Source organism: Mycobacterium ulcerans subsp. shinshuense (genome assembly GCF_002355775.1).
GTDB lineage: Bacteria > Actinomycetota > Actinomycetes > Mycobacteriales > Mycobacteriaceae > Mycobacterium > Mycobacterium marinum.
The window spans coordinates 748,186-978,871 of the sequence record NZ_AP017624.1; the positions used below are offsets into that span (position 1 = coordinate 748,186).

General features: G+C 65.4%; 197 protein-coding genes, 2 tRNA genes, 17 pseudogenes and 1 riboswitch (2 of these 217 running past the window's edge). Of the genes and pseudogenes, 117 read left to right on the forward strand and 99 right to left on the reverse strand.

What is annotated here, in order from left to right; genetic code table 11:
- The 4 genes from SHTP_RS03570 to SHTP_RS03585 form a co-directional block, all read right to left on the reverse strand.
- Positions 1-924, reverse strand: partial view of an amidohydrolase family protein gene (locus SHTP_RS03570; protein WP_096369790.1) — the 5' portion only. It extends 222 nt beyond the left edge of the window; only the first 924 of its 1,146 coding nucleotides appear in the window; the start codon lies at positions 922-924; the stop codon falls past the left edge of the window.
- A gap of 47 nt (positions 925-971) precedes the next feature.
- Positions 972-2,072 (reverse strand): amidohydrolase family protein, encoded by a 1,101-nt coding sequence (locus SHTP_RS03575; protein WP_096372306.1) that lies wholly within the window; start codon positions 2,070-2,072, stop codon positions 972-974.
- Positions 2,073-2,368: 296 nt separating this feature from the next.
- Positions 2,369-2,668, reverse strand: coding sequence for a DUF4189 domain-containing protein (locus SHTP_RS28395; RefSeq protein WP_231991274.1), 300 nt, complete (start codon positions 2,666-2,668; stop codon positions 2,369-2,371).
- A 342-nt stretch (positions 2,669-3,010) separates the two neighbouring features.
- The gene (locus SHTP_RS03585; RefSeq protein ID WP_096369792.1) at positions 3,011-4,567 is read right to left on the reverse strand and encodes a phospholipase C; all 1,557 of its coding nucleotides are present in this window, start codon (positions 4,565-4,567) and stop codon (positions 3,011-3,013) included.
- 284 nt (positions 4,568-4,851) lie between these two features.
- On the opposite strand from SHTP_RS03585, the gene SHTP_RS03590 reads away from it, so the two are divergent.
- Positions 4,852-5,466: a nitroreductase family protein gene (locus tag SHTP_RS03590; protein ID WP_096372307.1), complete on the forward strand. Its 615-nt coding sequence runs from the start codon at positions 4,852-4,854 to the stop codon at positions 5,464-5,466.
- Between the two features lie 46 nt (positions 5,467-5,512).
- Here the strand turns inward: SHTP_RS03590 and SHTP_RS28400 are convergent.
- Positions 5,513-5,635: pseudogene (locus SHTP_RS28400) on the reverse strand (NAD-dependent epimerase/dehydratase family protein); the annotation flags it as partial.
- Between the two features lie 3 nt (positions 5,636-5,638).
- Entirely contained in the window at positions 5,639-6,139 is a 501-nt protein-coding gene (locus SHTP_RS03600; protein WP_096372308.1) for a nuclear transport factor 2 family protein, read from the reverse strand.
- A 101-nt stretch (positions 6,140-6,240) separates the two neighbouring features.
- Between SHTP_RS03600 and SHTP_RS03605 the strand changes: the two genes are divergently transcribed.
- Both SHTP_RS03605 and SHTP_RS03610 read left to right on the forward strand, forming a co-directional pair.
- Positions 6,241-7,239 (forward strand): acyl-CoA dehydrogenase family protein, encoded by a 999-nt coding sequence (locus tag SHTP_RS03605; RefSeq protein WP_096369793.1) that lies wholly within the window; start codon positions 6,241-6,243, stop codon positions 7,237-7,239.
- The gene (locus tag SHTP_RS03610; protein WP_096369794.1) at positions 7,223-8,398 is read left to right on the forward strand and encodes an acyl-CoA dehydrogenase family protein; all 1,176 of its coding nucleotides are present in this window, start codon (positions 7,223-7,225) and stop codon (positions 8,396-8,398) included. Before SHTP_RS03605 ends, SHTP_RS03610 begins: the two co-directional genes overlap by 17 nt.
- 100 nt (positions 8,399-8,498) lie before the next feature.
- On the opposite strand, the gene SHTP_RS03615 is transcribed toward SHTP_RS03610, so the two are convergent.
- The 3 genes from SHTP_RS03615 to SHTP_RS03625 all read right to left on the reverse strand — a co-directional run bounded on the left by SHTP_RS03615 (position 8,499) and on the right by SHTP_RS03625 (position 10,888).
- Positions 8,499-9,863 (reverse strand): cytochrome P450, encoded by a 1,365-nt coding sequence (locus SHTP_RS03615; protein WP_096369795.1) that lies wholly within the window; start codon positions 9,861-9,863, stop codon positions 8,499-8,501.
- A gap of 14 nt (positions 9,864-9,877) precedes the next feature.
- Positions 9,878-10,078 carry a ferredoxin gene (locus SHTP_RS03620; RefSeq protein WP_011738671.1) on the reverse strand — a complete coding sequence of 67 codons (201 nt, stop codon included), beginning with the start codon at positions 10,076-10,078 and terminating at the stop codon, positions 9,878-9,880.
- A 108-nt stretch (positions 10,079-10,186) separates the two neighbouring features.
- Positions 10,187-10,888, reverse strand: coding sequence for an SDR family NAD(P)-dependent oxidoreductase (locus SHTP_RS03625; RefSeq protein ID WP_096369796.1), 702 nt, complete (start codon positions 10,886-10,888; stop codon positions 10,187-10,189).
- Between the two features lie 259 nt (positions 10,889-11,147).
- On the opposite strand from SHTP_RS03625, the pseudogene SHTP_RS03630 reads away from it, so the two are divergent.
- From SHTP_RS03630 to SHTP_RS03680, 10 genes and pseudogenes are all read left to right on the forward strand, one after another.
- Positions 11,148-12,722 (forward strand): annotated as a pseudogene (locus SHTP_RS03630) (aldehyde dehydrogenase family protein).
- Positions 12,719-13,924, forward strand: coding sequence for a CaiB/BaiF CoA transferase family protein (locus tag SHTP_RS03635; RefSeq protein WP_096369797.1), 1,206 nt, complete (start codon positions 12,719-12,721; stop codon positions 13,922-13,924). Before SHTP_RS03630 ends, SHTP_RS03635 begins: the two are co-directional and overlap by 4 nt.
- 317 nt (positions 13,925-14,241) lie before the next feature.
- Positions 14,242-15,048, forward strand: coding sequence for an MlaE family ABC transporter permease (locus SHTP_RS03645; RefSeq protein ID WP_096369798.1), 807 nt, complete (start codon positions 14,242-14,244; stop codon positions 15,046-15,048).
- Between the two features lie 42 nt (positions 15,049-15,090).
- The gene (locus tag SHTP_RS03650) at positions 15,091-15,936 is read left to right on the forward strand and encodes an ABC transporter permease (RefSeq protein ID WP_172900501.1); all 846 of its coding nucleotides are present in this window, start codon (positions 15,091-15,093) and stop codon (positions 15,934-15,936) included.
- A gap of 19 nt (positions 15,937-15,955) precedes the next feature.
- The gene (locus SHTP_RS03655) at positions 15,956-17,137 is read left to right on the forward strand and encodes an MCE family protein (RefSeq protein WP_096369800.1); all 1,182 of its coding nucleotides are present in this window, start codon (positions 15,956-15,958) and stop codon (positions 17,135-17,137) included.
- A pseudogene (locus SHTP_RS03660) lies at positions 17,134-18,165 on the forward strand (MCE family protein). Before SHTP_RS03655 ends, SHTP_RS03660 begins: the two are co-directional and overlap by 4 nt.
- Positions 18,158-19,240, forward strand: a complete 1,083-nt coding sequence (locus tag SHTP_RS03665) for an MCE family protein (protein WP_096369801.1) — start codon at positions 18,158-18,160, stop codon at positions 19,238-19,240. Before SHTP_RS03660 ends, SHTP_RS03665 begins: the two are co-directional and overlap by 8 nt.
- Positions 19,237-20,664, forward strand: a complete 1,428-nt coding sequence (locus tag SHTP_RS03670; RefSeq protein WP_096369802.1) for an MCE family protein — start codon at positions 19,237-19,239, stop codon at positions 20,662-20,664. Before SHTP_RS03665 ends, SHTP_RS03670 begins: the two co-directional genes overlap by 4 nt.
- On the forward strand, positions 20,661-21,923 hold the full coding sequence (locus SHTP_RS03675) for an MCE family protein (RefSeq protein WP_096369803.1): 1,263 nt from the start codon (positions 20,661-20,663) through the stop codon (positions 21,921-21,923). Before SHTP_RS03670 ends, SHTP_RS03675 begins: the two co-directional genes overlap by 4 nt.
- Positions 21,924-23,554, forward strand: a pseudogene (locus SHTP_RS03680) (MCE family protein).
- Between the two features lie 35 nt (positions 23,555-23,589).
- On the opposite strand, the gene SHTP_RS03685 reads toward SHTP_RS03680, so the two are convergent.
- From SHTP_RS03685 to SHTP_RS03695, 3 genes are all read right to left on the reverse strand, one after another.
- Complete coding sequence (locus SHTP_RS03685; RefSeq protein WP_012396243.1) at positions 23,590-24,093, reverse strand: Rv2253/PknI dimerization domain-containing protein; 504 nt, start codon at positions 24,091-24,093, stop codon at positions 23,590-23,592.
- Between the two features lie 101 nt (positions 24,094-24,194).
- Positions 24,195-24,638, reverse strand: a complete 444-nt coding sequence (locus SHTP_RS03690) for a twin-arginine translocation pathway signal (protein WP_231991275.1) — start codon at positions 24,636-24,638, stop codon at positions 24,195-24,197.
- Positions 24,639-24,721: 83 nt separating this feature from the next.
- The gene (locus SHTP_RS03695) at positions 24,722-25,399 is read right to left on the reverse strand and encodes an Rv1363c family protein (RefSeq protein ID WP_096369805.1); all 678 of its coding nucleotides are present in this window, start codon (positions 25,397-25,399) and stop codon (positions 24,722-24,724) included.
- A 151-nt stretch (positions 25,400-25,550) separates the two neighbouring features.
- Here SHTP_RS03695 and SHTP_RS03700 point away from each other — a divergent pair, with 151 nt between their 5' ends.
- Entirely contained in the window at positions 25,551-25,967 is a 417-nt protein-coding gene (locus SHTP_RS03700; protein WP_096369806.1) for a hypothetical protein, read from the forward strand.
- A 26-nt stretch (positions 25,968-25,993) separates the two neighbouring features.
- Here SHTP_RS03700 and SHTP_RS03705 read toward each other — a convergent pair whose 3' ends face one another.
- Together SHTP_RS03705 and SHTP_RS03710 are read right to left on the reverse strand one after the other, a co-directional pair.
- A complete protein-coding gene (locus SHTP_RS03705; RefSeq protein WP_096369807.1) occupies positions 25,994-26,284 on the reverse strand; it encodes an Mtp family mycobacterial-type pilin in 291 nt (96 codons plus the stop codon).
- Between the two features lie 199 nt (positions 26,285-26,483).
- On the reverse strand, positions 26,484-27,011 hold the full coding sequence (locus SHTP_RS03710; RefSeq protein WP_420872933.1) for a TetR/AcrR family transcriptional regulator: 528 nt from the start codon (positions 27,009-27,011) through the stop codon (positions 26,484-26,486).
- Positions 27,012-27,152: 141 nt separating this feature from the next.
- Here SHTP_RS03710 and SHTP_RS03715 point away from each other — a divergent pair, with 141 nt between their 5' ends.
- From SHTP_RS03715 to SHTP_RS03730, 4 genes are read left to right on the forward strand one after another with little or no spacing between them, the layout of a single operon-like run.
- The gene (locus SHTP_RS03715) at positions 27,153-27,836 is read left to right on the forward strand and encodes a hypothetical protein (protein WP_096369809.1); all 684 of its coding nucleotides are present in this window, start codon (positions 27,153-27,155) and stop codon (positions 27,834-27,836) included.
- 2 nt (positions 27,837-27,838) lie between these two features.
- On the forward strand, positions 27,839-28,645 hold the full coding sequence (locus tag SHTP_RS03720) for a hypothetical protein (protein ID WP_096369810.1): 807 nt from the start codon (positions 27,839-27,841) through the stop codon (positions 28,643-28,645).
- Positions 28,646-28,647: 2 nt separating this feature from the next.
- A complete protein-coding gene (locus SHTP_RS03725; protein ID WP_096369811.1) occupies positions 28,648-29,253 on the forward strand; it encodes a cytochrome c oxidase subunit 3 in 606 nt (201 codons plus the stop codon).
- A gap of 3 nt (positions 29,254-29,256) precedes the next feature.
- Positions 29,257-29,547, forward strand: coding sequence for a cytochrome C oxidase subunit IV family protein (locus tag SHTP_RS03730; RefSeq protein WP_096369812.1), 291 nt, complete (start codon positions 29,257-29,259; stop codon positions 29,545-29,547).
- A gap of 18 nt (positions 29,548-29,565) precedes the next feature.
- Here the strand turns inward: SHTP_RS03730 and SHTP_RS03735 are convergent, their stop codons facing one another.
- Positions 29,566-30,840: a cytochrome P450 gene (locus SHTP_RS03735; RefSeq protein WP_096369813.1), complete on the reverse strand. Its 1,275-nt coding sequence runs from the start codon at positions 30,838-30,840 to the stop codon at positions 29,566-29,568.
- A gap of 161 nt (positions 30,841-31,001) precedes the next feature.
- On the opposite strand from SHTP_RS03735, the gene SHTP_RS03740 reads away from it, so the two are divergent.
- Positions 31,002-31,586: a TetR/AcrR family transcriptional regulator gene (locus SHTP_RS03740; RefSeq protein ID WP_015357134.1), complete on the forward strand. Its 585-nt coding sequence runs from the start codon at positions 31,002-31,004 to the stop codon at positions 31,584-31,586.
- A gap of 2 nt (positions 31,587-31,588) precedes the next feature.
- Here SHTP_RS03740 and SHTP_RS03745 read toward each other — a convergent pair whose 3' ends face one another.
- Positions 31,589-32,020, reverse strand: a complete 432-nt coding sequence (locus SHTP_RS03745) for an Rv2576c family protein (protein ID WP_096369814.1) — start codon at positions 32,018-32,020, stop codon at positions 31,589-31,591.
- Positions 32,017-32,781 carry an enoyl-CoA hydratase/isomerase family protein gene (locus tag SHTP_RS03750; protein WP_096369815.1) on the reverse strand — a complete coding sequence of 255 codons (765 nt, stop codon included), beginning with the start codon at positions 32,779-32,781 and terminating at the stop codon, positions 32,017-32,019. The genes SHTP_RS03745 and SHTP_RS03750 overlap by 4 nt, the downstream gene beginning before the upstream one ends.
- 143 nt (positions 32,782-32,924) lie before the next feature.
- Between SHTP_RS03750 and SHTP_RS03755 the strand changes: the two genes are divergently transcribed.
- The 7 genes and pseudogenes from SHTP_RS03755 to SHTP_RS03785 all read left to right on the forward strand — a co-directional run bounded on the left by SHTP_RS03755 (position 32,925) and on the right by SHTP_RS03785 (position 38,764).
- A complete protein-coding gene (locus SHTP_RS03755) occupies positions 32,925-33,347 on the forward strand; it encodes a lipoprotein LpqH (protein WP_096369816.1) in 423 nt (140 codons plus the stop codon).
- Between the two features lie 93 nt (positions 33,348-33,440).
- Positions 33,441-34,623: pseudogene (locus SHTP_RS03760) on the forward strand (amidohydrolase family protein).
- Entirely contained in the window at positions 34,620-36,059 is a 1,440-nt protein-coding gene (locus SHTP_RS03765) for a FadD3 family acyl-CoA ligase (RefSeq protein ID WP_096369817.1), read from the forward strand. Before SHTP_RS03760 ends, SHTP_RS03765 begins: the two are co-directional and overlap by 4 nt.
- A gap of 273 nt (positions 36,060-36,332) precedes the next feature.
- The gene (locus tag SHTP_RS03770) at positions 36,333-37,316 is read left to right on the forward strand and encodes an Rv1363c family protein (protein ID WP_096369818.1); all 984 of its coding nucleotides are present in this window, start codon (positions 36,333-36,335) and stop codon (positions 37,314-37,316) included.
- The gene (locus SHTP_RS03775; protein WP_096369819.1) at positions 37,313-37,906 is read left to right on the forward strand and encodes a twin-arginine translocation pathway signal; all 594 of its coding nucleotides are present in this window, start codon (positions 37,313-37,315) and stop codon (positions 37,904-37,906) included. Before SHTP_RS03770 ends, SHTP_RS03775 begins: the two co-directional genes overlap by 4 nt.
- A gap of 29 nt (positions 37,907-37,935) precedes the next feature.
- Positions 37,936-38,565: a fatty-acid--CoA ligase gene (locus SHTP_RS03780; protein WP_096369820.1), complete on the forward strand. Its 630-nt coding sequence runs from the start codon at positions 37,936-37,938 to the stop codon at positions 38,563-38,565.
- Between the two features lie 13 nt (positions 38,566-38,578).
- Positions 38,579-38,764, forward strand: a complete 186-nt coding sequence (locus SHTP_RS03785) for a (2Fe-2S)-binding protein (RefSeq protein ID WP_096372309.1) — start codon at positions 38,579-38,581, stop codon at positions 38,762-38,764.
- 14 nt (positions 38,765-38,778) lie between these two features.
- Here SHTP_RS03785 and SHTP_RS03790 read toward each other — a convergent pair whose 3' ends face one another.
- Complete coding sequence (locus SHTP_RS03790; RefSeq protein ID WP_096369821.1) at positions 38,779-40,479, reverse strand: alpha-keto acid decarboxylase family protein; 1,701 nt, start codon at positions 40,477-40,479, stop codon at positions 38,779-38,781.
- Positions 40,480-40,542: 63 nt separating this feature from the next.
- Between SHTP_RS03790 and SHTP_RS03795 the strand changes: the two genes are divergently transcribed.
- From SHTP_RS03795 to SHTP_RS03810, 4 genes are read left to right on the forward strand one after another with little or no spacing between them, the layout of a single operon-like run.
- Positions 40,543-40,983, forward strand: a complete 441-nt coding sequence (locus SHTP_RS03795) for an SRPBCC family protein (RefSeq protein ID WP_011738659.1) — start codon at positions 40,543-40,545, stop codon at positions 40,981-40,983.
- Positions 40,984-40,992: 9 nt separating this feature from the next.
- Positions 40,993-42,072, forward strand: coding sequence for a CaiB/BaiF CoA transferase family protein (locus tag SHTP_RS03800; protein WP_096369822.1), 1,080 nt, complete (start codon positions 40,993-40,995; stop codon positions 42,070-42,072).
- A 58-nt stretch (positions 42,073-42,130) separates the two neighbouring features.
- Entirely contained in the window at positions 42,131-42,586 is a 456-nt protein-coding gene (locus tag SHTP_RS03805; protein ID WP_096372310.1) for an SRPBCC family protein, read from the forward strand.
- Between the two features lie 46 nt (positions 42,587-42,632).
- Positions 42,633-43,073 carry an SRPBCC family protein gene (locus tag SHTP_RS03810; RefSeq protein WP_036450535.1) on the forward strand — a complete coding sequence of 147 codons (441 nt, stop codon included), beginning with the start codon at positions 42,633-42,635 and terminating at the stop codon, positions 43,071-43,073.
- Here the strand turns inward: SHTP_RS03810 and SHTP_RS03815 are convergent.
- Entirely contained in the window at positions 43,070-44,266 is a 1,197-nt protein-coding gene (locus SHTP_RS03815; protein WP_096369823.1) for a pyridoxal phosphate-dependent aminotransferase, read from the reverse strand. The genes SHTP_RS03810 and SHTP_RS03815 overlap by 4 nt on opposite strands.
- A 204-nt stretch (positions 44,267-44,470) precedes the next feature.
- On the opposite strand from SHTP_RS03815, the gene SHTP_RS03820 reads away from it, so the two are divergent.
- Positions 44,471-45,682 carry an acetyl-CoA C-acetyltransferase gene (locus tag SHTP_RS03820; RefSeq protein WP_096372311.1) on the forward strand — a complete coding sequence of 404 codons (1,212 nt, stop codon included), beginning with the start codon at positions 44,471-44,473 and terminating at the stop codon, positions 45,680-45,682.
- Between the two features lie 4 nt (positions 45,683-45,686).
- Positions 45,687-47,831 (forward strand): 3-hydroxyacyl-CoA dehydrogenase NAD-binding domain-containing protein, encoded by a 2,145-nt coding sequence (locus SHTP_RS03825; protein ID WP_096369824.1) that lies wholly within the window; start codon positions 45,687-45,689, stop codon positions 47,829-47,831.
- Positions 47,832-47,905: 74 nt separating this feature from the next.
- On the opposite strand, the gene SHTP_RS03830 is transcribed toward SHTP_RS03825, so the two are convergent.
- Entirely contained in the window at positions 47,906-49,117 is a 1,212-nt protein-coding gene (locus SHTP_RS03830; RefSeq protein WP_096369825.1) for an FAD-dependent monooxygenase, read from the reverse strand.
- Positions 49,118-49,196: 79 nt separating this feature from the next.
- Between SHTP_RS03830 and SHTP_RS03835 the strand changes: the two genes are divergently transcribed.
- Together SHTP_RS03835 and SHTP_RS03840 are read left to right on the forward strand one after the other, a co-directional pair.
- Positions 49,197-49,733 (forward strand): TetR/AcrR family transcriptional regulator, encoded by a 537-nt coding sequence (locus tag SHTP_RS03835; protein ID WP_096372312.1) that lies wholly within the window; start codon positions 49,197-49,199, stop codon positions 49,731-49,733.
- 69 nt (positions 49,734-49,802) lie between these two features.
- A complete protein-coding gene (locus tag SHTP_RS03840) occupies positions 49,803-50,786 on the forward strand; it encodes an LLM class F420-dependent oxidoreductase (protein ID WP_096369826.1) in 984 nt (327 codons plus the stop codon).
- A 27-nt stretch (positions 50,787-50,813) separates the two neighbouring features.
- Here SHTP_RS03840 and SHTP_RS03845 read toward each other — a convergent pair whose 3' ends face one another.
- The 3 genes from SHTP_RS03845 to SHTP_RS03860 all read right to left on the reverse strand — a co-directional run bounded on the left by SHTP_RS03845 (position 50,814) and on the right by SHTP_RS03860 (position 55,974).
- Positions 50,814-51,134: a hypothetical protein gene (locus SHTP_RS03845; RefSeq protein WP_015357116.1), complete on the reverse strand. Its 321-nt coding sequence runs from the start codon at positions 51,132-51,134 to the stop codon at positions 50,814-50,816.
- Between the two features lie 849 nt (positions 51,135-51,983).
- Positions 51,984-53,633 carry a DNA repair helicase XPB gene (locus SHTP_RS03855; protein WP_096369827.1) on the reverse strand — a complete coding sequence of 550 codons (1,650 nt, stop codon included), beginning with the start codon at positions 53,631-53,633 and terminating at the stop codon, positions 51,984-51,986.
- A gap of 82 nt (positions 53,634-53,715) precedes the next feature.
- On the reverse strand, positions 53,716-55,974 hold the full coding sequence (locus SHTP_RS03860) for a helicase-associated domain-containing protein (protein WP_096369828.1): 2,259 nt from the start codon (positions 55,972-55,974) through the stop codon (positions 53,716-53,718).
- A gap of 71 nt (positions 55,975-56,045) precedes the next feature.
- On the opposite strand from SHTP_RS03860, the gene SHTP_RS03865 reads away from it, so the two are divergent.
- Genes SHTP_RS03865 through SHTP_RS03880 form a run of 4 tightly spaced genes read left to right on the forward strand, consistent with a single transcriptional unit; the run spans position 56,046 to position 57,695 of the window.
- Positions 56,046-56,246: a hypothetical protein gene (locus SHTP_RS03865; RefSeq protein ID WP_172607222.1), complete on the forward strand. Its 201-nt coding sequence runs from the start codon at positions 56,046-56,048 to the stop codon at positions 56,244-56,246.
- An 8-nt stretch (positions 56,247-56,254) separates the two neighbouring features.
- Positions 56,255-56,791, forward strand: coding sequence for a cyclic pyranopterin monophosphate synthase MoaC (gene moaC / locus SHTP_RS03870; protein ID WP_096369829.1), 537 nt, complete (start codon positions 56,255-56,257; stop codon positions 56,789-56,791).
- A complete protein-coding gene (locus SHTP_RS03875) occupies positions 56,788-57,273 on the forward strand; it encodes a MogA/MoaB family molybdenum cofactor biosynthesis protein (RefSeq protein ID WP_011738645.1) in 486 nt (161 codons plus the stop codon). Before moaC ends, SHTP_RS03875 begins: the two co-directional genes overlap by 4 nt.
- On the forward strand, positions 57,270-57,695 hold the full coding sequence (locus tag SHTP_RS03880) for a molybdenum cofactor biosynthesis protein MoaE (protein WP_011738644.1): 426 nt from the start codon (positions 57,270-57,272) through the stop codon (positions 57,693-57,695). The genes SHTP_RS03875 and SHTP_RS03880 overlap by 4 nt, the downstream gene beginning before the upstream one ends.
- Before the next feature lie 44 nt (positions 57,696-57,739).
- On the opposite strand, the gene SHTP_RS03885 is transcribed toward SHTP_RS03880, so the two are convergent.
- The 4 genes from SHTP_RS03885 to SHTP_RS03900 all read right to left on the reverse strand — a co-directional run bounded on the left by SHTP_RS03885 (position 57,740) and on the right by SHTP_RS03900 (position 61,078).
- The gene (locus SHTP_RS03885) at positions 57,740-58,876 is read right to left on the reverse strand and encodes a transglycosylase family protein (RefSeq protein ID WP_096369830.1); all 1,137 of its coding nucleotides are present in this window, start codon (positions 58,874-58,876) and stop codon (positions 57,740-57,742) included.
- Between the two features lie 9 nt (positions 58,877-58,885).
- A riboswitch (cyclic di-AMP (ydaO/yuaA leader) is annotated at positions 58,886-59,099 on the reverse strand.
- 212 nt (positions 59,100-59,311) lie between these two features.
- Complete coding sequence (locus SHTP_RS03890) at positions 59,312-59,581, reverse strand: MoaD/ThiS family protein (protein ID WP_012396204.1); 270 nt, start codon at positions 59,579-59,581, stop codon at positions 59,312-59,314.
- A gap of 13 nt (positions 59,582-59,594) precedes the next feature.
- The gene (gene moaA / locus SHTP_RS03895) at positions 59,595-60,677 is read right to left on the reverse strand and encodes a GTP 3',8-cyclase MoaA (RefSeq protein WP_015357110.1); all 1,083 of its coding nucleotides are present in this window, start codon (positions 60,675-60,677) and stop codon (positions 59,595-59,597) included.
- The gene (locus SHTP_RS03900; protein WP_011738640.1) at positions 60,674-61,078 is read right to left on the reverse strand and encodes a YccF domain-containing protein; all 405 of its coding nucleotides are present in this window, start codon (positions 61,076-61,078) and stop codon (positions 60,674-60,676) included. The genes moaA and SHTP_RS03900 overlap by 4 nt, the downstream gene beginning before the upstream one ends.
- 163 nt (positions 61,079-61,241) lie before the next feature.
- Here SHTP_RS03900 and SHTP_RS03905 point away from each other — a divergent pair, with 163 nt between their 5' ends.
- The 3 genes from SHTP_RS03905 to SHTP_RS03915 all read left to right on the forward strand — a co-directional run bounded on the left by SHTP_RS03905 (position 61,242) and on the right by SHTP_RS03915 (position 64,802).
- Complete coding sequence (locus tag SHTP_RS03905) at positions 61,242-61,646, forward strand: cold-shock protein (RefSeq protein ID WP_012396202.1); 405 nt, start codon at positions 61,242-61,244, stop codon at positions 61,644-61,646.
- Positions 61,647-61,832: 186 nt separating this feature from the next.
- Positions 61,833-63,785 carry an acyl-CoA dehydrogenase family protein gene (locus SHTP_RS03910; RefSeq protein WP_096369831.1) on the forward strand — a complete coding sequence of 651 codons (1,953 nt, stop codon included), beginning with the start codon at positions 61,833-61,835 and terminating at the stop codon, positions 63,783-63,785.
- A 12-nt stretch (positions 63,786-63,797) separates the two neighbouring features.
- Positions 63,798-64,802 carry a glutathione S-transferase family protein gene (locus tag SHTP_RS03915; RefSeq protein WP_020726538.1) on the forward strand — a complete coding sequence of 335 codons (1,005 nt, stop codon included), beginning with the start codon at positions 63,798-63,800 and terminating at the stop codon, positions 64,800-64,802.
- Here the strand turns inward: SHTP_RS03915 and SHTP_RS03920 are convergent.
- The 3 genes from SHTP_RS03920 to SHTP_RS03930 all read right to left on the reverse strand — a co-directional run bounded on the left by SHTP_RS03920 (position 64,799) and on the right by SHTP_RS03930 (position 67,922).
- Positions 64,799-65,653 carry a hypothetical protein gene (locus SHTP_RS03920; RefSeq protein ID WP_096369832.1) on the reverse strand — a complete coding sequence of 285 codons (855 nt, stop codon included), beginning with the start codon at positions 65,651-65,653 and terminating at the stop codon, positions 64,799-64,801. The two genes, SHTP_RS03915 and SHTP_RS03920, sit on opposite strands and share 4 nt — an antisense overlap.
- A 107-nt stretch (positions 65,654-65,760) precedes the next feature.
- Positions 65,761-66,237 (reverse strand): DUF2771 domain-containing protein, encoded by a 477-nt coding sequence (locus SHTP_RS03925; protein WP_420866645.1) that lies wholly within the window; start codon positions 66,235-66,237, stop codon positions 65,761-65,763.
- Between the two features lie 8 nt (positions 66,238-66,245).
- Positions 66,246-67,922 carry an MFS transporter gene (locus SHTP_RS03930; protein ID WP_096369834.1) on the reverse strand — a complete coding sequence of 559 codons (1,677 nt, stop codon included), beginning with the start codon at positions 67,920-67,922 and terminating at the stop codon, positions 66,246-66,248.
- Positions 67,923-68,060: 138 nt separating this feature from the next.
- On the opposite strand from SHTP_RS03930, the gene SHTP_RS03935 reads away from it, so the two are divergent.
- Positions 68,061-68,864 (forward strand): DUF3027 domain-containing protein, encoded by an 804-nt coding sequence (locus SHTP_RS03935; protein WP_011738633.1) that lies wholly within the window; start codon positions 68,061-68,063, stop codon positions 68,862-68,864.
- On the opposite strand, the gene SHTP_RS03940 is transcribed toward SHTP_RS03935, so the two are convergent.
- Both SHTP_RS03940 and SHTP_RS03945 read right to left on the reverse strand, forming a co-directional pair.
- Positions 68,861-69,316 carry an SRPBCC family protein gene (locus SHTP_RS03940; protein WP_096369835.1) on the reverse strand — a complete coding sequence of 152 codons (456 nt, stop codon included), beginning with the start codon at positions 69,314-69,316 and terminating at the stop codon, positions 68,861-68,863. The genes SHTP_RS03935 and SHTP_RS03940 overlap by 4 nt on opposite strands.
- A 23-nt stretch (positions 69,317-69,339) precedes the next feature.
- On the reverse strand, positions 69,340-69,621 hold the full coding sequence (locus SHTP_RS03945) for a DUF2530 domain-containing protein (RefSeq protein ID WP_020786032.1): 282 nt from the start codon (positions 69,619-69,621) through the stop codon (positions 69,340-69,342).
- Between the two features lie 258 nt (positions 69,622-69,879).
- On the opposite strand from SHTP_RS03945, the gene SHTP_RS03950 reads away from it, so the two are divergent.
- The 3 genes from SHTP_RS03950 to SHTP_RS03960 are packed head-to-tail and all read left to right on the forward strand — an operon-like array spanning position 69,880 to position 71,431.
- Positions 69,880-70,311, forward strand: coding sequence for an Rv0880 family HTH-type transcriptional regulator (locus SHTP_RS03950; protein ID WP_020786033.1), 432 nt, complete (start codon positions 69,880-69,882; stop codon positions 70,309-70,311).
- Positions 70,308-71,147: a TrmH family RNA methyltransferase gene (locus SHTP_RS03955; RefSeq protein ID WP_096369836.1), complete on the forward strand. Its 840-nt coding sequence runs from the start codon at positions 70,308-70,310 to the stop codon at positions 71,145-71,147. Before SHTP_RS03950 ends, SHTP_RS03955 begins: the two co-directional genes overlap by 4 nt.
- Positions 71,144-71,431, forward strand: a complete 288-nt coding sequence (locus SHTP_RS03960; RefSeq protein ID WP_096369837.1) for a DUF2537 domain-containing protein — start codon at positions 71,144-71,146, stop codon at positions 71,429-71,431. The genes SHTP_RS03955 and SHTP_RS03960 overlap by 4 nt, the downstream gene beginning before the upstream one ends.
- Here the strand turns inward: SHTP_RS03960 and sepH are convergent.
- Together sepH and serC are read right to left on the reverse strand one after the other, a co-directional pair.
- Positions 71,428-72,219, reverse strand: coding sequence for a septation protein SepH (gene sepH / locus SHTP_RS03965; RefSeq protein WP_020729594.1), 792 nt, complete (start codon positions 72,217-72,219; stop codon positions 71,428-71,430). The genes SHTP_RS03960 and sepH overlap by 4 nt on opposite strands.
- 121 nt (positions 72,220-72,340) lie before the next feature.
- Complete coding sequence (gene serC / locus SHTP_RS03970; protein ID WP_096372313.1) at positions 72,341-73,471, reverse strand: phosphoserine transaminase; 1,131 nt, start codon at positions 73,469-73,471, stop codon at positions 72,341-72,343.
- Positions 73,472-73,677: 206 nt separating this feature from the next.
- On the opposite strand from serC, the gene SHTP_RS03975 reads away from it, so the two are divergent.
- Positions 73,678-74,703 carry an AurF N-oxygenase family protein gene (locus SHTP_RS03975; protein WP_012396188.1) on the forward strand — a complete coding sequence of 342 codons (1,026 nt, stop codon included), beginning with the start codon at positions 73,678-73,680 and terminating at the stop codon, positions 74,701-74,703.
- Between the two features lie 18 nt (positions 74,704-74,721).
- Positions 74,722-76,407, forward strand: coding sequence for an FAD-dependent oxidoreductase (locus tag SHTP_RS03980; RefSeq protein ID WP_096369838.1), 1,686 nt, complete (start codon positions 74,722-74,724; stop codon positions 76,405-76,407).
- 76 nt (positions 76,408-76,483) lie between these two features.
- Here the strand turns inward: SHTP_RS03980 and SHTP_RS03985 are convergent, their stop codons facing one another.
- Positions 76,484-76,942, reverse strand: coding sequence for a VOC family protein (locus SHTP_RS03985; RefSeq protein WP_096369839.1), 459 nt, complete (start codon positions 76,940-76,942; stop codon positions 76,484-76,486).
- Between the two features lie 1,433 nt (positions 76,943-78,375).
- On the opposite strand from SHTP_RS03985, the gene SHTP_RS03990 reads away from it, so the two are divergent.
- Positions 78,376-79,926 carry an Ig-like domain-containing protein gene (locus SHTP_RS03990; RefSeq protein ID WP_096369840.1) on the forward strand — a complete coding sequence of 517 codons (1,551 nt, stop codon included), beginning with the start codon at positions 78,376-78,378 and terminating at the stop codon, positions 79,924-79,926.
- 49 nt (positions 79,927-79,975) lie between these two features.
- On the opposite strand, the gene SHTP_RS03995 is transcribed toward SHTP_RS03990, so the two are convergent.
- Complete coding sequence (locus tag SHTP_RS03995) at positions 79,976-81,097, reverse strand: citrate synthase 2 (protein ID WP_012396184.1); 1,122 nt, start codon at positions 81,095-81,097, stop codon at positions 79,976-79,978.
- Positions 81,098-81,383: 286 nt separating this feature from the next.
- On the opposite strand from SHTP_RS03995, the gene SHTP_RS04000 reads away from it, so the two are divergent.
- The 4 genes and pseudogenes from SHTP_RS04000 (at position 81,384) to SHTP_RS04015 (ending at position 86,496) form a co-directional block, all read left to right on the forward strand.
- Positions 81,384-82,586 carry an ISAs1-like element IS2404/ISMul1 family transposase gene (locus SHTP_RS04000; RefSeq protein WP_420872934.1) on the forward strand — a complete coding sequence of 401 codons (1,203 nt, stop codon included), beginning with the start codon at positions 81,384-81,386 and terminating at the stop codon, positions 82,584-82,586.
- Between the two features lie 9 nt (positions 82,587-82,595).
- Positions 82,596-83,666 (forward strand): annotated as a pseudogene (locus SHTP_RS04005) (ISAs1-like element IS2404/ISMul1 family transposase); the annotation flags it as partial.
- A 22-nt stretch (positions 83,667-83,688) separates the two neighbouring features.
- Positions 83,689-84,813, forward strand: a pseudogene (locus SHTP_RS04010) (flavin-containing monooxygenase); the annotation flags it as partial.
- A 387-nt stretch (positions 84,814-85,200) separates the two neighbouring features.
- Positions 85,201-86,496, forward strand: a complete 1,296-nt coding sequence (locus SHTP_RS04015) for a citrate synthase (RefSeq protein WP_096369842.1) — start codon at positions 85,201-85,203, stop codon at positions 86,494-86,496.
- Positions 86,497-86,500: 4 nt separating this feature from the next.
- Here SHTP_RS04015 and SHTP_RS04020 read toward each other — a convergent pair.
- Positions 86,501-88,074, reverse strand: a pseudogene (locus SHTP_RS04020) (phytoene desaturase family protein).
- A gap of 23 nt (positions 88,075-88,097) precedes the next feature.
- The gene (locus SHTP_RS04025; protein WP_011738616.1) at positions 88,098-88,361 is read right to left on the reverse strand and encodes a DUF2630 family protein; all 264 of its coding nucleotides are present in this window, start codon (positions 88,359-88,361) and stop codon (positions 88,098-88,100) included.
- A gap of 112 nt (positions 88,362-88,473) precedes the next feature.
- On the opposite strand from SHTP_RS04025, the gene arfA reads away from it, so the two are divergent.
- Genes arfA through arfC form a run of 3 tightly spaced genes read left to right on the forward strand, consistent with a single transcriptional unit; the run spans position 88,474 to position 90,356 of the window.
- Positions 88,474-89,472, forward strand: coding sequence for a channel-forming protein ArfA/OmpATb (gene arfA / locus SHTP_RS04030; RefSeq protein WP_096369843.1), 999 nt, complete (start codon positions 88,474-88,476; stop codon positions 89,470-89,472).
- Between the two features lie 12 nt (positions 89,473-89,484).
- On the forward strand, positions 89,485-89,718 hold the full coding sequence (gene arfB / locus SHTP_RS04035; RefSeq protein WP_096369844.1) for a channel accessory protein ArfB: 234 nt from the start codon (positions 89,485-89,487) through the stop codon (positions 89,716-89,718).
- Entirely contained in the window at positions 89,718-90,356 is a 639-nt protein-coding gene (arfC, locus tag SHTP_RS04040) for a channel accessory protein ArfC, sunset domain variant (protein WP_096369845.1), read from the forward strand. The genes arfB and arfC overlap by 1 nt, the downstream gene beginning before the upstream one ends.
- A gap of 19 nt (positions 90,357-90,375) precedes the next feature.
- Here the strand turns inward: arfC and prrB are convergent, their stop codons facing one another.
- The 3 genes and pseudogenes from prrB to SHTP_RS04055 form a co-directional block, all read right to left on the reverse strand.
- Positions 90,376-91,716, reverse strand: coding sequence for a two-component system sensor histidine kinase PrrB (prrB, locus tag SHTP_RS04045; RefSeq protein ID WP_036426280.1), 1,341 nt, complete (start codon positions 91,714-91,716; stop codon positions 90,376-90,378).
- Positions 91,717-91,730: 14 nt separating this feature from the next.
- Complete coding sequence (gene prrA, locus SHTP_RS04050; RefSeq protein WP_096369846.1) at positions 91,731-92,441, reverse strand: two-component system response regulator PrrA; 711 nt, start codon at positions 92,439-92,441, stop codon at positions 91,731-91,733.
- 150 nt (positions 92,442-92,591) lie between these two features.
- Positions 92,592-94,263 (reverse strand): annotated as a pseudogene (locus SHTP_RS04055) (FAD-binding dehydrogenase).
- Positions 94,264-94,361: 98 nt separating this feature from the next.
- Between SHTP_RS04055 and SHTP_RS28405 the strand changes: the two are divergent.
- Both SHTP_RS28405 and SHTP_RS04060 read left to right on the forward strand, forming a co-directional pair.
- On the forward strand, positions 94,362-94,553 hold the full coding sequence (locus tag SHTP_RS28405) for a TetR family transcriptional regulator (RefSeq protein WP_231991276.1): 192 nt from the start codon (positions 94,362-94,364) through the stop codon (positions 94,551-94,553).
- A complete protein-coding gene (locus SHTP_RS04060; protein WP_231991277.1) occupies positions 94,498-94,974 on the forward strand; it encodes a TetR family transcriptional regulator C-terminal domain-containing protein in 477 nt (158 codons plus the stop codon). The genes SHTP_RS28405 and SHTP_RS04060 overlap by 56 nt, the downstream gene beginning before the upstream one ends.
- Positions 94,975-95,032: 58 nt before the next feature.
- Here the strand turns inward: SHTP_RS04060 and SHTP_RS04065 are convergent.
- From SHTP_RS04065 to SHTP_RS04090, 6 genes and pseudogenes are all read right to left on the reverse strand, one after another.
- Positions 95,033-95,704, reverse strand: a pseudogene (locus SHTP_RS04065) (sterol desaturase family protein); the annotation flags it as partial.
- A gap of 21 nt (positions 95,705-95,725) precedes the next feature.
- A complete protein-coding gene (locus SHTP_RS04070; RefSeq protein WP_420811867.1) occupies positions 95,726-96,928 on the reverse strand; it encodes an ISAs1-like element IS2404/ISMul1 family transposase in 1,203 nt (400 codons plus the stop codon).
- A 245-nt stretch (positions 96,929-97,173) separates the two neighbouring features.
- A complete protein-coding gene (locus SHTP_RS04075; protein ID WP_096369847.1) occupies positions 97,174-98,118 on the reverse strand; it encodes a PLP-dependent cysteine synthase family protein in 945 nt (314 codons plus the stop codon).
- Positions 98,119-98,376: 258 nt separating this feature from the next.
- Complete coding sequence (locus SHTP_RS04080; protein WP_231991702.1) at positions 98,377-99,555, reverse strand: aminotransferase class I/II-fold pyridoxal phosphate-dependent enzyme; 1,179 nt, start codon at positions 99,553-99,555, stop codon at positions 98,377-98,379.
- Between the two features lie 74 nt (positions 99,556-99,629).
- The gene (locus tag SHTP_RS04085; RefSeq protein WP_096369848.1) at positions 99,630-101,075 is read right to left on the reverse strand and encodes an MFS transporter; all 1,446 of its coding nucleotides are present in this window, start codon (positions 101,073-101,075) and stop codon (positions 99,630-99,632) included.
- Positions 101,076-102,122: 1,047 nt separating this feature from the next.
- Positions 102,123-103,604 carry a carboxyl transferase domain-containing protein gene (locus SHTP_RS04090; protein ID WP_096369849.1) on the reverse strand — a complete coding sequence of 494 codons (1,482 nt, stop codon included), beginning with the start codon at positions 103,602-103,604 and terminating at the stop codon, positions 102,123-102,125.
- 26 nt (positions 103,605-103,630) lie between these two features.
- Here SHTP_RS04090 and SHTP_RS04095 point away from each other — a divergent pair, with 26 nt between their 5' ends.
- The 4 genes from SHTP_RS04095 (at position 103,631) to SHTP_RS04110 (ending at position 109,705) form a co-directional block, all read left to right on the forward strand.
- Positions 103,631-104,362, forward strand: a complete 732-nt coding sequence (locus SHTP_RS04095; RefSeq protein ID WP_096369850.1) for an enoyl-CoA hydratase — start codon at positions 103,631-103,633, stop codon at positions 104,360-104,362.
- A gap of 6 nt (positions 104,363-104,368) precedes the next feature.
- Positions 104,369-105,487 (forward strand): MBL fold metallo-hydrolase, encoded by a 1,119-nt coding sequence (locus SHTP_RS04100; protein WP_096369851.1) that lies wholly within the window; start codon positions 104,369-104,371, stop codon positions 105,485-105,487.
- Between the two features lie 238 nt (positions 105,488-105,725).
- Positions 105,726-107,309 carry a serine hydrolase gene (locus tag SHTP_RS04105; protein ID WP_157756265.1) on the forward strand — a complete coding sequence of 528 codons (1,584 nt, stop codon included), beginning with the start codon at positions 105,726-105,728 and terminating at the stop codon, positions 107,307-107,309.
- Positions 107,306-109,705, forward strand: a complete 2,400-nt coding sequence (locus SHTP_RS04110; RefSeq protein ID WP_096369852.1) for a cation-translocating P-type ATPase — start codon at positions 107,306-107,308, stop codon at positions 109,703-109,705. Before SHTP_RS04105 ends, SHTP_RS04110 begins: the two co-directional genes overlap by 4 nt.
- Here SHTP_RS04110 and SHTP_RS04115 read toward each other — a convergent pair.
- Positions 109,671-110,558: pseudogene (locus tag SHTP_RS04115) on the reverse strand (ISAs1-like element IS2404/ISMul1 family transposase); the annotation flags it as partial. The gene SHTP_RS04110 and the pseudogene SHTP_RS04115 sit on opposite strands and share 35 nt — an antisense overlap.
- A gap of 20 nt (positions 110,559-110,578) precedes the next feature.
- Positions 110,579-111,781 carry an ISAs1-like element IS2404/ISMul1 family transposase gene (locus SHTP_RS04120; RefSeq protein WP_420872935.1) on the reverse strand — a complete coding sequence of 401 codons (1,203 nt, stop codon included), beginning with the start codon at positions 111,779-111,781 and terminating at the stop codon, positions 110,579-110,581.
- Between the two features lie 142 nt (positions 111,782-111,923).
- Between SHTP_RS04120 and SHTP_RS29650 the strand changes: the two are divergent.
- The 5 genes and pseudogenes from SHTP_RS29650 to SHTP_RS04150 form a co-directional block, all read left to right on the forward strand.
- A pseudogene (locus tag SHTP_RS29650) lies at positions 111,924-113,680 on the forward strand (beta strand repeat-containing protein); the annotation flags it as partial.
- A 146-nt stretch (positions 113,681-113,826) separates the two neighbouring features.
- Positions 113,827-115,029, forward strand: a complete 1,203-nt coding sequence (locus SHTP_RS04135; RefSeq protein ID WP_420811867.1) for an ISAs1-like element IS2404/ISMul1 family transposase — start codon at positions 113,827-113,829, stop codon at positions 115,027-115,029.
- A 21-nt stretch (positions 115,030-115,050) separates the two neighbouring features.
- Positions 115,051-116,010: pseudogene (locus SHTP_RS30650) on the forward strand (pentapeptide repeat-containing protein); the annotation flags it as partial.
- A 101-nt stretch (positions 116,011-116,111) separates the two neighbouring features.
- The gene (locus SHTP_RS04145; RefSeq protein WP_096369856.1) at positions 116,112-116,300 is read left to right on the forward strand and encodes an antitoxin; all 189 of its coding nucleotides are present in this window, start codon (positions 116,112-116,114) and stop codon (positions 116,298-116,300) included.
- A gap of 4 nt (positions 116,301-116,304) precedes the next feature.
- On the forward strand, positions 116,305-116,751 hold the full coding sequence (locus SHTP_RS04150) for a type II toxin-antitoxin system Rv0910 family toxin (RefSeq protein WP_015357076.1): 447 nt from the start codon (positions 116,305-116,307) through the stop codon (positions 116,749-116,751).
- A 111-nt stretch (positions 116,752-116,862) separates the two neighbouring features.
- Here the strand turns inward: SHTP_RS04150 and SHTP_RS04155 are convergent, their stop codons facing one another.
- On the reverse strand, positions 116,863-117,861 hold the full coding sequence (locus SHTP_RS04155) for an EspA/EspE family type VII secretion system effector (RefSeq protein ID WP_231991278.1): 999 nt from the start codon (positions 117,859-117,861) through the stop codon (positions 116,863-116,865).
- Positions 117,862-118,323: 462 nt separating this feature from the next.
- Between SHTP_RS04155 and SHTP_RS04160 the strand changes: the two genes are divergently transcribed.
- A complete protein-coding gene (locus tag SHTP_RS04160; protein WP_231991575.1) occupies positions 118,324-119,055 on the forward strand; it encodes a VOC family protein in 732 nt (243 codons plus the stop codon).
- Between the two features lie 70 nt (positions 119,056-119,125).
- Complete coding sequence (locus tag SHTP_RS04165) at positions 119,126-119,560, forward strand: hypothetical protein (protein ID WP_012396159.1); 435 nt, start codon at positions 119,126-119,128, stop codon at positions 119,558-119,560.
- A 5-nt stretch (positions 119,561-119,565) separates the two neighbouring features.
- On the opposite strand, the gene SHTP_RS04170 is transcribed toward SHTP_RS04165, so the two are convergent.
- From SHTP_RS04170 to SHTP_RS04220, 9 genes are all read right to left on the reverse strand, one after another.
- Positions 119,566-120,039, reverse strand: a complete 474-nt coding sequence (locus SHTP_RS04170) for a VOC family protein (RefSeq protein WP_012396158.1) — start codon at positions 120,037-120,039, stop codon at positions 119,566-119,568.
- 16 nt (positions 120,040-120,055) lie between these two features.
- Positions 120,056-121,576 carry a carotenoid oxygenase family protein gene (locus SHTP_RS04175; protein WP_096369859.1) on the reverse strand — a complete coding sequence of 507 codons (1,521 nt, stop codon included), beginning with the start codon at positions 121,574-121,576 and terminating at the stop codon, positions 120,056-120,058.
- 1 nt (position 121,577) lies between these two features.
- Positions 121,578-122,813: an acetyl-CoA acetyltransferase gene (locus SHTP_RS04180; protein ID WP_096369860.1), complete on the reverse strand. Its 1,236-nt coding sequence runs from the start codon at positions 122,811-122,813 to the stop codon at positions 121,578-121,580.
- 254 nt (positions 122,814-123,067) lie between these two features.
- Positions 123,068-124,336, reverse strand: coding sequence for a PPE family protein (locus SHTP_RS04185; protein WP_096372316.1), 1,269 nt, complete (start codon positions 124,334-124,336; stop codon positions 123,068-123,070).
- An 8-nt stretch (positions 124,337-124,344) separates the two neighbouring features.
- The gene (locus SHTP_RS04190; protein ID WP_011742041.1) at positions 124,345-124,644 is read right to left on the reverse strand and encodes a PE family protein; all 300 of its coding nucleotides are present in this window, start codon (positions 124,642-124,644) and stop codon (positions 124,345-124,347) included.
- A 313-nt stretch (positions 124,645-124,957) separates the two neighbouring features.
- Positions 124,958-125,761, reverse strand: coding sequence for a DUF3298 domain-containing protein (locus tag SHTP_RS04195; RefSeq protein WP_096369861.1), 804 nt, complete (start codon positions 125,759-125,761; stop codon positions 124,958-124,960).
- A gap of 658 nt (positions 125,762-126,419) precedes the next feature.
- Positions 126,420-126,890, reverse strand: coding sequence for a cupin domain-containing protein (locus SHTP_RS04205; RefSeq protein ID WP_096369863.1), 471 nt, complete (start codon positions 126,888-126,890; stop codon positions 126,420-126,422).
- Positions 126,891-127,179: 289 nt separating this feature from the next.
- Positions 127,180-127,320, reverse strand: a complete 141-nt coding sequence (locus tag SHTP_RS30280; RefSeq protein ID WP_369797346.1) for a hypothetical protein — start codon at positions 127,318-127,320, stop codon at positions 127,180-127,182.
- A 365-nt stretch (positions 127,321-127,685) separates the two neighbouring features.
- Positions 127,686-128,513, reverse strand: a complete 828-nt coding sequence (locus SHTP_RS04220; protein ID WP_036451106.1) for a class I SAM-dependent methyltransferase — start codon at positions 128,511-128,513, stop codon at positions 127,686-127,688.
- A gap of 978 nt (positions 128,514-129,491) precedes the next feature.
- Between SHTP_RS04220 and SHTP_RS04230 the strand changes: the two genes are divergently transcribed.
- Together SHTP_RS04230 and SHTP_RS28430 are read left to right on the forward strand one after the other, a co-directional pair.
- The gene (locus SHTP_RS04230) at positions 129,492-130,802 is read left to right on the forward strand and encodes a PPE family protein (RefSeq protein ID WP_096369866.1); all 1,311 of its coding nucleotides are present in this window, start codon (positions 129,492-129,494) and stop codon (positions 130,800-130,802) included.
- A 267-nt stretch (positions 130,803-131,069) separates the two neighbouring features.
- The gene (locus SHTP_RS28430) at positions 131,070-131,573 is read left to right on the forward strand and encodes a hypothetical protein (RefSeq protein WP_231991279.1); all 504 of its coding nucleotides are present in this window, start codon (positions 131,070-131,072) and stop codon (positions 131,571-131,573) included.
- A gap of 124 nt (positions 131,574-131,697) precedes the next feature.
- Here SHTP_RS28430 and SHTP_RS28435 read toward each other — a convergent pair whose 3' ends face one another.
- Positions 131,698-131,997 carry a transposase gene (locus SHTP_RS28435; RefSeq protein WP_231991280.1) on the reverse strand — a complete coding sequence of 100 codons (300 nt, stop codon included), beginning with the start codon at positions 131,995-131,997 and terminating at the stop codon, positions 131,698-131,700.
- Between the two features lie 573 nt (positions 131,998-132,570).
- On the opposite strand from SHTP_RS28435, the gene SHTP_RS29945 reads away from it, so the two are divergent.
- The 4 genes from SHTP_RS29945 (at position 132,571) to SHTP_RS26685 (ending at position 137,474) form a co-directional block, all read left to right on the forward strand.
- The gene (locus SHTP_RS29945) at positions 132,571-134,901 is read left to right on the forward strand and encodes a PE family protein (protein WP_420872936.1); all 2,331 of its coding nucleotides are present in this window, start codon (positions 132,571-132,573) and stop codon (positions 134,899-134,901) included.
- Between the two features lie 253 nt (positions 134,902-135,154).
- Positions 135,155-135,817 (forward strand): hypothetical protein, encoded by a 663-nt coding sequence (locus tag SHTP_RS29655; RefSeq protein ID WP_172900725.1) that lies wholly within the window; start codon positions 135,155-135,157, stop codon positions 135,815-135,817.
- Positions 135,818-136,280: 463 nt separating this feature from the next.
- Entirely contained in the window at positions 136,281-137,144 is an 864-nt protein-coding gene (locus tag SHTP_RS04250; protein ID WP_096372317.1) for a thioesterase family protein, read from the forward strand.
- 177 nt (positions 137,145-137,321) lie between these two features.
- On the forward strand, positions 137,322-137,474 hold the full coding sequence (locus SHTP_RS26685) for a hypothetical protein (protein ID WP_011742030.1): 153 nt from the start codon (positions 137,322-137,324) through the stop codon (positions 137,472-137,474).
- 84 nt (positions 137,475-137,558) lie between these two features.
- Here the strand turns inward: SHTP_RS26685 and SHTP_RS04260 are convergent.
- The 8 genes and pseudogenes from SHTP_RS04260 to SHTP_RS04295 all read right to left on the reverse strand — a co-directional run bounded on the left by SHTP_RS04260 (position 137,559) and on the right by SHTP_RS04295 (position 144,236).
- Positions 137,559-137,634 (reverse strand) — tRNA-Arg (locus SHTP_RS04260).
- Positions 137,635-137,661: 27 nt separating this feature from the next.
- Entirely contained in the window at positions 137,662-138,486 is an 825-nt protein-coding gene (locus SHTP_RS04265) for an LLM class F420-dependent oxidoreductase (RefSeq protein WP_172900626.1), read from the reverse strand.
- A gap of 21 nt (positions 138,487-138,507) precedes the next feature.
- A pseudogene (locus SHTP_RS04270) lies at positions 138,508-139,568 on the reverse strand (poly-gamma-glutamate hydrolase family protein).
- A 116-nt stretch (positions 139,569-139,684) separates the two neighbouring features.
- A complete protein-coding gene (locus tag SHTP_RS04275) occupies positions 139,685-140,014 on the reverse strand; it encodes a hypothetical protein (RefSeq protein ID WP_096369868.1) in 330 nt (109 codons plus the stop codon).
- 165 nt (positions 140,015-140,179) lie between these two features.
- The gene (locus SHTP_RS04280; RefSeq protein WP_096369869.1) at positions 140,180-141,406 is read right to left on the reverse strand and encodes an Nramp family divalent metal transporter; all 1,227 of its coding nucleotides are present in this window, start codon (positions 141,404-141,406) and stop codon (positions 140,180-140,182) included.
- Positions 141,407-141,485: 79 nt separating this feature from the next.
- Positions 141,486-142,220, reverse strand: coding sequence for a flavodoxin family protein (locus SHTP_RS04285; RefSeq protein WP_096369870.1), 735 nt, complete (start codon positions 142,218-142,220; stop codon positions 141,486-141,488).
- A gap of 111 nt (positions 142,221-142,331) precedes the next feature.
- A pseudogene (locus SHTP_RS04290) lies at positions 142,332-143,419 on the reverse strand (NAD(P)H-dependent amine dehydrogenase family protein).
- Positions 143,420-143,444: 25 nt separating this feature from the next.
- A complete protein-coding gene (locus tag SHTP_RS04295) occupies positions 143,445-144,236 on the reverse strand; it encodes an SDR family oxidoreductase (RefSeq protein ID WP_096369871.1) in 792 nt (263 codons plus the stop codon).
- A 333-nt stretch (positions 144,237-144,569) separates the two neighbouring features.
- On the opposite strand from SHTP_RS04295, the gene pstS (SHTP_RS04300) reads away from it, so the two are divergent.
- Genes pstS (SHTP_RS04300) through pstA form a run of 3 tightly spaced genes read left to right on the forward strand, consistent with a single transcriptional unit; the run spans position 144,570 to position 147,568 of the window.
- Positions 144,570-145,682 (forward strand): phosphate ABC transporter substrate-binding protein PstS, encoded by a 1,113-nt coding sequence (gene pstS, locus SHTP_RS04300; RefSeq protein WP_012396128.1) that lies wholly within the window; start codon positions 144,570-144,572, stop codon positions 145,680-145,682.
- Between the two features lie 12 nt (positions 145,683-145,694).
- The gene (gene pstC, locus SHTP_RS04305) at positions 145,695-146,669 is read left to right on the forward strand and encodes a phosphate ABC transporter permease subunit PstC (protein ID WP_096369872.1); all 975 of its coding nucleotides are present in this window, start codon (positions 145,695-145,697) and stop codon (positions 146,667-146,669) included.
- Positions 146,666-147,568: a phosphate ABC transporter permease PstA gene (pstA, locus tag SHTP_RS04310; protein WP_015357056.1), complete on the forward strand. Its 903-nt coding sequence runs from the start codon at positions 146,666-146,668 to the stop codon at positions 147,566-147,568. The genes pstC and pstA overlap by 4 nt, the downstream gene beginning before the upstream one ends.
- A 7-nt stretch (positions 147,569-147,575) precedes the next feature.
- On the opposite strand, the pseudogene SHTP_RS04315 reads toward pstA, so the two are convergent.
- The 4 genes and pseudogenes from SHTP_RS04315 to SHTP_RS04330 form a co-directional block, all read right to left on the reverse strand.
- Positions 147,576-149,568, reverse strand: a pseudogene (locus SHTP_RS04315) (serine/threonine-protein kinase PknD).
- 290 nt (positions 149,569-149,858) lie between these two features.
- The gene (pstS, locus tag SHTP_RS04320) at positions 149,859-150,977 is read right to left on the reverse strand and encodes a phosphate ABC transporter substrate-binding protein PstS (RefSeq protein ID WP_096369873.1); all 1,119 of its coding nucleotides are present in this window, start codon (positions 150,975-150,977) and stop codon (positions 149,859-149,861) included.
- Positions 150,978-151,031: 54 nt separating this feature from the next.
- A complete protein-coding gene (gene ku / locus SHTP_RS04325; RefSeq protein WP_231991576.1) occupies positions 151,032-151,883 on the reverse strand; it encodes a non-homologous end joining protein Ku in 852 nt (283 codons plus the stop codon).
- A gap of 195 nt (positions 151,884-152,078) precedes the next feature.
- Entirely contained in the window at positions 152,079-152,990 is a 912-nt protein-coding gene (locus SHTP_RS04330) for a carbohydrate kinase family protein (RefSeq protein ID WP_096369874.1), read from the reverse strand.
- Between the two features lie 22 nt (positions 152,991-153,012).
- On the opposite strand from SHTP_RS04330, the gene SHTP_RS04335 reads away from it, so the two are divergent.
- Positions 153,013-155,325 (forward strand): ATP-dependent DNA ligase, encoded by a 2,313-nt coding sequence (locus SHTP_RS04335; protein WP_096369875.1) that lies wholly within the window; start codon positions 153,013-153,015, stop codon positions 155,323-155,325.
- Complete coding sequence (locus SHTP_RS04340; RefSeq protein WP_096369876.1) at positions 155,322-157,253, forward strand: fumarylacetoacetate hydrolase family protein; 1,932 nt, start codon at positions 155,322-155,324, stop codon at positions 157,251-157,253. Before SHTP_RS04335 ends, SHTP_RS04340 begins: the two co-directional genes overlap by 4 nt.
- 4 nt (positions 157,254-157,257) lie before the next feature.
- On the opposite strand, the gene SHTP_RS29660 is transcribed toward SHTP_RS04340, so the two are convergent.
- On the reverse strand, positions 157,258-158,766 hold the full coding sequence (locus SHTP_RS29660) for a PE family protein (protein WP_096369877.1): 1,509 nt from the start codon (positions 158,764-158,766) through the stop codon (positions 157,258-157,260).
- 119 nt (positions 158,767-158,885) lie between these two features.
- Complete coding sequence (locus SHTP_RS04350; RefSeq protein WP_096369878.1) at positions 158,886-159,809, reverse strand: class I SAM-dependent methyltransferase; 924 nt, start codon at positions 159,807-159,809, stop codon at positions 158,886-158,888.
- Between the two features lie 80 nt (positions 159,810-159,889).
- Between SHTP_RS04350 and SHTP_RS04355 the strand changes: the two genes are divergently transcribed.
- Positions 159,890-160,696, forward strand: coding sequence for an enoyl-CoA hydratase/isomerase family protein (locus SHTP_RS04355; protein ID WP_096369879.1), 807 nt, complete (start codon positions 159,890-159,892; stop codon positions 160,694-160,696).
- Between the two features lie 3 nt (positions 160,697-160,699).
- Here SHTP_RS04355 and SHTP_RS04360 read toward each other — a convergent pair whose 3' ends face one another.
- The 4 genes from SHTP_RS04360 to SHTP_RS04380 form a co-directional block, all read right to left on the reverse strand.
- On the reverse strand, positions 160,700-161,569 hold the full coding sequence (locus SHTP_RS04360) for an LLM class flavin-dependent oxidoreductase (RefSeq protein ID WP_096369880.1): 870 nt from the start codon (positions 161,567-161,569) through the stop codon (positions 160,700-160,702).
- A gap of 144 nt (positions 161,570-161,713) precedes the next feature.
- Positions 161,714-162,478: an STAS domain-containing protein gene (locus SHTP_RS04365; protein ID WP_096369881.1), complete on the reverse strand. Its 765-nt coding sequence runs from the start codon at positions 162,476-162,478 to the stop codon at positions 161,714-161,716.
- 556 nt (positions 162,479-163,034) lie between these two features.
- Positions 163,035-164,339 (reverse strand): DUF4873 domain-containing protein, encoded by a 1,305-nt coding sequence (locus SHTP_RS04375; protein ID WP_096369882.1) that lies wholly within the window; start codon positions 164,337-164,339, stop codon positions 163,035-163,037.
- Positions 164,336-165,241, reverse strand: a complete 906-nt coding sequence (locus tag SHTP_RS04380) for an AurF N-oxygenase family protein (RefSeq protein WP_015357044.1) — start codon at positions 165,239-165,241, stop codon at positions 164,336-164,338. The genes SHTP_RS04375 and SHTP_RS04380 overlap by 4 nt, the downstream gene beginning before the upstream one ends.
- 155 nt (positions 165,242-165,396) lie before the next feature.
- Here SHTP_RS04380 and cobF point away from each other — a divergent pair, with 155 nt between their 5' ends.
- From cobF to SHTP_RS04410, 7 genes are all read left to right on the forward strand, one after another.
- Complete coding sequence (gene cobF, locus SHTP_RS04385) at positions 165,397-166,140, forward strand: precorrin-6A synthase (deacetylating) (RefSeq protein ID WP_096369883.1); 744 nt, start codon at positions 165,397-165,399, stop codon at positions 166,138-166,140.
- Positions 166,141-166,310: 170 nt separating this feature from the next.
- Complete coding sequence (locus SHTP_RS04390; protein WP_096369884.1) at positions 166,311-168,026, forward strand: PE family protein; 1,716 nt, start codon at positions 166,311-166,313, stop codon at positions 168,024-168,026.
- A gap of 75 nt (positions 168,027-168,101) precedes the next feature.
- Positions 168,102-169,811 (forward strand): PE family protein, encoded by a 1,710-nt coding sequence (locus SHTP_RS04395; protein WP_096369885.1) that lies wholly within the window; start codon positions 168,102-168,104, stop codon positions 169,809-169,811.
- Between the two features lie 118 nt (positions 169,812-169,929).
- Entirely contained in the window at positions 169,930-170,991 is a 1,062-nt protein-coding gene (locus SHTP_RS29665) for a PE family protein (protein ID WP_096369886.1), read from the forward strand.
- Positions 170,992-171,038: 47 nt separating this feature from the next.
- Positions 171,039-171,242: a DNA-formamidopyrimidine glycosylase family protein gene (locus SHTP_RS27905; protein ID WP_172900502.1), complete on the forward strand. Its 204-nt coding sequence runs from the start codon at positions 171,039-171,041 to the stop codon at positions 171,240-171,242.
- 191 nt (positions 171,243-171,433) lie between these two features.
- Positions 171,434-171,901, forward strand: coding sequence for a zinc finger domain-containing protein (locus tag SHTP_RS27910; RefSeq protein ID WP_172900628.1), 468 nt, complete (start codon positions 171,434-171,436; stop codon positions 171,899-171,901).
- A gap of 88 nt (positions 171,902-171,989) precedes the next feature.
- On the forward strand, positions 171,990-172,739 hold the full coding sequence (locus SHTP_RS04410; protein WP_096369887.1) for an SDR family oxidoreductase: 750 nt from the start codon (positions 171,990-171,992) through the stop codon (positions 172,737-172,739).
- Between the two features lie 99 nt (positions 172,740-172,838).
- Here the strand turns inward: SHTP_RS04410 and pgi are convergent, their stop codons facing one another.
- Genes pgi through SHTP_RS04425 form a run of 3 tightly spaced genes read right to left on the reverse strand, consistent with a single transcriptional unit; the run spans position 172,839 to position 175,894 of the window.
- Complete coding sequence (gene pgi, locus SHTP_RS04415) at positions 172,839-174,503, reverse strand: glucose-6-phosphate isomerase (RefSeq protein ID WP_096369888.1); 1,665 nt, start codon at positions 174,501-174,503, stop codon at positions 172,839-172,841.
- Between the two features lie 42 nt (positions 174,504-174,545).
- Positions 174,546-175,541, reverse strand: coding sequence for an esterase family protein (locus SHTP_RS04420; RefSeq protein ID WP_096369889.1), 996 nt, complete (start codon positions 175,539-175,541; stop codon positions 174,546-174,548).
- A 38-nt stretch (positions 175,542-175,579) separates the two neighbouring features.
- A complete protein-coding gene (locus SHTP_RS04425) occupies positions 175,580-175,894 on the reverse strand; it encodes a chorismate mutase (RefSeq protein ID WP_011742005.1) in 315 nt (104 codons plus the stop codon).
- A 391-nt stretch (positions 175,895-176,285) separates the two neighbouring features.
- Here SHTP_RS04425 and SHTP_RS04430 point away from each other — a divergent pair.
- From SHTP_RS04430 to pcrA, 4 genes and pseudogenes are all read left to right on the forward strand, one after another.
- Positions 176,286-177,977 (forward strand): annotated as a pseudogene (locus tag SHTP_RS04430) (PPE family protein); the annotation flags it as partial.
- Positions 177,978-178,108: 131 nt separating this feature from the next.
- The gene (locus SHTP_RS04435; RefSeq protein ID WP_420811867.1) at positions 178,109-179,311 is read left to right on the forward strand and encodes an ISAs1-like element IS2404/ISMul1 family transposase; all 1,203 of its coding nucleotides are present in this window, start codon (positions 178,109-178,111) and stop codon (positions 179,309-179,311) included.
- 81 nt (positions 179,312-179,392) lie between these two features.
- Complete coding sequence (locus SHTP_RS04440) at positions 179,393-179,668, forward strand: hypothetical protein (protein WP_231991705.1); 276 nt, start codon at positions 179,393-179,395, stop codon at positions 179,666-179,668.
- A gap of 80 nt (positions 179,669-179,748) precedes the next feature.
- Positions 179,749-182,058: a DNA helicase PcrA gene (pcrA, locus tag SHTP_RS04445; RefSeq protein WP_096369890.1), complete on the forward strand. Its 2,310-nt coding sequence runs from the start codon at positions 179,749-179,751 to the stop codon at positions 182,056-182,058.
- 78 nt (positions 182,059-182,136) lie between these two features.
- Here the strand turns inward: pcrA and SHTP_RS04450 are convergent, their stop codons facing one another.
- Positions 182,137-182,721, reverse strand: a complete 585-nt coding sequence (locus SHTP_RS04450) for a hypothetical protein (protein WP_172900503.1) — start codon at positions 182,719-182,721, stop codon at positions 182,137-182,139.
- Between the two features lie 3 nt (positions 182,722-182,724).
- The gene (locus SHTP_RS04455) at positions 182,725-183,792 is read right to left on the reverse strand and encodes a M23 family metallopeptidase (protein WP_096369892.1); all 1,068 of its coding nucleotides are present in this window, start codon (positions 183,790-183,792) and stop codon (positions 182,725-182,727) included.
- Between the two features lie 274 nt (positions 183,793-184,066).
- Here SHTP_RS04455 and sucC point away from each other — a divergent pair, with 274 nt between their 5' ends.
- Both sucC and sucD read left to right on the forward strand, forming a co-directional pair.
- Positions 184,067-185,230, forward strand: coding sequence for an ADP-forming succinate--CoA ligase subunit beta (sucC, locus tag SHTP_RS04460; protein WP_096369893.1), 1,164 nt, complete (start codon positions 184,067-184,069; stop codon positions 185,228-185,230).
- Between the two features lie 14 nt (positions 185,231-185,244).
- Positions 185,245-186,147: a succinate--CoA ligase subunit alpha gene (sucD, locus tag SHTP_RS04465; protein WP_096369894.1), complete on the forward strand. Its 903-nt coding sequence runs from the start codon at positions 185,245-185,247 to the stop codon at positions 186,145-186,147.
- 90 nt (positions 186,148-186,237) lie between these two features.
- Here the strand turns inward: sucD and SHTP_RS04470 are convergent, their stop codons facing one another.
- Complete coding sequence (locus SHTP_RS04470; protein ID WP_096369895.1) at positions 186,238-187,326, reverse strand: PE family protein; 1,089 nt, start codon at positions 187,324-187,326, stop codon at positions 186,238-186,240.
- 163 nt (positions 187,327-187,489) lie between these two features.
- Here SHTP_RS04470 and SHTP_RS04475 point away from each other — a divergent pair, with 163 nt between their 5' ends.
- Positions 187,490-189,010: an acetyl-CoA acetyltransferase gene (locus SHTP_RS04475; RefSeq protein WP_096369896.1), complete on the forward strand. Its 1,521-nt coding sequence runs from the start codon at positions 187,490-187,492 to the stop codon at positions 189,008-189,010.
- Between the two features lie 7 nt (positions 189,011-189,017).
- Here the strand turns inward: SHTP_RS04475 and SHTP_RS04480 are convergent, their stop codons facing one another.
- Positions 189,018-189,863 (reverse strand): LLM class F420-dependent oxidoreductase, encoded by an 846-nt coding sequence (locus SHTP_RS04480; protein ID WP_096369897.1) that lies wholly within the window; start codon positions 189,861-189,863, stop codon positions 189,018-189,020.
- 221 nt (positions 189,864-190,084) lie between these two features.
- Here SHTP_RS04480 and SHTP_RS04485 point away from each other — a divergent pair, with 221 nt between their 5' ends.
- From SHTP_RS04485 to SHTP_RS04510, 6 genes are all read left to right on the forward strand, one after another.
- On the forward strand, positions 190,085-190,981 hold the full coding sequence (locus SHTP_RS04485) for a DUF5336 domain-containing protein (protein WP_096369898.1): 897 nt from the start codon (positions 190,085-190,087) through the stop codon (positions 190,979-190,981).
- A gap of 48 nt (positions 190,982-191,029) precedes the next feature.
- A complete protein-coding gene (locus SHTP_RS04490; protein ID WP_096369899.1) occupies positions 191,030-192,421 on the forward strand; it encodes a cell division protein PerM in 1,392 nt (463 codons plus the stop codon).
- A gap of 52 nt (positions 192,422-192,473) precedes the next feature.
- Positions 192,474-193,121, forward strand: a complete 648-nt coding sequence (gene purN, locus SHTP_RS04495) for a phosphoribosylglycinamide formyltransferase (protein WP_096369900.1) — start codon at positions 192,474-192,476, stop codon at positions 193,119-193,121.
- Complete coding sequence (purH, locus tag SHTP_RS04500; RefSeq protein ID WP_096369901.1) at positions 193,118-194,689, forward strand: bifunctional phosphoribosylaminoimidazolecarboxamide formyltransferase/IMP cyclohydrolase; 1,572 nt, start codon at positions 193,118-193,120, stop codon at positions 194,687-194,689. Before purN ends, purH begins: the two co-directional genes overlap by 4 nt.
- A 76-nt stretch (positions 194,690-194,765) precedes the next feature.
- Positions 194,766-196,160, forward strand: coding sequence for a sigma 54-interacting transcriptional regulator (locus SHTP_RS04505; RefSeq protein WP_096369902.1), 1,395 nt, complete (start codon positions 194,766-194,768; stop codon positions 196,158-196,160).
- Positions 196,153-198,150, forward strand: coding sequence for a vWA domain-containing protein (locus tag SHTP_RS04510; RefSeq protein WP_096369903.1), 1,998 nt, complete (start codon positions 196,153-196,155; stop codon positions 198,148-198,150). The genes SHTP_RS04505 and SHTP_RS04510 overlap by 8 nt, the downstream gene beginning before the upstream one ends.
- 27 nt (positions 198,151-198,177) lie before the next feature.
- Here the strand turns inward: SHTP_RS04510 and SHTP_RS04515 are convergent, their stop codons facing one another.
- From SHTP_RS04515 to SHTP_RS04550, 7 genes are all read right to left on the reverse strand, one after another.
- Positions 198,178-198,780, reverse strand: coding sequence for a DUF1707 SHOCT-like domain-containing protein (locus tag SHTP_RS04515; RefSeq protein ID WP_036426299.1), 603 nt, complete (start codon positions 198,778-198,780; stop codon positions 198,178-198,180).
- A gap of 462 nt (positions 198,781-199,242) precedes the next feature.
- The gene (locus SHTP_RS04525; RefSeq protein ID WP_096369904.1) at positions 199,243-200,016 is read right to left on the reverse strand and encodes an enoyl-CoA hydratase family protein; all 774 of its coding nucleotides are present in this window, start codon (positions 200,014-200,016) and stop codon (positions 199,243-199,245) included.
- A gap of 10 nt (positions 200,017-200,026) precedes the next feature.
- The gene (locus SHTP_RS04530; protein ID WP_096369905.1) at positions 200,027-201,193 is read right to left on the reverse strand and encodes an acyl-CoA dehydrogenase family protein; all 1,167 of its coding nucleotides are present in this window, start codon (positions 201,191-201,193) and stop codon (positions 200,027-200,029) included.
- A complete protein-coding gene (locus SHTP_RS04535; RefSeq protein WP_096372318.1) occupies positions 201,193-203,175 on the reverse strand; it encodes an acetyl/propionyl/methylcrotonyl-CoA carboxylase subunit alpha in 1,983 nt (660 codons plus the stop codon). Before SHTP_RS04535 ends, SHTP_RS04530 begins: the two co-directional genes overlap by 1 nt.
- A 5-nt stretch (positions 203,176-203,180) precedes the next feature.
- Positions 203,181-204,776, reverse strand: coding sequence for an acyl-CoA carboxylase subunit beta (locus SHTP_RS04540; RefSeq protein WP_012396083.1), 1,596 nt, complete (start codon positions 204,774-204,776; stop codon positions 203,181-203,183).
- A gap of 49 nt (positions 204,777-204,825) precedes the next feature.
- Positions 204,826-205,974 (reverse strand): acyl-CoA dehydrogenase family protein, encoded by a 1,149-nt coding sequence (locus SHTP_RS04545; protein ID WP_096369906.1) that lies wholly within the window; start codon positions 205,972-205,974, stop codon positions 204,826-204,828.
- Entirely contained in the window at positions 205,971-207,683 is a 1,713-nt protein-coding gene (locus SHTP_RS04550) for an acyclic terpene utilization AtuA family protein (RefSeq protein WP_096369907.1), read from the reverse strand. Before SHTP_RS04550 ends, SHTP_RS04545 begins: the two co-directional genes overlap by 4 nt.
- Before the next feature lie 265 nt (positions 207,684-207,948).
- Here SHTP_RS04550 and rpmF point away from each other — a divergent pair, with 265 nt between their 5' ends.
- From rpmF to SHTP_RS04575, 5 genes are all read left to right on the forward strand, one after another.
- A complete protein-coding gene (gene rpmF / locus SHTP_RS04555; RefSeq protein WP_011742229.1) occupies positions 207,949-208,122 on the forward strand; it encodes a 50S ribosomal protein L32 in 174 nt (57 codons plus the stop codon).
- Between the two features lie 272 nt (positions 208,123-208,394).
- Entirely contained in the window at positions 208,395-209,087 is a 693-nt protein-coding gene (mprA, locus tag SHTP_RS04560; protein WP_020726450.1) for a two-component system response regulator MprA, read from the forward strand.
- Positions 209,087-210,622, forward strand: a complete 1,536-nt coding sequence (locus tag SHTP_RS04565) for a HAMP domain-containing sensor histidine kinase (RefSeq protein ID WP_096369908.1) — start codon at positions 209,087-209,089, stop codon at positions 210,620-210,622. Before mprA ends, SHTP_RS04565 begins: the two co-directional genes overlap by 1 nt.
- A 100-nt stretch (positions 210,623-210,722) precedes the next feature.
- Positions 210,723-212,162 carry a S1C family serine protease gene (locus tag SHTP_RS04570; RefSeq protein WP_096369909.1) on the forward strand — a complete coding sequence of 480 codons (1,440 nt, stop codon included), beginning with the start codon at positions 210,723-210,725 and terminating at the stop codon, positions 212,160-212,162.
- 44 nt (positions 212,163-212,206) lie between these two features.
- On the forward strand, positions 212,207-212,704 hold the full coding sequence (locus SHTP_RS04575; protein ID WP_020786125.1) for a MogA/MoaB family molybdenum cofactor biosynthesis protein: 498 nt from the start codon (positions 212,207-212,209) through the stop codon (positions 212,702-212,704).
- 19 nt (positions 212,705-212,723) lie between these two features.
- On the opposite strand, the gene mscL is transcribed toward SHTP_RS04575, so the two are convergent.
- The 4 genes from mscL to SHTP_RS04595 all read right to left on the reverse strand — a co-directional run bounded on the left by mscL (position 212,724) and on the right by SHTP_RS04595 (position 215,000).
- Positions 212,724-213,179 (reverse strand): large-conductance mechanosensitive channel protein MscL, encoded by a 456-nt coding sequence (gene mscL, locus SHTP_RS04580; protein WP_096369910.1) that lies wholly within the window; start codon positions 213,177-213,179, stop codon positions 212,724-212,726.
- A gap of 76 nt (positions 213,180-213,255) precedes the next feature.
- A complete protein-coding gene (locus SHTP_RS04585) occupies positions 213,256-213,930 on the reverse strand; it encodes an SAF domain-containing protein (protein ID WP_015357013.1) in 675 nt (224 codons plus the stop codon).
- Positions 213,931-213,996: 66 nt separating this feature from the next.
- Complete coding sequence (locus SHTP_RS04590) at positions 213,997-214,332, reverse strand: FmdB family zinc ribbon protein (RefSeq protein ID WP_096369911.1); 336 nt, start codon at positions 214,330-214,332, stop codon at positions 213,997-213,999.
- Positions 214,333-214,406: 74 nt separating this feature from the next.
- A complete protein-coding gene (locus SHTP_RS04595; protein ID WP_096369912.1) occupies positions 214,407-215,000 on the reverse strand; it encodes a 5-formyltetrahydrofolate cyclo-ligase in 594 nt (197 codons plus the stop codon).
- A gap of 77 nt (positions 215,001-215,077) precedes the next feature.
- Here SHTP_RS04595 and SHTP_RS04600 point away from each other — a divergent pair, with 77 nt between their 5' ends.
- The 5 genes from SHTP_RS04600 (at position 215,078) to SHTP_RS04620 (ending at position 219,522) form a co-directional block, all read left to right on the forward strand.
- Complete coding sequence (locus tag SHTP_RS04600) at positions 215,078-215,995, forward strand: UTP--glucose-1-phosphate uridylyltransferase (RefSeq protein WP_011742220.1); 918 nt, start codon at positions 215,078-215,080, stop codon at positions 215,993-215,995.
- Positions 215,996-216,046: 51 nt separating this feature from the next.
- Positions 216,047-217,336, forward strand: a complete 1,290-nt coding sequence (gene glp / locus SHTP_RS04605; protein WP_015357011.1) for a molybdotransferase-like divisome protein Glp — start codon at positions 216,047-216,049, stop codon at positions 217,334-217,336.
- 22 nt (positions 217,337-217,358) lie between these two features.
- Positions 217,359-218,012 (forward strand): GNAT family N-acetyltransferase, encoded by a 654-nt coding sequence (locus SHTP_RS04610; protein ID WP_012396071.1) that lies wholly within the window; start codon positions 217,359-217,361, stop codon positions 218,010-218,012.
- A gap of 206 nt (positions 218,013-218,218) precedes the next feature.
- Positions 218,219-219,397: a divisome protein SepX/GlpR gene (sepX, locus tag SHTP_RS04615; protein WP_096369913.1), complete on the forward strand. Its 1,179-nt coding sequence runs from the start codon at positions 218,219-218,221 to the stop codon at positions 219,395-219,397.
- Between the two features lie 52 nt (positions 219,398-219,449).
- Positions 219,450-219,522, forward strand: a tRNA-Ala gene (locus SHTP_RS04620).
- 109 nt (positions 219,523-219,631) lie between these two features.
- On the opposite strand, the gene SHTP_RS04625 is transcribed toward SHTP_RS04620, so the two are convergent.
- Entirely contained in the window at positions 219,632-220,414 is a 783-nt protein-coding gene (locus SHTP_RS04625) for an FkbM family methyltransferase (protein ID WP_096369914.1), read from the reverse strand.
- A 335-nt stretch (positions 220,415-220,749) separates the two neighbouring features.
- On the opposite strand from SHTP_RS04625, the gene SHTP_RS04630 reads away from it, so the two are divergent.
- The 4 genes from SHTP_RS04630 to SHTP_RS04645 all read left to right on the forward strand — a co-directional run bounded on the left by SHTP_RS04630 (position 220,750) and on the right by SHTP_RS04645 (position 225,580).
- Positions 220,750-222,135, forward strand: coding sequence for a tyrosine-protein kinase domain-containing protein (locus SHTP_RS04630; RefSeq protein ID WP_096369915.1), 1,386 nt, complete (start codon positions 220,750-220,752; stop codon positions 222,133-222,135).
- Positions 222,132-223,607 (forward strand): O-antigen ligase family protein, encoded by a 1,476-nt coding sequence (locus tag SHTP_RS04635; protein ID WP_096369916.1) that lies wholly within the window; start codon positions 222,132-222,134, stop codon positions 223,605-223,607. Before SHTP_RS04630 ends, SHTP_RS04635 begins: the two co-directional genes overlap by 4 nt.
- Positions 223,604-224,725 carry a glycosyltransferase family 4 protein gene (locus SHTP_RS04640; protein WP_096369917.1) on the forward strand — a complete coding sequence of 374 codons (1,122 nt, stop codon included), beginning with the start codon at positions 223,604-223,606 and terminating at the stop codon, positions 224,723-224,725. The genes SHTP_RS04635 and SHTP_RS04640 overlap by 4 nt, the downstream gene beginning before the upstream one ends.
- Before the next feature lie 93 nt (positions 224,726-224,818).
- On the forward strand, positions 224,819-225,580 hold the full coding sequence (locus SHTP_RS04645; RefSeq protein ID WP_231991281.1) for a class I SAM-dependent methyltransferase: 762 nt from the start codon (positions 224,819-224,821) through the stop codon (positions 225,578-225,580).
- Here the strand turns inward: SHTP_RS04645 and SHTP_RS04650 are convergent.
- Entirely contained in the window at positions 225,559-226,308 is a 750-nt protein-coding gene (locus SHTP_RS04650; RefSeq protein ID WP_096372320.1) for a carbon-nitrogen hydrolase family protein, read from the reverse strand. The genes SHTP_RS04645 and SHTP_RS04650 overlap by 22 nt on opposite strands.
- 167 nt (positions 226,309-226,475) lie before the next feature.
- Here SHTP_RS04650 and SHTP_RS04655 point away from each other — a divergent pair, with 167 nt between their 5' ends.
- Positions 226,476-227,141, forward strand: coding sequence for a class I SAM-dependent methyltransferase (locus SHTP_RS04655; protein ID WP_096369918.1), 666 nt, complete (start codon positions 226,476-226,478; stop codon positions 227,139-227,141).
- Positions 227,142-227,259: 118 nt separating this feature from the next.
- Positions 227,260-228,039 carry a class I SAM-dependent methyltransferase gene (locus tag SHTP_RS04660; protein WP_231991707.1) on the forward strand — a complete coding sequence of 260 codons (780 nt, stop codon included), beginning with the start codon at positions 227,260-227,262 and terminating at the stop codon, positions 228,037-228,039.
- Here the strand turns inward: SHTP_RS04660 and SHTP_RS04665 are convergent.
- Complete coding sequence (locus SHTP_RS04665; protein ID WP_096369920.1) at positions 228,019-228,978, reverse strand: FkbM family methyltransferase; 960 nt, start codon at positions 228,976-228,978, stop codon at positions 228,019-228,021. The genes SHTP_RS04660 and SHTP_RS04665 overlap by 21 nt on opposite strands.
- A gap of 436 nt (positions 228,979-229,414) precedes the next feature.
- Between SHTP_RS04665 and SHTP_RS04675 the strand changes: the two genes are divergently transcribed.
- Positions 229,415-230,686, forward strand: partial view of a hypothetical protein gene (locus SHTP_RS04675; protein ID WP_096369921.1) — the 5' portion only. It continues 690 nt past the right edge of the window; only the first 1,272 of its 1,962 coding nucleotides appear in the window; its start codon is at positions 229,415-229,417; its stop codon lies off the right edge, out of view.

A 230,686-nucleotide genomic window follows, 5' to 3' on the forward strand; every position in this document is an offset into this window, starting at 1 on the left:
CGGGTAGTCCAGGGGCTGCGTGGTGAACTTGATGTGCTCCTTGACGTACTCCGACGGCTTGCGCTTGATGTCCATCCGAGACTTGCGGGCGTCATAGAGCGCGTCCATGCGCCACATCAGCGGCAGGATCCAGGTGAACGCATGCTCGACGAGCACGATCCGCAGTGTCGGGAATCGGTCGAAGACACCGTCGAAGATCAAACTCATCACCTGGTTGGCCGCCAGTAGCGAGTAGGTGACCATGAAGTCGTGGTTGTAGCTGGGGTAGCCCACCGGTGGCGTTGGCAGCATCTCGAAATTGCTGCGGGAAAGGTGACAGCTCACCGTGATGTCATGCTTGGTCGCGGCCGCCCAGATGGGGTTGTACATCGGGTGGCCCCAGCAGGGGCGGGGTTCGGCCTTGATCAAAACCTGTGCCATGTAAGGGTGTCCGGCCCACTCCTCGATCTCACGCGCGGCCCCTTCCGGATCCTCGACCGCCGCGCAGATGGAACCTCGCCAGCGTTGGTGCCAGTTGTTGTGGCTGTCGAGCCAGTGATTGGCCTGCCAGCGATTCAGCGCGGTCGAGTACGCCTGATGCGCCTCGGGCAGGCGCGGTGTGCGCCCACCGGGTTCGAGGATCGCGATGTCGGAGCCGGCTTCCATGATCAGCTGGCGAAACGCCATGTCCGGATCGCTGCCGGGGAACTCGCCATCGGCCGGGAAGGTATCCACCCGCATCGCGAAGCTGTGTGCGTAGTCGGGCGCGTCGTAGTAGATCAGCTCACCGACCTTGTGGTCGAGGAAAAATTTGCTGCGCCAAGGCTCGGGGATGTACGGGCTGATCTCACCGCGCTTGGGCACCGGATGAATGTCGGAGTCGACACACCGGACGGCGATGCGCTCGGCTGCGGGAACCCGTTCGTGCATATGAGTCAGCGTCATGTCGATCTCCTCAACGTCCCTCGTCTCTATTCTGCGACGGCCTCCGGCTAGCCACTAGTGAGCTCGGCAGAAATATCGATCCCGTACAGCAAGGCCGCGTTGCACCAGCACAATTTCTCGCGCTGATCGGCCGTCAGCGCGGTGGGTAGGTTGCGGACATCGCGGAGGTCGTAGCACTGCCAATGGGGATAGCTGGAGCCGAACATCACCATGTCTTCCTTGCCGGTGAAGCTCAGCCACTCATCGGCGAACTCGACGTCACCGGGACCGTCCAGACCGCCCTGGATGAAGTAGACGTGGCCCGGCAAATAGTCGCTGGGTATCCGTGGGGCCCACGGGGTCTGTTCAAGATGCGGCCGGTCGAAGGTATCCATCCGCCAGATGAATGGCGTGACGAAGTCCGCTGCGCCGTCGGCCCAGACGAACTTCAGCTCCGCGAAGCGTTCGAACACCCCTTCGGCGATCATGTTCATCAGGTGATACAGGTAGTTCAGCGCCATGAAGCTGACGTACTGCTCGTAGGTGCGCGTGTGCCCGGACGGCGTTGGCGGAAATCCGATGCCCTCGCCCGATTCGATGTGCACGACTACCGGAAGACCTGCCTCGACCGCGGCTTCCCACAACGGCCAGAACTGTGGCTTGCCGTATAGCTCGCGGGACTGCAGCGGCACACCGATCTGTACCACGCGCGGGTGAGCACGCCAGTTCGCGACTTTTCGTACGGCGCCGGCAATGTCGTCGGGGTTCACCCGGATGGTGCCGCGGAAGCGATCGTCGAATTCGTCGTGTTCCAGCCAGCGCGACACCATCATCTCGTTGTGCGCGGCGTGTAGCGCGCTGCCGAGGTGCCGATCCGGCATGATCCCGCGGCCCATCGGATGCAGTACCGCCACATCGACACCACGTCGTGAAAACAACTCATCGGCAACGAATTTCGGGTCTGAACCGGGATATTGGCGGTCCGGCCCCTCGGTATTCGGCGCGTATTCACTACCGGGGGCTCCGTACCAGTCCATCTCGTAGTCGGGGAAACCCCGGCTCTTGAAGGGCTCACGCAGGAAGCTGCGCAGATCTTTGTTGGACGGAAAGAAGATGTGCACGCTGGCATCGATCACTGGCATGCGCGTCCCGTCGGCATGTTCAATCACCAAGGCACCCTCCAGCTCCGGCGAACATCACAAGCGCGGCCGGGGTATCTGCTAGCGAAGCTAACATTCTTCGCTACCGCCGATCAACGTCTTTGCGGTAAGCATTTCGGTTAATCGTTTGTCCTGCTAGAAAATGTAATTATGGACGCCGACGCAAGTCATGTTCTGCACTGGCGATAATAACATTCTCATTAGCTGGTTGTGGAGCACAATCTCCGTGGGCGGGCGTTGCTGCGGTGCGCTACCGACTTCTGTCGCCGGCCTTTCGCGTGATCGCCGCCGCGGCGGCCATGGCCTCAGTTGCACGCCGAGGTTAAGACCCAGCCGCCGCCAAGCCTGGCCTCGGCATCGTGTCCGGCCGCCTGGTGGGACCGGCCGAGTCCGCCGTGGAAATTCTGGCCGTCATGGGCTATGGCGCCGCACCGAGTGAAGACGCTGAGCACGTTGCAGCTGGGGTGTCCGCAGGTGGTCAGTGCGTGAATCTCGGCCTGTGCGCGCTTGCGGTGGCCCCACGTTTTGCCCACCGCGCCGTTGTCGGCAACGGCGATCGCGCCGTACCGGGGGGCAATCGGAGGGATGGGCGGGATGGGTGGCATGGCAACGGGCGAACTCTTGTCGCTATGCGCGAGGGCCCGGTGTGGAGGTGGGCCAAATGGCTGAACCATCGTCACGATCAGCGCGGCCACAGCAACCGCGCCGGCGATCGCAACCGCGATCCAACGGTGCCGTATCGCAGCTATCCTCTGCCTCCGGTCCGGCTTCACGATCTCCTCCCAGTTTACGTGTTTGTAACAACTTCTTTCCAGGGTACATGCGCCGAGTGCACCCGCCTGATGTTCTGAAATCGGTTACGGCGCAACCCCGTCCGGCGTGGCGCCCGGTCCCGGTCAATAGTTGCGGCCGGTGCGGCCAACGATGGCTCAACGGTGGCCGGCGGCTCAGCACAGGCCGCTGGGAATCCCCCTGGCGGGCGTGGTCTCCTGGGCGGGCATCGCTTGCGGGTAGGGAACCCGGTAGGGCGGATTCAGCTCAAATATTCCCGTCACCGCTTCGACCCCGAGCCCGCATTGCGCCAGCTGAGGCAGGACGCGTTTGGACTGGTTCAGGTTGGGGCGCGACGGGTTCGGCGGCACGCCGAAGTTGAAGGCCGACGTCATGTCCCCGGTGACGCTTCTGCGCCACGCGGTGAGGTTGGGTACCGGAACGCCGAAGCGTGTCTCGATCAATCGCAACTGTGACGTGTGGTCGAACACGTCGTGGGCCACCAGCCCGCCGCGGCTGAATGGGGAGATAACCAGGCCGGGAACGCGATAGCCCAAACCGATCGGGCCGCGTATACCGCCGGACCCGCGGACCTTGTCGATGTCAGGGACGGTCAGATATTCGCCCGGCGTCCCGTCCGGTGGGGTGGGCGGCACCACGTGGTCGAAGAACCCGCCGTTTTCGTCGTAGCTGACGATCAGCGCTGTCTTTTCCCACACCGCCGGATTCGACAGCAGAATCCGCAGCACGTCCATGAACGCGATGGCCCCGCCCGCGTTCGGCATCGCGGGGTGTTCGGACTCCAAAAAGTTCGGAATCAACCAGGAAACCTGGGGCAGGCGATTGGCTTTGACGTCGGTGGCGAAGTCCCGGGGGTAGCGGGGCGTGGCCCCGAAGCGAACCAGATCCGACCTTGGGTCTTGGGCTTGGGTGAACCATCGCACAATCTCGCCGTAACCCACGTAGCTGTTCACCGCGGGCCCGGATCGCTTGCCGTAGTACATTTTCCAGCTGACTCCCGCATCGCTGAGATGCTGCGGCATGATGGGCCAGCTGAACTTGCCGATCGGCGGGGTCGGGATGGTCTCAACCAGGGGCCCGCCGTTGGCGCCGTCGGGATCGAGCCAGGCGCTCACCCAGTACAGCCGGTTGGGAAACGTGGGCCCGATCACCGAGCAAAAGTAGTGGTCGCAGACCGTGAATGTGTCGGCCAGCAGAAAATGAATCGGGAGATCATCGCGGGTGTGATAGCCCAGCGTCGCGGGGATGTTGGCCGCCGAACGGGTCCGTGCCTGCGCCGGTAGCCAGTTGTCGTTGGCTCCGCCGTTCCACGAATCGTGCAAGGTGGCCCAACCATGGTCGGGGTCATTGACACACGCGCCATTGAGCAACGGGGGTCTGGTGGTGTCGAGGCGGAACGGCAGGGTGGTGCTAGCCGGGTCCGGCGCCTGCGTCCGTGGGTTCCAGCCCTTTTGCGCAAACAATGGCGTCGGGGTGTCGAAGCCCTCGACGTCCGACAGCGTGCCAAAGTAGTGATCGAACGACCGATTTTCCTGCATTAACAGCACGATGTGCTCGATGTCGGTCAAATGTCCGGAGCACGGCCCCGCGCCGTAGGCTTTTTCGATCACCGGCCCGGCCAATGACATGAGTGCTCCGGTACTGGTGGCGACGGCCAACTTAGCCAAAAACTCACGCCGCGACATCTTGTCGACCGCGTCAGCCCATGTCATCACGCATCCTTCTGCACAGGTGGAAACTGTATCTTTCGGATGCCGACCTGCCCCGAAATGTCAACGGATGTGTCGCTTGGGGAATTTGCTGGCGTAAAGCAAATTCGTTCCTTGGCGCAGAGCCGAATTCGTCCACGCTCCGCGGAGTTGATCCGGTTCGGAAAGCGCCCGCCCCTCGAAATCAAACTCGAACGCTATCGGTTTGGTGGCAATACTGATATGACGTTGAGGTGCCCGAGGCAGCCAGCCCCAGCGGCGGCGCGACCGGTGACATCTGGGAGGTGATGTCGACCGCCCGGACGGTCCGCCGCTTCACCGACCGGCCGGTCGACGACGCCACCCTTGCCCGGTGTCTGGAGGCGGCCACGTGGGCGCCGTCCGGGGCCAATGCTCAAGGCTGGCGCTTCGTGGTGCTGCGATCGCCCGAACAACGGGCGGTGGTGGCCGCGGCGGCGGCGCGCGCGCTGGCGGTGATCGAGCCGGTCTACGGAATGCGCAGGCCGGCGGCCGACGATGACAGCCGGCGTGCTCGCACCTACCGGGCCACCTACGAGTTGCACGATCGGGCAGGCGAATTCACGTCAGTCTTGTTCGCCCAGCAGCATTACCCGACGGCGTCCGAACTGCTGCTCGGCGGATCGATCTTTCCCGCCATGCAGAACTTCCTGCTGGCCGCCCGGGCTCAGGGCTTGGGCGCCTGTATGACCAGCTGGGCTTCCTACGGCGGGGAACGGTTGCTGCGCGAGGCCGTCGGCGTACCCGAGGATTGGCTGTTGGCCGGTCATATCGTCATCGGTTGGCCCCAGGACAAACACGGGCCACTGCGTCGGCGGCCGCTTTCCGACGTTGTCAATCTGGATCGCTGGGACCGGCCGGCCTTTCCGGGGCTTGGGAGTTAATCGACCAAGTGTGCGGTGGTGGCCAGCGCTTCATCGCCGTACTTGGAGCCGATGAGCCGCCACGGAGGTCCATTGCGACCACGGTGTGCCCACGGCGCAAAAGGATCTCGGTGCAGCGCTTGCCGATCTGTCCGAAGGCGCCGGTAACGAGCACGGTCTCCGACGTCATCGGTTACCGGCCCAGTCGGTGCAGCAGCGCCGCCGCCGCGTCGCGGAGCCGAGGTGAGATCGGCACGGAAAAAGGGGGATTGAAGACGTCCTCGCGCAACCTGGTCAAGGTGGAACTCTTGATGAGCCACGCGCCATCGAGCTTCTCGTAGGTTTCGTGGTAGTGACCACGCCCGTCGAGGTTGACCCCGGGGCCCAACCGCACCACATCCTGCAGCGCCCAGACACCGGTCGCCGTCGTCGGCGAGCTCAGCGTGATTTCCGGCGCGTGCACCTGATGCACGGTGGGGCGCGAGGGCCTTCCCAAGGTGGCGCGAACGTAGGCCACGAACTCGTCGGCGCCGTCGATTACCTTCCCGCCGCAGCGTGAGGTGTCGCTGAGGAAATCGTCGGTGAACAGCGTCCGCCAGTCGTCCCATCGTTTGGTGTCCAGGTAGCGGCAGTATCGGGCCTTGAGCTGCTTGATCGCCTCGATCTCCCACAGTGTCGTTGCGGCGTCCAGCATTACCGTCCCTTCCTGCACCCCACAGCCCTGTAGTAAGATTATCGCTTCCGATACTGAGAATGCTATTCTCGCCAGAGAGCGCACGACGGGAGGCGGTCCGCATGCTGTTGGAGTTCGATGCTGATCAGCGGCTCTGGCAGGCGACGATGCGCGACGTGGTCACCAAGCAATGCCCGCCGTCGCTGGTCCGCAGCGTCGCCGAGAATGGTGCCGACTCCGATCCGCTGTGGAAGGTGTACGTAGACCTCGGCTGGACCGAGTTGAACGATCCGGCTAGCGCGGTGGAGTTGGCGATTGTGCTCGAGGAGTTGGGCCACGCGACCGATCCCACTCCCTTCTTGGCGACGATGAGTCAGTTCGCGCCGCTGGCCGCCGGTTGCTTCGACCCTCATCAATCGGGCACCGCCGTGTACAACGGGATAACGGTGCGCCGGGACGCGCAGGGGTTGCTGTTGGACGGGACGGCACGCCATGTCCTGGAAGGGGACCGCGCAGACCGGTTGGCGGTGGTGACCGACGCTGGGGTGTTCATCGTGGCGGCCAGCCAGGTTTCGGCTCGACGTGAATCCGTCTTTGACCCGGTGCTACACGTCGCGGACCTGTCCTTTCGCGAGGTCAGGGTGCCGGAGAACGCCCGAGTGGGCGTCGACGCCGAGCGGGCTCGCCACATCGCCCTGACTGGCATGGCCATCACGATGGTCGGCGCCTGCCAGCGCATTCTCGATCTGGTGCTCGAACATGTGCGCAGCCGTCACCAATTCGGTGTGCCGATCGGCTCCTTCCAGGCCGTCCAGCACAAGGCGGCGGACATGCATGTCGCGGTGCAGCGGGCCCGGGCCCTGGCGTATTTTGCCGCGCTGACCATCTCCGCCGATGATCCGCGCCGGCGCCTGGCCGCGGCGATGGCCAAGGCATCGACGGGCGAGTGCCAGTCACTGGTGTTCCGCCATGGGCTACAGCTTTTTAGCGCAATGGGATTCACCTGGGAGAACGACCTACAGTTTGCGCTCAAACGGGCCAAAGCGGGCGAACTCATGCTCGGTGGTGCGGCGCAGCATCGAGCCCAGATCGCTGAGGAATACCGTGCAGCTGACTTTTGATCCCGACGTCGAGGCGTTCCGGACCGAGTTTGCCACCTTCCTCGACGAACACCTTCCGCCGGCGAGTGAAACGGTAGAGCGCCCCAGGTCGGTTTCGCATCTGCCCCAGTGGGCACGTCGCTGGCAGCGACTGCTGTTCGACAACGGCTGGCTGCTGCCGGGCCAGCCCCCAGAGTTCGGCGGGCGCAACGCGACGGTGGTTCAGCAGTTCGTACATCTCGAGGAACTGTGCCGCCGGCGGATCTATCACAGCCTCAACCCGCAGGGCGTTAATATCGTTGCCGCGTCGATACTGTCGTTTGGAACCGACGAGCAGAAGCTGCGGTGGGCGGTGCCGATACTGCGGGCGCAGATCACCGCTTCGCTAGGCATGAGCGAGCCCAGCGCCGGCTCCGACCTGGCGTCGCTGCGCACTCGCGCCGTGCTCGACGGCGATCACTTCGTGGTCAACGGCCAGAAGGTATGGACCTCGGGGGCCCATGACGCGGACGTCCTACTGACCTTCGTGCGCACCGACCCCGACGCGCCAAAGCACAAGGGGATCAGTGCATTACTGATACCCACCGATACCGCCGGTGTGGTGCGCCGGCCCTTCCCGTCCATCTGCTCCGCCGATGACCTGGACTTCAACGAGGTGTTTTTCAGCGACGTGAGGGTGCCCGCCGCGAATCTGGTTGGGGCGCTCAACGGGGGATGGCGGGTGGCCAGTGGATCGCTGGGGCACGAGCGCACCATGATGTGGCTGGGATTCGCCGACCGGTTGGACAATCTGATCGCAGACTTGCATCCGGTCACCGAACTCGACCATGACCGATACGCCACCATGGTGATGGACAAGCAGGCCCTGCGGCTCTTGGGTTCGGTGGCGCTGGCGCGCGCTTCCCGAGGTGAGGACGACACGTCCGCAATCTCGGTGCTCAAGCTGCTCGGTTCGGAAGCCGAACTGCGGGCCAGTGAACATGCTTTGGCTGCCGCGGGATCCGACGGGCTGATTCACCCCGCACTGACCGGGCCGTATGCGCCGATGAATTTGGATCACTACTTCGCCAGCTGGTTCGAGCGATACGCCCGCAGCTTTTCCGGCACCATTGCTGGGGGCACCTCGGAGATTCAGCGCAACATCATCGCCCAGCGGGTACTGGGGCTACCCCGCGGCTGATCCCCCGTGCCGCGCGGCCCCCTTTTCCTGGCGAGCAGACGCGAAATCGCATCATCGCCCGCTACCTGATGCGATTTTGTGTCTGCTCGCCGGAGGGGCGTCAGTCGATGACCGCGGCTTGTTTGCGCTCGGTGACGGGCCGCGCGAGTTCCTGTTCGTCGCAGATGCGTTGCAGCTTCGCGAGAGTCTCGTCCAGGCCCGCGCCGACCTTGCGGCCCGGGGTGAACGTTGCGGGCAGCTTGCGCATGCCCTGGATGACGCCGATGGTCTCGTAGTGGACCGCCCCGTCGGGGTCACACCGGTAGTCGGGCATCCGGTCGGCGACGGCGCTCAGCATCGACTTGAACACCGTGCGCGCCACGTTGGATCCGTTGCAGCGGTGTACGCCGATGCCGAAACTGAAGTGCCGGTTTCCCCTACGGTCCAAGACGAGCTCGTCCGGGTCTGGGAAGACCTGCGGGTCGCGGTTGGCCATCGCCCACGAAATCCACAGCCGTTCACCCTCTTTGAAATGGATGCCGTCAAATTCGACGTCATCGGAAAAGGTTCTGCCATCGCCGGGGGCGGGGGTGAAGTAGCGGAGGAACTCCTCGGTGGCGGAATCGATCAGGGTATCGCGGTTGCGCCACAGTCGCTCGCGCTCGTCGTGATGCTCGGAAAGCCATTCCAGCGCATGGGCGGTCAGCGCGGTGGTGGTGTCGAATCCGCCGCCGATGACCAGGCCGAGATTGCCGAGGATCTCCAAATCGGGTGCGGGTTGGCCGTCAATACGCATCCGGACCAGGGCATTCACCAGACCGGGCCGGGGGTTATCGCGAATCTCGATCATGTTAGTCACCATGTCGAGCCCCATCTGTCGGTGCATCTCGGTCACCCGCTGAATGTCAGGGGAATGTTCCGGCGTGTACACCGCCGCATGGACTGGCTCACTGTAGAGGTTCCACTTCTCGAGCGGGATGCCCAAGATGGCCAGGGTCAGCACGGCCGGAACGATGTTGGCCAGATCGTCGACGAAGTCGATGCTGCCCTGTTCGATCCTCTCGTCCAGGCAGGCGCGCGTCACTTCGTCGATGAACGGCTCCCAGCGTTTGACCGCGGCCGGCGATAGATATGGGTTCAGCACGGTGCGATAAATGCGATGCTCGGGGTCGTCCATCTCCAAGAAGCCGCCCCGCACGCCGTTGATGCGGCTCGCCGTCGGGATCGAGATTCCCTTGTAGCCGCGACGTTGGTTGTTGACGTCGTGATCGTTGGACACCGCCGGGCAGCGGGCCAGCTCGAATACCTCATGGCTGCCAGCGGCTACCCAGTGGCCGCCATAGGTATCGCTCCACGCCATGGGGTAGGTGGTGTGCATCTCCTCGGTAATTGCCTTGAACTGCGATCGGTACTCGGGAGAGTGCCGGTCGAATTGGTACCGGTTCTTCTGGTGATCGTTGTCGCTCACTACATCGTCGACACTCAACGTGCTGTCTCCCTTTATGTTTCGTCGGTGATGACGATGGCCTGCTCAGGACAGGAATGAGCGGCCTCCCGGACCAGGTCCCACTGATCGGCAGGAACCGTCTCGCTGATTGCCGACGAACTGCCGTCGATATCGCTGAGCTGGAACGAATCCGGAGCGATCATCGCGCACAGGGTGTGCCCCTGGCATCGTTGTGGATCAACCCAGACCTTCACCGTGCCTCCTCCCATCATGGGACTGCACCTCTTGTTGCTCTTGTTGTCGTAGCGCCTGGGGCACCGGACGGCGCGGTGCCTGACCTTCCACGCTTCCCACCTCCACGCTCAGGTGTTCCGGCCGCCGTTGACACCGAGGATCTGACCCGTGATGTAGCCGGCTTCCTCGGACACCAGAAAGGCGCATGCCGCCGCGATGTCTTCCGGCTTGCCGATCCGGCGCACCGGGGTGCGGGCGATGTTCTGTTCGATGTCACCGAGGTGCCCCTGCGCGGCGGCGTTGCGCAGCATGGGGGTGTCGATGAACCCCGGCGGCACCACATTGACGGTGATACCGCTGGGCCCGTACTCGAGCGCCAATGCCTTGGTGAGTCCGTTGACGGCGGACTTCGCCGCCACATAGTGGGTCATATACGGAGTGCCCGAATGCGTGCTCGACGATGAGATGTTGACGATTCGGCCCCATCCCGCCGCCACCATGTCGGGCAGCACCGCCTGGATCGTGTGGAAAACCCCATTGAGGTTGACGTCGATCACTCGCTGCCAGTCCTCGAAGGTGATGTTGCTGAACCGCTTGAACCCGTCCAAACCCGCGGCGTTGACCAGAATTGTGACCGGGCCCAGCCGCTGGCGAATCGCCGCCAACGCGGCATCGACCTGCGAGCGGTTGGTGACATCGGCGGAGAAGGCAAGCCCACCGTCGGGGGTTTTGAGGTCGAGGGTGGCGACATCGATACCGTCGGCGCGCAGCCGCCGTGCGATGGCCAGCCCAATCCCGGATGCGCCACCGGTAACGACCGCGGTTTTCATTCCGCCAATATCCGAGGCGCTGGTGGGGCCGTCGCAATCTCAATCATAAAGAATCTCCCTTGCAATTATGAGAACCCTACTCTCGGACGAAAGCGGCTCGCAAGCTAGCCGCGAAACGGGGTGTGGCCAGCGGCAATGGCCACTCGGCGGTGGACGCTGAGCGATCGCTTAGCCGATCGACGGTGCAATCCGGTCGGGCGACTTTCTTGAACTCTCGGGGGCGAATGTAAGACTCGCCTGAGATGAGAATCAAATTTTCGTGACTGTCATCACGCCAGGGGGCGGCAGAATGTCATCGCAGGACACGGCGCAGACCGTCGCGGATGCGCGATCAGGGGTTGCCGAGGCCCCGGCCGCCTCGCGGGCGCAGCGCCGACTGTTGATTGGCGGGCGGCTCATCAGCACCGATCGGACGTTCCCGTCTGTCAATCCCGCCACCGGTGCGGTGCTGGGGTATGCCCCGGATGCCGGCGTCCCCGAAGCCGAGGCGGCGGTTGCGGCGGCCCGGCGCGCCTTTGACACGACCGAGTGGTCGACCGACGTCGAGTTGCGCATCCGGTGCCTGGACCAGCTGCACCGGGCCCTGGTCGACCATGCCGAGGAACTACGGGAGCTCACTATCGCCGAAGTGGGGGCGACCCACGCGCTGACCCAGGGCGCCCAGCTCGACGAACCGATCGGCATCGTGCGCTTTTACGCCGACTTGTTGTCGCGCTACGAGTTCTCCGAAGACCTTGGCGAGAAGGAATCGAGGGGGATGCGCCACCACCGCTGGGTGGAGAAGGAAGCAACGGGCGTGGTGGCGGCCATCATCGCCTACAACTATCCGAACCAGCTCGCGTTGGCCAAGCTGGCTCCCGCCCTGGCCGCGGGCTGCACGGTGGTGCTCAAAGGCGCGCCGGACACCCCACTGGTCACGTTGGCGCTGGGTGAACTGATCGCCAACCACACCGATATTCCGGCCGGTGTGGTCAACGTGCTCAGCTCGTGAGATCCCGCGGTGGGGGAGGTGCTCACCACAAGCCCCGACGTCGATGTCGTGACCTTCACCGGGTCCACCGCGACCGGCCGGCGAATCATGGCCGCGGCAAGTCAGACGGTCAAGCGGGTCTTCCTGGAGCTAGGTGGCAAGTCGGCGGTGATCATGCTCGACGACGCCGACTTTGCCGGCGCCGCGATGTTCGCGGCCTTCAGCATGGTCACCCACGCGGGTCAGGGCTGCGCGCTGACATCGCGGCTGCTGGTGCCCAGGGCCCTCCACGACGAGATCGTGGAGTTGATCGCGCAGAACTTTGCCAGAGTGCGCCACGGTGACCCGGCTGATCCGAAAACCTATATGGGCCCGCTGATCAACGAACGCCAGCGCGACAAGGTCGACGCGATGGTGGGTCGGGCCGTCGCCGCGGGCGCGACGCTGGTCACAGGCGGCAAACGCCTGGATCCGGGCTTCTTCTATGCGCCCACGCTGCTCACCAATGTCGACCCGGACAGCGAGATCGCTCAAGACGAGGTGTTCGGGCCGGTGCTCGTGGTGATTGCGTTCGACGATGACGACGACGCGGTGCGCATCGCCAATAACTCGATCTACGGACTGGCCGGCGCCGTTTTCAGTCGCGACCAGGAGCGCGCCCTGGCCCTCGCCCGCCGCATCCGCACCGGATCGTTCTCGACCAACGGTGGCAACTACTTCGGCGCAGACAGTCCCTTCGGCGGCTTCAAGCAGTCGGGTGTCGGCCGGGAGATGGGCGTCGCCGGCCTCGAAGAGTTTCTGGAGCGCAAGACTTTCGCGGTGCCCGTGATGCCGGCCGTACCGGCCGGGGAGGCCCGGGCATGAAGCCGTTGGAAGGCATCCGGGTTCTGGAAGTCGCCATGTACGGCTTCGTCCCGTCGGCGGGCGCGGTACTCGCCGAGTGGGGCGCCGACGTGATCAAGGTCGAACACGCGGTGACCGGTGACCCGCAGCGGGGGCTTCGGCAGACCGGCATGTTGCGGGTGGAAGGCGATCCCAACCCCAATATCGAGCATGCCAACCGCGGGAAGCGCAGTCTCGGGCTGGACATGTCGATATCCGAGGGCAAGGAGGTGCTGCACGAGTTAGCGCGTCGGTCAGATGTTTTCCTGACGAGTTTTCTGCCGGGCGCGCGGCGCAAGTTCGGCATCGATCTCGAAGACATTCGAGCCGTGAATCCGTCCATCATCTATGCCCGCGGCAGCGCGCTGGGGCCGCGCGGGGAGGAAGCGACCAAGGGCGGCTACGACATGACGGCCTTCTGGTGCCGGGCCGGAACGGCCGCCACCATCACACCGATGGGCTACCAGGGGGTGATCAATCCGCCGGGGCCGGCGTACGGCGACACCATCTCCGGCACCAACCTGGCCGGTGGTATCGCGGCAGCCCTGCTCAAACGGGAACGGACCGGTGAACCGTCGGTTGTAGACGTATCGCTGCTGGGCAGTGGGCTGTGGTCGTTGGGACACACGGTGGCGCTGACCCGCCATCTGGGGCAGCGACTGGAAGCGCCACCACCAGGGATCCACGGATCGCCGATCAACCCTCTGGTCGGGGTGTACGCGACATCGGACGGTCGCTACATCTCGTTGGTGATGATGCAGCCGACCAAGTTCTGGGCCGATGTGTGTCGCCATATCGACCGACCGGACCTAGCCGAGGATCCGCGCTTTGCCACCGTCGAGAAGATCGCCGCCCACACGGCGGATGCGGTGGAGATCTTGACCAAAGCCATCTCAGCCCGCACGCTTGCCGAGTGGAGCGAACGCTTTGCGACGCTCGCGGGACCTTGGGCGCCGGTGCAGGACACCCTGCAAGCGGCCGACGACGCGCAAGTCCGGGCCAACGAGTATGTGGTTCGCGCAGGCGAACTCGAACTCGTCGCCAACCCAGTGCAATTCGACGTAACCGCGCCGCAGACCGGACCGTCGCCCGGGTTCGCCGAGCAGACCGACGACATCTTGCTGGAACTCGGATTCGACTGGGACCGCATCATCGAACTCAAGACGGCCGGTGCCGTCACCTAGAATCCGGAGCCCACATTCCCAACGCCGCCAACGCCGCCGGTCTACCCGTCTTGTCGGATAACGGTTGTGCGTTTTCGGTTCCACGTGGGCGCGCGATGAGCAATAATCGCCGAACGCGGCAAGACATGGGACTGGGTCGGGTCCGCATCGCTTGCAAGCGCCAACTCACGCAACAGAACGGAGGACTGGCGTGAGGGTGGTAGCCGCTGTACACGGCGAAACGGCATGCCCTCCGGGGCGATCGCAGCTACGGGTCGCCCATATCAACTTGGTACGCAGCGTATTTGGCTGTCCGCTCGGCGAAGGGCCGTGGACCCATGGCGAATAGGGCGGCCGACCTTTGGACCCCGGGCATCACGTTCGGGCGCGGCTCCAAACCAATGCAAGCCGTCGGCGGGCTGTTCGCGATGTCGGCCGACGCCATCAAATTCGCCTTCCGCCGTCCGTTCCAGTGGCGTGAGTTCCTGGAGCAGTCATGGTTTGTCGCGCGCGTGGCCATGCTGCCGACGCTGTTGGTGGCCATCCCATTCACCGTCTTGGTCAGCTTCACCCTCATCATTTTGTTGCGGGAGTTGGGTGCAGCGGATCTGTCCGGCGCCGGTGCCGCGTTCGGAGCGGTCACTCAGGTCGGCCCGCTGGTGACGGTGCTGATCGTGGCGGGTGCCGGTGCCACGGCGATGTGCGCCGATCTGGGTTCACGAACGACCCGCGAAGAGATCGATGCGATGGAGGTTTTGGGCATCAATCCGGTGCAGCGCCTGGTGACGCCGCGGATGCTGGCCTCCGGGCTGGTCGCGCTGCTGCTGAACAGTCTGGTGGTGATCAACGGCATCGTGGGCGGCTACGTCTTCTCGGTATTCGTCCAGGATGTGAACCCCGGCGCATTCGCCGCCGGCATCACGCTGCTGACCGGTGTGCCCGAAGTCATCATCTCCTGCGTCAAGGCGGCGCTTTTCGGTCTGATCGCCGGACTGGTCGCCTGCTACCGCGGCCTGACCATATCCGGCGGCGGAGCCAAGGCCGTCGGAAATGCGGTTAACGAAACGGTGGTCTATGCATTCATGTCGCTCTTCGTCGTCAATGTGGTCGTAACCGCGATCGGCATCCGAATGTCGGCGAAGTAGCTGCGAAGGCCAAGGATCCCAAAGGAGGCGCAAAGACACCCTGTGGCGCTTAGAGCGGTCTATCCGCATATGACGCGACAACTCGAAAAGCTGGTCGGCACGCTGAGCCGCATCGGTGACCACACACTGTTCTACGGCAAGGCGATTGCTGGCGCTCCTTTTGCGGCCACCCACTACCGGCGGGAGATCATTCGCCTGGTCGCCGAAATCAGCATGGGTGCGGGGACTCTGGCGATGATCGGCGGGACACTGGTGATCGCCGGCTTCCTGACCCTGGCCGCCGGTGGAACCCTGGCCGTTCAGGGCTATAGCTCGTTGGGCAATATCGGCATCGAGGCGCTCACCGGCTTCCTGGCCTCATTCATCAATGTCCGGATTGCCGCGCCCATAGTCGCCGGGATCGGTTTGGCCGCGACCTTCGGCGCCGGTGTCACCGCGCAGCTGGGTGCGATGCGGATCAACGAAGAGATCGACGCACTGGAATCGATGGCGATCCGGCCGGTTTCGTATCTGGTCAGCACCAGGATCGTCGCGGGGATGATGGCGATCACCCCGCTGTATTCCATCGCCGTCATCCTGTCGTTTCTGGCCAGCCAGTTCACCACGGTGATCCTGTTCGGCCAGTCGGGGGGCCTGTATCAGCACTACTTCACAACCTTTCTCAACCCGATCGATCTGTTGTGGTCCTTTGTGCAGGCCGTGTTGATGGCGATCACGATCTTGCTGATCCATACCTATTTCGGTTACTTCGCTTCGGGTGGTCCCGCGGGTGTCGGGGTCGCGACCGGCAACGCGGTGCGTACCTCGCTGATCGTGGTGGTATCGGTGACGCTGCTGGTGTCGCTGTCGGTGTACGGCTCCAACGGCAACTTCCACTTGTCGGGTTAGGGGAGGCGAACAAAAGACAATGTCGCGCAACCTCGGTCCCAACCCGATGCACCGTTCGGAAACCGCCAGCGTTGCAACCCCTGTCGCGGCGTCGCCCGGTCGGCACTTTGGCGTCAGCTCCTACGCACGCCCCTTGGCCGGGTTGGCGACGGTATTGGTGATCGCTTTGATCGTGGCCGTCGCGGTGGGCTTGTTCCGCGGTGACTTCACCCAGAGCGTGCCGGTGACCGTGGTCTCGCCCCGTGCCGGGCTGGTGATGAACCCGGACGCCAAGGTGAAGATGCGCGGTGTGGAAGTGGGCAAGGTTGCCGCCATCGATGTGCGGTCCAACGGTGACGCGGTCTTGCACCTGGCGATGGACCCATCGCAGATCAGGCTCATTCCGAGCAATGTGCTCGTCGATATCGCTTCGACAAGCGTCTTCGGCGCCAAGTTCGTCGAACTGGTTCCGCCCGAGCAGCCTTCATCGGAGAGCCTGCAACCTCACCAGGTGCTCGAAGGCAAGCACGTCACCGTGGAAGTCAACACGGTATTCCAACAACTCACATCGCTGTTGTCGGCGATCGATCCGGCCAAGCAAGATCCGAGTCTTCCCGCACTGAGCCACGACCTCGTAGTCCTGCCCGTGGTGAGCAACGCCTACGCGGACGCGGCACAGGATCTTGTCAACACGGCCGAGAACGCGATCAGGATCAGCAAGTCGATCGTCGACGAGCAGCAGAACTTGGACGCGTTCCTGATCAGCTCGATCGGTTTGGCTGACGTGGGCAACGACGTGGTGGGCGGCAACCGGCAGGCGCTGACCGATGTCCTCGATCTATTGGTGCCGACCAACGATCTGCTCTACGAGTACCGCCAAGCGTTGTGGTGCGGCATTTCCGGTTCCCTGGTGAATCTTCATGCCCCGCCACTACCCGAGCCCATGATCAAGGTCTTGGTCTACCTGGGCTTCGGCGCCGAACGCTACCGGTACCCGTCGAACCTGCCCAAGGTGGCCGCCACCGGTGGGCCTCAGTGTTATGACCTGCCCTTGGTGCCCTTCGACAAGGTGCCACCGTTCGTGGTGGCCGATGTCGGCGCCAACCCGATGCAGTACGGCAACCCGCAACTGCTCCTGAACTCCGACGCGCTCAAGCAACTGTTGTACGGCCCGATCGATGGTCCACCACGCAACACCATGCAGATCGGGCAACCCGGATGACCGGCTCACGCGCGATGATCATCAAGTTCGGGGCGTTCGCCGCGGTGATGATCGTGCTGACGGTCTTTCTGTTCTTCATCTTCGGGCAGTACCGAACCGGCTCGACAAACGGTTATTCGGCCCTGTTCAACGACGTTTCACGGCTCAAGCCCGGCGAAACCGTGCGGATCGCCGGAGTCCGGGTGGGCACGGTCAACAGCGTCTCGCTGCGGACAGACAAGAAGGTCCTGGTGAAATTCGATGCTGACCGCAACATCGTGCTCACCACCGGCACCCGCGCCGTGGTGCGCTATCTGAACCTGGTCGGTGACCGCTATCTCGAACTGGTCGATGGCCCTGGCTCCACGAAAACGCTGCCCGCCGGATCACAGATCCCGATTGAGCGCACCGCCGGTGCCCTCGATCTCGATCTGCTCTTGGGCGGACTGAAACCCGTTACCCAGGGACTCAATCCGCAAGACGCCAATGCGCTCAGCGCGTCACTGATTCAGATTTTCCAGGGCGAGGGCTGAACACTGGAATCACTGCTGTCCAAGACGTCTTCGTTCACCAATGCGCTGGCGGACAACAACGAAACGGTGCAGGCGCTGATCGACAATCTCAACGTCGTGGTAGACACCGTCAACAGGGAAGGCACCAAGTTCTCCGGCGCTATCTACCGCCTGGAGCGGTTGATCAGCGCGCTGTCGCAGGACCGCGACACCATCGGTGCCGCGATCACCGCGCTGGACAACGGCACCACATCGATCGCCGATTTGCTTGGCCGCGCCCGCGCGCCGTTGGCCGGCACCGTGGATCAACTGAATCGGTTGGCCCCCTTGCTGGATAACGACAAGAACCTCATTGATATTTCGCTGCAGAAGCTGCCGGACAACTACCGAAAGCTGACGAGGCTCGGTTCCTACGGCGCCTGGTTCCCGTACTACTTGTGCGGACTAGCGCTGCGGGTCTCCGATCTGCAGTACCGGACGGTGGAAGTGGGCATCACCCACCAGGTCACCGGGAGGTGCGCGGAACCGGATGCTTAAGTATCGCGGAGCAGGTCTCATCCGGGCCGGATTCATCGGCGCGGTGCTGATAGTGCTGGTCATCGCCGTCGGGCTGAACCCCGAACAGCTGCTACAACGAGCCACCGCCGTGCGCTACCAGGCGCTGTTTTCTGATGCCGGCGGCCTCGCCGTCGGCAACGATGTGACGGTATCGGGTATCAAGGTTGGCACCGTGTCGGGAATGTCGTTGCAGCGTGGCGATGTTCTGGTGACATTCACCGTCAACGGCGGTGTTGAGCTCGGGGCAGACAGCACCGCGCACATCAGGACGGGCTCGCTGCTAGGCCAGCGGGTGCTCACCGTTGAATCCGCGGGCGGCCACACGCTGCGTCCGATGGCTGTGATCCCGGTATCGCGCACATCATCGCCCTATTCGCTGTCGGAAGCCGTCAGCGACGCGGCGACCGACATCGCCGGCACCAACACCGATGCGCTCAACCAGTCCCTTGACACCTTGTCGGAGACGCTGAATCAGATTGCGCCGCAGCTGGGCCCCTCGTTCGACGGGCTGACCAGACTGTCGCAAGCCCTCAACGGCCGCAACCAGACGCTGGGCGAGCTGCTCAAAGGAGCCGCTGACGTCAGCGGCATCCTGTCGCAACGCAGTCAGCAGCTCAACACGCTGATCCTCAACGCCGATGACCTGCTGTCCATGCTGGTGGCCCGGCGGCAAGCGATTGTGCGGCTGCTGGCCAGCACATCTGCGGTGGCCAAACAGCTGTCGGGGTTGGTCCACGACAACGAAAGCAAGCTCGCACCGACACTGGAGCGGCTGAACGCCGTGACCGCGATGCTGGAGAAGAACCGGGACAACCTCGCCAAGGCGTTGCCGGGACTGGCAAAGTACGAGCTGACCCAAGGGGAGACCGTCTCCAGCGGCTTCTACTACAACCCGTTCATCCCAAACTTGTTCACAATTCAAGTCTTCCAGTGGTTCATCGACTATGCGTTCGGCTTCCGTGCCCACGGTGCCCCCGGTCAGCCGCCGGACAATGCCGGGCCGCGTGCCTTGTTCCCCTTCCCCTTCAACCTAAACCCGGGTGGGTCGCGATGATGCGGCTCGAAGGCGCTGCGCGCAGCAAGGTTAAAGCTGTGCTTGCGGTGGCCCTGGTCGGGCTAGTCGTCGTTGGTACCGGAGTTGCGCTGCGCAACACCTTGTTTCGTCCCACCACGATCACCGCCTATTTCCCCACCGCCACCGCGATCTATCCCGGCGATGATGTGCGCGTCTCGGGCATGAAGGTCGGCACCATCACCGCTATCCGCCCCGACGGGACCAAAGCGAAGATGATTCTGCACGTCGACCACAACGTGCAGATTCCGGCGGACGCGAAAGCGGTGATCGTCGCCCAGAACCTGGTGGCTGCCCGCTATGTCCAGCTCACCCCGGCCTACCGGTCGAGCGGCCCCGTCATGGCTGACGGCGCCCTGATACCGCTCGAGCGCACGGCGGTACCCGTCGAATGGGACGAGGTGAAAGACCAACTGATGCGCCTGGCCACCGAGTTGGGGCCCAACAGCAAGGTTTCCAGCCCATCGATATCGCGGTTCATCGACAGCGCCGCCGACGCGCTGGGCAACGGCAACGGCGACAAGCTACGCCAGACGCTGGCCGAACTGTCCGGGGTGGGGCGCATCCTGGCCAACGGCAGCGGAAACATCGTCGACATCATCAAGAACCTGCAGACGTTTATTGGGGCCCTGCGGGACAGCAACGTTCAGATTGTCCAATTCAACGATCGGCTGGCCTCGCTCACCAGCGTGCTCGACGACAACAAGTCCGACTTGGACGCGGCGTTGACCGACCTGTCCAGCGCGGTCGGCGAGGTGCAGCGATTCATCGCGGGCAGTCGTGATGCGACCGCCGAGCAGATCACGCGGTTGGCCGACCTCACGCAGATTCTGGTCGATAACAAGATGGCGCTGAAAAACGTTCTGCACGTCACGCCGAACGCGCTTGCCAACGCCTACAACGACTACGACCCGGATGTCGGGAATGTGCGAGGCGGGGTCGGGATCCAGAACCTCACCAACCCGGTGTTCTCCATCTGCTCACAACTCGGCGCCATGGAGAACGTCACGTCGGTCGAGTCGGGCAAGCTGTGCGGCCTGTATCTGAGCCCGGCGTTGAAGGTGTTCAACCCGTTGATGTACTTCAACTTCAACTATTTCCCGATTCCGATCAACCCGATCCTGGCCCCGGCCTTCGACCTGCAAAACGTCGTGTACACCGAGCAGCGGCTGGCCCCCGGCGGCGAGGGGCCGAAGCCCATAGCGCCCGAGTTGCCGCCCGCGGTGTCGGCCTACACCGGGTTGCCGGGCGACACTCCGGAGGCGCCACCGCCCCCGCCGCCGCCGGCGCGGATACCGGGGGCCGCGATGCCGGAGCCGTCGCCGCCGAGCGTGCCGGCCGAACCGTCGCCGCCCCCGGCGAACTTATCGGACATGCTGCTTCCGGCGGAAGGGCTGCAGCCATGACGGCGTCAACCGCGACGCCGGCGCTACGGCGGCTGTTCGTCATCGGATGCTGCGTCATGCTGGCGGTGACCGGATGCGCGTTCAACGGGCTCAACTCGTTGCCGTTGCCGTTGCCGTTGCCGTTGCCGTTGCCGTTGCCGGGTGCGGTGGGGCGTGGGCCGGGAGCCAGCGTCTACCACGTTGAGATCGCCAACGTGGGCACCCTGGAAGCAAATTCGCCGGTGATGCTCAACGACGTCATCGTCGGCAGTATCAGCAAGATGACGGTGCGGGGTTGGCACGCCGACGTGGAGATCTCGGTACGGCGCGGAGCGGTGATCCCGGACAATGCGGTGGCTAGCGTCGGCCAGACCAGCCTACTGGGATCCATGCACCTGGCCTTGAATTCGCCGTTAGGCCAGGTGTCTGACCAACGGCTGCAACCGGGCTCCACCATCCCGCTGAGTCGGTCGTCGACCTATCCGTCGACCGAGCAGACGTTGTCCTCGCTGTCGGTGATCCTCAACGCCGGTGGGCTGGGGCAAATCGGGGACATCATTCACAATTTCACCGCGGCGCTATCCGGTCGTACCAGTGATATTCGTGATCTGCTGGTGCGTCTGGACAGATTCGTCGGCACATTCGACGAACAGCGCGACAACCTGGTGGCGTCGATCCAGGCACTGAATCGGCTCGCCGGTACGCTGGCCGGCCAGCGCGACGTGATCACCCAGGCGCTGCAGAAGATTCCGCCGGCGCTGGATGTTCTCATCCGGGAGCGGCCGCGGTTCACGGCGGCGCTCGACAAGCTCGGGACGTTCAGCGACACCGCCACCAGACTGGTCAACGACGCCGGATCCGACTTGGTGCAGAACCTGCAGAACCTGGGGCCGACGATAAGTGCTCTTGCCGACATCGGACCGGACCTCGACGCCGCCATCGCGTACGTGCCGACGTTCCCGTTCACCCAGGGCTTCATCGATCGCTATATCCGGGGCGACTACGTCAACGGCTACTTCATCATCGACTTGACGAATGCGGGGCTGCGCAAGAGCATCCTGCTGGGTACGCACTGGGGCCGGTTGGGCGCCGAGGGCGTACCGGCTCCGGGGGATCCGGAATACCTGCAGTTCAAGTTCGGAGCTCCGATACCGCCTGGCCCGCCACCGGCGGACGCGCCACCGCCCGGGGACCCCGCGCCCGGCCCCCCGCCCGATTCGGCGGTTCCGATTCCGGGCGCGACTCCGGCCGAGGCCGCGCCGACGGACGGGGGTCCCTAGATGTTGACCCGGTTCGTGCGCATCCAGTTGGCGATCTTCGCGATTGTGGGAATGGTAGGTGTGGCGGTGATGGCGGTCTGGTACATCCAGGCCCCGACGCTGCTCGGTATCGGCAAAATGACTGTGACGCTGGAACTGCCGGCCACCGGTGGCCTCTATCGCTTCAGCAACGTGACCTACCGTGGCGTGCAGATCGGCAAGGTCACCGCGCTCGGCCTGACCTCCAGCGGCGCGAAAGCCACTCTGGCTCTGGATGCTTCGCCGAAGATCCCGGCGGATCTGAAAGCCGAGGTGCGCAGCATCTCGGCGGTGGGCGAGTACTACGTGGATCTGCGTCCTCGAACCGACTCCCCGCCCTACTTGCATGATGGCTCGGTGATCGCCAGGGACCGCGCCGTGATTGGCCAGCCGATTGGCCCGGTGCTCGATCAGACCAGCGCCCTGATCAACAGCATTCCCAAGGGTAAGCTCAGCACGTTGCTCGACGAGTCGTTCAACGCATTCAACGGGGCCGGTTACGATTTCGGATCGCTGTTCGACTCTTCAGCACAGCTGTCGGGTGACCTCAATGGCATCGCCGATCGTACCCGGACCCTCACCGAAGACAGCGGGCCATTTCTGGACGCGCAGGCGCAAACCACCGATTCAATTCGGTTGTGGGCACGCAGCCTTGCCGGGGTCAGCGGCCAGCTGGCCACCAACGACCCGCAGATACGCACCCTGTTGGAGCGTGGCCCGGGTGCCTTCAACGAGGCATCAAAATTGCTGGATCAGATTAAGCCGACGCTGCCGGTGCTACTTGCCAATCTGCCACCGTCGGTCAGATCGCGGTGACCTACCATGCCTCGGTCGAACAGATCCTGGTGCTGCTGCCGCCGTTCACCGCCGCGATTCAGTCTTTCCTGGGCACCAAGAGCCCGGTCGGCTTGGCCACTGGTGCGTTCAACCTCATCATCAGCGATCCGCCCGCGTGCACGGTCGGCTTCCTGCCGCCGAGTCAGTGGCGTAACCCGGCCGACACCACCATCGTTGACACCCCGGACGGGCTGTACTGCAAATTGCCGCAGGACTCCCCCATCGGAGTGCGCGGCGCCCGCAACTACCCGTGTATGGGTCAGCCCGGAAAGCGGGCGCCGACCGTCGAAATCTGCGAGAGCGACCAACCATTCGAGCCACTGGCGATGCGCCAGCACACCTTCGGTACCTGTCCGTTGGATCCCAACCTGATCGCGCAGGGGATCCCGCCCGACGACCGGGCCAACTGGAACCGCGAGAGAATCTTCGGTCCCGTGGAGGGCACGCCGCTGCCTCCGGGCGTGGGCCCGCCGGAGGAAACGGTGATGCCGCCGGGACCGCTGGGCCCGCCATCACCGATGGGGGAGGTTTCGCCGATTGCGCCCATCGACGTGCCGTCCACCCCGCCTCCCGCACCCATCGACGTGCCGTAGGCTGCACCGAGCGGACTCGGCCGGGCTGCGGCACGGCCCGGCCCATCCGTGGCTTTTGCCCAATACGACCCGCACACCGGTAGTTACGTCGCCCCCGATGGTCAGGTGTACCGCCAGACGGATCTGATTGTTCCCGACACGCCCAAAGCGACCAGAACGTGGAAGGACATGCTTCCCACCTGAAGTCCGTTGCGCGGCTTAGCCGCCGGGCACGCCGGTCAGCCGATCTTGTCCAGGCGGAACGGCTGTTCGACATACAGCGGGGCGTTATTGCCGCACGCGCCGCTGGGGCCGGTGGTCTTCTCGCGACCGGCCAGAACCGGCGAACCAAGTTGGGTTTCACCGGTGTCGGGGTTGGCGGGATAGAAGTAGATGACATCGTGGCCGGTGAAACTTGTTCCGTCGGGACACGTTTCCCAATTCGGCAGGTCTCGTTTGACGGTCCACAATTGGCCGTCATGCATGGTCAGCGGTGCGGTCCAGCCCTGATCGCTGGTGACCTGGCCACTGCAATCCTGGGCGGTGCTGCATGAAGAGGTGATGGTCCAGGTGCTGCGTACCACCGGCTCGTCGTGATAGACGGTATTGGTTCTGGCCCAGTCACCGATCACCGTGGCGGTATAGGTGCCATTGATGGCGGGATCGTAGGCCCATGCCGAAGGTGCCGAACCCACGCCGCCGAGTATCAGTGTTGCGCTTATCGCTACGCCCATGGAACGCATCACTTGCTTCTCGATGCGCTATTTCGCCGATTTCGAGTGAGATTCAAAGACTAACACCGTACGTGCATCCGACGGTATGGCAGAGCATCCAGACATGGCAATCACATAGGATCGAATCTCTCGATAAGCCAAGAACTATTGACCTTTGTCAGCGTTACCCGAATGCTGCTCGACGTCACAATCGGTTCCGGCTTCTGCTTGCTGGCGGTCTTCTGTTTGACAAATACCAGCACGACAGCCGAATTCGGGTGCAGCTCAGCCACCGCCGCCCGGACCACGCTGGCCGTGGTGGTGACTCGGCCGCGCTGCGCGGCGGGGCCGACGACCTGATCTGCGAACTGTCGGTAATACGTCAAATAGTTGTCGGTGAGGCGGGATCTGGCGTTGGCGAAATCATGGTCGAGGGTGTCGGGGGAGTAGGACAACAGAGCCACAGCGCCGTCGCTGGCCGCGGTGACAACCTCTTGTGCCGCCGCATCATCGGTCTGTAGATCCACTCGGTAGACGAAGTAGAAGTAGCCGGCGCCGAAAGCGACTGCCGCCACCAGTGATGTTGTCAGCAGGATTGCGCGCCAAGGCCGCAGGCAACGACGCGTCCAGCGCTTAACTGTTGCGGCACCGGCGACTTTCACGGGACGAATTCAACTTTGGAGATCTTGAGCTGGGTGCCGTCGCGTTCGACGTTGACGACGATGCGCCAAGACCGTGTTTCGGGCTTCGTCTGATCGGGCTTGACGATGTCAGACTTAGCCGCAATCAGCACGATTGCTGAGTCGTCGGTCATGGACTCGACGGCGACAGCTTGGACGGCGCCTTTGATATGGACTTTGGACTGCTCGACCGCCTTGACGAAGTCCTCGGCGCTCATCAATATGCCGGCCTTGAATATCCCGGTAGTGCTGTCGACGAAGCGCTGCACGTCGTCTCTGGCCTTGCTCGAGTCAATCGACATCATTGTCAGGACCGCGTTCCGGGCCGCGGCCGAATACGCTGCGACGCGCTCGCGTTGCGCGACGGCGTTGTGGTGGTGCCACAGTAGAAACCCGCTGGCACTCAACGAGGCGCAGATGACCACAAGCGCGCCCGCGGCCGCGAAGGCCTTTCGGCTGTGGCGACGTCCTCGCCCGCGGCGCGTTGGTGTTCTCGTGGGTTCCTGTTCGTCGGGGGCGGCGCTGGCATCGGAATCGGCGCGGGCCTGTGCCCGCGCGAGTAGGTCTGCTTCGGCAGCCGCGTCGGCTGCGCCGGTGACCCCTGCCTCCGGATCCTCGGTATCGAGCGTCTGTGCTGGAAGCTCGCGCGGCGGCATGGATCACCTCCTGGTCCGCACCTATCGGAGAGCCACATTATCACTGGCAAATAAGAGGTCTGGAGCGATTGCTACCGCCGGTGAATCAGTGGCTCTCCGTGAAACAGAATTTCCTTCCCAATTTCAGTCGCCGCTGTGGCAAAGTGATTTTGTGCGATTCATTGTGGCATCGGTCGCCGCAGTGCTGGGTTCAGCAATGTGGGCGGGCCTGCCGGTGGCGCCGTTGGCCGTCGCCGAGCCGAGCACGTGCGACTACCCGGATTGCACACCAGGTATTAGGCCGCACGTTGTGCTCGGTGCGTCGTGTGACAGCACCACCTACTACGTATTCGGGACTGCCGACTATTACGTGTCGTTCGCCACACAGCCGGGGCGGCTGATGTTTTGCGGCTCGCCCAGAAGATATGAGCCCCGGTGGTTCCGGTCGCCGCCAATGGCCGGCATCAAGGACGAGAACTCCTCGTGTACCGATTTCCCGGAGTATTATGTTGCGCAAGCGCCAGATGGGCTGTTCCTGGTGTGTGTTGCCCACGACGGCAGACAAGCCTGGGAGCGCGGCGACACCTAATCCGTGCGAGCGGTGCACGGCCGAAGCTAGGGCAGCATGTTCGGGATCTCGGGCCAATCTTGGAAGGGGCTCGGCCCGAAGTAGTCGCGGTCGTGCAACGTGCCGTCCATGTCGCGGTGATGAGCGTCATGGCAAGTGGCGGGATCCCATTGCGGTCCCCAGGCCGGGTCGAACGGCTGGCCCGGACACCAGTGGTATCCCACAAACGGCCAGGGCGGATCGTCCGCGTGGGCCCTGGCTGCAGCGCCCACACCGATGAGCCCGAACCCGGTGAGCACCATGGTCGTCGCGGCGACCGTGCGAGCGACTTTGCTCATGGTGGAAACGTTACCGGAAAAGGCGTTCCCGTTGGGGGCCGTTGTCGGTTGACTCCGGTTGATGACCGGGACTAGCTGGATTCGAATTCACCTGTAGCGCTGTGGTGTAGGCGATTTGGGGCGGCAGTGGGACTCATCACCCCGGGGCGCTGCTGGATAACGGGGACGGTGAGGGGGACGGCGATCCGTAGGGCGCGGACTAGCCTTCGCCGGTATCCATCAGCCGACTTGTGATGCGCCGTAGCTGGGTACGCAGCGTCGCGTCGTCGACATCGGCGACCAACGGGTGCAACACGCCGACGGCTACGGCGCCGGACAACATGGCCGCCAGCACGCGGGTGTCTTGGCCCGCATCGCCAATCAGGACGCCATAGAGCCGCTCGATGAACCGCTGAAACGGCTGTTGCTCGGCCAGCAGCCGGACGATGACCGGATCGAACTGCAGGGTGCTGGCGGCGCCGCGACGCTCGACGGCCAGCTCGATGACGCGATCCAGCAGCAACTCACGCGCCTGGGAAGGATGGTCGTGCGCCTCGGCGGCTTCCAAAGTCTCTTCCAAGCCGCCGAGTTCGCGTTCGGTGAGCGCGATGACGATCTGTTCCTTCGTCTTGAACTGGTGATAGACGGCCGCCTTGGTGACGCCGACGGCGTCGGCGATCATTTGCAGCGAGGTCCCGCCCACGCCGTGCTCGGCGATCAAGCCCAGCGCGGCGTCCAATATGCGCACCTGCGCGGCGCTGCGTGTGATGACACGAAACTGGTTGCGGGACTGGGAGGACACCACACCGGGAGCCTAGCCGATCGGCTATTGACCGAAAGTAGCCGATCGCCTAGTTTCGCTGACTAGCGGGCCGGGAAGGAGTCACCGGTGGGCGAGGTCGGCGAAAGCCAGGTAGATGCGCGGGGGGTGCGCAGACGCACCGACGGCGAGCTGATTCTGTTGTGGACCTTGCCCGCCGCGTCGGTCATCTGGGTGGCCGCGTTCTACCGCGATCCGGCGAACCTGCCACGCATCCGCTACAGCATGATCCTGTTCAACTGGTTCGGCGTCTGCCTCATCCCGATCCTGATCCTGCTCGTGTTGCAGATCCGCAGGATGGCTCATCGCACGCCGATCTTCTCCTACTGCATGCTCGGCTGCGTGGCAGGCGGCCCAACACTTTTCCTCATCGCCAACGTCTGTTGGCTGCTGGCCGCCTTTCGTCCGGAACGGGAACCGCAGCTGACGCAGCTGCTCAACGATTTTGCCTGGATCACCTTCACCACCGTGGTCCCTTTCCTCATCGGACAGAGCGTGATCCTGGCCCTGGCGATCTACTTCGATGACCCCGCGCATCCGGTGTTGGGGCGCTGGGTGGCGCATTTCAACATCGTTGTCGCGGCCGCGCTGACCCCGGCGGCATTCGTTGGGCTGGCATTGACCGGTCCGCTGGCGTGGGACGGGGCGTTGTCGTTCTGGCTGAAGAACATTGCCATCGTGGTGTGGATCGTGGTGATGGGCGTGGTGTTGGGCCGGTGCCTCTACCGGGAACAAGCGAGATGCCGGCAGTGAGGATGTCAACCGGTGACCGGCTGGGGGCGCCAGCCGGGGGTCCCGCGGGGCCACTGCCACGCCGGATCGTCTGGCAGTGTCGGCACAACCCGAAGCGCGAGCTGTGGCTGGCCTGGGGGACACTGGTTGTCTTCTACAACATCTTTTTCGTGGTGTTCTTCCTCGTCACCCGAACCCAGCCGCCGCCGGATCCCGGGTGGGATGACTCCCGGGTCGCGCAGTGGTTCCAGGACAACCACTTTGGGATCCTGGCCGGGTTTGCCGTGATGTTCGTCATCACCGCCATGACGACGATGAGCAACGCCCTGATCGCCTATTCGATGCGCCGGATGTCCATCAGCCGGGCGTTCGCGTATTCCTACCCGATCCTGTACTCGCTCAGCGCGATCCCGGGCATGCTGCTGATGTGCATCGCGCTGACGGTCGCAGCGATGCGCCCCGGCCGTGACCCGAGGCTGACCCACTGGATCTACGACTTCGCCTTCCTGTCGTTCGTCGGCACCATGGGCGTGTTCCTGATCGGCTCGCTGGTGTGGATGCTGGCGATTCTCATCGACCGCAACCGGGTGTTCCCAAAGTGGTTCGGATATCTCAACCTGTGCAACGCACTCACCGAGATCGTCGTGTCGCCGGAGTGGATCTTCCGCGGCGGGGTATTGGCGTGGAACGGTCAGATCGCCTGGTGGCTCGACATGGTGGTATTCGGCATCTATACCGGGGTTTTCATCGTTCTGCTGAGGCGGATGATCCAGCGTGAGGACTTCGGCACCGGGCCGCTGCCGGATCTCCCGGTGCGAGAGCCGGCGTAGCGATGACCGCGCTTTCCGGTACCGGCACGCGGCAGGATGCGGACAGGCAACCCACGTTCGTGCCGGGCCAGCCCGACATGTGGGCGTTTGTACTGTTCGAAACGCTGGTATTCACGGCGTTTTTCGGGTTCTATCTGTTCTATCGGGGGCGAAGTCCTGAACTGTTCTCGAGCGCCCAGGCGCAGCTGGACCTGCGCATCGGCACCTTCAACACCCTGGTGTTGTTGCTCAGTTCGTGGTCGGTAGCGCGATGCGTTCAGGCGGCTCGGGCCGGCGCATACCGACGGGGGTTGCGGGACGCCTTGCTCACGGCGTGTCTCGGTCTGGTGTTCATGGTGTCCAAGGTGGCCGAGTGGGCCAAAGCGGCCCCGCTGGGAAACGGACTGGCCGGTAGCGATTTCTTCACGTACTACTACTTTCTCACTGGAATCCACTTTGTCCACCTATTGATCGGCTTCGTAGTCCTGGGCATCATCGTGTTTGAACTACGTGGTCCGGCAACGAGATCGCGGCGAACCCAGGAGCTGGTGGAAACCTGTGTCACCTACTGGCACACCGTGGACTACCTCTGGGTGCTCATTTTTGCGCTGCTGTACGTGGTGAGGTGATCGGTGGGGCAGAAATTCAATACCAGGCTGTTGGTCGTCTGGGTGATTCTGGCGTCGCTCACGCTGTCCTATCTGTGGATGGACCGCTACATCGACCCCGGATCGCCAAGTCCCAGCAGGGTGCTCACGGCAAGCGTGATCGTGATCGCCCTTGTCAAGGTGCGCATCATTTTTCGGGAGTTCATGGAGGTGCGTCAGGCCCCGAAACTGCTGCGCCGGCTAACCGACGCGTGGGTGATTCTGATCGGCATCAGCCTGTTCGGGAGCTACGCCGTAGGGCTGGCGCTCGGGTAGCCCGGACGGAATCGAGCGCTAGCCCGCGGGAGTGAAAGTGATGTGGAGTTCGGTGAGTCCACGCAGTATGTAGGTCGGCTCGTAGGTATACCGACGGTCGTCGGCGGGGCCGTGCCGGTCTTCGTTGATGGCGATGTCGAGCATCCGGTCCAGAATGCGCTCCAGCGAGACGCGACCCTCCACGCGTGCCAGTGGCCCTCCCGGGCAGGAGTGCACTCCGCGGGCGAAAGCCATGTGCTCGCGAACATTCGGGCGATCCAAACCAAATTCATGGGGGTCCTCGAACCGGCGTGGGTCGCGGTTGGCAGCGCCGGGCAATACCATCACGACGGTGCCGGCGGCGATATCGAGCCCACCCACTGTGGTTCTCTTGCGAGCCAGCCGGGAGTCGCTCTTGACGGGGCTATCCATCCGCAGTGATTCCTCGATGAAGTTTGGTATGAGGCTGCGGTTTTCGCGTAGCTGGCGCTGGATGTCCGGCCGGTCGCCGAGTACGCGCATGGCGGCGGTCAGCTGCTTGGCGGTGGTTTCCTGGCCGGCCGCGAACAGGAAGGTGGCCCATCGAACCACGTCGATGATCTCCGGCGTCGAACCGTCCGGGTAGGTCGCGGTGGCCAACGCTGTCAATACGTCGTTGCGCGGTTGGCGCCGCCGGTCCTCGATGTAGGCACTGAACTTGTCGTCGAGCCACTGCAGTGGGTTGACGCCCACCGATTCATGGTCGAGTGCGCCGACTCGACCCATCCGGTCAGCGCCCAGCACAACACGGAAGTCCTTGCGGTCGTCCTCGGGTACGCCGAGCAGGTCGGCGATCACCAAAGTGGCAAAGGGCTTGGCGTATTCACTGATGAACTCGCATTCGCCGGCGCCGAGAAACTCATCAAGCTGGCGATCGGCCAGCCTCCACATGAACTCCTCGTTCTGTTTGAGCCGGCTGGGGGTCAGTAGCCGGCTCAGAATCGACCGCGCCCGACTGTGCTCCGGTGGGTCCATGGTGACCATGTGCTCGTACATCGGAAACTGTTCGCGATGGGCGTCGATCTGGGCGTTGACGTCGTCACCGTTGGGTGTGAAGGGCAGCGGCGGGAACGGGCCACCGAGCGCGACGCAGTTGGAAAAGGAGTCGGTGTCCTTGTATACCGCGGTCGCCTCCTCGTAACCGGTGACCGCGACGACGCCGTACTGAGGTAGCCGCAGTACCGGGCTTTGGCGTCGCAGGTAGTCGAAGTAGGGATGTGGGTCCGGGATCAGGGACGGGTCAGTGAAGAAGTCGATGGATTCGTAGCTGCTCATTGCGTGCGTGCCTCCCATGGCCGGCTGGCGCCGCCGGAGAATCTCATTTCCGCTGCGCTGAGCACCTGCTTAGCATGGCGGTATGTCACGGTCAAGGGTGCGCGCGGCGATACGATCGTGGCGAGCCGTCCGGTTTCTTGTGGAGAGTACGGAGCAAAGGCATGACATCGGCCCGTCGGATCGGGGCGCCTGACGCGAAGAATCGTGGCGTGCTCCTCGACACGGCCGAACAACTCATGATCGAAGAGGGCTACGCGGCGGTGACGTCGCGCCGGGTGGCGAGTGAGGCCGGACTCAAGCCCCAGCTGGTGCACTATTACTTCCGCACGATGGAGGAGCTGTTCCTCGAGCTGTTCCGCCGCCGCGCCGAAGCGGGTCTGCGTGCGCAGGCCCAAGCGCTGCAGTCACCGAAACCGCTGTGGGCGTTGTGGAGACTGGGCAGCGATCCGGCTTTTGCGCGTATTTCGATGGAGTTCATGGCCTTGGCCAATCACCGCAAGGCGTTGCGGGCCGAAATCGCCCACTACGCGGAGCGGTTCCGTGATGAACAGCGACGGGTGATCACCGCGGCACTGCAGCGCTACGGCGTGGACAGCCAGGACGTTCCGCCGGTGGTGTGGACGGTTCTGATGGCCAGCCTGTCGCGCTTTCTGGTGCTGGAGAAGGCACTTGGCATGTCTGGTGGTCACGCCGAAACGATCGAGTTGGTGGAAAGCTACCTGCGCCGGTTAGAGGGCGAGCCCTAGGTTCACCAGATTCGTAGCGAACAGAGGACGCCGCGGGGTCCGTCTTTGGACACCTTGACCACCCCGTCCACCGCCAGGTCGCAGTGAAACTGCGGCGTGCCCTGTTGCCTGCCGGTGCTCGCGGTGACCACCGCCCATTGGTCGGGGTTGGCCAGCATGACCTGCATGGTCCACGGCTTCCCTGGTGCGATATCGGCCTGGATGTTCGGGGTGAACTGATAGTTGTTGTGGCTGTAGTCGGAGAAGACTGCGGGGTCTTGGTCCCCGTAATAGATGTCGGCGTAGATGGGGCTCTTGGCGGAGACGGTGTAGGTGACCTGATGCATGGGCGGGTCGTCCGCGTATGACTTGGGCGCGTCGGCAAGTGCACCAGTCATGGTTGCAATCGCGGCGACCGTAACCGATCGCAGGACCGGTTGCCTGTTGCTGGTCATGTCGCTCCTTCGGCTACCGGTCCACGGTTGGGGGTACGGTTCATCACCTGCTCTGCGGCTTGCCAGTGCGCATCCTCAACCCATAGCCGGGCAAAGGACGCTATCGCCTCATCTGGTGAAGTTCCGTTGATTACGCGTTTGACCTCGGCCGCCGGACGCCGTGCCAGCGATCTGGCCAGCGACCGCCAGCCGCCGTCGGTCGAGTCGAAGGACGCACGCGGGAACACCAGATCCACCAAGCCAATTCGCTCGGCCTCAACGGCATCGAGTGCAATCCCACTGCCCGCCAACAGCAGCGCCTTGCTCTTGCCGACCACCGCGGCCAACCGCTCGGCGCCGCCCCACGCCGGCATGATCTCCAGCAGCACCTGATTGAAGGCGATCTTGATATCGTCGGCGGCCACCCGGATATCGGCCGCGACGGCGACCTCGGCTCCACCCCCGAATGCGTGTCCGTTGAGGGCGGCGATCACCGGTGCCGGAAACGTGGCGATCTGATCGCAGATGGACCGCATCCGCTTCGCCATTGCCGAGGCGTCTTCCAGGGTGCGCAGCGCGCTCAATTCCTTGAGGTCGCCGCCGGAGACGAAAGCTCGATCGCCGGCGCCCTTGATCACCAGGGCCTGTGCTCCCGCTGCCGCGTCGAGTGCATCCTGCAGCTGTGCCATGGTCTCCAAACCGATGGCATTGCGTGCGTGGGGGCGATCGATGGTCAGTACGGCTAGCCCGGTGTCGAGCTCATCAAATTCCAAGTCCACCATGTGGTCAATGCTCCTGAACGCGCCATCAAAGAGCAAAATCAGTGCTCGGATAACTGCCCGCCGGTATAGGCATTCTCTTCAACGGAGAATAGCATCCTCGGTGCAGGTCCAGAAGGCGCGTCGCGCGGAATCGAGGTGGCCGGGTGCGCAATCCGATCAAGCTGGCGTTCGTGTGTCTGCTCGCGTCAGCCGGTCTGACCGGCTGCGGCTCGTCGTCGGGCTCGCAGCTGGCCAGCACGGCGTCGATGACCGTCAACGGCGCCGACGTGCAGCCACGCGTGGTGCGGTGCACCCAGATCGAGTGGTACCGGACCATCCAGATCGGAGACCAAGCCTCCGGGGTCAGGGTCCTGATCGACCAGGGGGCGCGGCCGATGATCGCGAAGTCGGTTCGCATCACCAATCTGGGGGGCTTCACCGGGATGTACGCCCAGGGCGACGGCGGCGACGCGGGCCTGCACTTCAGCGATGGCCGATTCACCATCACCGGGAACGCCGACGGGTACAACACGGACAAGCCCGCCGAGCCCACGACGGCCGCATTTCGGATCAGCGTCAACTGCTGACCGGGCGCAATTGCGGGTAGCACGCGCAGTGACGCCCGTTGCGGCCGCCAAGATATGAGAATAGTATTCTCCTGAGTAGCGAAGGAGGATTCCATGTCGTCGGCTGCTCTGTCATATCCGCTCTTCGACGCGGACAACCACCTCTACGAAACCGAGGAGTCGCTGACCAAGTACCTGCCCAAGCAGTACCGGGGCGTGATCCAGTACGTCCAGGTCAACGGGCGCGCGAAGATCGCCATACGCGGCCAGATAAGCGATTACATCCCCAACCCCACCTTCGAGGTGGTGGCCAGGCCCGGGGGCGATGGAGGAGTACTTCCGGATCGGCAACCCGGATGGGAAGAGCCGGCGGGAGATCTTCGGCGAGCCGATGCGCTCGATTCCGGCGTTCCGCGAACCTGGCCCGCGGTTGGAGCTGATGAACGAACTGGGCGTCGACCGATCGTTGATGTTCCCCACCCTGGCCAGCCTCATCGAGGAGCGGATGCGCGACGATCCGCTGCTCATCCACATAGTGGTGCACGCACTCAACGAATGGCTGCACGAGGAATGGGGCTTTCGCTACCAGGACCGGATCTTCACCGTGCCGGTGGTCAGCCTGCCGATCGTGGAGAAGGCCATCGAAGAACTGGACTGGGTGGCCGAGCGGGGTGCCCGCGCGGTCTTGGTGCGCCCGGCTCCGGTGCCCGGATATCGCGGCCCGCGGTCGTTTGCGTTGCCGGAGTTCGATCCGTTCTGGCACCGCTGCGTCGAGCACGACGTGCTGGTCGCCATGCATTCCTCGGACTCCGGGTACGCCCGCTACACCGCCGAGTGGGATGGCGGCGACAAGGAGATGCTGCCCTTCCAGACCAATGCGTTCTCCATGCTCAACGAGTGGCGCCCGGTCCAGGACGCCGTCGCGTCGTGGGTGATTCACGGCGCGTTGTACCGCGTTCCGCGGCTCAAGGTCGCGGTCATCGAGGCTGGCTCGAAATGGCTGTTCCCGTTGCTCGATCAGCTGGCTGATGTTTACAAGAAGACTCCGGAAAGCTTCCCCGGCGGCGACCCGGTCGAAGAGATCAAGAACCGCATCCACATCAGCCCGTTCTACGAGGACGGCATCGCGGATCTGATCAAGCTGATCGGTACCGACCGGGTGCTCTACGGCTCGGACTATCCGCACCCGGAGGGGCTCGCGCAACCCCGGCACTACGCCGACGCGCTGCAGGACCTCAGCATCGATGACCAGGCAAAGATCATGGGAGGCAACCTCGCTCGGTTGATGTCGGTGTGAACGAATGGCAGACCATCCCCGAGATGGTCTTGAGCGCGGGTGAGCGTTTCGGCGATGCGGAAGCCATCGTCGACGGGTCGTTGCGGATCACCTTCACCGAGCTGACCGATCGGGTGCGCCGCGCCGCAGGTGCGTGCGCGGCGATGGGCATCGACAGGGGGGACCGCGTTGCCGTCTGGGCGCCCAATTCGGCCGAGTGGATCATCGCCGCCTTCGGGCTGCTGACCGCTGGAGCGGTGCTGGTCCCGGTCAACACGCGCTTCAAGACGGACGAGGCCGCCGACATCATCCGGCGCAGCGGGGCCAGGGCGGTGCTTTTCGAAAAAGGATTCTTGGGAATGGATTTCACCGTTCCAAACGGCATCACGGCGATCGATCTGCGCTCCGGCTTCCTGGAGTGCGGCAAGCCGTTCGAGCGTGCGGTCAGTGGATCCGACATCGCGGACATCGTCTACACATCGGGTACCACCGGGCGGCCCAAGGGCGTGATGATGGATCACGCGCAAACATTGCGCCACTACGCCCATTGGTGTGATCGCGCGGATCTGCGCATCGGCGACCGCTACCTGATCGTCAACCCGTTCTTCCACATCTTCGGGTACAAGGCCGGCTGCATCGCGTCGCTGATCAGGGGCGCCACCATCATTCCGGTACGTGTCTTCGTCCTCGACAACGTGCTGGAATTGATTGAACACGAGCGAATTACGATGCTTCCTGGGCCTCCGACGCTGTACCACTCGCTACTGTCCGCTCGAGGTCGGCGGGACCTGTCGTCACTGCGGGCGGGGGTGACCGGCGCCGCGGATATCCCGGTGGAACTGATTCGGCGGGTGCGCACCGAGTTGCCGTTCCAGACCATCATGACCGGCTACGGCCCTACCGAGGCCGGAACGGTCACCCTGTCCAAGCCGGAGGATTCGTTCGAGGACATCGCCACCACCGCGGGTCTCGCGTGCGACGGCATCGAGCTGGCGACCGCCGACGACGGCGAGATCTTGGTGCGCGGATACAACGCCATGAAGGGCTACCTCGACGATCCGGTTGCCACCGCCGAAGCCATCGACGGCGAGGGCTGGCTACATACCGGAGACCTCGGCACCATCGACGAAACCGGCCGGCTGCGCGTGGTCGGCCGCAAGAAGGACATGTTCATCGTCGGCGGCTTCAATGCCTACCCGGCCGAGATCGAGGGCTTTCTGATGGAGCACGAGGCGGTCGCACAGGTGGCCGTCATCGGCGTTCCCGACGAGCGGCTCGGACAGGTCGGTAAGGCGTTCGTGGTTCGCCAGAGCGGCAAAAGTGCGCTCAGCGCTGAGGATTTGCTGGGTTGGTGCCGGGAACGGATGGCGGGATTCAAGGTCCCGCGTTCGGTGCGCTTTGTCGATGCGTTGCCGCTGAATGCGACCGGAAAGGTGGTCAAGGACCTGCTCCGCTAGGGCGTGGCTTCGCGATATGCTGCGCGTCGAGAAGCATATTTCCGCAAGTAAAAGCTACTTTTGTCTTTGGTGTAGCTTTGGACTAGGAGCGGCCTTGGGGGGCCAAACGACAACGTGGCTCTCCAAGGTTCGTCGAGACGAGGGGTCGATGCCGCGAGATGTGAAGTTGCGCAGCAGCGGAATCCGTCGTTGCGCGCCGGCGGTATCGAATCCGGGGGCCGGGCTCGACTCTGCCGATGACCGATTCGGGGTGGCGCAGTTGCGCATCCAGCGATGCACACAGCGCTGCTGTCGGCCGGGTGTGGTGTGAGCACCGGCATCGGAAACGGCGCGGCTGATCCGAGATCCGCCCCGGTGGACGAGGACGAAATCGGCGGCACCGCTGCCGAAATGCGGGCGTTGGCCGACGAGGCTGAGGCCGAAGCCGCAGAAGCGGAGGCCCTGGCGGCCGCCGCCGGTGCCCGTGCGCGCGCCCTGCAACTAAGACGTCGCGCCGAACGCGCCGAGGCCGCAGCGGAAGTTGACGCTGCTTGCGAAGCCACCCATGAAGGCGCGGCGGATGGGCAGGCGACCGCTTCGCGCAACGGTGCTGAAGAGCCGACTGGGAATTCGGCCGATGTCCTCGAGTCCGACGACGTCGCCGAAACCGAAGAGCTGCGCGCCGATGACGACGAGCCGGTAGCCGCCGGCTCGGCCAAGGCCGATGAGTCCGAGGCCGACGAGCTTGCCGATGAGTCCGAGCGGTCACGGCGAGGTCTGGTGAGGCGCCCCAAACTGTCCACCCTCACCGCTGCGCTCGCCGTGCTCGTCATTCTCGCCGCGCTGGCCGGCAGCGCGGCCATGGTGCTGCAGCATCGCGATGCGACCCGGCAGCGTGAACGAGTGGCCGAATTCGCCGCAGCGGCCAGGCAGGGCGTTATCACCCTGACATCGCTGGACTTCCAGGACGCCAAGCAGGGGATAGGGCGCATCCTCGACAACTCCACCGGCTCGTTCAAAGACGAACTCCTCAAGTCCTCCGACGACTTCATCCAGGTGGTGCAACAGGCGCAGGTGGTCGAGCAGGGAACGGTCCAAGCCGTCGCCGTCGACAGGAACTCCATGACCGATGACTCGGCGGTGGTGCTGGTCGCCTCGACATCGGAAGTCACCAATGCCGCCGGGGCCAAGAAGGATCTCCGCAAGTACCGGCTGATCGTGACCATCACCCGAGACGGTGATCAGCTCAAGATGTCGAAAGTCGAGTTTGTGCCGTGACCGCAGAGCAGACCTCGGGCGAACAACAGAAGCCTGACGAGGATCCGGGGCCGGAGCCGCTCGAGCGCCGTCGGGCCTGGTTGCACAAGCTGACGCCGGGCAAAGTCGTCGTTGCCGTGGTGGGGCTGCTGGTGGCGGCCGCACTGGGGTTGCTGGCGGCGCTGTTCGTGTTCTCCTACCGGCCAGATCGCGAAGTCGATGCCCAGGCCGCCGGGGCCGCCGTCTCGGCCGCCAGCGACGGGGCGATCGCCATCCTGTCCTATTCTCCGGACACCCTCGACCGCGATTTCTCCTCGGCCAGGTCGCACCTCACCGGCGAATTCTTGTCCTACTACGACCAATTCACGCAGCAGATCGTCGCACCGGCGGCCAAGCGGAAGTCGGTGAGGACCAGTGCGGTGGTGCTTCGCGCCGCCATTTCCGAGTTGCACCCGGACTCGGCGGTGGTACTGCTGTTCGTCAACCAAACCACCCAGAGCGCAGATCGTCCCGAACCGGCATTGACTTCCAGCAGCGTCCTGGTCAAGCTGACGAAAGCTAATGGAAATCATCGTTTGATCCGGTCTAGGTTAGGTCTGGAACCGGTGTAGGGGATGCTGCTGGTGACGGGAACTCGGCGATGACGAACGACATCCACTCGATGGTGATCGCATCGGACTATCGCGTGCCCGATCCAACCAGGGTGTGGCCGCTGCTGGAACGCAACAAGTCCGCGCTCGCCGATATCGGTGCACACCACGTTCTCGTGTACGCCTCAACACATGACTACGGCCGCGTCCTGGTGATGATCGGGGTGCACAGCCGCGAGCCCGTCGTCGAGCTACTTCGTTCGCGGGTCTTCTTCGACTGGTTCGACGCGGTAGGCGTCGACGACATTCCGGCGGTCTTTGCCGGTGAGATCGTGGACAGGTTTGTCGTCGGGGCGTCGGGGTCCGGGGCAGCGGCGGCCCCGGGAGTCGTGGTGGCCGCGATCGCCTCGGTCGACGACGTGGCGACGCTGATCGCCGAAGTCGCCCCGGCGATGGAGCGCTTTGTTGCCGCCGGTATCCGAAAGACCTGGGTCTTTCAGGCTTTCGACGACAGCCACGAAGTGCTGATCCTGCAGGAGTTTCCCGACGAGCAGCGGGCCCGCGAGTGGATCGATCACCCCGACGCCGTGGCCCAATGGCTTCGGGGTGCCGGGATAGGCGCATACCCACCGCTGTTCGTGGGCCGGCTCTCCGAGATGATGCGGATCGATCCGCAGTGAGTTGATCGCCGCAATGTTCGTGTGCCTGTGCAACGGCGTCACCAGTCAGATGGTGGCCGATGCCGTTGTCGCCGGCGCCACGACTACCCGGGAGGTCGCGCGAGCCTGCGGAGCGGGCGCGGACTGTGGGCGCTGCCGTCGCACCGTTCGGGCGATCATCGCCTCGTCAAGTGGCGATCGGGCGGCCCACCCGACCTAACCTGTCGGTGCTCGTCAGCTGCGTCCGCCGCACTCGGGCGGTGATAGCGATCCGACGAGTTCGTCGAGCAGCGGTGGAACGTCGAGCCGAGGCAATACCGCCTCGACGACGACCATGCGGTCCTGCTGCTCGGCGGCCGCGGTGAGTGCATCGTCGAGCTCGCCGTAGTTTTCGGCCCGCATCGCCAGGTGGTTGGTGACTCCCAGCGCACCGGGGACATCGGTCCATCTCCAGCTGACAATGTCGTTGTACGTAGCGGTCTCGCCGTGAATCGCCCGTTCGACGGTGTAGCCGTCATTGTTGACCACCACGATGACCGGCGACAGGCCCTCCCGGGAGAAAATCCCGAGTTCCTGCACGGTTAACTGTGCGGCCCCGTCGCCGATCAATAACACCGTCCGGCGATCGGGATGGGCCACCGCCGCTCCCAGCGCTGCGGGCAGCGTGTAACCGATTGAGCCCCAGAGGGGTTGACCGATGAAGGTGACGCCCTGCGGCAATCGGTGGTCGGCCATGCCGTAGAACGACGTGCCCTGATCTGCCAGCACCACGTTGCCCGGTGTCAGGGCTTCGCAGAGCCGGTTCCACAGCATCTCTTGGTTGAGTGGCTCGTCGCGCCCCGGGGTGGGCGGGCCCGGCTCGGCCGGGGGTACCGCCACCGGGGGAGAGCTGATCCCGCGCTTGGTCAGGATTGTGGCCACGGCCTGCAGCGCGGCGCCCATCTCCAGTGGTGCGAACACCTGGTCCGCCACGCTGCTTTGGTACCGCCCGATATCGATGGTGCGGGCCGGGTCAATCCGCTGGCTGAAGAATCCGCTCACCATGTCGGTGAATACCACCCCGGCCGTGACCAGCACGGGCGCCTGCTCGATGGCCTTGCGCACCGGCTCGGCGCTGGCGGCCCCGGCGTAGATGCCGAGGAAGTTGGCTGAACTCTCGTCGAGCAGGCTCTTTCCCCACATCAAGGTCGCGTGGGGTACCACGTCGGCGGACAGCAATGCCTCTAGCTCCTTGATCGCTTGCAGGCGATGGACCAACAGGTCGGCCAGGACGGTCAGCTGGTGGTCACCGATCAGGTCGGCGGCAGCGCGGGTGAACAGCGACAGCGCGCGTGGGCTGGTTCCGCCGGCCAGCGGAGGCAACGGGGCGCCGGGCGGTTCGGTGGGGAACCGCGCCACGTCGGTGGACAGTAGTAGGTACCCGGGCCGTTTTTGCTCGCGCACCTCGCAGAGCACTCGGTCGATCTCCCGGCATGCCGTCGCTGGCATGAGATTGGCTTGCGCGCAGGTGATTTCGCGGCTGATTCGGAGGAAGTGCTCGAAGTCGCCATCGCCGAGCGAGTGGTGCAACGCCCGGCGGGCGCCCTGGGCGTCCTTGGAGGGTCCGCCCACGATGTGCACCACCGGTACGTGTTCGGCGTAGCTGCCCGCGATGGCGTTGGTCGCGGAAAGCTCGCCGACTCCGAAAGTCGTTACCACCGCCGACATTCCACGTAGCCGTCCGTATCCGTCGGCGGCGTAGCCGGCGTTGAGCTCATTGGCGCTGCCCACCCAGCGGATGATCGGATGGGCGACGATGTGGTCCAGGAATTCCAGGTTGTAGTCGCCGGGAACCCCGAAGATCTCCGAGACACCGAGTTCGGCCAGACGGTCGAGCAGGTAGTCGCCGACGGTGTAGACGGGGTCAGTGGCGGCATCATTTTCGAGCAGGGTCACGACGACGACGCTACGCCGTTGAAACTATTCCGGTTGGGCCGCCGCTTCGCTATCGTGCGGGCCATGGCAATCAAAGAAACCCGCGACATCGTCATCGAAGCCAGCCCCCAGGAGATCTTGGACGTCATTGCTGACTTCGAAGCGATGCCCGAATGGTCTTCGCCGCATCAGAGCGCCGAAATTTTCGAGACCGGAGCCGATGGTCGGCCCAGCCAGGTGAAGATGAAGGTCAAGACCGCGGGTATCACCGACGAGCAAGTGGTGGCCTACAGCTGGGGCGACAACAAGGTGAACTGGTCGCTCGTCAGTTCGGGCCAGCAGCGTTCCCAGGAGGGGAGCTACCTCTTGACGCCGGAGGGCGACAAGACCCGGGTAAAGCTCGAGCTGGCCGTCGACGCGGTGGTGCCGCTGCCGGGATTCGTGCTCAAGCGTGCGGTGAAGGGCACGGTGGAGTCCGGCCTCGATGAGCTGCGCAAGCAGGTGCTGAAGGTGAAGAAGGGCTGAGTAGCCACGGTGGCGGGTGGGGGACCCCTGGCGGGGGTGAAGGTCATCGAGTTGGGGGGCATCGGCCCCGGCCCACATGCCGGGATGGTGCTCGCCGACCTGGGTGCTGACGTGGTGCGGGTGCGCCGGCCCGGGGGTCTGCAGATGCCGGCCGAGGACCGCGATCTGCTGCATCGCGGAAAACGGATCGTCGACCTGGACGTCAAAAGCCAGCCGCAGGCCTTGTTGGAGTTGGCCGCCAAGGCCGACGTGCTGCTGGATTGTTTTCGGCCGGGCACCTGTGAACGCCTGGGAATCGGGCCCGATGACTGCGCCGCGGTAAACCCGCGATTGATCTTCGCGCGCATCACCGGCTGGGGGCAGGACGGCCCGCTGGCGCCGACGGCCGGCCACGACATCAACTATCTGTCGCAGACCGGTGCGTTGTCGGCGCTGGGCTATCGGGACCGGCCACCCACGCCCCCGCTGAATCTGGTTGCCGACTTCGGCGGCGGTTCGATGCTGGTGCTGCTTGGCATCATGGCCGCGCTCTACGAGCGGGAGCGGTCGGGCAAGGGGCAGGTCATCGACGCCGCGATGGTCGACGGGGTCAGCGTACTGGCTCAGATGATGTGGACCATGAAGGGAATTGGCAGTCTGCGCGACGAGCGCGAGTCCTTTCTCCTTGATGGGGGTGCCCCGTTCTACCGCTGTTACGAGACTTCTGATGGCAAACACATGGCAGTGGGGGCCATCGAGCCGCAATTCTTCGCGGCGTTGCTGGCCGGACTTGGTCTGTCGGCCGCCGAGGTGCCGTCTCAGCTCGACATCGCCGCCTACCCCAAGATGTGCGAAATGTTTTCGGAGCGGTTCGCCAGCCGAACCCGTGACGAATGGGCCGCGGTCTTCGCCGGCACCGACGCATGCGTGACCCCGGTGCTGACGTGGAGTGAAGCGGCAGCTAGTGATCATCTGCGGGCGCGCTCGACGGTGATTTCCGCGCACGGCGTGGAGCAGGCCGCGCCGGCGCCGCGGTTCTCCCGAACGCCGGCCGGGCCGGTGGGGCCACCGCCCGCCACGACCACGCCGATCGGCGAAATCAACTGGTAACTAGTTATTTGCACCGAACCCGGTTCGTGGCCCGGGCAGCGTTGCTAGCTTGAACTTGGTGGCCGTAAAAGCAGCGCGGGAATTCGTTATTGATGCGCCCCCGGAAGTGGTCATGGAGGCGCTGACAGACGTCGGCGTCTTGGTCTCCTGGTCACCCCTGCACAAGAGTGTGGAAGTCATCGACTACTACCCGGATGGCCGTCCGCATCACGTGAAGGCCACCATCAAGATTCTCGGGCTCGTGGACAAAGAGATCCTGGAGTACCACTGGGGCCCGGATTGGGTGTGCTGGGACGCGGATCAGACCTTCCAGCAGTGCGGTCAGCACGTCGAGTACACGGTCCGGCCCGAGGGACTCGACAAATCGCGGGTGCGGTTTGACATCACCGTCGAACCGTCAGGGCCGATCCCGGGATTCATCGTCAAGCGGGCTAGCGAGCACGTGCTCGACGCCGCGGCGAAGGGGCTCAGTGAGCTGGTCGCCAATCGCGACGCAACGGATCAGGCCAAGTAGCTTCGTCTCACCTGAAACCTAGATTTTGGTTGCTAGTTTGGTGGCAGTGGCCATACAAGCGTCGGGTGAGATCGTCATTGATGCGCCCCCTGAGGTGATCATGGAGGCGCTAGCCGACATGGGCGCGGTGCCGTCGTGGTCGGTGGTGCACAAGCGTGTCGAGGTCGTTGACCATTATCCGGACGGCCGACCTCACCACGTGCGGGTCACCATCAAGGTCACCGGGATCGCCGACACCGAACTGCTCGAATATCACTGGGGGCCGGACTGGATGGTCTGGGATGCCCAGAGGACCGTCCAGCAACACGGTCAGCACGGCGAGTACAACCTGCGCCGCGAAGCGGACAACAAGACGCGAGTGCGCTTCAGCATCACGGTGGAACCCTCAGCTCCGCTACCCGAGTTCTGGGTTAATCGTGCGCGCCGAAAGATCCTGCACTCCGCGCTGGAGGGATTGCGCAAGCGTGTGATGGGTACGGCTGACTAGGCCGCGTCACGCAGTGCGGCCAGCCGCTTGATCGCCTCGTCCAGGGTGTCTTCGCGTTTGCAGAAGGTAAAGCGCACCAAATGATTCCAGATATCGGCTTGGGTTGAAGCATGCTCGGCCACCGGATCGCAGAAGGTCGACATCGGGATGGCGGCAACCCCCACCCTCTCGGGCAGCGCGGCGCAAAACGCCGTGCTGTCGTCGTAGCCGAGCGGCCGCGGGTCGGCGCACAAGAAGTAGGTGCCGTGGCTGTCGTGTACCCCGAATCCGGTCTCACTCAGGCCCGCGGCCAGCCGATCGCGTCTGGCCTGTAACGAAGTCCGCAGCGCTACGACCCAGGCATCCTCGGAATCCAATGCCAGCGCCACCGCGGGCTGCAGCGGCGCCCCGCCGACATAGCTCATGTACTGCTTTGCCGCGCGCACCCCGGCGATGAGTTCTTTTGGGCCGCAAGCCCATCCGATCTTCCATCCGGTGCAGTTGAACATCTTGGCCACGCTCGAGATCGTGACCGTGCGCTGCGCCATCCCGTCAAACCCGGCCAGGGGCAGGTGTTGGTGCCCGGTTGGCGAGGTGAACACCAGATGCTCGTACACCTCATCGGTGATCACCAATAGGTCTGCGGCCACCGCAATCTCTGCTATTGCCGCGAGCTCGGCACGGCTGAGCACCGCGCCGGTGGGATTGTGCGGGGAGTTGACGATCAGTGCGCGGGTCTTGGGTGTCACGGCGCGTCGCAGCGCATCGGCATCCAGCGCGAAGCCGCGGCCGTCGGGTACCAGCGGCACGGCAACTCGCTTCGCGCCGGCCATTGCTATCACCGGTGCATAGGAGTCATAGAACGGTTCGATCAACAGCACTTCCGAGCCGGGTTCGACCAGTCCGCGGACCGCGGCCGCGATGGCCTCGGTGGCGCCGACCGTGACCAGCACCTCGGTATCCGGGTCGTATTCGACACCGAAGCGTCGTCGACGCTGGGCGGCGATGGCCTGGCGCAGGGCCGGGATGCCCATTCCCGGCGGATACTGGTTGGCGCCCGCGGCGATGGCCTCTTGGGCGGCCTTCAACATCGCCGGCGGTCCGTCCTCGTCGGGAAAGCCTTGGCCAAGATTGACCGCACCAATGCGCGCGGCCAATGCCGACATTTCGGCGAACACCGTCGTCGCGTAGGGCTGTAGCCGCGACACCGTCATGTCGGTCGAGCCTAGCCCGAGCGGCGATGCGCGCCGTCGCGCGGCGTGGGGCGCACGCTGCCGCGGGCGGTGATCAGCGGCGCGGACCGGTCCAGCAACCTCGGCCCAACCAACAGGTTGGCCGAGGCCCCTGTTAGTGTGCCTGTACTGGACCTAGTCTTGATGACGGATCCGAACCCCAATTTTTGTGAACAGGAAGTCGACATGTCCGAAGAAGCCTTCATTTATGAGGCCATCCGCACGCCGCGTGGCAAGCAAAAGAACGGATCGCTAAACGAGGTCAAGCCGATAAGCCTGGTCGTTGGCCTGATCGAGGAGCTGCGCAAGCGCAACCCTGACCTCGACGCGAACCTGATCAGCGACGTCATCCTGGGCTGCGTGTCGCCCGTCGGTGACCAGGGCGGCGACATCGCCCGCGCCGCGGTGCTGGCCTCCGGGATGCCGGTCACCTCCGGTGGCGTGCAGCTCAACCGGTTCTGCGCATCGGGTCTGGAAGCGGTGAACATGGCCGCCCAGAAGGTGCGTTCCGGCTGGGATGACCTGGTGCTGGCCGGTGGTGTGGAGTCGATGAGCCGGGTGCCGATGGGTGCCGACGGCGGCGCCATGGGGCTTGACCCGGTCACCAACTACGACGTCATGTTTGTTCCGCAGGGCATCGGCGCCGACCTGATTGCCACCATCGAGGGCTTCTCCCGCGACGACGTCGACGCCTATGCGCTGCGTAGCCAGGAGAAGGCCGCCGAGGCGTGGTCGGGCGGCTACTTCGCCAAGTCCGTGGTGCCGGTCCGCGACCAAAACGGTCTGCTGATCCTCGACCACGATGAGCACATGCGGCCCGAGACCACCAAGGAAGGCCTGGACAAGCTCAAGTCGGCCTTCGAGGGCCTGGCGGCGATGGGCGGTTTCGACGACGTCGCGCTGCAGAAGTACCACTGGGTGGAAAAGATCAACCACGTGCACACCGGCGGCAACAGCTCCGGCATCGTCGATGGCGCCGCGATCGTGATGGTCGGCAGCGAAAAGGCGGGGGCAGCGATCAACGCGACCCCGCGCGCCCGCATCGTCGCCACCGCGACCAGTGGCGCCGACCCGGTCATCATGCTGACCGGCCCGACCCCTGCCGCCCGCAAGGTGCTCGACCGCGCCGGCCTGACGGTTGATGACATCGATCTGTTCGAGCTGAACGAGGCGTTCGCGTCGGTGGTGCTGAAGTTCCAGAAGGACCTCAACATCCCCGACGAGAAGCTCAACGTCAACGGTGGGGCCATCGCGATGGGTCACCCGCTGGGGGCGACCGGCGCGATGATCCTGGGCACCATGGTCGACGAGCTGGAGCGCCGCAACGCCCGGCGCGCATTGGTCACGCTTTGTATTGGTGGCGGCATGGGTGTCGCGACGATCATCGAGAGGGTTTAAGTAAATGGCCGACAACACAATTCAGTGGGACAAGGATGCCGACGGCATCGTCACGCTGACCATGGACGACCCGTCGGGGTCGGCCAACGTCATGAACGAGACCTACATCGAGTCGATGGGCAAGGCGGTGGATCGCCTTGTTGCCGAAAAGGATTCGATTACCGGAGTGGTGATCACCAGCGCCAAGAAGACCTTCTTCGCCGGTGGTGACCTCACATCCATGATCCAGGCCGGTCCGGAAGACGCCGGGCAGTCCTTCGACACGGTCGAGACGGTCAAGCGGCAGCTGCGAACCCTGGAGACGCTGGGCAAGCCCGTCGTCGCCGCGATCAACGGTGCGGCACTCGGCGGTGGCCTCGAGATTGCGCTGGCCTGCCATCACCGCATCGCGGCCGACGCCAAGGGCAGCGAGCTGGGTCTGCCCGAGGTGACCCTGGGCCTGCTGCCCGGTGGCGGCGGGGTGACCCGCACCGTGCGCATGTTCGGTATCCAGAACGCCTTCGTGAGCATCCTGTCCCAGGGCACCCGGTTCAAGCCGGCCAAGGCCAAGGAGATCGGGCTGGTCGACGAGGTGCTGCCGACGGTCGAGGAGCTGGTGCCCGCCGCCAAGGCGTGGATCAAGGCCAACCCGGATTCCCACGAGCAGCCCTGGGACAAGAAGGGTTACAAGATCCCGGGCGGCACTCCGTCGTCGCCGGGGTTGGCTTCCATCCTGCCGTCGTTCCCGGCCTTGCTGCGCAAACAGCTCAAGGGCGCTCCGATGCCGGCCCCGAAGGCCATTCTGGCCGCCGCGGTCGAGGGTGCGCAGGTCGATTTCGACACCGCCAGCCGCATCGAGAGCCGCTACTTCGCCTCGCTGGTCACCGGCCAGGTCGCCAAGAACATGATTCAGGCGTTCTTCTTCGACCTGCAGGCCATCAACGCCGGCAAGTCGCGGCCGGACGGCATCGGCAAGACCCCGATCACCAAGATCGGTGTGCTCGGTGCCGGCATGATGGGCGCGGGCATCGCCTACGTCTCGGCCAAGGCCGGCTACGACGTGGTGCTCAAGGACGTCAGCGCGGAGGCCGCCGCCAAGGGCAAGGGCTACTCCGAGAAGCTGGTGGCCAAGGCACTCGAGCGCGGTCGCATCACCCAGGAGAAGGGCGACGCGCTGCTGGCTCGCATCACCCCGACCTCGGACTCGGCCGACCTTAAGGGCGTGGACTTCGTCATCGAGGCCGTGTTCGAAAACCAGGAACTCAAGCACAAGGTGTTCCAGGAGATCGAGGACATCGTCGAGCCCAACGCGGTGCTGGGATCGAACACCTCCACGTTGCCGATCACCGGTCTGGCCACCGGGGTCAAGCGCCAAGAGGACTTCATCGGTGTCCACTTCTTCTCCCCGGTCGACAAGATGCCGCTGGTCGAGATCATCAAGGGTGAGAAGACCTCCGACGAGGCCCTGGCCCGGGTGTTCGACTACACCCTGGCAATCGGCAAGACCCCGATCGTGGTGAACGACAGCCGCGGCTTCTTCACCTCGCGGGTCATCGGCACCTTCGTCAACGAGGCGCTGGCGATGCTCGGTGAGGGTGTCGAGCCGTCGTCGATCGAGCAGGCGGGATCGCAGGCCGGCTACCCGGCCCCGCCGCTGCAGCTGTCCGACGAGCTCAACCTGGAGCTGATGCACAAGATCGCTACCGCTACCCGCAAGGGTGTCGAGGACGCCGGTGGCACCTACGAGCCGCACCCGGCCGAAGCGGTTGTCGAGAAGATGATCGAGGTTGGTCGGTCCGGTCGGCTCAAGGGCGCGGGCTTCTACGAGTACCCCGAGGGCAAGCGTGCCGGCCTGTGGCCGGGCCTGCGGGAGACGTTCAAGTCGGGCACCTCGGAGCCGCCGCTGCAGGACATGATCGACCGGATGTTGTTCGCCGAGGCGCTGGAAACCCAGAAGTGCCTCGACGAGAACGTGCTGATGTCGACGGCCGACGCCAACATCGGATCCATCATGGGTATCGGCTTCCCGCCGTGGACCGGTGGTAGCGCGCAGTACATCGTCGGCTACGAGGGTGCGCTCGGCCGGGGCAAAGAGGCCTTCGTGGCCCGCGCCCGCGAGCTGGCCGCCAAGTACGGCGACCGCTTCCTGCCGCCGGACTCGCTGACCTAAGCGTCAGGCTTGGCGAGCAGACGCGGAATCGCGTGCGACCCACGGTCGCAATGCGATTCCGCGTCTGCTCGTGCCTATCCGGGCCGTGGTGGGGCGTATTCCTTGAACCGCATTGAGTCGTAGAGCCGCACACCCTTGGTGTTCAGCTTCGCGACCGCTTTGGTGAGGCCACCGGGCAGCATTGAAACCAGCTGCGCACCGTGGGTCAGCGCCCACACTCCGGCTTTCGATCGCGGAATGAGGCTCACGGCGACCCCGCTGGCAAAGGTGCGGCTGCGACTTACCGGATCGGCCATCTCTCGCTCGTAGGCGGCGAACGCTCGCGCGTAGTCGCCGCCCGCTTGGGCCGGTTCCCCGGCCAGTATGTAGGCGCCGAGCACCGACAGGCTGGTGCTGCCGCCGACCGCGGGCCCCGGGCAGTAGCCGGCGTCGCCGACCAGTGTTACCCGCCCGCGCGACCAGGTGTCGAGCTGCAACTGGGTGATCGAGTCGAAGTAGAACGCTGGTGTGCGGTCCAGCTCTTCGAGCCAAAGGTCCACCTGCGGATGCATTCCGGCGATCGCTTCACGCAATAATTCCTTTTGCCGCAAGACATCTCGGTAGTGGTATCGCAGTTCCTCCTGGGTGCGGAACAGGAACAGCAGGCGCGCGTCGTTGAGGGGCGCTGCGGTGTAGACCGCTGCCATCCGGCCGGGCCCGACGTGACCGACCATCTCGCCGTCGTGTGCCAGTCCTTTCGGCACCGACACCACCGCGAGGTACCCGCCGAGGAATTGAGTGTGTCCGGCGTCTTCGCCGAAGACCAGGCGCCGCACGTTGGAGTGCAGCCCGTCGGCACCGACCACGATGTCGAAGCAGCGTGGCGCGGCCTGCTCGAAGCTCACCCGTCCGTCCGGCGAGATGGCTGTGATCGAGTCGCCGAACAGGTATTCGGTGTCATGGCGGCTGGCCTCGTAGTAGATCTCACTGAGATCGTCGCGCATGATCTCGACATGCTGGTCGGACGTGGCGCCGAAGATCTTGGCGAGATTGACGCGAACTGGCCGCCGCGCGCCCTCGCGATACCAGGTCAGGGTTTCGGTCCCGGTGGCCAGCGCTTCGATCTTCGATAGCACGCCCATCTTCGCCGAGATCTCCATGGACGGCCGGAACAGGTCAACGGCATGGCCGCCGGCCTTGCGCAATTGTGGCGCCCGCTCGACGACGGTGACATCGAATCCATAGCGGCTCAGCCAAAATGCCAGTACCGAACCGGAGATGCTGGCGCCCGAAATCAAGATCCGCACGTCGGCCTCCTACTTACTTAACGTTCGGTAAGGCGAACATGGGGTGCTTACCTAACGGTAGGTCAGATAGCCTCGTGTGGTGGCCAAGCCCAGGTCGGACACCAGGCGGCGGATCCAGGAAGTCGCTCGCGAACTATTTCTGCGCCAAGGTGTGCGGGGCACCAGCTTGCAGGACATCGCAGACCGGCTGGGGATCGCCAAGCCGGCGCTGTACTACCACTTCGCGTCACGCGAAGACCTGGTGCGCAGCATCGTGGTGCCGTTGATCGAAGAGGGCGAGCGATTTGTCGCGGAGCGTGAGCGGCTTGCCGACGGCAATGTCCGCGGCCTGCTCGAGGGGTACTTCGATTTCCACTACCGGCATCGTCAGGACCTGATGCTGGTGGTGGTCGAACTGACGTTGCTGTCCGACCTCGGTCTGATCGACACCGTGCTGGCCTGGCGGGAGCGGCTCGGTCGGCTGGTGTTCGGCGCGGCGCCGACGCTCGGTCAGGCGACCCGGGCGGTGCTGGCATTTGGTGGATTGCAGGACTGTTGCATGCAGTTTCCGGACGAGCCCTATGCGCAACTGCGGCAGTACTCGGTGGAGGCGGCGTTGGCCGCGCTTGGTGTTTGACGCCGGGCTCGGGGCGGGTGCTTGGTGCCCGCTCCAAATTCGGAGGCCGCCGGGCATATAGTCCCAGCTATGCGCTTTGGTCTCTTCATTCCGCAAGGCTGGCGAATGGATCTCGTCGGCATCGCGCCCGAGCAGCACTGGGCGGTGATGCGTGACCTGGCTACCTACGCCGATGCCAGCGCCTGGGACTCACTGTGGGTCTATGACCACTTCCATACCGTGCCATTGCCCAGTGACGAGGCCACCCATGAGGCCTGGTCGCTGATGGCGGCCTACGCGGCGGTGACCTCGAGGATCAAGCTCGGCCAAATGTGCACCGCGATGAGCTACCGCAATCCAGTATATCTCGCCAAGGTGGCGGCCACCGCCGACATCATCTCCGGCGGGCGCATCCAGATGGGGATCGGCGGTGGCTGGTACGAACACGAGTGGCGTGCCTACGGCTACGGATTCCCTTCGGCCGGGGTGCGGTTGGGCCGGCTGGACGAAGGCGTGCAGATCATGCGGGACGCCTGGCGCGACGGCAAGGTCAGTTTTGACGGCAAGCACTATCAGGTCGACGGCGCGATCGTCGCGCCGAAGCCGTTGCAGAACAATGGAATTCCATTGTGGGTTGCCGGTGGCGGGGAGAAGGTGACGTTACGTATCGCCGCACAGTACGCGCAGTACACTAACTTCACGCCCCAGCCCGAACAGTTCGCGCACAAGTCGCAGGTGTTGGCGGAGCATTGCCGCAAACTGGGCACCGAATTCGACGCCATAGTGCGATCGGCCAACTTCACCGCCGTCTTGGGTACCTCGGAAGCCGACGTCAAAGATCGGCTGGGGCGAGTCCGTGACCGTCTGGTCGGCTACGTGCCCGAGGCCGTGGCCGATTCGATGGTTGGCGGCCTGCCGGATTCGGCGACGGGCACGCCCGAACAGGTCATCGAGCGACTGGCGCAGATTCGCGACCTTGGGTGCGAATACGCGATCTGCTATTTCCCGGAAGCCGCGTATGACCGCTCCGGCATCGAGTTGTTCGAGCGTGAAGTGATTCCCGCGCTGAGCTAGCGGCCACCGCGGCTGCTGGGCCCCGGTCTACTGATTCGGGATCGAAGCCGGGCCGCGCACCGTGCCCTCGACATAGCCGTCGTGCAGTCCGCGATCGATCTCTCGTTCCGTCGCGCTCGGAATGTGAACTGGCAGTTCGGTACAACCGTTGCTCAGGCTCTGCAACGGGCTGGCGTCGGCGCCGGCAGGCGCGGTTCCGGCAACGCAGTCAGCCGCGCTGGCCGATGCCGCTGCGCTCACACCGAAACCGACAGCGATGGCAGCGCCGACAAGTAGTTTCGCGACCAGGGCGGTGGACTTTTGGTTGAGTGATCCCAGGGGCAGAGCGCGCGCATTCGGGAAGGACATGAAGACTCTCCTTTCGGGGCCGGCACGGCCCGGGCGAGTTGGTGTGGGAAACGCCAGAACTGCCTACGGGCGAGATGGCGCTGGTGGTTGTGAGGGCGGTCCCGGCGAACGGTGCCGGGCGGCCAGGGGGACAGAGGTGCGATGGTCGCGCCGAAGCGGCGGGCCTGAGCGGCGGTGGGTATGCGGTGCTACGTCACAGCGGCGCGATTAGCGCTGCGCCATCAGCAACGGGCCACGCAGAGCCGCATTAGCGAATCTTGACCGCCCGCAGCATTGGCGGGCTTGGCGGTATGGGTGAGGTTGGGCGCCAATTCCATTGCGAAAAGCGATGCCGGCTGCGGCGACCAGACCAAGTTCGGTGATAGAGGAATCCAGTTCGGCGGCCGACCACGCGTCATCCACATGCTGTGGAACGGCTTGGTGTGGGTTGGTACCGAGCCTGATGCCGTGGCGTTGTCAACATGGCTCACGGCCGGGGAATCGGCATGTAGTTGTGTTGACCCGAGGGCCCCGGAATGCGGGCTGTGGACTGAAATCCCGTGTGACCATGTCATCGGTTCGGGCAGCGAGGCCGCAGAGAACTTGGGGCGCAACGCCCAACCTGCGATCAACGCAACAAACACACTCAGCGCCGCGGCAACCACGATGGCTGACTGCCATCGCTGGATGCGCCGATCGCTGCGGGTGCTCATAAACGCCCGAATGTACAACACGACTCTTGGGCGGCCAATGCCCTGAGCTGTGAAAACGAGCAAAGTCAGGTGTGTGTTCTACCTACCCCGGCGCGAGCAGACGCAAAATCGCACCAAACGGGGCTCCGTTGGTGCGATTTTGCGTCTGCTCGCCAGGCTAGATCGCCGGGCCCAGCAGGTCGTCGGCGTCGCGGATGATGTAGCCATAGCCCTGTTCGGCCAGGAATCGTTGCCGGTGTGCGGCGTATTCGGAGTCCAGGCTGTCGCGGGCAACCACCGAATAAAACATTGCGCCACCGCCGTCGGACTTGGGGCGCAGCAACCGGCCCAACCGCTGTGCTTCCTCCTGACGCGAGCCAAAGGTCCCCGAAACCTGCACCGCCACAGAGGCCTCCGGCAAGTCGATGGAGAAGTTGGCCACCTTCGACACCACCAGGGTGGCTATCTCGCCACGCCGGAAGGCGTCGAACAGCGCCTCTCTTTCCCGAGTTTTTGTCGCTCCCTGGATGACCGGAGCATCAAGTTCGGTGCCCAGCTCTTCGAGTTGATCCAGGTAGGCCCCGATCACCAGGGTCTGCTCGCCGGGGTGCCTCTGCAGAATCGACTTCACCACAGCGATCTTGGTGTGCACCGTCGAGCACAGCCGGTAGCGTTCCTCGGGCTCGGCGGTGGCGTACGTCATGCGTTCGCTGTCGGTCATGGTGACCCGGACTTCGACACACTCCGCCGGGGCGATCCAGCCCTGCGCTTCGATGTCCTTCCATGGCGCGTCGTAGCGCTTGGGGCCGATGAGGGAGAAGACGTTGCCCTCGCGGCCATCTTCGCGGATCAGCGTCGCGGTCAGGCCCAGTCGCCGCTTGGACTGCAGGTCGGCGGTCATCCGGAACACCGGTGCCGGCAGCAGATGCACCTCGTCGTAGATGATCAGGCCCCAGTCGCGGCTGTCGAAGAGCTCGAGGTGGCGGTACTCGCCCTTGGAGCGGCGGGTGATCATCTGGTAGGTCGAGATCGTGACCGGCCGAATTTCCTTGCGTTCTCCGGAGTACTCGCCGATCTCTTCCTCGGTGAGCGAAGTGCGGGCCACCAGTTCGCGTTTCCACTGCCGCGCGGCGACGATGTTGGTGACCAGGATCAGCGTGGTCGCCTGGGCCTTGGCCATTGCGGCCGCGCCGACCAGTGTCTTGCCCGCCCCACACGGCAGCACCACCACGCCGGAACCGCCGGCCCAGAAGGAGTCGGTGGCCAGCTGTTGGTAGTCGCGCAGCTCCCACCCGTCGGGCTGCAGGCTGATCGGATGCGCCTCGCCGTTCACGTAGCCGGCGAGATCATCTGCGGGCCAACCGATCTTGAGCAGCAGCTGCTTGACCCGGCCTCGCTCGCTGGGGTGGACGATTACGGTGTCGTCGTCGATGCGGGCGCCCAGCATCGGCGCAATCTTCTTGTTGCGCAGCACTTCTTCGAGCACGGCCCGATCCAGGCTGATCAGCGTCAACCCATGCGCGGGGTGCTTGACCAGTTGCAGCCGGCCATAGCGGGCCATGGTGTCGACGATGTCGACGAGTAGTGGCTGGGGTACCGCGTAGCGCGAGTGGGTGACCAGCGCGTCGACCACCTGCTCGGCGTCGTGGCCGGCCGCCCGGGCGTTCCATAGGGCCAGCGGTGTGATCCGGTAGGTGTGCACGTGTTCCGGTGCGCGCTCGAGCTCGGCGAACGGCGCGATGGCCGCGCGTGCGGCGCCGGCCTGCTCGTGGTCGACCTCGAGCAGAACCGTCTTGTCGGATTGCACGATCAGGGGTCCGTCGGTCATGCGTGCCGCCCTTCGTCACAGCAGGGTGCTAGCCGCACCGCATCGCCATCTGGGTGGTCACCGAAGTGGATCATGGGATCCATTATTGGCCGTCGGCCGAGACGACCGACGTGATGCGGTGCACAGCGAAGTCACGCAGCTTTCCCGAGGTGGAATCGATGGCGGTCAACTGACCGCCCCGGATGACGATGGGGGACACCACTCGCTGGGTGGCCACGCCCGCGGCGTCGAGGTAGCCGATTACCAGGGTGGCCTGGTCCTTTGCGGCGCGCTGCAGCAGCGACATCGCGACGGCCGGATCGATGCGGATATTGCCGAATGGTGCCGAGGTCACCGTGCGCAGCACCTCGATGATGCCGTTCAGCGTCTCACCGCTGGGCCGCGCCGGGGGCCGATAGGGCCGGCGTTGGTTGGGCGCGGGAACCCGGGCGCCGCGGGGCCGGACGTCGACAATCGCGCCGGTGGAGTCCTCGGCAGCGGGGGCGAAGCCCGCACTGCGCAGGGCGACGAGGACCTCGCCGATCGGGGCGGGTGAGACCGCCACGGTCGGGGCCAGGGCGCGCAGCTGCACCGCCTCGGCGGCGGGTGCCGCTACGGCTTGGGCTAGCAACGCGGGGTCTTCGCAGCGCACGAACGAGGTGGCCATGCCGATGCGGAGTTGGCCGTGCCGGCGCGCCACGTCGTCGATGAGGTAGGTGAGCCCCTGCGGGACCGGTGTCTTGGAGTGGTCCGCGAAAAACGTGTGCATCCAGCCGCGGGTCTTGCCGATGTCGAGCGCATGCCGGATGGATTGTTCGCTGACCCGGTACACCATCGCCGCACCGGCCGATTCGATGGTCGCAACGGTTGCCAGTTCATCGGCGAGGTCGCGCTGCAGCGGACCGGGTACCACGACGGTCAGGTCCGCTTGGACCAGAAAATGGTCGATCGGCTTCGGCAGCGCCGCGGCCATTGCGGCAATCACGGCGGCGGGGTCGCCGCCGTGTTCCAGCAGGGTGCGCCCGGGCTTGCTGATCGCGCCGCGCCCGACCAGCCCCAGGGCCTCGCTCTCGGCCAACAGATCCGAGATCGGCTCCGGCTGCAGTCTTCGGCTCCATCGCGGGCGCTGCCAGATCAAAGCGGCCGAAGCCGTCACCGGATCGACACCGGCGCCGGCGGGTAGCTCAGCGAGCATGCCCAGCAGCAGCCGGCGATCCAATGGCGCTGCAGTCGAGAACAGCGAATCAGACAAGGCGCTATAGGGCTTGGCGTCGGGGCCCCGGCTGCCGATCAACGCCGGGCGGCCGGGCAGATCGAGCCACGCGGTGGCCAGTAGCTGCCACCGCTCGGCCGGTGACATCGTGGTGAACCGGTCGGCGGTGGCGGTCGGCGCCCAGTACGGTCCGTCACCGTGGTCGGGCAGCGGATCGGGCATGCCGCTGGCGATCAGTCCGGCCGCCGCCGCCACCTCGAGGATCAGGCCTAGGCGCGCCTCGTCGATTCCGACCGCCTTGGCGATCCGCTTGATCTCACGCACCCCGAGTCCACCGCTGCGCAGCTCGACAACCGGCATGGTGCCGAGGTTCTCCAGCAGTGCTTCCACCTCACGCAGCAGGTCGATCACCGCTCCGGCGGCCGCCGCGTCGACGTCCTCGGGGGTGGTGGTGGAAACCACCGGGTCGGGTGCACTGAGCTGCATCGGACCGGGCCGTTCGCCGCGGAGCACCTGGCCGACGTGGCGGGGCAAGATCACGGTGTCGGCGTCGATGCGCCGCAGCAGTCCCATCGTCAAGAGCTGCGGCACCGGGCGGTCCGGGGCGGCACCGGGTGCGGCGTCGCGGGTGCGGCCCATCGGCGACCCCTCGAGCAGTTTGTCCAGCACGTCGCGTTGCGGCTGGTCCAGCCCGGCGATCAGTTCGGCAATTTGCTCGCCGGTTCGTGAGTTGTCCTCGAGAGTTGCCTGCCCCGGGTGCCAGGGCAGCGCGGTGCCGGCATCGGCGGCGATCCGAACGGTGGTGTCGCCCCAGGCCAGGGCGCGCAGTTTGAGGTCGGTGAGCGCCTCGGTCAGTTCGGCCTGGGTGGCGCGCTCACCGATCAGCGACACCAGCTTTGCGATCGGCACCGGCTCGGTGTCGGCCAGCAGCACCAGCAACGCATCGAGCACCGCCAACCGCAGGAAGTCGAGTTGTTCGGTCGCAGCCTTGACCGATTGACGGGCCTGGGCCCGCGCGGCCAGCGCGGCGATGCTGCCAGGTGGCGGCTGGGCAAGGTCCGGCCGCAGCTCGAGTAGCGTGATCAGCCGCTCGTCGGGCAATTCGGCCAGCCAGGACCCCAGCGGGATTTCCGGGGTGTGTTCGGTCATTGCTGATCAGCGTAGGCCCGACCGGTGACCTTGCGCCGCGGACGGCAGGTAAACCTGTCAGAATGGACGCCGTGGCTGACATTGCTGAAGGCAAGGCGGGTAAGAGCAAGTACGTGGACAACGGCTGGCCGACCACGGATCCGGATGACCACGCCGTGAGCGAGCTGGTGACCGACCGAACAGGGGCGCTGTCTCCGTTCGGTGAGGTGGTGTTTCCGCTGGCCGCAGACGATCTGCCCTACCTGCACCCGGTGACAGTCGTCAACAGGTAGTCGTTGGGATGGCCGAGCCCCCCAACGCATCCAAGGCCCCCGCGGCATCGGCGACACCCGGGGCAGGCTCTTATCCCTCAGGTGGGCTATCGCATCTGGATGAGCGGGGAGCCGCGCACATGGTCGACGTCACCGAGAAGGGGGCCACCAGACGCACGGCTATTGCTGCGGGCTTTCTGCGCACCTCGACGGAGGTGGTGGCGCTGATCTCGAGCGGCGGCCTGCCCAAGGGGGATGCGCTGGCCACCGCGCGGGTGGCGGGAATTCTGGCGGCCAAACGCACCAGTGACTTGATCCCGCTGTGTCATCAGCTCGCCCTGACCGGTGTCGACGTTGATTTCACCATGGCTGAGGCGGATGTCGAGATCACCGCGACGGTGGGCAGCACCGACCGAACCGGTGTCGAGATGGAGGCACTGACCGCTGTCAGCGTCGCGGCCCTTACGCTCTACGACATGATCAAAGCGGTCGACCCAGCCGCTCGTATCGACGATGTCCGGGTGCTCAGCAAACAGGGCGGGCGCAGCGGAAGCTGGTCGAGGTGAGCACGGCTCGCTCGGCCCAAATCATCATCGCTTCAACGCGTGCGGCATCCGGTGTGTACACCGATGAATGCGGGCCGATTATCGCTGAATGGCTTGAGCAACGCGGCTTTTCGCCGCTGGAATCCAAGGTGGTCGCCGACGGTAACCCGGTCGGCGAGGCGCTGCAGGACGCGGTCGAGGCCCAGGTGGACCTGATCATCACCTCGGGCGGCACGGGGATTTCGCCTACCGACTCGACCCCGGAGCAGACCGTGGCGGTGCTGGACTTTGTGATCCCGGGATTGGCCGACGCCATCCGGCGCGCCGGCCTGCCGAAGGTTCCGACCTCGGTGTTGTCCCGAGGGGTGTGTGGTGTGGCCGGCCAAACCTTGATCGTCAACCTGCCTGGTTCACCTGGCGGCGTTCGGGACGGGTTGGATGTGCTCGCCGACGTCGTGCACCACGCGCTCGATCAAATCGCTGGCCAAGACCACCGGCGATGACGCAGGTTGTGCGGGCCCTGCTGACCGACCAGCCGATCTCTCTGGCCGAACACGAGGAACTGGTGGGCCGGCCGTCGGCGGGAGCTGTCGTCGGTTTCGTCGGGGTGGTGCGCAACCACGATGGTGGCCGGGAAGTGTTGCGGCTGGAGTACTCCGCGCACCCGTCGGCCGGCCAGGTGCTAGCCGAGGTGGTGGCCGATGTCGCCCAACACGCCGCCGGTGTGCGCGCGGTCGCGGCCAGCCACCGAATCGGGGTCCTGCACGTGGGCGATGCAGCCTTGGTGGCCGCCGTGGCTGCCGATCATCGCGAGGCCGCGTTCACCACGTGCGCGAAGTTGGTCGACACGATCAAGGCGCGGCTTCCGGTGTGGAAGCACCAGTTCTTCGGTGATGGTTCCGAAGAATGGGTGGGTTCCGCCTAACCCGCTCGGCTTTCCGCGCCCGTCGGTTTAGGGGTGACCCTGTCTCAGGCGAAGACGGCCGGCTGCGCGAGCGCGTCGAGCGCGTCGTTGCCGCTGATGTTCTGTCCCACGATCGCCTGCCACAACTTCTTGGTGTAGGCGACGGTCGAAGCCTCGTGGACGTCCACCGGCGGTGCCAGGTCTTCGGGGGCCGGCGGCAGGTCGGCCGGGGCCGGCGGCAGGTCGGCCGGGGCCGGCGGCAGGTCGGCCGGGGCCGGCGGTGCCAGGTCTTCGGGGGCCGGCGGCAGGTCGGCCGGGGCCGGCGGTGCCAGGTCTTCGGGGGTCGGCGGCAGGTCGGCCGGGGCCGGCGGTGCCAGGTCTTCGGGGGTCGGCGGCAGGTCGGCCGGGGCCGGCGGTGCCAGGTCTTCGGGGGTCGGCGGCAGGTCGGCCGGGGCGGGCACGTCGTTGCCCACCAGCTCCACCGGGGGCGCCACGTCCTCCGGCGCCGGCGGCAAGTCGGCCGGCGCGGGCGCGGCCACATCCTCAGGCGCAGGGGGGAGGTCCTGCGGCGCGGGCGGCAGGTCTTCTGGGGCGGGGGGCAGGTCGGCCGGGGCCGGGGGTGCCAGGTCTTCGGGGGCCGGCGGCAGGTCTTCCGGAGCGGGCGGCAGGTCGGCCGGCGCGGGCACGTCGTTGGCCGCCAGCTCTACCGGGGGTGCCGGGTCAGCCGGGGGCGGGACGTCATCTCCGGGGGGCGGGGCCAGCGGTGCCGGCTCGCCGTTGATTCCGGGGGCGTCGAGCGGGGCATCCAGCGCGGCCGGAGCGGGGACGTGGCGGGGAGTGGCGGCCGACAGGCCGTGTCCGCATACCGGCCAGGCTCCGCGGCCCTGAGTGGCCAGGACGCGCTCGGCGACCGCGATCTGCTCTTCGCGACTGGCCAGCTGCGCGGATGGCGCATATTCGCCGCCACCGTGGGAGGCCCAGGTGCTCTGCGCGAATTGGACGCCGCCGTAGTAGCCGTTGCCGGTGTTGATCGCCCAGTTGCCGCCAGACTCGCAACGGGCCACCTGGTCCCATTCGCCGTCGGTGGCCGCGGCCGCGTGGCCGGCAAGGGCGATACCACCGCCGCCGAGCACCGCGCCGGTGAAGGCGATCTTGGCGACGCTGACGTTCGAGGTAGTGGGCTTACGGTGACGTCCACTCATACGTTCAGTAATTCCTCTCGGTACACGCCTGCGAGGTCAGCTGTCGGGTTCGGGTTGGAGAGGTTACCCGGCCGGCGTCGTACTACATCTGTGGGACGACGTCGGCTTCACCCCAAGGGCTGTGAAGGGCCCGGTCCGATCTCGGTGGACCTGGTGGGTCCCCCGCCTCCATCCGTGGGTCGGAATCCCCCGCCTACCGGATGGAGCTCGGCGCGTTGTAGGGAGGGCAGGCAAGTCAGTTGGGTTCGGTTGACCAGCCCTGAGAGACGGTAGCGGTTTCAGGCGTTCTCGTCACGCACGAAGTAATGAGGTGTTTTCCGCGCAACCGTGGGCTAAAACGCCAGGAAAGACCACTGTTTCCGCAGCTCATAGCGTCCCGACATCACCTCGTGTCCCGGTCGTTATCGTTCCGTTACGTGAGGCAATTCACAGGGCTTAGCCGCCGGCGAATGGCGGGAGTACGTCAACCGTGTCGCCGGTGGATAACGCGGTGGCGTCATTTCGGACAGCAATTCCGTCCCTGAGGTAAGAGCATCGGCCCAACACCGTCGCCAGCCGCGTGCTCCGGCCGGCCAGCGTGTCGACCAACTCGGCAACGGTGGCGTCAGGCCGCAACCCGACCGTTTCGCACTCGATCCCCGCCGCCGCCCGTGCGGCGGCGAAGTAACGAACGGTGACCTCGATCCCGGCGGGCTGATCGGGCACGGGCGCCTTCGGGCTAGCCACCGATCGCGCTCATGGGGCGCTGGGGCTGGACGAAATCCGGGTTGTTGATCCCGTGGCCGGCCGGTTTGGCCCACATCGCGCCGCGCCACGCCGCTTCGATCGCCTCGTCGCCGGCGCCGGCGCGCAGCAACCCGCGAAGGTCGGTTTCCTCGGTGGAGAACAGGCAGCTGCGGACCTGACCGTCGGCGGTCAGCCGGGTGCGGTCACACGTCGAGCAGAACGCGTGCGAAACCGAGGCGATGACCCCGAACTTACCGGCGGGCGTGTCAGGACCGGCGTCGACCAGCCAGAGCTCGGCAGGAGCCGAGCCGCGTGGCGCTGGATCAGGCCGAAGCCGGAAATGGGGTTGCAGCGCCGCCAACACATCGTCGGAGCCCAGCAGCGCGTTGCGCCGCCACTGATGTCCGGCGTCGAGTGGCATCTGCTCGATGACCCGCAGCTGGTAGCCTTGCTCCAAACAGAATCTCAGCAACTCGACGACGTCTTGGCGGCCCGTCTCGGGGTCCAGCACGGCGTTGACCTTGACCGGAGTCAAACCGGCAGCCCTGGCGCCGGCCAGGCCGTCCAGCACATCGGTCAACCGGTCCCGGCGGGTGACGGCCGCGAAGTGGGCGCGGTCCACGGTGTCCAGCGACACGTTGACCCGGTCCAAACCCGCCTCCGCCAATGCCGCTGCCCGCTTCGCCAGACCCACACCATTGGTCGTCAACGAGATTTCCGGGCGGGGCCGCAGTTGGGCCGCCGCCGCGACCACCTCTTCGAGATGCCGGGCCAACAGCGGCTCGCCGCCGGTGAACCGCACGCTGGTGATCCCGAGCCGGGTAACCGCGATGCGGAGCAGCCTGGCCAGCTCCGCCGGTCCAAGCAGCTGCTCGCCGGGCAGCCAGTTCAGGCCTTCCGCGGGCATGCAGTAACCGCAGCGCAGATTGCAGCGGTCGGTTAGTGACACCCGCAAGTCGGTGGCGGACCGGCCAAAGCGATCCAGCAGCGGACCATCGCCCGGTGCGTCGGATGCGATCGCCGAGCCTTCCGACCGGCCACGCACCGTCGGGACGCCCAGCGCGGTCACCGTCATCGGGCCACCCGCTCGTATCGGGTCGGCCAGTCGGCGGAAACAATCTCCTTGCCCAGCGGAACCAGTGACACCGGGATCAGCTTGAGGTTGGCCAGCGCCAGCGGGATCCCGATGATCGTTATCGCCATCGCCACCGCGCTGACCAGGTGCCCGATGGCCAGCCAAAGCCCGAACAGCAGGATCCAGATGACGTTGCCGATCAGGGCGCCGGTTCCAGCGCTGGGCTTTTCGACGATCGTTCTGCCGAACGGCCACAACGCGTAGGACGCGATCCGCAACGCCGCGAAGCCGAACGGAATGGTCACGATGAGCAGAAAGCAGATCAGCGCCGCGACCAGGTAACCCAGGGCCAGCCAAAGGCCGCCGAACACCAGCCAGATAACGTTCAGTATTAGGCGCATATCTCCTCCAGCAGTGGTGCCAGCCTACCGAGTGCCGGATAAACAGGGATGCTTGGCGGGCCAGCATCCGAGTAGGATCTGTGATCGTCCTCGCGTCCTGCGCATGCGGGACGCATCTTTTTGTTGTAAACCCAGTGATCCGTCAGACAAGCAGGTGAGAGCAGTGCCGACCGGCAAGGTGAAGTGGTACGACTCCGACAAGGGGTTCGGCTTCCTGTCGCAGGAGGAGGGCGAGGACGTCTACGTTCGTTCCTCTGCGTTGCCGGCAGGCGTCGAGGGGCTTAAAGCGGGGCAGCGGGTGGAATTCGGTATCGCGTCCGGGCGGCGCGGACCGCAGGCGTTGAGCCTCAAATTGCTCGACCCGCCACCGAGCCTCACCCGCACCCGCCGCGAGGCCGTTGAGCACAAGCACAGCCCCGACGAGCTACACGGCATGGTCGAGGACATGATCACGCTGCTGGAGAGCACCGTGCAGCCAGAGCTGCGCAAGGGGCGCTACCCGGACCGCAAGACCGCCCGGCGGGTCTCCGAGGTGGTCAAGGCCGTGGCGCGGGAGCTCGACGCTTAACCGTTGGCGCAATACGTCCGCTCGGGCATCGAATCGGGTTGACGTCAGGGCTTTTTCAAAGTGGCTGGCCCGCTGGCCGCGTTCGTCATCGTCGGGCACTTCCGCTTGCCGTTGTGCGCCGTAGTATTGCCTGTGTACGGCACCAGGTTTTTCCTATCGCGGTGAAGTCGTAGCGCGGAGGCAACGATGGCACAGCAGGCGCAGGTCACCGAGGAGCAAGCGCGAGCTCTTGCCGAGGAATCCCGTGAAAGTGGCTGGAATAAGCCATCTTTCGCGAAGGAGCTATTCCTCGGACGCTTTCCGCTGGAGCTGATAAATCCCTTCCCCCGGCCGTCGGACGCCGAGGAGGCGCGCACCGCGGCGTTTCTGTGCCGGCTGCAGGAGTTTCTCGGCACCATTGACGGCAGCGTCATCGAGCGAGACGCCCAGATTCCCGATGAATACGTCAAGGGCCTGGCCGAACTGGGTTGCTTCGGCATGAAAATTCCGTCCGAATATGGCGGATTGAGCATGTCGCAGGTTGCCTACAACCGCGCGCTGATGCTGGCATCGACGGTCCACACCAGCCTGGGCGCGCTGCTGTCGGCGCACCAATCGATCGGTGTGCCTGAGCCACTGAAACTCGCCGGAAGCCCCGAGCAGAAGAAGAAATTCTTGCCGCGGTGCGCCGCCGGTGCCATCTCGGCCTTCCTGCTCACCGAGCCCGACGTCGGATCCGATCCGGCCCGGCTGGCCTCGACGGCCACACCGATCGACGACGGTCAGGCCTACGAACTCGAGGGGATCAAACTGTGGACCACCAACGGTGTGGTTGCCGAATTGCTGGTGGTGATGGCCCGGGTGCCCAAGAGTGAGGGGCACCGGGGTGGAATCAGCGCATTCGTGGTCGAGGCCGATTCACCCGGAATCACCGTCGAACGGCGCAACAAATTCATGGGACTGCGCGGCATCGAGAACGGCGTAACCAGGCTGCACCGCGTGCGGGTGCCCAAGGAGAATCTGATCGGTCGGGAGGGGGATGGTCTGCGGATCGCGCTGACCACCCTCAACGCCGGGCGGCTGGCGATACCCGCGATGGTGACGGGGGTGGCCAAATGGTCGCTGAAAATTGCGCGTGAGTGGTCCGGCGAGCGAGTGCAATGGGGCAAGCCGCTGGGCAAGCACGAGGCGGTCGCCGGCAAGATCTCGTTCATCGCCGCCACCACGTACGCGCTTGAAGCGGTGGTGGAGATATCGGGTCAGATGGCTGATGAGGGCCGCAACGATATCCGCATCGAGGCGGCGCTGGCCAAGCTGTGGTCCAGTGAGATGGCGTGCCAGGTCGCCGATGAGCTGTTGCAGATCCGGGGCGGGCGTGGCTATGAGACCGCCGAGTCACTGGCTGCGCGGGGTGAGCGTGCGGCACCGGTGGAGCAGTCGTTGCGTGATGTTCGGATCAACCGGATCTTCGAGGGATCCAGCGAGATCATGCGGTTGCTCATTGCCCGCGAAGCGGTAGACGCGCACCTGACCGCCGCTGGGGATCTGGCCAAACCCAACACCGATCTTCGGAAGAAGGCGGCAGCCGCGGTTGGCGCCAGCGGGTTCTATGCAAAATGGTTGCCGCAGCTGGTATTTGGTGAGGGACAGCGGCCCAAGGCGTATCACGAGTTCGGCCCGCTGGCCGCTCATCTGCGATTCATCGAACGCTCGACTCGCAAGCTGGCCCGAAACACCTTCTACGGGATGGCCCGCTGGCAGGCCAAGCTGGAACAAAAGCAGGGCTTTCTCGGTCGCATCGTCGACATCGGTGCGGAATTGTTCGCCATGTCCGCGGTATGCGTGCGGGCCGAAGCCCAACGGGTCGCTGATCCGATCGTCGGACGGCAGGCCTACGAGCTGGCGGAGGCATTCTGCGGACAGGCGACTCTGCGGGTGGAAGCGCTGTTCCACGGGTTGTGGACCAACACCGATGTCGGCGATGTCCGCCTGACCAACGACGTGTTGGAGGGTCGGTATGCCTGGCTGGAGGATGGAATCATCGATCCTTCCGAGGGCACCGGACCCTGGATTGCGCATTGGGAGCCCGGGCCGTCCACGCAGCCGAATGTGGCTCGGCGCTTCCTGCCTGACTCGACGTCAGCCGAGGCGAAGCTGTAAGGCTGTCCACCCATGGGATCATATGTTGCCGGCGCCGGTGAATTCAGCCGCGACACCAACTACATCACCACCCGCATCACCGCCGACGGGCGCGACGGCTATGCGGTGCAGCCCGGTCGCTATCGCCTCATCGTTGCCCGGGCTTGTCCGTGGGCCAACCGCGCCATCATCGTGCGCCGCCTGCTGGGTTTGGAACCCGTTCTTTCCATAGGCTTTTGCGGACCCACCCATGACGCGCGCAGCTGGACCTTCGACCTTGATCCCGAAGGTCTGGACCCGGTGTTGCAGATCCCGCGACTACAGGACGCCTACTTCAAGCGCTTCCCGGAGTACCCCAAGGGCATCACCGTTCCGGCGATCGTCGATGTACCGACCGGCGCGGTGGTCACCAACGACTTCGCGCAGATGACCTTGGACTTGTCCACGCAGTGGGCCGCCTACCATCGCGACGGCGCCCCGCAGCTGTACCCGTCACGGTTGCGACTCGAGATCGACGAGGTGAGTCAGCGGATCTACACCGAAGTGAACAACGGCGTGTACCGCTGTGGCTTTGCCGGCTCACAGCAGGCGTACGAGGCCGCTTTCGATCGGCTGTTCGGCGCATTGGACTGGTTGAGCGATCGTCTGGCGAGTCGACGCTATCTGGTGGGGGACACCATCACCGAGGCCGACGTGCGGCTGTTCACCACGCTGGCCCGTTTCGATCCGGTGTACCACGGTCATTTCAAGTGCAATTGGTACAAGCTCAGCGAGATGCCCGTGTTGTGGGCGTACGCTCGTGATCTGTTCCAGACCCCGGGATTCGGCGATACCGTGGACTTTGTCCAAATCAAGCAGCACTACTACATCGTGCACGCCGACATCAACCCCACCGGGATTGTTCCCAAAGGCCCCGATCTGGCTGGCTGGTTGGCGCCGCACGGACGGGAAGCGCTGGGCGGCAGGCCCTTCGGTGATGGCACGCCGCCCGGGCCGCCGGTCGCAGGGGAGCGGGTCCCGGCCGGTCACGGAGCCTAGGTTCTGCGCACGAGCGCGTGTCGAACCTGCGTCACGACGATGTCAGGCCGGTTTTTCAGTGTCTGCGCGTTGACTCGAACAATCGTCCACCCGCGCGCTTCGAGTTCGGCCGATCGATCGAAAGCGTCGCTGCGCGCCGCGTTATTCCACTGACCTGCGCTGTCAAATTCGACGCCGACTTTGCATTCCGGCCAGCCCATGCCGATCCGGGCCGCCACCGCGCCCCAATCGTCGAGTACCTTGATTTCGGTTTGGGGCGCTGGCAGGCCAGATCGAATGATTAGCAAGCGAATTCGCGTCTCATAGGGCGAATCGGCGCCGGCGTCGACCAGCGGTAGTGCCTGACGTAGCTGGATCAACCCGCGAGCACCGCGATGTCGCTCGGCGAGCATCTCGACGTCGGCCACCTTCAGCTCGGTGGCACGCGTCAGTGCATCGAGTCGAATCACCGCTGTGGTCAGTCCTTTTCGCCTTCCGAGGTCGAATGCCGTGCGCGCCGGAGTGGTCAGGGCGATGCCGTCGCGCACGCATACCTCGTCCTCATCGAGGCAGGCGCTGTGGGAAATGATGCCGCGCGCCTTGTCCCGGCCCCGTCGGTTGGGTTCGGCCGGTAGCCAATCGTCGATCCATCCCGTGCGGTGCAGCGCCGCGGGGGACAGGCCCACCGCCGTTGCGGACCGCCCCGACCACAACCACGCGGCGATGGCCCGCGTCACCGCCGTCAGCTTCTTCCCGCGGGGGATGTACACGTTGCGGTGAACCATCTCGAACTGGGTCCGCAACCGGTGTGGTGTGACGGCTCCGGCGGCTAGTGCTTCAGTGCCCCGGAACGGCCAGTCCAAAATCTCCATGCCGACACGGTGCCTGGCCGTACCGACACGTCCGAGCGAATGTCGAGTTGTTGGGGGTCCCGCGAAGATCTGCCGACGGCGCGCCGCCCGGTGAGCCGATGAGGTGGCTAGAAGACCACGCGCATCGACCATTCCGCGTGCGGTGCCTCCCGCAGTTCACCGGAGGGATCGACCACCAACGTCAGCAACTGCACGACCACCCCGGTGAGCCGCCCGCGTTGCGGGTCGACGGTGGGGATGGTGACAGCCAACCGACTGTTCGGCCGGAAGATGACGGCGGTGGTATTGGTCGGGTCGTCGTAGAGCTGCAGCAGCCGCCACGGTGCCCGGGAAATGACCTGCGGGACCGACAGCTGGACCGGATAGCGTTCGGTCACCGGCAGTTCGCCCTGAGTCTGCGGCGTCTGGCACTCGTCGAGCCTGAGCACGTCGCAGTACGTGTATGGACCTACCCGGGTCAGGTGCCCGTGTGAGTACAGGCTGATCTCGGGCCGTTGTGGATCGGAATTGCGTGCCAGTAGCCAGGCGCCGACGCCCGCGCTCGCCGACAACCCCAGCACCACGACTGCGATCAGCGCAGTCATCCAGCGTTTCACTGCGGTCCCACTCCCGCCGTTGCGGTCCCCCGGCGCGTGGTCTCCTGCTCGGCCATGACGGGACGGTTGCCCCCGAGGCCGGGTATCAGCGAGTCGCCCCGAAAGCTGACAATTGTTTGTGCCAGACCCAGGATCAGCAGCGCGCTGACCGTGGTGAAGCCGATCCACAGGTCGGTGTAGATCAGCACGCCGACCGCCCCGCCCAGGACCCATGCCAGCTGCAGGGTCGACTCCGAGCGGCCAAAGCCCGATGCCCGCGATTCCTCCGGGAGGTCGTGTTGCAACGACGCATCCAGTGAGGCCTTGGCGATCGCACTCGAGCCCGACGTGACCAAGGTGGCGATGACGGCAGTCACGAGGTTGCCGGCCACCGCGGCCGCCAGCGCGAAAGCGGTGACCACCACGGTGCAGCGCACTACCAGCACCGCCGGCCTACCCAGCTGTAGGCGAGCGCTAGCGAAGTTTCCGGCGAAATTGCCGATTGCGGCCGCCGCGCCGATCAAGCCCAGCATCCCCAGCTGAACCCACCCGTTGGCATCGTGGGCCTTGGCGACAAACGCCGGGTACAAGAACAGGAAGCCGACCATCACCTTGATGGTGCAGTTACCCCACAGCGAGGTAATGATGTTGCGGCCCAAGGGTTGTCGCAATGCTCCGCTGAGATTCTTGACTTCTTCGGGCCAGCTTCGGCGTTGCCTGCCACGGTCGCGGTGGTAGCTCAGTGTCGCGGGAACCTCGCCCGCGGTCACCTCGACCCAGCGCGGAATGCGCATGGACAGCAGCGCACCGGCCACGGTGACCGCGACAACGACGAACAGCGCTCCCGGCAACTCGAACAGGCGGGTGCAGGCGAACTCGACCCCCGCCGCGACGGCACCGCCGGCCATGGTCCCGCCGAGCAGGCCGAATACCGTCAGGCGGGAGTTGACTCGCACCAAGTCGATGGACGGCGGCATCACCCGGGGCGTCATGGCACTGCGCAGCACGCTGAAGGACTTCGACAACACCATCATGGCCAGTGCGCAGGGATAGAGCACCCAGGACGGGAAGCTTCCGCTGGCCCCGTCGTAGTTCATGATCAGCACCAAGGCCAACACCGTGCGAAGTCCGAACGAGAGCGCCAACGCGACGCGCCGGCCGTGCTGCAGTTTGTCCAGCGCGGGACCGATCAACGGGGCGACCACGGCGAACGGAGCAATCGTGATCAGCAGGTAGAGGGCCACCTTGGATTTGCTCTCGCCGCTGGCCGCCGCGAATAACAAGGTGTTGGCCAGTGCCACAGCCATCGAGGAGTCGACCGCGAAGTTAGCCATCGTCGGCCACGTCAGCGCGGTCAACCCCGACTTGTCGGCGCCGTCGGCGGTCGCGGCGCGCTGGACCATCCAGTACATCCGCGAACCCATCTCCCGGCTGCGCATTGCCGCGGCGCGGGTGACGGTGATCCGTTCACCGCTGCTGAGACCGCGCGGGGGTGGTGGGGGCGCCTCGTTCCCCTCCGCGTCGTCTTCGGATTCCGGCTCCCGGTCCAGCGGCGGGAGGTAGCGGTTGGCGCTTGGCATGGGCGGTGGACGGCGCGTGCGACGGTTGCCGGGGCCGTCGGTGGGGTAGTTCGCCATCCCCGGGTGCTCACTGACCGATCCGTTTCGGGTGCGGCGGCCCGGGGACGCGGCCATTCGGCCCTGGTGATCACGCCGCCATCCAGACACAAATCAATTCTGTCCTATCTCGCCGCCCCGTGTAGGCAACCGGGTGTGGCTCGCCTCCCGTGTCTTCCGGCAGTATGGGAGTCGCTTGCAGAAAGGAAAGGGAATGTGACCGGACCCTTTGAGGACTCGACGGAATCCTCCGCGACGGCCGTGGCCGAGTGGCCCGAAGAGCTGGCGCCGACGCTCACGGGTGCGGTTGCGCTGGCCAGGGAGGCTGTCGAGGAGTTCAGCGGCGCCGAGGCTGTCGGAGATTACCTGGGCGTCAGCTACGAAGATCCCAATGCCGCCACCCACCGATTCCTGGCGCATCTGCCCGGCTACCAGGGCTGGCAGTGGGCCGCAGTGGTGGCCAGCTACGTCGGTGCCGATCGGGTCACCGTCAGTGAGGTGGTGCTGGTCCCGGGCCCAACCGCGCTGCTGGCGCCGGCCTGGGTGCCGTGGGAGCAGCGGGTACGGCCGGGGGATCTAAGCCCGGGAGACCTGCTGGCGCCGGCGAAGGACGATCCACGGCTGGTGCCGGGTTACGCCGCCAGCGGTGACGCTCAGGTCGATGAGACCGCGGCAGAGGTCGGGCTCGGCCGGCGCTGGGTGATGAGCGGTTGGGGCCGTGCCGAGGCGGCGCAACGATGGCACGACGGAGACTGCGGCCCCGACTCGCCGATGGCGCGATCGACCAAGCGAGTGTGTCGAGACTGTGGGTTCTTCCTACCGCTGGCCGGATCGCTGGGCGTGATGTTCGGGGTATGCGGTAACGAACTGGCGGCCGACGGACGCGTTGTCGACAAGCAGTACGGTTGCGGCGCGCACTCGGATACCCCCGCTCCGGCGGGCACCGGCTCACCGATGTACGAGCCGTATGACGACGGAGTGCTCGATGTCGTGGAGAAGCCGGCCGAGTCGTCGGACTAGCCTGCTTCGGCGGCAGCCTTGATCCTGGCCAGCGAGGTGTTCATGCCTTCGACCAGCTCACGTTCAAAGTTCGTGTTGCCGCCGAGCAGGGCATTCACCGACATGCTCGAGAATGCGCTGACGCCGTTTTCGGCGTGACGGCTCTCGGTCAGCCGGGTTCCCGCGCCGTGCGGCGCCAGCTCGTAGCTCCAGATCGTGCGGTTGGTATCGACCCGGAATGCCAGCTTCTGCTCGGGGATGACCTCCACGATTCGGGAGCTGGTGGGCCAGAACAGGCGGTTGCGGCGGTTGAAGTTCAGGGTGCGGGTGCCCTGGCGCAACGGGCCGAATTGGTGCATCCAGCGGCACTGCGGGCTCCACTCGGGCATCCGTCGCAGATCGGATATCAACGTCCAGACCTTCGAGGGTGGCGCGTCGATATCAATGTGCGTTTGCAACAGCGGAGATGCCATGGGTCCTCCCGGGTAGGCAATTACTAGTCGATTTGCTGGTCGAGGTAGGTCTCGAGTCCGGCCTGAGCGCCGCGCGCACCGCGGCGGGCAGCGGCAAGCTGCCAGACGAAAAGGCAGGTACCGAACAATCCCACCACCAGTCCGGCCACCGTCACTGGACGCCAGCCCTGCAGACTGGGGACCAGGAACGCCGCCATGGCCGCGCCCAACCAGGCGAGCGCTCCGACCAAGATGACCGGCCACACCTCGAGCAGGACCGCCGGTAGCGGAGGCGGTTCGGGGCTTTGGTCGGGCTCGATACTCATCGTGTCTCCAAGATAGCCAAGTCGCCATCCAGGCGGCCGTACGGATGTAGGTGGGTTTGCCCTCGCGCCGACGGCGGGGTCGTTCTCGTGTCCGCGAGCGCCCCATCGGCCCAGGCCGCCCCGGGCGCGGCCAGGCTTCGGTAAGCGGTGTGCCAAAGCGGTCGCGGGCGGTCGCGCCGAATCCTGACCGTCGGACACGGCGGGCATGGGTTTGCCGTTCTGAACCCGCGCCATTGCGTTCCGATGTAACCTCGCGCTGTGCCTGACAGCGATGGGCGGCTGGCTAGCGACTTGTCGTTGGCAGTTATGCGGTTGGCCCGCCAACTTCGATTTCGGAACCCCTCGTCGCCGGTGTCGTTGTCTCAGTTGTCGGCATTGACCACGTTGGCCAATGAGGGCGCGATGACACCCGGCGCGTTGGCGATCCGCGAGCGAGTCCGCCCACCGTCGATGACTCGGGTGATCGCTTCCCTGGCCGACATGGGTCTGGTGGATCGCACGCCGCACCCCGTTGACGGCCGCCAGGTGCTGGTCTCGGTGTCCGAAGCGGGTGCGGAGCTGGTCAAAGCGGCGCGGCGGGCCCGCCAGGAATGGCTGGCCGAGCGCTTGGCGACGCTGGACGGCGACAAGCGCGACATTCTGCGCAACGCCGCCGACATCATGATGGCGCTGGTCGACGAAAGCCCGTGACCGCGCACAGCCATGTTCGCGACGTCGATGTGCGAGATGTCAGCGATCCCGACGACCCGTGCCTCGATGATTTCCGCGACCTCAACAGCATCGACCGCCGGCCCGACCTGCCGTCGGGCAAAGGGCTGGTGATCGCCGAGGGCGTGTTGGTCGTCCAGCGCATGCTGGCGTCGCGGTTTTCGCCGCGCGCGTTGCTGGGGACCGATCGCAGATTGCTCGAGCTGAAAGAAGACCTGGCCGGCGTTGGGGCACCTTACTACCGGGTCTCCCCGGACGTCATGGCGCAGGTGGTCGGGTTTCACCTCAATCGTGGCGTGTTGGCCGCCGCGAGCCGGGTGGTCGAGCCCAGCGTTGGGCAAGTCGTGGATGGCGCCCGCACCATCGCTGTTCTCGAAGGTGTCAATGACCACGAGAATCTGAGCTCGATCTTTCGCAACGCGGCCGGCCTGGGCGTGCACGCGGTGATTTTCGGCAGCGGCTGCGCCGATCCGCTGTACCGCCGCGCGGTGCGTGTCTCCATGGGGCACGCGTTGCTGGTGCCCTACGCGCGCGCAACCGATTGGCCCGCGGAGCTTGTCGCACTGAAAGAACGCGGATTTCGGCTCTTGGCGCTGACACCCAAGGGCGACGCTCGTGCGCTGCCCGAGGCGATGGACGCCGTGGGCGATCAACCGGTTGCCTTGCTGGTGGGCGCGGAGGGACCGGGACTGACGGCGGCTGCGCTGCGGATCAGCGACCTGCGGGTGCGCATCCCCATGTCGCGGGGCACCGACTCGCTCAACGTGGCGACGGCGGCCGCTTTGGCCTTCTATGATTGGGCTAGGCTCGGCCAGTGACTGACGAACGCGGTGAATTTGTCCCCTGGGCTGCGGGTTTGGCGGTGGCCGCCTTTGTCGCAGCGGTGGTAGGGGTTGGCGATGCGGTGCTCAGCATCGGGCTCATTCGCGTGCATCCGCTGCTGGCGGTCGGTCTCAACATCGTGGCGGTCGGCGGGCTGGCACCGTCGCTCTGGGGCTGGCGGAACACCCCGGTGCTGCGCTGGTTTGTGCTGGGAGCGGGGGTGGGTGTGGCCGTGGCGTGGTTGGCGCTGATCGGCCTCGCCGGATTGGGCAGCCGCTAGCGCTGGCCGCTCGAACGCACCCCGAGCAGCACGTCCTCCCAGGCCGGGATGGCCGGCTTGCCACGGCGGCTGCTGGCCGGTTGTTCGGCCGGAGCGGGCGGGGTCTGCTTCGCCGGTTTGGCGGGCTTTGCCTGCTTGGCCGGCTTTGCGGGTTCGTCGAAGGCCAGGTGCGAGACCGGTGCCAGGGGCCGTAGCGGTGCCTTGTACTCCGGGTCGATTAGTTCGCTGGCCGCGTCGTCGATCGCGGTGACCGTGCCGCCGTGGGCTCCCGGGGCGAAACGGAAATGCGCGAGGTTGTCCGAGCGGCCGGCCTTCCAGGCCAGCTGTACCGTCCAGCGGCCGTCTTCGTTGCGCCAGGCGTCCCAGTCGAGCCGTTCGGGGTTGAGGCCACGGGTCACCAGCGCTGCGGTGATGGTTTCAAGCAGCGTCAGAACCGCGGGGCCGTCGGCGAGCATGGGGTGCGCGGCCGTCGCCAGTTCGGCGGCGCGCGAGCGTTCCAGCAACACCGGGTGGGCGAAGCGTTGGATGCGCGCGATGTCTGAGCCTGACGCGGTGGCGACCTGTTCGACAGATGCCCCGGCGCGGATGCGAGCTTGAATTTCCTTGGGACTGAGCATGTTGGTGACTTCTATGTCGAGTTGTGGTTGCTCGGGCGGTATCGGTTGGCGCTTCAACGCGGCCCGCAGCCGGTCATCGGCGGGCAGCTTGTATTTCTCGGTTGAGTCGACACCCTCGCAGAGAATGTATTTGCCGTCGGCGTCGAGCCCAACCACTCTCAGTTCCCGCATGGCTTCTCCTCGCAGGCTCCGTGCAGGTCGGCACCGGACCTGTTACGTTGCGAACTTTACAGCAGCGAAAGGCTGCCGCCGCGCTGACACGCTGGACGGTTGCCGGTTGATAACGGCGAGGTTAAAGACGCTCGACAACCCAGTCGATGCACTGGGTGAGTGCGCTAATGTCGTCGGGTTCCACCGCGGGGAACATCGCGACCCGCAGCTGGTTGCGGCCCAGCTTGCGGTACGGCTCGGTGTCGACGATGCCGTTTGCCCGCAGGGTCTTGGCCACGGCGGCGGCATCCACGTCGTCAACGAAGTCGATCGTGCCCACCACCTGTGAGCGCAGGGCGGGATCGCTGACGAACGGGGTGGTGTAGGGACGTTCCTGCGCCCACGAGTACAACCGCTGCGACGAGTCGACGGTGCGCTTGACGGCCCAGTCCAGCCCGCCATTGCCGAGCAGCCAGTCGAGCTGTTCGGCCAGCAGCACCAGGGTGGCGATCGCCGGAGTGTTGTAGGTCTGGTTCTTCAGGCTGTTCTCGATCGCTATCGGCAGCGACAAGAAGTCGGGGACCCACCGGCCGGACGCGGCGATGGCCTCGACGCGCGCCAGCGCGGCCGGGCTCATGATGGCCAGCCAGAGGCCGCCGTCGCTGGCGAAGTTCTTCTGTGGCGCGAAGTAGTAGGCGTCGACCTCGGTGATGTCCACCGGCAGGCCGCCGGCGCCCGAGGTGGCGTCGATGACAACCAACGCTTCGCCTGAGCCGGCCGGACGATGCACCGGCACCGCCACACCGGTCGATGTCTCGTTGTGGGCCCAGGCAACGACATCCACGGAGGGGTCGGCCTGAGGTTCGGGTGCGCTGCCCGGGTCGGCCTTGATGATGATCGGGTCGCCGATGAACGGGTTCTTGGCGACGGCCGAGGCGAACTTCGAGCTGAACTCGCCGTAGGTCAGGTGCAACGACCGTTTGTCGATCAAGCCGAAGGCCGCGGCGTCCCAGAACGCCGTCGCGCCGCCGTTGCCCAGAATGACCTCGTAGCCGTCGGGCAACGAAAAGAGGTCGGTCAGCCCCGACCGCACCTGGCCGACCAGATTCTTGATCGGTGCCTGACGGTGGGAGGTGCCGAACAGCTCGGCTGCGGTGCTGGCCAGGGCCTGCAATTGGGCGGGCCGGACCTTGGACGGGCCGCATCCGAAGCGCCCGTCGCTGGGCTTGAGGTTGGCGGGAATGTCGAGGGAAGTCGCGAGCTGGTCAGCCATGGTAATCAGGGTAATGAGAGGTGGCGCGGTGGTGACCAAGCGGGCCGAAAAATGCCTGGCAGCGCGATCCGATGTGAGCGAGCCCACAGTTGACCGCCCGCTGGGGCTTGGGCCACTCTCCCTTTCGAGGGTCTGGATAATTCCCGGTACCAGCGGTACCGTGTTCATCACACGTCCGAATGTAAACCTCATCGAGGAGGGCTGTAATGGCCAGGACGCGAATGGTTCGGCGGTGGCGCCGCAATATGGAAGTGCGCGACGACGCCGAGTACGTGGAAATGCTCGCCACACTGTCCGAGGGGTCTGTGCGGCGGAATTTCAACCCGTACACCGATATCGATTGGGAGTCACCGGAGTTCGCTGTCACTGACAACGATCCCCGGTGGATCCTCCCGGCAACGGACCCGTTGGGGCGCCATCCCTGGTACCAGGCTCAATCCGAAGAACGCAAGATCAAGATCGGGATGTGGCGGCAGGCCAACGTGGCCAAGGTTGGGCTGCATTTTGAGTCCATCCTGGTCAGGGGCCTGATGAACTACACCTTCTGGATGCCCAACGGATCACCGGAGTATCGGTACTGCCTGCACGAATCGGTCGAAGAGTGCAACCACACCATGATGTTCCAGGAGATGGTCAACCGTGTCGGCGCCGACGTGCCCGGGATGCCCCGGCGGTTGCGTTGGATTTCGCCGTTGGTCCCATTGGTGGCCGGCCCGCTGCCGGTGGCGTTCTTCATTGGTGTGCTCGCCGGCGAGGAGCCCATCGACCACACCCAAAAGAACGTGTTGCGCGAAGGTAAGTTGCTCCATCCGGTCATGGAACGGGTGATGGCCATCCATGTCGCCGAGGAAGCCCGGCACATCTCGTTTGCGCACGAATTCCTCCGCAAACGCTTGCCGAAGCTCACCAAGCGGCAGCGGTTCTGGATCTCGCTGTACTTGCCGCTGACGATGCGGTCGCTGGCCAATGCGATCCTGGTGCCGCCGAAGGAGTTCTGGGCGGAGTTCGACATCCCGCGTGAGGTCAAAAAGGAGCTGTTCTTCAGATCGCCAGAGTCGCGAAAGTGGTTGCGCGACATGTTCGCCGACGTGCGGATGCTGGCCCACGACACCGGTCTGATGCAGACTCGCTCGGCGCGGTTGATGTGGCGTATCTGCAAGATCGATGGGGAGCCGTCTCGGTATCGCAGCGAGCCGCAGCGCCAGCACTTGGCCGCTTCGCCCGCCGCATAGGCCGTTACGAGCTGTTCTATGCCGCACGTTATTACCCAGTCGTGCTGCAACGACGGGTCCTGTGTGTTCGCCTGCCCGGTCAATTGCATCCACCCGACACCTGACGAGCCCGGCTTCGCGACGTCGGAAATGCTCTATATCGATCCGGTGGCCTGCGTGGACTGTGGTGCATGTGTGAGCGCCTGCCCGGTGGGGGCGATTGCGCCCGACTCGCGGCTGGACTCCAAGCAACTGCCGTTCGTGGAAATCAATGCGTCGTACTATCCGCAGCGTCAGGGCGGCGAGAAGCTACCGCCAACGTCAAAGCTGGCACCGGTGATCCCCGCTGCCCAGGTTCGGCCGCGCAGCCAGCCCCTCACCGTCGCCATCGTCGGGTCCGGGCCCGCGGCGATGTATGCCGCCGACGAGTTGCTGGTTCAGCATGGCGTGCGCGTCAACGTCTTTGAGAAGCTGCCCACGCCCTACGGCTTGGTGCGCGCCGGTGTGGCGCCGGATCATCAGAACACCAAGCGGGTCACCCGATTGTTCGACCGGGTGGCACGCCATCGCCGGTTTCGGTTCTACCTCAACGTGGAGATCGGCAGGCAGCTGAGTCACGCGGATTTGTTGGCCCACCATCACGCTGTGGTGTATGCGGTCGGCGCGCCCGATGATCGTCGTCTGCGCATCGATGGGATGGGCTTGCCGGGCACCGGTACCGCGACCGAGTTGGTCGCATGGATAAACGGGCATCCAGACTTCACTGACCTACCTGTCGACCTGAGCCACGAGCGCGCGGTGATCATCGGCAACGGAAATGTCGCCCTCGACGTGGCACGCATGCTCACCGCGAATCCGGACGACCTGGCTCGCACCGATATCGCTGACCCGGCGCTGCGCGCACTGCGCAACTCGGCGGTTCGCGAGGTGGTGATCGCCGCCCGCCGCGGACCCGCCCACTCGGCGTTCACTCTGCCCGAGCTGATCGGGCTCACGGGTTGCGCCGAGGTGGTTCTCGACGCGGCCGATCGTCAGCGGGTCCTTGACGATTTGGCAACCGTCTCTGACCAACTGACCAAGCGCAAGCTGGAGATCTTGGCAACGCTGGGGGAGGGCTCGGCGGCATCGGGCCCGCGCATCCGGCTGGCATACCAACTCACCCCCCGATCGGTGCGTGGTGAGCAGCGAGCCAGCGGCGTGGAGTTTTCGGTGACCGGTACCGACGAAATGCGCACCCTCGATGCGGGGCTGGTGCTGACGTCGATCGGGTATCGCGGCACGAAGATTGGCGATCTGCCGTTTGACGACAATGCGGCGGTTGTCCCCAATGACGGTGGCCGAGTCGTGGACCCGGTTCGCGGCGCCCCGGTGCCAGGTGTCTATGTCGCGGGCTGGATCAAGCGCGGGCCCTCCGGGTTCATCGGCACCAACAAGTCCTGCTCGCTGCAGACGGTTGCGGCGCTGGTCGCCGACTTCAACGCGGGCAAGCTGGGCGATCCGGTGTGCAAACCGGCCGCGTTGGCCAAGCTGGTGCATACCCGCGAACCCGACGTCATCGACTCCGCGGGATGGTTTGCCATCGACGCGGCCGAGATTGCACGCGGTAACGCCGAGGGGCGTCCGCGCAACAATTTCACCGATGTGGCCGACATGCTGGGTGCCGCCGCCTCGGGGGCACCGGTGCGCCCGTCTCGTGGCTTGCTCGCGGCGATCCTCGGCAGGTAAGCGAAGTCGTCAGGCCGCGCCGTTGCGCACGCGCCGCGGTACGGCGACGCCTGCGCAACGGCAGGGTTGATCTGCGTTAGTTGCTCGCCTGTGCGGACATGGCTGCTTGGATCTCCTCCATGCTGACCTCGCGTACCGGCTGGCCCAGCGACCAGTGGTGGCCAAAAGGATCGGCGATAACTCCGTAGCGGTCTCCCCAGAATTGGTCGTCCAACGGCGCCACAACCGTGGCTCCGGCATCCAGTGCCCGCTGGAACTTCGCGTCCACATCGGTGACGGTCAGATGGATAGTGACCGGTGTTCCGTCCAGGGATACCGGTGTCATCGACTTGCCCCCGCACATCTCGGGAAAGTCGTCGTTGAGCATCACGGTAGAGCCGTTGATCCGAAGCGCGGCGTGGACCAGCCTGCCGTCCGGACCGGGCACCCGGCCCAACTCCTCGGCCCCGAAGGCCTTGACGTAGAAGTCGATGGCGGCCGCGGCGTCGTGAACGACGAGGTGGGGGGACAGGGCGGGTTCGACGTTGATTGTCATGAAAGTCTCCTTGCTGTTGGTTTCCCGAATGGGCTCACCGGTACTGACCCAAGCCGCGACACAAACTCATCGCTGCGTTCGTCATTTAACCGCGGGGCACCGACAAGCCCCGGTGGCTTGTGGCCGGACGGGCGCTGGCCGCCTGTGCGGGACTCTTGTATCAGGCGCAGATCAGGCGCAGGTCAGGCGCGGATGAGGCGCGGATGAGGCGACGGACGGTGGCCGTCGCTCGGTGCGGTTCGCCTCGGTTCCCGACCGCCCCTGGTTCGCCCCCCGGTTGCTGGCTGCGGCCGGCTCCCGGCCGCGGGCCGATGTTGTGATGCGTCCACCGTGACTGTCTGACCGTGATGGGCGAGTGATCGTCAAGTGACCTGGTGGACGCCAAAGCGCTAGACACGGCGCCGTTGACTACGATTTCAATTCTGCGAGAGCACTTTTCGGTATCGGCGCGAATACGATTGGATCGCGACACGGGTACTATTACGTCACGAAACACGCTGATTTTGACGGGATTTGCGAGGGAATTGTGCCCCTCTAGCACTTCCTGGCGTTATGTCAACCCTTGGTGGCCGAACATCCACGATCGCGGACTGGCGTCGCTTTGGTGTCCGGGCTCCGGCGTCGGATGCGAATGTTGGCCGAGAGGGTGAAAGCGACTGACGCGCAGGTTCGTCATGTACGAAATATGTTGGCATATAGGTCGACCCGAAAATCCGCCGAAGTCAGAAGCCTGGGCGAAACGAGGATGCTGATGGCATCGCTCACCGATTGTCTCATCGAAAGGCGTCGGGCGGCAGCGGAGAAACCTTGAACTGCGCTGACTCGAGATGGCTGCGTATAGGTGATAAGTGCTGTCTTGCAATGACTATGGCCACTTCGATCGCGTTTCTTGTGCGCTATCCGGCTGGCAAGATCAATTCACTCACGACAGAACGTCGCTGCAACGGTCGCCACTGGCAGGGCCTTCTTGCTGCCTTTTTGCTCCCCTCGGCGGATCATCGGGATGGCCAGGGTATGGGCTGGTGATCTGGATTAATTTAATTGGAATTCAGGGTGTTTGAGCATTCGGTCGAGCCAGGGCGGGCGCTAATGATGCGTCGGGTGAGGCGGTCCTGCATGTCCGGACGCGGGTTACTCGGGCGGGCTCGACCGCGGCTTCCGGCTCCAAAGATCGGTATTGACAATAGCTCTGGTGGGGCAGCAGACTTCGCTGCACGTTACGGACCTCCCGGTTGCCCACCTCGAACATCCTGGTGAGCAGCGCGACACCTCAATACCGCCACTTTGTCAGTCGATGCCGTCGGACGGGCCGTTGGCTTTGCTGGGCCTGGCTCGCATCGAGCTTGCCCGGCGAGCCACCGCGAGCTTGCTCATCGACCGGCAAAGCGTCATCCGACGAATCCACTTTCCCGGTGGAGGCACAAGGAGAATTTATGGGTTACGCCAGCCATGCGGTCCGGGTCGGGGCGCTGGTGTTCGTTCTGGTGGTGGGTGCTGCGGTGGCAACCGATCAGGCGATCGGCCATGCCGCACCAACTGATTCGGACGCCTCCAATGGTGAATCGTGGGCCGACGTCCCCGCGCCGCCGGGCGGCGAGAACACCGCAGCGTCTCTGCTGCCGGGGGCGGCACAGCCGGGTGCGGTGCCCGGTGCGGCGCAGCCGGGAGCGGCACTGCCCGGTACGGCTCTGCCGGGTGCGGCATCGCCAGGGGTGGGTACGCCACAGCTTGATCCCAGCAACATCCCCGATGACTTGCTCAACGCCGTGATCAATTTCCTGGCCTCAATCCGCAATGGAGTGGTGCCGATCCTCGAAAACCGCACGCCGGTGGCCATGCCCCAACAACTCAAGATCGACGACAACGGCTCGACGGGCCTGGTTCCGTTTTCGGCCTACGACCCGGATGGCAACAGGATGACCTTCAAGGTCAATCCCCGCGGCACCCCTGGTGGGCCTCAGCACGGCATGGTGAACATCGACGAGAGCAGGGCCGCCTTCGTCTACACACCCGAGCCGAATTTCGTTGGCATCGACACGTTCACCGTTGCGGTCAGCGATGACACCAGCCTGCACGTGCACGGGCTAGCCGGATACTTGGGCCCGTTTCACGGCCACGACGACGTCGCCACCGTGACGATCTTCGTTGGCAACATCCCGACCGACACGATCAGCGGCGACTTCAGCATGTTGACGTACAACATCGCCGGGCTGCCGTTCCCGCTCTCCAGCGCGATGCTGCCGCGCTTTCTCTACACCAAGGAGATCGGGAAGCGGCTCAACAACTTCTCGGTGTCCAACGTCCAGGAGGATTTCAGCTACCACGAATTCCTGATCAAGAAGTCCAGGATGCCCAGCCAGACACCGCCCAGCCCGCCCACCTTGCTGTGGCCGATCGGTGTGCCCTTCTCCGACGGGCTCAATAGCCTCGCCGTGTTCAAGGTGAAAAGGCTCGACCGGCAGACGTGGTTTCAATGCGATGCCGACAACTGCCTCACCCCGAAGGGTTTTAGCTACTCCCAGCTGCAACTGTCGGGCGGAAACACCATGGACCTCTACAACCTGCATGCCAACACCGGTGGTGGGGTGCTTACCAACGCCAACCTCAGGCAGCTTGCCAACTACATCCTGCAGAACTCCGCGGGCCGCGCGGTGATCGTCACCGGCGACTTCAACGCGCTGTACTCCGAGGACCAAGCCGGCCTGCTCGACTTCGCCGGTTCCATCGGGCTCACCGACGCCTGGGTGGAGGTCGAGCACGGCCCCACCACGCCGCCGTTCGCGCCGGACTGCATGGTCGGCAACGAATGCGAATTGCTCGACAAGATCTTCTATCGCAGTGGCACGGGAGTGACGCTGCAGGCCACCGCCTACAGCAATGAGACGCCCAACTTCAACAATTCCAACGGGCAACCGTTGTCGGACCACAGCCCTCCGGCGGTTGCCTTCCACTACGAGACCACCAACGTCTCTTACCCGAACTAGTTTGTAGCGCTTGGCATTTGGTGCTCGATTCGACCTGTCCGGGCGCGTGCTATGCGGTGGTCAGCACCCGGTCCCAGCCCGCGACCGACTCCGGGGTGCGTGGCGCCGGCCCCACGTAGATCGCGGAGGGGCGGACCAGCTTGCCCAGCCGCTTCTGCTCGAGAATGTGGGCACACCAGCCGGCGGTCCGCCCGCAGGTGAACATCGCCGGCATCATGTTGGCCGGGACGCCGGCGAAGTCCAGAATGACCGCGGCCCAGAACTCGACATTGGTCTCGATGGCTCGGTCGGGACGGCGCTCACGCAACTCGGCCAGGGCCGCCTGTTCCAAGGCCGCCGCGACTTCGTACCGGGGTGCCGCCAGCCGCTCGGCGGTGGCGCGCAGCACCCGCGCCCGCGGGTCCTCCGCGCGGTAGACCCGATGCCCGAAGCCCATCAGCTTCTCGCCGCGGTCCAGAATGCCCTTGACCAGGCCGCGGGCGTCTCCGGTGCGCTCGACCTGCTCGATCATGGGGAGGACTCGGGCCGGTGCACCGCCGTGCAGCGGCCCGCTCATCGCACCGATCGCGCCCGAGAGTGCCGCTGCGACGTCCGCGCCGGTAGAGGCGATGACGCGGGCGGTGAACGTCGAGGCGTTCATGCCGTGTTCGGCGGCCGACACCCAGTAGGCGTCAATGGCTTCGATGTGCCTGGGGTCCGGTTCGCCTTGCCATCGGGTCATGAAACGCGCTGTTACCGTTGAACATTCATCGATAACTCGTTGAGGCACGGCCGGCTGATAGATGCCGCGTGCCGATTGAGCGACGTACGACAGCGCCATCACCGACGCACGCGCCAACTGTTCGCGGGCCGTGGCGTCATCGATGTCCAGCAGTGGGGCGTAGCCCCAGATGGGCGCCAGCATCGCCAGCCCAGCCTGAACATCGACTCGTACATCGCCGGTGTGGATCGGCAGCGGGAATGGCTCGGCGGGCGGCAGCCCGCGGCCGAATTCCCCGTCGACCAGCAGCGCCCACACATCGCCGAAAGTCACCCGCAGACTAACGAGATCTTCGATATCGACGCCGCGATAGCGCAGCGCGCCACCGTCTTTATCCGGCTCCGCGATCTCGGTGGTGAAGGCGACTACGCCATTGAGGCCAGGGACAAAATCTTCCGGGACCACAGTCATAGCCAAATTCTTGCACTCCACCTCGGGGCGGAAACTACCGCCTAGTAGCCCCACCGGTAGCGTTGGCGCAATGACAGGGCCAAACGAGCAGCGCCTGGCCGCGATGCGGATGGAATATGGGTCACCCGAAAAGGATGCCAGTCCAGGGCTCAGGCGTTGTTGATTAGCAGGCTTGTGAGCTGGGTTGATGATCTTTGGTGCCGCGCTATTGGGGCCGGAGTGTAGGCACGGGCTATCTGGAGAACGATCGAGTTGGTTACTGTTCGTCGTTGGTCTGGAGTTGCCCGTGCCTACCGTTTCAGTATTGCCTGTGTCGTCGGTTCCAGAGGTGTTCGACCGCTGGAGTCCTGGTGAGCGCAGCGAGCTCATCGGATCGGAGTTTCTCGATGTGTTGGCCTCGGTGCCAGACCCGAGGGACCCACGCGGTCGGAGGTATTCGCTGATGGCTTTGTTGGCGATCGCGGTTCTGGCCACTGCCGCGGGGATGCGCGGCTATGCTGGTTTTGCCACATGGGCGGCCACCGCTCCCGATGATGTGTTGGCCCAATTAGGGGTCCGGTTCCGGCGGCCCAGTGAGAAGACCTTCCGCGCTGTTTTGTCTCGGCTAGACCCCGCCGACCTCAACGCCAGGATGGGCAGTTACTTCACTGCACACGTGGCCAGCAGCGACCCCAGTGGATTGGTGCCGATCGCGTTGGACGGCAAGATGCGGCGTGGTGCTTTACGCGCCAAAGCGACAGCCACGCATCTCGTGTCGGTGTTCGCCCACCGTGCCCGATTGGTGCTCGGTCAACTCGCTGTCGCCGAGAAAAGCAATGAAATTCCCTGCGTACGTGCCCTGCTCACGCTGCTGCCGGGTAGCTTGCGGTGGCTGGTCACCGTGGATGCGATGCATACCCAGGTCGTCACCGCGAAGTTGATCTGCGCCACCTTGAAGTCGCACTACCTGATGATCGTCAAGTCCAACCAAGCCAAAATACTTGCGCATATCACCGCGCTGCCCTGGGCCGAGGTGCCCGCAGCCGCTACCGACGACTCCCGCGGCCACGGCCGTGTCGAGACCCGCACCCTGCAAATCATCACCGCTGCACGAGGAATCGGCTTCCCCTACGCAAAACAAATCATTCGGATCACTCGTGAACGCTTGATCACCGCCACCGACCAGCGCAGCGTGGAGGTGGTCTATGCCATCTGCAGCCTGCCGTTCGAGCACGCCCGCCCTACCGCGATCATGACCTGGATGCGTCAACACTGGGGAATCGAGAACAGCCTGCACTGGATACGCGACGTCACCTTCGACGAAGACCGTCAAAGGGCACATACCGGAAACGGCGCACAGGTCCTAGCAACGCTACGCAACACCGCGATCAATCTGCACCGCCTCAACGGCGCCGACAACATCGCCGAAGCCTGCCGGATCACCGCTTTGACCGCCAACCGCCGCCTAGACCTCCTCAATCCACAATTCCCCAGCTCACAAGCCTGCTAATCAACAACGCCGGAGCCCTGGAGGTATTCGCTGATGGCTTTGTTGGCGATCGCGGTTCTGGCCACTGCCGCGGGGATGCGCGGCTATGCTGGTTTTGCCACATGGGCGGCCACCGCTCCCGATGATGTGTTGGCCCAATTAGGGGTCCGGTTCCGGCGGCCCAGTGAGAAGACCTTCCGTGCTGTTTTGTCTCGGCTAGACCCCGCCGACCTCAACGCCAGGATGGGCAGTTACTTCACTGCACACGTGGCCAGCAGCGACCCCAGTGGATTGGTGCCGATCGCGTTGGACGGCAAGATGCTGCGTGGTGCTTTACGCGCCAAAGCGACAGCCACGCATCTCGTGTCGGTGTTCGCCCACCGTGCCCGATTGGTGCTCGGTCAACTCGCTGTCGCCGAGAAAAGCAATGAAATTCCCTGCGTACGTGCCCTGCTCACGCTGCTGCCGGGTAGCTTGCGGTGGCTGGTCACCGTGGATGCGATGCATACCCAGGTCGTCACCGCGAAGTTGATCTGCGCCACCTTGAAGTCGCACTACCTGATGATCGTCAAGTCCAACCAAGCCAAAATACTTGCGCGTATCACCGCGCTGCCCTGGGCCGAGGTGCCCGCAGCCGCTACCGACGACTCCCGCGGCCACGGCCGTGTCGAGACCCGCACCCTGCAAATCATCACCGCTGCACGAGGAATCGGCTTCCCCTACGCAAAACAAATCATCCGGATCACTCGTGAACGCTTGATCACCGCCACCGACCAGCGCAGCGTGGAGGTGGTCTATGCCATCTGCAGCCTGCCGTTCGAGCACGCCCGCCCTACCGCGATCATGACCTGGATGCGTCAACACTGGGGAATCGAGAACAGCCTGCACTGGATACGCGACGTCACCTTCGACGAAGACCGTCAAAGGGCACATACCGGAAACGGCGCACAGGTCCTAGCAACGCTACGCAACACCGCGATCAATCTGCACCGCCTCAACGGCGCCGACAACATCGCCGAAGCCTGCCGGATCACCGCTTTGACCGCCAACCGCCGCCTAGACCTCCTCAATCCACAATTCCCCAGCTCACAAGCCTGCTAATCAACAACGCCGGAGCCCTGGGTCGGTGGTGACGGATAGCGGCGAAGAGACGGCGGTCGACTTCTTGATCGTGGCCACCGGCTTGCTGCACCACCCGCGGGTGCCGGCGATCGCAGGTTTGGACGACTTCGGAGGCAGCGCCTTTCACTCGGCCCGGTGGGATCAGCGGGTCGCGGTGCAGGGGCGGCGCGTGGCGGTGATCGGTAGCGGATCAACCGGCGTGCAACTCGTCTCCGCCCTGGCGGGTGTGGCGGCCAAGGTCACCATGTTCCAGCGCACCCCGCAGTGGATCCTGCCGTGGCCTAACAGGCAGTACTCAAAGGTGAGTCGTGCCTGCTACCGCGGGGCGCCGTGGCTCGAATCGTTGGCCTACAAGATATGGGGCCGGGCCTTCGAGCAATTCACCGCGGCGCTGACCAGGCCGGGCTGGCATGGCCGCGTAACGGGGATGACGTGCCGTGCCAGCCTGCGCCTGGTCCGGGATCCACACCTGCGCCAGGCTTTGACTCCGGACTACCAGCCGATGTGTAAGCGGCTGGTGATGTCCTCGGGGTTCTACCGTGCCATCCAGCGTGACGATGTCGAGCTGGTCACCACGGGCATCGACCGCATTGAAAACGCGGGCATCGTGACCGACGACGGGGTGCTGCGCGAGGTGGACGTCATCGTGCTCGCCACCGGATTCGACTCGCACGCGTTCTTCCGGCCGATGAAGCTGATCGGCCGCGACGGTGTCGAGATCGACGAGCTATGGCGCGGCGGCCCATATGCGTATCAGACGGTGGCAATGCCGGGCTTTCCGAACTTTTTCATGATGCTGGGTCCGCATAGTCCGGTGGGGAATTACCCGTTGATCGGCATTGCCGAATCGCAGGCCGATCACATATTGCGCTGGATACAGCGGTGGCGCAGCAGCGAGTTCGACACGGTCGAGCCGACGTCGTGGGCAACCGATGAATTCAATGCCAAGCTGCGGGCTGCGATGCCCAAGACGGTGTGGACGACGGGTTGGAGCAGCTGGTATCTGAACGATGATTGGGTGCCGGAGGTGTGGCCATTCGCGCCGGCCGAGCATCGGGCCATGTTCGCCAATCCCGACCTCGATCAGTATCACTTGCGTCGCCGGCCCGAGGTCCTGGCCTGGTAGCCGGGCCACGCGCGATTTCCGGCGCTTCGATCGGTGCACCGGTGGACCGTGTGATTTAACGTTGTGAAATAGTTCCCGCGGAAATATTTGTCGCTGAATATCAATGACTCGCGAGGGGCGGATGAGCGGGGTGTGGCACGGTCGGCAATCCGCTCGATCGCGCGCATTCACTTTTCTGACCGTTCATCCGGCTTCCGCACGGAATATGCAAAGGGTTTGTCGGGGCATGCCACGGTGGCCCGTCATGGCCACCGGGCAGCAGGGTCGCGGAGATCGACCGGACCAGCAGATACGACCCCGGGCAGGCGCGCCATCGTGTCAACGACTACCTTCAGCTATACGCACCGAGTGGGGCAGTCATATCAGCCAGAACGCAAAGGGGTTCTCGTGTCCGACACCGACGACACCGCAACTCTGAAGTACCCGGGGGGCGAGATCGACCTGCAGATCACCCATGCCACCGAGGGTGCTGACGGCATTGCGCTCGGCCCGCTGCTGTCCAAGACCGGACACACCACGTTCGACAACGGCTTCGTCAATACCGCGTCGTGCAAAAGCTCAATCACCTACATCGACGGTGACGCCGGCATTCTGCGCTACCGCGGATACCCGATCGACCAGCTGGCGGAGAAGTCGACCTTCATCGAGGTCTGCTACCTGCTGATCTACGGCGAGTTGCCCAACACCGACCAGCTCGCCCAGTTCACCGGCCGGATCCAGCGCCACACCATGCTGCACGAGGACCTCAAGCGGTTCTTCGACGGTTTCCCCCGCAACGCCCACCCGATGCCGGTGCTGTCCAGCGTGGTCAATGCGCTCTCGGCGTACTACCAGGACGCGCTGGACCCGATGGACAGCGAGCAGGTTGAGCTCTCGACGATCCGGTTGCTGGCCAAGCTGCCGACCATCGCCGCCTACGCCTACAAGAAGTCGGTTGGCCAGCCGTTCCTCTACCCGGAGAACTCCCTGACGCTGGTCGAGAACTTCTTGCGGATGACGTTCGGCTTCCCCGCCGAGCCCTACCACCCCGACCCTGAGGTGGTGCGGGCGCTGGACATGCTGTTCATCCTGCACGCCGACCACGAGCAGAACTGCTCGACCTCCACGGTGCGGCTGGTGGGTTCCTCCCGGGCCAACCTGTTCACCTCGATCTCGGGCGGCATCAACGCCCTCTGGGGCCCGCTGCACGGCGGTGCCAACCAGGCGGTGCTCGAGATGCTCGAGCAGATCCGCGACAGCGGCGACGACGTGAGCGAGTTCGTCCGCAAGGTGAAGAACCGCGAAGCCGGCGTCAAGCTGATGGGCTTTGGCCACCGCGTCTACAAGAACTACGACCCCCGCGCCAGGATCGTCAAGGAACAGGCCGACAAGATCCTGTCCAAGCTCGGCGGCGATGACTCCCTGCTGGGTATCGCGAAGGAGGTTGAAGAGGCGGCGTTGACCGACGACTACTTCATCGAGCGCAAGCTCTACCCCAACGTCGACTTCTACACCGGCCTGATCTACCGTGCCCTCGGCTTCCCCACCCGGATGTTCACCGTGCTGTTTGCGCTGGGCCGGCTGCCGGGCTGGATCGCGCACTGGCGCGAAATGCACGACGAGGGCGACAGTAAGATCGGGCGTCCGCGCCAGATCTACACCGGTTACACCGAGCGCGACTACGTCGCGATGGACGGGCGGTAGTCGGTCAGCGGTCTTGCCGCAGGTAGGCCAACACCGCCATAGCGGCGTTGTGCCCGCCAATACCCGACACCGCGCCGCCCCGCCGGGCGCCCGAGCCGCACAGCATGATGCGGTCGTGGTTGGTGGCCACCCCCCATTGCTGGGCGGGGGTGGCCAGGGTGTCGTCGTTTTCGGCGAATGGCCACGATAGCGCGCCATGGAAAATGTTTCCGGCGGTCATGTGCAGCGTGTGCTGTAGGTCTGCGGTGGTCGTGGTCTCGATGCACGGCCGACCATCCGCGTCGGTCAGCAGCACGTCCTGAATCGGCTCGGCCAGGACCGAGTTCAGTGAGGCCAGCACCGCTGCGGTGAGTTGGTCCGCAGCACGTCGGGGTCGGCGTTTCCGAACACCGAGTGCGGCGTGTGCAGGCCGAACACCGTCATGGTCTGCGCGCCGACGTCACGTAACGCGGGCGACAGGATGCTCGGATCGCTCAGCGAATGGCAGTACGCCTCGCACGGCAACGGATCCGGCAGATGCCCGGCGGCCGCGCGCTGGTGCGCGGCTTCCAGCTGGGTCCAGGTTTCGTTGGCGTGGAATGTCCCGGCGAATGCTTGTTCGGGTGTGACGACGGCATCACGCAACCGGGGTAGTCGCCGCAGCACCATGTTCACCTTGACCTGTGCGCCCGGGGCCAAGGATGGTTCGGTATCGCCGAGCAGCTTTGCCAGGACCGCTGGGGTGACGCCGGCCAGCACAAAGCGCCCGCGAACCAGGTGTTCGTCGTCGCCAGCGCGATAGCGCACGTCACCGTTCGGGGTGACCGCGACAGCTTCCGCGCCGGTCACTATTTCGGCGCCGTATCCGGTGGCGGCGGCGGCCAGCCCCGCGGTCACCGAACCCGTGCCACCGATCGGGACGTCCCAGTCACCGGTGCCGCCGCCGAGCAGGTGATAGAGGAAGCAGATGTTCTGGGTCAAAGACGGCTCGTCGAGCCCGGCGAAGGTGCCGATCGGCGCGTCGGTAGCGATCACGCCACGAACCAGGTCATCGTGCACCGCGGCGGTGATGGCGCGTCCGATCGGTTCCTCGATCATGGCGTGCCAGGCGCCGAGTGCCTCGGGGGCGCCACAGTCCACCACGGTGCGGCGGGCCTGGTCGCGGGTGCGTAGCGGCTCGAGCAGCGTCGGCCACAGGCGTTCGGTCACCAGCCGGCAGCGCCGATAGAACGCGGCAAACCCGGGCTCATCGCCGGCCGCGCCGACCGCGGCAAAGGTGTCGTCGCCGGCGGTCCCGATCAGCAGGCCGGAGCGTCCGTGCGTGTCAGGTTGGGGGGTATAGGACGAAAACTGGCGCCGGGCTAGCCGGACCGGGGCACCCAGGTCTTTGATGATCTGCGGCGGCAGCAGGCTGACCAGGTAGGAATACCGGGATAGACGAACCTCGACGCCGTCGAACGCCTGGATCGAGACTGCTGCCCCGCCGACGTGTCCCAGGCGCTCGAGCACCCGCACGCGCAGACCCGCCCGTGCCAGGTACGCGGCCGCGACCAGGCCATTGTGGCCGCCGCCGACAACGACGACATCGAATTCTTTCATTCTGGTGTCAGTGCGGGGTCGTGTCAGCCGGAGTATCCCTCGACCTGGCCGGCGGGACGCACGCTTGCCTCCCGCGGGTCGCCGCCGGTCTCCCGCAGCGCCCGGCGCTGGCGCAGCAGATCCCAGCACTGGTCGAGTTCGATTTCGATGAGGCGCAGTCGTTCATGCTCCTCTGACTCGGAGATTTCGCGGTGCACAAGCCGCTCACGCAATGCCTTCTCCTCGGCGACAAGGTCGCGGATATGGGCCAGGGTTTCACTGTCCGTCGGTTTCCTCCCATTAGCCATTGCTCCAGTGTGCCTGACATCGGTAATTGCTCTGGCGGGGAGTCGGTAGGCTGCATATCGCCAGGGGCACCGCGAGGGCTGTGCAACCAACTGACGTTAAGGAGAAGTACGGGTGGGTACCGACGCGGGCTTGGACGAGGCGCCCGCACCCACCGAGGCGCCGAAGGAACCGAAATTCGAACGGCGCCCGCTGGGCGTTTCCTGGCTAATCGGCGTGGTGGTTATTCCATTGCTGTTGGCGGCGCTCGGTTACGGCGCCTACCAGCGTCCGACGTCGGTCAACGGGCCGACCGGTGAGCTGCCGACCGTTACGGCGAGTTCCGCTAAGCCAGATCGGCCCGAGTTGTCGTTGTCATTGCTGTCGGTGAGCCGCAGTGGCAATACCCTGACGCTAATCGGCGATTTTCCCAATGAAGATGCCAAAGCGGCGCTGATGACGTCGCTCAAGGGCCTGCTGAGTCAAAATGTCACCGTGGTCGATCAGATCCAGATCGATCCCAAGGTCCGCGCGCTTGATTTCTCCAACGCCGAACCTGTTTTCTCCGCCAGCGGGCCGATTCCGGATTTCACCCTCAAGGTGGAACGGGACACCATCACCTTGACCGGAACCGCCGCATCGCCGGACCAGAAGGATGCGGTCAGAAGCGCGGCAACGAGCGTTTGGCCCGACGTGAACGTGGAAAACCAGATCGAGGTCAAGGGGCAGCCTGCTGGCAGCACCCCTCCGACGGGTCCCGCGGCCACCGGCGCATGTGCCGACCTGCAGGCGGCCGTCACGGCGCTGACCGGTGGGGCGATCGCCTTCGGGAACGATGGGGTGAGCCTGACCCCGGACAGCAATAAGGTCCTGACTCAGGTGGTGGACAAGTTGAGGGCGTGTCCGGATGCCAAGGTGACGGTCAACGGCTACACGGACAACAGCGGCAGCGAAGGCCTCAACATTCCGTTGAGCGCTCAGCGTGCCCAGACGGTGGCCGACTTTCTCGTGGCCCACGGCGTTGCCACCGATCACATCACCGCCAAGGGTCTCGGCTCGGCGAACCCGATCGCCAGCAATGACACGGCCGAGGGCCGCATCAAGAACCGCCGTGTCGAAATCGTGGTCAGCTAAGGAGAATCCAGCGTGGATTTCGTGATCCAGTGGTTGTACTACCTGGCTGCCTTCGTTGTGGGCTCGGCCGTTGCCTGGGGGATTGTCACGGTGTCGATCAAACCGGTCGCCACCACAGCGGAGGCGGTAGAGGCCGAGCAGACCGAGCAGACCGAGCAGACCGAGCAAACCGAGCAAACCGAGCAAACCGTGCAGGCCGAGGAGCCGGATCCAGCCGCGTCCCACCAGACCGAGGTGGCGCAGTGATGGCCCATGTGCACTGGTGGTTGATAATCCTGTCGTTCCTACTCGGACTGGTATTTACCTGCGCCCTGATGGTCCGATCCACCAAATACCAAGTGGCAGCCGCTGCTTCGGGGGCCGGAGCCGACGCCGCAGACGCCGAGACCAAGCCCCCGGCGATGAAGACGGCGACCGCCGAGCCACGCGAAAAGAAGGCTGCCGCAGGCGAGGACGTGCCCAAGAAGAAGGTTCCCGGCGCGAAGAAGAAGACCGCCGCCGCGAAAAAGGCCGCCGCGCGCAAGATTGCTGGGGCCAGGAAGCGCCCAGTGAAGCGCATGGTGGGGGCCAAGCGGGTTCCGAAGAAAAAGGTTGCGCGGGCCAAGAGGGCACCGACCGAAAAGACCGCTGTTACCGAGGAGTCCTCGGCTGCCCAGCTGGCGCCGGGGCGGTTTGCCCCGTACGGCCCGGGTTCGGCCCGAGCCGATGCCGACGGCACTGGGCCCCAGGGCTGGGTCGTGAAGGGGCGCACCGACACCCGCCACCACTACACCCCCGAGGACTCGTCGTACGAGACGACGTGTGCTCAGGTCTGGTTTCAGGACGAAGCGGCCGCCGCGCGGGCATTCTTCACCGCGTGGAGCAAGAGCACGCACCGGAAGTGACGCTGTTCGCGCTATCGGACTAGCTGGGGCCGGGAAGTTTCAGTAGCAGTCGCGCGCCGCCGAGTGGGCTGTTCTGCAGTGACGCGGTCCCGCCATGCAAGTGGGCCTGCTGGGCCACCAGGGCCAACCCGAGGCCGGAGCCCGAATGCGACGCCGTCGACCCTCGGGAGAACCGCTCGAACACCATCTGGCGCTCGGCTTCGGGGACACCGCTGCCGTTGTCGTCGACGGCGATCTCGACCCCGGCCCGTGAACTGACCGCGGACAGCTGGACCCGGGTGGACCCGCCATGTTTGACCGCATTGGCGATGGCGTTGTCCACGGCCAGCCGCAACCCCGCCGGCAAGCCGACGATGATGCAGGTCGGCGAGGGCACCAGCGACACATCGAGGTCGGGGTAAATGCGCATCGCGTCGTGGGCGGCACGGTCGAGCAACTCGGTGATGTCAACCGGCACATGGTCTTCGGATGTCGACAGTTCGCCCTGGGCCAACCGCTCCAGGGCACCCAGGGTGGCCTCGATTCGCGATTGTGTCCGAATCACGTCGTTGAGCACTTCTTTGCGCTGGTCGTCGGGAAGATCCAGGGTGGAAAGCACCTCGAGGTTTGTTCGCATGGCGGTCAGGGGAGTGCGCAGTTCGTGGGAGGACACCGCGGCGAAGTCGCGCGCCGAGGCCAGCGCCTCCTTGGTTCGAATCTGCTCATTCCAGATGCGCTGCAGCATGCCTCGCATGGCCTCGGCGATCTCGATGGCCTCGCTGGCGCCGTGCACTTCGACCCGCGGAGCCTCGTCTCCGGCATCGATCGAGCGGGTTTGCTCGGCGAGCTGTTTGAAGGGCCGCACCGCGAATACGGCCAGCAGCCAGGCGAATACCGTTGCCGCGCCGATGGCGAACGTACAGATCAACAGCACCCGGCGGTGCAGGTTGTTGGTCTCGGCGATGGTCGCGTCGTAGGTCGCGCCCACCGCGACCGATGTTGGCTCCGGTCCGGGGATCTCGACCGTCCGCACCCGGTAACGCACCCCCCGGATGTAGGTGTCGGCGTAGTCCTTTTGCAGCTTGGGCAGCGTGATGTCGGAGTTCGACTTGACCAGGTCGCCGCGGCGGACCGTGATCAGTGCGTCCTGGTCATTGGGGGAGCGCGGTATCTCGTCGAGGCCACGCGGCACGAACGGGATGGCGAAACCCGCGGCCTCGTCCAGCCGGCGGTCCAGCCGTTCCTTGCGGTCGTTGGTGATCCCGACCCAGACCACGGTTCCGACGATGAGCACCGGAATCGCGGCGCCGATGGCCGTCGCGACCACCACCCGGGTGCGCAGCGAGGGCGTACGGGCGAAAATTCGCGACAAGATGTTCATCACTGTCATTGCACTCATTGCATCCTGAGTACGAATCCGACCCCGCGGACCGTGTGCAGTAGCCGCGGGCCGCCGTTGGCCTCCAACTTGCGGCGTAGGTAGCCGATGAATACGTCCACGACGTTGGTGTCGGCGGCGAAGTCATAGCCCCACACCAGTTCGAGTAGTTGTGCCCGCGACAGCACCGCCGTCTTGTGCTCGGCCAGGACCGCGAGCAGGTCGAACTCGCGCTTGGTGAGGTCGACGTCGACACCGTTGACCCGGGCCCGTCGGCCGGGGATGTCTACTTCCAGCGGGCCCACCGTGATGATTTCCGATGAAGATGTCGCGGTGGCCCCGCGGCGGCGCAGCAGCGCTTTGACCCGGGCCACCAATTCGGCCAGCACGAATGGCTTGACCAGATAGTCATCGGCGCCGGCCTCCAGACCGGCCACTCGGTCATCGACCGAGCTGCGCGCGGACAGCACGCAGACCGGGACGTCGTTGTCCATGGCACGCAGTGCGGTAACGACACTGACGCCGTCCAGCACGGGCATGTTGATGTCGAGCACGATCGCGTCCGGCCGGGTCTCGGTGGCGCTGCGCAAGGCCTCGGCACCGTCGACGGCGGTCGATACTTCGAATCCGGACAGCCGCAGACCGCGCTCCAGCGAGGCGAGCACATCGGAATCGTCGTCGACCACCAAGACCCGAGGTGAGTTCGCACCAGTGTCCATGCCGCCCATTTTGCCTGATTGCCGGCTATGGCGGTGGGAGGGTAGGCGCCGGGTCGCGGCTAGCTATTTGGGAGCCACTGGCGCGAGCAGACGTGGAATCGCATCAAGATCGCAGATCTTGTGCGATTCCACGTCTGCTCGCGAGGGTCAGCGACCCGCTCAGACGGCGTCGGCGGCAGCACGGCCAGCGGCGCGCCCGGAGAAAATGCAGCCGCCCAGGAACGTGCCTACCAGCGCGTTATAACCGTGCACGCCGCCGCCGCCGAACCCCGCGACCTCTCCCGCCGCATACAGGCCCGCGATCGGTTCGCCGTTGCTGCCTATCGCCCGCGTCGACAGATCGGTTTGGATGCCGCCCAATGTTTTTCGGGTCAGGATGTGCAGTTTCGTCGCGATCAGCGGCCCCGCCTTGGGGTCGAGGATGCGGTGTGGCGCCGCGACGCGGCCGAGCCGGTCGCCAAGGGCGCGTCGCGCATTGCGGATCCCCTGAACTTGAACGTCCTTGCAGAATGGGTTGGCGACCTGCAGATCCCGCGCTTCGATCTGCCTGCGGATCGCGGCCGGATCCAGCAGCGGTTCGTCGGTCAGGCCGTTCATCTTCTCGACGAGTTCTTCCAGGCTGTTGGCGACCACGAAGTCGGCGCAGTGGCGCTTGAACGCCTCGACCGGACCGGTCGCGTCCTTGTTTAAAAACCGTTCTTGCAGAACGGCTTTGTGGCTCTTGCCGGTGATGTCGGGGTTCTGCTCGGAACCCGAGAGGGCGAACTCTTTCTTGATGATCTTCTGGTTCAAGATGAACCAGGAGTGGTCGTACTTGGCGATCTCGGGGGTGGTGCGCAGGTGGCGCAGGGTGCCCAAGGTGTCGTAGCCGGGCAGGTAGGGGGGCCGGTAGCCGGCGCCCCAGTGCGTCGAACCACATCGACGACGGGCCGGGGATGACGCGGATGGCGTGCTTGGGCCAGATGGGGTCCCAGTTGTTGACGCCTTCGGTGTAGTGCCACATCCGGTCGCGGTTGACCAGGCGTACCCCGCTGTCGTTGGCGATGTCGAGCATCCGGCCATCGACATAGGCGGGCACGCCGGTGATCATCGAGGCCGGCGGGGTGCCCATCCGGTCCGGCCAGTATCGCCGCACCATGTCGTGGTTGCCGCAGATCCCGCCGGTGGTGATGATGACCGCCTGCGCCGACAGTTCGAACTCGCCTACCTCGTCGCGGTTGGACGGAGTGGCGCGCTCCGCGTCATCGGGCGCCAACACGGTGCCTTTGATCCCGGTGGCAACGCCGTCGGTGATGACCAACTCGTCAACGCGGTGCCGATGGTAGAAGGTCACCAGCTTGTCCTTGGCGCTCTGTAGAGCGGAGTCGACAAACGGTTCCACGACGCCGGTGCCGGTGCCCCAGGCGATGTGGAAACGGGGAACGGAGTTGCCGTGGCCCTCGGCGCGCAGGTCGCCGCGCTCGGCCCATCCCACGGTGGGCATGAACCGGATTCCGAGGTCGGTCAGATAAGAGCGCTTCTCGCCGGCGGCGAACTCCATGTAGGCGCGCGCCCACTTGGTGGCCCAGAAGTCTTCATCGTCGGGCCGGTCGAACGCCGCGCTGCCGGACCAGTCGTTCCACGCCAACTCCAGGGAATCTTTGATTCTGAGGTGGCGCTGTTCGGGGCTGTCCACCAGGAAGAGTCCGCCGAACGACCAAAAGGCCTAAACGCCGAGGTTCTTCTCGTTCTCCTGATCGACCACCGCGACCTTCTTACCCCGGCGGGTGAGTTCGTGAGTGGGGACCAGCCCGGCCAAACCTGCACCGACGACGATGACATCAGCGTCCATCCGACAGCCTTCCTAGAGTTATGTGTGGGCATGCCCTACGCCCACGCATCGGATACATAAATGCATCGGATGCGTTGATATATCGGAGTGTGATGTAGATGACACCGCCAGCCAACACTGCCACGCCGGCGCGCGTGACCAAGCGGCGCGCCGAGACTCGGGCCCGGCTGGTCGATGCGGCGTTCAGGGTGTTCGCAGACAAAGGGTTCGGGCACGTGCGCATCGAGGATGTGTGTGCGGCGGCCGGCTACACCCGGGGGGGCGTTCTACTCGCAGTTCGACAGCCTTGAGGAACTCTTCTTCACCCTCTATGACCAGCGCGCCACCTTGATCTCCGAACAGGTCGGCACCGCCATGGCAAGCGTCGACGATCCCACCGACGTGCCCGGGACAGTGGATCGGATCGCCAGCACCTTGTTGCTCGACCGCGACTGGCTGCTCATCAAGACTGACTTCCTGATGCACGCCGCCCGCCACCCGGATCTCGCCCAACGCCTGGCGGCCCACCGGGCGCAGCTGCGTGCCGCAGTGGAAGACCGGCTTGCTGGCAGCGATGTCGAACTACCCGCAGCGATCGGCAGCGTTGCCGACGCCGCCCGCGCCGTGGTCGCCGCCTATGACGGGGTCAGCATTCAACTTCTACTGGACGGCGACCAGGACGCGGCACGAGCTTGGCTCAGTCAACTTCTTGGCGTGGTGTTGATCCGCTGAGGCCTGGCGGTGCTGCGCGGGTCGGCTGAGGCGGATTGCCAATTCGATGGCTTGGGGGTCAAGCGGACTTGGCCAGCCTGCCGGTTTCCTGGTTGGCGGGTGTCTGTGGTTTCCAGCCCGGCGGTCCGAAGACGTAGCCGAGTCGATCGCGTAGCCGAGTTGCTGAGCGCCAGTCTCGGACTATCGCCGCGTATTCGTTGGTTTGTAGCTTCCAGATGTTGAAGGTGTGGACCGGTTTTGTGAGTCCGTAGTGTGGGCGGGATTCTTTGGCCTGGAATGTGCCCAGCATGCGATCCCAGATGATGAGAATTCCGCCGAAATTCTTGTCTAGATACATTTGATCCATACCGTGGTGCACCCGGTGGTGTGACGGTGTGTTGAAGAGGTATTCGTACCAGCGCGGTAGTTTGCCGATCCGTTCGGTGTGGACCCAGAACTGGTAGGTCAGGTTTATTGACCAGCTGAAGAACACCACCCACGGAGGAACTCCCAACAGCGGCAGTATGGCGAACATGATGATCTCGCCACTCTTGTTCCATTCCACGCGTACCGCGGTGGCCAGGTTGAAGTATTCGCCGGAGTGGTGTGGCTGATGTGCGGCCCAGATCAGCCGGACTCGGTGGGCGATGCGGTGATCGACGCAGTAGATGAGGTCTAGGCCCAGGACCGCGATAACCCACGTGTACCACTGGTGTGGGGAAAGATGCCAGGGCGCGACGTAGGTGTAGATGCAGGGTTCCGGCGTTGTTGATTAGCAGGCTTGTGAGCTGGGGAATTGTGGATTGAGGAGGTCTAGGCGGCGGTTGGCGGTCAAAGCGGTGATCCGGCAGGCTTCGGCGATGTTGTCGGCGCCGTTGAGGCGGTGCAGATTGATCGCGGTGTTGCGTAGCGTTGCTAGGACCTGTGCGCCGTTTCCGGTATGTGCCCTTTGACGGTCTTCGTCGAAGGTGACGTCGCGTATCCAGTGCAGGCTGTTCTCGATTCCCCAGTGTTGACGCATCCAGGTCATGATCGCGGTAGGGCGGGCGTGCTCGAACGGCAGGCTGCAGATGGCATAGACCACCTCCACGCTGCGCTGGTCGGTGGCGGTGATCAAGCGTTCACGAGTGATCCGGATGATTTGTTTTGCGTAGGGGAAGCCGATTCCTCGTGCAGCGGTGATGATTTGCAGGGTGCGGGTCTCGACACGGCCGTGGCCGCGGGAGTCGTCGGTAGCGGCTGCGGGCACCTCGGCCCAGGGCAGCGCGGTGATACGCGCAAGTATTTTGGCTTGGTTGGACTTGACGATCATCAGGTAGTGCGACTTCAAGGTGGCGCAGATCAACTTCGCGGTGACGACCTGGGTATGCATCGCATCCACGGTGACCAGCCACCGCAAGCTACCCGGCAGCAGCGTGAGCAGGGCACGTACGCAGGGAATTTCATTGCTTTTCTCGGCGACAGCGAGTTGACCGAGCACCAATCGGGCACGGTGGGCGAACACCGACACGAGATGCGTGGCTGTCGCTTTGGCGCGTAAAGCACCACGCAGCATCTTGCCGTCCAACGCGATCGGCACCAATCCACTGGGGTCGCTGCTGGCCACGTGTGCAGTGAAGTAACTGCCCATCCTGGCGTTGAGGTCGGCGGGGTCTAGCCGAGACAAAACAGCGCGGAAGGTCTTCTCACTGGGCCGCCGGAACCGGACCCCTAATTGGGCCAACACATCATCGGGAGCGGTGGCCGCCCATGTGGCAAAACCAGCATAGCCGCGCATCCCCGCGGCAGTGGCCAGAACCGCGATCGCCAACAAAGCCATCAGCGAATACCTCCGACCGCGTGGGTCCCTCGGGTCTGGCACCGAGGCCAACACATCGAGAAACTCCGATCCGATGAGCTCGCTGCGCTCACCAGGACTCCAGCGGTCGAACACCTCTGGAACCGACGACACAGGCAATACTGAAACGGTAGGCACGGGCAACTCCAGGCCAACGACGAACAGTAACCAACTCGATCGTTCTCCAGATAGCCCGTGCCTACACTCCGGCCCCAATAGCGCGGCACCAAAGATCATCAACCCAGCTCACAAGCCTGCTAATCAACAACGCCGGAGCCCTGGGTTCACCCTCCTGCCGAATTTCGTTTGATTCGATATGAGGAAGAAATCCGATGGTGCGGTTCTGGGTGTTCGCGTCGTACTTGCGGGCTCGCATCGTGGCGTCATGGGGCCAGCAACTTGCTAGGTGCCGGGTGTTCATAGACGCCGGAGGAGAGGTATTTCCACGCGGCGTCGGCGACGACGAACGCGATATCGGCACGCTCGCCTGCTCGCAGAGCTTGAGTGCCGATCTCCAATGCGGCGTGTAGGGCCGCGCCCGTGGACAGGCCTGCCAGGACGCCCTCGGTGTGTGCGAGTTCGCGGATGCGGTGCTCGGCATCGGCGGTGGCGACCGGGTAGCGCACGGCCCCCAGCGTGGGGTCATACAGTTCGGGCACAAATCCTTCGTCGAGATTGCGCATCCCACAGAATTTTTCGTTGTGGCGGGGTTCGACGGCCACGATCTTGATGTTGGCGACGTGTTCGCGCAGGAATCGGCCGGCGCCCATCAGAGTGCCCGAGGAGCCCAGGCCGGCGACGAAGTGGGTGATCTCGGGCAGGTCGGCGAGCAGTTCCGGGCCGGTGCCGCGGTAGTGGGAGTCGGAGTTGGCGGGGTTGCCGTACTGGTAGAGCAGGACCCATTCGGGGTGTTCGGCGGCCAGTTGTTTGGCGAGCGCTACCGCGGTGTTGGATCCGCCCTCGGCGGGGGAAAATATGATCTCGGTCCCGTAGAGCTCGAGCAACCGACGGCGCTCGATCGAGGTGTTTTCCGGTATCACGCAGATGAGCCGATACCCCTTCAGCTTGGCGGCCATCGCCAGGGAGATGCCGGTGTTGCCGCTGGTGGCCTCCAGGATCGTCGCGCCCGGCCGCAGCCAACCGTCGGCCTCGGCTTGCTCGATCATCCGCAGCGCTGGGCGATCTTTGATCGACCCGGTGGGGTTGCGGTCGTCGAGTTTGGCCCACAACCGCACGTGCGGACTGTTGTCCCAGCCTGGTGAGAGTCGTGGTAAGCCAACCAGGGGCGTATCGCCCAAGGTGGCCAGCAGTGAGTCGTAGCGGGTCATCGGGTGCGCTCGCTGGTCGGCGCTGCGGGTGCGGGTCTTCTTCGGGTGCGAAGGTCGACGATCACAGCTGGCCCGTTACTACATCGTGTGGTTGGGGGCCAGTGGTTGTGATGGCGAGATGGTGATTCGGCGAGGCTGTGAGTTGTCATCGTGTCCGCCCAATAGGATTCTGGTGTTAGACCGCGCCGAGCTCAGGTGCCGGTGATAGGTCACGATCCCGGTTGGGGACTAGCTCGTCGTAGAGCGACGCGATGGCGTTTACTGTCGGTTCCACGTCGGCGGTGTCGTGTGATGCGGTGGACACCAGTCGTAGCTGGTCAACCCCCGGGGGACCACCGGGTACATCACGCCCGAGCAGAATACGTTGTGCTCGTGGCGCATTCGGTTCAGAAATTCGAGGGTTAGCAACGGGTCCATCTGCAGGAATACCGGTGTGACCAGACTCTGGGTGTTGCCGGTGTCAAATCCCTTGTCGGTCAACGATGTTTGAAGCTCATGTGCGATGGCATGAGCTCGCTGGCGCAGATCGTGGCGGGTGTGCAGCAACTCGAAGCGGAACAGGTTTCCGGCGATGATCGGCAGGGGTAGGCCTCTGCTGAAGATCTGTGAGCGCATTGTGTAGCGCAGCTTCCAAATTACGTTGGCCTCTGATGCGACGAATGCCCCAGTGCCGGCGGCCGCTTTGGCGAAGGTGCTGAAATATAGGTCGAGACCATCTTGGACGCCCTGTTCTTCCCCGGCTCCGCTGCCGGTTGCGCCCAGGGCGCCGAACCCGTGTGCGTCGTCAACGAGCAATCGGAAATCGTAGGTCTTCTTGAGTTCGACGATCTCACGTAGTGCACCCTGGTCGCCGGACATGTCGAAAACCCCTTCGGTGATCACAAATACGCCGGCGTCGGCACTGCGCACCCGATCGATCTCGGCCAGGCATGCTTGGAGTTCGTCAATGTTGTTGTGCGAGAACGTACATGTCTGGTCGAGGCCGCCCTTCTTCTTCAGCCGGACCCCGTCGATGATGCACGCGTGGTATTGCGAGTCCAGGACGATCCAGTCTGAGGAGGTGGTGAGTGAGTCGATGAGTGAGGCCATGCCTTGATACCCATAGTTGAGAAAGAGCGCCGCCGGCTTCTTCACATAATTGGCCAGCTCCTCTTCCAACTGCTCGAGGATGTCCGTCTCGCCGCACATCATTCGTGAGCCCATGGGTCTTGCGAATCCGTAGAGTCGAGCGAACTCGACATCGGCTTCCCGTACTTCAGGAAGATTGGCGATTCCGAGATAGTTGTTGATGCTCCATACGATCTGCTCGCGGTCTTGCCACCTCATGTGGGCGCCGACGGGCCCATCCAGCTTGGGATATGTCGCTATGCCATGTGTGGCACGAGAAATGTGTAGCAGCGGCTCGTCTACCGCAACAAATTTATCGAAGAGATCCATGATTTGTGCCCCTAATCCCTGTCATTGATCGTTTGCCCTGAGGTGTTTCTTCCTGAAAGTGCTCCGTGAGACGGCTAGGGTGGCGATGCGCATTCTGCGACTGCCGGTTGGGGTTCCTCGACCGGTCGTTGCCACGCCGGTCGTATCAGGCGCAGCGCAAACGGAATCGTGGCGATGGCCAAAGTCCCCAGAAATGCCCATACGATCCGGAAGCTGCCCACGTCGATGGGCGAGTGCCCGGAACGCTCAACAAGCAACGTGCCCACCGCGGCGGTGCCCAGGGCCGCGCCGAATTGCCGCAACATGGAATTGAGTGCATTGGCGGTGCCGAGGAGCTGGCCGGGCATCGCATCGATCGCAGCGCTTGCGAGAACCGGCATGACATACCCGATGCCAATCCCGCAGAGGATCGATCCGGGCAGCCACCGTGACGCATAGTCGGCTCGGCTCGTTGTCAGTAACCAGAACAGGAAAACGCCGAGAGCGAAAACCCAGTAACCGGGGATCACCGCCCATCGGTGTCCCCGCGCATCTGCGATCCTTCCGGCCGGGATAGCCGCAAGCGCGGCCGCAACAAAGATCGGCATCATGGCCAGTCCCGCCTCGAAAGTGGAATAGTGCCAGTGCGACGTCAGAAAGAACACGACGGCAAGTAACAACCCATAGAAGCCGGCCCCGAAGATCGCGGTCGCCGCATTGGCGGCGAAGAAGCGGCCCTTGTCGAAATCGTGTATCGGCTCCGCGCGGCGGTGGTGGCGTGCCACCCCCACCATCGCCGCGGCCAGCAGGATGGCACCCGCAATCAGCAACAGCAGTGTCCGGCGCTGGCCCCAGCCCCAGGACGGGCCTTCAAGGATGCCCGCCGTCAGCGCCCCCACACCCGAAGCGATCAGCACGATCGCGCTCGTGTTCACCAGCTGCCCCGCCACGGCATCGCCGCGGTTGTCGACATTGCGCAACCCGGCAAGCACGGCCAACCCGATCGGCACGTTGATGAGGAAAATCCCGCGCCAGCCCACGGTATCGGCGAGAAACCCCCCGAGGGGTGGCCCCAGTGCCGCCGCCAACGCCGCCGAGGTACCCCATAGCGACACCGCAGTGGCTCGAGAACCCCGACCAAAATAAGGAAGAATCAGCGCAAGCGAAGCCGGCCCCATCAGCGCGGCACCCACCGCTTGTGCCGCTCGAGCCGCAACCAGCGCGCCCAACGTGGGCGCGACCGCGCAACCCACAGACGACAGAATGAACGTGCTGACACCGATGGCGAAGACGTTGCGGCTACCGAACTGATCTGCCCAACGCCCGCCCGGCACCATCAACGCGGCAAACACAATGAAATACGCGTCAAGCACCCACGTCCGGGCGGACGAGGATGCCTCCGGAAAACTTGCCGAAATAGCACCAAAAGCTACAAGTAATGCCGTTGTATCCAGGTAAACAATAAATCCCGCGGTAAGCCCCACCGCCAACGCCCGCACTCTACCCGTAACCAATACCACTCCCCGCACCCGCGCGCCCATTCAACCCGAACCAACGATCCTCAACCGCACCCGCCGGCTGAAGCCATCACAGACCCCTGTGTAGTTGATCTAACTACAAACTCGCAAAAATTTCTCGGGATCGAGCGCGTTGCCGCTTCCATGGGCTGCGGCGCCGACTCTCGTCTCGAGACGGTCGCAATAGCGCGATTTGGTGTATGGGATCGCCATCGAACTGCATGAAACACCAGCTCAGGATGGGTGCGGGCGCCAATGGGTTTGCCGGCGATGGCGGTGTGGAGGTGAACGGTGTTGCTGCACCATGCCATCCGTAAGGGCCGGTGTGCGCAATGTTGCCGGCGCGCCGTCATGACATCCGCTCGTTGTGGGGAATCCGATGGTGGCCAGCTGCGCAGCTTGCAGTGAACGCGGCGCCGTTCGGGGTGGCGGCCCCGATTGGCCACGGCGGCAACCGATCCCGCTTCGGCAAGCCGATGCGAGAGCGGGCTCGCTGGATGGTCGTGGGGCACGTAGCTGACCGTACTGCTGAAACTTGACGGTGTCCATATTAGGCGTTCGCTTCTTATTCAAAAGGGGAATGTTCCTTACGATCCTCAGTCTGAGATTTAACATGCATGTCTCAAAAGAGATGTAAAGGAACAGGATTGGACAAGTTTGTCTCATGGAGCCGGTCTCTCGCCGGGCGGCGGCGATGCGGCTGCACCTCCGTAGTGACCTGCGCACGTTGGCGGAATGGTGCAATCTCTGCGGTAACGGCCGTGGGTCTAAAAATCGATCACCGAGCTCTCTCACGGGTGCTAGCCAGATCCTGGTCGGTAAAAAGAGGCTGTTGTAAGAGAAATTGAATTCGAATTGGACTCTCGCGGCAGCTCAGAATGATTCCTGCCGTGCGGGGCAGGCGGTGCTGACGGGAGAATCGAGCGAGCTGCGCAGACCCAGCATCACATTACCGAACCGGCCTTGCTGATTCTCCCGTCCCTCCGCCACGCATTCGATCCTGGCTAACCTGCCACACCAAAATCGCCGCAGTGGGGCCGAAGCCCGACCGCTAAACGGCACCGCCGCAGGTCAGCGGTCGCGCGGGAGCCCGATGCTGCGGTACCGCGCGAGTCGAGCCGTCATGCGTTGGGCGTCGGGTATCTCACGCAGCGCGGCTACCTCGGTCGCGATGGCGATCGAAAGTCGTTGGGCGAACTCGACCGGCTCAGCTGCGGCGTCGGGGAGTTCGGGAACTATGACGTCGACGATCCCGGCGGCCAGCAGGTCCGCCGATCGAATGCCTTGCGCTGCGGCGAGCTCGGCGGCGTGGGTGGTGTCGCGGAAGACGATCGCGCTGGCGCCCTCCGGCGGAAGTGGAGCTAGCCAGCCGTGTTGGGCGGCCAATACCCGGTCTGCGGGCACCATCGCCAGCGCCGGCCCGCCGCTGCCCTGCCCTAACAGCACCGACACCGTCGGGGTGCCCAGCGTCACCAACTCGGCCAGACATTGGGCGATCTGGCCGGCCAGCCCACCCTGCTCGGCATCGGCGGACAATGCGGGGCCGGCGGTGTCGATGACCAGGACCAGCGGCAGCCGCAGCTCGGCGGCCAGTGCCATGCCGCGGCGAGCCTCGCGCAGCGACGCCGGTCCGATGATCCCGCCACCGATCCCTTGCTGGCCAAGCACCACCATTGGCTGACCAGCCATGCGGGCCAGCGCGAGCAGCGTGGTCGCCGCGTCGCCGTAACCGGTCCCGGAGAGCAGCACTCGGTCGGTGGCCCCGTAACGCAGCAGGTGTTCCACCCCCGGCCGGTCGGGTCGTCGCGATGCCAGCACCGAAGTCCACGCCGCAACATCCGGTATCGCAGTGGGAGCTGGCGCCGCTGGCGCTGGCGCTGGCGCGTCGGTGAGTACCGTCAATGCGCGATCCAGTGTGCGTCGTAGCTCGTCTAGCGTGACCACGCCGTCGATGACACCATGGCGCTGCAGGTTCTCCGCGGTCTGGACGCCAGCGGGAAACGGTTCGTCGTAGAGCAGCTCGTAGACCCGGGGACCCAGGAAGCCGATCAGGGCCCCCGGTTCGGCCACCGTCACGTGGCCCAGCGAACCCCATGACGCGAACACCCCGCCCGTGGTCGGATGGCGCAAATAGACCAGGTAGGGAAGGTGGGCCTGCTTGTGCAGCCGGACAGCCGCGGCGATCTTCACCATCTGCAGGAACGCGACCGTGCCCTCCTGCATGCGCGTGCCCCCGGAGCTGGGCGAGGCCAGCAGCGGCAACCGCTGGCTGGTGGCGCGTTCCACGGCCGCGGTGATTCGCTCCGCGGCCGCCACGCCGATCGAGCCGGCGAGAAAGTCGAATTCGCACACCACCACCGCGACCCGGCGCCCCAACACGCGGCCCTCGCCGGTCAGCACCGATTCGTCACGGCCGGTGGCGGCTCGGACGTCGGCCAGATCGCGCGCGTAGGACTCCGATATCGGGACCTCTAGCGGGGGCGTATCCCAGCTGATGAAAGAGTCCTCGTCCAGGACGGCGTCGCGCAGTTGGTTGGTGGTGATACGACTCACTCGATGAGGCTATATAGGCTTGCCCCATGATCGGTATCTCCCAGGTCGAAGCCGTTATGACCATCGAATTGCAGCGCCCGGAGCGTCGCAACGCCCTGAACTCGCAGCTGGTCGAGGAGCTGCGGGAGGCCATCCAGAAAGCCGGCGACGGGTCGGTTCGCGCGGTCGTACTCACTGGCCAGGGCACCGCGTTCTGCGCGGGAGCGGATCTATCCGGTGATGCGTTTGCCGCTGACTATCCCGATCGGCTCATCGAGCTGCACCGCGTGATGGACGCAGCCCCGATGCCGGTTATCGGTGCCGTGAATGGACCTGCCATCGGCGCCGGTTTGCAGCTGGCCATGCAGTGTGACCTGCGGGTCGTGGGTCCCGAAGTGTTTTTCCAGTTCCCTACGTCTAAATATGGCCTGGCCCTGGATAACTGGAGCATCCGCCGACTGTCGTCGCTGGTAGGGCACGGACGGGCGCGCGCGATGCTGCTGACCGCGGAGAAGTTGACCGCCGAGACGGCACTGTACACCGGGATGGCCAACCGCATCGGCACGTTGGCCGATGCACAGTCCTGGGCCGCCGAGATCGCCGGTCTGGCGCCGTTGGCGATCCAGCATGCCAAGCGGGTGCTCAATGACGACGGTTCCATCGAGCAACCGTGGCCGGAGCACAAGGAGCTGTTCGACAAGGCCTGGGGAAGCCAGGACGTCATCGAGGCGCAGGTCGCTCGGGTGGAGAAGCGGCCACCGAAGTTCCAGGGGGCGTAATCCAACATGGTCGGCCGGGCACTAAGACTGGCCGCCGGCACCGCTTCGCTAGCGGCCGGCGGATGGCTGATGCGGGCGCTGCGCGGAGCGCCAGCTGCGTTGGGTGCCGATCCTGCGGCGATCGAGGCCGCCTCGGATGGATCGCCGAACTATCGCGACGGTGTATTCGTCAACCTCGACCCCGCCTCGGTGTTCACCCTGAATCGTGAAGAAATGCGGCTCCTTGCTTGGGAGCTACTCGCGAATCGAGGTGGGAGCCGCCCGGCCAAGCCGATCCCGCTGGCTGCTCCGCAGGTGTACCAGGGCGACGCGAGCCGGTTGGCGGTGAGCTGGTTCGGCCACTCCACGGCGATGGTCGAGATCGACGGCTACCGGGTGTTGACCGACCCGGTGTGGAGCGACCGGTGCTCGCCCTCGGATCTGGTCGGCCCACAGCGGCTGCATCCGCCGCCGGTCCAGCTCGACGGGTTGCCCGCCGTAGACGCGGTGGTGATCAGCCATGACCACTACGACCATCTCGACATCGACACCGTGATCGCGCTGGTCCGTAGTCAGCGGGCGCCGTTTTTTGTGCCGTTGGGGGTGGGGGCACATCTGCGGTCGTGGGGCGTCCCCGAGGATCGCATCATCGAACTCGACTGGCACCAGAGCGCCCAGGTCGGCGAGCTCAGCGTGATCTGCATGCCGGCACGGCACTTTTCCGGGCGCTTCATGAGCCGCAACAACACCCTGTGGGCGTCGTGGGCCTTCGTAGGACCGACGCATCGCGCCTACTTCGGCGGGGACACCGGCTACACAAAGAGTTTTGCCGAGATCGGGTCCGATCATGGTCCGTTCGACCTGACCTTGATGCCCATCGGCGCCTACAACACTGGGTGGCCGGACATCCATATGAATCCCGAGGAGGCGGTCCGGGCGCACCTGGATGTCAGTGACACGGGTTCGGGGCTGTTGGTGCCGATTCACTGGGGGACTTTCCGGTTGGCGCCGCACCCGTGGGCGGAACCGGTAGAGCGACTGCTCAAAGCCGCTGAATCAGACCAGGTCCAGGTGGCCGTGCCGCTGCCCGGTCAGGGCGTCGACCCTGCCGGGCCGTTGCGATTCAACCCCTGGTGGCGGCTCTGATCGAGGCGATGCCGAAACCGGCTTCATGCGAGCGGTATCGGCGCCGCAACCGTGGCGGTGGTGATGTTTGCGTCCCACCGCAGTAAGGGACGGCAAGGGGATATCCTCGTCGGACATCGGGGACATGAACGCCGCAGCGAACTGTCATGACCGCATGCCCGCTGGTCACCAGCGGTGCTGGCGGCGCGTGGCATGGGGCCTACCCGGGAGGGCGACGTTGCCCGGCTAGAGTGAGGCAATGACCAAACGCGCGGCGACGACAGCAGTGGTGATGATGTTCCTGGCGTTGGTGGGATGTGCTCCCAAACAATCAAATTCCAACCCGCCATCGACGCCGTCGCAGCTCCCGCCCAATGAGGTCTCCGGTATCGACATTCCCCCGGGCCGGATCGACGAAGCGGTCACAAAGGTTGACGGCTTAGTGGCCGAGCTGATGAAAAGCACTGGTATACCCGGCATGGCGGTTGCGATTGTCCACGGTGGAAAGACGCTGTATGCCAAGGGATTCGGGGTGCGGGACGTCAGCAAGGGCGACGGTCAGGACAACAAGGTCGACACTGACACGGTCTTTCAGCTGGCCTCGATGTCCAAGCCCATCGGGGCGACCGTGGTCGCGCACGAGGTCAGCACCAATGTCGTTTCTTGGGACACGCCCGTCGTTTCGAAGCTACCGGAGTTTGCCCTCAGCGATCCCTACGTCACCGACCACGCCACGATCGCTGACCTGTATTCGCACCGGTCCGGGTTGCCCGACCACGCCGGGGATGCGCTCGAAGATCTGGGCTACGACACAACGCAGGTGCTCGAACGGTTGAAGTACCTGCCGTTGGACCCCTTTCGAATCAGCTATGCATACACCAACTTCGGTGTGACCGCCGCGGCCGATGCGGTCGCGACAGCAGCCGGCAAGGCCTGGCCGGACCTGTCCGAGGAGGTGCTCTATCGCCCGCTGGGGATGACCTCTACCAGTTCCCGATTCGCCGACTTCCTGGCCCGGCCCAATCACGCGGTCAACCACATCAAGGTGGGGGACCGGTGGGAGGCCCGGTTCCAACGGGACCCGGATGCTCAAACGCCGGCGGGCGGGGTGAGTTCGTCGCTCAATGACATGGCCCACTGGCTGACCATGGTGCTGGCCAACGGCGAGTACAACGGTCAGCAAATCGTGTCACCGGAGGCGTTGCTCCCCGCCATCACACCGCAGGTCATCTCGTCGGCGGCGCGCTCACCGAAAGCTCGCGCCGGCTTCTACGGCCATGGGTTCACCGTGTCGGTGAGTTCCGCGGGCCGCACCCAGTACGGCCACTCCGGGGCGTTCGGGCTCGGGGCCGCTACCAACTTTGTGGTCCTACCCTCCGAAGACGTCGCCATCGTCGCGCTGACCAATGCCGCGCCCTACGGCATACCCGAAGCGCTCACCGCCCAATTCATGGATCTGGTGCAATACGGCGAAGTCCGCGAAGACTGGACGAACCTATACCGACAGCAAATGAGCCCCATCAATACCCCGGAAGGATCTCTGGTCGGCAAGCAGCCCCCGGTCAACCCTGAACCGGCCCGGCCGCCAAGCGACTACGTCGGGGTATACGCCAACGATTATTGGGGCCCCGCCACCGTGACGGAGCACGATGGCCAGCTGCAGTTGTCGATGGGGCCAAAGAACCAGACGTTTGACCTGACGCATTGGGACGGCGACACTTTCACGTTCCCCCTGTCAACGGAGAACGCTTTGCCCGGTTCGATTTCGAAGGCGACCTTCGCCGGTGACACGCTCAATCTCGAGTATTTCGATTCGAACAAGCTCGGAACGTTCACGCGATGACTGCCATCGGCTTGACCGATGCCGAAGTGGCGGCTCGGTTAGCCGAAGGTAAGAGCAATGACATTCCCGAGCGGGCGACTCGCAGTGTGGCCCAAATCGTTCGGGCCAACGTATTCACCAGGATCAATGCGATTCTGGGCGTGCTGCTGCTGATCGTCCTGGCGACCGGTTCGGTGATCAACGGGATGTTCGGCCTGCTGATCATCGCCAACAGCATCATCGGAATGATCCAGGAGCTGCGGGCAAAACAGACACTGGACAACCTGGCAATCCTCGGCCAGGCGAAACCGTTGGTTCGGCGGCAATCCGGCACCCGCACAATGTCGCCCAGCGAGGTGGTGCTCGACGACGTCATCGAACTCGGACCTGGCGATCAGGTCGTCGTTGATGGCGAAGTCCTCGAGCAGGACAACCTCGAGATCGACGAATCCCTGCTCACCGGTGAGGCCGATTCGATCGCCAAACACGTTGGCGAACAAGTCATGTCAGGCAGCTTCGTGGTTGCAGGTAGCGGGGCATACCGTGCGACCAAGGTGGGGCACGAGGCATACGCTGCCAAGCTTGCCGCAGAGGCGAGCAAGTTCACCCTGGTGAAATCCGAATTGCGCAGCGGCATCAACAAGATTCTGCAATTCATCACCTATCTGTTGATACCTGCCGGGTTGCTGACCATCTATACCCAGCTGTTTACCACCCACGCGGGTTGGCGAGACTCGGTGCTGCGAACGGTGGGCGCGTTGGTGCCGATGGTCCCAGAGGGCCTGGTGCTGATGACCTCGATAGCGTTCGCTGTCGGCGTCGTCAGGTTGGGGCAACGCCAGTGCCTGGTACAGGAATTGCCCGCCATCGAAGGACTGGCCCGGGTCGACGTGGTGTGCGCCGACAAGACCGGCACGCTGACCGAAACCGGTATGCGCGTGTCCGATGTCGACGAACTCATCGCCGACCAGCATTGGGCCGTCGCCGACGTGCTGGCCTTCCTGGCTGCCGCCGATGCTCGGCCCAACGCCAGCATGCAGGCCATTGCGCAGGCCTTTCCGTCACCACCGGACTGGACCCCCACCGCAACGGCGCCGTTCAAATCGGCAACCAAGTGGAGCGGCATATCATTTCGCGACCACGGAAACTGGGTGATCGGTGCACCCGATGTGCTGCTGGATTCGGCGTCCGAGGCCGCCCGGGAGGCGGAACGGATTGGGGCACAGGGGCTGCGAATCCTGCTTCTGGGAGTCGCAGACGTGGCGGTGGACGATCCTTGCGCACCGGGCCAGGTAACTCCGGCCGCCTTGGTGATTCTGGAGCAGAAAGTACGGCCCGATGCGCGCGAAACGATGGAGTACTTTGCCGCTCAGAATGTTTCGGTCAAGGTCATCTCTGGGGACAACGCGGTATCGGTCGGCGCGGTCGCCGCCAAGCTCGGGTTGCAGGGCCAAACCATGGATGCGCGACAGCTGCCATCGGAGCAGCCCGAGTTGGCCGACGTCCTGGATACCTACACCACTTTTGGGCGGGTGCGGCCGGACCAGAAGCGCGCCATAGTGCATGCGCTGCAGTCCCATGGGCACACGGTGGCGATGACCGGCGACGGGGTCAACGATGTACTGGCCCTCAAGGATGCCGATATCGGCGTGGCGATGGGAACCGGTAGTCCCGCGTCGCGCGCGGTGGCGCAGATAGTCCTGCTTGACAACAGGTTTGCCACGTTGCCTTACGTCGTCGGCGAGGGTCGGCGGGTTATCGGCAATATCGAGCGCGTCGCTAATCTATTTCTGACCAAGACCGTGTATTCGGCGTTGTTGGCGTTGCTGGTGGGTATCGAATGCTTGTTCGCCAAGCCATTGGGCGCAGATCCATTGCTGTATCCGTTTCAGCCAATACACGTCACGATCGCGGCGTGGTTCACGATCGGAATTCCGTCTTTTATTTTGTCGCTGGCGCCCAACGACGAGCGGGCCTATCCAGGCTTCGTACGGCGGGTCCTCACCTCTGCGCTGCCATCTGGACTGGTGGTCGGCGTCGCGACTTTCGTCTCCTACCTGACCGCCTATCCTGGGCGACATTCGACGTGGCAGGAGCAGACGCAAGCCTCAACCGCCGCCCTGATAACTCTGCTGGTAACCGCGTTGTGGGTACTGGCGGTGGTGGCCCGGCCCTATCGCTGGTGGCGACTGGGTCTCGTAATCGCTTGTGGCCTAGCCTATGTGGCGATCTTCAGCCTCCCGCTGGCGCAGCGGAAGTTCTTTCTGGATCCCTCCAATCTGGCCACGACTTCGATCGCTTTGGGGATCGGTCTGCTCGGGGCCGCGCTGATCGAGGCCATGTGGTGGCTGCGGGCCAGAGCCAGGGCTCCGGCGTTGTTGATTAGCAGGCTTGTGAGCTGGGGAATTGTGGATTGAGGAGGTCTAGGCGGCGGTTGGCGGTCAAAGCGGTGATCCGGCAGGCTTCGGCGATGTTGTCGGCGCCGTTGAGGCGGTGCAGATTGATCGCGGTGTTGCGTAGCGTTGCTAGGACCTGTGCGCCGTTTCCGGTATGTGCCCTTTGACGGTCTTCGTCGAAGGTGACGTCGCGTATCCAGTGCAGGCTGTTCTCGATTCCCCAGTGTTGACGCATCCAGGTCATGATCGCGGTAGGGCGGGCGTGCTCGAACGGCAGGCTGCAGATGGCATAGACCACCTCCACGCTGCGCTGGTCGGTGGCGGTGATCAAGCGTTCACGAGTGATCCGGATGATTTGTTTTGCGTAGGGGAAGCCGATTCCTCGTGCAGCGGTGATGATTTGCAGGGTGCGGGTCTCGACACGGCCGTGGCCGCGGGAGTCGTCGGTAGCGGCTGCGGGCACCTCGGCCCAGGGCAGCGCGGTGATACGCGCAAGTATTTTGGCTTGGTTGGACTTGACGATCATCAGGTAGTGCGACTTCAAGGTGGCGCAGATCAACTTCGCGGTGACGACCTGGGTATGCATCGCATCCACGGTGACCAGCCACCGCAAGCTACCCGGCAGCAGCGTGAGCAGGGCACGTACGCAGGGAATTTCATTGCTTTTCTCGGCGACAGCGAGTTGACCGAGCACCAATCGGGCACGGTGGGCGAACACCGACACGAGATGCGTGGCTGTCGCTTTGGCGCGTAAAGCACCACGCAGCATCTTGCCGTCCAACGCGATCGGCACCAATCCACTGGGGTCGCTGCTGGCCACGTGTGCAGTGAAGTAACTGCCCATCCTGGCGTTGAGGTCGGCGGGGTCTAGCCGCAGGGCTTCGGCGTTGTTGATTAGCAGGCTTGTGAGCTGGGGAATTGTGGATTGAGGAGGTCTAGGCGGCGGTTGGCGGTCAAAGCGGTGATCCGGCAGGCTTCGGCGATGTTGTCGGCGCCGTTGAGGCGGTGCAGATTGATCGCGGTGTTGCGTAGCGTTGCTAGGACCTGTGCGCCGTTTCCGGTATGTGCCCTTTGACGGTCTTCGTCGAAGGTGACGTCGCGTATCCAGTGCAGGCTGTTCTCGATTCCCCAGTGTTGACGCATACAGGTCATGATCGCGGTAGGGCGGGCGTGCTCGAACGGCAGGCTGCAGATGGCATAGACCACCTCCACGCTGCGCTGGTCGGTGGCGGTGATCAAGCGTTCACGAGTGATCCGGATGATTTGTTTTGCGTAGGGGAAGCCGATTCCTCGTGCAGCGGTGATGATTTGCAGGGTGCGGGTCTCGACACGGCCGTGGCCGCGGGAGTCGTCGGTAGCGGCTGCGGGCACCTCGGCCCAGGGCAGCGCGGTGATACGCGCAAGTATTTTGGCTTGGTTGGACTTGACGATCATCAGGTAGTGCGACTTCAAGGTGGCGCAGATCAACTTCGCGGTGACGACCTGGGTATGCATCGCATCCACGGTGACCAGCCACCGCAAGCTACCCGGCAGCAGCGTGAGCAGGGCACGTACACAGGGAATTTCATTGCTTTTCTCGGCGACAGCGAGTTGACCGAGCACCAATCGGGCACGGTGGGCGAACACCGACACAAGATGCGTGGCTGTCGCTTTGGCGCGTAAAGCACCACGCAGCATCTTGCCGTCCAACGCGATCGGCACCAATCCACTGGGGTCGCTGCTGGCCACGTGTGCAGTGAAGTAACTGCCCATCCTGGCGTTGAGGTCGGCGGGGTCTAGCCGAGACAAAACAGCACGGAAGGTCTTCTCACTGGGCCGCCGGAACCGGACCCCTAATTGGGCCAACACATCATCGGGAGCGGTGGCCGCCCATGTGGCAAAACCAGCATAGCCGCGCATCCCCGCGGCAGTGGCCAGAACCGCGATCGCCAACAAAGCCATCAGCGAATACCTCCGACCGCGTGGGCCCCTCGGGTCTGGCACCGAGGCCAACACATCGAGAAACTCCGATCCGATGAGCTCGCTGCGCTCACCAGGACTCCAGCGGTCGAACACCTCTGGAACCGACGACACAGGCAATACTGAAACGGTAGGCACGGGCAACTCCAGACCAACGACGAACAGTAACCAACTCGATCGTTCTCCAGATAGCCCGTGCCTACACTCCGGCCCCAATAGCGCGGCACCAAAGATCATCAACCCAGCTCACAAGCCTGCTAATCAACAACGCCGGAGCCCTGCGAGTGTGGGTGATGGGATTGTTGGGTTTGGGAATGTTGGTGGCCTGAACTTTGGTTCTGGGAATTGGGGTGGATTCAACCTAGGTTCGGGGAATATTAGTTCGTATAATTTCGGGCCGGGGAACTTGGGTTCGTACAATATTGGGTTTGGTAATGCGGGTGACTATAACGTTGGTTTGGGTAATAGTGGGTTGGGGAATATCGGGTTTGGGAATAGTGGGAGCAATAATCTGGGGATCGGGCTGACCGGTAGTGGTCAGGTGGGGTTTGGGGGCTGGAACTCCGGGAGTGGGAATGTGGGGTTGTTCAACTCCGGGACCGGTAACTGGGGTGTGGGTAACTCGGGTGAGTTTGATACGGGGTTGTTCAACGCGGGGCGCTACAACACCGGGGTGTTCAACTTGGGTGTGCTGAACACCGGGGTGGGTAATGCGGGTGATTACAACTCGGGCAGTTTCAACACGGGTGCCTCCAATACCGGGGATCTCAATGCGGGTGATACCAACACGGGGTGGGCCAACACCGGGAACCTCAACACCGGGTTCGGCAATAGCGGTCACCTCAATACCGGCGGGTTCAACCAGGGCAGTCAGAACAACGGGTTCTTCTGGCGCGGGGACGCTCAAGGCCAAATCGGCTTCGACTACACCATCACCATCCCCGAGATCGCAGTGGGCTTTAACGTCCAAGTGCCGCTGGACATCCCGCTATCCGGCCATCTTGGCGAGATCAGACTGAGCGAATTCATGCTGCCCCCGATACACCTCAATCCGGTCGACGGAAACAGCCTGACCGGGACGATTGGGCCGATTGTGGTGGATCCGATCACGATTACGGGTCCGCAGGTGGATTTGATGGTGGGGGGTTCGGGGGAGTCGTTGCAGTTGGCGTTGTCGGGTCCGGGTGTGGGTCCGGTGGTGATTCCGGTGGCGCATGTGCCGGCGGTGGCGGGGTTTGGGAATACGACTAGTGCGCCGTCGTCGGGGTTCTTCAATAGCGGTACGGGTAGTTCGTCTGGTTTTGGGAATGTGGGTGGTGGTTCGGGGTGGTGGAACTTTGCGTCTGGGGGTGTGGGGTATTCGGGTGTGGGCAATGTGGGGGCGTTGGGTTCGGGGGTGTTCAACCTTGGTGCTGGGGTGTCGGGGTGGGTGAACACGATTCCGAGTATGGGTTCGGGTGTGGGCAATGTGGGTGATGGTTTGGCGGGGTTGTTCTCGCAGGGGACCGACAAGATCAGCGTGTTTGGTCTCGGTGTGGCTAACCATGGTGGGCTGAATGTGGGTAGCGCCAATGTGGGTGATGCGAACCTGGGTAGTGCGAATGTGGGTAGCGCCAATGTGGGTGGCGGCAATGTGGGTGATGGCAATGTGGGTGTGGCCAATGTGGGTGATGGCAATGTGGGTGGCGCCAATGTGGGTGGTGCCAATGTGGGTGGGGCGAATACCGGGGATGGTAACTGGGGGTGGGGGAATACCGGTGGGGGGAACATCGGGTGGGGTAACACGGGTGTGGGTAATTTCGGGTTTGGGAATCAGGGTCGGGCAACATTGGGATTGGGCTGAGCGGGGATCATCAGGTTGGGTTTGGTGGGTGGAACTCCGGGAGCGGGAATGTGGGGTTGTTCAACTCCGGTGACGGCAATATCGGGTTCTTCAACTCTGGGTCGGGCAACTTCGGGATTGCTAACTCGGGCAGTTTCAACACCGGGATCGCGAATGCGGGTTTGACCAACACGGGCTGGTTCAACTCGGGGCTGGCCCAGGGCTCCGGCGTTGTTGATTAGCAGGCTTGTGAGCTGGGTTGATGATCTTTGGTGCCGCGCTATTGGGGCCGGAGTGTAGGCACGGGCTATCTGGAGAACGATCGAGTTGGTTACTGTTCGTCGTTGGTCTGGAGTTGCCCGTGCCTACCGTTTCAGTATTGCCTGTGTCGTCGGTTCCAGAGGTGTTCGACCGCTGGAGTCCTGGTGAGCGCAGCGAGCTCATCGGATCGGAGTTTCTCGATGTGTTGGCCTCGGTGCCAGACCCGAGGGACCCACGCGGTCGGAGGTATTCGCTGATGGCTTTGTTGGCGATCGCGGTTCTGGCCACTGCCGCGGGGATGCGCGGCTATGCTGGTTTTGCCACATGGGCGGCCACCGCTCCCGATGATGTGTTGGCCCAATTAGGGGTCCGGTTCCGGCGGCCCAGTGAGAAGACCTTCCGTGCTGTTTTGTCTCGGCTAGACCCCGCCGACCTCAACGCCAGGATGGGCAGTTACTTCACTGCACACGTGGCCAGCAGCGACCCCAGTGGATTGGTGCCGATCGCGTTGGACGGCAAGATGCTGCGTGGTGCTTTACGCGCCAAAGCGACAGCCACGCATCTCGTGTCGGTGTTCGCCCACCGTGCCCGATTGGTGCTCGGTCAACTCGCTGTCGCCGAGAAAAGCAATGAAATTCCCTGCGTACGTGCCCTGCTCACGCTGCTGCCGGGTAGCTTGCGGTGGCTGGTCACCGTGGATGCGATGCATACCCAGGTCGTCACCGCGAAGTTGATCTGCGCCACCTTGAAGTCGCACTACCTGATGATCGTCAAGTCCAACCAAGCCAAAATACTTGCGCGTATCACCGCGCTGCCCTGGGCCGAGGTGCCCGCAGCCGCTACCGACGACTCCCGCGGCCACGGCCGTGTCGAGACCCGCACCCTGCAAATCATCACCGCTGCACGAGGAATCGGCTTCCCCTACGCAAAACAAATCATCCGGATCACTCGTGAACGCTTGATCACCGCCACCGACCAGCGCAGCGTGGAGGTGGTCTATGCCATCTGCAGCCTGCCGTTCGAGCACGCCCGCCCTACCGCGATCATGACCTGGATGCGTCAACACTGGGGAATCGAGAACAGCCTGCACTGGATACGCGACGTCACCTTCGACGAAGACCGTCAAAGGGCACATACCGGAAACGGCGCACAGGTCCTAGCAACGCTACGCAACACCGCGATCAATCTGCACCGCCTCAACGGCGCCGACAACATCGCCGAAGCCTGCCGGATCACCGCTTTGACCGCCAACCGCCGCCTAGACCTCCTCAATCCACAATTCCCCAGCTCACAAGCCTGCTAATCAACAACGCCGGAGCCCTGGGGGCTGGCCAACACGGGGTGGGGTAATGCGGGTGCCTACAACTCTGGTGGGTTCAACGCCGGTGCCTACAACACGGGTTCGTTTAACCCGGGTCATGTGAACACCGGCTGGTTTAACACCGGGGACACCAACACCGGGCTGGGTAACAGCGGCAACATCAATACCGGGGCGTTTGTCTCCGGGGACATGAACAACGGCTTCTTCTGGCGCGGCACCGGCCAAGGCCTGATCGGCGCCGACTACACCATCACCATCCCGCAGATCCCGCTGACCACCGGTGGAGGCGGAATTCTCAACATCCCCATCACCGGCGCCACCGGCCTCACCGTGCAGTCCTTCACAGTGCACGGGGTCGGGAGCGCCGCCACACCGATACCGGTGAATTTGCACCTCAATGTCGATGGAGAGTCCGGAGGGGCGACGGTCAGCGTCCACATCCCGAATACGGATGTCAGCTTCGACGTCCACGTGGACGGGCTACCGATCACGTTGGATCTGCCGCTTGACTCCGAGGTGCGTCCCATTGTGGTTCCGGACATCCCCATCAGCCGAATCCCCATCGTTCTTTCGCTGGGCAGCGACTCCACCTCGCTCAATACCGCGATCGGCGCGGGCATCGGCCCCATCTCCATTCCGATTCTCGATCTGCCGACGGCGCCTGGCTTCGGCAACGCGACCGATAGCCCGTCGTCGGGATTCTTCAACTCGGGTCCCGGGGGTGTATCGGGCTTCGGCAACGTCGGCGACACCCTCTCCGGAGTGTGGAACTTCGGCTACTATGCCTCCGGACTGCAGAACTATGGCGGCAGCCTCCTCTCGGGTATCACCAACCTGGGTGGCGCAACCTCTGGCGTCGGCAACACCAGCGACCTTGGCCTGGCGATAGCAGGCGTTATCTACGGTATCGGGAATGTCGGCAGTCAACTGTCCGGTCTTTTCCTCGAGGGCTCCGTGCCCTAGCCGGCTGTCGAGTGCGGTAGTCAACGGTCACATCGCTGACTCTGACAAGTAGGGTTTCCGGGCAGACGCTGACCATCCCCGAGAGAAACGGACGGTTGCACATGGGAATCCTGGACAAGGTGAAAGACCTGCTGGCGCAGAACGCCAACAAGGTCGAGACGGTGATCGACAAGGCCGGCGAATTCGTCGACGAGAAGACCGAAGGGAAGTACTCCGACACCATCCACAAGGTGCAACAGGGGGCCAAGAAAGTCGCTGGTCCCGGCGCCGCGGGCGAGCAGCAGAACTGATCACATGGCGAAACTTTCCGGGTCGATCGACGTGCCGCTGTCTCCGGACGAGGCATGGATGCACGCATCCGATCTCTCCCGCTTCAAGGAGTGGCTGACGATCCACCGAGTGTGGCGCAGCACGTTGCCCGAAACCCTCGAAAAGGGTGCGGTCGTCGAATCAATCGTGCAGGTCAAGGGCATGCACAACCGCATCAAATGGACCATCGTGCGCTACCAGCCGCCGGAAGGCATGACCCTCAACGGTGACGGGGTCGGCGGCGTCAAGGTCAAGCTGATGGCCAAGGTTGCAGCCGGAGAAGAAGGCTCGATCGTCAGCTTCGACGTGCACCTTGGTGGGCCGGCTCTGTTCGGTCCGATCGGCATGGTCGTCGCCGCGGCGCTGCGCAGCGATATCAACGCATCGCTGCGGAACTTCGTCACCGTATTCGCCCCGCCGGCTGCCGGCTAAGCCGAGGCGGCTCCGGCCGCACGTGGCTGGCGCGTAGCCACCTTGTTGACGCGGAGGCCGAAATCCGTTCCGTCGGGGCCGGCGGAAGGCAACTTCGACTGCTCAGGTGCGTTATTGGACGCGCTGCTGGGGCCCTCCTGGGTGCCCGACCCTGGCGCCCACAGGAGCGCGCGGTGCGTCGGTGGGGCCCTCCGCGGTGCCGGGTTTGTCGTGGGTCAGTGCGGCGATCAACTGTGCCTGTTGGCTGGCTGTGTTGGTGAGTTTGGCGAGCGCTCCGGTTGTCCCCGAGAGCCCGGTGAGCCGGCGCAAGGGTGCGGCTAGCTGAGCCATCGCGGGTGGCGTGGCCAAGGCGGCCGGTTCGGGCAGTGTCGGCAATCCGGCCAAGCCGGGGACGGGCAAGTCGGGTGCACCGAAGTCGGGAAAGCCGGGGCCCGGCAGCGTGGGCACGCTGAATTCAACAGAGCCGGGCAAGTCGGCCAAAGCCACCGAGATCTCAGCTGCCTCGGGGAGCTGCCCGGTGCGGTCAAACAGACCGGCGACGTTGAATTCCGGATCGGATTGTGACGGCGGGAGGGGCGCACCCGCCAGCCCGGGGCCCGGGTCGGACAGAGTTGGCAAGGTCGCCAGCATGTCGGTCAATTTTTGTGTCGCGGAATGCAATTCACTGTGGTCCTGGGATGTGGTGTTGCACAGATCGACCAGGAAGCCGCTCAGGACGATCAACGCAACCGCGCATGCGGCTATCGCGACTTCCATCGAAAGAGCTTGGCCTTCGGGGCCATCCATCAGTTCATACCAAAGGCAAAGCGCGAACGTACCGATGAGCGCGATTCTCTCTACGATCAGGACATCGCGAACCCTTTCAATCGCTTTGGCTTGGGCGGAAACCAGCTGGCTGGTTTCATGGTTGAGATCGCCCATCAGCTTCACGCGCTGTGACTGTGCGAGGTTTTGGGCTAGGTAGGCCTGCGCCGCCAGGCCCTGCCAGCCGTCGTCGGGGCCAAGAGCGGCGATTTGGGCACTGAGTTCATCGAACTTGGCGCCGCTGGCCGCCAAGCGATCGCCGTTGTCCGGGGTCCCGTCGCCAAGCGATAGCTCCAGAGCGGTCATCAATCGCATAGTCCAACCGCAAACGCTGGATCCGCGCCGGCCCTCCGCGGAGCTTGCTACCGACTTTTCTCGTTCGAGTAGCCACTCAGCCAACTCCCGCGAATGCTCCAGCCACGTTTCCTGCGCCAGATCGCACAAGATCTGCCAAATGTCCACGGGTTGCCCTTCCGGTCGCCTGCCAGGGGGATAGGACCACCGCGGCGCGTTATCGAAGAGAATGCTCGTCAGGGTGGCCTGGGTCAAGCTGGTCAGCACGGATGCGTAAGTACTAGAACGTCATTCGGTGATCAGGGGTGGGTGATGACGGCCCCTCATCGATGGCGGATCGGGTTAAACTTCACGACTGCCGATGAGTTTCTGGATCGGTCGTGGTCCATATCTGTGAAGCCGCATCCGGGCCCACACACTAGGGAGGTCATCGTGCCCATCCGTAACGCCGCGCCGCTAGGCGCCCCCTGCTGAATCGACCTGACGACATCAGACATCGACCGCGCCCAAGACTTCTACGGCACGGTTTTCGGCTGGACGTTCGAGTCGGCGGGACCCGAATACGGGGGCTACGTCAATGCCGCCCGCAACGGCCATCCGGTCGCCGGCCTGATGGCCAACAATCCCGAATGGCAGGCGCCGGATAATTGGACCACCTACTTCCACACCGCTGACATCAACGCGGCGGCCGCCGCGGTGACCGCAGCGGGCGGCTCCAGATGCGTGGACCCCATGGAGATACCCGCCAAGGGCTTCATGTGCATGGCGACCGACCCGGCCGGCGCGTTCTTTGGGCTGTGGCAGCCGCTTGGGCACCGTGGATTCGAGATCATCGGTGAGGCGGGCGCTGCGGTCTGGCATCAATTGACGACCCGTGACTACCACCCCGCGATCGGCTTTTACCGCCGACTTTTCGGGTGGCAAGCCGAACAAGTCGGTGACACCGACGAATTCCGCTACACCACCGCGTCCTTCAACGGTGAACAGCTCCTCGGGGTCATGGACGGCGCCAGGCTGCTGCGCGAGGGGGTGCCATCGCAGTGGAGTATCTTCTTCGGTGCCGAGGATGTCGACAAAACGCTGCAGATGATCGCCGACAACGGTGGAGCGGTGGTGCGCGGCGCCGAAGACACGCCCTACGGCCGGCTGGCCGCGGCCAGCGATCCGACCGGGGCGAACTTCAACCTCTCGTCACTGCGGGCCTAGCCCGACGACACCACGCTGGCCCGGCGGTCGGTTGCCCGGGCCCGGGTGGCATTCGGCTAATCTCGCAATCATGACTCGCCGCTTGCGCCCTGGTTGGCTGGTCGCCCTGTTTGCCGCGGTCATGGGAGCCAGCGCCTGGATGCCGTGGCTAACCACGGCGGTTGGTGGCGGGGGTTGGGCGAATGCCATCGGCGTTGCGCACGGCAACCTGGAACTACCGACCGGCTTCGGCGCCGGCCAGCTGATCGTGTTGCTGTCCTCGACGCTACTGGTGGCCGGCGCCATGGTGGGCCGCGGTCTGTCGGTCAGGCTCTCTTCGATTGCTGCCCTGGTTATTTCCTTGCTCATCGTGGCGCTCGCGGCGTGGTACTACAAACTCAACGTCAATCCACCGGTGTCGGCGGAGTACGGGCTCTATGTTGGTATCGGCAGTGCGGTGTGCGCGGTGGCATGCTCGCTGTGGGCGGTGGCCGCCGCCGCGTTCGGCGGTCGATCGACGCGCTGAAGGCCTCAGCCGGAAGGGAATTCGTGAGTTCCCGACGCGGCGCTTTCACCGGGTTCGTTGACTCCGTACACGAAGGGCGCGAACACCACCTCGCGTCCATCCGGATCACGGAAGGTGACCGCTCCCACGGCTTCCCAGTACGGGTGCTGCTGGACTGGTTCGATCGCCGCCTCCCTGAGGCGTGCGATAGCCGCTTGCTGTGCGGGCTGGTCGGGGAAGTACAGGCATAGCTGTTCGTGGTGATCGACCGCGACGGTGTCGACCGACTCGACGATCTCGAGCGTCAGATTCCAGCTGGGTAGCCCGAATATCGCGCCGTTGCTGCCGAAACTGTCCCCGAACGTCTCGAAGAGCGGAAGGCCCACCAGTTCGCGGTAAAACCGGACGGTCTCTTCGAAGTTCGACGAGCGGCGAGCAAACCGCATGGCGCCGATCGAGGCAAGTTCATGGGGCCAATGGGTGTGCCGGCGTCGCTTCATGTCCGTTCCTTGGCGGTTAGAGCCCGATAGCGCTGGGCGCCGAGTCGGCATGGTGCCAGCGGCGCAATTCATTACCCGGCACCCATGTTGAATGGGTTCCGCTGGAAATGCGTTCCGGCAGTTCCAGTTTGCACACCGGGCCGTCGGCGATTCGGGCGGCGTCGAAGACCAGGCAATACGAGGCGTCGTCGTTCATGTCGGTGGTCAGGGTTACCAGGTAGCCGTCATCTTCGGCCGAACTGCCCACCCGTGGAGCCATCTGGGTCTCACTGCCATAGACACCTTCCCCAGACGAAATGCCTTCCTGATTGCCGGTCAACAGGTCATGTTTGACCAAACCGTCGAACAGGAACCAGCCCGGTTTGCCGGTGGCCGGGTAGGCGTAGCGATATTGGCGGGCGGCATAGTCGGAATTGATGGTCCCGAACTCGGTGATGGACTCGGACAGCCGTTCTTCCTTGACCGCGCCGGTGACCAGGTTGAGCCGCCATCGGTGCAATCGGGTCTGCAGGCGATCCAGCGCCAGGAAGCGGAAGAGCTTTTCCCACTTGGTGCTGCTGGCGCTGGTTTCGAGGGGGTGGGGCGCGCCCTCGAAGAAGCCGTCGAGCACGATCTCGTCGCCTTCCTCGTAAGCGTTGGTGAAATGCAGGACGAAGGTCGGAACCGCCTCGAACCACCGGATGTCGGCAGTGCTGCCCCGGCGGGGGATCACCGCGAAGCGCGACGGCATGTCCGGGTAGAAGCGCGGCAGATGAAGGTTGTGTTCGAGCAGCTGCGGATCCCAGAAAAGGGGGAAGTCGTTGAGGATGGCGTAGTTCTCGGTGAAGGCCATGTCATGCGGCAGCCTGGGCCCGGGCAGCGGGATGTCGACGTAGTGCGCCAGCTCGTTGTCCTGGTCGACAACGCCGTAGCGCATGTACGGTTCTTGCTTGCTGTAGTTGAAGAAGAGCAGCTCGCCGGTCTTGCCGTCGACCTTGGGATGCGCGGATACGCCCCAGTCGAACGGGAAGTGTCCGCTCCAGGTCTCTTTGCCCAGCGTGGTGGCCGACGACGGATCCACCCGGTAGAGGTCCCCACACTGGTAGAAGCTGGTTAGTGCGATGCCCCGGTGCACGATGACGTCGGTACTGGACGCGTCCTTCATCAGCGTGCGAGCACCCCAGCCCTGGTCACGCTTGGCCAGTTGTATCGGCTCGGCCAGTCCGGGCCACAGCGGTTCGCCGGCGTCGTTTTCCGCCCGGAAACCGTCCGTCTGGATAAAACGGTTGCGGTAGAAGGCCTTTCCGTCACGAAAGCCGACCACGTGCAGCATGCCGTCTCCGTCAAACGGCTGATAGGTCTTGAATGCCGGATGCAGTGGATTCTCGGTGTTGCGCAGGTAGACGCCGTCGAGGTCATGGGGGATCTCGCCCTCGACCACGGTCAGGTCGTCAGCGTTCCATTCGGTGGTTTGCGGCCGCCACGGCCCGGTGCGATATGGGTGGTCGTCGTCTTCGGGAAGAGTGGACAGATACTTACCGACGATCTCGACATCCATGTCATGCGTCCTTGGTTGTGCTGACAACGAAACTGACGGTGGTGGCGGTGCTGCCGCCGAAGTTCAGCGTGCCGAACTTGGTCGCGTTCTCAACCTGATAGTCGCCGGCCGCGCCGCTGACCTGCTTGGCCGCATCGAGCAGCATTCGTACGCCGGAAGCTCCGACCGGGTGGCCGCCACCGATCAGTCCTCCGCTCGGGTTGATGGGCAGACGTCCGCCGATCTCGATCTCACCGTTTTCGATGGCCTTCCACGATTCCCCCGGGCCGGTCAGCCCGATGTGGTCGATGGCGAGGTACTCGCTGGGGGTAAAGCAGTCATGCACCTCGAACCCGCCGAGGTCATCGAGGCTCACGTGTGCGCGGCGCAAGGCGTCGAGCGCCGCTTTCCGCACATGCGGCAGCACGTATTTACCCGACTCACCTTGGGCCGGGCGGTCGAGTTCCTGTTGCAGACCCAGCCCCACGGTGCAATGCCCCCAGTCGTCGATGCGGCCGATCGGGCGCGCACCCGGATGGTCGCGCAGATAGGCATCGTTGACCAGGACCAAACCCGCGCCACCGTCGGTCATTTGACTGCAATCCAACCGCCGCAGCCGGCCTTCGGTGATGGGATTGGTGGCATCGTCGTCGGTGATTGGATCCGGGATCGTCCATCCCCGAGTTTGGGCGTTGGGGTTGCGGCGCGCGTTGGCGTAGTTGAGTTGGGCGATGCTGCGCAGGTGCGTGTCGTCCAGGCCGTAGCGTCGGTCATATTCGTCGGCAACCTGCGTGAACACCGACGGCCACAGGTAACGCGCCTCGGCACCCTCGTGTCCGGTCCAGCCCGCCGCGCCCAGATACTGTGCCGCGGTATCGCCGGGCACCGTCTTCTCCAGCTCGAGCCCGACGACGAGCGCGCTGTTGTAGAAACCCGATCGCAGGTCGGTGATCGCGGCCAACGTTGCCACGCTGCCCGACGCGCATGCCGCTTCATGACGGGCGGCCGGGGTATCCCAGAGGCCATCGGACACCGTCGCGGGCATCGCACCCAGATGGCCCTGCCCAGCAAACATCTCGCCGAAGGCATTGGCGACATGTACGACCCCGATGTCGGCGGCCTCAATCTGGGCCGCGGCCAGCGTGCTCGGGACCACCTCAGCGGTTAGGTCCGCAAAGTCGCGGTTTTCCTTGGTGAGGTTGCGGGCGAAGTCGCTTTGATAGCCGCCCAGAATCCACACACCCGTTGTGCCGTCCATAAGCGGCACGGTACTCCTGGTCGGCGTGCGTGCTCCTTCATATCCCGAGAGCCGTGTCGAGGACCGCAAAAGCGTCGGGAATAGGCCGGAAAAAGTCGGTCCCGTCGGCTCTCGGGCTGAACCGACGGGACCTAGGTAGGCGTATAGGCCGGCCGATACGCCCCCCTTTGGGGGAAACATTGCCATCCGCGGCCGATGACAAACATGTTCGGCGAACCCGGCTTGGATTGGGGGGAATCGATGGCTGGGATCGGTCAGGGGCGGGCGGCCGGTGGCCCCCCGGCCGGCGGCGGTTTCTGGATAACCACCACCGTCGGCTTGCGCTGTGGCTGTTCGTCTTCGTTGGTCGCGGACTCGCTGGGGTTACGACTGCCCGCGCCGGTCGCGCCGCGTCCGGCCAGACTCGCCAACGCCATCCCACTGAGCAGGCCGGTCGGAGCCACGCCGCCCATGTCGGGACCGGCAGGCGCGCTCAGCCCGCCCGCGCTGGGCAGCGACTCGACGGCCAACCTGATCTCGGGGGCGGCCATGGCCCAGCTGTGCGGCACCGACAGGGCACCGATCAATGCCGCATGTCCCACGAACGCCGAGGTGGGCACGACGTTGGGCGCGGACACCAACACCTCGGCGCCGGGCCGCTCCGTACCCAGGGTGTTGCCCTGTGTCGGTGCAACCCCACCGCCGTTCGGTTGGGCGTGGTCATTGTTGGTGCTGTAGCTCCAGGGCCTGGCGGTATTCACGGCGGAAAGGCTCAAGCTGGCTGTCGCGGCGACCGCGATGTAGGCGGCCAACAGGTCCAGTTCGCCGACCGGGGTGGGGATGGAGATCGCGGCCGGTGCCGCCAGGTCCGAACCGGCCGGGATTGTGGGTACCTCCGCCGCGAGTCCCTGGGCCGTATCGGTAGCCGCGGTCGTCGGCTGGCTCGCGGTGGTTTGCGCGGTTGTGCCGGCGGTCGCGGCGCCCGCTGCCGTGCTCGCCTGCGCGCGGCTTGGGTCGGTCGACTGTACGGGGGAGGTGAACGCGGCCAACGTCGACGCGGCCTCCGATGCCGCCGAGTACTGGTACATGACCGCGGCGTCCTGGGCCCACATCTCGGCGTACTCGGCCTGCAGCGTCTCGATTGCCGGAGTGTTCTGTCCGAGGACGTTGGCAACCACCAATGACGCCACCTGGCTGCGATTGGCTGCGATCAGCGGCGGTGGCACAACGACCGCAAACGCCGTCTCAAATGCCGTCGCCGCCGCCCGGGCCTGAGCGGCGGTTTGGCGAGCCTGCTCGTTGGCAACGGCTAACCAGGTCGCATACGGTGCGGCCGCGGCCGCCATCGACGCCGATGCCGGACCCATCCACGATTCGAGCGTGAGTCCCGAGACCACCGAGGCATAGGACGCGGCGGCGGAATTCAATACCGTGGCAAGCCCATCCCAGGCGGTGGCCGCGGTCAGCATGGGCGCTGCCCCCGGGCCCGCATACAACAGGCCCGAGTTAACCTCAGGTGGTAAAGCCCCGAAGTCCGTTGCCAACACCTTCCTTAGCCAGCCGCAATCACGTTCGCGGCCTCGGCGGCCTCGTAGGACTGGGCGCCGGCGGCCAGGGCGGCGACAAACCTGTCGTGAATCGCCACGGCCTGGGCGCTCACCATTTGATAGAGCTGGGCATGTGCGCTGAACCGCGCGGCGGTCAACGCGGACACCTGGTCGGCCGCCGCTGGCGCCACGCTGGTGGTGGGAGCGACGGCGGCCGCGCTCTGCGCGCTGACCGCCGAACCGACCTCCTGCAAACTCCCAGCCGCCGCCGCTAGCCGCTCCGGTTGGGTGACGACAAAGCTCACCAGGTCCTCCCAACTCCCATCGCCCATCTCCGACCAGCCGCCAGTTCCCACCGGTCCCATCAGAAGCGCCAAAGCCGCTGGTCTGAAGCCACGCCATCTTCCATGGTTGAGAACCCGGACAGCAAAGCAACTCCCTGGCTGCAGGGTACTTGCTCTGGTGCGCGACGGGCCCGGGTTTGGCCTCGATCGTTATTGGATTCGAAGAATTCTGCTCTCGGTGCGTCCGGCACAGGTCGATGTGGCGTCGTCGCACGCTGGGTTGGGCACGCGAGGTGCGTCCACAGCAAAGCCTCCGCGGCGGTGGATTGGGCCCCTAGTCGTGCGCCAGTGCCACCATGTCGGGCGCCAGCACATCGGTGAGCGCCGACCAGGGCACCGTGATCACCGGAAGCCCGTGGCCAAACTGGTAGTCGAAGAAATGCAGCTCGATGCCCTGCGATGTCGGAATCCAGTTGGCGAAGTTCTCCGCGATGGGCCTGTTGCCGGGCTCGTCGAGCATTGGGCTCGGGCCGCCGCCCCACACCTTCGGAAAGATCAGCCTTGTTTGCTCGGAAAGCCGCTCCAATCCCGCCTGTTCGTTTGCGAACAGGTCGGCAAGGGTGATGGGCTTGGCGCTTCGGCTATCGATAACGATGGTGTTGACGTAGTTGTTCGGGTGCGCGGCCTCTTTGGCCGAGTGAACGCCGGTGATGACTTCTGCGATGGCGACGGGGCGGAATGTGACCGCCGAATGTGATTCGAAGTCCCACTGGGTATCGGGGCCCGTCTCGGCGCGCATCTGATCGAGTTGCTGATGCCCCGACGCGTCGCTGGCCTGGTTGAAGGCGTCTCTGACGCCGGCATCGCCGCCGGCGAGCTGACCGATGCTCACATCCCATCGGCCCAGATTGTCGGGGGTGGCGCCGGTAACCGAGACCATTGTCACCTCGTAGGTCTCGCCGTTGGACACCCCGGACTTCGCGCCGGCGGCCGCGGCGGTGGTTGGCGACGTCGTCGCCGTCTCGCTCGTCGAGGAGGAGGCGGCTGTCGTCGGCGGTGAGGCGGTCTGGGGGGCACACCCAACCAGGCCCGCAGCGGGCAGCGGGATCGTGATTGCGGCGCTCAACAGTTGTGACATTCGGGCAGCCCGAGATGCAAGGCGTGCTGGGATCGGAAGCGCTGCAAAAAGATTCAATAATTCGTTATCGCTTGCGTGTGGGCGTTCGACATCTGGATCGTACACAACGCCGTCGACCAAGCAAATCTCCGGGTGACGAGCCGGGCCGCGCGGCCGCGATGGCTAGCTCCTGCTCTGATGCTCCTTCGGGAACAGCGCCGCGACGTGGCGGATCTTGCGTCCGCAAAGCGCAACCAATCCGGGTACCGTGGGCGCGAAGCGAGAACGGTCCGGGTAGGTTGCGCGCGCATGGAGTGCGTGATGGCTGAACTTGACTGGCTTGCAACCTAATTCGTGGCATGCGTCGCGTACTGTTGAAAGGCTGCCTTTCTCGATGTGGATCATGCTGCACAGCGCTCTTTTGCGGCAGCTGGCACGACTCCGGCATCGATGGGGATGAATGACAGTTGTCGGTGGGCATTTTCGCTATCGGCAACATTGCAGGACCGCGCCGTGGACGGGCGCCGTGGCCTGTATCCGACCGCATCCGAAGATTTTCCACCGCCAGTCGGTCCAGCTCATCGACCTACTGGAGGTGCCCCTGGCGGAGCGGGGCATCGAGCCGGACCTCGCAGTGGCTCCGTCCTCTAGTGGTCGTGATCGGACTGGCTGATGCGTATCACGATGGGTCTAGCGTGAAGTCGGCAAAGTCAAAGCCCGGCACCACCACACAACTGACCAGGGTAGGTTCGTCGCCGAGGGGCCAGGCGCGTTGCCAATGTCCGGGTGGAATGAGAAGCTGCGGACGTTGTCCGGCTCCGATGTCTTGGCCAATTACATGTCTTGTCGCAGTTGATTTTTCGTCTCCCATGTCCACCGCCAGTGGGCTGCCGCGATGGAAGAACCACAGCTCGGCGCTGGTCACGCGGTGCCTAGCGGAGTGCTGGTTTGGCATCAGCAGGAACAGGATCGCGGTGCCGGCGCTGCGTGGGCCGTCGTATTCGGCTGGCAACGAGGACTGACCGAGTGTCAGTGCACTACGCCAAGTTTCGCGGAACCAGCCGCCCTCGGGGTGGGGGGATAAGTCCAGACTTCGAGCCCAGTCCGGCAGTGTCTGCACCGCCGTTGATTCGTCGCGGTCGTCAATCATGTCGAAGGTTTGTGGGCTCCTCATGCCTTTGAAGTTAGGTATGCCGCATTGATCTGGCCACTAACGGGAACGAACTGTGCGTTAGATCACATGCTGGAGGTCGCGGACTCCGAAAAGGCAGTGCGCCAAGCCATTGTCGAAATCGTTATGAGATCGCGGGGGAGAATCGCTGGGCTGTCCGCCGGGGCGGCGCTAAAGGGGTGGGCTATCGCGGGTTGTTCGAGTGGGTGTCGACGGTTCGTTGGTCGCGCGGGCCGGGTAAGGCGGGCGCCAGACTGCAATGCCGGCCCTATTGGTGGTTCCTGTGGCGCTTGGCGGACCAGGCTCGGCAGACCATCAAGACCGCGAGTCCTCCGGTACTGATCAGACCTAGGGCCGAGCCGTGACTGCACACATTGATCACGAACAGGACCAACGCTAGCCCGGACATCGCTGCGTAGAACGCCGCGCTGTACTGGGGTTTCCTCGTCCCGCGCGCATCCTGGTCGTCGTTGGCGCGGCTGGGATTGGGTACGCTAGTCATCGTTGCATGCGAGTCCGCGTGCTCTCGGCGTGGTCGGTTGCGTCCAGCCCGGCAGCGGCCGCAGTCGGGCCAGCGGTGATTTGACCGATCGTGGCGGTTTCGGCGCGGGTTCCACCAGTACGGGTTGTGGTCACGACCCCGACGCTGGAAGCGTGAGTACAGTCGTGGGCGTCGACATAGCGCCAAGGCGAACCGGCTGGCAGCAGTGCATGACCCATTGTGCAGGTGTTGAGACAGGTCGTCGCGGAGCCGAGGGTCTTGCGTCGAAATGGTTAACGCTTGATTGCTTGAACGGTGTAGGTCATCGGAATCCGGTCGCGATCTTCGGCGAGGATGAATTCGCCGTCGTAATCTGGGCTGGGGATCATCGCATCTCCCAACGGATTCCATGGGACTTCGCGATGCTCTTCAAGGCCGGTAACCATCAGCCCGGCGGCGGTGAGCGCGGTGAAGATCTCGCCGAGCCCATGATTGAAATGGATGATCTGGGGTGAGGCGACAGTTCCGTTACCGGCATAGGTTTCATGCTCGACGAACGGGATGCCACTAGTTTCAAAGTATGGGTATTCAACGACGACAAGCCCGTCGGGCCGCGGATCGCTGAGCGACCACAAGAACGGATGGCCCTCGCGCATGAACAGCCTTCCACCGGGCCGGAGCAGGCTTGCGACAACATCGGCCCAGCGGCTGATGCTAGGAATCCAGCACAACGCCCCAAGGCCGGTGTAGACGAGATCGAAACGCTCACCACCGAGTGCTTGGACCGCGTCATAGACGTCGGCCTCGACGAAACCGACATCGGCCCGGGCGCGCATCGCCAGGTCCCGGGCGGCTTGCAGCGCGGCAGGGGAGAAGTCCAAGCCCACCGTTGATCGTGGCCCCAGCCGAGACAGCGAGACCGTATCGGTGCCAATGTGACACTGCAGATGGGCGATATCGAGGCCATCGAGTCGTCCGAGCCTCGGCAGGTCATATCGAACTTCTGCAGACAGAAAATCGGGATCGTCGAAGCTGTCGAGGTCGTATCCATTGGGCCCGGTGTGCAGCGGCACGCGCGACTCCCAATTCGCCAGATTCAGGCTGCGCCAACTGGCGGCCATCGGACGTTGTGACACGTCATCCATGCCGACAGGATTGCATGCGCGGAAGCTGCTCCCCGACTCGCACCCAGCCGCAAGTTCCTCTCGCCAGGCATGGATGCAGTGGATGATCGGTTTGCTGTCGTGGCCTGCCCCGTATCGGCGACAGTATCGCAGACCGGAATGCCAGCCTGCCCGCGGACAAGCGGGCCATGTCCGTCTCCGGCCGGGCCCGTGCCCGGCATCGGACGGTCGAACTTTTCAGGTCGACTCGAACGAATCGACAAACCACTGGCAATAACGGACTGATACCGCCGCGCGGCCATGCCCACCCCCCTCATCTAAGGAGTGTCAAAGATCACCCCTGCGACACCGGCTTTGGGGGAGCCTGCAAGCTCACCTGGTATTGGTCGCGAATGAGGTCCTGAACCGGAGATATGCGCCAATCGGTACCGCGGGAAACCATGCCGGTTTGCAGGTTCACCCGCCGAGCACCGAGCGCAGATCGGCGTTCGATTTCGGGATCCGCAACGAGCGTGGCCCCGGCTGCGATCGAGGGCTGTGAGGCGCCCCACAATGGTTGCCGCACAGCCAGTCCCGGGCATGGTGAAACACCTAAGTGTGTTGGTGGATGATAGCTTGTAGTGCATAGGCCGTGCTTGTCCAAGGCTTGGACAAGGGTGACCCCGGGTTGACGTGCCCGTGTCATCTGGGCTTTTCAGTCGGCGGTCGACATCCATGAATCGAACGCCATGACCATGGTCGCCCGCGGCACCGCCGAAGCTCCCGAGTGGGACGCCTCGGCCGCCCGCGACTTCCTTGAGAGAAAGGTAAGCGTCTGTTGTGTAGCAGTTTTCGTCACATGCCACCCGCGCGCACATCCAGCCGAGTAACGGTCGACGTTGTGGCTGGTCAGCGGCTGGTGGGTCTACGTGGTCGCCTGCGATCGGTCGGCATCCCTCGTGGTGGCCGCGACGTCCAGCTCGCAGGTGATCGATCATGACATCGCCGGTATGGATGGGTTCACCGCCAGAGGTGCATTCGGCGTTGCTGAGTTCGGGTCCGGGTGCGGCGTCGTTGCAGGTGTCGGCGTCGGCGTGGACGTCGCTCGGCGCCGCGTATTCCTCGGCGGCTGACGAACTCACCGCCGTGGTGGTCGTTGGTGAAGCCGAGACGTGGGAGGGGATGGGTGCCGCGAGTTATGCGGCTGCGCACCAGCCGTATGTGGCATGGTTGATGAGAAACGGAGCCGAAGCCGAGGCGATGGCGGCCGAGCATGAGGCGATGGCCGCCGCGTACTGTGCAGCGCTGGCGGCGATGCCCACGATGGGCGAGTTGGCCGAGAATCACCTCACTCACGGCGTGTTGCTCGGGACTAACTTCTTTGGCATCAATACCGTTCCGATCGCCGTCAACGAGGCCGACTACGCGCGCATGTGGGTCCAAGCCGCAACTACCATGTCCGCTTATGACGCGGCCTCAACCGTGTTTGCGGCGCGAGCGCCACAAACGACCCCTGCTCCACGACTGATCCGCTCCCTTGGCGACGACGCCCCGAATGTGTTGCCACAGGCTGCAAACGTGCTGGGCAGCTGGTCGGATTTTTGGGAAGAATTCGTGTACAACTTCTTCGATATCTTCACTTATGCCTGGGATTCCATAGCATTGCTCGGCATGGATATCGGCGAGTACCTGGGTGACCCCATCGGCTTCTTGATAGCGGGGGTCATCGGCTTTTTTGGGGGCTTCGCGTATGGAGCTGTGTCTGACGCGGTGGCTGGGCTTCTCGTGGCGCACAGCGTGTCCGAGGCCGTGGCGATCTCGCTAGCTCTCGCCAGCGTGCTCGCGCTGGATTTTGCAGTGACCGCGATGGTGCTAAGCGCCGTTGCCGTGCCACTTGCCGCCGCGATCGCTGTGCCAATCGCATTGCCGATCGCATTGCCGTTGGGCATTGACGCGTATGTCGGGGGTTCATCGGACCTCGGTGTGGGCGTGGCAGACGCTGGTTTGCGGAGTGTGAGTGTGTCGTCGCTAACGCAAAACATTGACACTCCAACGCAACTGGGAGGTCTTGCCGGTGTTCAGTCGGTGCCTGGGCCGAATGATGCCGTGGCGGGTATCGATCAAGATTCTGTGAGGCATGGGTTGGCAGGATCGGTGGGTGTGGGGGATGTGCAGTCGTGGGGGTTTGTCGGGACGTCGGGTTCAGTGAGAGGGGAGCCATCGGGCTTGTCGATGTTGGGTGCTGAGTCCGGGGGCCTGCGGGTGCCGGTGTTGCCGTCGTCGTGGGATCTGAGTTGGTCGAAGTGATCGGCTTTGATGGCGGCTTGTTGGCCGTGCTACGGCCACTGCTTCGTCACCGTCTCAGTGTGACTGGCGCGGCCACAACGCCGACCCATCCAGCACCCACCCGCCTACTTGTCCTGGACCTAGTAATGACTCCCCAGTGGCACAACCTCGGGCACGGTCCAACCAGTAGCCATCATCGCTCGGCCGTCCTGCCTGGGTTCCTACTGGAACCCGTTGTCTTGTAGCGTCTTTCAGCCAGATCCCCTTGTCCGCCGCGACCATAGTTGCGTGTACGGTGAGGAGGTGCGTGACGCAAATGTGTGGATACCTCGCTTCATCGTCGCAGTCTCATTGTCGCTGGCTATCGGCACAGCAGCGTGCGATCGACATGAACACGCCACCAAGCCAATCAGCACCTCTCCAGCGCAGGATATTTCCTCTCCCGTAGAGCACCGAATCGTTGAGCTTGCAATTTCGGACATCTCAACGCAGCTTGGCATTCCAGTCGGTCTCAACGTCAGGCGCCTGAACGCTTCCGGAACGTGGGCGTTCCTGTATGGCCAGATCGTCGCTGGCGATGGGGGCAAACTGGACTACAGCGCTACCCCATTCGCGGATGCGTCCGCCAACGGGCTCAAGACCGATACCTATGCGGGCCTATTCCAGGCCAGCGGCGGCGATGCCAATCAACGCTGGACTCGTGTTGATAGCGCCATTGGGCCGACTGATTTGGCCTGGAGCGATTGGGCCGTGCGGTACGCGGCACCGGCAGAGATATTCGCTACACGATAACGAGCGGAGCAAACGCGACACGTCGTTCGGCTGGGCTGTGTGCAGTGGTACGCCTCCGCAGCAGCCGGCGAAGTAGGACGGCGACCAGAGGCGTCCGAGCGGCGGGCACACCGGCTTCGGTGTATTAGCGGCGCACGGCGTCGGCGGTGCGGCCCTCGACTAGCTGGACGGGTGTGGAGATCGCCAAGTTGGGTGGGTAGCCGACGAGTGGGTGCATGTGGTCGGCTTCGCCGTTGAACTCGATCAACTCGGTACCGAGCTCGGCGCAGACCTGCCCCATGGTGTTCTCGCCACCTGCGAGTGACCCGATCCACCGCAGTGGAATAGAAAATGACACCACTTCGCGCAGCTCAACGGATGCAATCAATTGCCCAACCACCATGTTTTCGATTAGTGCCGCATCCAGTGCGCTAATCGGATTCACGCGCCGCGCGCTGCGGCCGCTTCCTGGATCGCGTTCAGATTTGCCAGCAACGCAATGATCACCGTGGCCGTGGGTGGCTGTCGGCGGCCAGTTGGTGCAGATGGGGAGCTGGCGCGAGCTCGCCGGACCGGTTAGGTCATATGACTCATCCCAGCAGGAGTTTCGGCGACGAGACTTTACCTACCGTCGGCGCGAGCTGCTTCAAGCTGCTCGGGCTGTCTGCTATTCGATGGCCAATTGGGGACAGCGCATGTCGTTTCTCATCGCAACGCCGGGCTTTGGGGCGCTGATGGGCGACCAACACCGCTATGGCCACTGGCGACCTGAGGCGCCGAGGGCAAGGGGCGTCGTTCATGACGCGAAGGCCGCAATAGCCGCGAAAGTCGTTGTGCTGCAACGTGGCGATCACCGGGACCTTCGGGAGCTACGGGCTGAATATCCGGCGCTCAGTGCGCGGGTGCCGGTGTTCCACGAAGAGTTTGTGCGGGCGTCTTGCTCGGCCGCGCGGCGCGTCTGCGGGCACCCGCTTGGTCTCCGAGAAGAAATCGTTTACGAGTTAAGGGGTCCCAGATGTTGTCTTACGTGACCGCAGCGCCTGAGGCGTTGGCCGCCGCGGCGGGAGATTTGACGGGGATCGGGGAAGTGCTGCGGGCGGCCACCGCGGCGGCGGCGCCCTCGACGACGAGCCTTGTTGCGGCGGCCGGTGACGAGGTGTCCACCGCGATCGCGACATTGTTCTCGGAACACGCGCAGAGCTATCAGGCACTCAGCGCACAGATGGCGGCATTTCACGATCGGTTCATGAACGCCCTGGCGGGTGCCAGCGGGTCGTATGCGAGTGCCGAGGCCGCCAACGTCACGCCATTGCAGACCATCGAGCAAGACCTGCTCGGCGCGGTGAATGCACCGACACAGGTGTTGTTCGGACGCGGGTTGATCGGCGATGGTGCCAACGGCACTGCGCCCGGGCAGGCTGGCGGGGCGGGCGGGCTGCTAATCGGCAACGGCGGTAACGGGGCGCCAAGTGCCGTCGGCCAAGCGGGCGGGGCCGGTGGCGCCGCTGGTCTGTTGGGCAACGGCGGCACCGGCGGGGCCGGAGGCGCCGGGGCGAACGGTGGGGCTGGCGGCTCGGCGGGCCTCTGGGGTGCCGGTGGGGCAGGGGGCGCCGGTGGGGCCGGCGCTACCCCGGGTGGGGCAGGCGGTGCCGGCGGAACCGGCATTGCGGGCACCGGCGACCTGGTCAGTCCGACCACGGGCTATCAGGGTGGGCAGGGCGGTATGGGCGGCAAGGGCGGTGACGGCGGGGCGGGCATCGGCGGGGTCGGTGGTGGTGCCGGCGGCGAGGGCGGTGTCGGCGGTGCCGGCGGCACCGGGGGTCAGGGCGGTGCGAACACCGGCGCCACCGGCGGCATGGGTGCCGACGGTGGTAAGGGTGGCACGGGCGGTGCCGCGGGTGCGGGCGGTATGGGCACCGACGGCGGCGCGGCGGGGGCCAATGGCACCGGCGGGGTCGGTGATACTGGCGGTGACGGCGGTGCCGGCGGAACCGGCATCGCGGGCACCGACGACCAGGTCAGTCCGACCGCGGGTCATCAGGGTGGGCAGGGCGGTATGGGCGGCAAAGGCGGTGACGGCGGGGCGGGCATCGGCGGGGTCGGTGGTGGTGCCGGCGGCAAGGGCGGTGTCGGCGGTGCCGGCGGCACCGGCGGCCAGGGCGGTGGTCCGGGCGGCACGGGCGGTATCGCCAGTGCGCTAGACAGCGGCGCCGGCGCTCAGGGGGGCGGGGTCCCCAGCACCACCGGGGTGCCCGGTGTCGACGGCGGTAAGGGCGGCACGGGTGGCACCGCGGGTGCGGCCGGTGTGGGGGTCGACGGCGGCGCGGCGGGCAGCATCGGCACCGGCGGAGTTGGCGGCACGGGCGGCAATGGCGGCGCCGGCGCCGACAATGACGTCAATGGCACCTCGGGTATTGCGCCCACCGCGGGTGGCCAGGGCGGCCAGGGCGGTCAAGGCGGTCAGGGCGGTGACGGCGGGTCCGGCATCGGCGGGGTCGGCGGTGGCGCCGGCGGCCACGGTGGTATCGGCGGAGCCGGTGGCGCCGGTAGCAACGGCGGCAACAACACCGGTAGCACCGGCGGGGTCGATGCTACCGGAGGTAAGGGTGGCACGGGTGGCACCGCGGGTGCGGCCGGTGTGGGGGTCGACGGCGGCGCTGTGGGCAGCATCGGCACCGGCGGGGTTGGTGGCCAAGGCGGCAATGGCGGCGCCGGCGCCGACAATGACGTCAATGGCACCTCGGGTACCGCGCCCACCGCGGGCGGCCAGGGCGGTCAAGGCGGTCAGGGCGGTGACGGCGGCGGATCCGGTGGCGCCGGTAGCAACGGCGGCAACAACACCGGTAGCACCGGCGGGTCGGTGCTGACGGAGGTAAGGGTGGCACGGGTGGCACCGCGGGTGCGGCCGGTGTGGGGGTCGACGGCGGCGCGGCGGGCAGCATCGGCACCGGCGGCGTCGGCGGCCAGGGCGGCGACGGTGGGTCCGGCGGCGCCGGCACCCTCGGCGCCGACGGCACCAACCCGACCGGCGATGGCGGAGGCGGCCAGGGCGGTCAAGGCGGTCAGGGCGGTGACGGCGGGTCCGGCATCGGCGGGGTCGGCGGTGGTGCCGGAGGCCACGGCGGCGTCGGCGGATCCGGTGGCACCGGTGGCACCGGTGGTAGCAATACCGCCAGCACCGGCGGGGTCGGCGCTGACGGAGGTAAGGGTGGCACGGGTGGCACCGCGGGTGCGGCCGGTGTGGGGGTCGATGGTGGCGCGGCGGGCAGTATCGGCACCGGCGGGGTTGGCGGCACCGGAGGCGAGGGTGGGTCCGGCGGCACCGGCGTTGCCGACGCATCCGGGATAACGCCTGCCGTTGGTGGACCAGGCGGCCAGGGTGGTGCGGGCGGCACCGGTGGCGACGGTGGTGCCGGCATTGGTGGGGTCGGTGGTGGTGCCGGCGGCCAGGGCGGCCAGGGTGGTGCTGGCGGCACAACGGAGGCATAGGCGGCGCCTACACCGGTACCGGACCCGGGAGCAGCGCGGCCGGTGGCCTCGGCGGTACCGGCGGAGCTGGCGGCGACGGTGGGACACCCGGTGCCGGCAGCACCACGGGTGGCATGGGAGGTAATGGCGGCAAGGGTGGCAACGGCGGCTCCGGCGGCACGAACAGCTCCGGCACCAGCACGTCACCCGGATTCGGCGGTGGCGGTGGGGGTGGTGGTGCCGGGGGCCACGGCGGCAACGGCGGCGGTGGCGGTGCCTCCGGTGGCCAGGGTGGCACCGGAGGCGACGGCGGGTTCGGAGGAACCGCGGTAAGTCCCACCACCGGAAGCATTGGCGGTGGCGGCACCGGCGGCGGTGGCGGTGGTGGTGGCGGTGGTGGTGGTGCCGGCGGCGCCGCCGCTAGTTTCGCAGTAGGCGGTGGTGGTGGTGGCGGTGGTGCCGCCGGCGGCCCAGGCGGTACGGCCGGAAACGGCGGGGTTGGCGGTAACGCCTTCGCCGCGGGCTTCAGCGGGACCGGCGGTGCCGCCGGGGTCGGGGCCGGGGCGCCCGGGGGCGTCGGTGGTGGTGGCGGCGGCGGATTTGCACAACCAAATCTCTCGAACGATGGAACTCCCGGTGAAGATGGCTTCAAAGGCGGCCACGGCGGACTCGGCGGCGACTTCGGATTAGGGGCGAACGGCGGCCCAGGCGGCGATGCTGCCGGCGTGGGTGGGCATGGCGCCACTGCCTACGAATTCAGCGCCACCGCACAAGGCGGCCAGGGCCAGTCCGGTTAGCGCCGAGCCACTCCGCGGCTGCGGCTGTGGGGGGCGATATCCACGGAATGGTGGCGCCCACAACGGCAACCGGGTGAAGTATCACGGCGGTATCGGTGATACCGCGATGCCGGCGGGGAAGCGTCCGGGACGCGCTGGCCATCCGCGACGTAGTTGTGACGCTGGCTGGGCGGAAGCGAAGGCGACACGCTGCGTAGGTGCTGAGGGATCGGGCGGCTTAGTCTGGACGGCGCGGAGGTAACACGGTGAAATTGGAGTCACGATCGGATCGATCTGCTGAACACCCCTACCGCGTGGCCGGTGGTCCTGGCGGCCCAAATCGCCTGCACCAGAAGCTGTCCCGTCGCCAACCGGCCACCGGTGGATGGCCTTCGTAGGATTCGATACCGCGCAGGAAAACAGATGACCGATCATGCCCGCCAGCACAGACCCACTCACCCAGAATCGGAATGCAGCCGAAACCATGAGCAGTAGCCGACCCTTCACCGACCTCACCACCGCCCATGACCTCGGTGACGGAGCGTATAGCGCCACCATCGATCCCATCTGGACCATCGGCCCCAAGGTGCACGGTGGCTGCATGATGGCGGTCTGCGCAGCGGCCGCGCATCGGACGATCGGCGATGCGGTCGACCTGGCGCCAGTTGCCCTGAGCGCCAACTACATCAGCGCTCCAAACCCGGGCGAGGTGCAGCTCACCACGAAGGTCCGCCGGCGCGGACGGCAGGTATGTCTCGTCGATGTGGAACTGTCGCAGGACAGCCGCACCGCGGTAACCTGCTCGGTCACCCTGGGGTCCGTCGACACAAAGCCGCCACGACACAGCGCACCACTGCCCGTGTCGCAGATGCCGGTCCAGCCCCCTGCTGATGCCATACCCGTCTCAGCCGAACATCCCCTGGCCCAGATCCTCCATGTGAGCCAAGGATGCGAGCTCGCGATGGATTCCGCCACCACCGGCTTCCTCGTCGGGCAACGCGGAGCACCGATCAGCCGGATGTGGGTCCGCCCGTTCGCCTCTGACGAAGCCGACCCCGCCGCCGCAACGCTGTTTGCGATCATGGCCGGCGACATCGCCTCGCGCGTCACCGTGAACTGCGGCATCTTCGGCTGGACCCCCACCGTCCAACTCACCACCTACCTGCGGCGCCGCCCCGCCCCCGGCTGGATGCGCGTCATGGCCAGCTCGACCGTCATCGGTGATAGCTGGTTCGAGCAGGACCACGTCATCCGCGACGCCACCGGTCAGGTCGTGGTCCAAAGCCGCCAACTAGCCATGCTTCCGGAGGCCGCCGGGGCCTCGCGACGAACCGCCGTTGACGGCTGATCACGCCCGAGAGGCGCGGGTCTCCCCGACACGTGCGCCTGATTCAAATCAGCAGTTGCCATGCCACCGTGCGCGTGGCCGTTTGACGTCAACCGGATGCTGGGTGCCAGCGATTCCGCTGCGTCGGCGCCTTGCTGATTCCGCGAGCAAGTTGCTGCGGCGGCAAGCCACCCGCCGATGAAGCGAGCGCAGCAGCTCGCCATCGAGGTGGACATCGCAGCGCGCACCGGCATGATGGGCGCCTACGCAGACCTGCTGCCAGCCCACACAGACCACATCGGTGGTCGCCACCCGACGGCTAGCTCAGCCATGCTCAACTCCCTCGTCTAGGGAGTGCCAAAGATCAACCGAAACACCGTCAGGCATCAACCGGAACAGAAACGTCAGCAATCACCCGACGCAATACAAACCACATGGTGCCCCCGGCAGGATTCGAACCTGCGACACCGGCTTTAGGAGAGCCGTGCTCTATCCCCTGAGCTACGGGGGCGGCTTCGCTGAGCTTACCGGGGGCGACTCAGCGCAGCTCGGCGATCACCTTTGCGAAGTTATCCAGGTGATTGTCCTGCACGGTGAACGACGTCACCCCATAGATATCGCGGTAGCCGGCCAAGGTGTCGGCAATCTCGCGCGGTGACCCGCCGAGCACCGAGTGCAGCGCCAGTATCTGTTCGTCGGACAGCTCTGGCGCGTACCGGCGGGTCATCGCCAGGTCGGGCGCGGTTTCGCCTTCGTTGGGCAGGGCGGTGATCGCCAGGTTGAGCTCGAGCGCGTCAAACCGGTCTCCGGCGGCCCGGCGGACAAAGTCCACACGTTCGGCCAGCGGATCATCTGCCCCGTGGACGTTGGACCCGGTCAGCCCGACGATGTTGGCCTGCTGGGCCGCCAACGTCATCACCCGGTTGCCGTTGCCGGCGATCAGGATCGGCACCGTCGGGTGATGCTGCTTCACGTAGGCCGTCATGTGTTCGGGATAGTCGACGCGGGCTCCGGCGCTGGGGTAGGGCAGCTCGGCGGCATCGAACTCTTCCCGGACGTAGCCGGTGCCCAGCCCGAGCTCGAGACGACCTTCGCTGAGCAGATCCAGGGCCTCGGCGTCGCGGCTCAGCAGGGCCGGCTTGTAGAAGGCGGCGTTGAGCACATACATGCTCAACCGCATCTTCGTGGTGACCATCGCGGCGGCGGTCAGGGTGGGAAACGGCGCCGCGGCACCGAGATGATCGGGCACGCAGAGAATGTCGAACCCGAGATCTTCGGCCTGTTTGGCCAGCTCTTGCAGCGCTGCGCGCGATTTGATGAAGCGGACGCTCAACCCGAAGCGAAAATCTTTGGCCACCAACAATCTCCGTTCCACCATCGACACTTACCAAGCACGCGCGGCAGCCACCAGGCCTTGTACCAGGGAGGCGGTGACCGGCGACAAACCGTCGTCGCCGGGCAGGGGGCTGCGGGGCTGAGCCCTCGCACCCGGATGGACAGTTCCAATTGCGCCCCACCGCCGCGGACCCGGTTGACCGGGTTGTCCGGATGCAGCCCGCGTAGCTCCGCCGGGATGGCGTCCAGATCGGTGACCACCTGGTAACCAGGCAGTTCAAGGTGGCGCGCCAGGTGGTCGGCCAGCTCGCGGTTGCGGCCGCCGGCCAGCAGCTGGGTGCCACGGCCGATGCGGCCGTAGCCGTGCAGTGAGACCGCGACGTCGACGTGGTCGAGGAACTCCGCGAGCCGCGGCGACTCGCCGGGGTCGAACCGCGACGATGGCAGGTGGTGGGGGTAGCGGTCGGGATGTCGCAGCACGTACACCGATGCGCCAGCGGCATCGGCGGCTCGCTCGGCGATGACGTCGGTCATCTTCTCCAGGCCGCCGCCGTGGATGGCGAGGAAGCCGAAGCGCGACCGTAGCTGGCTGATCTCGCTCAGGCCGGGCTCGCTCAACAATGCCGAAAGCGATTGTGGCCCAGCGCCGGAAGCCGCCGCGGATACAGGCTGGAGCCAATGCACCGGATCCCAGCGGTGCAGAAAGTCGATCCAGCGTTGCGGTAGCCCGTGATGCAGCGCGCCGTCGATGACGCGATTGAGGTATTCCGGCCGGGGCGGACCCGGGGTGATCCGGTGGTCGATGTACACCCAGGCCGTCGTCCGTCCGTCGTGGGTGCGCACGCACAGCAGGTCACGCCGATAGCGGACCGGAACCCCCTCGGCGCTGTCCAGCGTGGCCAGGTCCCGATCGGAGATCTGCCAGAGCACACCGTGCACCTGGCCGCCGGTGAGCGGCTCAACGGTGGCCACCCCACGTTCGTTGATCAACCAGTCGTGATCGGACAGGACCGCCGGACGCGGGTCGCTCGCGTCGGGGCATCGCACCGACATCTGCCGTACGCACAGGTTGGAACCGTATGCGAAGTACAGATGCCGGCCGGTGAGCATTTAGCGGGTCACCATCGGCTCGGCAGATTTCGACGCGGTGTTTTTTGACGCAAACCAACTCCCCGCGAGCCAGCACGGACGACGACGCAATCCATCCTGCCGTATCGTCGCCGCGCTCACAGCCCGGGCAGGCACAGCAGCGGGATACAGCCCAGATCCGACGGGGGCGTGTCGCCTTCATAGACAAATCCGCCGCGATTGGCCTGGAATCCGTAGTCCACCCAATACCAGGTGTGGCAGACGTTCATGTCCCAGTTGACACCGCCCGCCGGCACCGGTTCCCCGGGGCACCATTGGTAAGGGCCTCGCGGCGCTTGCGGCACGGGTCCATGGGCTCCGGGCCCGGCGTGTGCGGTGCCCGCGGTCAACCCGAACCCGGCTACCGCGACACCCCCGGACACCAGCGCGGCGGTGATCATCCGCTTCAGGTTTGCGGTGGTGTTCATGGTGAGCTTCCTCTGGTCATGCCCCGCTTGGCCAGGCGTAGTCGCGGCAAGTACACAAGCTCGGATTCGCTACCGATCCCAACCGGGAGGCCGGGCACCGGCGGTTTGCGAGTCCTGGCCCGTCAAGCACCCATTGTTCGCGGTTTGGCGGGTGTCGGGAAGCCGTCAGCCGGTCAGCGTCAGGTAGATCAGCGCCACGTTGAGCACGCTGATCAGCACCGCCACCCCCCAGCCGATCCAGGTGGTCAAGCGATGGTTGGTGCCGCTACCCATCACCTCGGGATTGCTGGTGAGCCTGACCAGCGGAAGTACCGCGAACGGTATGCCGAAGGACAGCACGACCTGTGAGAGCACCAGGGTGCGGGTCGGGTCCAGGCCCAGCGCCAAGATCGCCACGGCGGGGCACAACGTGACCAAACGCCGCACCGCCATGGGGACCGACCAATGCAGCAATCCCTGCATGATCATGGCGCCGGCGTAGGCGCCCACCGACGTCGACGCCAAACCGGAGGCCAGCAATCCGATCGCGAACAGGACCGCGATGGTCGCGCCCAGCGTGTCGTGCACGGCAGCGTAGGCGCCTTCGATCGAGGCGGTGTCCTCTCGGCCCTGCAAGTTGAGGGCGGCAACCAGCAACATCGCGGCGTTGACCCCGCCCGCGACGATCATTGCCAGACCCACGTCCCAGCGGGTGACGCGCAACAGCCGGCGCCGGTATGGCCCGGGCTCGGGATGGCCGTGGCGGTCACGGGCCAGGCCCGAGTGCAGATACACCGCGTGCGGCATCACCGTGGCCCCCAGGATCGCGGCGGCCAGCAGCACGCTTTCGGTGCCCTGAAAGTGCGGCACCAGTCCGGTGAACATCGCATCGGGGGGAGGTGTTGCGACGAAGAAGCTGGCCGTGAAGCCGACGGCAATGATCAGCAGCAGTCCGGTGATGACTCGCTCGAACAGGAGTTGGCCGCGGCGGTCCTGGATGAGCAGCAGCAGCAGCGAAATCACCCCGGTGATGATCCCGCCGATCGGTAGTGGCAGGCCGAACAGGATGCGCAGGGCGATGGCGCCGCCCACGACTTCGGCCACGTCTGTAGTGATTGCGACGATCTCGGCCTGCACCCAATAGGTCAGCCGGGCCGGGCGCCCCATTCGCTTGCCGATTTGTTCCGGCAGCGAATGTCCGGTGACCAGCCCCAGCTTTGCCGAAAGGTACTGCACCAGGCCGGCCATGACATTGGCCACCACGATGACCCACAACAGCAGGTAGCCGAACTGGGCGCCGGAGCTGACATTGGCCGCGACATTGCCGGGATCGACGTAGGCGATCGCCGCTACGAAAGCCGGTCCGAGCAGATACCAACTCGTCTTGAACGAGGTCTGCGTGTCTTGCGCCAATTCACCGGCCTTCGATCAGCACCACCGAACAACAAAGTGAGGCTAGCCGAAACAACTCGGCGCGCCGCCGGCAGGCCGCTTAGCGGTAATCGGGATTGGCGAAGTCCGGGCGGCACCCGGCGTCCCACTCGGTGCGTTGGTTCCCGTATGCCGGGACACCACCGGCGCGCTGCAACATCTGCGCCAGGTGCATCAAGTTGAAGGTCATAAACGTGGTGTTGCGGTTGGTGAAGTCATTTTGCGGCCCGCCCGAACCGGGGTCGAGATACGACGGACCGGGGCCGGCCTCGCCGATCCAGCCCGCATCGGCCTGCGGGGGGATGGTGTAACCCAGATGCTGCAGGCTGTAAAGTACGTTCATCGCGCAGTGCTTGACCCCGTCCTCGTTGCCCGTGAAGAGACAACCGCCCACCCGGCCGTAGTACGCGTACTGTCCGTTCTCGTTGAGCAGGCCTGAGCACGAGTAGAGACGCTCGATCACCAGCTTCATCACCGAACTGTTGTCGCCCAGCCAGATCGGTCCGCACAGCACCAGGATGTTCGCCCGCAGGACCCGCTGATACAGGTCGGGCCACTCGTCGGCCTCCCAGCCGTGTTCGGTCATGTCCGGCCACACGCCGGTCGCGATGTTGTGGTCGATGGCACGGAAGCTGTCCACCTCGACACCGTGCTCGCGCATGATCTGCGAACTACGCGCGATCAGCCCCTCGGTGTGGCTGAGGTCCGGGGAGCGCTTCAGGGTTGTGTTGATGAACAGGGCGCGCAGGCAGTCGAATCGTGGAACCGCAGCACTGTCCTCGGAAGTCGCCGTCATGCCAACCTGCCTATCGTCGTCGTCGCAGTCCGGCGTCGGTTGTCGCCGACGGCCGTGATCGTAGTCCAGGCAGGAGTCGATTCCGCGGCTTGGCGCGTTGGAAAATGCGGGCTAGGCGGCCCCTGCCGGCGGTAGGTACAGGCCCTTGCCGGTAACCAGCGGCAGCTCGAGGGTCGTGCGGATGCCGGGCGGGGCGACCACCACCGCAGGGATCGCGTTGACCACCCGCATCGCGGTGGCGACCAATCCGGCATGGTTGTGGTCGCCGCGGCGGCTGCTCAGGCAGAGGTCCATGGCGTAGGACGGTTCACCGGTGATCTCGATCCGGTAGGACCCGCCGGGCTGGGCGGGCTGGGGCCAATCGGGGCACAGATCCTCGCGTAGCCGGGTGACGTGTTCGAGCACCACGACAGGAGCTCCGTCGACCAATCCGAGGACTTCGAAGCGCAGCGCGGCGGCGCTGCCCTGGGGAATGTGACCGGGGCGATGTCGAAGGCGTGCGGGGCGGGTTCGCGCACGTACATCTCCTCGACCACGTCGAGGGAAAGGCCAAGACCCGCCGCAAGCTGGCGGACCACCGAACCCCAGGCCAAACTGAGCACCCCGGGCTGTAGCAGCATGGGGATCTCGTCGAGCGGCTTGCCGAATCCCATGACGTCGAACATGACGACGGCGCTGTCGTAGGTGGCGTAGTCGACGATCTCCATGCAGCGGATCTGCTCGATGCTCTGACAGGTACCCGCGAGTGCCATCGGAAGCAGGTCGTTGGCGAAGCCCGGATCGATACCGCTGACATAGAGGCTCGAGTTGCCTTTGCGGGCAGCATCTTCGAGCGGCTTGACGAGTTCGTCGGGCAGTACCTGCCACGGATACTGCAGAAAGACCGGGCCGCTGCCGACGATATTGACGCCGGCCGCCAAGACGCGCCGATAGTCATCGAGTGCCTCGGGCAGCCGGTTGTCGGCCATCGCGTTGTAGACGGCGCACTGCGGCCCGCTGGCCAGTACGGCATCCAGATCGGTGCTGGCCTTCACTCCGGTGGATTCGGCGAATCCGGCCAGCTCGGCGGCGTCTTTGCCGGCTTTGGCGTCCGATGACACCCACACTCCGGTGAGCTCGAACTCGGGGTTGGTGATGAGCGCACGCAGCGAGTGAAGGCCGACGTTGCCGGTGCCGAGCTGCACGACGGGTATTGCCATGGCTGGTTCCTTAAGGAGTGCGGATTCACAGGTCGGGAACTGGTATGTCGAGGTTCGGATGGGTGAGGACGCCGTCGACCTCCAATGTCTTGCCGGTCAGGAAACTGCCCGCCGGGGACGCCAAATACACTGCGGCGGCGGCAATGTCGACGGGATCGCCGAGGCGGCGCAGCGGTGTCGCCTGCTCCATCGGTGCGCGCAGTTCGTCGTTGGCGGCCACCACTTCCAGTGCGGAGGTGAGGATGGATCCGGGAGCGATCGCATTGACCCGGATCCGTGGGCACAAGTCCAGTGCGGCCAGCCGCGTGTAGTGCGCCAGGGCGGCTTTTGCGGTGCCGTAGGCGGCGAACCCTCGTCCCGCCACCCGGCCCATGGTCGAGGTGATGTTGATGATGCCGCCGCCGCCGGAGTGCTCGAGCATCAACGGAACCGCCGCGACGGTCAACGCGTGGGCGGTTGCCACGTTGAAGGTGAATGCGTCCTTGAGGTCCTTCGTCGGGGTGGTCAGCAGCGTATTGGGCATCGTTCCGCCGACGTTGTTGACAACGATGTCTAGTCTTCCGAACGCCTCGACGGCCTGCCCGGCCAGCTCCGCGGTGGCCTCCGGATGGGCCAGATCGGCGGCGACGACGTGCGCGCGACGCCCGATTGAGCGGACCGTGTCGGCGACCTCGTCCAGTTGGGACTGCGTTCGGGAGGCGATCACCACATCCGCACCAGCCTCGGCAAAGGCCAGCGCAATAGCCGCACCGAGGCCGCGGCCACCCCCGGTGATAACGGCAACTTGGTCGTCGAGACGGAACCTGTCGAGGATCACTGCGGCCTCGCTTCAATTGTCGACCGAGACGGCAGCAACCCTCGCCGTTTCGGGTGGGGCAGTTTCTGGAACAGGTTCTAGTTTGGCATAGCGGCGCCGAATTGTAACGACCCCCGCGAAGTGGAACCTCCGCGACAACCTCGCCTACCGCAGCCCCGGCCGTGGCTGAAATCGCGACGAAATGCTGCCTGCCCAGGGGCGAGTGTTCAACGTCCTGTAATCGAAGGTTCCCTGTTGCTAATGTAGCCTGCAGGCTGCGAAGAAAGCTGGTTGACGTGTCGCGCCCGAGGGTTGCGGCGGGAGTGTGTTTCATCTCTACCGTTAGGAACTGAATTGAAACTCAACCGAGTTGGCGCCGCGCTGAGTGTCCTGGCCTCGGGCGCTTTGGTTTTATCAGCGTGCGGTAGCGACAACAACGCAAGCGGGGGAAGTTCGCCGGCCGGCCAATCGAGCAACGTGAGCTGCGGGGGGAAGAAGACCCTCAAGGCCAGCGGATCGACCGCCCAGGCCAATGCCATGACCCGCTTCGTCAAAGCCTTCGAGGAAGCCTGCCCAGGACAGACCCTCAACTACACGGGCAACGGCTCCGGCGCCGGCATTAGCGAATTCAACGGCAACCAAACCGATTTCGGTGGTTCCGATTCACCGCTTAGCAATGATGAGGCGGCGACGGCCGAGCAGCGCTGCGGCGGTTCGCCGGCGTGGAACCTGCCGGTGGTGTTCGGCCCGATCGCCGTCACCTACAACATCAGCGGCGTCAGTTCGCTCAACCTGGACGGCACCACGCTGGCCAAGATCTTCAACGGCACCATCACCACGTGGAACGATCCCGCGGTCGCCGCGCTCAACTCGGGTACCAGCCTGCCCGACACCCCGATTCACGTGGTGTTCCGCAGCGACGAGTCCGGAACCACCGACAACTTCCAGCGTTACCTTGACGCGGCTTCCGACGGCGCCTGGGGCAAGGGCGCCGGCAAGTCGTTCAAGGGCGGTGTCGGCGAGGGCGCGAAGGGCAACGACGGCACGTCGGCGGCGATCAAGAACACCGAGGGGTCGATCACCTACAACGAATGGTCGTTCGCGCAGGCGCAGCACCTGAACATGGCGAAGGTCATCACCTCTGCCGGCCCGGAACCCGTGGCGATCAGCACCGAATCGGTCGGAAAGACGATCGCCGGCGCTGCGATCATGGGCCAGGGCAACGACCTGGTGCTGGACACGGTTTCGTTCTACAAGCCCACCAAGCCCGGTTCCTACCCCATCGTGCTCGCGACCTACGAGATCGTGTGCTCGAAGTATCCCGATTCTCAAGTGGGTACCGCGGTGCGGGCGTTCCTGCAGTCCACCATCGGTGCTGGGCAGAATGGCTTGGCGGACAACGGGTATATCCCGATTCCGGACGAGTTCAAGTCAAGGTTGTCGACCGCAGTCAACGCCATCGCCTGATCTGAGGTCGACGTGGTCCAAGGCCGGCCGGCCAAGCCTGATCTAGCGGCGGTCGACGCGAGTTCATCGCGACGAGCCGACCGGCTGTTCAAGCTCTTCGCGTCCACGGCGGGGATGACCATCGTCGTCTCCATCGCGCTGATCGCGGTATTCTTGTTGATCCGCGCCATCCCGTCGTTGCGCGCGAATCACGCCAATTTCTTCACCAGTTCGGTGTTCGACACCTCCGACGACGAGAAGTTGGCGTTCGGCATCCGCGATCTATTCATGGTCACGATGCTGAGTTCGATCTGCGCACTGGCACTGGCGGTGCCGATTGCCGTGGGAATCGCGGTGTTTCTCACCCAGTACGCGCCCAAGCGGCTCTCGCGTCCGTTGGGCGCGATCGTGGACCTGCTGGCCGCGGTGCCGTCGATCATTTTCGGCTTGTGGGGCATCTTCGTGCTGGCCCCCAAGCTCGAGCGCATCGCCGAATTCCTCAATCGCAACCTGGGATGGCTGTTCTTGTTCAAGACGGGCAACGTCTCGTTAGCCGGCGGCGGCACGATCTTCACCGCGGGCATCGTGCTCTCGGCGATGATCCTGCCGATCATCACCTCGGTATCGCACGAGGTGTTCCGCCAGACCCCACAGATTCAGATCGAAGCAGCCCAAGCGCTCGGGGCGACGAAATGGGAAGTGGTGCGGATGACCGTGCTGCCCTTCGGTCGCAGCGGTGTCATTGCGGCGTCGATGCTGGGCCTGGGGCGTGCCCTGGGTGAAACCGTGGCGGTGTTGATCATCCTGCGTTCGGCGGCCAAACCGGGGAACTGGTCACTGTTCGACGGCGGGTACACGTTCGCCTCCAAAATTGCTTCTGCGGCTTCCGAGTTCAGCGAACCGCTGCCGACCGGTGCGTATATTTCCGCGGGGTTCGCGTTGTTCGTCCTGACCTTCGTGGTCAACGCCCTCGCCCGCGCCGTCGCCGGCGGGAAGGTCAACGGATGACCACCAACGCGCTCGATCAGCCGGTCAAAGTGGTGGTGTTTCGGCCACTGAGCCTGGTGCGGCGGATCAAGAACAGCGTGGCGACGGTGCTGCTCTTCGCCTCGTTCGCCGTCGCGTTGGTGCCGCTGGTGTGGCTGCTGTGGGTGGTGATCGAACGCGGCTGGTACGCCGTCGTCCAGCCGGACTGGTGGACGCACTCCCTTCGCGGGGTGTTGCCCGAGGAGTTTGCCGGCGGCGTCTATCACGCGTTGTACGGAACATTGGTGCAGGCCGGAATCGCGGCCCTGCTGGCCGTACCGCTGGGCTTGATGACCGCGATCTATCTGGTCGAATACGGATCGGGACGATTGGCCCGGCTGACCACGTTCATGGTCGACGTGCTCGCCGGGGTGCCCTCCATCGTGGCGGCGCTGTTCATCTTCAGCCTGTGGATCGCCACCCTGGGATTCCAGCAGAGCGCCCTGGCGGTGTCGTTGGCATTGGTTCTGCTGATGCTGCCGGTAGTGGTGCGCTCCACCGAGGAGATGCTCAGGCTGGTGCCCGACGAACTGCGCGAGGCCAGCTTCGCGTTGGGCGTACCCAAGTGGAAGACGATCGTGCGCATCGTCGTCCCGATCGCCATGCCCGGCATCGTGTCCGGTGTGCTGTTGTCGGTGGCGCGTGTCATCGGCGAAACCGCACCGGTGCTGGTGTTGGTCGGCTACAGCCGTTCGATCAACTTCGACGTGTTGCACGGCAACATGGCGTCCTTGCCGCTGCTGATCTACACCGAGCTCACCAACCCCGAGCATGCCGGTTTCTTGCGCGTGTGGGGAGCGGCGCTGACGTTGATCATCATCGTGGCCGCGATCAACCTCATCGCCGGGGGGATCCGGTTCCTGGCCACTCGAAGGCGATAGCCCCCGCTCAGGATCCTTGGGCCAGTTTCAGCACCCTGCCGTTACCGCGATCGGCGACGTAGACGTTGCCCTTCTTGTCCACCGCCACCGACAGGGGGTGTTGAGGCCGGTGAAGGGTAACTCGGTGGAGGTGGTGGCCCCGGCCGCCAGCTTGGCCACCGCATTGTTGTCGTGTTCGGTGACGTAGACGTTGCCGTCGCTGTCCACTGCCACCCCGTCGGGGTTCTTGAGCCCGTTGAACGGCAGCACGACCTGGCTGGTGGAGCCGGCCGGCATCTTCACCACCCGGTTGTTGCCCCGGTCAGCGACGTACACATTGCCCTGGGCGTCCACGGCGATTCCCTCGGGGTAATTGAGGCCGTTGAACGGCAGCTCAACCTGGTTGTTCGACCCGGCGGCCAGGGCCACCACCCGGTTGTTGAAGTCGGTGACGTAGATCTTGCCGGAGGTGTCCACGGCCACGCCCTGGGGTTCGTAGAGTCCGTTGAACGGCTTCACCGTCGGCGTGCTGGACCCCGCGGGCAAGGCCACCACCCGCCCGTACATGGTCTGGTTGGTGACATACACGGCGCCGTTGGCGTCCACGGCAACCCCGCCGGGGGCGAAGCGGAAGTTGAGACCGGTAAACGGCAGCACTACTTGCCCTCGCGGCTCGGTTGAGCCTTTGGGTTTGGCGAGCACGAATGCGGTGGCGCCGGCGACGACGAGCAGCACCGGGCGGTGCCGATTATCCAGTTCTTCCGGCTCTTTTTCGGGCTCGCCGGCGGCGCGGTGGCCGGCTGACTGGCCGGCGGTGTCGCGCTCGGACTGGATCCGGTGCCGACGGCGGGTCGGATCCCGGACTGGCTGGGCCAGCTTGTGCCGGTGATGACGGGCGCGGCCTGCGTGCGCTGGTCGGATACGTCTGGGCGGGAGCGCCATCCGGTGGTGCTTGCCGGCACCGGCCGAGCCACCGTCTCATCGCCCATCGGATATTGCGGCGGCGGCGCAACGGGCTGCGGCGCCGGTGGCTGGGCGCCCGATCCGCTGTAGTTGGTCCAGCTTCCTCCCGCGCCAGGGTCAACGGCTGGAGTCATGAGGGCCATGTTGTCGCCCTGACGCAGGATGGTTGCTTCCTGGCGCTGCTCGGGGGTGGTGAGCGCCTCGTGCGCGGCGATGGCCAGGTCCCCGGCGCTCATGTAGCGCTCGTCGGGATTCTTGGCCATGCCTTTGGCGATCACCTCATCCAACGCGGCTGGAACCCGTCCGGGACGGAGCTGACTGGGCCGCGGGGGAGGTTCCATCAGGTGCGCGGCAATCAATCGTTCCACGCTGTCTGCGCGATAGGGCGGTGCACCGGTCAAACATTCCCCCAGCACGCACGCCAGCGCATAGATGTCGGCACGGTAGGTGACGTCGTTGCCGGTGAATCGTTCCGGGGCCATGTAGTTGTAGGTCCCCACGGCCATCCCGCCCTGGGTCAGTCCGGGATCGGCGGCGGCCCTGGCGATACCGAAATCCACCAGATACGCGAAGTCATTGTCGGCGACCAGAATGTTCTCCGGCTTCACGTCGCGGTGGGTGACGCCGTTGGAATGCGCGGCGTCCAGCGCCGCGGCGATCTGGCGCACAATGGCCACCGCCCGGGCCGGGGTCAGTGGGCCGAACTGCGTCAGCATGGCGCGCAGCGAGACACCGTCGATCAGTCTCATCTCCACGAAGAACTGGTCGTCGATCTCGCCGTAGTCGTGGATCGGCACGATGTGGGGCTCGGTCAGCCGTCCCGCGGTGTCGGCTTCGCGTTGCATCCGCGCGCAAAACGTGGGATTGCCGGAGTACTGCGTCGAAATCAGCTTGAGCGCGACCACCCGGCGATTGCGGGTGTCTTCGGCTTCGTAGACCTCGCCCATGCCGCCACGGCCGATCAACCGCACCAACTCGTAGGGCCCAAAGCGCGACCCAACCCGTGAACCCGGCCCGGTCTCGCTCACGGTCAACGCTCCCTTCGCGTGGGCACCCATTCCACCGGGGCCGACCCTACATATTCACGCTACCGACGCCCGTGGTGCTGGTGCGCCGAAACCGGTGGTTAACACACGGTAAATCGTCGGAGAGTGAGCAGACAACAAAAACCGGTTACTCACAGCGATTTCTGTATCCTGAGACGAAGATGTGAGCGGACCGATTCGTGCGCGAGAGAGCCCCGCAACGGGCCCGAAACGGCCCGAAGGGGGCTGAGCCAGTAGCGCTGAGGCCGGTGAAACTAGATCGGACTCTTGAGGATTCGAATGGTCCGCGGCGCCGGAGACGGTTACGCGATGGCGTTGACCACCGGGATCAATTTCGAGCGAAACGACTCCGGAAGCGGGATGTATCCGTACTCATCCAAACCAACCTGGCCGTCACCAATTGTCGCTTGCATGAGGGCTTTAACGGCGGTGCCGGTCGGCGCGTCCGGGTACTTCGAGCAGACGATCTCGTAGGTCACCAGCACTATCGGATAGGCGCCGTCCTGGGTGGGCCGGTAGAACGACGAGGTGTCCACCACCAGGTCGTTGCCCTTCCCCTTGAAGGTGGCTCCGGCGATCGTCTTGCCCACCGACTCGGCGGTGATGGTCACCGGCTCCGGGCCCGCTGACGTGATGATCTGGGCCATGTTCAATTGATGGCCCACCGCGTACGACCATTCGTTGTAGGTGATCGATCCGTCGGTTCGCTTCAGCGCCTGCGACGTGCCGTCATTGCCGGCAGCACCCCCGCCGACGCCACCGTTGAAGGTCTGGCCGACCCCCTTGCCCCACGCTCCGTCCGACGCCGCGTCGAGATACTGCTGGAAGTTGGCTGTGGTTCCGGACTGGTCGCTGCGAAAGACCACGTGGATGGGCGTCGGCGGCAGGTTGATGCTGGTGTTGAGCGCCTTGATCGCCGGATCGTCCCACTTGGCGATGGTGCCGTTGAAGATCTTGGCCAGCGTCGGGCCGTCCAGGCTGAGTGCGCTCACGCCTTTGAGGTTGTAGGTGACCGCAATCGGACCGAACACGACCGGCAGGTCCCAGGCTTCCGATCCGCAACGCTCGGAGGCCTTCTGGGGCTCGTTCTTCGCCGGGTTCATCGGCGTGTCCGACCCCGCGAAGTCGGTCTGATTCCCCAGGAACAGCTTCATTCCGGCGCCGGATCCATTTGCGTTGTAGTCCAGCGTGTGGCCCGGGCAGGCATGGATATAGGCGTAGACGAACTGTTCCATCGCATTCTTTTGTGCGGTGGAGCCCGCGGCCAGCAGCTTCTTCTTACCGTCGCAATCCACCGGCACCAATGGCGTGCTGGATCCGGTCGACGACGAGGTATTGCTGGAATGGCCTCCGCATGCCGACAACGCCAATGTGCTGGCGAGCAGCAGGCTGAGCACGACGCCAGATCGGTTGGACTTCACGCAAAAACTCCTCTCGGCGGCACGACGAGCATATGTGAACAAGTCGGGCGCTGGTCAGGACTTGGCAGCTTGTTTGGCCCGGGCCTTCTTGGCCGGCGCCTTTTCGGCGGTGCTCTTCTTCGCCGCTGACTTCCCGTCACCCGAACGCGCTTTCACGCTCGCCTCCAGCTTGGCCGGCAGGACGGAGACATCTTCGGTCTCGTCCAGCTCTGCGGGTTGTTCTTCGGCGGTAAATGCTTCCCCGCCTTCGAGTTTGGCGTCGATCAGCTCCTGCAGTTGCTCCTGATAGGTGTCGCGGTAGCGGTCCGGGTTGAAGTCGTCTGCCATCGACTCCACCACTTGGCCGGCCATCTTGAGCTCCGCGGGTTTGATCTCCACCTCCTTGTCCAGCACCGGGAAATCCGGGTCGCGGATCTCGTCTGGCCACAACAGGGTATGCACCACCATGACCTCGCGCTTGCCGAAGTCCTTGACCCGCAACGCCGCCAGCCGCGTCTTGCTGCGCAGCGTGAAATGCACGATCGCCATCCGCTCCGTCTCGGCGAGCGTCTTGGCCAGCAGCACATACGATTTAGAGGACTTCGAGTCGGGCTCCAGGAAGTAGCTGCGGTCAATCATCATCGGATCGACTTCTTCGGCTGGGACGAATTCCAGCACCTCGATTTCGCGGCTGCGATCTTCGGGCAACGTGGCGAGGTCGTCGTCGTTGATGATCACCATCTGGCCATCGTCGGATTCGAAGGCGCGGGCCAGGTCGGAGTATTCGACCACCTCGCCACAGACCTCGCATACCCGCTTGTACCGGATGCGTCCGTTGTCCTTGGCGTGCACCTGATGGAACTTGATGTCGTGGTCCTGAGTGGCGCTGTACACCTTGACCGGCACATTCACCAGCCCGAAAGCGATTGAACCCTTTCAGATGGAGCGCATGGAGTCAGTATGCCCAGAACCCGGGTCGGTTAACAGTGCGCCGCGGCACCGGAGTCCTGCTGCCTGCCCCAGCCCCGGTCAGCTCGCGAGCGTGCGTGTCGGCACGGCGACACGCCGCATCACGCGGCATTTCGTGCACCCTCGCCGGGCCCGATTGTGGGCGTGCGGTGGTCATCGCGACTGCCGCAGGTCGGCCCGATAGGGCAGGTCGGCGCCGGCACGGGCAACGGTCAACGCCGAGGTCAGGGCCGCGACTTCGAGTGCAGAGGTCAGCGCCGACACCCCGATCTTGCGCAACTCGGTGCGCCGGTCGGCACCTAACAATCCCTGCTCCCACAGCGTGTCGAGCAGACCGGCCATGAACGCGTCTCCGGCGCCGACGGTATCGACCACGCGAACCGGCTGGGCGGGCATACTTGCCGGGCCGGCCGCGCAGAACGCCACTGCGCCCTGATCGCCCAACGTCAGCGCGACAATCGCCGGGCCGCAGGCCAGCCAGGCCCGCGCGGTCTGCTCCGGAGGCTGGGTGGGGTCGATCCAGTGCAAGTCTTCGGCACTGGCCTTGATGATGTCGCTGCGCTCGACGAGGCGTTGGATGCGTTCCCGAGTCAGGTCCGGGTCAGCCCTCAGCGACGGACGCACATTGGGATCGAAGCTCACCGTGGCCGCGGCCCGATAGGCGTCGAGCAGCGCCGCGACCGCCAAGCATCCTGGTTCCCGCGCGGCGGCGATGGAACCGGTGTGCACGAGAAGCGGCGGCGCCACGGGGGGTGTGTCGGGTATCTGCCATTCCAGGTCGAACGCGTAGGTGGCCGAGCCGTCGGGGCCGATCCTGGCCGTCGCGGTGGGCGTCCGATCAGCCGTCTGGTTTCCCGAAACAAGTTGTACACCTGAGGATTCAATGTACTCGGCGATCCGTCGTCCGCGGGCGTCGCGGCCGATGTGGGTCAGCAGATCGACGTCGCGGCCCAATCTGGCCAGTCCGACCGCGACGTTGAGGGGGCTGCCCCCGACGTACTCGGCCGGGTCCGGCCCATCGACGATGTCGATCAGGGCTTCACCGATCACCAGCCCACGTGCCATGGCGATAGGTTACGTTGGCCATATGGGTTCGGCGCAGGCCTGGCCTCCTGGACAGGCGAATGGTCCGCAGGTGACGCTGACCAACGCGGACAAGGTGCTGTACCCGGCTACCGGAACCACCAAGTCTGACGTCTTCGGTTACTACACCGGCATCGCCGAGGTGATGATCCCGCATATCGCCGGGCGCCCGGCGACTCGCAAGCGCTGGCCTAACGGCGTCGATCAGGCGTCCTTTTTCGAAAAGCAGCTGGCGTCGTCGGCGCCGGACTGGCTGCCGCGTGCCAGCGTGGTGCACCGGTCGGGAACGACGACCTATCCGATCATCGACAGCGCCACCGGGCTGGCCTGGATCGCACAACAGGCCGCCCTCGAGGTGCACGTCCCGCAGTGGCGGTTCGTTGCCGAGTGGACGTCCAAAGGCGAAATCCTCACGCCCGGGCCGGCCACCCGATTGGTGTTCGATCTGGACCCGGGCGAGGGCGTGACGATGGCCCAACTCGCGCAGGTGGCGCGGGCGGTGCGCGATCTGCTCGCCGACATCGGCCTGAGTACCCTCCCGCTCACCAGCGGTAGCAAGGGCCTGCACCTCTACACCCCGCTCGACGAGCCGGTGAGCAGCAAGGGCGCCACGGTGTTGGCCAAACGGGTCGCGCAGCAACTGGAAACGGTGATGCCGGCGTTGGTCACCGCGACCATGACCAAGAGTCTGCGGGCCGGGAAAGTGTTCCTGGACTGGAGCCAAAACAGCGGTTCGAAGACCACCATCGCGCCGTATTCGCTGCGTGGGCGCGAACAACCGACCGTCGCCGCACCACGCAGCTGGGAGGAGCTCGACGACCCGGGGCTGCGCCAGGTGACCTACGACGAGGTGCTTGCCCGCCTCACCCGCGATGGCGATCTGATTGCGGCGCTGGACGCGGACCTCCCCGGCGACGACCGGCTGCTCAAATATCGCAGCATGCGCAACGCGTCGAAAACGCCGGAGCCGGTGCCCCGAGCCAGACCCGTTGTCGGGCAGGGTAATACCTTCGTGATCCAAGAGCATCACGCGCGCCGTCTGCATTACGACTTCAGGCTGGAGCGTGATGGGATACTGGTGTTATGGGCGGTGCCGAAAAACCTGCCGGAAACCACGTCGGTGAACCACCTGGCCGTGCACACCGAAGATCATCCGCTGGAATACGCGACGTTCGAGGGCAACATCCCGAAAGGGGAGTACGGCGCCGGCAAGGTGATCATCTGGGATTCCGGCACCTATGACACCGAGAAGTTCCGCGACGACTCGAGAAACGGTGCGGAAAAGGGGGAGGTGATTGTCAACCTGCACGGCAGTCGAATCTCGGGGCGGTACGCGCTGATTCAGACCAACGGGGACCAATGGCTGGCGCATCGCATGAAGGACCAGACGGCCTTCGATTTCGACACCCTCGCGCCCATGCTCACCTCCCACGGTTCGGTGGCAGGTCTCGAGTCGGGTCAGTGGGCGTTCGAAGGCAAGTGGGACGGCTACCGGCTGCTGGTCGAAGCCGACCATGGCGCGCTGCGACTGCGCTCCCGCAGCGGACGTGACGTCACCGCGGAATACCCCCAATTACGTTCATTGGCCGCCGATCTCGCTGATCACCACGTGGTGCTCGACGGTGAATTGGTGGCCCTCGACTCCTCCGGAGTGCCCAGCTTCAACGAGATGCAGAACCGGGTGCGCGCCACCCGCATCGAGTTCTGGGCGTTCGACTTGCTCTTTCTGGACGGTCGCTCGCTACTGTGGGCCAGATACCGCGACCGGCGCAAGCTACTGGAAACCCTGGGCAGTGCGGGCAATCTGATCGTTCCGGAGTTGTTGCCCGGTGACGGCGCCGAGGCGCTGGCCTACTCGCAAAAGCGCGGTTGGGAGGGAGTCATTGCCAAGCGCCGCGACTCCGGCTATCAACCCGGGCGGCGCTCGTCGGCGTGGATCAAGGACAAACACTGGAACACCCAGGAAGTCGTCATCGGCGGTTGGCGAGTTGGGGAGGGTGGGCGCAGCAGCGGGATTGGATCGTTGCTCATGGGCATTCCCGGCCCGAGCGGTTTGCACTTCGCCGGCCGTGTTGGAACCGGCTTCACCGAACGTGACCTGGCCAACCTCAAGAAGACGCTGGCGCCGCTGCATACCGACGAATCCCCATTCGACGCTGCGCTTCTGGCGCGCGAGGCCAAGGGTGTTACGTTCGTCGCCCCGACGCTGGTCGGGGAGGTGCGCTATAGCGAGTGGACCCCCGATGACCGATTGCGGCAATCCAGCTGGCGTGGGTTGCGCCCGGACAAAAACCCGAGTGAGGTGGTGCGCGAATGAAATGGGTGACGTATCGAAGTGCGGACGGTGAGCGTGTCGGGGTGTTGTCCGACGGTTCGATCTACGCGATGGCGCCGGGAGTCGCCCTGCTCGATCTGATCAAGCGCGGCGCCGACGGATTACGCGAAGCCGGTGAAAACGTCTTGCGCTCACCGAGTGAGGTGGTGGCTCTCGACGAGGTGACGTTGGCGGCGCCGATACCGCGCCCGCCATCGATCCGCGACTCACTGTGCTTCTTGGACCACATGCGCAACTGTCAGGAAGCGGTGGGAGGCGGCCGGGTGCTGATGGATACCTGGTATCGCATCCCGGCGTTCTACTTTGCCTGTCCGGCCACCGTGCTCGGGCCCTACGACGACGCGCCCATGGCCCCCGGAAGCGCCTGGCAGGACTTCGAATTGGAGATCGCGGCGGTGATCGGAACCGGCGGCCAGGATCTGTCCGTCGAGCAGGCCGAGCAGTCCATCATCGGCTACACGATCTTCAACGACTGGTCGGCACGTGACTTGCAGCAACTGGAAGGCCAGCTGCGCATCGGGCAGGCCAAGGGCAAAGACAGCGGAGTCACCTTGGGCCCGTATCTGGTTACCGCCGATGAGCTGCAGGCCTATCGCCGCGACGGGAAGCTGAGTCTGCAGGTGAGCGCGCTGGTCAATGACACGGTCATCGGCTCGGGATCCACCGCGACGATGGATTGGACCTTCGGGGAAGTCATCTCCTATGTCTCGCGCGGGGTGATGCTGGCGCCGGGCGATGTGATCGGCTCCGGCACCGTGCCCACCTGCACCCTCGTCGAGCACCTGACCAACCCCGACTCGTTTCCCGGCTGGCTACATGACGGCGACGTCGTCACCCTCGAGGTCGAGGGGTTGGGGCAGACGCGGCAGCGGGTATGTGCGACCCCGCCACCGCAGCCTTTGGCACCTCGCGTTGATCCCAACGCCGCGCCAGAGGCCGCCCGGGTCAACCCGGCGCCGCCGCTGGTGCCCTACACCCGTGGGCTGCACCAGGTCGCCGATCGGGTGTGGGCGTGGACATTGCCGGACGGCGGATTTGGCTGGAGCAACGCCGGGCTGGTCGCCGGAGACGGTGCCTCGCTGTTGGTCGACACGCTGTTCGATCTGGCGCTCACGCGCGAGATGCTGGACGCGATGCGGCCGATCACCGATGCGGCGCCCATCACCGATGCGCTGATCACCCATTCCAACGGTGACCACACCCATGGCAACCAATTGTTGAGCCCTTCGGTGCGCATCATCGCGGCCAAAGGCACCGCCGAGGAGATTGCCGAAGACACCGGTCCCACCTTGCTGACGGCGATGCAGACCATCGACCTCGGGCCGGTCGCGACGAGATTCATGCGGGATCGCTTCGGGCACTTCGATTTCAGCGGAATAAGGCTGTGCAACGCGGATCAGACATTCGACCACGAGCTGACGATCGATGTTGGTGGCAGGCGGGTCGATCTGATCAACCTCGGTCCCGCGCACACCGCCGCGGACTCGGTGGTGCATGTGCCCGATGCCGGCGTGCTGTTCGCCGGGGATCTGCTGTTCATCGGCTGCACGCCGATCGTCTGGAACGGGCCGATCGCGAACTGGATAGCGGCCTGCGACGCGATGATCGCGCTGGACGCGCCCATCGTGGTCCCCGGCCATGGCCCAGTCACCGACCCGGATGGAATCCGGGCCGTCCGCGGCTATTTCGAGCACGTGAACGAACAGGCCGAGGCTGCCTACCGCAAGGGTCTGTCCTTCGCCGAGGCAATCGAGACCGTCGAGCTTGGAGAGTATGCGGCGTGGCTGGACTCCGAGCGGATCGTGGTCAACATCTATCAGCGCTACCGCGAACTCGATCCCCACACCCCGGAGGTAGAGCGATTGGCGCTGCTGGTCATGCAGGCCGAGTGGGCGGCCAAGCGCGTCTAGCGGGCTAGCCGGGTAACCCGAGTGCGCCGAATATCCGGCCGCCGGCGCTACCGGCACCCGGGATCGCGCCGGCGCCGCCGGCACCGCCGTCCCCGATCAGACCGGCGTTGCCGCCATTGCCCGTGGTGGCACTGACGCCGCCCGCGCCCCCTCCACCGCCCGTACCGTAGAACCATCCGCCGGCTCCGCCGGTGCCACCGCTGCCGCCCACTCCCGCGTCGGAGAACAGCAGGCCATCGCCCCCGGCGCCCCCGGAGCCGCCGACGCCGATCAACCCGGCGGCGCCCCCGGTGCCTCCGGCCCCGCCCATGTCTCGCAGCAGCCCGCCGGCCCCGCCGGCCCCACCGGATCCGCCGGATCCGCCCGCGGCACCGAAGGGGTTGGCGGCGCCGCCGGTGCCTCCGGTACCGCCGGTGCCGCCGGTGCCGAACAACCCGGCCGCCCCGCCGGCCCCACCCATGCCGCCGACTCCGCCAGTCCGGTCGGCCTCGCCGCCCTGTCCGCCATCGCCGCCGCTGCCCGCGATACCGGAAAACAATCCGGCGTTGCCGCCGTTACCGCCGTTGCCTCCCGAGCCGGAATTATCAGAGCCTTGGGTTCCAGGACCACCGCCGGCCCCGCCGGTGCCGCCGTTGCCCCAGAGCCCGGCGGAGCCCCCGTTGCCGCCGTTGCCGCCCGGCCCGCCATTACTGTTGAAACTTGCCGGCCGACCGGCACCGCCGGCCGCGCCATTGGCGCCGTCGCCACCGGCACCGCCATTGCCGATCAGACCCACGCTCCCGCCGTCTCCGCCGGCCCCACCATTGAAAAAGAACTGCTGTCCCGCGCCGCCGGCACCACCCGCGCCGGCATTGCCGAACAGCCCCGCGTTGCCGCCGTTGCCGCCGGCACCGCCGCCGATCACGAACAACGGGCTATCCCCGCCGCCTCCACCGGCGCCGCCGTCGCCGAACAGCATTCCGCCGTGCCCGCCGGCCCCGCCGGCGCCGCCCGGCCCGCCAAGCCCGCCTGCCCCGCCGTTGCCGATCAGCCCGGCGCTTCCGCCGTTACCGCCGGCCACACCCTGGTTCGTGCCGGGCGCGCCGTTGCCGTCGTTGCCGAACAGCAGCCCGCCGCCGTCGCCGCTTTGCCCAGGCGCGGCACCGTCAGCACCGTTACCGATCAGCGGGCGCCCCAGCAAGGCCGTGCTCTGCTGGTTGATCACGTTCAGCAGTTCCTGCAGCGGGGATGCGTTGGCGGCTTCGGCGCCGGAATAGGAGGCCGCCGCACCGCTCAACGATCGCCAGAACTGCTGGTGAAATGCGTTGGCTTCTAAACTGATTGTTCGATAGTCCTGGGCATGGTCGGCAAATAGCGACGCCACCGCGGTCGATATCTCGTCGGTACCCGCGGCCAGGATCTCGCTGGTCGAGGGCAGTGCCAAAGCATTGGCGGTGCTCAGGGCCGAGCCAATTCCTTCCAGGTCAGCCGCCGCGGAAGCCAACAGTTCCGGCACTGCCATCACATACGACATGTTTGTCCCTTGTGTTCTGGTGAGTAGGCGGGAAAGTGCAGCGTATCGCGATACCGAACTGCGTCGTCGTGTTCTGCGAGTATCGTTGTCGGACTTGCTTTCTGGATGTCGTGCTGTTGCTAGTCGGTGGAGCGGACCGCGGTCACGAAGCCGATCGTGCTGGCCGGGCTCTGCCGGTCGGCCGCGGTCAGTTCCGCAAGCCCGGCGGCCAGGACCAGATCGTCATGGTCGGCGGTGGCCGTCTTCCAGTCGTGTGATCGCAGATAGGCCGCGACGTCGGTGTGCTCACCGGGATAGGTCAAGCCGGCGATATCCATGTCGAGTCCATGGGCTCGCCATCCCTCGGTCATCTGCTGCGCCAGTTGCTGGGACTCCGCCGATGACCCATTGATGGTTCCGTAGTCGGCGGCTAGCCGGCTGCCGACGGCGCTGAGCTCAATGACATTGTCCAGCAATCGAGTTTCGGCCTCCGGAGGAAGGAAACCGATGAGCACCCCTTCGGCCAGCCAGGCGGTCGGGCGGGCGGCGTCGAAACCCGCTGCCCGCAGCGCGGACGGCCAGTCGTCGCGCAGGTCGATGCCCACCGGATGGTGGTCGGCGGTTGGGGATGCACCGAGTCGAGCCAGCGTGGTGGTCTTGAATTCGATCACCTCCGGCTGGTCGATTTCGTACACCCTCATTCCGGTCGGCCAGGGCAGCCGGTAGGGCCGCGCGTCAAGGCCGGAGGCCACGATCACCACCTGGCGCAGTCCCGCGGCGATCGCATCGGCAAAGAACTTGTCGAAAAACAGTGCACGGGCGGCGAACGTGTCCACCATGCGCGCAAATCCGAGACCGGCTGCAACCTCGTCGAGATCAACCTCGCCGGAGGCCGCCCGGGTGAACAAGTCCAGCCCCACGGCGCGGACCAGCGGCTCGGCAAACGGGTCGGCGATGATCGGCCGTGACCGCCGGGTTGCGGCGGCCCGCGCCGCGGCGACCATGGTGGCGGTGGCGCCCACACTGTTGGCCAGGTCCCAGCTATCGCCCTCGGTTCGTGCCATCTTCTTCTCCTTCGACTTGGGCAGGCGTCAATCCACCGTAGGCCGTGTCGGTAAACGGTCACGTCGCCTACCGTTCGGGTATGGCTGCAGTGGAATTGCAAACTCTTCAGCACAACATTGCTTGCGTCACCTTGAACCGGCCGACCCGGTTGAACGCCATCGACGGATCGCTGCTCGACGCGATGGACGACGCCCTCGACGCGCTGAGCGGGGGCGAGTTTCGGGCCGCGATCCTGACCGACGCCGGGCGCGGGTTTTGTGCCGGAGCGGATTTGAGCGGCACCGGACAGCCTTGGACGAAGGCCACACCCACCACCCCGCCGTTCAAGGCCACCTACGATGCCCAGGTCAGACTGGCCGACCAATTGACCCGGCTCTACGAGCTGCCCATTCCCGTGATCGCGGCGGTCAACGGCGTCGCGGTCGGTGGCGGGCTGGCCTTTGCGCTGCATTGCGATATCCGGATCGCTGCCGAAGACGCCAGGTTCGGATCGGTGTTCATCAAGGCCGGGTTCTCGTCGATGGACATGGGCACCAGTTATCTGCTGCTTAGAATCGTCGGTGCCGGGGTGGCGCGCGAACTCATGCTGACCGGCCGCATCATCGACGCTGTGGAGGCCTATCGGATCAGGCTGGTGCACGAGGTGGTGGTAGCGGACGAATTGTTGACTGCGGCGCAGAAGCTGGCCGGATCGATCGCCGAGAACAATGCGTATGGCGTGTGGCAGGCCAAGATTGGGCTCAACGCGGCGCTGGATGCCCCCAGCCTGCAGCATGCCAAGGAAATCGGGAACCGTACCCAGATTATCAGCGGCTTCACCAACAACCCGGCCGAGGCCGCCCGCGCGCATCAGGAGAAACGTCCGCCGGCATGGGATTCGCTGTAGCGTCTAAACTTTCGAGATAATCTTCTCGGCGAACTTTTCCAGGTGGGCGATCTTGGTCTGTAGCGGCTCGGTGTCGGGACCCTTGATGTAGGGCATCCGGAAGCCCACGATGACGTCGGTGACTCCTTTGTCCTGCAGCCGCTTGATGCCGTCGACGGTGTAGGCATCCATTGAGATCACATGGATTTCGAACGGGCCGGTGTGCCCCTCTTCCTCGCGAAAGTGCTGAAGTTTGCTGATCAGGCGGTCGAGTTCGTCGGGATCGGTGCCGCCGCCATGCATCCAGCCATCCAGGCGCGCCGCGCGCCGAAGTGCGGCATCGGCATGGCCGCCGACCAGGATCGGGATCGGCGCGGTCGGGGCCGGGCTCATCTTCGTCTTGGGAATGTCGTAGAACTCGCCGTGGAACTCGAAATATTCACCGGTGGTGCGTCCTTTGACGATTTCGATGCATTCGTCAATCCTCTTGCCGCGCTTGGCAAAGGGCACACCCATCAGCTCGTAGTCTTCCGGCCATGGACTGGTGCCCACGCCCAGCCCTACCCGATTGCCGATCAGCGCGGCCAATGAACCGGCTTGCTTGGCGACCAGGGCGGGGGGCCGGACGGGGAGTTTGAGGACGAAGAAGTTGAACCGCAGTGTCTTGGTGACCGCGCCCAATGCCGCGGTCAGGACGAAGGTTTCAATGATCTCCTTGCCGTCGAGAAACTCGCGATTGCCGTCGGGTGTGTACGGATACTTCGAGTCGGACTCGTAGGGATAGGCGAGGCTGTCGGCGATCGTCATGCTGTGGTAGCCGGCCGCCTCGGCGGCCTGTGCCAGCGGGACATAAAACGACGGGTCGGTCATCGCCTCGGCGTAGCTGAACCGCACGTCATCCCTCCCTTCTGTGAGCGGGCATCCAGATCGATACTAGAACGTGTTCTAGTGCAATCGCGGCGAGTCCGGACAACCGCGGCTACTCGGCCGGCGCCCAGCAAGCACGCGGGATGAGGGCCCGGCTCACACCGTCGCCGGCTAGAGCTGGTTCTCCGGGCCGATGATCGCCCACACCGTCTTGCCGGTCGCGGTGGGAGTGCTGCCCCACGCGCGGCACAGCGCTTCCACGATGGCCAGGCCGGACACGTCGATGCCTTTTGGCGGAGTCTGCAACCGGATAGCCGGGGCATTCCTGCCGTCGGAGACGGCGATGGTGGCCGCGGTGCCGTCGCACTGGACCTTGATCACTGGGGCGCTTCCGGTGTGCTCCAGCACGTTCTCGACGAACACGTTGACGATCACCAAGGCGACCGGTATCAGCCCGGGTTTCGACCACGACGTGAGCCACTCGCGGACCAGCTTGCGGGACTCGCGAAGGCTGCCCAGGTTGGCGGGCAATTGCAGCTGGGCATACCGCACCTCGCGTCGCGCGAGCCGGCCGACGGCCTTGATGGCGCCTTTCTCGGTGGGGTACACCGGCATGAAACGGGTAACTCCGGTTCGGGTGATCAGTTCCCGGCCGGCGCGACTCGCGCACACCAGCAAGATGGGGACATGCTGCGGGGTATCGACCTGCCAGCGTGCGCTGACAAAGATGGACCAGGACGCTTCGTCGGGTACCTGCAGGGCGCTGACGTTGACGACGACGGCGGACGGCTCGTCGAGCGTGGCCTTGATGATGGCATCGCGCAGCGCCGCGCAGTTGGTGGAGTCGATGGCGCCCTCGACCGAAAGGACCACCAGCGAGTCTTCGCTGCGCGTGTCGATGGCCAAGGCGTTGGGAGACTTCGCCGTCGCGTTCACTGGACCCGCTCCCGCTTCCGCGAGCTGATCATCGCCCCGACCGGCGGCCGGTGCCTGGCTAGCCGATCTGCAGACATCCCGAACCGGTATGCCAGCTGCATCCTGTCCTCCGGTTCCATGTCGTGCTCCTCGAACTCCCGCCCGTGAATCGTTAGAGGACACCGACTACATCGGTGGCGCAAACTTCCATTTTCGGCCAATGCGGACGCTTTGGGTACATCGGGTGCCATCTGTCTCGCCCATGGCCAAGAGACGGGAAATTTCGTCGGCTATCGATGGTTCGTACCCGGACCGGGTAGATCGGCGCGGCCGGCAAATCCGTGCAGCATGCCAAGGGCGGGCCGGGCGGATCCTGCCACCGCGCCCGCCTGAACTGCCGACCGCTATCGCAGACCATGCCGTTCTCGCTTGTGTCGTCGTCCGCCACCGCACGAGCCACCCAGGATGGTTACCCACACACGTGCGCGGCCAACCCAAGGCTGGGATGGGTCAAGCCTATCGGGCTTGGATCGGACAAGCGCGACGACTACGCGCCCGACGGCCGACGCAGCGACGCCTACCGGCCGCTGTCCGCATAGGGGGGTGCGCCCAGTCCCGCGACCGAATGGGTGCCCCACGGCGTTTGCTCGATGACACGTACCGCGGCGCTTCGTTCACCTACGGTCAGGGTGCCCGCCCTGGCCTGCTTGAGCGTGTCCCGCGGAAGCGGATCAAGGACCGTTCCCTGCCAGTGGTAATTGCCGTCGATCGGGTTGAGGTGGCCGGCAAGGCGCACATGCACCGCATGGCGGACGCCGCCAATCTCCAACGTGGCCGCCCCGTCATAAATGTTGGGGATATTGGGAATGCCAGTGTCTTCGGGCGCCCCGGCGGACAGGTCGAACGCCCGAAGCGGCTGGTATGGCTGCACCGGCCTTAGCTGGGCGCGCTCGTTGAACACTTGCTGGCTGCTGCGCAGCACCTCGATGCGGGTGCTGGCGGTGCGTTGCAGCAGGTCCACGCACTCGGCGACGTAGCTGATCTGCGCGGCGACGTCGGGACCGCAGATGAAGAAATAGTTGGGAAACCCGTGCACGGCAACACCCAGGAAGGCCTCCATGCCCGGGTACCAGGCCTGTTGGATGGTCAGTCCGCGCGTGCCCACCAGTGTCGGTTCAACGGTCTGCTCAGGGATGGTGAATCCGGTGCCGTAGATGACGGCGTCGACGGGGCGCTCGATGCCATCGTTGGTCCGGATGCCCGACGGGGTGAGCGCCGCGATGGCTGATGCTGCGATCGTGGGCGCCCGCCGCGGTCGCTTGGCGCCGATGCGGCCGAGTAGCCATCGCTTGGCCTGGGGTGGGTGGCGTGCCAGGTCAGTGACCACGCGCCGTGGTCCCTGGGCGAACACGGTGACCGATGCCGCGGAGTCCGCCCACTCATCGATCCAATGAGCGACGTTGGAGTCGGTGCCCAGCACCGCAATGCGTTTGCCCGCCGGACGGAAAGCCGGGTCGGGTGCGCCCGCGTGAAACGACTCGCCCCGGAAATCGTTACGCCCGGCAAAGTCGGGTGTCCAGGGGACGTACACCGGCGGACAGGCTGCCACGACCACGCGGCCGCACACGGTGGCGCCATCGGCCGTGCGCAGCGCCCAGGTGTCGGTGTCGTCGTCGAAGGCCGCGCCGATGACCCGGCCGGGTCGCAGCTGCGAGTTGGCGGGCAGGCCGGGGGCGTGGTCGAGGATGACGACGTCGCAGACGCCGGCCGCCAGCAGTGCCGCATGCACACTCCGGCCACGGAACCCCGCCCCGATGATGACTACGTCGTGACAGTCGTGGCAGTCGCGGGGGGCCCGCGCGACACCGGGGGTGTGGGTCACAAGAACCTGCTGCGCTTCCAGCCGCGCCGCGCGATCGGTCCGAGCAGGCCCACCTCGGTCAGAAAAGTGGCCAGCGGTGCGAAGCCGGCGATCTGTATTTCGCGCCGATGTGGGCTGCTGCGCGCGATCCGGCGGGCCCGCTTGGGGTCCAGGCCCGCCCGTGCGTACGGGATCGGATTGCTGAACAGATAGTTGAAGAAGTACCCGCCGAGCCCGTTGATGTTGGCCATGAACCACCGGTTGACCCGAGGCATCTCGCCCACCCGCTTGCGTGCGCCATCCCGCGCGAATTGGATGTGGCGCGCCTCCTCGGTCACGTGAATCCGCATGAGCCGCTGGATGATTGGCTGCAGTTCCGGATCGTCCATCATCTGGCGCTGCAGCGAATCGAAGATCTCCTCGCCGATCAGCGCGGCCACCCATAGCATCGAACCCCGCTGAAAGGCCAGCGGAAGGGTGTTGATGACCATCCGATGCAATCGCCGTGGGCGTACCGGCTTGGCGCCGATGCGCTCGATGGCTTTGCCGAACATGACCATGTGGCGGGTCTCGTCGCCCAGCTCGGTCAGCTTGTAATGCGTCGAGCGGCTGGTCGGGTCCTCGTGCAGGATGGTGCGCAACAGCGATTGGTTGAGCATGTTCTCGAACCAGATCCCGGCCGAGAGCGTATTGACCAGCTCTTGGCGGGACAGCTCGATCTGCTGCTCGCGGGTCATTTCGTCCCACATCTCGGTGCCGTATAGCGACACCAGCCTGGGGGGCAGGTAGAACTTGTCCGGGTCCAGCGGGGCATCCCAGTCGATGTCGACGATGGGTTCGTAGGACTTTTTGACCGAGCCTCTGAGTAGGCGTTCGGAGAACTCTTCACGACCCGGCCCACTTGGTTTCACCGCAGTGGTCATCGCTTGGCGTCCCTTCATTAGGTGCTTCAGACGTTAGGGAGATCACACTCGATAGTCAATACCCATGGTACTGGGTATCGCTGGTAACGGATAGGTATTTCGCGATCTCAATTACGTTGTGTTGCAAGACCCCGACGACCTCCCGGAAGGACGCCATGGTGAGTCGGCATATTCACGTCATCGGTATCGGCGCCGGTGATCCCGACTATGTGACCGTCCAGGCGATCAACGCGCTCAATGACACGCAAGTGTTTTTCGCGATGGACAAAGGCGAGGCCAAAAGTGAGCTAGTGGAGTTGCGCCGTGCGATATGCGCACGATTTATCCGCGAGCCGAGATATCGCTTCGTCGAGTTGCCCGACCCCAAGCGTGCGGTGGATGCCCATTACGAGGACGCGGTTTCGCAGTGGCACGCGCAGCGGGCGCGGATCTGGGCGAGGGCCATCAGCACCGAACTGGGGCCCGGTGGGGTGGGGGCTTTTCTGGCCTGGGGCGACCCCTCGCTCTATGACAGCACCCTGCGCATCCTGGATGCGGTGTCCGCCGAGGTGGACTTCAGCTACGACGTCATCCCGGGCATCACGGCAGTTCAGGCGTTAACGGCCCGGCATCGAATTCCGCTCAACGACGTGGGCGCGCCCGTCGTCATCACCACGGGCCGGCAATTGCGCGCCCGCCAAGTCGCCCGCACGGCGGTAGTCATGCTCGACGCCGATTGCTCGTTTCGGGCCTGCCCGCCGCAGACTCGCATTTGGTGGGGCGCCTATCTGGGCACCGGAGACGAACTGCTCGTTGCGGGCACGGTCGGCGAAGTCGGCGAGCGCATCGCGGCATTGCGTGCCGAGGCTCGAGCGCGCCACGGCTGGATCATGGATACCTATCTAATTCGAACTTATTAAGGGCTTGCGTAGGCGAGCGCGCTGAACTGCACTGGCTCAATGATGAATTAAGGATTTGGTTTAAGCGCCAGTATCGGGCGCTAGATCGCGCTAGCATCGGCGTCCTACTCAACTTGTGTCGAAGGTCACGTTTTGGCAGTTGCGCTGTCGTGGGGTCGGGAGGTTTTTCAATGTCGTGGGTGATCGCAGCGCCCGAGTATGTGGCAGCAGCGGCCAACGATCTCGGGGGTATCGATTCGACTCTTGCTCAGGCCAACGCGGCCGCGTTGGCACCGATCACCACGGTGTTGCCCGCAGGCGCCGACGAGGTGTCGGCTGCGATTTCGTTCTTGTTCGGTGCGCACGCCCAGGCCTACCAGGCGCTCAGTGCGCAGGCTGCGTCGTTCCACCAGCAGTTCGTCCAGCTGATGAGCGGCGGTGCCACGGAGTATGCCGCCGCCGAGGCGGCCAACGTGACGCCGATGCAACAGGTCGAGAACCTGGTAAATGCACCGGTGCTGGGTCTGACCGGGCGTCCGTTGATCGGCAATGGTGCCAACGGAGCCGCGGGCACCGGGGCGGCCGGGGGTGATGGCGGCTGGCTGTACGGCAACGGCGGCAACGGCGGCTCGGGCGCGGCGGGCCAGGCCGGTGGTAACGGTGGGTCGGCCGGGCTGTTGGGCAATGGCGGAAACGGCGGCGCCGGCGGAGCGGGCGCCGCGGGTGCCTCGGGGGTATCCGGCCAGGCCGGTGGTAGCGGCGGTATGGGTGGCAGCGGTGGGTTGCTGTACGGCCTGGGCGGCACCGGCGGTATGGGTGGCCTTGGCGGCAACGGTGGCGCCGCCACCACGGCCGGCACCAATGGTGGCGCCGGCGGCGACGGCGGCCTGGGCGGGCGCGGCGGATTCTTATTTGGTGATGGCGGGCTAGGGGGTCAGGGCGGCGACGGTGGCGACGCCACCGGCTCCACCAACGCATCAGGTACCGGCGGCACCGCGGGCTCCGCCGGCAACGGCGGCGACGGCGGCCACAGCGGATGGTTGTACGGCAACGGCGGTAACGGCGGCAATACCGGCAACGGTGGGACATTCCAGGCCAGCGCCGACACCATCTTGTCCGGTGCCGGAGGTGGAAACTTTGCGGTAACCGGCGGTAATGGCGGCGACTCCGGGCTGTTCGGCATGGGCGGCGCCGGTGGTAACGGCGGCAACGGTGGGGCAGGTCAGGCCGCCGCCGGCGACCTGACCTTTGCCGGCGCTGGTGGTGACGGCGCCTTCGGCGGTAACGGCGGCAACGGCGGGTTCATCTGGGGCAACGGGGGCGTCGGCGGCGACGCCGGGGACGGTGCGGCCGGCGGAGCGGGCACCAACAACTTCCAGTCGTATGCCGGCGCTGGCGGCTTCGGCGGCTTCGGCGGTACCGGCGGCCAAGGCGGTCTGTTCGGTAACGGCGGTAACGGTGGCAGCGGCGGTAACGGCGGCGACGGCGGCGGGGGTGCGCGCAATGGTGCCGATGCCGGTCCGGGCGCGCTCGGCGGCCAAGGTGGCAGCGCGCTGCTGTTCGGCAACGGCGGCGCCGGCGGAGATGGCGGTGCTACCGGGACGCCCGGCACCTACAGCGATGGCACCGGTACCGGCAGCGTCTACCAGACCAGTGACGGCGGTGGTGGCGGTGACGGCGGCTTCTTCTTCGGTAACGGAGGCAAGGGTGGCGCGGCGGGCAGCATCCCGGCAGGCTTCATGGCTCCCAGCGAGAACGGCATCGGCGGTACTGGCGGTGACGCCGGGCTTATCGGCAACGGTGGGGACGGAGGGGCCGGTGCCCCCGCCGCCCAGGGCGGTATCGGTGGCTTGGGCGGTTCCGGCGGAAAGCTGTTCGGCACGGCTGGGGCGCCCGGACCGGCGTAGCCGCCGATTGCCAGGCGGGTGCCGCCCCATCCGGATCGCGATTGAAACCCTTGGTAGCCGTCAGAGGAGCCATCGATGTCTTACCTCTTCGCTGCGCCCGAGTTAGTTGCTTCTGCAGCAACGGATTTGGCGGGCATCGGTTCGTCGATCAACGCGGCCAGCGTTGCCGCGGCGGCACCGACGACGGGGGTACTGGCCGCCGGGGCGGATGAGATTTCTGCAGCCGTGGCGGGAATGTTCGCCGCACACGCGCAGGCCTATCAGGCCCTCAGCCAGCAGGCGGACACATTTCACGCACAGTTCGTGAAGCTGCTGAACTCCGGCGCCAGCGCCTACACCGGCGCCGAGGCGGCGAATGTGTCGCCGCTGCAACAAGCCCTTGACGCTCTCAATGCGCCGGTACAACAACTGACCGGCCGCCCGCTGATCGGCAACGGCGCCGACGGGATCAACGGGACGGGGCAAAGCGGCGGTGATGGCGGCTGGCTACTCGGCAACGGCGGCAAGGGCGGGTCCGGCGCGGCGGGTCAGGCCGGCGGGAACGGCGGGTCGGCCGGGCTGTTGGGCAACGGCGGTGCCGGCGGTGCCGGTGGCGCCGGTGCGTCCGGGGCCGCCGGCGACAGTGGCCTGACCGGCGGCAACGGGGGAATCGGGGGCGCGGGACGATTTCTGTACGGCCTCGGCGGCAATGGCGGGATCGGTGGCCACGGCGGCGACGGCGGCGCGGCCACCGGAACCGGCACCGACGGCGGCAATGGTGGTAACGGCGGCCTGGCCGGCGCGGGCGGACTGCTCTTCGGCAACGGTGGAGTTGGTGGTCAGGGAGGCGACGGTGGCGACGCCACCGGCGGCAGCGCCACATTCAGTGGCGGCCTCGCGGGCTCGGGTGGCAACGGCGGCAATGGCGGTCAGAGCGGGTGGCTGTACGGCAATGGTGGGGACGGCGGAAACAGCGGTAGCGGTGGCACCTTCGAGAGCGCCGGGGGCTCCGTCCTCAGCGGCGCGCAAGGCGGTGGTTTCGCCGCCTCTGCCGGTAACGGCGGCAATTCCGGGCTGTTCGGCAACGGAGGCAGCGGCGGCAACGGCGGCAACGGCGGACTCGGCCAGGCCGCGAGCGGCGACGATAGCCAGGGCGGCATAGGTGGCGATGGCGCGCAGGGCGGCAACGGTGGCAAGGCGGGCTTCTTCTACGGCAACGGCGGCAATGGCGGCTTCGGCGGAAACGGCGCCAATGGCGGAGACAACTCCGGCACGTCATCTGCCGTCAACGGTGCCGGCGGCATGGGCGGCTGGGGCGGCGCCGGCGGCCAGGCGGGTCTGATCGGCAACGGCGGCACCGGGGGAGCCGGCGGCAGCGGTGGTGCCGGCGGGAGCGGCGGCACCGAAAACGGCGACGCCGGTCCCGGCGGGTTCGGCGGCCATGGCGGCGACGCGCTGCTGTTCGGCAACGGCGGCAACGGCGCCAACGGCGGAAACACCGGGGCCCCCGGGACGCTCAGCGGCGGCGGCACCGGGACCGTGTACCTGACCAGCAATGGCGGCGACTGCGGTCAGGGAGGCATCTTCTTGGGCAACGGCGCCAACGGTGGTGCGGCCGGGAATGTGCCCGCCGGCTTCATGGCGCCTTCGCTCAACGGTATCGGTGGTGACGGCGGCGACGCCTTCCTGATCGGCAACGGTGGCAACGGCGGTGCCGGTGCCGGTAGCGACCAGGGTGGCACCGGCGGCACCGGTGGAACGGGCGGATTGCTCTTGGGCCTGCCCGGGTTGGAGGGGCCCGCATAGCCCGCCACACACACGAGTATTTGCCGAGCCCGATGTCGGGCCCAGCCCGCAGCGTCTGACTCGGGCTGCAATGCGAAAAATCCCGCGGATATGTCGGGATCTCACAGGAGGTCTTTAAGTGTCCTTTCTCTACGCCGCACCCGATTTCGTGGCCGCTGCGGCCACCGATTTGGCCAGTATCGGTTCGTCGATCAATGCGGCCAGCGTTGCCGCGGCCGCGCCGACGACGGGGATACTGGCCGCCGGCAGCGACGAGGTGTCTACGGCCATTGCCGGAATGTTCGCCGCACACGCTCAGGCATATCAGGCGCTGAGCACCCAGGCGGACCTGTTTCACGCACAGTTCGTGCAGCTGCTGAACTCCGGCGCCAGCGCCTACACCGGCGCCGAGGCGGCAAATGCTTCCCCGCTGCAACCGGTACTGGACGCGGTGAATGCGCCGTCGCAGGCGCTGACCGGGCGTCCGCTGATCGGCAACGGCGCCGGCGGCGCGGCGGGAACCGGGCAGAACGGCGGCGACGGCGGCTGGTTGATCGGCAGCGGCGGCAGGGGCGGTTCCGGCGGCGTCGGCCAGAAGGGCGGCAATGGCGGCTCCGCCGGCCTCTGGGGCAACGGCGGTAACGGAGGCCTCGGTGGTGAAGGTGTCCAAGGCGGACCGGGCCACCCCGGCCAGGCCGGCGGTAACGGCGGTAACGGTGGCAACGCCGGCTTGCTGCAAGGGGTTGCCGGAAACGGCGCGGCTGGAGGGTTGGGCGGCAACGGCGGCACGGTGGGTACGGGTCAGAGCACCAACGGCGGGGCCGGGGGCGATGGCGGTTCCGGCGGCTCCGCGGGGCTGTTCGGCGGCGGCGGTGCTGGGGCGCTCGGTGGCGACGGCGGAAATGGCGTGGGTAGTGACGGGAGCGGCGGCGGCGCCGGTAGCGGTGGCGACGGCGGCAACGGAGGATTTTTCTACGGCGACGGTGGCAACGGTGCCGACGCCGGTAGCCCCGGCGCAGGTCAGTCGTCATTCGGCTCGCTCGGCATCGCGGGCGAGGGTGATGGCGGCGATGGCGGGATTGCGTTTCTGATCGGCAACGGGGGCAACGGTGGTGCCGCGGCCGCATTCGGCTTCCATGGTCTTGGCGGCAACGGTGGATTGCTGTTCGGCAAGGCCGGGGCCGACGGTCCGGGTAGGTAACCTGGCGCGGATGGACACCCCGTTGCGACCATCGGCACACTGAACAGGTGCCCGAACTCCCGGAGATCGAAGCGCTGGTCGACCACCTGCGCCGGCACGCCGTCGGGACCACCATCGGCCGCGTCGATGTGGCCGCGCTGTCGGTGCTGAAAACCTTCGACCCGCCGATCAATGCCCTGCACGGCCAGACCGTGACCGGTGCGGGCCGGTGGGAAAATACCTGGGGGTGCAGGCGGGGCCGCTGTGGTTGATCGCGCACCTCTCGCGGGCGGGCTGGTTGCGCTAGTCGGACAAGCTGGCGGCGGCCCCATTGCGCCCAGGCAAAGGCCCGATCGCGTTGCGCGTCCATCTCGGCACCCCCGGGGTGGCACCCGGCTTCGATCTCACCGAAGCCGGGACCCAGAAGCGCCTGGCAGTCTGGCTGGTCGAGGATCCGCGGCAGGTGCCCGGCATCGCCACGCTCGGACCGGATGCGCTCGAACTCGGGCCCGAGGAGCTGGCCGGCGTCTTGGGCCCCCACACCGGCCGGATCAAGACGGTCATCACCGATCAGAAGGTGATCGCGGGCATCGGCAACGCCTACAGCGACGAAATCCTGCACGTCGCGAAGATCTCGCCGTTCGCCACGGCCGCAAAACTGTCCGAAGAACAACTTGCCGCCTTGCACGACGCGGTGGTTTCCGTTCTCACCGACGCGGTCAGCCGTTCCGTCGGCCAGGGCGCCGCCACGCTCAAAGGGGAGAAGCGTTCCGGCCTGCGGGTGCACGCGCGCACCGGCCTGCCGTGCCCGGTGTGCGGGGACACCGTGCGAGAGGTTTCGTTCGCGGACAAGTCATTTCAATATTGCGCGACCTGCCAGACCGGCGGCAAAGTGCTGGCCGACCGGCGCATGTCGCGGCTACTCAAGTAGTGGCGCTCGAGCATCGCGGCGCTGCGCAGGGTAACCGCCCGTCGGCCCGACAACTCGACGCTGGGCGGGCAGCCGATATGCTGCGCGAATGACCCGCCAGAAAATTCTCATCACCGGCGCCAGTTCCGGGCTGGGTGCGGGCATGGCCCGCGCTTTCGCTGCCCGAGGCCGCGACCTAGCGTTGTGCGCGCGACGCACCAATCGTCTCGAAGAATTGAAAAGCGAACTCGCGCAAAAACATCCAGAAATCACGATCGCGATAGCCGAGCTGGACGTCAACGACCACGACCAAGTGCCCAAGGTATTTGCCGAGTTGCGCGATGAACTGGGCGGCATCGATCGCGTCATCGTCAACGCCGGCATCGGCAAGGGTGCACCGTTGGGCTCGGGCAAACTGTGGGCGAACAAGGCGACGATCGAGACCAACCTGGTGGCGGCGCTGGTGCAGATCGAAACGGCGCTGGAGATGTTTCACAAGAGCGGTTCTGGCCACCTGGTGCTCATCTCCTCGGTGCTCGCCAGCAAGGGAGTGCCGGGCGTGAAAGCCGCCTACGCAGCGAGCAAAGCTGGCCTGAGCTCGTTGGGCGAGTCCTTGCGCGCCGAGTACGACAAGGGCCCGATCACCGTCTCGGTGATGGAACCGGGCTACATCGAGTCCGAGATGACGGCGAAATCGGGCAGCACAATGTTGATGGTGGACAACGAAACCGGTGTCAACGCGCTGGTCTCCGCCATTGAACGCGAACCTGGCCGGGCCGCGGTGCCCTGGTGGCCGTGGGCGCCGCTGGTGCAGTTGATGCGGGTGCTGCCGCCGCCGCTAGCCAAGAAGTTCGCCTAGCGCCTGCTCGCGCCCCTAGTGCCTAGGTGCGCGAGCGTGCGTGTCTGTGCGCGACACGCCGTTCGCTTGTGCACAATTGCGCACGCTCGCGCCACCGCTCTAGCCGGTGCGTCCGCGTTGGGTTCGGTATCGACGTACCAACGCGTCGGTGGAGCTGTCCGACTGCCGCTGCGGTGAGCCATCGCTGGTGATCACCGGAAGCAACGCCTTTGCCTGAGTCTTGCCCAATTCCACGCCCCACTGATCGAACGAGTCGATACCCCACACCACGCCTTCGGTGAACACCTGATGTTCGTAGACGGCGATCAGCTGTCCCAACACCGACGGCGTAAGCCGTTTGGCCAGAATGGAAGTCGACGGCCGGTTGCCGGGCATCACCTTGTGCGGCACCACCGCGGCGGGGGTGCCCTCGGCGGCGATCTCCTCGGCGGTCTTGCCGAACGCCAGCACCTGGGTCTGGGCGAAGAAGTTGCTCATCAACAGGTCGTGCATGCTGCCGGTGCCCTCGACGGTCGGCAGGTCATCGATGGGCTGACTGAAACCGATGAAGTCTGCCGGCACCAGCCGGGTGCCTTGATGCAGCAACTGGTAGAAGGCGTGTTGACCGTTGGTTCCTGGCTCGCCCCAATAGATTTCACCAGTATCGGTGGTGACCGCTGTACCGTCGGCGCGGGTCGATTTTCCGTTGGACTCCATGGTCAACTGCTGCAGATAGGCGGCGAATCGCGCCAGGTCATTGGAGTAGGGCAACACGGCGCGCGACTGCGCACCCAGGAAGTTGGAGTACCACAGCCCGATAAGCCCAAGCAGCGCAGGCGCGTTAGACTCCGGCGGAGCGGTCCTGAAGTGCTCGTCGACGATGTGGAATCCGGATAGGAAGTCGGCGAAGGCCTCCCGGCCGATCGCGGCCATCACCGAGAGTCCGATCGCGGAGTCGACCGAATAGCGTCCACCGACCCAGTCCCAGAATCCGAACATATTGTCGGTGTTGATCCCGAAGTCGTCGACCAGACGCCGGTTGGTGGAGACCGCAACGAAGTGTTGCGACACCGCCGCATCGCCGAGTGCGTCGGTTAGCCAACGCCGTGCGGCGGTCGCGTTGGTCAGCGTCTCGAGGGTGGAAAACGTCTTCGACGCGACAATGAAAAGTGTTGTGGCCGGGTCCAAGTCGGCCAGCGTGGCGATGAGGTCGGCCGGGTCGACGTTGGAGACGAAACGGGCTGAAATCCCGGCGTCGGCGTAGTGGCGCAGCGCTTGGTAGACCATGACCGGGCCCAGATCTGATCCGCCGATGCCGATGTTGACGACGGTGCTGATCCGCTTCCCGGTGGCGCCGGTCCACTCCCCACTGCGCAACCGGTCGGTGAAGTCGCCCATCGCGTCCAGCACCGCGTGCACGTCCTCAACCACGTTGCGGCCATCCACGATCAACTCGGCGTCACGGGGCAGCCGCAGCGCCGTGTGCAGAACCGCCCGGTCCTCTGAGGCGTTGATGTGGGCACCCGCGAACATCTGGTCACGGTGTGCTTCCAGATTTGCCGTACGCGCCAGATCGACCAGCAAACTTATTGTGTCGCGAGTGATCCGGTGCTTGCTGTAGTCGATGTAGAGGTCGCCGACGGTGACCGTGAGATCGTGGCCGCGATTGGGATCGTCGGCGAAGATCTGCCGAAGGTGGGTTTCTCCGATCTGATCGTGATGCTTGCGCAGGGCTTCCCACGCCGGGGTGGCGGTGATGTCAGGGATTGATTGCTCGGAGGTCATGGTTCGACCCTAATGCGGTCGGATTCGCGCTAGTAGGGGCGTCTAGCCCGCGCCCAGCACACGTCGTAGATCCGGCAGGATGGCCTGTAACTGCGCGCCCCAGTACTGCCACGTGTGTAGCCCGTTGTCGGGAAAATTGAATACGCCGTTGTAGCCGCCGGCCGGTTTGTATTTGCTCTGGAATGCCTTGTTGCTCACTCGGGTGGCGTTTTCCAGCAGACTGGCCCCGGGCTTGTCCCCGCCCAGTTCTGCCGAGGGGGTGCCGTTGCCGGAATAGACCCAGATGCGGATGTTGTTGGCGACCAGCTTTGCGGCATTGACCGTCGGATCGTTTTGCGCCCATGCGGGATCCTCCGCAGGGTCCCACATGGCATCGGAGTGAAAGCCACCCGCACCCAGTTGCGCGACACTGACCAGCGACGGCCACTTGCCCGCGGACAAGTTCAGAAAGCCCGACATGGACGAGGCGTAGACGAAGTTGCTGGGCTGGCGGGCCGCCAGGATCAGCGACGCGGATCCGGCCATCGACGCGCCCACCACCGCGTTGGCCATCTGGCTGACGCCCTTGTTGTTCTCCAGCCAGGCGGGCAGTTCCTCGGTGAGGAACGTTTCCCACTTGTAGGTCCAGGTGCCGCCGTTGCCGACCGCAGGCCGGTACCAGTTGGAGTAGAAGCTGGCCATTCCACCCGTGGGCATCACGACGGACAATCCCGACTGATCGAACCAGTCGGACACCGGGGTGTTGATGTCCCAGCCGTTGTAGTCGTCGCGGGCGAGCATGCCGTCGAGCAAGTACACCGCGTGTGGGCCGCCGCGCTGGAACTCCACCTTCACCTGGCGGTGCATCGCCGGCGACGGGACGGTCAGATACTCGATGGGTTGGCCGTGGTGTGACCACGCGGATGAGGTTGCCGAAGTCGAGGACAGCGCGACGAGCAGGACTAGCAGGGCGGCCGCGGACATCCACGTCAGACGGCGCGCCCGTGAAATCCCAGCCGGCTTTGCTGCATCCATTTCGGCGGAAATGTACCGCAGCATTGCCGCAATCTGCGGCAAAGAGCCGCGTTAGTGACCGTTTAGTGGCCGAGTCGACCTCTACCCAACCGCAAAAGCAGAATTGCCAGGTCTTTACCCTCGGGTCCCAGCTCGCTGTAGCGCTCGATGACCTTCATCTCGCGGTTGTGCACCAGTCGGGTGCCGCCGGAGGCCATCCGGGCCTTGCCGATCGCCTGAGACACCTCGGCGCGCCGCTTGACCGCGGCCAGGATCTCGCGGTCCAACCGGTCGATCTCTTCGCGCAGCTCGTCAATGCTGGGGAGATCTTCAGTGTCGATAGTTTCGGTGTTCATTTCTAACTCCGCGTTCTCGTGAGGTGGGGGTTCTGGTCTCATCCGGCATCAGGCCTCACGCGAGAGACGAGCCCCGATCGCCGAAGCGGACCACGGGGCTCTGCGAAAGCAGCTACGCCTCGGGTACTGCAGGCGGGTACCCGTAGAAAAATCGACGCTGCGTGTTGAGCACCAGGAGAGTGTGCCATTAACGGCCGCACCTGCGCAAAAAGGGGTATGGGTTGTGGGCCCGGGGCGGTGGCCGAATCGCACGCGGTTTGCGGCGATCGCGCTTGCTGGGAACCGCCTGTGAATCATGGCCCGGTTGCTGGAAAGCGCACGGATCCCGGATCCAGGAGCTTGGATATTCGCAGGCTCCGAATTCGGTGCGGCCGGGAGGCGGCGGCTCAGCTTCGAAGCCTGGCTAAGACCGCTATTGGGAAGGGCTGCGGCAATGAACTTTTCGATTTTTCCTCCCGAGATCAACTCCCTGCGAATGTTTACCGGCGTCGGTTCTGCCCCGATGCTTCAGGCCGCGGCGGCGTGGGAAGGCCTGGCCGGCGAGCTGGGGTCGGCGGCGGCCTCGTTCGCATCGGTGACCTCCGGGCTGGTTGGGCAGGCGTGGCAGGGCCCGGCATCGGCGGCAATGGCGGCTGCGGTCGCGCCCTACACGAGTTGGCTGAGTGCGGCGGCGGCGCAGGCGGTCGGTGCGGCCGGTGCGGCCAAGATGGTGGCGAGCGCGTTCGAGGCGGCGCGGGCGGCGATGGTGCTGCCGGCCGCGGTGGTGGCCAATCGAAATGCGTTGGTGCAGATGGTGATGTCGAACATCTTCGGTCAAAACGCGCCGGCCATTGCGGCCGCCGAAGCCGCCTATGAGGAAATGTGGGCGCAGGACGTCGCGGCCATGTTCGGCTACCACTCGGGGGCGTCGGCGGTGGCGGCGGCGCTGTCACCGTGGGAACAGCTGCTGCAGAATGTCCCTGCCCTGAGCCCGCTGGCGGCAATCGGCAACCTCGGCGCCGGGAATCTCGGATTCGGCAACACCGGAATCGCGAACCTGGGCAACGGGAACACGGGCAACCTCAACTTCGGCGGCGGCAACATCGGAAACTTCAACTTCGGCAGCGGAAACCGGGGCGGCAACGTCAACTTCGGCAACGGCAATAACGGCTTTTTCAATCTGGGCGGCGGGAACATCGGGTCGAACAACTTCGGCAGCGGTAACCGCGGAAACGGAAATATCGGCTTCGGGAACTACCAAAGCACCGGCGGCGCAAATATCGGCGGCGGGAACAGTGGCAGTGGCAACAAGGGATTCGGTAACACCGGAAACTACAACATCGGTAGCGGAAATTTCGGGAGCTTCAACTTTGGTGACGGGAACCGCGGCAGCAACAACTTCGGTTTCGGCAACACCAAGAGCGGCAACGTGGGTTTCGGCAACCTGGGCGCCAACAACGTGGGCTTCGGAAACCTTGGCAGTGGCAACGTGGGCTTCGGAAACACCGGCAACAACAACTTTGGGATCGGGCTGAGCGGCAACGATCAGGTTGGCATCAACTTCAACGGACTCAATGGCGGAAGCGGAAACATCGGCGTGTTCAACTCGGGCAACAACAACGTCGGCTTCTTCAACTCCGGTGACGGAAACTGGGGCATAGGGAACTCGGGTGACACCAACACCGGCATTGGCAACTCCGGTAGTTTCAACACCGGATTCGTCAACGCCGCCTCGCTCAACACCGGCATGGCGAACTCGGCCAACACCTGCTTGGGCGTCGGCAACTCCGGCGCCGGCGACGTCGGCTTCATGAACGCCGGTCACGACAATGTCGGGCTCGGCAACGCCGGCAGCTTCAACATGGGCTTCGGCAACGCGGGATCCGGAAACGTCGGCTATGAGAACGCCGACGGTGCCAACGTGGGCTTCGGCAACTCGGGTTCGGACAACACCGGGTTCCTCAACTCGGGCAGCGTGAACACCGGGTTCCTCAACTCGGGCAGCACGAACACCGGCGCCGGCAATTCCGGTGAGGTCAATACCGGCTTCGGTATCGCAACCGACAGTGGTGCGACCAACTCCGGCTTCGGGAATACCGGCAGCGGAAACTCGGGGTTCAACAACGACGGCAACCAGGGCTCCGGCGTTGTTGATTAGCAGGCTTGTGAGCTGGGTTGATGATCTTTGGTGCCGCGCTATTGGGGCCGGAGTGTAGGCACGGGCTATCTGGAGAACGATCGAGTTGGTTACTGTTCGTCGTTGGTCTGGAGTTGCCCGTGCCTACCGTTTCAGTATTGCCTGTGTCGTCGGTTCCAGAGGTGTTCGACCGCTGGAGTCCTGGTGAGCGCAGCGAGCTCATCGGATCGGAGTTTCTCGATGTGTTGGCCTCGGTGCCAGACCCGAGGGACCCACGCGGTCGGAGGTATTCGCTGATGGCTTTGTTGGCGATCGCGGTTCTGGCCACTGCCGCGGGGATGCGCGGCTATGCTGGTTTTGCCACATGGGCGGCCACCGCTCCCGATGATGTGTTGGCCCAATTAGGGGTCCGGTTCCGGCGGCCCAGTGAGAAGACCTTCCGTGCTGTTTTGTCTCGGCTAGACCCCGCCGACCTCAACGCCAGGATGGGCAGTTACTTCACTGCACACGTGGCCAGCAGCGACCCCAGTGGATTGGTGCCGATCGCGTTGGACGGCAAGATGCTGCGTGGTGCTTTACGCGCCAAAGCGACAGCCACGCATCTCGTGTCGGTGTTCGCCCACCGTGCCCGATTGGTGCTCGGTCAACTCGCTGTCGCCGAGAAAAGCAATGAAATTCCCTGCGTACGTGCCCTGCTCACGCTGCTGCCGGGTAGCTTGCGGTGGCTGGTCACCGTGGATGCGATGCATACCCAGGTCGTCACCGCGAAGTTGATCTGCGCCACCTTGAAGTCGCACTACCTGATGATCGTCAAGTCCAACCAAGCCAAAATACTTGCGCGTATCACCGCGCTGCCCTGGGCCGAGGTGCCCGCAGCCGCTACCGACGACTCCCGCGGCCACGGCCGTGTCGAGACCCGCACCCTGCAAATCATCACCGCTGCACGAGGAATCGGCTTCCCCTACGCAAAACAAATCATCCGGATCACTCGTGAACGCTTGATCACCGCCACCGACCAGCGCAGCGTGGAGGTGGTCTATGCCATCTGCAGCCTGCCGTTCGAGCACGCCCGCCCTACCGCGATCATGACCTGGATGCGTCAACACTGGGGAATCGAGAACAGCCTGCACTGGATACGCGACGTCACCTTCGACGAAGACCGTCAAAGGGCACATACCGGAAACGGCGCACAGGTCCTAGCAACGCTACGCAACACTGCGATCAATCTGCACCGCCTCAACGGCGCCGACAACATCGCCGAAGCCTGCCGGATCACCGCTTTGACCGCCAACCGCCGCCTAGACCTCCTCAATCCACAATTCCCCAGCTCACAAGCCTGCTAATCAACAACGCCGGAGCCCTGCGACGGCAACGACAACTCGGGCTTCCAGAACACCGGCACCTCAAGCGAGGGTTTCGGAAATGTGGGCAATAACCAAACGGGTTTCCAGAACACCGGCGGCACCAATACCGGCTTCTTCAACACGGGCACCAATGATGTGGGAGTCGGGAATTCGGCCAACCTCAACATCGGATTCTGGAATAGCACCGGGGCCGGAAACGTGGGCGTCATGAACACCGGCACGGACAACTCCGGTTTCATCCAGACCGGAACCGCCAACTCGGGCTTCGCCAACTCGGGCACCAGCAGCTCCGGCGGCCTCAACAAGGGTGACCAGCAATCGGGCTTCGGGAACTGACCCCGAATCCAGACGCTCGCCTGGGCGTTGGACCCCGTCGGCGCCAAGTCGTCGGCGGGCGGCGGTAAGTTTGGGCGGACATGACTGTTCAAGCGCCCGATGCCGACCAACTGCTGGAAGGTCTCAACCCACAACAGCGCCAGGCCGTGGTGCACGAAGGCTCGCCGCTGCTGATTGTCGCGGGCGCGGGCTCGGGCAAGACGGCGGTGCTGACCAGGCGGATCGCCTACCTGATCGCGGCCCGCGGTGTTGGGGTCGGTCAGATCCTGGCCATCACCTTCACCAACAAGGCCGCCGCCGAGATGCGGGAGCGGGTGGTGAGCCTGGTCGGCGGCCGGGCCAAGTACATGTGGGTGTCCACCTTCCACTCGACCTGCGTGCGCATCCTGCGCAACCAGGCGGCGCTGATCAAGGGCCTCAACTCGAACTTCTCGATCTATGACGCAGACGATTCACGGCGGCTGCTGCAGATGATCGGGCGCGATATGGGCTTGGACATCAAGCGATACTCGCCGCGCTTGCTGGCCAATGCCATCTCCAATCTGAAAAACGAATTGATCGACCCGGATCGGGCGGTGTCGGATCTGTCGGAGGATTCCGATGACTTGGCGCGCACCGTCGCATCGGTCTACGCGGAATATCAGCGCCGCCTGCGGGCCGCCAATGCGCTGGACTTTGACGATCTCATCGGCGAGACGGTGGGCATTCTGCAAGCTTTTCCCGACATCGCCGGGCACTATCGGCGCCGGTTTCGGCACGTTCTGGTCGACGAATACCAAGACACCAACCACGCGCAATACGTCCTGGTGCGGGAACTGGTTGGTCGCGGCAGCGAAGACGAGCCCGGGGACGTGCCCCCGGCGCAGTTGTGCGTAGTCGGCGACGCCGATCAGTCGATCTATGCGTTTCGCGGCGCCACCATTCGCAACATCGACGACTTCGAACGCGACTATCCCGATGCCACAACGATTCTGCTGGAACAGAATTACCGCTCGACACAGAACATCCTGTCGGCGGCCAACTCGGTGATCTCGCGCAACTCCGGACGTCGCGAGAAGCGGCTGTGGACCGATGCTGGCGCGGGGGAGTTGATCGTCGGCTACGTCGCCGACAACGAACACGACGAGGCGAGGTTCGTCGCCGAAGAGATCGACGCACTGGCCGAGCGGGACGAGATCACCTACAACGACGTCGCGGTCTTCTATCGCACCAACAATTCGTCGCGGTCGCTGGAAGAGGTGTTCATCCGCGCCGGCATTCCCTACAAGGTCGTCGGCGGCGTGCGCTTCTACGAGCGCAAGGAGATTCGTGACATCGTCGCCTACCTGCGGGTGCTGGACAACCCCGGCGATGCGGTCAGCATGCGGCGCATCCTCAACACGCCGCGCCGCGGCATCGGCGATCGTGCCGAGGCCTGTGTGGCGGTGTACGCGGAGAACACCGGCGCCGGCTTCTCCGACGCTCTGGTGGCCGCCGCCGAGGGCAAGGTGCCGATGCTCAATAGCCGTGCGGAGAAGGCGATCGCGGGCTTTGTCGAGTTGCTCGACGAGTTGCGAGGACGCCTCGACTCATCCGAGGGGGATCTCGGTGAGTTGGTGGAGGCGGTGCTGGAACGCACCGGATACCGCCGCGAACTGGAGTCCTCCACCGATCCGCAGGAGCTGGCCCGGCTGGACAACCTCAACGAACTCGTCAGCGTTGCCCACGAATTCAGCACCGACCTGGCAAATGCCGCCGAGCCCGAACCGGATGCCGAGGATGTGCCGGACACCGGCATGCTGGCGGCCTTTCTGGAACGGGTGTCGCTGGTCGCCGACACCGACGATATTCCCGAGCATGGCGCGGGCGTGGTCACCCTGATGACCCTGCACACCGCCAAAGGTCTGGAGTTCCCGGTGGTGTTCGTGACCGGGTGGGAGGACGGGATGTTCCCGCACATGCGGGCACTGGATGATCCGAACGAACTCTCCGAAGAACGGCGACTGGCCTACGTCGGCATCACCCGGGCCCGGCAACGGCTCTACCTGAGTAGGGCCATCGTCCGGTCTTCCTGGGGGCAGCCGATGCTCAACCCCGAATCCCGGTTCCTGCGGGAGATACCTCAGGAACTCCTCAACTGGCGCCGCCTTGCGCCCAAGCCGTCGTTCAGCGCGCCTGTGAGTGGAGCCGGCCGGTTTGGCACTGCGCGGTCAGCACCCGTCCGCACGGGCACGAGCAAGCGGCCGCTGTTGGTGCTGCAGCCCGGCGATCGCGTCACACACGACAAGTACGGTCTGGGCCGCGTCGAGGAAGTATCCGGTGTCGGCGAATCGGCGATGTCGCTGATCGACTTCGGTAGCTCGGGACGGGTGAAGCTGATGCATAACCACGCCCCGGTCGCCAAGCTTTAGCGGCTACTCGCCGAACCTGAACTCGTTGCGAAAAAGTTGCGAAATCGTCGCAGTGAGAACACATTCGGCCGGAGCCGGCTAGTCGAAAAGCCAGCGCCTGGTCTGGGGATGCAGCGCCAGCACCGCGCTCGCGATCGGCAACACCGGAAAGGCGTGCACGATCCAAGCGACGAGAGCGCCGGCGATGAACACGCCACCGTATGTCAATACCGCAACCACGGCGCCCACCACGATCAGGTAGCGCCCGAAAGGGCGGCGTAGGAACAGCATGATCACCCCGGCGGTGGTGGAGCTCGCGAAGACCAGCGCCGGAAATCCCACCGCGATGCAGAACAGGCGGTCGCTGCGCCACCAGCCGGTGATCAGGTCGGTGGCAACCACCGAGGTGGCCCATCCGTTGACGATGCTGACGGCCGCGGTTGCGACCGCCGTCCGCGAGCTTGGCTCGACGGGCAGCCCGTCGGGCAACGGCGGTAGCCGGTCTGCCCGCGCAGTCTCGTCAAGGGAGGTTGGGCGGTGCGAAATCTTGGCGGTCGCGGAGTCCGTCGTCACCGGTTGTGGTCCCGTCGGCGCGCGCCGAATGATGCGGGTCCGTGGCTCGTCGGCGGACGGGGACGGATCGGGTGGGGTCTCGCTCGCAGCGGGGTCGCCCGGTGCGGTCAACGGTCAGCCGGCGTAGTTGCCGACATTCAGGCCGCGCTTGGCGAGCCAGGGCACCGGGTCTATCCGCTCAGTGCCGCCCTGGAGCACTTCGAAGTGCAGATGCGGGCCCGTGGAGAAGCCCCGGTTGCCCATCGTCGCGATCTGATCGCCGGCCATCACCCGCTGTCCAACATTGACCAGCGTGGTGTTGACGTGCCCGTAGAGCGTCACGGTGCCTTCAGCGTGGCGGATTTTCACCCACATGCCGTAGCCGGCGGTGGGGCCCGCGTCGATCACCAGGCCGTCCGATACCGCGTAGATCGGGGTTCCGATGGAGTTGGCGAGGTCGATCCCGGCGTGCAGCACACCCCAGCGGTAGCCGAAGTTGGAGGTGAAAATGCCTTTGGTGGGCATGACGTACAGAGGCTGTTGCAGTCGAGCCTCGCGCTGGGCGCGTTCCTGGGCAAAGGCCACACCGCGAGCGAACTCGGCCTTGTGTGCCTCGACATTGGTCGCCGGTTGTGCGGCGATGACCTGAACCCCGCGGGCCTCGTTGCTGTCCGAGCCTCCGATAAGGGCCGATGCGTTCGCGGTCAGCACGGTGTCCATGCTGGTGACGTCGGATTGGTGGGTCACGGTATGCGCTGCGGCGGCGGCTGCACCGGCGGCCATGGACCCAATCAGGAGTCGACCCTTTGCTGCACTGGTGGACTGCTTGCTGTGCTGGCCACCACGGCGGGGTGCCGGGGCGACGTTCGCGGCCGTGGGGACAGCAGCGCTTGGCTCGGGGAGAGCCTCGCTGGTCGCGTCGACCAGTACCGGGCTGGGGGTTGCCAACCACGCCGGAATCAGATTGTCGATCTCGTCGAGATCGTCAAGCTCGGGCGCTTGAAGGAGCTGCCGACCGGTGTCGAACTCGGGATCACCAAAGTCCAAGTCGTCGAGATCGGCGAGCTCTAGCTCGTCAAGCTCGTCGAAACCATCCAGTGGGATGATCTCGGTGACTTCGTTGCGATGGTGCTGGAGCCAACGATCGCGGGATGTGCGAGGGTCGCCAACGACGGCAGTGCGGGCGTATCGGTGCTGGGACAATGCTGAAATGTCCTCGTATTGTGACCATAACGTTATCTGGACCCTGAGACGGTATCCGCTCTCGGAGGTGGCTGGCAACCTCAGTTTGGGAACCTGCCTAAAATGTGAGTTGGATCACGTTTAGATCCGCGGATTTTCGGTGACCTGCGCCACACCGGTGGATGTGATCGCCGGGCTCATTTGGCGCCTAGATACAGTTTGCAACCGTGCGAATTGCCGAATCTTGGTATCGCCTCCCTATTGGTCTAGCAAGTCGAGCGAAGACAGTGAGCCCATGGATCTATTCGAGTATCAAGCGAAGGAACTGTTCGCCAAGCACAATGTACCTACTACGCTGGGGCGGGTGACTGACACCGCCGAGGGCGCGCGGGCTATTGCCACCGAAATCGGTCATCCAGTAATGGTCAAAGCGCAGGTCAAGATCGGTGGTCGCGGCAAAGCCGGTGGCGTCAAGTACGCTGCCACGCCCGACGACGCCTACGAACACGCCAACAACATCCTCGGCTTGGACATCAAGGGCCACGTGGTCAAGAAGTTGCTGGTCGCTGAGGCTAGCGACATCGCCGAGGAGTACTACATCTCGTTCTTGCTCGATCGTGCCAACCGCACCTACCTGGCGATGTGCTCGGTAGAGGGCGGCATGGAGATCGAGGAGGTGGCCGCCACCAAGCCCGATCGGTTGGCCAAGGTCCCGGTGGATGCGGCCAAGGGGGTTGACCTGGCATTCGCCCGCTCCATCGCCGAACAGGGCCACCTGCCGGCCGAGGTGCTCGACGCTGCCGCGGTAACCATCTCCAAGCTGTGGGACCTGTTCGTCGGCGAGGACGCCACCCTGGTTGAGGTCAACCCGCTGGTGCGTACCCCCGACGACCAGATCCTGGCGTTGGACGGCAAGGTCACCCTGGATGCCAACGCCGACTTCCGGCACCCCGATCACGTCGAGTTCGAAGACCGTGCGGCCGCCGATCCGCTGGAACTCAAGGCCAAGGAACACGACCTCAACTACGTCAAGCTCGACGGCCAGGTCGGCATCATCGGTAACGGTGCTGGCCTGGTGATGTCGACCCTGGACGTGGTTGCCTACGCCGGTGAGAAGCACGGTGGGGTCAAGCCTGCCAACTTCCTCGACATCGGTGGCGGCGCCTCGGCCGAGGTGATGGCCGCCGGCCTGGATGTCGTGCTGGGCGATTCACAGGTCAAGAGCGTGTTCGTGAACGTGTTCGGCGGCATCACCTCATGCGATGCGGTGGCCACCGGGATCGTCAAGGCGCTGGAAATCCTCGGTGCCGAGGCGAACAAGCCGCTGGTGGTCCGGCTCGACGGCAACAACGTGGAGGAGGGCCGCCGCATCCTGACCGACGCCAACCACCCGCTGGTGACGCTGGTGCCGACGATGGACGAGGCTGCCGACAAGGCCGCTGAGCTGGCCAGCGCCTGAAAGGACTTTGAACGATGTCGATCTTCTTGAACAAGGACAACAAGGTCATCGTCCAGGGCATCACCGGCAGCGAGGCGACCGTCCACACTGCGCGCATGCTCAAGGCCGGCACCCAAATCGTCGGCGGGGTGAACGCGCGCAAGGCGGGCACCACCGTGACGCACGAGGACAAGGGTGGCCGGGTAATCAAGCTGCCGGTATTCGGCGGTGTCGCCGAGGCGATGGAAAAGACCGGCGCCGACGTCTCGATCATCTTCGTGCCGCCGAAGTTCGCCAAGGACGCGATCATCGAGGCCATTGACGCCGAGATTCCGCTGCTGGTGGTCATCACCGAGGGGATCCCGGTGCAAGACACCGCCTATGCCTGGGCCTACAACCTGGGCAAGGGCGGCAAGACCCGCATCATCGGGCCCAACTGCCCGGGCATCATCACCCCGGGGCAGGCGCTGGTTGGCATCACCCCGGCCAACATCACCGGCGCCGGCCCGGTCGGGCTGGTCTCCAAGTCCGGCACGCTGACCTACCAGACGATGTTCGAGCTGCGCGATTTCGGTTTCACCACCTCGATCGGTATCGGTGGCGACCCAGTGATCGGCACCACCCACATCGATGCCATCGAGGCGTTCGAGAAGGATCCCGACACCAAGCTGATCGTGATGATCGGTGAGATCGGTGGGGACGCCGAGGAGCGAGCGGCCGACTTCATCAAGGCCAACGTGTCCAAGCCGGTTGTCGGTTACGTGGCGGGATTCACCGCGCCGGAGGGCAAGACCATGGGGCACGCGGGTGCCATCGTGTCCGGCTCCTCGGGCACCGCGGCGGCCAAGAAAGGAGCCCTGGAGGCCGCCGGGGTACAGGTCGGCAAGACCCCGTCGGAGACCGCGGTGCTGGCCCGGGAGATCCTGAAGGGTCTCTAGACGCCGAGCAGACGCAAAATGGCACGCTTCCGTCTGGAAGCGTGCCATTTTGCGTCTGCTCGGGCACTTGTCGCGCCCCGTGTTCGGCGGCTACGGCAGGCCGGGGTTGCCTGGCACGCCAATCAGCTGACCGCCGTCGCCGCCCTGGCCGCCGGTGCCGGTGGTCGCCGTCCCCACCCCGCCGTTGCCGCCGTTCCCGCCGAAACCGATGAGCAACGCGGCACGCCCGCCGTTGCCGCCGGTGCCGCCGGGATCAGTGCCGCCGTTGGGTCCTCCCGAGCCGCCGGCCCCGCTGTCGCCGATCAACAAGCCCGCGTCACCGCCGGCCCCGCGGGCACCGCCGCCGTCTCCACCGGCGCCGTACCCGCCGATGCCGCCGTCCTCACCGGAGCCGGACAGTGTGCCGCCGGCCCCGCCGGCCCCGCCAGCCCCTCCGGTGGGGCCGAATCCGCCGGCGCCGCCGGTACCGCCATTGCCGTTGAAGAAACCGCCGTGGCCACCGATCCCGCCGGTGCCACCGGTGGTGGTGGTCCCGGTCCCGTTACCGCCGACACCGCCGAGGCCGGACCCTCCGGTGCCGCCGGCTCCGCCGTTGCCGAACAGCAACCCGCCGGCCCCGCCGTTGCCGCCAGCGGCCTGGTTGCTGCTGGGCTTGGCGGGCCCGCCGGCTCCGCCGTTGCCAAACAACCCCGCCGCGTCGCCGTTGCCGCCGGCGGGATGTGCGGCGGTGCCCCCGCCGCCGGCGCCGCCATTTCCGATCAGCAGCCCGCCCGCTTGGCCGTCTGCCCCGGGTGCCCCGTCAGCCCCGTTGCCGATCAGCGGGCGTCCCAGCAGGGCGTTGGTGGGGGCATTGATCACACCGAGAAGCTGCTGCTCCAGGGTTTGCAGAGGCGACGCGGCGGCGGCTTCGGCGGTCGCATACCGTCCGGCGCTTGCCGCCATGAGCTGTGCGAACTGGGCATGAAAAGTCGCCGCCTGAGCGCTCAGGGCCTGATAGGTCTGCGCGTGTGCCCCGAACAGTGCCGTGATGGCGGCCGACACCTCGTCGGCGCCGGCGGCCAGCACCCCCGTCGTCGGGGCAAGGGCGGCCGCGTTGGCCTGACTGACTGCCGTGCCGATGCTCGCCAGATCCGACGCTGCCGCGTTGACAAACTCGGGCGCTGTGGTGAGAAAAGACATCTGCGACCTCCACGGCGCAGGGAATGACAGATACATTCCGGACTGCTAATCGTACGCGCCCACCGGCGGTGTTATCCCAGTTCCGGGCGATATCTCGGGCGTGAATGTGCCCCCGCGACGCCCCGGCGCAGACGTGTGATTCGGCTAGGTAGATAGTGATCCTATGGATCTTGATCCGGGTACGCCGGTCATTGTCGGTGTCGGACAGGCTGTCGAACGCATCGATGACCCCGACTACCAGGGGATGTCGGCCGTTGAGCTGGCCGCCGCCGCTGCCCAGGCCGCTCTCGAAGACTGTGCTGCCGACGTGGCCGCGGCCATCGACACCGTCGCGGGCGTCCGACAGTTCGAGATCTCCGGGCCCGTCCCCAAGGCCCCGTTAGGCCGGTCCAACAACTATCCGCGCTCGGTGGCCCAGCGGATCGGGGCGGATCCGGCCCGCGCGATCCTCGAGATCGTCGGCGGCCAGGGGCCCCAGCACCTGATCACCGAGCTGGCCGGCGCGATCGCGGCAGGCAGCTCCGAAGTCGCGATGGTGTTCGGCTCTGATGCGACGTCGACCAGTCGTCACTTCGCTGGGCGTGCCGACAAACCGGACTTCACGGAAATCGTCGACGGGGAGCTGCAAGACCGCGGCCCTGGCATCGACGGCCTGATCACGCGCTACACGATCATTCACGGCCTGGTGGATGCGCCCACCCAATACGGCTTGCTGGAGAATGCCCGCCGGGCCGCAACGGGCCTCGGCCCGGCCGACTACCTGCGGCGGATGGGCGAGCTGTTCGCGCCGTTCACCAAGATCGCGGCCGGCAATCCTTTTGCCGCGGCGCCAATCGAGCGCACCGTCGAGGAGCTGATCACGGTCACCGACCGTAATCGGATGATCGCCGAGCCCTACCCCCGGCTGCTGGTCGCGCGCGATCAGGTGAACCAGGGCGCGGCCGCGCTGGTGATGTCGGTTGCGGCCGCACGCCGGCTCGGGGTTCCCGAGGAAAAGTGGGTCTACCTTCGCGGGCATGCCGACCTGCAAGAGCAGGCCCTGCTGCAGCGCCCCGATCTTGGGCACGCCCCGTCAGCCGTGCTGGCGGCGCGCGAGGCGCTCCGGGTGGCCGGTGTCGGTGTCGACGACATCGCCACCTTCGACCTGTACAGCTGCTTTCCGGTGCCGGTGTTCAACATCTGCGACGGTCTGGGGATTGCGACCGATGACCCGCGCGGTTTGACGCTCACCGGTGGGCTGCCGTTCTTCGGCGGGGCGGGAAACAACTACTCGATGCATGCGGTGGCCGAGACCGTAGCCCGAATGCGTAGCGAGCCGGGACGGTTCGGGCTCGTCGGCGTCAACGGCGGGAGCATGAGCAAGTACTCGGTCGGGGTCTATTCCACTGCCCCGGCGCAATGGCAGCCGGACCGCAGCGCCGAGCTGCAAACACAAATCGACAGCGGGGCCAGCCGACCGGTTACCGAGCAGGCCGACGGCCCCGCCACGATCGAGACGTACACGGTCCGCCATGACGGTGGGCGTCTCACCGGGATCGCCATCGGCCGGCTGGCTGCCGACGGCCGCCGCTTCCTGGCGAGCACCGAAGACGACGAGCTGATCGGGTTGCTGACCGACGGCGACCCGCTGGGGCAAGCGATCCGGGTGCGCTCGTTCGACTACGGCAACCGCTGCGTTCTCTAGCTCGCGCCTAGACCATGGCGGCCAGCTTGCCGGCCAGCCGTTCTACGTACGCGGCGATCTCATCCTCGGGGCGATCCGGTAGTCCGAACAGCACCTCGGTGACCCCAAGCTCGGCCCAGCGGGCCAGCTTCTCGGGGACCGGCTTGAAGTCCAGCGCCACGATCTGTGGGGCCCCGTCGCGGCCGGCGGCCGCCCAGGTGTCCTGTAACAACTTGACCGGCGCGTCGACGTCGAAGTCACGCGGTGTGGTGATCCAGCCATCGGCGCTACGCGCTATCCATTTGAAGTTCTTCTCGGTGCCAGCGGCGCCCACGAGCACCGGAATGTGGGACTGCACCGGCTTGGGCCAGGCCCAGCTGGGGCCGAACTTGACGAACTCGCCGTCGTAGGCGGCTTCCTCCTGCGTCCACAGCGCCCGCATCGCCTCGAGGTATTCACGCAACATCGTGCGGCGCCGTCCGGGTGGAACGCCATGGTCGGCGAGTTCGTCGGTGTTCCAACCGAACCCCACGCCGAGGCTGACCCGTCCGCCGGACAGATGATCCAGCGTGGCAATGCTCTTGGCCAGGGTGATCGGGTCATGCTCGACGGGCAGCGCCACCGCAGTCGACAGCCGTACCCGCGAGGTCACCGCCGATGCCGCGCCCAAACTCACCCAGGGGTCCAGCGTGCGCATATAACGATCGTCGGGAAGCGAGGAATCGCCCGTCGTTGGATGAGCGGCTTCTCGCTTGATTGGGATATGGGTGTGCTCAGGCACATAGAAGGTGTGAAAGCCGTGGTCGTCAGCGAGTCTCGCCGCCGCCGGAGCGATGCCGCGGTCGCTGGTGAAAAGCACAAGCCCATAGTCCATAACAGAATTAGAACGTGTTCTACCTCGGCCGGGCAAGCGCCCCCCGCGCCAATCGGCTTGGCGGGATCGACGGAGGTGATGGCGCTGGTCGAGCGGGGGCAGGTCGCCGCGGCGCGAGCACCGGAACGTGCGCTAGCGTGATTGTTCGAATCGCGTCGCAGGGACCAAGCGTCGCAATGCAGCAGCGGCGCCGCGACGGCGCGCAAGTAACAGGAGGAGCCATGACCTACACGCCGGGTAGCCCCGGATATCCGCCCGCGCAGTCGGGCGGCTCCTACGGAGGCGCCACACCGTCTTTCGCTCAAGCCGACGACGCGGCGAGCAAGCTCCCGATGTACCTGAACGTTGCGGTGGCGGTGCTCGGTTTTCTCGCATATCTCGCCAGCTTCGGGCCGATGTTCACGATCAGCTCGGAACTCGGCGGCGGCAGCAGCGAAGCTTCCGGCGACACCGTGCTGGCCGTCGGGATGGCGTTGCTGGCCGGGCTGCTTGCCGGAGTGAGCCTGCTCCCCAAGGTCAAGAGCTACGGGGCCGTCGTCGCGGTCGTCTCGATACTGGGCGTATTCCTGATGATTTCGTCGACCTTCAACAAGCCGAGCGCCTTTTCGACCGGTTGGGCACTGTGGATTGTCCTGGTGTGCATTGTGTTTCAGGCTGTCGCCGCAGTCGGCGCGCTGTTGCTGGAGACCGGCGTGGTGTCGGCGCCGGCGCCGAGGCAGAAATTCGATCCCTATGGCCAGTACGGGCAGTACGGCGGCCAGCCGGGCGGGTACTACGGTCAACCGGGTGCACAGCAGTCCGTGCCCAATCCGCAGCAGTCGCCGCAGCAGCCGTCCGGGTACGGGTCGCAGTTCGGCGGCTTTACCTCCAGCCAGGGTTCCAACCCGTCCAGCGGTGGATTCAGCGCCCCGCAAGCACAGTCGGCCCCCCAGCCGATGCACCAGACCCCGTCCACTCCGCCCACTGGATTCCCCAGCTTCAGCCCGCCGCCGTCCGTTAGTGCCGGGACGGGATCCCAGGGTGGTTCGGCTCCGGTCAACTACGCCAATCCCGGCGGCGCGCAGCAGAATTACGGCCAGGGTCAGCAATCTTCGTCACCCGGGTCGGCGCCGGTCTAACCGGGCGCTCTCGCGCCTAGTAGGACACGTGCGCGGAGATTGACACGGGTGGAGGACAGTCGAGCAGCGGGTGCTCGCCAGGCTCGCGACCTGGTCAAGGTCGCGTTCGCCCCGGCTGTGGTGGCGCTGGTCATCATCGCGGCGGTCACGCTGATTCAGCTGGTGATCGCAAACAGCGACATGACGGGCGCGCTGGGTGCGATCGCCAGCATGTGGCTGGGTGTGCACCAGGTGCCGATCTCGATCGGTGGCCGTGAACTGGGCGTAATGCCCCTGTTCCCGGCCATGTTGATGGTGTGGGGCACGGCCCGCACGACGGCGCTGGCGACCTCGCCGTACTCGTCGTGGCTGGTTGTTCGGTGGGTTATCGCATCGGCGTTGGGCGGGCCGCTGCTGATCGCGGCGATCTGCCTGGCGGTGATCCACGATGCGTCGTCGGTCATCACCGAGTTGCAGACGCCCAGTGCGTTGCGTGCGTTTGTCAGCGTGCTGGCGGTTCATGCCATCGGTGCGGGCCTGGGGGTCTGGTCGCGGGTGGGCAGACGGGCTCTGGCGGTTTCACCGCTGCCGAACTGGCTGGGCGACTCGCTGCGGGCCGCCGCCGCCGGGGTGCTGGCACTGCTCGGGCTCTCCGGCCTGGTGACCGCGGGGTCGCTGGTCGTGCACTGGGCGACGATGCAGGAGCTATACGGCATCACCGATTCCGCGTTCGGCCAGTTCAGTCTCACCGTGCTGTCGGTGCTCTATGTGCCTAACGTCGTCGTTGGCGCCGCGGCGATCGCTGTCGGGGCCAGTGCGCACATCGGCTTCGCGACGTTCAGTGCGTTCACGGTCTTTGGCGGCGACATCCCCGCTGTGCCGATCCTGGCAGCGGCTCCCACCCCGCCGCTGGGGCCGGTGTGGGTAGCCCTGCTGATCATCGGGGCGTCCTCCGGAGTGGCGGTCGGGCAACAGTGTGCGCGCCGTCCGCTGCCGCCCCTGCCGGCTATGGGCAAACTGTTGGCCGCGGCCCTGTTGGGGGCATTGGCGATGGCGCTGCTCGGTTACGGGGGGAGCGGGAAGCTAGGCAACTTCGGCGCCGTTGGCGTCGACGAGGGAGCACTGCTGGTCGGCGTGTTCTTCTGGTTCGCCGTGGTCGGGGGTGCCACGCTGGTGATGGCGGGTGGAATCAGACGGCGTCCCAGGCGGCCCAAACCGCGGCGGGTCCCACCCGCTGAAGCAGACGTTTACGAGCCCATTCATGAGCCCGTTGATGAGCCCTTTGTCCCACTTTTCGATCAGGACGCCCCGCTGGATGATGTGACTTCGCGCGAACCCGTTGCGCCCGGTGGCGACGACGCCGACGTCCCCCCTGCCGCACCCGACGAGGTCGAGGGGTCAGATGGGCCAGACCGGCAGGACGGGCCTGACACCAGCCATCCGCCCGAACATTTGACCTGACAGCGAATGCCCGCCCGCCGCTGCGGCCGGGTAGCCCGACTAGGCTCGCCGTGTGCAGGAACCGGTCCGGGTACCCCCGAGTGCACCGGCGCGGCTTGTGGTGCTCGCGTCGGGCACGGGGTCATTGCTGAACTCATTGCTGGACGCCGCCGTGGCCGACTACCCGGCGCGAATCGTCGCCGTTGGGGTCGATCGGGATTGCCGGGCCACTGAGGTCGCCGCGCAGGCGTCGGTGCCCGCCTTCACCGTCCGCGTCTCCGATCACCCCAGCCGCGATGCTTGGAACGCCGCCATCACCGCCGCCACCGCCGCCCACTCGCCTGACCTGGTGGTATCCGCCGGATTCATGAGAATTCTTGGGCCGCAATTCCTTTCGAAATTCCACCAACGGATCCTCAACACCCATCCGGCACTCCTGCCGGCGTTTCCCGGTGCCCATGGGGTAGCAGATGCGCTGGCCTACGGCGTGAAGGTCACCGGTTGTACGGTGCACCTGGTGGACGCCGGGATGGACACGGGACCGATACTGGCGCAGCAAGCCATTGCGGTGCTCGACGGCGACGACGAAGCAACCTTGCACGAACGGATCAAGGTAGTGGAGCGCAAGCTTCTGGTGGACGTGGTGGCCGGGATTGCCACCGGCGGCGTGACGGTGATCGGACGAAAAGCGATGATTGGACGAAAGGCGACCATAGGATGAGCACCGACCACATAAGACGGCCGATCCGCCGCGCGTTGATCAGTGTGTATGACAAGACCGGGCTGGTTGACCTGGCGCAGGGGCTGACCGCGGCCGGTGTCGAGATCGTCTCGACCGGATCAACCGCGAAGACCATTGCCAGCAAAGGGATTCCGGTGACCCGGGTGGAGGAGCTGACGGGATTCCCCGAGGTACTCGACGGGCGGGTCAAGACGCTGCATCCGCGCGTGCATGCCGGCCTGCTGGCCGATCTGCGAAACCCCGAGCACGAGGCGGCGCTGGCCGAGCTCGGAGTCGAGGCATTCGAGCTGGTCGTGGTCAACCTGTACCCGTTCAGCCAGACCGTGGAATCCGGTGCCAGCGTCGACGAATGCGTCGAACAGATCGACATCGGCGGCCCCTCCATGGTGCGGGCGGCGGCCAAGAACCATCCCAGTGTGGCCGTGGTCACCGACCCGCAGGGATACGACGGCGTGCTGGCCGCGGTGCGTAGCGGCGGATTCACCTTCGCCGAACGCAAGAAGCTGGCCTCGCTGGCCTTTCAGCACACCGCCGAATACGACATCGCGGTCGCGAGCTGGATACAGTCCACGGTGGCGCCCGAGCAGCCCGAAACCGACTTTCCGCGCTGGTTCGGCAGAAATTGGCGGCGTCAGGCGATGCTGCGCTACGGCGAGAACCCGCATCAGCAGGCCGCGCTCTACGCCGACCCCGGCGCTTGGCCGGGATTGGCTCAGGCCGAGCAGCTGCGCGGAAAAGAGATGTCCTACAACAACTTCACCGATGCCGACGCGGCCTGGCGGGCTGCCTTTGACCACGAGCAGAAATGCGTGGCAATCATCAAGCACGCCAACCCGTGCGGCATTGCCATCTCGGAGGTTTCGGTCGCCGACGCGCATCGCAAGGCCCACGCCTGCGACCCACTCAGTGCCTACGGCGGCGTGATTGCCTGCAACACCGAGGTCAGCCCAGAGATGGCGGAGTACGTCAGCACCATCTTCACCGAGGTGATCGTCGCACCGGCCTACGCTCCCGCCGCCCTTGATCAGTTGACGAAGAAGAAGAACATTCGGGTGTTGGTGGCATCCGAGCCCCAAGACGGCGGCGCCGAGCTGCGTCCGATCAGCGGGGGACTGCTCATGCAGCAGCGTGACCAGCTCGATGCCGCCGGTGACAACCCGGCCAACTGGACCCTGGCCACCGGCTCGCCCGCCGATCCGGCGACGCTGACCGACCTGGTCTTCGCTTGGCGCAGCTGTCGTGCGGTCAAGTCCAACGCGATCGTCATCGTGGCCGACGGCGCCACCATCGGCATCGGGATGGGCCAAGTCAACCGCGTCGATGCCGCACGGTTGGCGGTGGAGCGCGGCGGCGAACGCGTCAACGGCGCCGTCGCTGCCTCCGATGCGTTCTTCCCGTTCCCCGACGGCCTCGAGACGTTGACGGCCGCTGGGGTCAAGGCGATCGTGCACCCGGGAGGGTCGGTGCGCGACGAGGAAGTCACCGCGGCGGCTGCCAAGGCGGGCATCACCTTGTACCTCACCGGTTCGCGCCACTTCGCGCATTAGGGGGCCGGTGTGGGCGCATTTGTGCCTGGCTAGGCCCCGTTCCCAGGCGCCTGTCCCTGACTCGTCGTAGCGTGGAGTGGTGACTTCACCGAGCAATCTGCCTCGCACCGTCGGCGAGCTGCGTGCCTCCGGTCATCGCGAGCGGGGGGTTAAGCAGGAAATCCGGGAGAATCTGTTGACCGCGCTGGCCGATGGGCCGGATAACGCGGCCGTCTGGCCGGGCATCGTGGGCTTCGACGACACCGTGATTCCCCAGCTCGAGCGGGCCCTGATCGCGGGCCACGACTTTGTGCTGCTGGGCGAGCGCGGGCAAGGCAAGACTCGGCTGCTGCGCGCGCTGACCGGATTGCTCGACGAGTGGACACCGGTGATCGCCGGTGCCGAACTTCCCGAGCATCCTTACCGGCCGATCACGCCGGAGTCGATCCGCCGGGCCGCGCAGCTAAAAGACGATCTGCCGGTGGCATGGAAGCATCGCAGCGAGCGTTACACCGAAAAACTGGCCACCCCCGACACCAGTGTTGCCGACCTGGTCGGTGACATCGACCCGATCAAGGTGGCCGAGGGTCGCAGTCTCGGAGACCCCGAAACCATCGCCTACGGGCTGATTCCGCGCGCACACCGCGGCATCGTGGCCGTCAACGAGCTGCCCGACCTGGCCGAGCGGATCCAAGTGTCCATGCTCAATGTGATGGAGGAGCGCGACATCCAGGTCCGCGGCTACACCCTGCGCCTGCCGCTGGACGTGTTGGTGGTCGCCAGTGCCAACCCCGAGGACTACACCAACCGGGGGCGCATCATCACCCCGCTCAAAGACAGGTTCGGCGCCGAGATCCGCACTCACTACCCGCTGGAGCTGGAGGCGGAGATGGGTGTCATCGCGCAGGAGGCGCATCTGAGCGCTCAGGTGCCCGATTATCTGTTGCAGGTGATCGCGCGGTTCGCCCGCTACCTGCGCGAGTCCAGTTCGGTCGACCAGCGCTCCGGGGTGTCGGCGCGCTTCGCCATCGCGGCGGCGGAGACCGTGGCGGCCGCCGCCCGCCACCGCGGGGCGGTGCTGGGCGAGACCGACCCGGTCGCCCGGGTGGTCGATCTGGGCACCGTGATCGACGTGCTGCGCGGCAAGCTCGAGTTTGAGTCCGGTGAGGAGGGGCGCGAGCAGGCGGTGCTCGAACACCTATTGCGCCGGGCCACCGCGGATACCGCGTCCCGGGCGCTGGGTGGCATCGACGTCGGCACACTGATGTCAGCCGTCGAGGGAGGTTCGGCGGTGACGACCGGTGAGCGGGTATCGGCCAAGGATGTGCTGGCGGCCGTTCCAGGACTGCCGGTGGTGGAGATCATCGCACGCAAACTCAACGCCGAATCCGAAGGGGAGCGCGCCGCAGCCCTGGAGCTGGCCCTGGAGGCGCTGTACCTGGCCAAGCGAGTCGACAAAGTGTCCGGGGAGGGCCAAACCGTTTATGGCTGACCGGGCGAAGGGGCACTCGACGCGGTACTCGGCGTACACCGGCGGACCTGATCCGCTGGCTCCGCCGGTAGACCTGCGCGAGGCGCTGGAGCAGATCGGTCAGGACGTCATGGCGGGCACCTCACCGCGCCGGGCGCTGTCCGAGCTGCTGCGGCGCGGCACCAAGTCCATGCCCGGCGCCGACAGGTTGGCGTCCGAGGCGAACCGCCGCCGCCGCGAGCTACTGCGCCGCAACAACTTGGACGGCACCCTGCAGGAGATCAAGAAGCTGCTGGACGAGGCGGTGCTGGCCGAGCGCAAAGAATTGGCCCGGGCGCTAGACGATGACGCTCGATTCTCCGAATTGCAGTTGGAGGCATTGCCGCCGTCGCCGGCCAAAGCCGTACAGGAACTCTCCGAGTACGACTGGCGCAGTGGCGAGGGCCGCGAAAAGTACGACCAGATCAAGGATCTGCTGGGCCGCGAGCTACTCGACCAACGCTTCGCCGGCATGAAGCAGGCGCTGGAAGGCGCCACCGACGAGGATCGCCAGCGCGTGAACGAGATGCTCGACGACCTCAACAACCTGCTGGACAAGCACGCCAGGGGACAGGACACCCGGCAAGACTTCCAAGACTTCATGGACAAGCACGGCGAGTTCTTCCCGGAGAACCCGAGCAATGTCGAGGAGCTGCTGGACTCGCTGGCCAAGCGGGCCGCCGCCGCGCAGCGGTTCCGCAACAGCCTGTCCCAGGAGCAGCGTGATGAGCTGGATGCGTTGGCGCAGCAGGCTTTCGGATCGCCTTCGCTGATGCAGGCACTCAACCGCCTCGACGCCCATCTGCAGGAGGCGCGTCCGGGCGAGGACTGGACCGGCCAGCAGCAGTTCTCCGGCGACAACCCGTTCGGCATGGGTGAAGGCACCCAGGCGCTGGCCGACATCGCCGAACTCGAGCAGCTGGCCGAGCAGCTCTCGCAGGCTTATCCGGGCGCCACCATGGATGACGTCGACCTCGACGCGCTGGCCCGTCAACTCGGCGACCAGGCCGCCATCGATGCCCGCACGCTCGCCGAACTGGAACGGGCCTTGGTGAATCAGGGTTTCTTCGACCGAGGATCCGACGGCCAATGGCGGCTGTCACCCAAGGCCATGCGCAGGCTGGGTGAGACCGCATTGCGCGATGTGGTGCAACAACTTTCCGGACGCCGCGGTGAGCGGGATCACCGGCGCGCGGGGGCGGCCGGTGAGCTGACCGGCGCGACCCGGCCCTGGCAGTTCGGTGACACCGAACCGTGGCACATCTCGCGCACGCTGACCAACGCGGTGCTGCGCCAGGCCGGTACGGCGCCTCCTGGCGGCGGCGCCGGCCCGATCCGGATCACCGTCGATGACGTCGAAGTCTCCGAGACTGAGACCCGAACTCAGGCCGCGGTTGCGCTCCTGGTGGACACCTCGTTTTCGATGGTGATGGCGAATCGGTGGCTGCCGATGAAGCGCACGGCGTTGGCGCTCAACCACCTCGTGTGCACGCGGTTCCGCTCGGATGCGCTGCAGATCATCGCGTTCGGCCACTATGCGCGGACCGTGACGGCCGCGGAGCTGACCGGTTTGGAGGGCGTCTACGAGCAGGGCACCAACCTGCACCACGCGCTGGCGCTGGCCGGGCGACATCTCAGACGCCACCCGAACGCGCAGCCGGTCGTCTTGGTGGTGACCGATGGGGAACCCACCGCCCATCTCGAGGACTTTTCCGGCGAGGGAGCGGGTTCTGCGGTGTTCTTCGACTACCCGCCGCATCCGCGCACCATTGCCCACACCGTGCGCGGGTTCGATGACATGGCGCGGCTGGGCGCCCAAATCACCATCTTCCGGTTGGGCAGTGACCGGGGCCTGGCCCGGTTCATTGATCAAGTCGCGCGTCGGGTCGAGGGACGTGTCGTCGAACCCGATCTCGACGGACTCGGTGCGGCCTTGGTCGGCGACTACCTGAGGTCTCGGCGCAGGCGCTAGGGCCGTGCGTTTGACCGACTGATGGGTCTACTTGCGCGCCTTGCGTGGTTTGCGTTTGATGCCCACCCCGCCCCAGAACGAGAAGCCCTGAATCTTGACGTTGGGGGCCCCGCGACTGCCCTCGCCCGCGACTTCCCGGTCAAAGTTGCCCATGATTCCGCGGCCGTCGATCTCGACGTTGATCTCGGGCGGCAACAGGATGGTCTGCACGCCCATGATCGAGTAGGCGTGAATTTCGACTTCGGTTGAGGTGAAGTCGGCGTAGCGCAGATCCAATACTCCGCTGCCCCACAGGGTCAAGGTGGTCAGCTTCTTGGGCACGTTCCACCGGCCGCGACGCTCGAACCCGCTCAGCAAGGCCAGCAGCAGAGTCGAAGGTGCCGGGTTGCAGTTGCCGCCGCGGCGCGGACTTACCGCGGCGCCGGGCAGATCGGCGCTCAGCTGGTCCAGCTCCTGATACGTGGTTGCGGCGTAGGCCCTGGTCAATCGGTCTTCATACTCGTTGAGCTGCAGTCGTCCCTGCTCGGCTGCGTATGCCAGCAGCTGTGCGATCTGGATCCGATCGGTATCCGCAGCGAGCGACGAATCGTCGCGCGTGTCCTGTGCGTCACGTCGGGCTGGATTGCTCATCACCCACGAGCCTACGACTTCGCGATTTTGCTGCAAGAGGTGTTGGCTAAACTGCAACGTTCGCGCGGCCGGTGGGCTCTGGTGACCCGGTGCGAAGTGCGCGTTTCTACGGGGCGTGAGATCCGGCGACCGGGCCGCGCGGGGATGGTGATTTGTGATGGCAACGGCGGGGCACGCCGGCTACCCCAGTGTGGCGGATGCGCCGAAGAGTAGGCCGCCGTTGCCCGGGGTACCACCGGTTCCGGCGGATGCGCCGGTGCCGCCGGCTCCACCGTTGCCGCCGCTGCCGCTAAAGCTGGTTTGAGCTCAGCGCGGGCCAGCTCGAGTCGGTCGCGGTGGGTTCCGGCTATCGAGATTCGAGCGAGCATACATGGAGTTTGGTCAATGTATGTTCGATCGCTGTGCGTCACCAGCCCCGGGCCCGGGGCGGCAGCCTGTCCGGCGGCTTCGGCTGCCGGAGGTTCAGTCGGAGGCCCAGCTGGGTTGGCGTTTCTGCAAGAACGCGAGCATGCCTTCGCGGGCTTCCTCCGAGACGAACAGCCGCGCCGATTCCTCGGTGAGGCGTTCCGCATCACGGTCGAAACCGGCCAGGACGGCCGCGGTGGTCAGTGCCTTCGACGCCGCAAGGCCCTGCGGCGAACCGCGCCCGACATCGGCGATCAGCGCGGCCACCGCGGCCTCCATGTCGTCGGCGGCGATGGTGACCAAACCCATCTCCGCCGCCTCGTCGGCGCCGAACTTCGCTCCGGTCAGGTAGTAGCGGGCGGCCGCCCGCGCCGACAGCTTCGGCAGCAATGTCAGCGAGATGATTGCCGGGGCGACCCCGATCCGGGCTTCGGTCAGCGCAAAGGTGCACGCCGGGCCGGCGACCACGATGTCGCAGGCACCGACCAGGCCGAAGCCTCCGGCGCGCACGTGCCCGTTGATGGCGCCGATCACCGGTCGTGGCGACTCCACAATGGCGCGCAGCACCGTGGTCATTTCCCGGGCCCGCGCGACAGCCAGGTCATAGGGGTCGCCGGAGCCGGCCTCGCTCAAATCCGCGCCTGCGCAGAAGGTGCCGCCGGTGTGCCCGAGCACGACGACCCGAACGCCCGGATCGGCTGCGGCATCCCGCAGCCCCTCATGCAGCTGGGTGACCAGGGTGGTGGACAGGGCGTTGCGGTTGTGCGGGGAGTTCAGCGTCAGACGGGCAACCACGCCGTCACGCACGTACTCGACGAGACGATCAGCCATCGGTGGGGCTTCAGTAGCTTCGGGGCAGGCCCAGCGACGTCTGCGCGACGAAGTTGAGCACCATTTCACGGCTGATCGGGGCAATCCGGGCCAAGCGCGACGAGGTCAGCATGGCCGCGACGCCGTACTCCTGGGTCAGCCCGTTGCCGCCCATCGACTGCACGGCCTGATCGACCGAGCGGGCCGACGCCTCCGCCGCCGCGTACTTGGCCATGTTGGCGGCCTCGGCCGCTCCGCCGTCATCGCCGTGGTCATACAGCGTCGCGGCCTTTTGCATCATCAGCTTGGCGAGCTCGACTTCGATGTGGCATTGCGCCAAGGGATGCGCCAACCCCTGGTGGGCGCCGATCGGGGTGGACCACACCTGGCGCGTCTTGACGTAGTCGACGGCCCGGTTCAGTGCGAACCGTCCCATGCCGACCGCGCTGGCCGCACCCATGATGCGCTCGGGATTCAGCCCGGCGAAAAGCTGGGCGATGGTCGCGTCCTGGGCTCCGACCAGCGCGTCGGCGGGCAGCCGCACATCATCGAGGAAAACCTGGAACTGCCGTTCGGGGCTGACCAGTTCCATGTCGATCGCCGTGTAGGTGAAGCCGGGGGTGTCGGTGGGGACCACGAACAGCGCCGGACGCAGCTTCCCGGTCTTGGCTTCCTCGGTGCGTCCCACCACCAGCACCGCCTGGGCTTGGTCAATACCGGAGATGTAGACCTTCTGCCCCTTGATGATCCAGTCGCTGCCGTCACGGCGGGCGGTGGTGGTGATCTTGTGCGAGTTGGATCCGGCTTCGGGCTCGGTGATGGCGAAGGCCATCGTCAGGGTCCCGTCCGCGATGCCGGGAAGCCAGCGCTGCTTCTGCTCGTCGGTGCCGAACTTGCTGATGATGGTGCCGTTGATGGCCGGCGAGACCACCATCAGCAACAGGGCGGAGCCGGCCGCGGCCATTTCCTCCATCACCATCGACAGCTCGTACATGCCGGCGCCGCCGCCGCCGTACTCCTCGGGCAGGTTCACCCCGATGAAGCCGAGTTTGCCGGCCTCCGACCACAGCTCGGTGGTGTGCTCGTGAGCACGAGCCTTCTTCAGGTAGTACTCGTGGCCGTAGTTGGACGCCCATTCCGATACCGCCTTGCGTAGCGCCCGGCGGTCCTCATTCTCGATGAAGCTGGTGTCGGTCATCACGAATCTCCTTCTGCTTCAGGCGCTTCCACTCTGGCTAGGACGGCGCCGACGTCGACTTGTTGGCCGATTTGGACGTTGAGCTGGGTAAGTACGCCATCGGTCGGGGCGCTGATGGTGTGCTCCATCTTCATCGCTTCCAACCAGATCAGTGGCTGACCGGCGGTGACGGTATCGCCAACATCGGCGCCCAACCGGATGACGTTGCCCGGCATGGGTGCCACCAGCGATCCTTGTTCGACGGCCGAACCCGGCTCCGGGAAGCGGGGCAGCGCAACCAGGTGCACCGGGCCGCTGGGGGAATCGACGAAGACGTCCTGGCCGTAGCTCGCGACCGTGAAGCGTCGGGCCACCCCGTTTTCGCCGGCCAGCACCACCTCGTTGGGTGTCGCCGATACCAGCCGCACCGAGTCGTCACCGACAATCTGGAGTCCCGTTCTGGTGAATCGGTATTCGATGCGGTACTCGACGTCACCGCCGTCGCGGCAGGTCTTGACCTGATAGCCCGACGCCACGTTGCGCCAGCCGCTGGGAATGGATCCGAACACCGTCGCGGTTGCCCGGTTGTGGGCGGCGTCGGCGAGGGCCGCGGCGATCGCCGACAAGCGGATGTTGTCCGCGTCGGCCAGCGGCGCGGCCAGTTCGGCCAACCCGTGGGTGTCGAAGAACGCTGTGTCAGTAGCGCCGTCGAGAAACGCCGGATGCCGCAGCACGTTCACCAACAGCTCACGGTTGGTGCGCAGCCCATGCAGGTGGGCGCGGGCCAGCGCATCGGCGAGTACCAGTGCGGACTGCCGGCGCGTGGGGGCGTAGGAGATGACCTTGGCCAGCATGGGGTCGTAATGGATGGACACCACCGAGCCGTCGACAATCCCGGAATCCAGCCGAATTCCGGTGCGCTGTCCCAGCGTGGCGAATTCGGCTCGGACCGACGGCACCTCGATGGTGTGCATCGCGCCCGCCTGCGGCTGCCAGCCCTGCGCGGGATCCTCGGCGTAGAGGCGGGCCTCGATGGAATGACCATGGGCGGGCGGAGGTTCCGCTTCGAGACGGCCACCGTCGGCCACCGCGAGCTGCAGTTCAACCAGATCCAGGCCGGTGGTCTCCTCGGTGACCGGATGCTCGACCTGCAGTCGGGTGTTCATCTCCAGGAAGTAGAACTCGCCCGCATCGTCGGCGAGGAACTCCACGGTGCCGGCGCCGGTGTAGCCGATGGCTTCCGCGGCCAGCCGGGCCGCGTCGAACAGCTTGGCCCGCATCCCCGGGATGCGCTGCACCAAGGGGGAGGGTGCCTCTTCGATGATCTTCTGGTGGCGACGCTGAATGGAGCATTCGCGTTCCCCGACGGCCCACACGGTGCCGTGGGTGTCGGCCATCACCTGAACCTCGATGTGGTGCCCGGTGGGTAGGTAACGCTCGCAGAACACGGTCGGGTAACCGAATGCGGACTGCGCCTCGCGGCGGGCGGCCTCGACTTCGGCGGGCAGGGCCGACAATTCGCGGACCACACGCATGCCGCGACCACCGCCGCCGGCTGAAGCCTTGACGAGCACCGGCAGCTGTGCCGCGGTGACGGTCTCGGGGTCGAGTTCGTCGAGCACCGGCACACCGGCGGCGGCCATCAGCTTCTTGGACTCGATCTTGGAGCCCATCGCGCGCACCGCGTCCACCGGCGGCCCGATCCAGGTCAGGCCCGCCGCGGTGACGGCGGCGGCGAACTCGGGATTCTCCGAAAGGAATCCGTAGCCGGGGTGGATCGCGTCGGCGCCCGCCGCACGGGCGGCGGCGATGATGGCCTCGGCGTTGAGATAGTCGTTGGTCTGCGCCAGCCGCACCCGGGCGTCGGACTCGGCGACATGCGGCGCGGCCGCATCCGGGTCGGTATAGACGGCGACGGTGCCCAGGCCGAGCCGGCGGCAGGTGGCGAACACCCGCCGAGCGATCTCGCCGCGGTTGGCAACTAGCACTCGAGTGATAGACATCGGCATCACATCCGGAAGACGCCGAAGTTCGACGTTCCCTTGATCGGGCCATTGGCAATGGCGGACAAACACATTCCCAGTACGGTGCGGGTGTCGCGCGGGTCGATCACCCCATCGTCATAAAGCATTCCGGACAGCACTAGCGGCAGCGACTCCGCTTCGATCTGGCCCTCGACGGCCGCGCGCATCGCGGCGTCGGCGGCCTCGTCGACCTGCTGGCCGCGAGCCTCCGCGGCCGCTCGCGCCACGATCGACAGGACGCCCGAGAGCTGCGCACCGCCCATGACCGCGGATTTGGCACTGGGCCAGGCGAACAGGAAGCGCGGGTCATAGGCGCGCCCACACATGCCGTAGTGACCGGCACCGTAGGAGGCGCCGAGTAGCAGGGAGATGTGCGGGACCTTCGAGTTGGACACGGCGTTGATCATCATCGAGCCGTGCTTGATCATGCCGCCTTCTTCGTAGTCCTTGCCCACCATGTAGCCGGTGGTGTTGTGCAAGAACAGCAGTGGCGTGTCGGCGCGGTTGGCCAGCTGGATGAACTGGGTGGCCTTCTGTGACTCCTCGCTGAACAGCACGCCGCGGGCGTTGGCCAGGATGCCCACCGGGTAGCCGTGCAGCCGGGCCCAGCCGGTGACCAGCGACGACCCGTACAGCGGCTTGAATTCGTCGAATTCGGAGCCGTCGACGATGCGGGCGATCACTTCACGGGGATCGAAGGGGACGCGCAGATCCGAGGGCACGATGCCGATCAGCTCCTCGGCATCGAAGAGCGGCTCGGTCACCGGCGCGGGGGCTGGGCCCTGTTTGACCCAGTTCAGCCGAGCCACGATGCGGCGCCCAATGCGGATCGCGTCGAGCTCGTCGACGGCAAAGTAATCGGCCAAACCAGATATGCGGGCGTGCATTTCGGCGCCACCGAGCGACTCATCGTCGGACTCCTCGCCGGTGGCCATCTTCACCAGCGGGGGACCGGCCAAGAACACCTTGGACCGCTCCTTGATCATCACCACGTGATCGGACATCCCGGGCACGTAGGCGCCACCAGCCGTCGAGTTTCCGAATACCAGTGCAATCGTGGGAATCCCGGCCGCGGACAGCCGGGTCAGATCGCGAAACATCCGCCCGCCGGGGATAAAGATCTCCTTCTGGGTGGGCAGGTCCGCCCCGCCGGATTCCACCAGCGAGACGACGGGAAGCCGGTTCTCGAAGGCGATCTGGTTGGCCCGCAGGATCTTCTTCAACGTCCACGGATTGCTGGTGCCTCCTTTGACCGTCGGGTCGTTGGCGACGATCATGCACTCGACCCCCGCCACCACCCCGATGCCGGTAACGGTGCTGGCGCCGACCTTGAACGCGCTGCCCCAGGCGGCCAGGGGGCTGAGCTCCAGAAAAGGGGAATCCGGGTCGACGAGCAACTCGATGCGTTCCCGGGGAGTCAGCTTGCCGCGGGCATGGTGGCGGTCAACGTACTTGGGCCCGCCGCCCGCCAGCGCGTTGGCGAGTTCGGCGTCGATCTCATCGAGCTTCGTGGTTGCGGCCGAAGCCGCCTCGCTGAAGGCGGCCCCGTTCGGGTCGAGTGTGGAGCGCAATACGGTCACGCGCACCGCCTGCGGTGGCGGGCGAACCGGTGGCGAACTGGTGTTGCAATCATGATTGATACCCCAGGAGTTTGGCGGCCAGTGCGGTCAGGATTTCGGTGGTGCCACCGCCAATGCCCAGGATTCGCATGTCCCGGTATTGGCGTTCGATTTCGGATTCGGCCATGTAGCCCATGCCGCCGAACAGCTGAACGGCTTGATTGGCTACCCATTCGCCGGCCTCGACGGCGGTGTTCTTGGCGAAGCAGACCTGCGGGATCAGGTCGTGCTCGCCGGCGAGTTGGCGCTCCACCACGCTGCGCGAGTAGACCCGGGCGACGTCGATGCGGCGGGCCATCTCGGCCAGCGTGTTCTGCACCGATTGGCGCGAGATCAGTGGGCGGCCGAATGTTTCCCGGTCGCGGCACCATTGCACGGTGATGTTCAGGCATCGCTGCGCGCTCGAATACGCCTGTGCGGCAAGCGCGATGCGCTCGGAGACAAACGCCTGCGCGATCTGGGCGAAGCCGCTGTTCTCGGCGCCGACGAGGTTGGCCGCGGGAACCCGCGCATCGGTGTAGGACAGCTCGGCGGTGTCCGAGGAGCGCCAGCCCATCTTGTCCAGCTTGCGGCTGACAACGAACCCCGGGGTGCCCTTTTCCACGACCAACAGCGAAACCCCACCGGCTCCGGGGCCTCCGGTGCGGACCGCGGTGACCACGAAGTCAGCGCGTACTCCGGAGGTGATGTAGGTCTTGGCGCCGTTGACGATGAAGTGGTCACCTTCGCGCACCGCGCTGGTCCGCAGATGCCCCACATCCGAGCCGCCGCCGGGTTCGGTGATGGCAAGCGCGCCGATTTTGTTCCCGGCCAGCGTGGGCCGAACGAACTCCTCGATCAGTCGCTCATCGCCCGAGGCAATCATGTGCGGCACCGCGATACCGCAGGTGAACAGCGATGCGAAAACCCCACCCGGGACACCCGATTGGTGCATCTGTTCGCAGATGATCACCGAGTCGGCGCCGTCGCCGCCGCCCCCGCCAGCGGATTCGGGCAGTCCGGCGCCCAACAGGCCGGCCGCCCCGGCGCGGCGATGCAGGTCACGGGGCAACTCGCCGGTGCGTTCCCATTCGTCGATGTGCGGTAGCACTTCCCGCTCGGCGAATGAGCGCACCGACTTGCGCAACTCTTCGCGCTCGGGGGTGTTCCAGATGCTCATAGGAGGCTCTCCGGGATATCGAGGTGGCGGCTGCGCAGCCATTCGCCCAGCCCTTTGGCTTGCGGGTCGAATCGCGCCTGATAGGCCACGCCTTGACCGAGAATCCCCTCGATGACGAAGTTCAGCGCCCGCAGGTTGGGCAACGCGTAGCGGGTGACTTGCAGATCGGCCGCCTCGGGCAGCAGTTCCTTGAGCAGTTTCACGGTCAACGTGTTGGCCAGCCAGCGCCACTGCTCGTCGGTGCGCACCCATAGTCCGACGTTGGCCGACCCGCCCTTGTCCCCGCTGCGGGCGCCGGCAATCAGGCCCAGCGGTACCCGTCGGGTCGGGCCGGTGGGCAGCGGATCGGGCAAGGCCGGGGGATCGACCGATTCCAGTTCCAGGGTCTCGGTGGCGCAGGGGATATCGGTGCGCGTGCCGTCGGCGTGCACGGCGATGTGTGGCACCAGCTTGGCGTCCACGTAGCCGGGCACGAACACCCCATACACCTGGCCGTCGCCCGGGGGCGCGGTCGAGGTGAATCCGGGGTAGCTGGCCAACGCCAATTCCACCGCGGCCGAGGAGAATTTGCGGCCCACATTGGCGGGGTCGGGGTCACGGACCACGCAGTGCAGCAGGGCGCTGGCGGCTTCCTCGGTGTCGGCGTCGACGTGGTCGGTGCGGGCCAGGGTCCATTCCAGTTCGGCGGGTTTGACGGTCAGGGTGGCCTCGAGCTGGCGTTGCACGAGCTCGGCCTTGGCCTCGATGTTCAGACCCGTCAAGACGAACGTCATGGCGTTGCGGAACCCGCCGATGCTGTTCAGCGACACCTTCAGGGTCTGTGGGGGCGCTTCGCCGATCACGCCGCCGATGCGCACCCGATCCGGGCCATCGCTGGACAGCTGGATGGTGTCCATCCGGGCCGTCACGTCCGGATTGGCGTAGCGGGCGCCGGATATCTCGTAGAGCAGTTGTGCGGTGACGGTGTCTGGGCTGACCAGCCCACCGGTGCCGGGGTGTTTGGTGATCACCGAGGTGCCGTCGGCGCTGACCTCGGCCAGCGGGAAGCCGGCGTAGGTCAGATCGGGGACCTCGGTGAAGAAGGCGTAGTTGCCGCCGGTGGCCTGGACCCCGCATTCGATGACATGGCCGGCCACCACGGCGCCGGCCAGCTGGTTGTAGTCGGTGCGGCCCCAGCCGAAGTGCGCCGCCGCGGATCCGACGATCACCGAGGCGTCGGTGACCCGGCCGGTGACCACGACGTCGGCCCCGCTGTTGAGGCAATCGACGATGCCCCACGCGCCCAGGTAGGCGTTGGCTGTCAGCGATGTGCCCAGGCCGAGTTCGGCCGCGCGGGGCGCCAGATCGTCGCCTTCCACGTGGGCGATGCGGGCGCCGATGCCCAGGCGCTCGGCTAGGGCCCTGATCGCATCGGCCAGCCCGGCGGGATTGAGGCCGCCGGCGTTGGCGACGATGCGCACTCCGCGATCGTGGGCCAGTCCCAGGCAGTCTTCGAGCTGGGCCAGGAAGGTCTTGGCGTAGCCGCGCTCGGGGTTCTTCATCCGGTCGCGGCCCAGGATCAGCATGGTCAGTTCGGCCAGGTAGTCGCCGGTGAGGTAGTCCACCTCGCCGCCGGTGAGCATTTCGCGCATCGCCGAGAGACGGTCCCCGTAGAAACCGGAACAGTTCGCGATGCGTACGGCGCCGGACGCATCAGAACGAGACGCCATCCGCGTCCTCCTTCATCGGGGTTACCGGTGGGCAGGGTTTGCCGGTGCGTGAACCAACCAACCGGTAGGTCAGCATAGCGGGACTCCTGCCACGGTGTGATACCCGCCTCACTCGGTGCGCGAACACGGCGGATCCGGCGGTGCCCGGTTTTGGCAACCAGCAGGTCACCGACTATCGTTGACGTCATTCGTCGCCGCTGTGCCGATTGGCCATGCCGTGCGACATATTGAACCCGAAACCCCGACCGAGGAGTTAGGTCCGACCATGGCCACACCAAAGCGCAGGATGTCGCGCGCGAATACTCGAAGCCGGCGCTCGCAGTGGAAGGCCACCAAGGCCGAACTCGTCGGCGTCACCGTTGGCGGTCAGAAGCACAAGGTGCCTCGCCGGCTGCTCAAGGCGGCCCGGCTCGGTCTCATCGATCTCGACCGTCGATAGCCCGATTACCCTGGGCCATCGCGCCTGGGTGTCTCTGTCCTCTTAGCGGCGACTGCCGTCGCTGCTGAGTGGGCGCAACCCGGCCCCTTCCTAGTGGGGCCAATGTGGCGGTTGTGATACGGCGCGGCATGACGGCCGCGCGGTGCATCGATGCCGGCTGCCTGGCGGCGCTGGCAAACCGTTGGTTCTTGATCCCGATCAAATTGTGACGCTGTCGTCATTTCGGCGCGCCTCTCAGGCCGCTCTCAGGCGTTAGGACGAAACTAATGTCCGTGCGGATACTTGTCGTCGACGACGATCGCGCGGTGCGCGAGTCGCTGCGCAGGTCGCTTTCCTTCAATGGCTACACGGTTGAGCTGGCACACGATGGTGTGGAAGCTCTCGAGATGATTGCCAGTGATCGGCCTGACGCGTTGGTGCTGGACGTCATGATGCCGCGACTGGATGGCTTGGAGGTATGCCGTCAACTTCGCAGCACCGGTGATGATCTGCCCATTCTCGTGCTGACCGCCCGGGATTCCGTCTCCGAACGGGTCGCGGGGCTCGATGCCGGCGCGGATGACTACCTGCCGAAGCCGTTCGCGCTGGAAGAGCTGTTGGCGCGGATGCGCGCGTTGCTGCGCCGCACCAAGCCCGAAGACGACGAAGCCGCCGATTCGGTAGCCATGACGTTCTCCGACCTGAGCCTGGACCCGGTGACCCGGGAGGTGACCCGCGGGGCGCGGCGCATCAGCCTCACCCGAACCGAGTTCGCCCTGCTGGAGATGCTGATCGCCAACCCGCGACGGGTGCTGACCCGCAGCCGCATCCTCGAAGAGGTGTGGGGCTTCGACTTTCCCACGTCCGGCAACGCGCTCGAGGTCTACGTGGGCTACCTGCGGCGTAAAACCGAGGCCGAGGGCGAGCCGCGGCTGATCCACACCGTGCGCGGGGTGGGTTACGTGCTACGCGAAACGCCACCCTGATGGTGGGATTCCGTCGCGGACCGCGCGCACCGCTGCGTGCCACCAGCTCGCTGTCGCTGCGCTGGCGGGTGATGCTGCTGGCGATGTCCATGGTGGCGATGGTCGTGGTGCTGATGTCCTTCGCCGTCTATGCGGTGATCTCCGCCGCCCTTTACAGCGACATCGACAACCAGCTGCAGAGCCGGGCGCAGTTGTTGATCGCCAGCGGCTCGCTGGCCGCCGATCCGGGCAAAGCCATCGAGGGCACCGCCTACTCGGATGTGAACGCGATGCTGGTGAACCCGGGCCGGTCGATCTACACGGCCAACCAGCCGGGGCAGACCCTGCCGGTCGGGGCGCCGGAGAAAGCGGTGATCCACGGGGATCTGTTCTTGTCCCGGCGCACCGTGTCCGATCAGCGCGTGCTTGCGATCCATCTGCCCAACGGCAGCTCGCTGCTGATCTCCAAGAGTTTGAAACCGACCGAAGCGGTCATGACAAAGCTGCGCGCCGTGCTGCTGATCGTTGGTGGCGTTGGCGTCGCGGTCGCCGCCGTGGCCGGTGGAATGGTGACCAGGGCCGGGTTGCGCCCGGTGGGTCGGCTTACCGAAGCGGCCGAGCGGGTCGCCCGCACCGACGACCTGCGGCCCATCCCGGTTTTCGGCAGCGACGAGTTGGCCAGGCTTACCGAGGCATTCAACTTGATGCTGCGAGCGCTGGCCGAGTCCCGGGAACGGCAGGCGCGGCTGGTCTCCGACGCCGGCCACGAGTTGCGTACCCCGCTGACTTCGCTGCGCACCAATGTCGAGCTGCTGATGGCGTCGATGGAGCCCGGCGCGCCACGCCTGCCGGAGCAGGAGATGGTTGGCTTGCGCGAGGATGTGGTCGCCCAGATCGAGGAATTGTCCACTCTGGTGGGCGACCTAGTCGACCTGACCCGTGGCGATGCCGGTGTCGTGGTGCACGAACCCGTCGACATGGCCGAGGTGGTCGACCGCAGCCTGGAGCGAGTCCGGCGCCGTCGCAACGACATCCACTTCGACGTCGATGTCGTCGGTTGGCAGGTCTACGGCGATGTGGCCGGGTTGTCGCGGGCGGCACTGAATTTGATGGATAACGCCGCCAAATGGAGTCCGCCGGGCGGCCGGGTGGGCATCCGGCTGCGCCAGCTTGATCCATCGCACGCGGAGCTGGTGGTGTCCGACAACGGGCCGGGCATTTCCCCGCAGGAGCGTCGTCTGGTCTTCGAGAGGTTCTACCGGTCCACTTCGGCGCGGGCGATGCCGGGCTCGGGCCTGGGGCTGGCCATCGTCAAGCAGGTGGTGCTCAATCACGGGGGATCGCTGCGCATCGAAGACACCGTCCCGGGCGGTCAGCCGCCCGGAACAGCAATCTGCATGCTGTTGCCTGGGCGCCCGATGCCGGGTTCGGCCTACCCGGCGGCCCCCGATGACAAAAAAACCGAGCCCGTAGACACCCGCGGCGCCAATGGCGCGAACTCTCGGGGTTCGGCGAACGTTATCTCAGTGGATTCTCAGTCCGCGCGCGCAAGGTAGTTGTGCAGTTACTGTTGACCATCAAGCCCATGCAAGCAGCGCATGGCTGGAAAATCGAGGGCCAAACAAAGCCCGAGCAGAGGAAGAGCGACTTAGCGACATGACGAATCACCCGAGGTATTCGCCACCGCCGCAGCAGCCGGGATATCGTACCGCGCCTAACCAGCCAGTGCCGCCCGCTTATGCCCAGGGGCCGCAGCAAAATTACAACCCGCAGTTCGACTGGCGCTATCACCAGTCCCGCCCGCAGCCGCGCCCGCCCTACGAGGGTGTGAGCGGTACCGGGCCGGGCCTACTGCCGCCCGCCACCGGTCCGGGACCGATCCCGCCCGACACCGGGCCGGGCCCGATCCCCGGCGGCACGGGGCCGGGGCCGATTCCCGGCATGCTGCCACCGATGGCGCCCCCTCCCAACGTAATTCGCGAACGTCGGCCCCGGGCCGGAATGTTGGTCATGGGTGCGGTGGTGATCGCGGTGGTGTCCGCCGGTATCGGCGGTGCGGCCGCATCGATCATCGAACTCAACCGCTCGCCGGCAACGAGCAGCGGTCGTGAAATGGTCGCCAGCGGGGCTCCGAGTGTCCCCGCAGCAAACATGCCGCCGGGTTCGGTGGAGCAGGTGGCCGCCAAAGTGCTGCCCAGCGTCGTGATGCTGGAAACCGACGTGGGCCGCCAGTCCGAAGAGGGTTCGGGCATCATCTTGTCGGCCGACGGATTGGTCATGACCAACAACCACGTGGTGGCCGCCGCCGCCAAGCCGCCCGCCGGTGCGCCGGAGCCCAAGACCACGGTCACGCTCTATGACGGGCGTACCGCGTCGTTCACCGTGGTCGGGGCCGACCCCACCAGCGATATCGCCGTCGTCCGGGTGTCCGGGGTCAGTGGCCTGACCCCGATTGCGCTGGGATCGTCGGCGGACCTGCGGGTCGGCCAGCCGTTGCTGGCGATCGGATCCCCGCTGGGCCTGGCCGGCACCGTGACCACGGGAATCGTCAGCGCCCTCAACCGTCCGGTGTCCACCACCGGTGAGTCGGGTAACCAGAACACCGTGCTGGATGCCATCCAGACCGACGCCGCGATCAACCCGGGTAACTCCGGTGGCGCGCTGGTCAACATGAACGCTCAACTGGTGGGCATCAACTCGGCCATCGCCACGCTGGGTGCGGACTCCGGCGATGCCCAAAGTGGTTCCATCGGCCTGGGCTTCGCGATTCCGGTCGACCAGGCCAAGCGCATCGCCGACGAGTTGATCAGCACCGGCAAGGCATCACACGCCTCGCTGGGTGTGCAGGTGACCACCGACAAGGGGGTACCCGGCGCCAAGGTTGTCGAGGTGGTGCAGGGCGGTGCGGCCGCGACCGCCGGGTTGCCCAAGGGCGTTGTCGTCACCAAGGTCGATGACCGGGCGATCACCAGCGCCGACGCGCTGGTCGCCGCGGTGCGGTCCAAGGCGCCGGGTGACAAGGTGTCGCTGACCTTCCAGGATCCCGACGGCAGTACTCGTACCGTGCAAGTCACCCTCGGCAAGGCGGAACAGTGAACGCCGATGCACAGCTGTCCGACCTCGGATATAGCGTTGCACCCATGGAACAGGGTGCGGAGTTAGTAGTCGGCCGGGCACTCGTCGTCGTCGTGGACGACCGCACCGCGCACGGCGATGAGGATCACAGCGGGCCGCTGGTCACCGAGCTGCTCACCGAGGCCGGTTTCGTCGTCGACGGGGTGGTTGCGGTTGAGGCCGACGAGGTCGACATCCGAAACGCGTTGAACACCGCGGTGATTGGCGGGGTGGACCTGGTGGTATCGGTGGGCGGCACCGGTGTGACGCCGCGTGACGTCACCCCGGAGGCCACCCGCGAGATTCTGGACCGCGAAATTCTGGGTATTGCCGAGGCCATCCGGGCCTCGGGATTGTCCGCCGGAATCACCGACGCCGGGCTCTCACGTGGCTTGGCCGGGGTATCCGGGAGCACGTTGGTGATCAACCTGGCCGGGTCCCGCTATGCCGTGCGGGATGGGATGGCGACGCTGAATCCGTTGGCCGCCCACATCATCGGCCAACTGTCGAGTCTGGAGATCTAGGCCCGGGCCCGGTGACGGGTCAGGTGTCCGCGCGGGGTCCGTAGTTCGGCGGGGGCGTCCCGGCTGTCCCCGGGGCCTCGTGCCGGCCGGACGAGTTGGAGTTCGTCTGTGCGAGCAAGTCGCGGATTTCGGTGAGCAGGACGATTTGGGCGTCGTCGGCCTGCTCGACCTCACCCTTCTTGCGCAACGTGTTGTAGGGCACCACCACCAGGAAATAGACCACCCCGGCGACCAGGATGAAGTTGATGGTGGCCGACAGCAATACGTTCAAGTCGATGCTCTGGCGGCGGCCGATGCCGATCTTCAAGATGCCCAGATCGGACTGCTCGTTGACGCCCACCCGGTTGATCAGCGGCGTGATGATGCTGTCGGTGAACCTGGTGACCAGCGCCGTGAATGCCGTACCGATGACCACGGCGACGGCCAGGTCGACGATATTGCCCCGCGAGAGAAACTCCTTGAACCCTTTGAGCATTGGGATGTCCCTTCAGGAATGGACCGAGACTGGACCGCGTTTGCTGTCGATCACCTGTCCAACGGCGGCGAGCTGCTCAGTGCAGGGTCAGGGTGAGAGTCTGCCCAAGCGCAGAGCCCGCCACCATGTTCGCCAGGCGAGCCGGCAGCGCAACCAACACTACGCGGTGAGCGTGCGTTTGTAGCTCCTGCTTGGCCGACACCAGCACGACGACGGCGTCGGTGGCCACGACCTTCGCGGCCGGTGGGGAGGGCTGATTGGCCGCCGGCGCGTCGGTGGGCGGCGCGGCCAGGACGTCCACGACGTCGCCGACCCGGATCAGATCGATCAGCGCACTGTCGGCCAGATGCAGCGGCACGACCCGGGCGCCGGGGCCGGCGGTGGACTCGGCCAGCCGGCTGCCCAGGATTCGGACGTCGGTGAGCACCTCGCCGCGCCGGGTGGGGCTGGCCAGTGTCGCCCCGACCAATGCGCCCACATCGGTTTGGGATCCGTCGGGAAGGGTTGCGGCCGAACGCGTTTCCAGGCGGACGTCCGCGATGGTCAACGGTGTGCCCGGCGACAGGTCACGCGCGGCAACCACCACCTCGCAGAGGTTGGTGTCAGGGCTGGGCCACAGGGCGGCGACGGCGGCCAGCACGACCAGAACGCCCGCGACAACGCGGCGGGCCAGGACGGTCCGGGTCCACTCGGGACGCACCGACACCGCTATGCGGCTGAGCAGGGTTGGGTTCAGCGAGGGATCCGCCACGGTGCAAACGGTAGGCGGGTGGCGGGGCGGCGGGTGCCGGTCAGACGGCTCCCTGTGGATAACCCGCTAGCTCGAGGTGCTGGCTGCGGCCGGGGCGGCGCTGCTTGTCGACTTCTCCCTGGAGCTCGACGACGTGCTCGACGTCTTGGCGTCGCTCGACCCGGAGCTGCTGGAAGATTCGCTCGACGACGACCCGCCGCTGGAGCTCTTCGATTTCTTTGTCGCTTCGCGGCTATCGGTGCGGTAGAAACCGCTGCCCTTGAACACGACGCCAACTGCGTGGAACAGCTTGCGCAGCCGACCGAAGCATTCCTCGCACGTGGTGAGCGAGTCGTCGGTGAACGACTGCACAACGTCGAAGCGGTTGCTGCACTCAGTGCACTCGTAGCTGTAGGTCGGCACAGAAACCTCCGGATTTGGTCAGTCTGGGTTAGCACTCTACCGTTTCAAGTGCTAGAACCGCCACGTGAGCTCGATCATTCCCGGTGTGGAAAGGAAATGATCCCGCGCTGGGGGGTAATCGCGTGCGTCATCCGCACGTCGTGCGGCTCCGAGGGCAACCGGTCGACCACCTCCTCGTCGCGCACGATCGCCAGCAGGCGGGCTTGCGGGTTGCGGTTGGTCAGGGACCGGTCGTAAAAGCCCAGCCCCTTGCCGAGCCGGACACCCTCGAGGTCGACGGCCAGGGCGGGCAGCAGCACCAGGCTGGCCTGGCCCACGGCTGACTCCGGCAGCCAGGGCGCCGGCGGTTCCAGCAGTCCCCAGCGGCCGCGCACCAGCTCACCGGGCCGATACTCGCCCCACATCAGCGGCAATGGGCCGTCGCCGTCGGTGGTGCGGGCGACCGGCAGCAGCACCCGCGCCCCATGCTGCAACAACACGTCGAGCATGGTGATCGAGCCCGGCTCGGTGCCGACCGGAACGTATCCGCAGACGGTGGCGCCACCGTCGATGACCTGCGCCAAGTGCGCATTGAGGAGCAGGGCTTCGGCGGCGTGAACGTCGTCGGGGACCACGCGCCGGGCCTGCCGCAGCCGCGCCCGCATCGCCGCCTTGTTCACCGACGTCATGGCCTCAACGATGACAGGTCACGATTTCTACCGGCCGGACCGACTCGGCGATTCCTGGCGAGGTTATCGTTTGAACGATGTCACAAGAAGTTGCGATCCCCTTTACGGCGATCGTTCCCGCTGCCGGCCTGGGTACGCGGTTCCTACCTGCGACTAAGACGGTGCCCAAGGAGCTGCTGCCGGTCGTCGACACGCCCGGTATCGAGCTGGTGGCCGCCGAGGCGGCCGCCGCCGGTGCCGAGCGGCTGGTGATCGTCACTTCGGAGGGCAAGGACGGGGTTGTCGCGCACTTTGTCGAGGACTTGGTGCTCGAGGGCACGTTGGAGGCCCGCGGCAAGACGGCCATGCTGGCCAAGGTTCGCCGGGCCCCGGCACTGATCAAGGTCGAGTCCGTGGTGCAGGCCGAGCCGCTCGGACTGGGGCATGCCATCAGCTGTGTCGAGCCGACGCTGTCCGATGATGAGGACGCCGTATCGGTGCTCTTGCCCGACGACCTGGTGCTGCCGACCGGCGTGCTGGAGACGATGTCGAAGGTGCGGGCCCGGCTGGGCGGCACGGTGTTGTGTGCCATCGAGGTATCCCCCGACGAGATCAGCGCCTACGGCGTGTTCGATGTCGAGCCGGTGCCGGGCGGGGAATGGGCGGCAAATCCCAATGTTCTCAAGGTCAAGGGCATGGTCGAAAAGCCCAAGACCCAAGACGCGCCGTCGATGTTCGCGGCCGCGGGGCGCTATGTGCTCGACCGCGCCATCTTCGATGCGCTGCGCCGGATCGAGCGCGGCGCCGGGGGTGAAGTTCAGCTCACCGACGCGATCGCGCTGCTGATCGCCGAGGGGCATCCGGTCCATGTCGTGGTGCACCGCGGATCCCGACACGACTTGGGAAATCCCGGCGGCTACCTCAAGGCTGCGGTTGACTTTGCGTTGGATCGTGACGACTACGGCCCGGATTTGCGGCGATGGTTGGTGGCGCGATTGGGCCTGACCGAGCAGTAGCCGAGCGGGTTGGGCCCAGCTCGCCCACTTGGCTCGACGGAAAGGCGCGCTGTGCGTTCTGTAGAGGAGCAGCAGGCCCGAATATCGGCCGCCGCGGTGGCCCCGAGGCCGATCCGTGTTGCCATCGCCGAGGCGCAGGGCCTGATGTGCGCCGAAGAAGTGGTCACCGAACGTCCCCTTCCGGGTTTTGATCAGGCCGCCATCGACGGGTATGCGGTGCGCAGCGTCGACGTGGTGGGGGTCGGGCAAGACCTCGCCTCCGGCGCCGCCGAGTTCTTTGTCGACGACGGCAGCGCTACCAGCCGTGATGCGGTCACGCTGCCGGTGATGGGCACCATCGAAGCCGGTGCTCGCACACCCACCAGGTTGCAGCCCAAGCAGGCGGTTCGGGTGCAGACCGGGGCCCCGCTACCGACGCTGGCCGACGCGGTCCTGCCGCTGCGGTGGACCGATGGCGGAATGAATCGGGTTCGGGTGCTGCGCGGGGCGCCGTCGGGCGCCTATGTGCGCCATGCCGGTGACGATGTGCAGCCCGGTGACGTCGCGGTGCGCTCCGGCACCATCATCGGGGCCGCCCAGGTGGGGCTGCTGGCCGCGGTGGGGCGCGAACGGGTGCTGGTGCACCCGCGGCCGCGGCTGTCGGTCATGGCGGTGGGCGGGGAGCTGGTGGACATCTCCCGCACGCCGGGCAATGGGCAGGTGTATGACGTCAACTCCTACGCGCTGGCGGCCGCCGGCCGGGACGCCGGCGCCGAGGTGAACCGGGTCGGCATCGTCAGCAACGACCCCAAGCAACTCGGCGAGATCGTCGAGGGCCAGATCAACCGGGCTGAGGTGGTGGTGATCGCCGGCGGGGTGGGCGGCGCGGCCGCCGAGGCGGTCCGCTCGGTGCTTTCCGAGCTCGGCGATATGGAAGTGGTTCGCATCGCGATGCATCCGGGATCCGTTCAGGGGTTCGGCCAACTCGGCCGCGATCGGGTCCCGACGTTTCTGCTGCCCGCCAACCCGGTCAGCGCCTTGGTGGTGTTCGAGGTGATGGTTCGTCCGCTCATCCGGCTCTCCCTGGGCAAACGCCAACCGATGCGCAGGATCGTGCAGGCCCGCACGCTGTCGCCGATCACCTCGGTGGCCGGCCGCAAGGGCTACCTGCGCGGCCAGCTCATGCGGGATCAGGAGAGCGGCGAATACCTGGTTCAGGCGCTGGGCGGGGCTCCGGGGGCATCCTCGCACTTGCTGGCGACGCTGGCCGAGGCAAACTGTCTGGTTGTGGTACCCACCGGAGCCGAACAGATCCGTACCGGCGAGATCGTTGACGTCGCCTTCCTGGCGCAGCACGGGTAGAGCGACCCACGGCAAGATCTTCGTGAACCTCATGCGCGCTGGGCAGCGCCATCCCGGTTGGCCGATGGATGTCGGTCCGCTGCGGGTTCGTGCCGGCGTGATCCGGCTGCGCCCGGTTCGAATGCGCGACGGCGCGCAGTGGAGCCGGACCCGGCTGGCCGACCGCGCTCACCTGGAACCGTGGGAGCCCAGCGCGGAGGGCGACTGGACCATCCGGCATTCGGTCGCGGCCTGGCCGGCGGTGTGTTCGGGGCTACGTTCGGAGGCGCGTAAGGGCCGGATGCTGCCGTATGTGATCGAGCTGGACGGCAGGTTCTGTGGCCAGCTGACCGTCGGCAACGTGGTGCACGGGGCGCTGCGTTCGGCCTGGATCGGCTATTGGGTCGCCAGCTCGCAGACCGGTGGGGGAATCGCCACCGGTGCGGTGGCACTGGGGCTGGACCACTGCTTCGGGCCGGTGGGGCTGCACCGGGTGGAAGCCACGGTGCGCCCGGAGAACGCGGCCAGCCGAGCGGTGCTGGCGAAGGTCGGGTTCCGCGAGGAGGGGCTGTTGCGCCGCTACCTCGAGGTGGACCGGGCATGGCGCGATCACCTGCTGGTTGGCCTCACCGTCGAAGAGGTCGAAGGGTCGGTGGTCTCGACGCTGGTTCGCGCGGGGCAAGCCAGCCGGCTCTGAGCGCCGGCGGCAAACCGGCCGGTGCGAATGGCGAAATCCCGCTGGCGGGAGCCCTAGGGAAAATTGGGGCTATCGCGACACGTGTGGCGTGTGGTGCTTGTGGGAGGCAAATTACAGGTGTGTAATTGCCCTTGGGCGCTTTTGACCCGGCCGCGTTGGCCACTGATGTGCCTCGCGGGGATCGGAACCGAAGAGAGCAGGTCACTATGCCAAGCATCCCGCAGTCGTTGTTGTGGATATCGCTGGTGGTGCTGTGGCTGTTTGTGCTGGTACCCATGCTGATCAGCAAACGCGAAGCGGTCCGTCGCACCAGCGACGTCGCCTTGGCTACCAGGGTGCTCAACGGGGGCGCGAGCTCGCGACTGGTCAAGCGCGGCGGTCCGGCCGCCGGTCATCGCAGCGACCCCGACTGGAAACGCCAGCGAGAGTGGGACCACGAGGCCCACGACGATGACGACGACGAGGACGACGCCGAGCCGGAAACCGACCAAATCCCGGAGTTGGCGCACGGCGATGAGGAGGTAGCCCAGGACACGGGCAGCCAGGGTGCGGTCATCATGAAGGTGGCGGCCACTCGCGACACCGCGGTTGACGAGCCCGACTACCTCGATGTCGATGTCGTCGAGGAAGACTCGGGTGTGCTCTGCCTGGGCCCCGGCGCTCGATCGGCGCAGGAGCAGCCGATGGCGCGGGCGGCCGGCACGGCGGTGCCGGAGGCCGAACTCGACGGTGAAGAAGAGCCCGTTGACGAGTCGCAGCTAGGTGATGAGCCGGAATTGGCCGACGACTCCGAACTCGACACCGCGGAGCTCTTCGCGGCGCGCGCGGCCAACCACGAGCACGCCGAAGACGACTACGAATACATGGACGACACTTCCGGTTTGGAGGCGCAAGCCGACGACGAAGAGGGCTACGAGCCGACGCCGAGGTACACCTCCGGCGCCTCGCGGCGGCGCCGATACGACACCAAGACCGCCGCAGCGGTCAGCGCTCGCAAGTACGCGTTCCGTAAACGCATGCTGGTGGCGATGGCAGTGGTGCTGGTCGGCTCGGCCATTGCCGCCTTCGAAGTGACGGCTGCCGCGTGGTGGCTCTGCTCGGCAGCCACCGTGGTGACGATGCTCTACCTGGCGTATTTGCGCCGCCAGACCCGCATTGAGGCCAAGGTGCGGCGGCGCCGGATGCAACGACAGGCCCGGGCGCGGCTCGGGGTGGAAAACACCCACGACCGCGACTACGACGTGGTGCCGTCGCGGCTGCGGCGTCCCGGCGCGGTGGTGCTCGAGATCGACGACGAGGACCCGATCTTCGAGCATCTGGACTACGCCGGCCCGGTGCGCGGCTACGGCTGGCCGCGGGACTTGCCGCGCGCGGTGGGCCAGTAGGGGCAGGCGGTTCGGCCGTTGCGGCCGCGGCTGGTAGCCTGCATAGCGTTCAGGGGCTATGGCGCAGTTGGTAGCGCGACTCGTTCGCATCGAGTAGGTCGGGAGTTCGATTCTCCCTAGCTCCACAGATTCGCAGACTCGGTTCACAAGTGAGCGCCGAGTCGCGTGGCGGATGCCCCGGCCGTTGGCTGGGGTTTTTTCGTTCGGCCGGCGGTTGCCGGGTGATGGCCCGGTCTAGGGGGCGAAGACGAAATTGTTGACGTAGACGCCCCGGGGCGCCCAGCCATCCCGGTGGCCGCCGATGTTCGCCGGGTTCTGATGCCGGGCGACGTCGAACTCGGCGATCGGGCGCCGCTCGTCGCCGAGTTCGAAGAAGCCCCGGTACCCGAGTCCGCCCAACAGGGTGGTGATCTCGGCCACGGCGTTGGGGCGATGGCGTTCCTCGGCTTCCACCAGAATCGTCGGCCGGTTGCGCATGAGAGTGTCGGTGGCGCCCCGCAACACCGCCAGTTCGTGGCCTTCCACGTCGACCTTGATCAGGCCGACGTCGCTCAATTGCAGATCGTCGAGGCGCTTGACCGCTACGTCGATGCTTCGGATTCGGCCAGCCACATCGCCCAGGGCGTTGTCGGTGTCTATCGTGCTGCGGCCCGGTTCGGACTCCACGACGCGCATGGACAGGCAACCGGGCTTGTCGGATAGCGCCACCGCTTCCACCCGCACCGCGGCGCCGACCGCGTCGAACATCGAGGCCAGCTCGCGCGCCTGGGCGGGCCGGGGCTCGAACGCGACGACCGAGCGTGACGAGGCCAGCATCGCGATGGTGAACTCGCCGACGTCGGCCCCGATGTCCACCGAGATGCGATCCGGATCGCACAGCGACGCGGCCAGCCGGACATCGGCGCGGGATTCCCCGAGGCGTTGCAGCACCCGGTACTTGCGTTGCCAGAAAAGACCCGGCGCGACGGTTCGGACCACCGGAGCGAGCCACCGTTTGATCCGGGCCGCGGCTGTCATCGGCGGCAGTCTTCCCTCGCGATCGTGAGCCTGGCGTCGCATCGGCATCTCCTACGGCCAAGCCATTGCCGGGTTAGAACGCGTTTGCGCCGCGGCTTGTCGGTGACACGCTACGCGAACCGGCGTGGTCAGCGCTGCGCGCTTGGGGGCCACCGCGCGGTGTCGGGGCTGGTCGGGGCTGGTCCGGATGTCGGTGCCGGGTCCGGGGGCAAGGACCGCCGTATCTCCTGCGCGACGGCGAGAATGCTGCATAATTCCAGAGGAATTCCCAGTGCGGGTGCCCAGGGAACGCGATCGGCCCTCTTTGTGTGGCGCCGGCTCAGAGGGGGTAATGGATGGATTTCCGCACCTTTGTTCAGACCCTCGCCAAGCGCTGGAAACTTGTGGTCGGCGCGCTGCTCGCGTGTCTGGCCGGCGCGACAGCCGTCACCGCATTTCAGACCAAGGTCTATCAATCCTCGGCCACCATCTTCATCTCGGTATCCGGGCAGACCGACGTCAACGACGTGTACTGGGGCGGGCAGGCCGCACAAGACCTGTTGTCGTCATATGCCGAGATCGCCGGGGGCCGTGAGGTGGCGCAACGCGCCATCAGTCAGCTGCAGCTGCCGATCAGCCCCGAAGCTCTGGTGCAGCAGACCCAGGTGAAATACGCGCCGAAATCAATGCTGTTCACCATCGCGGTTTCCGACACCGATCCAAAGCGTGCCGCGTTGCTCGCCGGGGGCATGGCCGATTCGTTCGCCACGCTGGTTGGGACGCTCGGTTCGGCCCCGCGCGCACTCGGGGCCGAACCGCAGCAGCAGGCGCCGCCCACCGCCCCGATGGCCAGGGTGACGGTGGTCAAGCGGGCCGAGGTGCCCGTTAGTCCCAGCCGACCGCTGCCCAAGCGCAACTTGGTGATGGGGCTTGCGGCCGGGTTGCTGCTCGGGATCGCGGTGGCGCTGGCCCGTGAGGCCAGTGATCGCACCGTGCATAGCCGCCGGCAACTCGACCAGCTTTCGGGTCTGCCGACGTTGGCCGAGCTTCCCGGCCGGCGCGGCGGCGTGCCGCAGTTCGGTACCGACGTCGCCATCGACGACGCGGTGCGCGGCCTGCGTACCCGCCTGCTGCGGGCGATGGGGCCGCAGGCCCGGCGCCTGGTGGTGGCGGCGCCGTTCGCCGGCGAGGGAACCACGACCACCGCGCTGAATCTCTCACTGTCCTTGGCCGAACTCGGTGAAGACGTACTTTTGGTCGAGGGTGACACCCGTCGGCCCGTGATTGCCGGCTTGCTGAAGGTGGAATCCCGCGAAGGGTTGGCCAACGCGCTGGCTAACCCCGAGATCGCGCTGGAAGTCGTCAAGCCCACCCGGATCTCGAAGCTGTTCATTCTGGCGTCGCGAAGTGTCCGCCGCGAGACCGCGTCGGCCAACGCTTACCTGCCGGAAGTGATTGACAGCGTGCTGATGGATCTTTCGGCACGCTTTTCCCGATTGGTGATCGACGGCCCGCCGGTGCTGGCCACCGCCGATACCGGCTTGCTGGCCGGGGCCGTGCAAGCCACGGTGCTGGTGGTGCGCGCGGGACGCACCACCGTCGATGAAGTCAACGACGCGCTGTCGGCGCTGCGCGCGGCCGGGGCGAACGTCGTCGGCACCGTATTGACCGACGCCCGAATTTCGCGCCACACCAGCGCCGCCGCCCGGATCTACCGCGGAAAGCTAAGCGGGCTGTCGTGATCCTCTACCTGCCGCGCCGCTATCGCTTGGCGATGGGTGCGGCACTGCTCGCGGCGTTCTTGTTCGGATGTTTCGTTTTCGGCGTGCTGTCGGTGCGTCACACCGGCCAAGGTGTGATGCTGATCGCCGGGATGTTCAGCCTGGTCGTGTATTGGGCGAAACCCGAAGCGATGGTAGGGATCGCGCTGTTCTTGGCGTTCGCGGCGCTGCCGGCAAGCCTGCACGTGGGCAAGGTCGTCGGCCCGGGCGTGATCTACGCCTATCAGGTGGCGTTGGTGCTGGCGATCTGCTACCTGATTCCACTGGTGCGACCGCGGGTCTCCGATTTCGTGCTGCCCGGCATCTTCGCGGTGGCGGTGCTGCTGTATGCGGTGGTCGGGCTGGCGCTTGGACACCCCGACTGGGTGGTGATGCGGTCGGCGCAAAACCTGTTGGAGATGGCCGGCGGGTTCGTCTTGGCGCTGTTGGTGGTGTACGGCAATTACCTGCGGATGGCGATTGTCACGATGGTCGTGACGCTGTGGTTCTCGGCGGGCATGGCCATTGTCGGTTCGGTGCATGCGATCCGGCTGGCCGGCCGGGCGGAAAGCCTTGCCGAGACGACGGGAGCCGACCAGGCCCTGCGGATCATCTTGTCCGCGCAAACACCGGCCACCGCCGTGCTGAGCGCATTGGTCGCCGCGGTGATCGTCGGGCGGGTCAGGCCGGCCTTCTTTTTCGCGCTGGGCCTGCCCGCGTTGATCATCGTGTTGCTGGCCTTCGCCCGCCATGTGCTGATCTCGCTGGCGGTGGCCGCCGTCGTCGCGTTGCTGGCCACCTCCAGCTGGCCGGCGCTGCGCCGGACCGCCACGCTTTTCCTGGTCGGCACCGCGGTTGTCGCGTTTGTGGTGCCGACCTCATTGTTTCTGCTGCAGCAGTCCAGGGCCGGGGCGTGGCTCGCCGATCAGTTCACCGCATTGCACCAGCGTGTGCTGCATGGCCTTTCGGGCGGCGCGCTCGCCGTCGACGAATCGACGCAAGATCGGCTGCGCGAAATCGACAGCCTCGACCGCGCGATCGCGGAAGCCCCGGTGTTCGGCCACGGCCTGGGCTACGCCTATCGGCAACCGTACGGAGACGACCCCGACGACTTCACGATGAAGCTCTACCCGACCTTCTCGCACAACTTCTATCTCTGGTGGCTGGCCAAGGCCGGGGCGGTGGGCATGGCGGTGTTTGCGATCTTCGCCCTCACCCCGCTGTTCGGGGCGCTGCGCCGCGGGTCGGACCGCGCCAAGATCGCTGCGGCCACCAGCATCGGCTTGCTGGCCATCTCCGCCGTCTGGCCATTGCCGGAGATGCCGGTGGACGCCCTGGGCTTGGGTCTGGTCTTGGGGTTGACGATGGGATTTGCCACGCAGCGACGCGGCGGCGCCGATGCCCAGGCCGCGGATACCGACGCGGCGCTGGCGCCGGCGGGCACGCCCGAGTGAACTCGGTCGGGGTGCCGACGCCGCAGGGCCGGCTGCGCGTGCTGGTGGTCGGCCCGGCCCCGGCCGCGGCGACCAGCCGGGGCGGTATGGCCACGGTGATCGCGCTGATGGCGGCCCATCCTGACCCACACATCCACATCACGGCGGTGCCCACGTTCATCGACGGCCCGCTATGGCCGCGGCTGATGCTCGGTGTCCGCGGAATGCTGCGCGCCACCTGGCTGGTGCTGCGCAAGCGCACCGATGTCCTGCATGTTCATCTGGCCCACGGCGGCAGCGTGATTCGCAAAGCCCTGCCGCTGTTAGCGGCGCGACTGACCGGTACACCGGCGATTGTGCATGCCCACAGCTACGACTTCGGCGGCTGGTTCGATCAGCTCGCGCCGCCAGCTCGGGCGGCGGTGCGCCGGATGCTGGCCGCCGATCACTGGGTGGTGCTGGGGGAGCGCCATGTCCAGGAGTACGCCAGCCGGCTGCGGTTGCCCACCAACCGGATCAGCGTGCTACCCAACGCGGTTCGAATTCCGAACACCCCGGTGAATCAGCTGGGGGTCCAGCGCGTGCATGCGGTGGCCCTGGGGCGGCTGGGCGTGCGCAAGGGCAGCTATGACCTGATCGACGCGGTAGTGGCGCTCGATGAGACGGTGCGCAACCGGCTGCTGGCCACGCTCGCCGGGGACGGCGACGTCGCCCAGGTGCGTGCGGCGGTCGCCAAGGCCGGTCTGGGCGAGACGATCGACGTGGTGGGCTGGCTCGATCCGATGGCGCGCGACGAGTTGCTGTGCCGTGCACAAATTTTCGTGTTGCCCAGCCGCAACGAGGGCCTGCCCATGGCGTTGCTCGAGGCGATGGCGAACGGGCTGGCCCCGGTGACGACAACGGCGGGCAGCATCGGCGAAGTGGTCACCGATGGCGTCAACGGCCTGCTCGTTGGGCCCGCCCACGCCGATCAGCTCGCGCACGCGCTCGGCGCCCTGGTGACCGATGAGAACCTGCGCGCCCGCCTGGGCGGGGCCGCCCGAGAGCGGGCCGGTGAGTTCGGGCTCGACCGCTGGTATCAGCAGCTGACGCGGTTGTGGGCAAGCCTGGCCAGCGATCCGCACCCGTCCCGGCGATGACGATGTCAACCAACCATCCCCGACGGTGTTCTCATAAGGTACGACGATGACGACAGGCACGGTGGCCGGCGGCGATGCCATGCCGACACACGGATGGGTCGGGTGGCGTTGACCGAGAGCGAAGAGTACGCCCGGCAGTACTTCGATGAGCAGGCGGAGTCCAACAACGAGTATTGGCGTCGGTTCGGGGTTGTCCCCGACTGGGCGGGCAAGCGGGTCCTCGACGTCGGCTGCGGCCATGGCGCGTTGTCGATCGACATCGCCCAAGCCGGCGCCAGCGTGCTCGGCGTGGATCTGGATGAAGGGCGCGTCGCGTTCGCCAATCGCAACCTGGCGCAGCGATTTCCCGAGCTGGCCGATCGGGTGAGGTTTCGGGCGGTCGATGTGCGGTCGCTTCCGGTGGACGAACCGTTCGACGTGATCGTTTCCAAGGACACCGCCGAGCATGTTGCCGACGTGGCGTCGTTGTTTTTGGCCCTCGGCGAACGGTTGACCCGGCCCGGCGGGCGCAGCTACGCGGGATTCAGCCCGCTGTATTACAGCCCCTTCGGCGACCATGGGCGCACCGGCTTGAAGGTGCCCTGGGCGCACGCGATCCTGCCGAAACGGCTGGTGTTTGCGGCCGCAGCACGCAAATACGGCCATCCGGTGGGCTCGCTGTTGGACATCGGCCTCAACGGCAACACCCCCGATCAGTTCCGGGCGGCGTTCGACAACAGCGGACTGCGACAGCTCGACATCGGCTACAACCGGGGCGCCAAGCGGTTGCTGCCCGCATTGGAGAGGGCGCGCCGGCACTGGCGGCGCTTCGACAGGTTCACCACCGTCAGCATCTATGCCGTCTTCGGGGTGTGATCGTCGCCGGCCCGACCCGGCGGGGTCCGGCCGATCGTGGCGTGTGCGATCTGGTCTGGTCCGGCGCCGGCCTCGGCTACCAGCGTCGACGTCGCCGACCAGATAGCCGAATGGCCGGCTGTGTGTAGGTAGCCACCTCCGGTGGGCCCGGCGAAGCTTGCCATGGCAACCGGCGCGGTACACGTCGCGGCAATGGTGCGAGCACGGTGCCGTTGCTCGCCGAGTTCCCCGTCATGATGAACGACACCGCAGGCATACAGGTCCACCCCGAGCCGCGCGGTGCCCCGCACGTGCTCGGGCACACCAGTGTCACGACATATCCCCAACCCAATGCGCCACCCGTCAAGGTCGATCGTTCGGGGGCCGGGACCTGGCCGGAACCGCGCCTTTTCGGCGGCGCCCAGGTGCGTCTTGCGGTAGACGACCTCAGCGCCCGAGGAGTCGACCAGCACCATCGCGATGTAGCGCCGCCCGCGGTCTTCGACGGGTGCGCCGACCAAGGCACTGCAACCCGTTGCCGCACATGCCAATACGAACCGATCAACGACTGGGCCGGCGACATCGACCGGTGCCACCTCTAGTTGGTAGCCCGTGAGCGAAAGCTCCGGAAACACCACCAGGCGTGCGTTGGCCCGTTGGATCAGGGCCGCGTGGGCATCGACATTCGCGGCCACCGCGCCCATCACGGTTCGTGGCTGTGCGACGGCAACCACCAACTCCGTCTTCACCTGGTGCATTCTCGCCGAACGCCGCGTTTTCCGCAGCGGGGCGTTTTCTTGCGGTGCTCACCGGCAGCCATTAGTTTCGTTATGCGGCGGTCGCTGGCAGGATCCGGCTCGAAACGCCACACCGGAGATTCCGATGTCATCGGGCCGACGTCAAAGACTAGGGATAAATGTCGAACTGGTTGCGCGACACCGCCACGGACATCAATTCGCGGCGATCCCTTTCTGGGCGCGCCCACGCGAGACGATGGCGGCACCTCATCGAGGTTTTTCCGTCGTTCGCCGAAATGCGAGTGCTCGATCTGGGCGGAACACCGGAGTCGTGGCGGTTGGCCCCAGTGCGGCCCACCGCGGTCACCACGGTCAACCTGCTGCCCATCGAATCGCAGATCACGGGCATCACCGCGATCCAAGGCGACGCATGTTTGCTGCCCAGCACGATCGCGAACGACCACTTCGACCTGGTGTTCTCCAATTCGCTACTGGAACATGTCGGCGGCCATGTGCGGCGGCAACGCTTGGCCGACAATGTGCACCGGCTGGCCGACCGGCACTGGGTGCAAACCCCCTACCGCTATTTTCCGATCGAGCCGCACTGGTTGTTCCCGGGCATCCAGTGGTTGCCTTACGAGGCGCGGGTGCAGATATCGATGCGCTGGAATTGCGGTTACATTCGGACGCATACTCGCGAAGAGGCACAAGAGCAGGTCGATGAGCTCGACTTGATCGGTATTGCACAGATGCGCCGATACTTCCCGTCATCGTTGATTTGGTACGAACGATTCGCCGGGCTGATCAAATCGCTGGTCGCCATCAAAACCGACCACGACGGATAGGTAACGGCGGCCGCGGCACCGGCGGGGCCCCAACCGGGCGGAGCCGACATACTGAAATTGTGCGTTTACCGTCGCACCGGGCCAGCGTTAAGGGGACTAGATGAGCAGTCGAACGGACTTGAAGACCGTCGACAGCTGGAGCGACGAAGTGGCGCTGTGTTCCTCGGTCATCAAAAGTCTCGGCGGTCCGCTGGAGATACTCGAAGCCGGATGTGGGCTCGAATGGCTAATCAATCTGGATGGCATCGATTATCGGTTGACCGGTATCGACCTCAATGCTGATGCGCTGCAAAGGCGTGTTGAGAAGGTCGGAGACCTCGACGAGGCGATTCTGGGTGATTTGACCGTCAAGGGAACGATCCCGCCCGGGCGCTACGACGTCATCTACAGCTCGTTCGTGCTCGAGCACATCCACGACGCCGAGGCCGCGCTCGCGTTGATGCTCGACGGGCTCAAACCTGGCGGGCCGCTGCTGCTGCGTATCCCGGACCGCGACGCGGTCTACGGCTGGACCACGCGGCACACACCGTTTTCGGCCCATCTGGCCTACTACCGCTACTTCGTGGGTTACCCCGACGCCGGGAAGCCCGGCCATCCGCCGTTTCGCACCTACCATGCGCCGGTCATCTCCCGGCACGGCATACGGGCGTTCTGCGACAACCACGAGTGCACGATTGTCGAAGAGCGCGAGCACACCTATTACGTCCGGGGCAAAGGCTTACGGGTCCGGATCGTTCGGGCATACGCAAAAGCGCTGTGGGCCTTGTCGTTTGGTGTTCTGGCCTGGCGGCACAATAACCTCACCTACGTGATCCGCAAGGCGGAGCCGGTCAAGTCCGCCAACGCCGTGCACCGCGCCGCCGGGTTCGGCCAGAGTTCAACGACCCCGACCGGGTGAACGGGTCCACTTCGCGGCGCTCGCCCGCAGTCGATGCTTTAGCCGGCTAGCGGCGTTTTGCGCGCGCCAGAGCGCTGATTTGTGGCGAACCGCGCGCCGGTAAATATCCAGGTAGCGTTGCGCGCTTGCGGGGCCCACCGCGCCCCTGGCCTGCAGCAGCTGCACGCACCGGAAGGCCAGGTCGAACGAGCCATAGCAATGATGCGAAATCATTGCCAGGTGCTTGAGCTGTTCGGCGGTCATCGCGTCGGGGTCAAAGAAGTCCCGGACGTAGACGATGTCGGTTTCCAGGATCTGGTTCAGTGGGCGGCTTGGACTCCCGCCGACGACAAAGTCGCCGATCACCCATCTCCTCACCGCGTTGGGGATGCAGTGCGGGACAAACCCCTGACTGCGTAGTTCCAGGTCGACATCCCCGAAGCGCGGCTGATCCCGATACAAGGTTATGAATGAGACCTCGGTCTGAACTGCCACCGCTTCGGCCAGTTTTTCCCGGCCGTTCTGAAAAACAGCCAGTTTGCCGCCTTGGATATCGATTTTCAAGAGATCAAGATGTTCGATTTCACCGATGTCGTCGAGGCGATGAGTCTGGATCGGGAGGCGCTCGATCACCTTGCCGAACGGATCGAAGAGCGTGAACAACCCCTGCGTTGTCGGGTCGGGTTCGAGCAGGCTGGTCATTCCCCCCGGTGGCGGGCAGACCTGCAAAGTCTGTGGCGTGCCGTCGCCGAGGGCGTAGGGCAGGTAGGACTCGTTGGGGCCGCGCGTGCGCTGCAACTCGAGCAACGCTTCGGGCCCCGGCTTGAAGCCGGTGAGGTGGCACAGGCCTGCGTTGAGCATGGCCGTGTACGGCCAGTCGCCGCAGCTTCGGCTGGCCCCGACATCAACGATGTGGGTGAGCCGCGACGGGGACAGGATGTCTCGCAACCCGCCGGTCAATCGAGCACCGCCGAATGTCTGTATGTTTGCTGCGCCCTCGTGAATTGGGGCTTGTCGCGACGGTATTGGCAGCGACGGCGGTGGCCGCGCGGCGTTGGCCGTTGATCGCTGCGCTTGGCCACGCCGTCACCTTAACCATCCGCGGTGGCGCCAACCAAACAGCGGCGCGGCTTGTTGGTTGGCTCAGGCGGGTCAGCGACACCGCGTGAGTGCCTCGCCGGCCGCGTGACCAGGTCGAACGTTACCCACAGGTTCGGCGCCGATCTGTAGTAGTGTGCACCTGTGAGGGGTGCTCTATTACCATTTCGGCTTGCTGTGCGACGTCGATTTTCCTTGAGGCAGCACATCTTTGGTGTCTGCGGAAGTTGATCAGGCCGGATTTCCTGGAACGTATTGAGGCATATTGATGTACCGCAATTCTGTGCGCATAGCTCGCATGGCTCTGGCGCTGGCCAGCGTGGTCGGATTCCTGGCCTTGAGCGCGCCGGCGTCCTGGGGTGCGCCCGAGGAGACCGATACCACGCTCGTGGACGCGCCGACCATGACGTTGAGCAGTCTCGGATACAACTCCGTCTTGTCGTTCTATGGTCTGCAGGGCACCCAGCAGCTGACCATTCCCGCTCCGCACGGGCTCAAACCGACTGCGTTGAACGCGACCGCCGTACTGCCGGTCAATCTGCGCTCCGGCTTGATCACGGTCACCCAAAACGACCGCGAAATCGCGAGGGTGAACCTGCCCGCGGCGGACCAATCGCCCATTGTCATTCCGCTGGCCGACGCAACGGTGGTCGATGACGCGGTGACCGTGATCTTGCGGGCCTACCTGGTGCCATTGGAGGACTTGTGCGTTTACCCGTGGAGCCCGTTTAGCCTGGTCAACGGCTCGGTCAGCTTCGTCGGCGTGGAGCGGCCGCCCGTCACGGTGGCCCATTTCCTGCCGCCGGTGCTGCGGCGGCTGAGCATCTTCGTGCCGCCATCGCCGTCGGTGGCCGAGTCCGACGCGGTGGTCCAGTTGGCCGCCGCCGCGGCGGCCCACTACGGCAAACAAGCCCCGGAAATCGCGGTGGTCCGGTTGCCCGAGGGGGAGCTCGCCCCGCCGGCGCCGCCGCGATCGCTGGAACGCCAAGTCGTCATCAAAGAGGGGCAGGACGAGGGGCTTTCCCTTCGGGGGGCCACCGGTGTGCCCTGGCTGCTGATCTCCGGGCCGCTGGATTCGGCCGCGGAATCATCGATAACGTTGCTGTTCAGCAGCCTGTCCCAGCTGGCTCTGGCTTCCAAGGCCGTGGTGGGATCGTTCAAGCCCAGCCTGCACCTGCCCGGTGACACCACCACGCTGCGCGAACTCGGGCAGCCCGGCCTGAACTCCGTTGGACTGCAGCCGCGGGTGACCATCGGGCTGGACCAGACTCGGTTCGCGAGATCGGTGCACTCGATGCGGGTGCATCTACAAGGCTCATACTCGCCGATACCGCCGAGTATGGCCGGTCAGATCGTCGCAACGATCGGCGTGGAGACCATCGACCGCTGGCCAACCGATAGCAGTGGTGTCATCGACCGCTGGGTGGACGTTCCGGATCGGCTCCTGCAAGGGTGGACCGGCGTTGACCTGACGCTGGATGTGTCGGGCAACGTTGGGCGCTGCGGAGATTTCTACACCGCCGGGGCGGGAGATCACGTACTTACCCTGACCATCGACGGCGACACCGCC

Coding starts and splice junctions, on each gene's coding strand:
- SHTP_RS28395 (WP_231991274.1), bottom strand. CDS start 2,668: ATGCCACCCATCCCGCCCATCCCTCCGATTGCCCCCCGGTACGGCGCG.
- SHTP_RS03585 (WP_096369792.1), bottom strand. CDS start 4,567: ATGACATGGGCTGACGCGGTCGACAAGATGTCGCGGCGTGAGTTTTTG.
- SHTP_RS03590 (WP_096372307.1), top strand. CDS start 4,852: ATGTCGACCGCCCGGACGGTCCGCCGCTTCACCGACCGGCCGGTCGAC.
- SHTP_RS03600 (WP_096372308.1), bottom strand. CDS start 6,139: ATGCTGGACGCCGCAACGACACTGTGGGAGATCGAGGCGATCAAGCAG.
- SHTP_RS03605 (WP_096369793.1), top strand. CDS start 6,241: ATGCTGTTGGAGTTCGATGCTGATCAGCGGCTCTGGCAGGCGACGATG.
- SHTP_RS03625 (WP_096369796.1), bottom strand. CDS start 10,888: ATGAAAACCGCGGTCGTTACCGGTGGCGCATCCGGGATTGGGCTGGCC.
- SHTP_RS03635 (WP_096369797.1), top strand. CDS start 12,719: ATGAAGCCGTTGGAAGGCATCCGGGTTCTGGAAGTCGCCATGTACGGC.
- SHTP_RS03645 (WP_096369798.1), top strand. CDS start 14,242: ATGGCGAATAGGGCGGCCGACCTTTGGACCCCGGGCATCACGTTCGGG.
- SHTP_RS03655 (WP_096369800.1), top strand. CDS start 15,956: ATGTCGCGCAACCTCGGTCCCAACCCGATGCACCGTTCGGAAACCGCC.
- SHTP_RS03665 (WP_096369801.1), top strand. CDS start 18,158: ATGCTTAAGTATCGCGGAGCAGGTCTCATCCGGGCCGGATTCATCGGC.
- SHTP_RS03670 (WP_096369802.1), top strand. CDS start 19,237: ATGATGCGGCTCGAAGGCGCTGCGCGCAGCAAGGTTAAAGCTGTGCTT.
- SHTP_RS03675 (WP_096369803.1), top strand. CDS start 20,661: ATGACGGCGTCAACCGCGACGCCGGCGCTACGGCGGCTGTTCGTCATC.
- SHTP_RS03685 (WP_012396243.1), bottom strand. CDS start 24,093: ATGCGTTCCATGGGCGTAGCGATAAGCGCAACACTGATACTCGGCGGC.
- SHTP_RS03695 (WP_096369805.1), bottom strand. CDS start 25,399: ATGCCGCCGCGCGAGCTTCCAGCACAGACGCTCGATACCGAGGATCCG.
- SHTP_RS03705 (WP_096369807.1), bottom strand. CDS start 26,284: ATGAGCAAAGTCGCTCGCACGGTCGCCGCGACGACCATGGTGCTCACC.
- SHTP_RS03720 (WP_096369810.1), top strand. CDS start 27,839: ATGTCAACCGGTGACCGGCTGGGGGCGCCAGCCGGGGGTCCCGCGGGG.
- SHTP_RS03725 (WP_096369811.1), top strand. CDS start 28,648: ATGACCGCGCTTTCCGGTACCGGCACGCGGCAGGATGCGGACAGGCAA.
- SHTP_RS03735 (WP_096369813.1), bottom strand. CDS start 30,840: ATGAGCAGCTACGAATCCATCGACTTCTTCACTGACCCGTCCCTGATC.
- SHTP_RS03740 (WP_015357134.1), top strand. CDS start 31,002: ATGACATCGGCCCGTCGGATCGGGGCGCCTGACGCGAAGAATCGTGGC.
- SHTP_RS03745 (WP_096369814.1), bottom strand. CDS start 32,020: ATGACCAGCAACAGGCAACCGGTCCTGCGATCGGTTACGGTCGCCGCG.
- SHTP_RS03750 (WP_096369815.1), bottom strand. CDS start 32,781: ATGGTGGACTTGGAATTTGATGAGCTCGACACCGGGCTAGCCGTACTG.
- SHTP_RS03770 (WP_096369818.1), top strand. CDS start 36,333: ATGCACACAGCGCTGCTGTCGGCCGGGTGTGGTGTGAGCACCGGCATC.
- SHTP_RS03780 (WP_096369820.1), top strand. CDS start 37,936: ATGACGAACGACATCCACTCGATGGTGATCGCATCGGACTATCGCGTG.
- SHTP_RS03785 (WP_096372309.1), top strand. CDS start 38,579: ATGTTCGTGTGCCTGTGCAACGGCGTCACCAGTCAGATGGTGGCCGAT.
- SHTP_RS03795 (WP_011738659.1), top strand. CDS start 40,543: ATGGCAATCAAAGAAACCCGCGACATCGTCATCGAAGCCAGCCCCCAG.
- SHTP_RS03815 (WP_096369823.1), bottom strand. CDS start 44,266: ATGACGGTGTCGCGGCTACAGCCCTACGCGACGACGGTGTTCGCCGAA.
- SHTP_RS03820 (WP_096372311.1), top strand. CDS start 44,471: ATGTCCGAAGAAGCCTTCATTTATGAGGCCATCCGCACGCCGCGTGGC.
- SHTP_RS03825 (WP_096369824.1), top strand. CDS start 45,687: ATGGCCGACAACACAATTCAGTGGGACAAGGATGCCGACGGCATCGTC.
- SHTP_RS03840 (WP_096369826.1), top strand. CDS start 49,803: ATGCGCTTTGGTCTCTTCATTCCGCAAGGCTGGCGAATGGATCTCGTC.
- SHTP_RS03845 (WP_015357116.1), bottom strand. CDS start 51,134: ATGTCCTTCCCGAATGCGCGCGCTCTGCCCCTGGGATCACTCAACCAA.
- SHTP_RS03855 (WP_096369827.1), bottom strand. CDS start 53,633: ATGACCGACGGACCCCTGATCGTGCAATCCGACAAGACGGTTCTGCTC.
- SHTP_RS03860 (WP_096369828.1), bottom strand. CDS start 55,974: ATGACCGAACACACCCCGGAAATCCCGCTGGGGTCCTGGCTGGCCGAA.
- moaC (WP_096369829.1), top strand. CDS start 56,255: ATGGCCGAGCCCCCCAACGCATCCAAGGCCCCCGCGGCATCGGCGACA.
- SHTP_RS03880 (WP_011738644.1), top strand. CDS start 57,270: ATGACGCAGGTTGTGCGGGCCCTGCTGACCGACCAGCCGATCTCTCTG.
- SHTP_RS03885 (WP_096369830.1), bottom strand. CDS start 58,876: ATGAGTGGACGTCACCGTAAGCCCACTACCTCGAACGTCAGCGTCGCC.
- moaA (WP_015357110.1), bottom strand. CDS start 60,677: ATGACGGTGACCGCGCTGGGCGTCCCGACGGTGCGTGGCCGGTCGGAA.
- SHTP_RS03900 (WP_011738640.1), bottom strand. CDS start 61,078: ATGCGCCTAATACTGAACGTTATCTGGCTGGTGTTCGGCGGCCTTTGG.
- SHTP_RS03910 (WP_096369831.1), top strand. CDS start 61,833: ATGGCACAGCAGGCGCAGGTCACCGAGGAGCAAGCGCGAGCTCTTGCC.
- SHTP_RS03915 (WP_020726538.1), top strand. CDS start 63,798: ATGGGATCATATGTTGCCGGCGCCGGTGAATTCAGCCGCGACACCAAC.
- SHTP_RS03920 (WP_096369832.1), bottom strand. CDS start 65,653: ATGGAGATTTTGGACTGGCCGTTCCGGGGCACTGAAGCACTAGCCGCC.
- SHTP_RS03925 (WP_420866645.1), bottom strand. CDS start 66,237: ATGACTGCGCTGATCGCAGTCGTGGTGCTGGGGTTGTCGGCGAGCGCG.
- SHTP_RS03930 (WP_096369834.1), bottom strand. CDS start 67,922: ATGGCCGCGTCCCCGGGCCGCCGCACCCGAAACGGATCGGTCAGTGAG.
- SHTP_RS03940 (WP_096369835.1), bottom strand. CDS start 69,316: ATGGCATCTCCGCTGTTGCAAACGCACATTGATATCGACGCGCCACCC.
- SHTP_RS03945 (WP_020786032.1), bottom strand. CDS start 69,621: ATGAGTATCGAGCCCGACCAAAGCCCCGAACCGCCTCCGCTACCGGCG.
- sepH (WP_020729594.1), bottom strand. CDS start 72,219: ATGCGGGAACTGAGAGTGGTTGGGCTCGACGCCGACGGCAAATACATT.
- serC (WP_096372313.1), bottom strand. CDS start 73,471: ATGGCTGACCAGCTCGCGACTTCCCTCGACATTCCCGCCAACCTCAAG.
- SHTP_RS03975 (WP_012396188.1), top strand. CDS start 73,678: ATGGCCAGGACGCGAATGGTTCGGCGGTGGCGCCGCAATATGGAAGTG.
- SHTP_RS03980 (WP_096369838.1), top strand. CDS start 74,722: ATGCCGCACGTTATTACCCAGTCGTGCTGCAACGACGGGTCCTGTGTG.
- SHTP_RS03985 (WP_096369839.1), bottom strand. CDS start 76,942: ATGACAATCAACGTCGAACCCGCCCTGTCCCCCCACCTCGTCGTTCAC.
- SHTP_RS03990 (WP_096369840.1), top strand. CDS start 78,376: ATGGGTTACGCCAGCCATGCGGTCCGGGTCGGGGCGCTGGTGTTCGTT.
- SHTP_RS03995 (WP_012396184.1), bottom strand. CDS start 81,097: ATGACTGTGGTCCCGGAAGATTTTGTCCCTGGCCTCAATGGCGTAGTC.
- SHTP_RS04025 (WP_011738616.1), bottom strand. CDS start 88,361: ATGGCTAATGGGAGGAAACCGACGGACAGTGAAACCCTGGCCCATATC.
- arfC (WP_096369845.1), top strand. CDS start 89,718: ATGGCCCATGTGCACTGGTGGTTGATAATCCTGTCGTTCCTACTCGGA.
- prrB (WP_036426280.1), bottom strand. CDS start 91,716: ATGAACATCTTGTCGCGAATTTTCGCCCGTACGCCCTCGCTGCGCACC.
- prrA (WP_096369846.1), bottom strand. CDS start 92,441: ATGGGCGGCATGGACACTGGTGCGAACTCACCTCGGGTCTTGGTGGTC.
- SHTP_RS28405 (WP_231991276.1), top strand. CDS start 94,362: ATGACACCGCCAGCCAACACTGCCACGCCGGCGCGCGTGACCAAGCGG.
- SHTP_RS04075 (WP_096369847.1), bottom strand. CDS start 98,118: ATGACCCGCTACGACTCACTGCTGGCCACCTTGGGCGATACGCCCCTG.
- SHTP_RS04080 (WP_231991702.1), bottom strand. CDS start 99,555: ATGGATCTCTTCGATAAATTTGTTGCGGTAGACGAGCCGCTGCTACAC.
- SHTP_RS04085 (WP_096369848.1), bottom strand. CDS start 101,075: ATGGGCGCGCGGGTGCGGGGAGTGGTATTGGTTACGGGTAGAGTGCGG.
- SHTP_RS04095 (WP_096369850.1), top strand. CDS start 103,631: ATGATCGGTATCTCCCAGGTCGAAGCCGTTATGACCATCGAATTGCAG.
- SHTP_RS04100 (WP_096369851.1), top strand. CDS start 104,369: ATGGTCGGCCGGGCACTAAGACTGGCCGCCGGCACCGCTTCGCTAGCG.
- SHTP_RS04105 (WP_157756265.1), top strand. CDS start 105,726: ATGACCAAACGCGCGGCGACGACAGCAGTGGTGATGATGTTCCTGGCG.
- SHTP_RS04110 (WP_096369852.1), top strand. CDS start 107,306: ATGACTGCCATCGGCTTGACCGATGCCGAAGTGGCGGCTCGGTTAGCC.
- SHTP_RS04145 (WP_096369856.1), top strand. CDS start 116,112: ATGGGAATCCTGGACAAGGTGAAAGACCTGCTGGCGCAGAACGCCAAC.
- SHTP_RS04150 (WP_015357076.1), top strand. CDS start 116,305: ATGGCGAAACTTTCCGGGTCGATCGACGTGCCGCTGTCTCCGGACGAG.
- SHTP_RS04155 (WP_231991278.1), bottom strand. CDS start 117,861: ATGACCGCTCTGGAGCTATCGCTTGGCGACGGGACCCCGGACAACGGC.
- SHTP_RS04165 (WP_012396159.1), top strand. CDS start 119,126: ATGACTCGCCGCTTGCGCCCTGGTTGGCTGGTCGCCCTGTTTGCCGCG.
- SHTP_RS04170 (WP_012396158.1), bottom strand. CDS start 120,039: ATGAAGCGACGCCGGCACACCCATTGGCCCCATGAACTTGCCTCGATC.
- SHTP_RS04175 (WP_096369859.1), bottom strand. CDS start 121,576: ATGGATGTCGAGATCGTCGGTAAGTATCTGTCCACTCTTCCCGAAGAC.
- SHTP_RS04180 (WP_096369860.1), bottom strand. CDS start 122,813: ATGGACGGCACAACGGGTGTGTGGATTCTGGGCGGCTATCAAAGCGAC.
- SHTP_RS04195 (WP_096369861.1), bottom strand. CDS start 125,761: ATGTCACAACTGTTGAGCGCCGCAATCACGATCCCGCTGCCCGCTGCG.
- SHTP_RS04205 (WP_096369863.1), bottom strand. CDS start 126,890: ATGATTGACGACCGCGACGAATCAACGGCGGTGCAGACACTGCCGGAC.
- SHTP_RS30280 (WP_369797346.1), bottom strand. CDS start 127,320: ATGTCCGGGCTAGCGTTGGTCCTGTTCGTGATCAATGTGTGCAGTCAC.
- SHTP_RS04220 (WP_036451106.1), bottom strand. CDS start 128,513: ATGGCCGCCAGTTGGCGCAGCCTGAATCTGGCGAATTGGGAGTCGCGC.
- SHTP_RS04230 (WP_096369866.1), top strand. CDS start 129,492: ATGACATCGCCGGTATGGATGGGTTCACCGCCAGAGGTGCATTCGGCG.
- SHTP_RS29655 (WP_172900725.1), top strand. CDS start 135,155: ATGGGAGGTAATGGCGGCAAGGGTGGCAACGGCGGCTCCGGCGGCACG.
- SHTP_RS04250 (WP_096372317.1), top strand. CDS start 136,281: ATGAGCAGTAGCCGACCCTTCACCGACCTCACCACCGCCCATGACCTC.
- SHTP_RS26685 (WP_011742030.1), top strand. CDS start 137,322: ATGAAGCGAGCGCAGCAGCTCGCCATCGAGGTGGACATCGCAGCGCGC.
- SHTP_RS04275 (WP_096369868.1), bottom strand. CDS start 140,014: ATGAACACCACCGCAAACCTGAAGCGGATGATCACCGCCGCGCTGGTG.
- SHTP_RS04285 (WP_096369870.1), bottom strand. CDS start 142,220: ATGACGGCGACTTCCGAGGACAGTGCTGCGGTTCCACGATTCGACTGC.
- pstA (WP_015357056.1), top strand. CDS start 146,666: ATGACCACCAACGCGCTCGATCAGCCGGTCAAAGTGGTGGTGTTTCGG.
- SHTP_RS04330 (WP_096369874.1), bottom strand. CDS start 152,990: ATGGCACGTGGGCTGGTGATCGGTGAAGCCCTGATCGACATCGTCGAT.
- SHTP_RS04335 (WP_096369875.1), top strand. CDS start 153,013: ATGGGTTCGGCGCAGGCCTGGCCTCCTGGACAGGCGAATGGTCCGCAG.
- SHTP_RS04340 (WP_096369876.1), top strand. CDS start 155,322: ATGAAATGGGTGACGTATCGAAGTGCGGACGGTGAGCGTGTCGGGGTG.
- SHTP_RS29660 (WP_096369877.1), bottom strand. CDS start 158,766: ATGTCGTATGTGATGGCAGTGCCGGAACTGTTGGCTTCCGCGGCGGCT.
- SHTP_RS04350 (WP_096369878.1), bottom strand. CDS start 159,809: ATGGCACGAACCGAGGGCGATAGCTGGGACCTGGCCAACAGTGTGGGC.
- SHTP_RS04355 (WP_096369879.1), top strand. CDS start 159,890: ATGGCTGCAGTGGAATTGCAAACTCTTCAGCACAACATTGCTTGCGTC.
- SHTP_RS04380 (WP_015357044.1), bottom strand. CDS start 165,241: ATGACCACTGCGGTGAAACCAAGTGGGCCGGGTCGTGAAGAGTTCTCC.
- cobF (WP_096369883.1), top strand. CDS start 165,397: ATGGTGAGTCGGCATATTCACGTCATCGGTATCGGCGCCGGTGATCCC.
- SHTP_RS04390 (WP_096369884.1), top strand. CDS start 166,311: ATGTCGTGGGTGATCGCAGCGCCCGAGTATGTGGCAGCAGCGGCCAAC.
- SHTP_RS04395 (WP_096369885.1), top strand. CDS start 168,102: ATGTCTTACCTCTTCGCTGCGCCCGAGTTAGTTGCTTCTGCAGCAACG.
- SHTP_RS04410 (WP_096369887.1), top strand. CDS start 171,990: ATGACCCGCCAGAAAATTCTCATCACCGGCGCCAGTTCCGGGCTGGGT.
- pgi (WP_096369888.1), bottom strand. CDS start 174,503: ATGACCTCCGAGCAATCAATCCCTGACATCACCGCCACCCCGGCGTGG.
- SHTP_RS04420 (WP_096369889.1), bottom strand. CDS start 175,541: ATGCTGCGGTACATTTCCGCCGAAATGGATGCAGCAAAGCCGGCTGGG.
- SHTP_RS04425 (WP_011742005.1), bottom strand. CDS start 175,894: ATGAGACCAGAACCCCCACCTCACGAGAACGCGGAGTTAGAAATGAAC.
- pcrA (WP_096369890.1), top strand. CDS start 179,749: ATGACTGTTCAAGCGCCCGATGCCGACCAACTGCTGGAAGGTCTCAAC.
- sucC (WP_096369893.1), top strand. CDS start 184,067: ATGGATCTATTCGAGTATCAAGCGAAGGAACTGTTCGCCAAGCACAAT.
- sucD (WP_096369894.1), top strand. CDS start 185,245: ATGTCGATCTTCTTGAACAAGGACAACAAGGTCATCGTCCAGGGCATC.
- SHTP_RS04470 (WP_096369895.1), bottom strand. CDS start 187,326: ATGTCTTTTCTCACCACAGCGCCCGAGTTTGTCAACGCGGCAGCGTCG.
- SHTP_RS04475 (WP_096369896.1), top strand. CDS start 187,490: ATGGATCTTGATCCGGGTACGCCGGTCATTGTCGGTGTCGGACAGGCT.
- SHTP_RS04480 (WP_096369897.1), bottom strand. CDS start 189,863: ATGGACTATGGGCTTGTGCTTTTCACCAGCGACCGCGGCATCGCTCCG.
- SHTP_RS04485 (WP_096369898.1), top strand. CDS start 190,085: ATGACCTACACGCCGGGTAGCCCCGGATATCCGCCCGCGCAGTCGGGC.
- purH (WP_096369901.1), top strand. CDS start 193,118: ATGAGCACCGACCACATAAGACGGCCGATCCGCCGCGCGTTGATCAGT.
- SHTP_RS04510 (WP_096369903.1), top strand. CDS start 196,153: ATGGCTGACCGGGCGAAGGGGCACTCGACGCGGTACTCGGCGTACACC.
- SHTP_RS04515 (WP_036426299.1), bottom strand. CDS start 198,780: ATGAGCAATCCAGCCCGACGTGACGCACAGGACACGCGCGACGATTCG.
- SHTP_RS04525 (WP_096369904.1), bottom strand. CDS start 200,016: ATGGCTGATCGTCTCGTCGAGTACGTGCGTGACGGCGTGGTTGCCCGT.
- SHTP_RS04530 (WP_096369905.1), bottom strand. CDS start 201,193: ATGACCGACACCAGCTTCATCGAGAATGAGGACCGCCGGGCGCTACGC.
- SHTP_RS04535 (WP_096372318.1), bottom strand. CDS start 203,175: ATGTCTATCACTCGAGTGCTAGTTGCCAACCGCGGCGAGATCGCTCGG.
- SHTP_RS04545 (WP_096369906.1), bottom strand. CDS start 205,974: ATGAGCATCTGGAACACCCCCGAGCGCGAAGAGTTGCGCAAGTCGGTG.
- SHTP_RS04550 (WP_096369907.1), bottom strand. CDS start 207,683: ATGGCGTCTCGTTCTGATGCGTCCGGCGCCGTACGCATCGCGAACTGT.
- rpmF (WP_011742229.1), top strand. CDS start 207,949: ATGGCCACACCAAAGCGCAGGATGTCGCGCGCGAATACTCGAAGCCGG.
- SHTP_RS04565 (WP_096369908.1), top strand. CDS start 209,087: ATGGTGGGATTCCGTCGCGGACCGCGCGCACCGCTGCGTGCCACCAGC.
- SHTP_RS04570 (WP_096369909.1), top strand. CDS start 210,723: ATGACGAATCACCCGAGGTATTCGCCACCGCCGCAGCAGCCGGGATAT.
- SHTP_RS04575 (WP_020786125.1), top strand. CDS start 212,207: ATGGAACAGGGTGCGGAGTTAGTAGTCGGCCGGGCACTCGTCGTCGTC.
- mscL (WP_096369910.1), bottom strand. CDS start 213,179: ATGCTCAAAGGGTTCAAGGAGTTTCTCTCGCGGGGCAATATCGTCGAC.
- SHTP_RS04595 (WP_096369912.1), bottom strand. CDS start 215,000: ATGACGTCGGTGAACAAGGCGGCGATGCGGGCGCGGCTGCGGCAGGCC.
- SHTP_RS04600 (WP_011742220.1), top strand. CDS start 215,078: ATGTCACAAGAAGTTGCGATCCCCTTTACGGCGATCGTTCCCGCTGCC.
- sepX (WP_096369913.1), top strand. CDS start 218,219: ATGCCAAGCATCCCGCAGTCGTTGTTGTGGATATCGCTGGTGGTGCTG.
- SHTP_RS04625 (WP_096369914.1), bottom strand. CDS start 220,414: ATGACAGCCGCGGCCCGGATCAAACGGTGGCTCGCTCCGGTGGTCCGA.
- SHTP_RS04630 (WP_096369915.1), top strand. CDS start 220,750: ATGGATTTCCGCACCTTTGTTCAGACCCTCGCCAAGCGCTGGAAACTT.
- SHTP_RS04645 (WP_231991281.1), top strand. CDS start 224,819: ATGGGTCGGGTGGCGTTGACCGAGAGCGAAGAGTACGCCCGGCAGTAC.
- SHTP_RS04655 (WP_096369918.1), top strand. CDS start 226,476: ATGTCGAACTGGTTGCGCGACACCGCCACGGACATCAATTCGCGGCGA.